This is a genomic window from Curvibacter lanceolatus ATCC 14669 (genome assembly GCF_000381265.1).
GTDB classification, from domain to species: Bacteria; Pseudomonadota; Gammaproteobacteria; order Burkholderiales; family Burkholderiaceae_C; genus Curvibacter; species Curvibacter lanceolatus.
In genome coordinates, this window is record NZ_KB906257.1 from 55254 (window position 1) to 282175 (window position 226922).

Annotated in this window: 205 protein-coding genes, 4 tRNA genes and 2 pseudogenes (1 of these 211 only partly in view); 122 read left to right on the forward strand and 89 right to left on the reverse strand. The window is 66.3% G+C overall.

Going from position 1 to position 226922, the window contains the following annotated elements; genetic code table 11:
• Window positions 1-13: 13 nt before the first annotated feature.
• From F624_RS0110765 to F624_RS0110790, 6 genes are all read right to left on the reverse strand, one after another.
• Complete coding sequence (locus F624_RS0110765; RefSeq protein ID WP_019574311.1) at window positions 14-223, reverse strand: hypothetical protein; 210 nt, start codon at window positions 221-223, stop codon at window positions 14-16.
• Entirely contained in the window at window positions 220-888 is a 669-nt protein-coding gene (locus tag F624_RS0110770; RefSeq protein ID WP_019574312.1) for a hypothetical protein, read from the reverse strand. Before F624_RS0110770 ends, F624_RS0110765 begins: the two co-directional genes overlap by 4 nt.
• A gap of 186 nt (window positions 889-1074) precedes the next feature.
• Window positions 1075-1533, reverse strand: a complete 459-nt coding sequence (locus F624_RS0110775) for a RidA family protein (protein ID WP_019574313.1) — start codon at window positions 1531-1533, stop codon at window positions 1075-1077.
• Between the two features lie 117 nt (window positions 1534-1650).
• Window positions 1651-2553 (reverse strand): transglutaminase family protein, encoded by a 903-nt coding sequence (locus F624_RS0110780; RefSeq protein WP_019574314.1) that lies wholly within the window; start codon window positions 2551-2553, stop codon window positions 1651-1653.
• A 4-nt stretch (window positions 2554-2557) separates the two neighbouring features.
• The gene (locus F624_RS0110785) at window positions 2558-5188 is read right to left on the reverse strand and encodes a circularly permuted type 2 ATP-grasp protein (protein WP_019574315.1); all 2631 of its coding nucleotides are present in this window, start codon (window positions 5186-5188) and stop codon (window positions 2558-2560) included.
• 97 nt (window positions 5189-5285) lie between these two features.
• Complete coding sequence (locus F624_RS0110790) at window positions 5286-8798, reverse strand: transglutaminase family protein (protein ID WP_019574316.1); 3513 nt, start codon at window positions 8796-8798, stop codon at window positions 5286-5288.
• A gap of 263 nt (window positions 8799-9061) precedes the next feature.
• Here F624_RS0110790 and F624_RS0110795 point away from each other — a divergent pair, with 263 nt between their 5' ends.
• The 4 genes from F624_RS0110795 (at window position 9062) to F624_RS0110810 (ending at window position 17528) form a co-directional block, all read left to right on the forward strand.
• Window positions 9062-11668 (forward strand): DNA internalization-related competence protein ComEC/Rec2, encoded by a 2607-nt coding sequence (locus tag F624_RS0110795; RefSeq protein WP_031254702.1) that lies wholly within the window; start codon window positions 9062-9064, stop codon window positions 11666-11668.
• A gap of 91 nt (window positions 11669-11759) precedes the next feature.
• Window positions 11760-13205, forward strand: a complete 1446-nt coding sequence (locus F624_RS0110800; RefSeq protein ID WP_019574318.1) for a circularly permuted type 2 ATP-grasp protein — start codon at window positions 11760-11762, stop codon at window positions 13203-13205.
• 13 nt (window positions 13206-13218) lie between these two features.
• Complete coding sequence (locus F624_RS0110805; RefSeq protein ID WP_027477126.1) at window positions 13219-14178, forward strand: alpha-E domain-containing protein; 960 nt, start codon at window positions 13219-13221, stop codon at window positions 14176-14178.
• 113 nt (window positions 14179-14291) lie between these two features.
• Window positions 14292-17528 carry an EAL domain-containing protein gene (locus F624_RS0110810; protein ID WP_051107371.1) on the forward strand — a complete coding sequence of 1079 codons (3237 nt, stop codon included), beginning with the start codon at window positions 14292-14294 and terminating at the stop codon, window positions 17526-17528.
• Here F624_RS0110810 and F624_RS0110815 read toward each other — a convergent pair.
• A complete protein-coding gene (locus F624_RS0110815; protein WP_019574321.1) occupies window positions 17525-18478 on the reverse strand; it encodes a LysR substrate-binding domain-containing protein in 954 nt (317 codons plus the stop codon). The two genes, F624_RS0110810 and F624_RS0110815, sit on opposite strands and share 4 nt — an antisense overlap.
• 162 nt (window positions 18479-18640) lie before the next feature.
• Between F624_RS0110815 and F624_RS0110820 the strand changes: the two genes are divergently transcribed.
• From F624_RS0110820 to F624_RS0110835, 4 genes are all read left to right on the forward strand, one after another.
• The gene (locus tag F624_RS0110820) at window positions 18641-19402 is read left to right on the forward strand and encodes an isochorismatase family protein (RefSeq protein ID WP_019574322.1); all 762 of its coding nucleotides are present in this window, start codon (window positions 18641-18643) and stop codon (window positions 19400-19402) included.
• Between the two features lie 78 nt (window positions 19403-19480).
• Entirely contained in the window at window positions 19481-20227 is a 747-nt protein-coding gene (locus F624_RS0110825) for an SDR family NAD(P)-dependent oxidoreductase (RefSeq protein ID WP_019574323.1), read from the forward strand.
• Window positions 20227-20550 (forward strand): putative quinol monooxygenase, encoded by a 324-nt coding sequence (locus tag F624_RS0110830; protein ID WP_019574324.1) that lies wholly within the window; start codon window positions 20227-20229, stop codon window positions 20548-20550. The genes F624_RS0110825 and F624_RS0110830 overlap by 1 nt, the downstream gene beginning before the upstream one ends.
• A 57-nt stretch (window positions 20551-20607) precedes the next feature.
• Window positions 20608-21489, forward strand: coding sequence for a pirin family protein (locus F624_RS0110835; RefSeq protein WP_031254708.1), 882 nt, complete (start codon window positions 20608-20610; stop codon window positions 21487-21489).
• Window positions 21490-21526: 37 nt separating this feature from the next.
• On the opposite strand, the gene mltB is transcribed toward F624_RS0110835, so the two are convergent.
• The 6 genes from mltB to F624_RS0110865 form a co-directional block, all read right to left on the reverse strand.
• The gene (mltB, locus tag F624_RS0110840; RefSeq protein ID WP_019574326.1) at window positions 21527-22660 is read right to left on the reverse strand and encodes a lytic murein transglycosylase B; all 1134 of its coding nucleotides are present in this window, start codon (window positions 22658-22660) and stop codon (window positions 21527-21529) included.
• A gap of 120 nt (window positions 22661-22780) precedes the next feature.
• On the reverse strand, window positions 22781-23011 hold the full coding sequence (locus F624_RS0110845) for a hypothetical protein (protein ID WP_019574327.1): 231 nt from the start codon (window positions 23009-23011) through the stop codon (window positions 22781-22783).
• A gap of 71 nt (window positions 23012-23082) precedes the next feature.
• Complete coding sequence (locus F624_RS0110850) at window positions 23083-23310, reverse strand: hypothetical protein (protein WP_019574328.1); 228 nt, start codon at window positions 23308-23310, stop codon at window positions 23083-23085.
• A gap of 126 nt (window positions 23311-23436) precedes the next feature.
• Window positions 23437-25491: a transglutaminase TgpA family protein gene (locus F624_RS0110855; RefSeq protein ID WP_425387285.1), complete on the reverse strand. Its 2055-nt coding sequence runs from the start codon at window positions 25489-25491 to the stop codon at window positions 23437-23439.
• Entirely contained in the window at window positions 25485-26513 is a 1029-nt protein-coding gene (locus tag F624_RS0110860) for a DUF58 domain-containing protein (RefSeq protein ID WP_019574330.1), read from the reverse strand. Before F624_RS0110860 ends, F624_RS0110855 begins: the two co-directional genes overlap by 7 nt.
• On the reverse strand, window positions 26510-27430 hold the full coding sequence (locus F624_RS0110865) for an AAA family ATPase (protein ID WP_019574331.1): 921 nt from the start codon (window positions 27428-27430) through the stop codon (window positions 26510-26512). Before F624_RS0110865 ends, F624_RS0110860 begins: the two co-directional genes overlap by 4 nt.
• Window positions 27431-27475: 45 nt before the next feature.
• Here F624_RS0110865 and F624_RS0110870 point away from each other — a divergent pair, with 45 nt between their 5' ends.
• The 9 genes from F624_RS0110870 to F624_RS32445 all read left to right on the forward strand — a co-directional run bounded on the left by F624_RS0110870 (window position 27476) and on the right by F624_RS32445 (window position 36182).
• Window positions 27476-28429 (forward strand): histone deacetylase family protein, encoded by a 954-nt coding sequence (locus F624_RS0110870; protein ID WP_019574332.1) that lies wholly within the window; start codon window positions 27476-27478, stop codon window positions 28427-28429.
• A 16-nt stretch (window positions 28430-28445) separates the two neighbouring features.
• A complete protein-coding gene (locus tag F624_RS0110875) occupies window positions 28446-29249 on the forward strand; it encodes an enoyl-CoA hydratase (protein WP_019574333.1) in 804 nt (267 codons plus the stop codon).
• 7 nt (window positions 29250-29256) lie between these two features.
• A complete protein-coding gene (locus F624_RS0110880) occupies window positions 29257-30558 on the forward strand; it encodes a mechanosensitive ion channel family protein (protein WP_031254712.1) in 1302 nt (433 codons plus the stop codon).
• Window positions 30559-30598: 40 nt separating this feature from the next.
• The gene (locus F624_RS0110885; protein WP_019574335.1) at window positions 30599-30925 is read left to right on the forward strand and encodes a transcriptional regulator; all 327 of its coding nucleotides are present in this window, start codon (window positions 30599-30601) and stop codon (window positions 30923-30925) included.
• A gap of 231 nt (window positions 30926-31156) precedes the next feature.
• The gene (locus F624_RS0110890) at window positions 31157-31912 is read left to right on the forward strand and encodes an electron transfer flavoprotein subunit beta/FixA family protein (protein WP_019574336.1); all 756 of its coding nucleotides are present in this window, start codon (window positions 31157-31159) and stop codon (window positions 31910-31912) included.
• 2 nt (window positions 31913-31914) lie between these two features.
• Entirely contained in the window at window positions 31915-32847 is a 933-nt protein-coding gene (locus F624_RS0110895) for an electron transfer flavoprotein subunit alpha/FixB family protein (RefSeq protein ID WP_019573124.1), read from the forward strand.
• Window positions 32848-32938: 91 nt separating this feature from the next.
• Window positions 32939-34729 (forward strand): acyl-CoA dehydrogenase, encoded by a 1791-nt coding sequence (locus F624_RS0110900; protein WP_019574337.1) that lies wholly within the window; start codon window positions 32939-32941, stop codon window positions 34727-34729.
• A 93-nt stretch (window positions 34730-34822) separates the two neighbouring features.
• Window positions 34823-35779, forward strand: a complete 957-nt coding sequence (locus F624_RS0110905; protein WP_019574338.1) for an NAD(P)H-dependent flavin oxidoreductase — start codon at window positions 34823-34825, stop codon at window positions 35777-35779.
• Window positions 35780-35903: 124 nt separating this feature from the next.
• Window positions 35904-36182 carry a helix-turn-helix transcriptional regulator gene (locus F624_RS32445; RefSeq protein WP_019574339.1) on the forward strand — a complete coding sequence of 93 codons (279 nt, stop codon included), beginning with the start codon at window positions 35904-35906 and terminating at the stop codon, window positions 36180-36182.
• Here F624_RS32445 and F624_RS0110915 read toward each other — a convergent pair.
• Window positions 36173-36775: a 2-hydroxychromene-2-carboxylate isomerase gene (locus tag F624_RS0110915; protein ID WP_031254715.1), complete on the reverse strand. Its 603-nt coding sequence runs from the start codon at window positions 36773-36775 to the stop codon at window positions 36173-36175. The two genes, F624_RS32445 and F624_RS0110915, sit on opposite strands and share 10 nt — an antisense overlap.
• Before the next feature lie 187 nt (window positions 36776-36962).
• Between F624_RS0110915 and F624_RS0110920 the strand changes: the two genes are divergently transcribed.
• The 13 genes from F624_RS0110920 (at window position 36963) to F624_RS0110980 (ending at window position 51690) form a co-directional block, all read left to right on the forward strand.
• Window positions 36963-37703 (forward strand): SDR family oxidoreductase, encoded by a 741-nt coding sequence (locus F624_RS0110920; protein ID WP_019574341.1) that lies wholly within the window; start codon window positions 36963-36965, stop codon window positions 37701-37703.
• Window positions 37704-38021: 318 nt separating this feature from the next.
• On the forward strand, window positions 38022-41573 hold the full coding sequence (locus F624_RS0110925) for an indolepyruvate ferredoxin oxidoreductase family protein (RefSeq protein WP_019574342.1): 3552 nt from the start codon (window positions 38022-38024) through the stop codon (window positions 41571-41573).
• Between the two features lie 44 nt (window positions 41574-41617).
• Window positions 41618-42055 (forward strand): MaoC family dehydratase, encoded by a 438-nt coding sequence (locus F624_RS0110930; protein WP_019574343.1) that lies wholly within the window; start codon window positions 41618-41620, stop codon window positions 42053-42055.
• A 134-nt stretch (window positions 42056-42189) separates the two neighbouring features.
• Window positions 42190-43143, forward strand: coding sequence for a LysR substrate-binding domain-containing protein (locus tag F624_RS0110935; RefSeq protein ID WP_019574344.1), 954 nt, complete (start codon window positions 42190-42192; stop codon window positions 43141-43143).
• A gap of 260 nt (window positions 43144-43403) precedes the next feature.
• Window positions 43404-44876 (forward strand): 2-hydroxymuconic semialdehyde dehydrogenase, encoded by a 1473-nt coding sequence (locus F624_RS0110940; RefSeq protein ID WP_019574345.1) that lies wholly within the window; start codon window positions 43404-43406, stop codon window positions 44874-44876.
• Between the two features lie 2 nt (window positions 44877-44878).
• Window positions 44879-45280 (forward strand): RidA family protein, encoded by a 402-nt coding sequence (locus F624_RS0110945; protein ID WP_019574346.1) that lies wholly within the window; start codon window positions 44879-44881, stop codon window positions 45278-45280.
• Window positions 45277-46074, forward strand: a complete 798-nt coding sequence (locus tag F624_RS0110950; RefSeq protein WP_043425877.1) for a 2-keto-4-pentenoate hydratase — start codon at window positions 45277-45279, stop codon at window positions 46072-46074. Before F624_RS0110945 ends, F624_RS0110950 begins: the two co-directional genes overlap by 4 nt.
• A gap of 49 nt (window positions 46075-46123) precedes the next feature.
• Window positions 46124-46897, forward strand: a complete 774-nt coding sequence (locus F624_RS0110955) for a 2-keto-4-pentenoate hydratase (protein ID WP_019574348.1) — start codon at window positions 46124-46126, stop codon at window positions 46895-46897.
• Between the two features lie 50 nt (window positions 46898-46947).
• A complete protein-coding gene (locus F624_RS0110960) occupies window positions 46948-47397 on the forward strand; it encodes a RidA family protein (protein WP_019574349.1) in 450 nt (149 codons plus the stop codon).
• Complete coding sequence (locus F624_RS0110965) at window positions 47390-47974, forward strand: 3-hydroxyanthranilate 3,4-dioxygenase (RefSeq protein WP_031254717.1); 585 nt, start codon at window positions 47390-47392, stop codon at window positions 47972-47974. Before F624_RS0110960 ends, F624_RS0110965 begins: the two co-directional genes overlap by 8 nt.
• On the forward strand, window positions 47971-48963 hold the full coding sequence (locus tag F624_RS0110970; protein WP_019574351.1) for an amidohydrolase family protein: 993 nt from the start codon (window positions 47971-47973) through the stop codon (window positions 48961-48963). The genes F624_RS0110965 and F624_RS0110970 overlap by 4 nt, the downstream gene beginning before the upstream one ends.
• Window positions 48964-49075: 112 nt before the next feature.
• Entirely contained in the window at window positions 49076-50422 is a 1347-nt protein-coding gene (locus F624_RS0110975; protein WP_031254719.1) for an MFS transporter, read from the forward strand.
• Between the two features lie 83 nt (window positions 50423-50505).
• Complete coding sequence (locus tag F624_RS0110980) at window positions 50506-51690, forward strand: PA0069 family radical SAM protein (protein WP_019574353.1); 1185 nt, start codon at window positions 50506-50508, stop codon at window positions 51688-51690.
• Window positions 51691-51709: 19 nt separating this feature from the next.
• On the opposite strand, the gene F624_RS0110985 is transcribed toward F624_RS0110980, so the two are convergent.
• The 3 genes from F624_RS0110985 to F624_RS0110995 form a co-directional block, all read right to left on the reverse strand.
• Window positions 51710-52708: a MipA/OmpV family protein gene (locus F624_RS0110985; protein ID WP_169426574.1), complete on the reverse strand. Its 999-nt coding sequence runs from the start codon at window positions 52706-52708 to the stop codon at window positions 51710-51712.
• Window positions 52709-52777: 69 nt separating this feature from the next.
• A complete protein-coding gene (gene fghA, locus F624_RS0110990; protein ID WP_019574355.1) occupies window positions 52778-53629 on the reverse strand; it encodes an S-formylglutathione hydrolase in 852 nt (283 codons plus the stop codon).
• Window positions 53630-53646: 17 nt separating this feature from the next.
• A complete protein-coding gene (locus F624_RS0110995; RefSeq protein WP_019574356.1) occupies window positions 53647-54753 on the reverse strand; it encodes an S-(hydroxymethyl)glutathione dehydrogenase/class III alcohol dehydrogenase in 1107 nt (368 codons plus the stop codon).
• A gap of 234 nt (window positions 54754-54987) precedes the next feature.
• Here F624_RS0110995 and F624_RS0111000 point away from each other — a divergent pair, with 234 nt between their 5' ends.
• The gene (locus F624_RS0111000; RefSeq protein ID WP_019574357.1) at window positions 54988-55986 is read left to right on the forward strand and encodes a GlxA family transcriptional regulator; all 999 of its coding nucleotides are present in this window, start codon (window positions 54988-54990) and stop codon (window positions 55984-55986) included.
• A gap of 81 nt (window positions 55987-56067) precedes the next feature.
• On the opposite strand, the gene F624_RS0111005 is transcribed toward F624_RS0111000, so the two are convergent.
• The 7 genes from F624_RS0111005 to F624_RS0111035 form a co-directional block, all read right to left on the reverse strand.
• On the reverse strand, window positions 56068-57378 hold the full coding sequence (locus F624_RS0111005) for a citrate synthase (protein ID WP_019574358.1): 1311 nt from the start codon (window positions 57376-57378) through the stop codon (window positions 56068-56070).
• 64 nt (window positions 57379-57442) lie between these two features.
• Window positions 57443-57760: an FAD assembly factor SdhE gene (locus F624_RS0111010; RefSeq protein WP_019574359.1), complete on the reverse strand. Its 318-nt coding sequence runs from the start codon at window positions 57758-57760 to the stop codon at window positions 57443-57445.
• A gap of 10 nt (window positions 57761-57770) precedes the next feature.
• Window positions 57771-58475 (reverse strand): succinate dehydrogenase iron-sulfur subunit, encoded by a 705-nt coding sequence (locus tag F624_RS0111015; protein ID WP_019574360.1) that lies wholly within the window; start codon window positions 58473-58475, stop codon window positions 57771-57773.
• A gap of 25 nt (window positions 58476-58500) precedes the next feature.
• The gene (gene sdhA / locus F624_RS0111020) at window positions 58501-60309 is read right to left on the reverse strand and encodes a succinate dehydrogenase flavoprotein subunit (RefSeq protein WP_019574361.1); all 1809 of its coding nucleotides are present in this window, start codon (window positions 60307-60309) and stop codon (window positions 58501-58503) included.
• A 3-nt stretch (window positions 60310-60312) separates the two neighbouring features.
• The gene (gene sdhD / locus F624_RS0111025; protein ID WP_019574362.1) at window positions 60313-60678 is read right to left on the reverse strand and encodes a succinate dehydrogenase, hydrophobic membrane anchor protein; all 366 of its coding nucleotides are present in this window, start codon (window positions 60676-60678) and stop codon (window positions 60313-60315) included.
• A gap of 20 nt (window positions 60679-60698) precedes the next feature.
• On the reverse strand, window positions 60699-61130 hold the full coding sequence (sdhC, locus tag F624_RS0111030) for a succinate dehydrogenase, cytochrome b556 subunit (protein WP_019574363.1): 432 nt from the start codon (window positions 61128-61130) through the stop codon (window positions 60699-60701).
• Between the two features lie 140 nt (window positions 61131-61270).
• Window positions 61271-62056, reverse strand: coding sequence for a GntR family transcriptional regulator (locus tag F624_RS0111035; protein ID WP_031254723.1), 786 nt, complete (start codon window positions 62054-62056; stop codon window positions 61271-61273).
• A 215-nt stretch (window positions 62057-62271) separates the two neighbouring features.
• Here F624_RS0111035 and F624_RS0111040 point away from each other — a divergent pair, with 215 nt between their 5' ends.
• The 4 genes from F624_RS0111040 to acnB are packed head-to-tail and all read left to right on the forward strand — an operon-like array spanning window position 62272 to window position 67500.
• Window positions 62272-63258 carry a malate dehydrogenase gene (locus F624_RS0111040; RefSeq protein ID WP_019574365.1) on the forward strand — a complete coding sequence of 329 codons (987 nt, stop codon included), beginning with the start codon at window positions 62272-62274 and terminating at the stop codon, window positions 63256-63258.
• Between the two features lie 14 nt (window positions 63259-63272).
• Window positions 63273-64265, forward strand: a complete 993-nt coding sequence (locus F624_RS0111045; protein ID WP_019574366.1) for an aldolase/citrate lyase family protein — start codon at window positions 63273-63275, stop codon at window positions 64263-64265.
• A 21-nt stretch (window positions 64266-64286) separates the two neighbouring features.
• A complete protein-coding gene (locus F624_RS0111050) occupies window positions 64287-64850 on the forward strand; it encodes a hypothetical protein (RefSeq protein ID WP_019574367.1) in 564 nt (187 codons plus the stop codon).
• A gap of 58 nt (window positions 64851-64908) precedes the next feature.
• A complete protein-coding gene (acnB, locus tag F624_RS0111055; RefSeq protein WP_019574368.1) occupies window positions 64909-67500 on the forward strand; it encodes a bifunctional aconitate hydratase 2/2-methylisocitrate dehydratase in 2592 nt (863 codons plus the stop codon).
• Window positions 67501-67648: 148 nt separating this feature from the next.
• On the opposite strand, the gene F624_RS0111060 is transcribed toward acnB, so the two are convergent.
• From F624_RS0111060 to ribD, 16 genes and pseudogenes are all read right to left on the reverse strand, one after another.
• Complete coding sequence (locus tag F624_RS0111060; RefSeq protein ID WP_019574369.1) at window positions 67649-68032, reverse strand: DUF3597 domain-containing protein; 384 nt, start codon at window positions 68030-68032, stop codon at window positions 67649-67651.
• 113 nt (window positions 68033-68145) lie between these two features.
• Window positions 68146-70362 carry a molybdopterin-dependent oxidoreductase gene (locus F624_RS0111065; RefSeq protein WP_019574370.1) on the reverse strand — a complete coding sequence of 739 codons (2217 nt, stop codon included), beginning with the start codon at window positions 70360-70362 and terminating at the stop codon, window positions 68146-68148.
• A gap of 363 nt (window positions 70363-70725) precedes the next feature.
• Window positions 70726-72111, reverse strand: a complete 1386-nt coding sequence (trhP, locus tag F624_RS0111070) for a prephenate-dependent tRNA uridine(34) hydroxylase TrhP (protein WP_019574371.1) — start codon at window positions 72109-72111, stop codon at window positions 70726-70728.
• A gap of 178 nt (window positions 72112-72289) precedes the next feature.
• Window positions 72290-73138, reverse strand: a pseudogene (locus F624_RS0111075) (Rpn family recombination-promoting nuclease/putative transposase); the annotation flags it as partial.
• 514 nt (window positions 73139-73652) lie between these two features.
• Window positions 73653-74684 carry a cell envelope integrity protein TolA gene (gene tolA / locus F624_RS0111080; protein WP_019574373.1) on the reverse strand — a complete coding sequence of 344 codons (1032 nt, stop codon included), beginning with the start codon at window positions 74682-74684 and terminating at the stop codon, window positions 73653-73655.
• A gap of 18 nt (window positions 74685-74702) precedes the next feature.
• Window positions 74703-75131, reverse strand: a complete 429-nt coding sequence (locus F624_RS0111085) for an ExbD/TolR family protein (protein ID WP_019574374.1) — start codon at window positions 75129-75131, stop codon at window positions 74703-74705.
• 22 nt (window positions 75132-75153) lie between these two features.
• Window positions 75154-75861, reverse strand: coding sequence for a protein TolQ (gene tolQ / locus F624_RS0111090; RefSeq protein WP_019574375.1), 708 nt, complete (start codon window positions 75859-75861; stop codon window positions 75154-75156).
• Window positions 75858-76295, reverse strand: a complete 438-nt coding sequence (ybgC, locus tag F624_RS0111095; RefSeq protein WP_019574376.1) for a tol-pal system-associated acyl-CoA thioesterase — start codon at window positions 76293-76295, stop codon at window positions 75858-75860. Before ybgC ends, tolQ begins: the two co-directional genes overlap by 4 nt.
• Window positions 76292-77476 (reverse strand): pyridoxal phosphate-dependent aminotransferase, encoded by a 1185-nt coding sequence (locus F624_RS0111100; RefSeq protein WP_019574377.1) that lies wholly within the window; start codon window positions 77474-77476, stop codon window positions 76292-76294. Before F624_RS0111100 ends, ybgC begins: the two co-directional genes overlap by 4 nt.
• Window positions 77477-77558: 82 nt before the next feature.
• Entirely contained in the window at window positions 77559-78137 is a 579-nt protein-coding gene (gene nusB / locus F624_RS0111105; protein ID WP_019574378.1) for a transcription antitermination factor NusB, read from the reverse strand.
• A complete protein-coding gene (gene ribH, locus F624_RS0111110) occupies window positions 78134-78598 on the reverse strand; it encodes a 6,7-dimethyl-8-ribityllumazine synthase (protein ID WP_019574379.1) in 465 nt (154 codons plus the stop codon). Before ribH ends, nusB begins: the two co-directional genes overlap by 4 nt.
• A 5-nt stretch (window positions 78599-78603) precedes the next feature.
• Entirely contained in the window at window positions 78604-79728 is a 1125-nt protein-coding gene (ribBA, locus tag F624_RS0111115; protein ID WP_031254725.1) for a bifunctional 3,4-dihydroxy-2-butanone-4-phosphate synthase/GTP cyclohydrolase II, read from the reverse strand.
• A 438-nt stretch (window positions 79729-80166) separates the two neighbouring features.
• Complete coding sequence (locus F624_RS0111120) at window positions 80167-80499, reverse strand: hypothetical protein (protein ID WP_019574381.1); 333 nt, start codon at window positions 80497-80499, stop codon at window positions 80167-80169.
• A gap of 430 nt (window positions 80500-80929) precedes the next feature.
• Entirely contained in the window at window positions 80930-81346 is a 417-nt protein-coding gene (locus tag F624_RS0111125; protein WP_019574382.1) for a hypothetical protein, read from the reverse strand.
• A 452-nt stretch (window positions 81347-81798) separates the two neighbouring features.
• Complete coding sequence (locus F624_RS0111130; RefSeq protein ID WP_019574383.1) at window positions 81799-82422, reverse strand: riboflavin synthase; 624 nt, start codon at window positions 82420-82422, stop codon at window positions 81799-81801.
• A gap of 15 nt (window positions 82423-82437) precedes the next feature.
• On the reverse strand, window positions 82438-83553 hold the full coding sequence (ribD, locus tag F624_RS0111135) for a bifunctional diaminohydroxyphosphoribosylaminopyrimidine deaminase/5-amino-6-(5-phosphoribosylamino)uracil reductase RibD (protein ID WP_019574384.1): 1116 nt from the start codon (window positions 83551-83553) through the stop codon (window positions 82438-82440).
• 120 nt (window positions 83554-83673) lie between these two features.
• Here ribD and F624_RS0111140 point away from each other — a divergent pair, with 120 nt between their 5' ends.
• From F624_RS0111140 to F624_RS0111160, 5 genes are read left to right on the forward strand one after another with little or no spacing between them, the layout of a single operon-like run.
• Window positions 83674-84267, forward strand: a complete 594-nt coding sequence (locus F624_RS0111140) for a GspH/FimT family protein (protein ID WP_019574385.1) — start codon at window positions 83674-83676, stop codon at window positions 84265-84267.
• The gene (pilV, locus tag F624_RS0111145; RefSeq protein ID WP_084679482.1) at window positions 84264-84806 is read left to right on the forward strand and encodes a type IV pilus modification protein PilV; all 543 of its coding nucleotides are present in this window, start codon (window positions 84264-84266) and stop codon (window positions 84804-84806) included. Before F624_RS0111140 ends, pilV begins: the two co-directional genes overlap by 4 nt.
• A 56-nt stretch (window positions 84807-84862) precedes the next feature.
• The gene (locus tag F624_RS0111150) at window positions 84863-85633 is read left to right on the forward strand and encodes a PilW family protein (protein ID WP_169426577.1); all 771 of its coding nucleotides are present in this window, start codon (window positions 84863-84865) and stop codon (window positions 85631-85633) included.
• On the forward strand, window positions 85630-89679 hold the full coding sequence (locus F624_RS0111155) for a PilC/PilY family type IV pilus protein (RefSeq protein WP_019574388.1): 4050 nt from the start codon (window positions 85630-85632) through the stop codon (window positions 89677-89679). The genes F624_RS0111150 and F624_RS0111155 overlap by 4 nt, the downstream gene beginning before the upstream one ends.
• Window positions 89680-89694: 15 nt before the next feature.
• Window positions 89695-90129, forward strand: a complete 435-nt coding sequence (locus F624_RS0111160) for a type IV pilin protein (protein WP_031254730.1) — start codon at window positions 89695-89697, stop codon at window positions 90127-90129.
• Between the two features lie 19 nt (window positions 90130-90148).
• Here the strand turns inward: F624_RS0111160 and F624_RS0111165 are convergent, their stop codons facing one another.
• Window positions 90149-91405, reverse strand: coding sequence for an ABC transporter substrate-binding protein (locus F624_RS0111165; protein ID WP_019574390.1), 1257 nt, complete (start codon window positions 91403-91405; stop codon window positions 90149-90151).
• Window positions 91406-91775: 370 nt separating this feature from the next.
• Between F624_RS0111165 and F624_RS0111170 the strand changes: the two genes are divergently transcribed.
• The 4 genes from F624_RS0111170 (at window position 91776) to F624_RS0111185 (ending at window position 94980) form a co-directional block, all read left to right on the forward strand.
• The gene (locus F624_RS0111170; protein ID WP_051107382.1) at window positions 91776-92660 is read left to right on the forward strand and encodes a helix-turn-helix transcriptional regulator; all 885 of its coding nucleotides are present in this window, start codon (window positions 91776-91778) and stop codon (window positions 92658-92660) included.
• Window positions 92661-92778: 118 nt separating this feature from the next.
• A complete protein-coding gene (locus F624_RS0111175; protein WP_019574392.1) occupies window positions 92779-93588 on the forward strand; it encodes a fumarylacetoacetate hydrolase family protein in 810 nt (269 codons plus the stop codon).
• Between the two features lie 124 nt (window positions 93589-93712).
• Window positions 93713-94297, forward strand: coding sequence for an NAD(P)H-dependent oxidoreductase (locus tag F624_RS0111180; RefSeq protein ID WP_019574393.1), 585 nt, complete (start codon window positions 93713-93715; stop codon window positions 94295-94297).
• 152 nt (window positions 94298-94449) lie between these two features.
• Window positions 94450-94980 (forward strand): GNAT family N-acetyltransferase, encoded by a 531-nt coding sequence (locus tag F624_RS0111185; RefSeq protein WP_019574394.1) that lies wholly within the window; start codon window positions 94450-94452, stop codon window positions 94978-94980.
• A 129-nt stretch (window positions 94981-95109) separates the two neighbouring features.
• Here F624_RS0111185 and F624_RS0111190 read toward each other — a convergent pair whose 3' ends face one another.
• Window positions 95110-96030, reverse strand: a complete 921-nt coding sequence (locus tag F624_RS0111190; protein WP_019574395.1) for an alpha/beta hydrolase — start codon at window positions 96028-96030, stop codon at window positions 95110-95112.
• 173 nt (window positions 96031-96203) lie between these two features.
• Between F624_RS0111190 and F624_RS0111195 the strand changes: the two genes are divergently transcribed.
• From F624_RS0111195 to F624_RS0111240, 9 genes are all read left to right on the forward strand, one after another.
• A complete protein-coding gene (locus tag F624_RS0111195) occupies window positions 96204-97367 on the forward strand; it encodes a methyltransferase (protein WP_019574396.1) in 1164 nt (387 codons plus the stop codon).
• 219 nt (window positions 97368-97586) lie between these two features.
• Window positions 97587-98678 carry a LacI family DNA-binding transcriptional regulator gene (locus F624_RS0111200; protein WP_019574397.1) on the forward strand — a complete coding sequence of 364 codons (1092 nt, stop codon included), beginning with the start codon at window positions 97587-97589 and terminating at the stop codon, window positions 98676-98678.
• Window positions 98679-98832: 154 nt separating this feature from the next.
• Window positions 98833-99504, forward strand: coding sequence for an amino acid ABC transporter permease (locus F624_RS0111205; protein WP_019574398.1), 672 nt, complete (start codon window positions 98833-98835; stop codon window positions 99502-99504).
• Window positions 99505-99579: 75 nt separating this feature from the next.
• Entirely contained in the window at window positions 99580-100233 is a 654-nt protein-coding gene (locus tag F624_RS0111215) for an amino acid ABC transporter permease (protein ID WP_019574400.1), read from the forward strand.
• Between the two features lie 58 nt (window positions 100234-100291).
• Window positions 100292-101122: a transporter substrate-binding domain-containing protein gene (locus F624_RS0111220; RefSeq protein WP_019574401.1), complete on the forward strand. Its 831-nt coding sequence runs from the start codon at window positions 100292-100294 to the stop codon at window positions 101120-101122.
• Window positions 101123-101163: 41 nt separating this feature from the next.
• Window positions 101164-101946, forward strand: coding sequence for an amino acid ABC transporter ATP-binding protein (locus F624_RS0111225; RefSeq protein WP_019574402.1), 783 nt, complete (start codon window positions 101164-101166; stop codon window positions 101944-101946).
• Window positions 101943-102779, forward strand: a complete 837-nt coding sequence (locus F624_RS0111230) for a TIM barrel protein (protein WP_019574403.1) — start codon at window positions 101943-101945, stop codon at window positions 102777-102779. Before F624_RS0111225 ends, F624_RS0111230 begins: the two co-directional genes overlap by 4 nt.
• 41 nt (window positions 102780-102820) lie before the next feature.
• Window positions 102821-103801, forward strand: a complete 981-nt coding sequence (locus F624_RS0111235; RefSeq protein WP_019574404.1) for a sugar kinase — start codon at window positions 102821-102823, stop codon at window positions 103799-103801.
• The gene (locus tag F624_RS0111240; RefSeq protein ID WP_420536233.1) at window positions 103798-104823 is read left to right on the forward strand and encodes a 2-hydroxyacid dehydrogenase; all 1026 of its coding nucleotides are present in this window, start codon (window positions 103798-103800) and stop codon (window positions 104821-104823) included. The genes F624_RS0111235 and F624_RS0111240 overlap by 4 nt, the downstream gene beginning before the upstream one ends.
• A 12-nt stretch (window positions 104824-104835) precedes the next feature.
• Here the strand turns inward: F624_RS0111240 and F624_RS0111245 are convergent, their stop codons facing one another.
• Both F624_RS0111245 and F624_RS32450 read right to left on the reverse strand, forming a co-directional pair.
• Window positions 104836-106008, reverse strand: coding sequence for a GGDEF domain-containing protein (locus F624_RS0111245; protein ID WP_019574406.1), 1173 nt, complete (start codon window positions 106006-106008; stop codon window positions 104836-104838).
• Window positions 106009-106228: 220 nt separating this feature from the next.
• Window positions 106229-106501 (reverse strand): hypothetical protein, encoded by a 273-nt coding sequence (locus F624_RS32450; RefSeq protein WP_019574407.1) that lies wholly within the window; start codon window positions 106499-106501, stop codon window positions 106229-106231.
• Between the two features lie 147 nt (window positions 106502-106648).
• Here F624_RS32450 and F624_RS0111255 point away from each other — a divergent pair, with 147 nt between their 5' ends.
• Complete coding sequence (locus F624_RS0111255; RefSeq protein WP_019574409.1) at window positions 106649-107560, forward strand: SDR family oxidoreductase; 912 nt, start codon at window positions 106649-106651, stop codon at window positions 107558-107560.
• 203 nt (window positions 107561-107763) lie between these two features.
• Here F624_RS0111255 and F624_RS0111260 read toward each other — a convergent pair whose 3' ends face one another.
• On the reverse strand, window positions 107764-108579 hold the full coding sequence (locus F624_RS0111260; RefSeq protein ID WP_019574410.1) for a TIGR00266 family protein: 816 nt from the start codon (window positions 108577-108579) through the stop codon (window positions 107764-107766).
• A gap of 249 nt (window positions 108580-108828) precedes the next feature.
• Between F624_RS0111260 and gshA the strand changes: the two genes are divergently transcribed.
• Both gshA and ylqF read left to right on the forward strand, forming a co-directional pair.
• The gene (gshA, locus tag F624_RS0111265) at window positions 108829-110379 is read left to right on the forward strand and encodes a glutamate--cysteine ligase (protein WP_019574411.1); all 1551 of its coding nucleotides are present in this window, start codon (window positions 108829-108831) and stop codon (window positions 110377-110379) included.
• Between the two features lie 46 nt (window positions 110380-110425).
• Window positions 110426-111388, forward strand: a complete 963-nt coding sequence (ylqF, locus tag F624_RS0111270) for a ribosome biogenesis GTPase YlqF (protein ID WP_019574412.1) — start codon at window positions 110426-110428, stop codon at window positions 111386-111388.
• A gap of 46 nt (window positions 111389-111434) precedes the next feature.
• Here the strand turns inward: ylqF and F624_RS0111275 are convergent.
• From F624_RS0111275 to F624_RS35350, 3 genes and pseudogenes are all read right to left on the reverse strand, one after another.
• A pseudogene (locus F624_RS0111275) lies at window positions 111435-112619 on the reverse strand (MFS transporter); the annotation flags it as partial.
• A gap of 55 nt (window positions 112620-112674) precedes the next feature.
• The gene (trhA, locus tag F624_RS0111280; protein WP_019574414.1) at window positions 112675-113292 is read right to left on the reverse strand and encodes a PAQR family membrane homeostasis protein TrhA; all 618 of its coding nucleotides are present in this window, start codon (window positions 113290-113292) and stop codon (window positions 112675-112677) included.
• Window positions 113293-113316: 24 nt separating this feature from the next.
• Complete coding sequence (locus tag F624_RS35350) at window positions 113317-113460, reverse strand: hypothetical protein (RefSeq protein ID WP_019574415.1); 144 nt, start codon at window positions 113458-113460, stop codon at window positions 113317-113319.
• Window positions 113461-113667: 207 nt separating this feature from the next.
• Here F624_RS35350 and F624_RS0111290 point away from each other — a divergent pair, with 207 nt between their 5' ends.
• Window positions 113668-114366, forward strand: a complete 699-nt coding sequence (locus F624_RS0111290; protein ID WP_019574416.1) for a DUF1345 domain-containing protein — start codon at window positions 113668-113670, stop codon at window positions 114364-114366.
• Between the two features lie 20 nt (window positions 114367-114386).
• Here the strand turns inward: F624_RS0111290 and F624_RS0111295 are convergent, their stop codons facing one another.
• Window positions 114387-114761, reverse strand: coding sequence for a hypothetical protein (locus tag F624_RS0111295; protein WP_019574417.1), 375 nt, complete (start codon window positions 114759-114761; stop codon window positions 114387-114389).
• A gap of 109 nt (window positions 114762-114870) precedes the next feature.
• Window positions 114871-116676, reverse strand: a complete 1806-nt coding sequence (locus tag F624_RS0111300; RefSeq protein ID WP_019574418.1) for a glutamine--tRNA ligase/YqeY domain fusion protein — start codon at window positions 116674-116676, stop codon at window positions 114871-114873.
• A gap of 158 nt (window positions 116677-116834) precedes the next feature.
• Between F624_RS0111300 and F624_RS0111305 the strand changes: the two genes are divergently transcribed.
• Entirely contained in the window at window positions 116835-117260 is a 426-nt protein-coding gene (locus F624_RS0111305; RefSeq protein ID WP_019574419.1) for a hypothetical protein, read from the forward strand.
• Between the two features lie 122 nt (window positions 117261-117382).
• Entirely contained in the window at window positions 117383-118276 is an 894-nt protein-coding gene (locus tag F624_RS0111310) for an alpha/beta fold hydrolase (RefSeq protein ID WP_019574420.1), read from the forward strand.
• A 25-nt stretch (window positions 118277-118301) separates the two neighbouring features.
• Here the strand turns inward: F624_RS0111310 and F624_RS0111315 are convergent, their stop codons facing one another.
• The gene (locus tag F624_RS0111315; RefSeq protein ID WP_019574421.1) at window positions 118302-119201 is read right to left on the reverse strand and encodes a LysR family transcriptional regulator; all 900 of its coding nucleotides are present in this window, start codon (window positions 119199-119201) and stop codon (window positions 118302-118304) included.
• 119 nt (window positions 119202-119320) lie between these two features.
• On the opposite strand from F624_RS0111315, the gene F624_RS0111320 reads away from it, so the two are divergent.
• Entirely contained in the window at window positions 119321-120172 is an 852-nt protein-coding gene (locus F624_RS0111320) for a DODA-type extradiol aromatic ring-opening family dioxygenase (RefSeq protein ID WP_019574422.1), read from the forward strand.
• On the forward strand, window positions 120165-120872 hold the full coding sequence (locus F624_RS0111325; RefSeq protein ID WP_019574423.1) for an alpha/beta hydrolase: 708 nt from the start codon (window positions 120165-120167) through the stop codon (window positions 120870-120872). The genes F624_RS0111320 and F624_RS0111325 overlap by 8 nt, the downstream gene beginning before the upstream one ends.
• Here the strand turns inward: F624_RS0111325 and F624_RS0111330 are convergent.
• The 6 genes from F624_RS0111330 to F624_RS0111355 all read right to left on the reverse strand — a co-directional run bounded on the left by F624_RS0111330 (window position 120856) and on the right by F624_RS0111355 (window position 126077).
• Window positions 120856-121719 carry a M90 family metallopeptidase gene (locus F624_RS0111330; RefSeq protein ID WP_019574424.1) on the reverse strand — a complete coding sequence of 288 codons (864 nt, stop codon included), beginning with the start codon at window positions 121717-121719 and terminating at the stop codon, window positions 120856-120858. The genes F624_RS0111325 and F624_RS0111330 overlap by 17 nt on opposite strands.
• Window positions 121716-122492: a UDP-2,3-diacylglucosamine diphosphatase gene (locus F624_RS0111335; RefSeq protein WP_019574425.1), complete on the reverse strand. Its 777-nt coding sequence runs from the start codon at window positions 122490-122492 to the stop codon at window positions 121716-121718. Before F624_RS0111335 ends, F624_RS0111330 begins: the two co-directional genes overlap by 4 nt.
• 21 nt (window positions 122493-122513) lie before the next feature.
• Complete coding sequence (locus F624_RS0111340) at window positions 122514-123020, reverse strand: peptidylprolyl isomerase (protein WP_019574426.1); 507 nt, start codon at window positions 123018-123020, stop codon at window positions 122514-122516.
• A gap of 33 nt (window positions 123021-123053) precedes the next feature.
• Window positions 123054-123581 (reverse strand): peptidylprolyl isomerase, encoded by a 528-nt coding sequence (locus F624_RS0111345; RefSeq protein ID WP_051107384.1) that lies wholly within the window; start codon window positions 123579-123581, stop codon window positions 123054-123056.
• Window positions 123582-123643: 62 nt separating this feature from the next.
• Entirely contained in the window at window positions 123644-124903 is a 1260-nt protein-coding gene (locus F624_RS0111350; RefSeq protein ID WP_019574428.1) for a L,D-transpeptidase family protein, read from the reverse strand.
• Window positions 124904-124988: 85 nt separating this feature from the next.
• Window positions 124989-126077: a nuclear transport factor 2 family protein gene (locus tag F624_RS0111355; protein ID WP_031254747.1), complete on the reverse strand. Its 1089-nt coding sequence runs from the start codon at window positions 126075-126077 to the stop codon at window positions 124989-124991.
• A gap of 187 nt (window positions 126078-126264) precedes the next feature.
• Here F624_RS0111355 and cysS point away from each other — a divergent pair, with 187 nt between their 5' ends.
• The 6 genes from cysS (at window position 126265) to F624_RS0111385 (ending at window position 132012) form a co-directional block, all read left to right on the forward strand.
• Window positions 126265-127647 (forward strand): cysteine--tRNA ligase, encoded by a 1383-nt coding sequence (gene cysS, locus F624_RS0111360; RefSeq protein ID WP_019574430.1) that lies wholly within the window; start codon window positions 126265-126267, stop codon window positions 127645-127647.
• Between the two features lie 58 nt (window positions 127648-127705).
• Window positions 127706-128416 carry a DNA-3-methyladenine glycosylase family protein gene (locus tag F624_RS0111365; RefSeq protein WP_019574431.1) on the forward strand — a complete coding sequence of 237 codons (711 nt, stop codon included), beginning with the start codon at window positions 127706-127708 and terminating at the stop codon, window positions 128414-128416.
• A gap of 96 nt (window positions 128417-128512) precedes the next feature.
• Entirely contained in the window at window positions 128513-129490 is a 978-nt protein-coding gene (locus tag F624_RS0111370) for an acetyl-CoA carboxylase carboxyltransferase subunit alpha (protein ID WP_019574432.1), read from the forward strand.
• 75 nt (window positions 129491-129565) lie between these two features.
• Window positions 129566-130513 (forward strand): tRNA lysidine(34) synthetase TilS, encoded by a 948-nt coding sequence (tilS, locus tag F624_RS0111375; protein ID WP_019574433.1) that lies wholly within the window; start codon window positions 129566-129568, stop codon window positions 130511-130513.
• A 100-nt stretch (window positions 130514-130613) separates the two neighbouring features.
• Window positions 130614-131882 (forward strand): aspartate kinase, encoded by a 1269-nt coding sequence (locus F624_RS0111380; RefSeq protein ID WP_031254750.1) that lies wholly within the window; start codon window positions 130614-130616, stop codon window positions 131880-131882.
• 37 nt (window positions 131883-131919) lie between these two features.
• A tRNA-Ser gene (locus tag F624_RS0111385) sits at window positions 131920-132012 on the forward strand.
• A 136-nt stretch (window positions 132013-132148) separates the two neighbouring features.
• On the opposite strand, the gene F624_RS0111390 is transcribed toward F624_RS0111385, so the two are convergent.
• The 4 genes from F624_RS0111390 to F624_RS33385 all read right to left on the reverse strand — a co-directional run bounded on the left by F624_RS0111390 (window position 132149) and on the right by F624_RS33385 (window position 134898).
• A complete protein-coding gene (locus tag F624_RS0111390) occupies window positions 132149-132433 on the reverse strand; it encodes a hypothetical protein (protein ID WP_019574435.1) in 285 nt (94 codons plus the stop codon).
• 59 nt (window positions 132434-132492) lie between these two features.
• Window positions 132493-132669, reverse strand: a complete 177-nt coding sequence (locus F624_RS34835) for a hypothetical protein (RefSeq protein ID WP_019574436.1) — start codon at window positions 132667-132669, stop codon at window positions 132493-132495.
• 82 nt (window positions 132670-132751) lie between these two features.
• Entirely contained in the window at window positions 132752-134023 is a 1272-nt protein-coding gene (locus tag F624_RS0111400) for an AAA family ATPase (RefSeq protein ID WP_245573611.1), read from the reverse strand.
• A gap of 359 nt (window positions 134024-134382) precedes the next feature.
• Window positions 134383-134898 (reverse strand): DUF2726 domain-containing protein, encoded by a 516-nt coding sequence (locus F624_RS33385; protein ID WP_019574439.1) that lies wholly within the window; start codon window positions 134896-134898, stop codon window positions 134383-134385.
• Window positions 134899-135161: 263 nt separating this feature from the next.
• On the opposite strand from F624_RS33385, the gene F624_RS32455 reads away from it, so the two are divergent.
• Window positions 135162-135596 (forward strand): recombinase family protein, encoded by a 435-nt coding sequence (locus F624_RS32455; protein WP_337955912.1) that lies wholly within the window; start codon window positions 135162-135164, stop codon window positions 135594-135596.
• 65 nt (window positions 135597-135661) lie between these two features.
• Here F624_RS32455 and F624_RS34070 read toward each other — a convergent pair whose 3' ends face one another.
• Together F624_RS34070 and F624_RS0111425 are read right to left on the reverse strand one after the other, a co-directional pair.
• The gene (locus F624_RS34070; protein ID WP_084679484.1) at window positions 135662-136477 is read right to left on the reverse strand and encodes a class I SAM-dependent methyltransferase; all 816 of its coding nucleotides are present in this window, start codon (window positions 136475-136477) and stop codon (window positions 135662-135664) included.
• 479 nt (window positions 136478-136956) lie between these two features.
• Window positions 136957-137202, reverse strand: coding sequence for a hypothetical protein (locus tag F624_RS0111425; RefSeq protein ID WP_019574442.1), 246 nt, complete (start codon window positions 137200-137202; stop codon window positions 136957-136959).
• Window positions 137203-137340: 138 nt separating this feature from the next.
• Here F624_RS0111425 and F624_RS0111430 point away from each other — a divergent pair, with 138 nt between their 5' ends.
• Entirely contained in the window at window positions 137341-138807 is a 1467-nt protein-coding gene (locus F624_RS0111430; protein ID WP_031254755.1) for an aminotransferase-like domain-containing protein, read from the forward strand.
• A gap of 417 nt (window positions 138808-139224) precedes the next feature.
• Complete coding sequence (locus tag F624_RS0111435) at window positions 139225-140376, forward strand: porin (RefSeq protein ID WP_157443420.1); 1152 nt, start codon at window positions 139225-139227, stop codon at window positions 140374-140376.
• 118 nt (window positions 140377-140494) lie between these two features.
• Here the strand turns inward: F624_RS0111435 and F624_RS0111440 are convergent, their stop codons facing one another.
• A complete protein-coding gene (locus tag F624_RS0111440) occupies window positions 140495-141439 on the reverse strand; it encodes a LysR family transcriptional regulator (protein WP_019574445.1) in 945 nt (314 codons plus the stop codon).
• 113 nt (window positions 141440-141552) lie between these two features.
• Here F624_RS0111440 and F624_RS0111445 point away from each other — a divergent pair, with 113 nt between their 5' ends.
• The 6 genes from F624_RS0111445 to F624_RS0111470 all read left to right on the forward strand — a co-directional run bounded on the left by F624_RS0111445 (window position 141553) and on the right by F624_RS0111470 (window position 145995).
• A complete protein-coding gene (locus F624_RS0111445) occupies window positions 141553-142389 on the forward strand; it encodes an intradiol ring-cleavage dioxygenase (RefSeq protein ID WP_019574446.1) in 837 nt (278 codons plus the stop codon).
• 4 nt (window positions 142390-142393) lie between these two features.
• Complete coding sequence (locus tag F624_RS0111450; protein WP_019574447.1) at window positions 142394-142693, forward strand: YciI family protein; 300 nt, start codon at window positions 142394-142396, stop codon at window positions 142691-142693.
• Window positions 142690-143046, forward strand: coding sequence for a Dabb family protein (locus F624_RS0111455; RefSeq protein ID WP_019574448.1), 357 nt, complete (start codon window positions 142690-142692; stop codon window positions 143044-143046). Before F624_RS0111450 ends, F624_RS0111455 begins: the two co-directional genes overlap by 4 nt.
• A complete protein-coding gene (locus tag F624_RS0111460; protein ID WP_019574449.1) occupies window positions 143043-144152 on the forward strand; it encodes a maleylacetate reductase in 1110 nt (369 codons plus the stop codon). The genes F624_RS0111455 and F624_RS0111460 overlap by 4 nt, the downstream gene beginning before the upstream one ends.
• A 24-nt stretch (window positions 144153-144176) precedes the next feature.
• On the forward strand, window positions 144177-145229 hold the full coding sequence (locus F624_RS0111465) for a Bug family tripartite tricarboxylate transporter substrate binding protein (RefSeq protein WP_019574450.1): 1053 nt from the start codon (window positions 144177-144179) through the stop codon (window positions 145227-145229).
• A 232-nt stretch (window positions 145230-145461) separates the two neighbouring features.
• The gene (locus F624_RS0111470) at window positions 145462-145995 is read left to right on the forward strand and encodes a hypothetical protein (protein WP_019574451.1); all 534 of its coding nucleotides are present in this window, start codon (window positions 145462-145464) and stop codon (window positions 145993-145995) included.
• A 164-nt stretch (window positions 145996-146159) separates the two neighbouring features.
• Here the strand turns inward: F624_RS0111470 and F624_RS0111475 are convergent, their stop codons facing one another.
• Window positions 146160-148076 (reverse strand): AI-2E family transporter, encoded by a 1917-nt coding sequence (locus tag F624_RS0111475; RefSeq protein WP_169426579.1) that lies wholly within the window; start codon window positions 148074-148076, stop codon window positions 146160-146162.
• Between the two features lie 269 nt (window positions 148077-148345).
• Between F624_RS0111475 and F624_RS0111480 the strand changes: the two genes are divergently transcribed.
• Window positions 148346-149041 (forward strand): substrate-binding domain-containing protein, encoded by a 696-nt coding sequence (locus F624_RS0111480; RefSeq protein ID WP_019574453.1) that lies wholly within the window; start codon window positions 148346-148348, stop codon window positions 149039-149041.
• 25 nt (window positions 149042-149066) lie between these two features.
• On the opposite strand, the gene F624_RS0111485 is transcribed toward F624_RS0111480, so the two are convergent.
• From F624_RS0111485 to pdxR, 3 genes are all read right to left on the reverse strand, one after another.
• Window positions 149067-149759, reverse strand: coding sequence for a carbonic anhydrase (locus F624_RS0111485; RefSeq protein ID WP_019574454.1), 693 nt, complete (start codon window positions 149757-149759; stop codon window positions 149067-149069).
• A gap of 171 nt (window positions 149760-149930) precedes the next feature.
• Window positions 149931-150905 (reverse strand): Bug family tripartite tricarboxylate transporter substrate binding protein, encoded by a 975-nt coding sequence (locus F624_RS0111490; RefSeq protein WP_019574455.1) that lies wholly within the window; start codon window positions 150903-150905, stop codon window positions 149931-149933.
• A gap of 126 nt (window positions 150906-151031) precedes the next feature.
• Window positions 151032-152540: a MocR-like pyridoxine biosynthesis transcription factor PdxR gene (gene pdxR, locus F624_RS0111495; protein ID WP_019574456.1), complete on the reverse strand. Its 1509-nt coding sequence runs from the start codon at window positions 152538-152540 to the stop codon at window positions 151032-151034.
• Window positions 152541-152684: 144 nt separating this feature from the next.
• Between pdxR and F624_RS0111500 the strand changes: the two genes are divergently transcribed.
• A complete protein-coding gene (locus F624_RS0111500; protein ID WP_019574457.1) occupies window positions 152685-153281 on the forward strand; it encodes a GNAT family N-acetyltransferase in 597 nt (198 codons plus the stop codon).
• A 55-nt stretch (window positions 153282-153336) separates the two neighbouring features.
• On the opposite strand, the gene F624_RS0111505 is transcribed toward F624_RS0111500, so the two are convergent.
• The gene (locus tag F624_RS0111505; RefSeq protein WP_019574458.1) at window positions 153337-154005 is read right to left on the reverse strand and encodes a YitT family protein; all 669 of its coding nucleotides are present in this window, start codon (window positions 154003-154005) and stop codon (window positions 153337-153339) included.
• 197 nt (window positions 154006-154202) lie between these two features.
• Here F624_RS0111505 and F624_RS0111510 point away from each other — a divergent pair, with 197 nt between their 5' ends.
• The 4 genes from F624_RS0111510 (at window position 154203) to F624_RS0111525 (ending at window position 159045) form a co-directional block, all read left to right on the forward strand.
• A complete protein-coding gene (locus F624_RS0111510; protein WP_019574459.1) occupies window positions 154203-154784 on the forward strand; it encodes a nucleotidyltransferase family protein in 582 nt (193 codons plus the stop codon).
• 121 nt (window positions 154785-154905) lie between these two features.
• Window positions 154906-156864: a DUF47 family protein gene (locus tag F624_RS0111515; protein ID WP_019574460.1), complete on the forward strand. Its 1959-nt coding sequence runs from the start codon at window positions 154906-154908 to the stop codon at window positions 156862-156864.
• Window positions 156861-158480 (forward strand): PEP/pyruvate-binding domain-containing protein, encoded by a 1620-nt coding sequence (locus F624_RS0111520; RefSeq protein ID WP_019574461.1) that lies wholly within the window; start codon window positions 156861-156863, stop codon window positions 158478-158480. The genes F624_RS0111515 and F624_RS0111520 overlap by 4 nt, the downstream gene beginning before the upstream one ends.
• Before the next feature lie 46 nt (window positions 158481-158526).
• Window positions 158527-159045: a C40 family peptidase gene (locus F624_RS0111525; protein WP_019574462.1), complete on the forward strand. Its 519-nt coding sequence runs from the start codon at window positions 158527-158529 to the stop codon at window positions 159043-159045.
• Between the two features lie 24 nt (window positions 159046-159069).
• Here F624_RS0111525 and F624_RS0111530 read toward each other — a convergent pair whose 3' ends face one another.
• From F624_RS0111530 to F624_RS0111540, 3 genes are read right to left on the reverse strand one after another with little or no spacing between them, the layout of a single operon-like run.
• A complete protein-coding gene (locus F624_RS0111530; RefSeq protein ID WP_019574463.1) occupies window positions 159070-159483 on the reverse strand; it encodes an RNA-binding S4 domain-containing protein in 414 nt (137 codons plus the stop codon).
• Window positions 159480-160949, reverse strand: a complete 1470-nt coding sequence (locus F624_RS0111535) for a sensor histidine kinase (RefSeq protein ID WP_019574464.1) — start codon at window positions 160947-160949, stop codon at window positions 159480-159482. Before F624_RS0111535 ends, F624_RS0111530 begins: the two co-directional genes overlap by 4 nt.
• Complete coding sequence (locus tag F624_RS0111540) at window positions 160946-161626, reverse strand: response regulator transcription factor (protein WP_031254761.1); 681 nt, start codon at window positions 161624-161626, stop codon at window positions 160946-160948. Before F624_RS0111540 ends, F624_RS0111535 begins: the two co-directional genes overlap by 4 nt.
• 154 nt (window positions 161627-161780) lie before the next feature.
• On the opposite strand from F624_RS0111540, the gene F624_RS0111545 reads away from it, so the two are divergent.
• The 3 genes from F624_RS0111545 (at window position 161781) to F624_RS0111555 (ending at window position 165605) form a co-directional block, all read left to right on the forward strand.
• Window positions 161781-162842: a porin gene (locus tag F624_RS0111545; RefSeq protein ID WP_019574466.1), complete on the forward strand. Its 1062-nt coding sequence runs from the start codon at window positions 161781-161783 to the stop codon at window positions 162840-162842.
• Between the two features lie 123 nt (window positions 162843-162965).
• Window positions 162966-163928 (forward strand): Bug family tripartite tricarboxylate transporter substrate binding protein, encoded by a 963-nt coding sequence (locus F624_RS0111550; protein ID WP_031254762.1) that lies wholly within the window; start codon window positions 162966-162968, stop codon window positions 163926-163928.
• A 60-nt stretch (window positions 163929-163988) separates the two neighbouring features.
• The gene (locus F624_RS0111555; RefSeq protein ID WP_019574468.1) at window positions 163989-165605 is read left to right on the forward strand and encodes a sigma-54 interaction domain-containing protein; all 1617 of its coding nucleotides are present in this window, start codon (window positions 163989-163991) and stop codon (window positions 165603-165605) included.
• Window positions 165606-165691: 86 nt separating this feature from the next.
• Here F624_RS0111555 and F624_RS0111560 read toward each other — a convergent pair whose 3' ends face one another.
• The 3 genes from F624_RS0111560 to F624_RS0111570 form a co-directional block, all read right to left on the reverse strand.
• Window positions 165692-166192 (reverse strand): DUF4411 family protein, encoded by a 501-nt coding sequence (locus F624_RS0111560; protein ID WP_019574469.1) that lies wholly within the window; start codon window positions 166190-166192, stop codon window positions 165692-165694.
• Window positions 166189-167331 carry a helix-turn-helix domain-containing protein gene (locus tag F624_RS0111565; protein ID WP_031254765.1) on the reverse strand — a complete coding sequence of 381 codons (1143 nt, stop codon included), beginning with the start codon at window positions 167329-167331 and terminating at the stop codon, window positions 166189-166191. The genes F624_RS0111560 and F624_RS0111565 overlap by 4 nt, the downstream gene beginning before the upstream one ends.
• Before the next feature lie 225 nt (window positions 167332-167556).
• Window positions 167557-167823, reverse strand: a complete 267-nt coding sequence (locus F624_RS0111570) for a PIN domain-containing protein (RefSeq protein WP_019574471.1) — start codon at window positions 167821-167823, stop codon at window positions 167557-167559.
• A gap of 128 nt (window positions 167824-167951) precedes the next feature.
• Here F624_RS0111570 and F624_RS34840 point away from each other — a divergent pair, with 128 nt between their 5' ends.
• Both F624_RS34840 and F624_RS0111580 read left to right on the forward strand, forming a co-directional pair.
• Complete coding sequence (locus F624_RS34840) at window positions 167952-168689, forward strand: HipA family kinase (RefSeq protein WP_031254767.1); 738 nt, start codon at window positions 167952-167954, stop codon at window positions 168687-168689.
• The gene (locus F624_RS0111580) at window positions 168686-169513 is read left to right on the forward strand and encodes a DUF3037 domain-containing protein (protein ID WP_031254768.1); all 828 of its coding nucleotides are present in this window, start codon (window positions 168686-168688) and stop codon (window positions 169511-169513) included. Before F624_RS34840 ends, F624_RS0111580 begins: the two co-directional genes overlap by 4 nt.
• Before the next feature lie 54 nt (window positions 169514-169567).
• On the opposite strand, the gene F624_RS0111585 is transcribed toward F624_RS0111580, so the two are convergent.
• Both F624_RS0111585 and argC read right to left on the reverse strand, forming a co-directional pair.
• Window positions 169568-169981 (reverse strand): VOC family protein, encoded by a 414-nt coding sequence (locus tag F624_RS0111585; protein ID WP_019574474.1) that lies wholly within the window; start codon window positions 169979-169981, stop codon window positions 169568-169570.
• 107 nt (window positions 169982-170088) lie between these two features.
• On the reverse strand, window positions 170089-171024 hold the full coding sequence (argC, locus tag F624_RS0111590; RefSeq protein WP_019574475.1) for an N-acetyl-gamma-glutamyl-phosphate reductase: 936 nt from the start codon (window positions 171022-171024) through the stop codon (window positions 170089-170091).
• A 97-nt stretch (window positions 171025-171121) separates the two neighbouring features.
• Here argC and F624_RS0111595 point away from each other — a divergent pair, with 97 nt between their 5' ends.
• Complete coding sequence (locus tag F624_RS0111595) at window positions 171122-172009, forward strand: LysR family transcriptional regulator (RefSeq protein ID WP_019574476.1); 888 nt, start codon at window positions 171122-171124, stop codon at window positions 172007-172009.
• A gap of 20 nt (window positions 172010-172029) precedes the next feature.
• On the opposite strand, the gene F624_RS0111600 is transcribed toward F624_RS0111595, so the two are convergent.
• Window positions 172030-173523 (reverse strand): sensor domain-containing diguanylate cyclase, encoded by a 1494-nt coding sequence (locus F624_RS0111600; RefSeq protein ID WP_157443422.1) that lies wholly within the window; start codon window positions 173521-173523, stop codon window positions 172030-172032.
• 344 nt (window positions 173524-173867) lie between these two features.
• Between F624_RS0111600 and F624_RS0111605 the strand changes: the two genes are divergently transcribed.
• From F624_RS0111605 to F624_RS0111635, 7 genes are all read left to right on the forward strand, one after another.
• Entirely contained in the window at window positions 173868-175067 is a 1200-nt protein-coding gene (locus F624_RS0111605) for a substrate-binding domain-containing protein (protein WP_019574478.1), read from the forward strand.
• A 94-nt stretch (window positions 175068-175161) separates the two neighbouring features.
• Entirely contained in the window at window positions 175162-175926 is a 765-nt protein-coding gene (locus F624_RS0111610) for an ABC transporter ATP-binding protein (RefSeq protein WP_019574479.1), read from the forward strand.
• Complete coding sequence (locus tag F624_RS0111615; protein WP_051107374.1) at window positions 175923-176684, forward strand: ABC transporter ATP-binding protein; 762 nt, start codon at window positions 175923-175925, stop codon at window positions 176682-176684. The genes F624_RS0111610 and F624_RS0111615 overlap by 4 nt, the downstream gene beginning before the upstream one ends.
• Window positions 176681-177676, forward strand: a complete 996-nt coding sequence (locus F624_RS0111620; RefSeq protein WP_019574481.1) for a branched-chain amino acid ABC transporter permease — start codon at window positions 176681-176683, stop codon at window positions 177674-177676. Before F624_RS0111615 ends, F624_RS0111620 begins: the two co-directional genes overlap by 4 nt.
• Window positions 177677-177695: 19 nt before the next feature.
• Complete coding sequence (locus F624_RS0111625; RefSeq protein WP_031254769.1) at window positions 177696-178775, forward strand: branched-chain amino acid ABC transporter permease; 1080 nt, start codon at window positions 177696-177698, stop codon at window positions 178773-178775.
• A 123-nt stretch (window positions 178776-178898) separates the two neighbouring features.
• A complete protein-coding gene (locus F624_RS0111630; RefSeq protein ID WP_019574483.1) occupies window positions 178899-181016 on the forward strand; it encodes a D-(-)-3-hydroxybutyrate oligomer hydrolase in 2118 nt (705 codons plus the stop codon).
• A 72-nt stretch (window positions 181017-181088) separates the two neighbouring features.
• Window positions 181089-181961: an alpha/beta fold hydrolase gene (locus F624_RS0111635; protein WP_031254771.1), complete on the forward strand. Its 873-nt coding sequence runs from the start codon at window positions 181089-181091 to the stop codon at window positions 181959-181961.
• A gap of 11 nt (window positions 181962-181972) precedes the next feature.
• On the opposite strand, the gene F624_RS0111640 is transcribed toward F624_RS0111635, so the two are convergent.
• From F624_RS0111640 to hemH, 3 genes are all read right to left on the reverse strand, one after another.
• Entirely contained in the window at window positions 181973-182935 is a 963-nt protein-coding gene (locus F624_RS0111640) for an alpha/beta hydrolase (RefSeq protein WP_019574485.1), read from the reverse strand.
• 185 nt (window positions 182936-183120) lie between these two features.
• The gene (locus F624_RS0111645; protein WP_245573612.1) at window positions 183121-185568 is read right to left on the reverse strand and encodes a Lon protease family protein; all 2448 of its coding nucleotides are present in this window, start codon (window positions 185566-185568) and stop codon (window positions 183121-183123) included.
• 71 nt (window positions 185569-185639) lie between these two features.
• On the reverse strand, window positions 185640-186734 hold the full coding sequence (gene hemH, locus F624_RS0111650; RefSeq protein ID WP_019574487.1) for a ferrochelatase: 1095 nt from the start codon (window positions 186732-186734) through the stop codon (window positions 185640-185642).
• A 49-nt stretch (window positions 186735-186783) separates the two neighbouring features.
• On the opposite strand from hemH, the gene F624_RS0111655 reads away from it, so the two are divergent.
• Complete coding sequence (locus F624_RS0111655) at window positions 186784-187479, forward strand: HAD family hydrolase (protein ID WP_019574488.1); 696 nt, start codon at window positions 186784-186786, stop codon at window positions 187477-187479.
• Window positions 187480-187486: 7 nt separating this feature from the next.
• On the opposite strand, the gene hpnE is transcribed toward F624_RS0111655, so the two are convergent.
• The 3 genes from hpnE to hpnC form a co-directional block, all read right to left on the reverse strand.
• Entirely contained in the window at window positions 187487-188851 is a 1365-nt protein-coding gene (gene hpnE, locus F624_RS0111660) for a hydroxysqualene dehydroxylase HpnE (RefSeq protein WP_281170933.1), read from the reverse strand.
• Window positions 188844-189683, reverse strand: a complete 840-nt coding sequence (hpnD, locus tag F624_RS0111665; protein WP_019574490.1) for a presqualene diphosphate synthase HpnD — start codon at window positions 189681-189683, stop codon at window positions 188844-188846. The genes hpnE and hpnD overlap by 8 nt, the downstream gene beginning before the upstream one ends.
• A 74-nt stretch (window positions 189684-189757) precedes the next feature.
• A complete protein-coding gene (hpnC, locus tag F624_RS0111670; protein WP_019574491.1) occupies window positions 189758-190663 on the reverse strand; it encodes a squalene synthase HpnC in 906 nt (301 codons plus the stop codon).
• A 136-nt stretch (window positions 190664-190799) separates the two neighbouring features.
• Between hpnC and F624_RS0111675 the strand changes: the two genes are divergently transcribed.
• From F624_RS0111675 to F624_RS0111720, 10 genes are all read left to right on the forward strand, one after another.
• Window positions 190800-192035: an efflux RND transporter periplasmic adaptor subunit gene (locus F624_RS0111675; protein ID WP_084679486.1), complete on the forward strand. Its 1236-nt coding sequence runs from the start codon at window positions 190800-190802 to the stop codon at window positions 192033-192035.
• Between the two features lie 8 nt (window positions 192036-192043).
• Window positions 192044-195211, forward strand: coding sequence for an efflux RND transporter permease subunit (locus F624_RS0111680; protein WP_019574493.1), 3168 nt, complete (start codon window positions 192044-192046; stop codon window positions 195209-195211).
• 177 nt (window positions 195212-195388) lie between these two features.
• Window positions 195389-195475, forward strand: a tRNA-Leu gene (locus F624_RS0111685).
• A 280-nt stretch (window positions 195476-195755) separates the two neighbouring features.
• On the forward strand, window positions 195756-196358 hold the full coding sequence (locus F624_RS0111690; RefSeq protein ID WP_157443423.1) for a hypothetical protein: 603 nt from the start codon (window positions 195756-195758) through the stop codon (window positions 196356-196358).
• A gap of 374 nt (window positions 196359-196732) precedes the next feature.
• A complete protein-coding gene (tig, locus tag F624_RS0111695) occupies window positions 196733-198043 on the forward strand; it encodes a trigger factor (RefSeq protein WP_019574495.1) in 1311 nt (436 codons plus the stop codon).
• Window positions 198044-198147: 104 nt separating this feature from the next.
• Window positions 198148-198756 carry an ATP-dependent Clp endopeptidase proteolytic subunit ClpP gene (clpP, locus tag F624_RS0111700; RefSeq protein ID WP_019574496.1) on the forward strand — a complete coding sequence of 203 codons (609 nt, stop codon included), beginning with the start codon at window positions 198148-198150 and terminating at the stop codon, window positions 198754-198756.
• Between the two features lie 99 nt (window positions 198757-198855).
• A complete protein-coding gene (clpX, locus tag F624_RS0111705) occupies window positions 198856-200121 on the forward strand; it encodes an ATP-dependent Clp protease ATP-binding subunit ClpX (RefSeq protein WP_019574497.1) in 1266 nt (421 codons plus the stop codon).
• 126 nt (window positions 200122-200247) lie between these two features.
• Window positions 200248-202683 carry an endopeptidase La gene (lon, locus tag F624_RS0111710; RefSeq protein ID WP_019574498.1) on the forward strand — a complete coding sequence of 812 codons (2436 nt, stop codon included), beginning with the start codon at window positions 200248-200250 and terminating at the stop codon, window positions 202681-202683.
• 102 nt (window positions 202684-202785) lie between these two features.
• A tRNA-Gly gene (locus F624_RS0111715) sits at window positions 202786-202861 on the forward strand.
• Between the two features lie 53 nt (window positions 202862-202914).
• A tRNA-Cys gene (locus F624_RS0111720) sits at window positions 202915-202988 on the forward strand.
• A 995-nt stretch (window positions 202989-203983) separates the two neighbouring features.
• On the opposite strand, the gene F624_RS32460 is transcribed toward F624_RS0111720, so the two are convergent.
• Window positions 203984-204229, reverse strand: coding sequence for a DUF4224 domain-containing protein (locus tag F624_RS32460; protein WP_019574499.1), 246 nt, complete (start codon window positions 204227-204229; stop codon window positions 203984-203986).
• Window positions 204230-204903: 674 nt separating this feature from the next.
• On the reverse strand, window positions 204904-206253 hold the full coding sequence (locus tag F624_RS33395; protein ID WP_342663577.1) for a replication endonuclease: 1350 nt from the start codon (window positions 206251-206253) through the stop codon (window positions 204904-204906).
• A gap of 107 nt (window positions 206254-206360) precedes the next feature.
• On the opposite strand from F624_RS33395, the gene F624_RS34850 reads away from it, so the two are divergent.
• The 9 genes from F624_RS34850 to F624_RS0111790 all read left to right on the forward strand — a co-directional run bounded on the left by F624_RS34850 (window position 206361) and on the right by F624_RS0111790 (window position 217000).
• A complete protein-coding gene (locus F624_RS34850) occupies window positions 206361-206531 on the forward strand; it encodes a hypothetical protein (protein ID WP_157443425.1) in 171 nt (56 codons plus the stop codon).
• A 155-nt stretch (window positions 206532-206686) separates the two neighbouring features.
• Complete coding sequence (locus F624_RS0111745; protein ID WP_019574503.1) at window positions 206687-207223, forward strand: helix-turn-helix domain-containing protein; 537 nt, start codon at window positions 206687-206689, stop codon at window positions 207221-207223.
• Between the two features lie 1031 nt (window positions 207224-208254).
• Window positions 208255-209409: a tetratricopeptide repeat protein gene (locus tag F624_RS0111750; protein WP_031254783.1), complete on the forward strand. Its 1155-nt coding sequence runs from the start codon at window positions 208255-208257 to the stop codon at window positions 209407-209409.
• Window positions 209410-209428: 19 nt separating this feature from the next.
• Window positions 209429-210205, forward strand: a complete 777-nt coding sequence (locus tag F624_RS0111755; RefSeq protein ID WP_031254785.1) for a WecB/TagA/CpsF family glycosyltransferase — start codon at window positions 209429-209431, stop codon at window positions 210203-210205.
• Window positions 210206-210390: 185 nt separating this feature from the next.
• Entirely contained in the window at window positions 210391-211311 is a 921-nt protein-coding gene (locus F624_RS0111760) for a GNAT family N-acetyltransferase (RefSeq protein WP_157443427.1), read from the forward strand.
• A 418-nt stretch (window positions 211312-211729) separates the two neighbouring features.
• Entirely contained in the window at window positions 211730-212467 is a 738-nt protein-coding gene (locus tag F624_RS0111770) for a polysaccharide biosynthesis/export family protein (protein WP_169426581.1), read from the forward strand.
• A gap of 17 nt (window positions 212468-212484) precedes the next feature.
• The gene (locus tag F624_RS0111775; protein ID WP_019574508.1) at window positions 212485-213819 is read left to right on the forward strand and encodes a Wzz/FepE/Etk N-terminal domain-containing protein; all 1335 of its coding nucleotides are present in this window, start codon (window positions 212485-212487) and stop codon (window positions 213817-213819) included.
• 12 nt (window positions 213820-213831) lie between these two features.
• Window positions 213832-216102 carry a polysaccharide biosynthesis tyrosine autokinase gene (locus F624_RS33400; RefSeq protein ID WP_084679489.1) on the forward strand — a complete coding sequence of 757 codons (2271 nt, stop codon included), beginning with the start codon at window positions 213832-213834 and terminating at the stop codon, window positions 216100-216102.
• Window positions 216095-217000 carry a glycosyltransferase family 2 protein gene (locus F624_RS0111790; RefSeq protein ID WP_031254788.1) on the forward strand — a complete coding sequence of 302 codons (906 nt, stop codon included), beginning with the start codon at window positions 216095-216097 and terminating at the stop codon, window positions 216998-217000. Before F624_RS33400 ends, F624_RS0111790 begins: the two co-directional genes overlap by 8 nt.
• Here the strand turns inward: F624_RS0111790 and F624_RS0111795 are convergent.
• Together F624_RS0111795 and F624_RS0111800 are read right to left on the reverse strand one after the other, a co-directional pair.
• Window positions 216979-218394, reverse strand: coding sequence for an O-antigen ligase family protein (locus tag F624_RS0111795; RefSeq protein ID WP_019574511.1), 1416 nt, complete (start codon window positions 218392-218394; stop codon window positions 216979-216981). The two genes, F624_RS0111790 and F624_RS0111795, sit on opposite strands and share 22 nt — an antisense overlap.
• Before the next feature lie 12 nt (window positions 218395-218406).
• A complete protein-coding gene (locus F624_RS0111800; protein WP_019574512.1) occupies window positions 218407-219630 on the reverse strand; it encodes a hypothetical protein in 1224 nt (407 codons plus the stop codon).
• 261 nt (window positions 219631-219891) lie between these two features.
• Here F624_RS0111800 and F624_RS0111805 point away from each other — a divergent pair, with 261 nt between their 5' ends.
• The 3 genes from F624_RS0111805 (at window position 219892) to F624_RS0111815 (ending at window position 223099) form a co-directional block, all read left to right on the forward strand.
• Window positions 219892-220929 (forward strand): acyltransferase family protein, encoded by a 1038-nt coding sequence (locus F624_RS0111805; RefSeq protein ID WP_019574513.1) that lies wholly within the window; start codon window positions 219892-219894, stop codon window positions 220927-220929.
• 125 nt (window positions 220930-221054) lie between these two features.
• Complete coding sequence (locus F624_RS0111810; protein ID WP_157443430.1) at window positions 221055-222344, forward strand: hypothetical protein; 1290 nt, start codon at window positions 221055-221057, stop codon at window positions 222342-222344.
• On the forward strand, window positions 222341-223099 hold the full coding sequence (locus F624_RS0111815; RefSeq protein ID WP_019574515.1) for a polysaccharide deacetylase family protein: 759 nt from the start codon (window positions 222341-222343) through the stop codon (window positions 223097-223099). The genes F624_RS0111810 and F624_RS0111815 overlap by 4 nt, the downstream gene beginning before the upstream one ends.
• 11 nt (window positions 223100-223110) lie before the next feature.
• Here the strand turns inward: F624_RS0111815 and F624_RS0111820 are convergent, their stop codons facing one another.
• The gene (locus F624_RS0111820; protein WP_019574516.1) at window positions 223111-223416 is read right to left on the reverse strand and encodes a c-type cytochrome; all 306 of its coding nucleotides are present in this window, start codon (window positions 223414-223416) and stop codon (window positions 223111-223113) included.
• A 108-nt stretch (window positions 223417-223524) separates the two neighbouring features.
• On the opposite strand from F624_RS0111820, the gene F624_RS0111825 reads away from it, so the two are divergent.
• The 4 genes from F624_RS0111825 to F624_RS0111840 all read left to right on the forward strand — a co-directional run.
• Complete coding sequence (locus tag F624_RS0111825) at window positions 223525-223767, forward strand: TIGR04438 family Trp-rich protein (RefSeq protein ID WP_019574517.1); 243 nt, start codon at window positions 223525-223527, stop codon at window positions 223765-223767.
• Between the two features lie 228 nt (window positions 223768-223995).
• Window positions 223996-225231: a cytochrome-c peroxidase gene (locus F624_RS0111830; RefSeq protein ID WP_245573613.1), complete on the forward strand. Its 1236-nt coding sequence runs from the start codon at window positions 223996-223998 to the stop codon at window positions 225229-225231.
• Window positions 225232-225269: 38 nt separating this feature from the next.
• The gene (locus F624_RS0111835; protein ID WP_019574519.1) at window positions 225270-226646 is read left to right on the forward strand and encodes a hypothetical protein; all 1377 of its coding nucleotides are present in this window, start codon (window positions 225270-225272) and stop codon (window positions 226644-226646) included.
• 64 nt (window positions 226647-226710) lie between these two features.
• A protein-coding gene (locus F624_RS0111840; protein WP_019574520.1) for an FMN-binding protein crosses the window boundary here: on the forward strand, window positions 226711-226922 show its beginning. 343 nt of this gene lie beyond the right edge of the window; 212 of the gene's 555 nt are visible here — the first part of the coding sequence; it begins with the start codon at window positions 226711-226713; its stop codon lies off the right edge, out of view.

Below are 226922 nucleotides of genomic sequence, written 5' to 3' on the forward strand. Positions count from 1 at the left end.
TGCCTGCGTGGGATCAGTCCTGCTGCGTGAGGCCGGTCCAACTCGGCGGGATTTCTTGAACCCCACATACATCGGCTGACACCTGCTGGGCCAGCCTTGCCATGCCCACTTCGTCAAGGCCTACAGCCAGAGGCGCTCGGGCCTGATTCGCCATGCGTTCAAGCGCATCCAACTGGTTGTTGGAAATCGGTTGGAAAAATGCGCGTACGGCTTCAAAGTTCATGGCGTCACCTCGATGCGATTATCTTGCAGGTACCGGTTCAGGACAATCCAGGACGAAGAGGCTTCGGCCAGGTCGAATTGCAACTGGCAGTAGTCCCCATGGCGTGCCCAGGCCAGGGCACCTCCGGGTTTTGCCAGCACCTGTGAGACCCGTTGGTGGGGATAAAGCACCTGCAGCTTGTGTAACGGGATGGGGCCATCAAAACCGAGCAGAGGCCACACCAGGTAACCGTTCAGGTAGTCCCTCGGATGATCGGGATTCAGCGTGCTGGCATTGCCGGCGGCAGATACCGCCACATGGGCAAATTGTCCGGTTCGTTGGGCCTCATAGAGCTCGATGGCCAGGCTTCGGACGCCGATTTTCTGGCGCTGGAGTTCCACCGGAAGTTCAAAGACCACGTTCTGGATGAACAGTGAAGGCTGGGTGGTGTGCCCATGTTGAAGAATGCGGCGCACCATCTCACCGCGGATGAAGGGGCCTGTCGCGACCAGTTCGAAGCCGATGCCCTTCCAGTACGAGACCGTGACCGTGGATTGTGTGGGTGCGCCTGAAAGCCTTGCAATGCGGTGCAGGTCTCCGTCAAACCAGTGGGTGACGGTTTTGTCTGTCAGGTCTTTGACGGTGACCGTTGTGGCGTCGAAATACTGCTTTGTCAGGGCGTCCAACGATGCTGCTCCCTCGTGAGAAGCGCAGTCTAGGGAGTTGCGATCCTGGTGACGGCACGCAACGGTTCTGATTAAACAAAGGTGCGCGATGGCACCTGGCGGATGCTGTTTTTCGATGCTGAATGGCGCGATAGGGCGAAAAAAAGCCGGCCGCTTTCACGGGCCGGCTTCTGATGGTTGGCTCGTTTACTCGATCTCGGCAATCAGCTCGATCTCGACGCAGGCACCCATCGGGATCTGGGCCACGCCGAAGGCGCTGCGGGCGTGAGCGCCGCGCTCGCTGCCGAACACTTCGCCCAGCAGTTCGCTGGCGCCATTGGTGACCAGGTGCTGTTCGGTGAAGTCGGGGCTGGAGTTGACCAGGCTCATCACCTTGACGATGCGCTTGACCTTGTTCAGGTCACCCACGGCGGCGTGCAGGGTGCCCATCAGGTCGATGGCCACGGCACGGGCAGCGGCCTTGCCTTCTTCAGTGCCGATGTTGCGGCCGAACTGACCGACCCAGGGCTTGCCGTCTTTCTTGGCGATGTGGCCCGAGAGGAAGACCAAGTTGCCGGTCTGCGCAAAGGGCACATAGGCCGCAGCCGGGGCGGACACGGGCGGCAGTTGGATGTTCAGCGCTTGCAGCTTGTCGTAAATGCTCATGAAAAGGCGTCCTGAAAAGTAGAGGGGCAGAGGGGCCGGCCGAGGCCGAAAGCCGCATTGTGCCGTTTCTCTACCGCGACCCCACCTTCTGTCTGGCTTCTTCGCCTTGAAAAGAAGTTATTGAATTTCCAACGGTTCCACCGTCACCGCCACGTTCAGGCGGTGATTGGCCCCACCATGGATCACCCCGCGCATGGGCGACACGTCGGCGTAGTCGCGGCCGATGGCCAGGGTCACATAGTCTTCGCCCGGTGAGCGGTTGTTGGTGGGGTCGAAGTCGAACCATTGGCCCAGAGCACCATCCTCACCGGGTGAGTACACCGCCACCCAGGCGTGCGAGGCATCGCTGCCCACCAGGCGGGGCTGGCCCGGTGGCGGCGTGGTCAGCAGGTAGCCGCTCACATAGCGGGCCGGCAGGCCCAGGCCGCGCAGGCAGGCGATCATGATGTGCGCGAAGTCCTGGCACACGCCCTTGCGCTGGGCCAGGGCCTCCACCGCAGGGGTGTTGATCTCGGTGCTGTTGGAGGCGTAGGTGAAGTCTTCGAAGATGCGCTGCATCAGTGACTGGGCCCCATCGAGCACGCTGACGCCAGCCCCGAAGCTCGGGCGGGCGTAGGCCAGAAAATCGTCGTGCCGCGGCACATAGGCCGACGGAAACACGAACTCGGCGGCCGGGTCGTAGCGGCCACCGGCGCGGTAGCGGAAGCGTTCGCGCACCTGTTCCCAGGGCAGGCTGCCTTCCGGGCCCAGGGGCGGCTGCGGTGGCTCGCGGGTCTCGACCACACTGTGGGCGAGCACGCACAGTTCGTCGTGGGCGGTCTGCAGCGAGAAGAAGGCGCGGGCGTTGCCGAACACGTCCCGGGTTTCGCTGGTTTGCGCGGCCTCGGGCTGGATCTCCAGCCGGTGGCTGACCAGGGTCTGGGTGGCCGTCTGCAGTGGCTTCAGGTGGGCCATGTGCTGAGCGGTCTCTACCTGGGGCGTGTAGTCGTAGCGGGTCTCGTGGGTGATGCCGAGTCGCATGGCTTCAGGCTCCCAGGCTTTGCCGTGCTTCGCCCGAGTGGGTGAAGTACTGGGCGCTGATTTCGTCAGAGATGTTGTAGGCCGCGCCGGTGCACAGGGCCAGCAGCTCGGCCAGCGGCGGCTGGGTGTCGCTGGGCTCCTGGCGGCCCTCATCGCCACACAGCTGCTCCAGGCTCCAGATGTCGGGGTTGGGGATCAGCAGTGACAGGGTGCTGAGCTGCCCCGGTGCACTGCCGGCCAGGCGGGCCAGCCGGCCGCGCAGGGTCTGGGCCACCCAGGCCAGCGAGCGGGGGTTGTCCCGGTCCATCACCAGCAGATCGAGCAGGGCGGGCAGTTCGCGGCTTTGCTGGAACTGGGCGTGGAAGGTGATGGTGCTGTCAAACAGGGCCAAGGTGGCCTCGAAGCCGGCATCGTCGTGCAGGGCCCCAGCCTTGAGGCCCAGCGACAGCGCCGAGGCCAGGAAGGCCAGGCGTTCGATGTGGCGTCCGATGGACAGCAGACGCCAGCCGTCGTCACGGGTCATGCGGTCGGTCTGTGCCCCGGTGATGGCGGCCAGGTGGCCGCTGGTGATTTCCAGGGTCTGCAGGGCATCGGCCGAGCCGACCGCGCCTGTCGAGGCCGCCGCCTTGCAGCGGCTGAAGAACTCTTCTTCGGCCTGCGTGATGACGTTCCAGTGCTCTTGCGACAGCCGTTCGCGCACCGCCGAGGCCGAATGCCGCAAGGCGCGCAGGTTGAAGCCCACGCTGCTGGCGTGGCTGGTTTTGTCCAGGCCGTCGATCAGCGAGCGCTCGAACACGCGGCGGGCCTGGGTGGCGGGCGGCACACTGGGCAGCACCAACCCGCCTAGCACGGCCATGTCGCTGAGCCAGGCCAGCAGGGGTTGGGCAGACTGGTCGTCACCGTTCAGGCAGGCGAGCGTGAGGCGGGCCAGACGCAGTGTGTTCTCGGTGCGCTCGGTGTAACGGCCCAGCCAGAACAGGTTCTCGGCCGCACGGCTGGTGACCAGGCGCTTGCGCTGCACCACGGCGGCCACGCCCGGGTGGGGGTTGAGCAGGCTGGTGCTGTCCACGCGCCCCTCGGTCTGCACCCACACGTCGGCACTGCTGCCGCCGCGCTGCATCGAGGCGATCTCGGCGTTGGCGCTGGCAATGCGGGCCATGCCGCCCGGCAGCACGCGCCAGGAGGCCGGGCCGTCGGCCACCGCGAACACGCGCAGCATCACCGAACGGCGAGCCAGCCGGCCCTCGCCCTTGACCTGACGCCACACCGGGATCTGCGACAGGGGCAGGCGCTGTTGCACCGTGTGCTCGTCACTCTGGCGCAGGATGCGGCCTGCCCATTCATCGAGCTGGCGCTGCGACAGGGTGGGGCCCGAGACCGATTCGAACCAGTGCCGGCCGGCACTGGCGGCGTAGGTGGGCTTGATCACCGATTCGCCCAGCAGGGGCAGGGCGTCTTCCAGGGCGGCGCGCTCGCCGCACCACCAGGTGGGCAGCGCCGGCAGCAGCAACTCTTCGTTGAGCAGGTGCCGCGCCAGGGCCGGCAGAAAGCCCAGCAAGGCCGGGGATTCGAGGAAGGCCGAGCCCGGGGTGTTGGCGACCAGCACGTTGCCGGCGCGGATCGCCTGCAGCAGGCCGGGTACGCCCAGGGTGGAGTCGGGGCGCAGCTCCAGCGGGTCGAGGAACTCGTCGTCCAGGCGCTTGAGCAGGCCGTGCACGGGCTTGAGTCCCTGCAGGGTCTTGAGGTACAGGCGCTGGTCGCGCACGGTCAGGTCGCTGCCTTCGACCAGCGTGAGGCCCAGGTAGCGCGCCAGGTAGGCGTGCTCAAAGTAGGTTTCGTTGTAGGGGCCCGGGGTCAGCAGGGCGATGTGGGAATCGGCGCCGGCCGGGCTCATGGCCTTCAGGCCTTCGATGAGCGCTCGGTAGGTGGCGGCCAGGCGCTGCACCTGCATGGCCTCGAAAGCCTGCGGGAACTGGCGCGACACGGCCAGCCGGTTTTCCAGCAGGTAGCCCAGGCCCGAGGGGGCCTGGGTGCGCTGGGACACCACCCACCAGTTGCCGTCGGGGCCACGCGCCAGGTCGAAGGCGGCAATGTGCAGGTGGCTGCCGCCCACGGGCTTCACGCCCTTCATGGCGCGCAGATAGCCTGGGTGGCCTTGCACCAGTGCGGCCGGCAGCAGGCCGCTGGACAGCAGGTGCTGGGGGCCGTACACATCAGCCATCACCCGGTCGAGCACGCGCACGCGCTGCAGCACGCCGGCTTCGATCTGTTGCCAGCTCTCGGGGTTGATGATCAGGGGGAACAGGTCCAGTGACCAGGGCCGCTGCGGGCCTGAGGCGTCGGCATAGACGTTGTAGGTGACGCCGTTGTCCCGGATCTGGCGCTTGAGGCTGGCCTCGCGGTGGTCCAGATCGGCCAGGCCCTCGCTGCCCAGGTGTTTGAAGAAGTCGCTCCAGGGGCCGGTGAAGCCGGGGGGCGGGGCGTCGTCGTCCACTTCGATCGACTGGGCCGCCTGGGCTTCCTCGCCGCGCAATTCGTCGTAATGGCCGCTGGTGGCGGGCAGCACCAGATCACCCGCCTGCAGGGGCGGGCGTGTGTCGGCGGTTTCGGACGAGAGGGGAGAGGTAGGTTCCACGGGCGTTATTGTCCCATGAGCGGCTTGTTGAACTGATGCAAGTCATGAAACCGTCATGCTGTTGAGGCAAGACGATTTCACGAAACATCAGGGCAACTCAGCGCCGCAGGTCCAGCGTGAATGGGAATTCACGGCTGCCCGGCACGCCCACGGTGGCTTCGGGCACATGCAGCGTGCCCGGGGTGTGGCCCATGCGGAAGAAGCGCGACAGGCGGCGGCTTTCGGCCTCGTAGGCGTTCACCGGGAAGGTCACGTAATTGCGACCGCCCGGGTGGGCCACGTGGTACTGGCAGCCTCCGACCGAGCGCTTCATCCAGCTGTCGACGATGTCGAACACCAGGGGCGCATGCACGCCGATGCTGGGGTGCAGGGCCGAGGGCGGGTTCCAGGCCTTGTAACGCACGCTGGCGACAAACTCGCCTTCGACGCCGGTGGGCTGCAGCGGCAGCGGCCGGCCGTTGACGGTGACCACATGGCGGGCATCGTTGAAGCCGCTCACGTGCACCTCGATGCGCTCCAGCGACGAATCGACGTAGCGCACCGTGCCGCCAGCCGAGCCCTCCTCGCCCATCACGTGCCAGGGTTCCAGCGCGTTGCGCAGGGTCAGCTCGATGCCCATGGATTGCACGTTGCCCACCAGCGGGAAGCGGAACTCGAAGTGCGGGGCAAACCAGGCGTCGTCAAACGCATAGCCGGCCTGGCGCATCTCGGCCATCACGTCGTTGAAGTCCTGCCGCACAAAGGTGGGCAGCAGCCAGCGGTCATGCAGCTGGGTGCCCCAGCGGGTGACGGGTGCCTTGTACGGCTGCTTCCAGAAGCGGGCGATCAGGGCACGCAGCAGCAGTTGCTGGGCGATGCTCATGCGGGCATGCGGCGGCATCTCGAAGGCGCGCAGTTCCAGCAGGCCCAGGCGGCCGGTGCTGCTGTCGGGCGAGTACATCTTGTCGATGCAGAACTCGCTGCGGTGGGTGTTGCCGGTGACGTCGACCAGGATGTTGCGCAGCGTGCGGTCCACCAGCCAGGGCGGCATGTCCTGGCCGTACAGCTCGCGGTTGCGCTCGATCTCGCGCAGCGCGATCTCGAGTTCGTAGAGCTGGTCGTTGCGGGCTTCGTCCACGCGCGGGGCCTGGCTGGTCGGGCCGATGAACATGCCCGAGAACAGATAGCTCAGCGAGGGGTGGTTGTGCCAGTACAGGATCAGGCTGGCCAGCAGTTCGGGCTTGCGCAGGAAGGGGCTGTCGGCCGGGGTGGCGCCGCCCAGCACAAAGTGGTTGCCGCCCCCGGTGCCGGTGTGCCGGCCGTCGGTCATGAACTTCTCGGCCGTCAGGCGCGATTCGAAGGCCGCCTGGTACAGGAACTCGGTGTGCTGCACCAATTGCTTCCAATTGTGCGCCGGGTGGATGTTGACCTCGATCACGCCCGGGTCCGGGGTGACCTGCAGCAGCTTCAGGCGCGGGTCGCGCGGCGGCGGGTAGCCTTCCAGCACGATCTGCACGCCCAGTTGCTCGGCCGTGGCCTCGACGGCGGCCAGCAGGTCCAGGTAGTCCTCCAGCCGCGACAGCGGGGGCATGAAGACGTACAGCAGGCTGGAGTTGACGCTGGCGGCCTCGACCTTGGGCCCGTTGGCGCGCGCCGGGTTGCGGGCTTCGACGCACAGCGCGGTGCGGGTGATCTCGTGGGCCGAGGTGCCGCGGGCTGGGGCCATCTCCCAGCGGCCGGGTTGGGGCTGGCCGGTGCGGGTGGCGGCTTCGCCGTCGCCCTGTCCGGCAGCGCCAGCCTGGCCGGTCCCCAGGCCCTGGGCGCGGCGTTGGGCTTCGCCCGGGCTGGCCGTGCCAGCCAGATAGGGCACGCCGCGCAGGTCGGTGCTGCCACTGGCGTAGCGGCTGTGCAGGGCCTGGGCGGCCGGCAGGGCCGAGCGTGGGGCCATCGGGTCGGTTTCGACCATGTAGGGGTACTCGGCGCTGCTGACCCAGGGCAGCGAGTCCAGCGGCAGGCGGTAGCCCATGGGCGAGTCGCCCGGGATCAGGTACATGCGCTCGTCGCGGAAGAACCAGGGCCCGGTCTGCCAGCGGGGGCCGACCATGGCCGGGTTGTCGGCGTCGGGGTTCACATCGAGTGGCAGCACATAGCCCACCACCGAGTCGAGCTTCTGGTCGAACACGCGGCGCAGGCGCACGCGCTCCATCTCGTCGTCGAGCTTGGAGTTGAAGGGGTCGACGTTGACCGGCAGGCGGCGCTCGCGCCACAGGTAGTACCAGGTGTCTTCGTAGCCCGCTTCGATGTACTGGTCGGTCATGCCCAGCTTGCCGGCCAGGGTGCTGGTGAAGCGCTGGGCGTCGGCGGCGGTGTAGTGGGCGGTGACGCGCTCATCGGCGAACAGGGCCGGGTTGTTCCAGACCGGCTGACCATCGGCGCGCCAGCAGATCGACAGGGCCCAGCGCGGCAACTGCTCGCCCGGGTACCACTTACCCTGGCCGAAGTGCAGAAAGCCGCCCTGGCCGTATTCATCACGCAGCTTGTGCACCAGCTCGGTGGCGTAGGCGCGCTTGGTGGGGCCCAGAGCGTCGGTGTTCCATTCGGCGCCTTCGCGGTCGTCGGTGGCAACATAGGTGGGTTCGCCACCCTGGGTCAGGCGCACGTCGCCCGCCACCAGTTCCGCATCCACTGCGTCGCCCAGGGCCAGCACGCGGGCCCATTGCTCGTCGGTGTAGGGCATGGTGACGCGCGGCGATTCGTAGATGCGCGTGACTTCCATGTGGTGGCTGAATTCGACCTCGCACTTGTCCACCGCGCCTTCAACGGGCGCCGCGCCCGAGGGCTGCGGCGTGCAGGCCAGCGGAATGTGGCCTTCACCGGCCAGCAGGCCCGAGGTGGGGTCCAGGCCGATCCAGCCGGCACCGGGCAGGTAGACCTCGCACCAGGCGTGCAGGTCGGTGAAGTCGACCTCAGTGCCGCTGGGGCCGTCCAGGGCCTTGACGTCGGGCTTGAGCTGGATCAGGTAGCCCGACACGAAGCGCGCTGCCAGGCCGCAGTGGCGCATCAATTGCACCAGCAGCCAGCCCGAGTCGCGGCAGGAGCCTGAGGCATTGCCCAGGGTCTCTTCGGGCGTCTGCACGCCAGGCTCCATGCGGATCAGGTAGCGGATGTCGTTTTGCAGTTTCTGGTTGAGGCGCACCAGGAAGTCGATGGTGCGGCACTCGCTGCGGTCGATCTCGGCCAGGTACTTCTTCAGCAGCGGGGTGGGGGCCTCGGTGACGAGGTAGGGCGCCAACTCTTGCTTGACCAGTTCTTCGTACTGGAACGGGAAGTTCTCGGCCGCGGGCTCCAGGAAGAAGTCAAACGGGTTGTACACCGCCATCTCGACCACCAGGTCGACCGTGACCTTGAATTCGGTGGTGGGGTTGGGGAAGACCAGGCGGGCCTGGTAATTGGCAAACGGGTCTTGCTGCCAGTTGATGAAGTGGTTTTCGGGTTCGATGCGCAGCGAATAGGAAATGACCTTGCTGCGGCAGTGCGGTGCCGGGCGCAGCCGGACCACCTGGGGGCCCAGGTTGACGGGCCGGTCGTAGCGGTAGTGGGTGACGTGGTTCAGTGCAGCGTGGATCGACATTCGTCTTGTCTCTCTGGCAAATGTGCCGGGAAACGGCCACCTCGGGTTGGCGGCCTCAAGGATCATCCTAGCAAGAGCCGCGCCACTGTGTGTGTCAATTCGGGGGAGTTGGCCCACTTCTTTTGATCTGATGCACTCTTGTAACCCCAGTTTCACGACGGGGCAGGACCAGCGGCCCGACTGGCAGCGCCGAGGGGGCATCAAATGCACGGGCGCCACTTGTGGGCAGGGCCGGCTGGCGGTGGGTGTGTCTAGCATGCTTCATGAGCTGGATGTCTCGGCATGAGTCTGCGTCGCTGCGCCTGCGGCGCGAGGCCGGTGCCCGCTGGCGCCTGCCCTGGCGTGGCTGGGGGGCGTTGGGGCTGGGGGTGTTGGGTGGCACTGTGCTGCAGGTTCAGCAGGCTTGGCTGTCGGCGTCCGCTCTTTACGGTGCGGTGCTGTGTTTGGGGCTGTGCGGGTTGGCGGGTGTGGCCCTGATGCCACGACGTGCCGGGTGGGTCTGGCTGGCACTGGTGGGGGCTCTGGCGGGTGCGGTGGCCTGGGGTGGGGCGGGGCTGCGGGCTGCTCAGTTGCTGCAGCAGGCGCTGGCGCCCGAATTGGAAGGGCGCGACCTGGTGCTGGTGGGGCGGGTGGCCAGCTTGCCGCAGTCGGGGGATTGGGGGTGGCGCTTTGTCCTTCAGGTGGAGGCGGCCACCCTGCTCGGCAGGCCGGTGGCGGTGCCGCCCGATGTGCTGCTGGGGTGGAATCCGTCACAACATCCGGCCAGCTTTGGGGGTGATGACGACCCGGATGACGGACGTGATCTGGTGGATGGGCTTGTGGGGGTTGAGGGGCTGCCAGGTTCGGGCGACGCTGTCAGTGCGTCCGGCCCCAGGCCCGATGGGCCCGTGCCAGGCCAACGATGGCGCTTCACGGCACGCCTCAAGCGCGTGCATGGTGCGCGCAACCCCGGGGGCTTTGACTACGAACTCTGGCTTTGGGAGCAAGGCATCCTGGCCACAGGCTGGGTGCGCGCCCGCTCGGCGTCGGAGGCGCCGCGCCTGCTGGCGCACACCGCGGCCTACCCGGTCGAGCGGCTGCGGCATCGGGTGCGTGAGGCCATCGTGGCCAAGCTGGGCCCTGCTGCCGGCCCCGGGGCCGGCGTTGGCGCCGGGGTGGTGGTGGCCCTGGTCACCGGGGACCAGCGATCCATCCGCCGCGAAGATTGGGTGCTGTTCCGGCAGACCGGCGTGGCGCACCTGATGAGCATCTCGGGGCTGCACATCACCTTGCTGGCCTGGCTGTCGGCGCGCGGGCTGGGCTGGCTCTGGCGTCAGACGGCGCGCTGGCCTGGTGCCTGGGCGCGGGCCTGCCTGTGGTGTCCGGCGCCGGTCCTGGGGCGTTGGGCGGGGGTGCTGGTGGCCCTGGGGTATTCGGTGTTTTGTGGCTGGGGCATTCCGGCCCAGCGCACCGTGGGCATGCTGGTTTTGGTCTGTGCCCTGCAGTGGGGCGGGCGGCGCTGGCCCTGGCCCAGCCTGTGGTCGATGATGGTGGCCTTGGTCTTGTTGTGGGACCCCTGGGCTTGCCTGCAACCGGGCTTCTGGCTCAGCTTTGTGGCGGTGGGCATTCTGTTTGCCACGGATGTGGGGCGAGCCGCGAACCCGGCGGCGCCGGCCACGGCGCTGCCTCGAAAGGCGCTTGGCCTGGTGCTGGGGCTGTTGCGTGAGCAGGGGGTGCTGGGCCTGGCCCTGGCCCCGCTGAGCCTGTTGCTCTTCGGCCAGGTGTCGGTGGTCGGCCTGGTGGCCAATCTGGTGGCCGTGCCTTGGGTGACGGCGGTGGTCACGCCGCTGGCTCTGCTGGGCTGCGTGTTTTCACCGCTGTGGGGGTTGGCTCAGCAGGCGCTGCAGTTGTTGTTGTGGGGGCTGCAGTGGATGGCGCAATGGCCGGGGGCCACCTGGTCGACGGCCGTCGCGCCGGTCTGGGCGGCCTTGGCGGGTGGGCTGGGTGGCTTGCTGTGCGTCGGCCCCTGGCCCGCGGCCTGGCGCTGCCTGGGTCTGCCTTTGATGGTGCCTGTATTGCTGTGGCAGGTGCCCGGGCCTGCGCCAGGGCGCTTTGAGTTGCTGGCCGTGGACGTGGGGCAGGGAACGGCCGTGTGGCTGCGCACGGCCACACAGGGGCTGTTGTACGACGCAGGGCCCCGCTATTCGCCTGGCAGCGATGCCGGCGAGCGGGTGTTGGTGCCCTTGCTGCGGGCGCAGGGGGCCAACCTGAACACCCTGGTGCTCAGCCACCGGGATACCGACCACACCGGCGGGGCGGCTGCGGTGTTGCAGGCCTATCCCCAGGCCACGTTGCGGGCCTCATGGAACGGGGTGGATGCAGGGATGGGACGCCCGGCCCGACCTTGTGTGGCGGGTGAGCGCTGGCTGTGGGATGGCGTTCGTTTTGAGGTCTTGCACCCCGTGGCGGCAGAGCTCAAGCCCGGGGCGCGCAGCAATGCGCTCAGCTGCGTGTTGCGGGTCGAGGATGCGCAGGGGCGCACCGCTTTGCTGACCGGCGACATCGAGCGGGATCAGGAGCGCGCCCTGCTGGCCCGCGGCGCGGCCTTGCGGGCCGACTTCCTGTTGGTGCCGCACCACGGCAGCAGCACCTCCTCCAGCGAAGAATTCCTGCAGGCTGTGCAACCATTCGTGGCGGTGGTGCAGGCCGGTTACCGCAACCGCTTCGGTCACCCGGCCGAGCGGGTGATGGCCCGGTATGCGGCACTGAACATCGCCCGGGCGTCTACCCCCGAGTGTGGGGCGGTGCATTGGTCCAGCGCCGAGCCCGCCCGCTGGGCCTGCCAACGCACGCTGGATCGCCGCTACTGGCATTGGCCGCAGTTACCTTGATACGAAAAATTTGCCATTTGGATCAGCGCTGTGCACAAAACAAGTGCAGATTGGGCCCGGAAATTGCTATGCTGAAAGCAGGAGATGGTCCATGCTGAAATTTGACGAGATGTACACCCGTTTGCCCATCGCGGGCAGCCCCGTGCGAACCCACTACGAGGCGTATGAGCGTTGGCTGGCACGACAGCCGGCCGAGATGATGAAAGCCCGGCGTGAAGAAGCAGAGATGATCTTCCGCCGCGTCGGCATCACCTTTGCGGTCTACGGCGCCAAGGATGAAGACGGTGCAGGCACCGAGCGCCTGATCCCCTTCGACCTGATTCCGCGCATCATCCCGGCGCACGAATGGCAGTCGATGGAAAAAGGCCTGGTCCAGCGGGTCACCGCCCTGAACCGCTTCATCCACGACGTCTACCACGATCAGGACATCATCCGTGCCGGCGTCATTCCGGCCGATCAGATCCTGAACAACGCACAGTTCCGCAGTGTGATGATGGGCGTCGATGTGCCCAACAACATCTACTCGCAAATTTCGGGCATCGACATCGTCCGGGCCCCCAATGCCAATGGCGACGGCGAGTACTACGTGCTCGAAGACAATCTGCGCGTGCCCAGCGGCGTGAGCTACATGCTCGAAGACCGCAAGATGATGATGCGGCTGTTCCCCGACCTGTTCAGCCAGCACCGCGTGGCCCCGGTGGCGCATTACCCCGATCTGTTGCTGGAAACCCTGCGTGCCTCGGCGCCACCGGCCACGGCCGAGCCCACGGTGGTGGTGCTCACGCCCGGCATGTACAACAGCGCCTATTTTGAGCATGCCTTCCTGGCCCAGCAGATGGGCGTGGAGCTGGTCGAAGGCCAGGACCTGCTGGTGAAGGATGACTTCGTGTGGATGCGCACCACCCGCGGCCTCAAGCGGGTGGATGTGATCTACCGCCGGGTGGACGACGATTTCCTCGACCCGCAGGTGTTCCGCCCCACGTCCACGCTGGGCTGCGCCGGGCTCATGAATGCCTACCGCGCCGGCAACGTGGCAATCTGCAATGCCGTGGGCACTGGCGTGGCCGACGACAAGTCGATCTACCCCTACGTGCCCAAGATGATCGAGTTCTACCTTGGCGAAAAACCGATCCTGAACAACGTGCCCACCTACATGTGCCGCAACAAGGACGAGCTGCAGTACACCCTGGACAACCTCAAGGACCTGGTGGTCAAGGAGGTGCATGGTGCGGGGGGCTACGGCATGCTGGTCGGCCCGGCCGCGACCAAGGCCGAGATCGAAGAGTTCCGCGCCGCGGTGCTGGCCAACCCCAGTGGCTACATCGCCCAGCCCACGCTCAGCCTGTCGAGCTGCCCGACCTTCGTCGAGTCCGGCATCGCGCCGCGCCACATCGACCTGCGGCCCTTCGTGCTGTCGGGCAAGACGGTGCAGATGGTGCCCGGCGGCCTGACCCGCGTGGCCCTGAAAGAAGGCTCTCTGGTCGTCAACTCGTCGCAGGGCGGGGGCACCAAGGACACCTGGATTCTGGAAGTTTGAGAGGGGATATTGAATGCTGTCGAGAACCGCTGACCATTTGTTCTGGATGTCCAGGTACACCGAGCGGGCTGAGAACACGGCCCGCATGCTGGATGTTAATTACCAGACCTCCCTGTTGCCCCAGTCGGCTGCCGTGGCCCAGGTGGGCTGGCAGGGCCTGCTGTCCATCAGCGAGTTGCTGCCGTCCTACCAGGCCTTGTATGGCGAGGTGACGCCTGCACGCGTGCTGGAGTTCATGGTCAAGGACGAGGACAACCCGTCGTCCATCATGTCCTGCCTGCGTGCGGCGCGCGAGAACGCCCGTGCGGTGCGCGGCTCGCTCACCACCGAGGCCTGGGAAATCCAGAACCAGACCTGGCTGGAGGTCAACCGCATGCTGCGCCAAGGCGATTTCGAGCGCGACCCGGGCCAGTTCTTCGAGTGGGTGAAGTTCCGTTCACACCTGTCTCGTGGCGTCACCGTGGGCACCATGCTGATGGACGAGGCCTTGCATTTCATGCGCCTGGGCACCTTCCTGGAGCGGGCCGACAACACGGCACGCCTGGTCGATGTGAAGTTCCATGCCGTGCAGAGCGACTTCTTCGGTGCCGCCAGCGAGAAGGACCAAGAGTATGACTTCTACCACTGGAGCGCCATTCTGCGCAGCGTGTCGGCGTTCGAGATCTATCGCAAGGTGTACCGCGACGTGATCAAGCCCGAGCGCGTGGCTGAGTTGCTGATCCTGCGTGCCGACATGCCACGCTCGCTGCATGCCAGCCTCAATGAGGTGGTGCAGAACCTGGAGATGGTGTCCAACGACCAGTCGGATGAGACGCGTCGGCGCGCTGGCAAGCTGCGCGCCGATCTGCAATACGCCCGCATCGACGAGATCCTGGCCACCGGGCTGCATGCCTTCCTGACCCAGTTCCTGGACCGGGTCAATGAGCTGGGTGCGCGCATCAGCCGCGACTTCCTGATCCCGGCGGCGGCCTGATGGCCTGCGAGCCCTGCGGGGCTCCGTCGTGAGCCCCCGGCTCCGGCAAGGCGCTGGGCCGGTCTCTCATGGCCACGCTGGCTGGGGTTTGAAGAGGTGATGCCGTTCTTGACATGGGAGGTTCGTGGGTGAGACTGTTGAAGCCCTTGATTGGCTGGCTGGGGCGTTTGAGCGTCGGGCGCAAGCTCACCCTGATCTACCTGCTGGACCTGACGGCGGTGATCTATGTCTCCGGCATCCTGATCCACGAAAAATACCTCGCCATCGATTTCGCCCGCAAGGAAATCGTGGGCGCCCGCTACAGCGCCGTGGTGCGCGATCTGCTGCTGCCGCCTTTCCGTGATGCGGCCCCTGGCAGCGCGGGCTCGGCCAGCGTGCCCGTCGAAGCACGGCAGGCCCGGCTGCTGGCGTTTGACGCATTGCGTTTGCAGCACGACGAATCGCTGGGGTCTGCAGACCTCAGTGCCGCCTGGCTGAAGGCCCTCGCAGCAGCTCAGGCGCAGCCCGAGTCGCGCAAGCTGCTGGGTACGGTGGCCCGGCAAGGGCGTGAGCTGCTCACCATGGTGGGCAACCAGTCCAACCTCATCCTCGACCCCGATCTGGACAGCTACTACGCCATGTCCTTGGGGGTGTTGCGCTTCCCGGAGTTGCTCGAGGTGCTGCACGACACGGCCCAGGCCCTGGATGGGGTCTCGGAGCAGGCCCTGCGTTCGGGCCGGCGGCGCACCGAGCTGCTGATCCTGGCCGGGCGGCTCGATGCGGTCTCGCTGGGCGTGGCCGCAGACTACCAGCAGGCGCTGGCGGCGGGCCAGCTTCCGCTGCAACAGGCCCTGGGTGATTCGCCCAGGCAGTTGCAGCAGCAGTTGCAGGCGCTGCTGTCGGTGGTGCGCGCGCTGTCCGACGACAGCGGCCCACCCCCGCCCGATCTGGCGGCCTTCCGCGACAGCTACGGTCAGACCTTGTTGCGCCTGGACCAGGCCTGGGCCCAGGTGCTGGGTGCCCTGGATGCCATGCTTCACAAGCGGGTCGATGCCTTGTTCTTGCGCATGTGGCTGCACCTGGGCACAGCCTTGCTGTTGCTGGGGTGCATCCTGAGCCTGGTCTATACCGTGGCGCGCCTGATCTCCCATCCCTTGCGTCAGCTCGCTGAAGTGGCCGATGAGGTGAGCCGCACCGGGGACCACAGCCGGCGTGCGCTCTGGCACAGCCGTGACGAAATCGGGCAGTTGGTGACCGCCTTCAATGACATGCTGGCCCAGCTGGACCGCGAGCGGCTGACGCAGCAGGAGCTGGCCGCCAGCGCCCGCGCGGCCCAGACCCAGCAGGACATGGTGGAGGCGATTCCGATCGCCATGGTGGTGACCTCGGTGCCGCGGCACCAGGTGCTGCATGCCAATGCGCCGGCCCAGCCCTGGCTGGCCGGGCGCATCGACGACCCCTGGGCCACCGGGCTGGAGCCGGGCGTGCGGGCTCGCTTCTTCCAGCGCCTGGCCGATCAGGGCGCGGTGGACGAGTTCGAGGTGCGTTGGCTGGGCGGTGAGACACCCTCGTGGGCCGTGCTGTCGGCGCGGCGCCTGCAGTTTCAGGGGCAGGATGCGGTGCTCACGGCCTTCACCCCGATCAACATGCTCAAGCTCATGGAGCAGCGCCTGGAACTCTGGGCCAAGGTGTTCGAAGCCTCGTCCGAGAGCATCATCATCATGGATGATCGTCAGCGCATCCTGAGCGTCAACAAGGCCTTCTGCCGCAGCACCTATTACGACTACTACGAGGTGATCGGGGAGCAGCTCAGCCAGTTGATCCTGCCCGGCGAGGTGGACCACTGGCCCGCCAGCCTGCCGGCCTTGCTGGGAGACCGCGATGCCTGGCAGGGCGAGGTGCATTTCCGCCGACGCTCGGGCGAAAGCTATCCCGCCTGGCTGATGATTTCCGCGGTGCGTGACGCCTCGCGCCAGGGCGATGTGTCGCACTACATCGGCATTTCGGTCGACATCACCGACCGCAAGCGCACCGAGGCCCGGGTGCAGTTCCTGGCCGAGCACGATGTGCTCACCGAGCTGCCCAACCGATCCTTGTGCATCACCCGCCTGCGCGAGGCCCTGAGTGCGGCCCAGCAGTCGGGCGGGCGGGTGGCGGTGCTGTTCATCGACCTGGACCGGTTCAAGAACATCAACGATTCGCTGGGGCACCACATCGGCGACGGCCTGCTGCGCTCGGTGGCCCACCGCCTGACCCAGGCTGTGCGTGGCGGTGACACGGTGAGCCGGCTGGGCGGGGACGAGTTCGTGGTCATCATGCGTGGCGTGACCGATGGGGACGAGGTGCGCTCCGTGGTCGAGCGTCGCTTGATTCCGCTGATCCGCCAGGCCCACCCGGTGGAGGGGCACAGCCTGCAGGTGTCGTGCAGTGTGGGCATGGCCATCTACCCCGACGACAGCACCGATCTGGACGAGTTGATGCGGCAGGCCGATGCGGCCATGTACGAGGCCAAGTCTTCAGGGCGCGACACGGCGCGCTTCTTCAGCCCCGAGATCGATCAGAGCACCCGGGAGCGCCAGGAGATCGAACAGTACCTGCGCCAGGCGCTGGCCCACGAGGAGCTCTCGGTGCACTACCAGCCGCGGGTGGATGCCAACACCCTGGCCGTGGTGGGCCTGGAGGCGCTGCTGCGCTGGCAGCACCCGGTGCTGGGTTCGGTGTCGCCAGCGCGCTTCATCCCGGTGGCCGAGGAGACCGGCCTGATCCATCCGATCGGCCAGTGGGTGATCCAGCAGGCCTGCGAGCAGATCGCCCGCTGGAGCGATGAAGGGTTGCCGCCGCTGGTGGTGTCGGTCAATCTGTCGGCCGCCCAGCTCACGGACGAGGGACTGGTCTCGCACCTGCAGAGCTGCCTGCGGGCCAACCGGGTGGACCCGGCCCGCCTGGAGCTGGAGCTGACCGAGTCGCAGCTGATGGAGCACGCGGCGATCTCGGGCCGCCTGCTGCAGAACCTCAAGGCCCTGGGGGTGTTGTTGTCGATCGATGATTTCGGCACCGGCTATTCCAGCCTGGCCTACCTGAAGCAGTTCCCGATCGACAAGCTCAAGATCGATCAGTCCTTTGTTCGCGATCTGCTGACCGATCCTGCCGATCTCTCCATCGTGCGCGCCATCATCGCCTTGGGCCACAGCCTGAGCCTGGTGGTGGTGGCGGAGGGGGTGGAAACCGGCGAGGCCAGTGAACTGCTCAAGGCCCTGGGGTGCGACGAACTGCAGGGCTATCACTTTGCCCGGCCCATGCCCCCAGCCCAGTTTCCGGTGTGGCTGGCCGGCCGCCCGGTGCCGCAGGAGCGGCGCCGTCTTCCGCCCTAGGGCTGAAGGGGCGCGGCGCGAGGGCGTGGCACTTCGCTGGTCATCAGCAAGGGCAATTCGGTTTTCAGGAAGTCGACCAGTGCCCGGGCCGCGGGGGCCAGGCCGCGCCGGCTCGGGAACAGCACCACCAGATGGCCAGCCATGGGGCGCCAACCCGGCAGCACGCTGACCAACTGGCCTCTGGCCAGGTCTTCGGCGCACAGGTAGCTGGGCAGTCCGCACAGGCCGAGATGGCTGCGCGCCGCCTGGCGCAGCACGCCCAGGTTGTCGCTCTGCAGCCGGATCGGCATGGGCAGGGTGTGGACCACGCCTTGCTCGTCGATCAGGCGCAGTTCGGTGTCGCCTTCGTCATTGGGGGTGTAGAGCAGCAGATCGGCCTGCTCCAGATCGCCCAGGCTGCTCAGGGGGCCGATCTTCGCCAGGTAGGCTGGGCTGCACACCAGGCTCCAGGGCACGGTGCAGACACAGGCCTGCACCAGACTGGAGGTGTCCAGCCGCAGCGCCGTGCCCACGCCACGCACCACCACGTCCACCTGCTCAGCGATCAGGTCCACGCTGCGGTTGGTGGCCTGAACCACCACCTGGACATCCGGAAAGCACTGCAGAAAACGCGGCAGCAGGGTGCCCGCGATCATTTCTGACAAGCCCACCGGCAGGCTCAGCCGCACCTTGCCCATGGGGCGGGTGCTGCGTTGCTGCACCGCGGCGATCCCGGCCTCGGCCTCTTTCAACATCACCTGGCAATGGGCATAGAGGGCCTGACCGGCATCGGTGAGGCTGAGCCTGCGTGAGCTGCGCTGCAGCAAACGCGTGCCCAGGCGCGCCTCCAGCAGGGTGACCCGGCGCGACAGGCGCGACTTGGGAATGCCCAGGGCTTCTCCGGCAGAGGTGAAACCTTTTCGCTCCACGACCTGTAAAAACAGCAACAAATCGTTCCACTCGACACTCATATTTATCATCTGTGACATATTTGTTCTATTGTTCCATTGAAATGTACGGTTTTTAAAGATCGTTCTATAAATGGAACTTTAGGTTATCAGGGTGGGCCTTTTTCTGTTGCCTGAAATCTCTCACAGTCCAGGACTGTTCATTCAACCTCACAGGAAAACAGCATGGATCGACGACATTTTCTTGGCACGGGCTCGGTCAGCGCCGTCGCCTTGGCTCCCCTGGCCGCAGGCATGGCCGCTGCCGCTCTGCCGGCAACGGCTGCCACCACCTCCTCCAGCAAAGAAAGCAACGCCATGTCCCATTCCCAGAATGCCTACCTGACCCTGCTCAGCCGCGAAAACACCGTGCTGCTGCTGACCGACCACCAGGTGGGCCTGTACACCGGCGTGCGCGACATCACCGTGGGTGACCTCAAGCACAACGTGGTGGCCCTGGCCAAGGCGGCCCGCATTCTGGGCGTACCCGTCGTCATCACCGCCACCATGACCGACGGCATGTGGGGCCCGGTGATTCCCGAGCTGTTGGCTGCTGTTCCCGACGTGCAGCCCATCGTGCGCTCGAAGATCAACGCCTGGGAAGATCCCCGCGTGGTCGCCGCGATTGCCAAGACGGGCCGCAAGCAACTGGTGGTGGCCGGTGTGTCGCTGGAAATCTGCGCCACCTACCCGGCGCTGTCGGCCAAGGCCGCCGGCTACGACTCGCGCGTGGTGCTGGACGCCTCGGGCACCTTCACCGACGCCAAGCGCACGGCCGGTCTGGCCCGCCTGGCGGGCGCTGGCATCCCGGTGATGGATTACGCCAGCGTGGCGGTCGAGATGCTGGGTGACAACAACGATCCCAAGGCCCATGACGTCTATGGCGCGCTCGACATGCCGTTTGCCACCCTGGTGTGGCAGGTGACCAGCTCGGCCGCCAAGAAGTAAGCCAACCAGCCCACGAAGAGGCCGAGGCTCGCACGCAGCGGGCTTCGGCTCGACAGGACCCCGGTCCAGGACTCCGATATGCAAGCCTCTCCCAGAATCGCCATCGTCACCGGTGGCTCGCGTGGCATCGGCGCGGCCGTTGCCGTCAAGCTGGCCTCCCAAGGCCTGGCCGTGGCCATCATCTACCAGCACAACGCCCAGGCCGCTGAACAGGTGCTGGAGCGCATCCGTGCCGCTGGCGGCGTGGCCGAGGCCTTCGCGGCCGATGTCAGTGACGAAGCCAGCGTGAAGGCCGCCATGACGCTCATCGTGGAGCGCTTCGGTCAGGTCGACGCGCTGGTCAACTGTGCCGGCATGCTGGAGATGCGCACCCTGGCCGAGATGGATGCCGCCAGTGTGGCGCGGGCCTTCAATGTCAACTTCAACAGCGTGATCTACATGGTCCAGAACGCCTTGCCGCATTTCCCTTTGCGCGGCGGCCGGATCGTGAACTTCTCCACCAACCTCATTTACCAGCCCCGGCTCGGCTCGGGCCTGTATGCGGCCAGCAAGGCCGCCGTGTCGGTGCTGACCAATGCCCTGGCCAAAGAGCTGGGGCCGCGCGGCATCACCGTCAATGCGGTGGCGCCTTCGATGACGCGCACCGACATGACGGCCGCCACGCCGCCGGCACGCCGCGAAGCGGTGATGGCCGCCACCCCGCTGGGCCGCATCGGCGAGCCCGAAGACGTGGCCGACGTGGTGGCCTTTTTGGCCTCCGACGAATCCCGCTGGGTGACCGGGCGCACCTTGCTGACGGACGGTGGCCTCACCGACGCCTTGTGATGCACCCCGGCGATGCGGCCCAACCTTGGGTCATCACCGTGACCCTGCGGGTCAAGCCCGGCTGCCGGGACGACCTGATGCGCGAGCTGCTGGCCTTGCGCCAACTGATCCTGCAAGAGGGCGTGTGCCTGGGCTTCGATGTGCTGGCCAATGCCGAGGAGCCCAACGAGTTGCTGCTGTACGAGGTTTGGCCCAGCCGTGAGTTCGTGCAGGAGGTGCAATTGAAGAAGGCCTACTACGACCCTTACTTTGAACGCATCGACCCCTGGCTGGAGGGGGTGCGCCCGATCCGCCATTGGCAGGCCCTGGTGCGCCAGGCCTGAGCCGAGCCTGTTGTCACCGATCCGATCTTCTGCTTCTGAATCTGACTGGAGTCCTTCATGAGTTCCCTGAAAATTTCCAAACCTGTGGCCGGACACGACATGCGTATCGGCTCGGGCTTCACGGCCAAGCACCTGCCCGAGGATGCGTTTCAGGGCCTGATCGACCCGGTGGTGATGGTGGATCACTTCCACATGACTTCGCCCACCTTCCAGCCCCACCCGCATGCAGGCATCTCCGCGGTCACCTACATGTTCGAGGACTCCACCTCGCCCCACGTCAACTACGACTCGATGGGCAACAACGGGCCCATCCACCCCGGCGCGCTGCACTGGTTTGCGGCCGGCCGCGGGGCGGTACACACCGAGCAGCCCGAGGGGGCCAACCCGCACGTGCACGCGCTGCAGATCTTCGTCAACCTGCCGGCGGCCAAGAAGGGCCACGCACCTTTTGCCGTGCACCTGGAGCCGGCCGACGTGCCCGAGATCCGCAGCCCCGGGGTGCGGGTGCGCGTGGTGCTCGGCGAAAGCCAGGGCGTGGCCTCGCCGGCCACCCAGCAGTTGCCTGAACCCTTCACCCTGCTGGACGGCTTTGTGCAGCCGGGCGCCCGCTTCGAGCATGTGCTGCCGCGGGGCTGGGGCGGCTTGCTGTATGTGGTGGCGGGCGAACTGGCCTTGTCGGCCGGCGGCGAGCAGCGCAGCCTGAAGGCCGAGCATGGCCTGGGCCTGCAATTGCCCGCCGAGTCGGCCACGGCCCAGGAGACCCTGCAGCTGCAGGCCCAGGGCTCGACCCCCTTGCACTTTGCCTTGCTCAGCGGCCCCGCCCTGCGTGAGCCCCTGGTGAAGCAGGGCCCCTTTGTGATGAACACGGTCGAGCAGATGCAGCAGGCCATTCGCGACTTCCAGGCGGGCAAGTTCGGCCAGCTGGTCATGCCCTCCTGACGCGGGCCGCAGGCACCGCGGCCGGGCGGCGTTGTCCTCAGCGTGGCAGCGCTGCCTGGATCGCCTCGCCCAGCTCGATCACCGCCATCGCGTAGTAGCTGGACCAGTTGTAGCGGGTGATCACATAGAAGTTGTCGGTGCCGGCCACATAGCTGGGCTGGGCGCCCCCGTTGTGCAGCTCGATCAAGGCCAGCTTGGTGCCCGGCGCCACCGGGCCCTCGTCGAGCACGGCCCCCTTGGCGGCAAACTGGGCCGGGCTGAAGGTGGGCAGGATGTCGGGCAGCAGCAGGGCTTCCTTGTCCAGCCGCTCAGCGTCGAAATGCATGGCATAGCGCACCGGCAAGCCGGTCTGCCAGCCGTAGCCCTTGAAGTAATTGGCCACCGAGCCGATGGCGTCGGCCGGGCTGTTGAACAGATCGATGCGGCCGTCGCCGTCAAAATCGACCGCGTAGCGGGCCCAACTGCTGGGCATGAACTGCGGCATGCCCATGGCGCCGGCGTAGCTGCCGCGCGGCTGCAGGGCGTCGGTGCCACTGCGCTGGTGGTAGGCCAAAAATTGTTCCAGCTCGCCGCGAAAGTACGCCTGGCGCTCGGCCGCGCGCGGGTGGCTGGTGGGGAAGTCGAAAGCCAGGGTGGCCAGCGCGTCGATCACGCGGTAGTTGCCCATGTGCTGCCCGTACAGGGTCTCTACCCCCAGGATGCCCGCGATCACCGCGGCCGGTACGCCGAATTCGTGCTCGGCCCGCTCCAGGGTGTCGCGGTGGCGCTGCCAGAAGGCCACACCGGCGTTGATGCGCACCGGCTCCACGAAGCGCGCCCGGTAGGCCTGCCAGTTCTTGGCACTGGGGCTGCTGGGGGGCAGCATCAGCCTGGGCACGCCGGGCAACAGTCGGGCCTGGCCCAGGGCGTCGCGCAGTGCCCCCCGATCGAGCTGTCGCCGATCGGCCACATCATCGGCAAAGGCCATGGCGTCGCTGCGCAGGGCATAGGGCGTGGTGCCCACCACCGCTTCGGATTTCTTGCGGCTTGCCGAGGTGGATTGGCTGGCTTTGGTGGCTTTGGTGGTTTTGGCGCCGGCATGGTGTTTTTTGCCGGTCTTGGACTCGTGGCTCGCGATGGCCAGGGTGGGGAGAAGACTGGCCATGATCAGCGTGGCCAGGGTTCGGGTCATTGCGTGCATGGGGCTGATTGTCAGGGCTGGCGGCCTATGTGCAGAGCGTCTTCAGCGGCTGAGCTGCAAAAGAAAGCCCGTTTGCAGCGAGCAGACGGGCGGGTGGTTTGAGCCAAGCGTTTACAAGCCGAACTTCTTGAGCAAGGCCGGCAGCAATTGCGCCAGGAAAACAGCGCCCACCACCCACATGATGATGCTGTTCTTCGCGTCGATCAGATCGGCCTTGGTGGCATAGTGTTTGGTGAATTCTTCTTGCCGGGCCTCAATGCGGGTCAGTTGTTTGTCGATGACCGACAAGCGATCACCGGTCTTTTCTGCCAGGGCTTCAAGTTGGGCGATACGGACTTCCATGCCGGGATTATCAGGTGGTTGCCCGCCGCGGCGCAAATGGCCAGCAATGCTGCTGAGGTCGTGAACCTGGCTCATGGTTTGTCCTCCAGTGCCTGCAGCACGAGATCGAACACCATCTCACTGGACGCCACGCCATCAGCGGTGCGAAACGGGGATCGGTCGCTTTTCATGTCATGGATGGAGGCCGCAAACCGCCTCGGGTCAATGACCCCTTGCGTGGCGAGCTCCCTGATCAGGGCGCCAAGGGTGCCAATGGCTGCGGTGAGCGCGCCCACGGTGACTTCCTCTTCCGATTTCATCTGTTGGACTCCCTGTCAGTCTTGGGTACTTTCCATCAGATGGCCTCGCTTGTGATTCCGTCCGCGCACTCGTGCGCACCGGTGGCCGATCGCAACAATGAAAACGCTGGCAGCAGCGGTGATGTTTCAGCGGGCGAGCGGGGGCCAACGCAGTGTGCGAAGTTGCCGAGCCAGGTTTTTCAGGGCACCTGACGTGTTCAGTGGATCGTTCTGTCCCGGTGGCGCATAACGCAGCCGCTCCAGTTGCAACAGCCAATCGTGCAAGGGTTGGCCGGCGGGGCCCCAGCGCTCCAGCGCCAGGCGGCCCAGGGTGCGTGGCGTGGCCACGCCTGGGGTCTCCAGGCCACGGGCCCGGGCCAGGGTCTGGGCCTGGTTCAGCAGACGCAGCCAGGGGTCGTGCTGGCGGCGGTCCCACAATTGCCAGGCACCGGCGCCCAAGGCCGAGGCGGCCAGCAAGCCGCCCAGGAGCAGCACCAGGTCTTCCCAGCTGGGGGCCTCGAAGCCCAGCTTGCGCAGCAGGTCGAGCTGTCGCCCCTGGGTGTAGTTGAGCACCCACTGGTTCCAGCGGTTGTTGGTGGCCTCCCAGATGCCTCGCAGGCTTTGCATCAGGCCTGGGCTCATGGTCACCAGGGCGCTGGCGACCAGGCCGCGCGGTGCCACCAGGCGTTGCATGGAGCCGACGCGCCCAGGGGCAATGGCCGCCGTGGGGTCGATGCGCACCCAGCCGCGCCCGTTCAGCCAGACCTCGGCCCAGGCGTGGGCATCGCTCTGGCGCAGGGTCCAGTAGCCGTCGAGCGGGTTGCGCTCGCCGCCCTGGTAGCCGGTGACCACCCGCGCCGGGATGTCCAGGGCCCGCATCAACACCACGAACGAAGACGCCACATGCTCGCAAAAGCCCGCTTTGCGATCGAACCAGAACTCGTCAGCGGTGTCGCGCCCATACAGGCCCGGTTCCAGGGTGTAGCTGTAGCCACCGGTGGCCAGGCGGTTCAGCACCTGTTGCACCAGGGCCGCATCGTCAGCACCCGCGAGTTTCGGGTCGCGGCGCATCTCACTGGCCAGTTGCAGGGTGCGCGGGTTGTAGCCGGCAGGCAGCTCGGTCTCCTGGCGCAGCAACGGGTCGCTGCCTGTTGGACCATAGCTGAAGTCGGGGTAGGCCACGGCCTGGTAGCGCAGCAATTCGGTGATGGGCCGGGCCATCACCCATTGCAGCTCGGGCGTGGCATAGGCGATCTGAGGGCCCAGGCGCGGCGCCTCGACGGTGGCATCCAGCGTCAGCAGCCAGGGCCGGTTGTTGGGCTCCAGGGTCATTTCATACGGCACCGGCGTGCCCTGGGTTTTCAGGCTGGCAGGCGGCCGCCGGTAAAGCACCTGATTCATCAGTTCCTCGGGCTGGCGCGGCTTCCATTCGCGGCCGTCGAAGCTCGAGAACACCGGCCCGCGGAAGTACAGCTGTCTTTGCTCGGGTGCCGCGCCGTTTGTATTCAGAAAACGCACACGAAAGGCAATGGCATCGTCCAGGGCCAGTTCGGTGACGTCACCCACGCTCATGCGCGAGGACAGGCCGCTGCGGGCCCCCTGCGCATCGGCCGGCAGGCCCCACAGGGGGGCCACCCGCGGGAACAGCACGAACAGCGCCACCATCACGGGGGCACCCCAGGCCGTCATGCGCAGCGCCAGGCCGGCCGAGGTGGCCAGCGGCGGCCGGCCCGCCGGCAGGTTGGCGTTGATGAGGGCCGTGAGCAGGCCCAGCAGGCCCAGCAGCATGGCCAGCGCCACCAGCAGGCTTTGCGAGAAGAAGAAGTGGGTCAGCATGGTGAAGAAGCCCAGAAAGAACACCACAAAGGCGTCTCGCCGGGCCCGCATCTCCAGCGTCTTGAGGGCCAGCAGGGCCACCACCAGGGTGACCCCGGCATCGCGCCCCAGCAAGGTCTTGTGGCTCCAGAAGGTGCCCGCCATGGCCAGCATCAACAGGCCCATCAGCCACCAGCGCGCCGGCAGCGGCCGGGCATGCCAGGCCAGCCAGCCCCGCCAGCCCAGTGCCAGGCAGGCCATCAGCAAGGTCCAGGCCGGCAGGTTGGCCGCATGCGGCAGCACCACCCAGGCCACCACGGCCAGCAAAAAGAGGGTGTCGCGGCTGTCACGCGGCAATTGGGACGTGGGGAGCGGGCGGTTCAGCACAGGGCCAGAGCCTCCAGGCATTGTTGGCGGTGGGCCGGGCCCGTGCCGAGCGGGATCTCCCGTTGGGGCAGACGCAGCCCGAAATGCAGGCCCAGGGTGTCGGCAGCCAGCACCCAGGCGCACAGCCTGGACCAGCGTGCCTCGGGCGGCAGGGCCGACAGGCTGGCGTGGTCCAGCCACAGTTCGTGCAAGGGGGCCGGCGCGCTGTCGCGGCTGACCAGTGCGGCCGAGCCGGTGGCCAGTGCGGTGGCGGCCTTCTTCCAGACCAACTGCCGCATCGGGTCGCCCCGCCGGTAGGCACGCACACCGTCGTACTCCTGGCCGCGGGTCAGGCCCGCCGCCAGGGCGGGGGCCTGGTCCCGCGCCTGGCCCGGGGGCAGCGGGGGCGCGGCCGCTTCAGGTCGCGGGTAGACCAGCACCTGCGCGGCCGGGCGCCAGATCGTCCAGACCCGGAAGGTGCCCAGGGGGAAGCGGGTCTCCGCGCTCAGCACCGGCACCCGGTGCAGGCCGCGCTGGCTTGGGCAGAAGGCCAGGTGCAGCACGCTCTGGCCCTGGGCCGGCACGTCGGTCCAGACCCAGTCGGCGCTGTCCAGCACGGCCAGGCCGATGCCGTGGCGGGGCGTTTTGCGGGGGTTGTCCAGCACCACCTCCAGGGGCTGTACCTGGCCACAGAAGGTCGGGGCGGGGGGCTGCAGGCGCATCGACAGGCCACTCAGGGTGGCGTGGCCCACATGCATGCCCGCCACGGCGCAGCCGGCCAGCAAAAAGGTCAGCAGATAGCCCAGGTTGAGCTGGTAGTTGATCGAGGCCAGCAGCAGCACCAGCAGGGTCGCCGCCAGCATCCAGCCTGGGCGCGTGGGCAGGATGTAGACGTTGCGCTGGCTCAGCGTCATCAGATCGCTCAGGGGCAGGCGCCCCTGCCACCAGCGCCGGAACCGGGCCCGGGCCTGGCTGGCGGGGTTGAAGCGGGCCCAGCCGCCGGGCAAGGCTGCCTGAGGGGTGCCCATGGCCGGGGTGCTCATGGCAGGGGCACGGCCTCCAGCAGGGCTCGCACCTGTTCGAGGGCGCCCCGGCCGGATTCGGTCACCGGCACCAGGCGGTGGGCCGTGGTCTGTGGCAGCACCGCCTGCACGTCGTCTGGTGCGACGTAATCGCGCCCGCACAGCAGGGCCTGGGCTTTGGCGGCACGCAGCAGGGCCAGGCCGGCGCGCGGTGACAGGCCCTGGATGAACCAGCGCCCGTTGCGGGTGGCGGCCAGCAGGTCTTGCACGTAGTCGAGCAGGGAGGGGGCGGCGTGCACCGCCAGCACCTGCTGCTGCAGCGATTGCAGCTCCGGCAGTGTCAGTAAAGGTTGCAGTTGTTCCAGCAGGTCACGACGATCCTGGCCTGCCAACAGCGCCCGTTCGGCCTCGCGTTCCGGGTAGCCGAGCGAAATGCGCATCAGAAAGCGGTCCAGCTGGGATTCGGGCAGGGCGTAGGTGCCCAATTGATCGTGCGGGTTTTGCGTGGCGATCACGAAGAACGGAGCGGGCAGGGGGCGGGTCTGGCCTTCGACCGTCACCTGGCGTTCTTCCATGGCCTCCAGCAGCGCGCTCTGGGTCTTGGGGCTGGCGCGGTTGATCTCGTCGGCCAGCAGCACCTGGGCGAACACCGGGCCCGGGTGGAAGACGAAATCCTCGCGCCCGCGCTCGTAGACCGACACGCCGGTCAGGTCGCTGGGCATCAGGTCCGAGGTGAACTGCACGCGCGCAAACTGCAGGCCCAGGGTGCGGGCCAGGGCGTGGGCCAGGGTGGTCTTGCCCACCCCCGGAACGTCCTCGATCAGCAGGTGGCCACCGGCCAAAAGGCAGGCCAGGCTGTCCTGGATCTGCGCGGGTTTGCCCGCAATCACCGTGTTAAGCTGATCTTGCAGCGCCTTGAGTTTTTGCTGAGTGTGCATGGCCCGAGACGTTATCCCAAAAATATGAGAGACACGAGATCGCCTGTGAACAAAACCGGTTACTACACCCATCGTGATTGCTGGAAACACGAGATGGGCCATGATCACCCCGAATGTCCGGCCCGCCTGGACGCCATCGAGGACCGCCTTCTGATGACGGGGGTCAGCGATGCGCTGGACCGCCGCGAGGCCCCCACGGCCGCCCTGGCCGACGTCGAGCTGGCGCACGACCGCATGCACATCGCCGCCTTGCGCGGGCTGACCGATCGCCTGGTCGACGAGATCCAGGCTGGTGGGCCGCCCCATGCCCAGCTCGATCAGGACACCAGCATCAACGCCTTCACCTGGCAGGCCGCCCTGCGTTCCGCCGGTGCCGCCCTGGCGGCCACTGACGCCATCATGGCCGGCGAGCTCGAGAACGCCTTCTGTGCCGTGCGCCCGCCGGGCCACCACGCCTGCCGCGACAAGGCCATGGGCTTTTGCTTCTTCAACAACGTGGCCATTGCGGCGCGTTACGCGCTGGAGCGCTACCGCCTGCAGCGGGTGGCCATCGTCGACTTTGATGTGCACCACGGCAACGGCACCGAAAACATCCTCGCGGGCGACCCGCGGGCCCTGATGGTGAGCTTCTTCCAGCACCCGTTCTACCCCTACTCGGGCGACCAGCACCCGGCCGACAACATGCTCAACATCCCCGTGCCGGCCTACACCCGGGGCATGGACCTGCGCGAGATCATCGAAATGATGTGGATCCCGCGGCTGGAGGCCTTCAAGCCCGAGATGATCTTCATCAGCGCCGGCTTCGATGCCCACCGCGAAGACGACATGGGCCAGCTGGGCCTGACCGAACAGGACTTCGCCTGGATCACCCTGCGCATCAAGGACATCGCGCGTCGCTTCTCCAAGGGCCGCATCGTGTCCTGCCTGGAGGGTGGCTACAACCCGGCCGCCCTGGCTCGCAGCGTGGAAGCCCACGTGCGGGTGCTGGCCGACCTCTGAGCCCGGGGTCTTCCACATGCCTGAAGCCTTGCCATCCGACCTGCTGCTCACCCGGCGCGATGCCCGCGGTGTGCTGACCCTGACCCTGAACCAGCCGGAGCGCTTCAATGTGCTCAGCGAGGCGATGCTGATCGCCCTGCAGGCCGCACTCGATGCGGCAGCCGCCGATGAGGGCTTGCGTGTGCTGGTGCTGGCCGCCACTGGCCGGGCCTTCTGTGCGGGGCATGACCTCAAGGCCATGGCTGAGCCGGGCCTGGCGCAGGCCGATCACCAGGCCCTGTTCGACCGCTGCAGCCGCTTCATGATGTCTTTGCAGCGCCTGCCGGTGCCTGTGCTGGCGCGGGTGCAGGGCATGGCCACGGCGGCGGGTTGCCAGTTGGTGGCCCAGTGTGACCTGGCCGTGGCGAGCTCCGAGGCCAGCTTTGCCACCAGCGGGATCCGCTATGGCCTGTTCTGTGCCACCCCCAGCGTGCCTCTGGCACGCAATGTGCCGGCCAAGAAGGCGCTGGAGATGCTGTTCACCGGCGATTTCATCGACGCCCAGGAGGCCCTGGCCCAGGGCTTGCTCAACCGGGTGGTGGCGCCTGCGGAACTGGATGCGGCCGTGGAGACTCTGGTGCAAAGCCTGCTGCACAAGCCGCGGGCGGCGCTGGCGATGGGCAAGGCCTTGTTCTACCGCCAGCGCGAAGCCGGTGTCGAGGCCGCCTACCAGCTGGCCGCCCAGACCATGGCCCTCAACATGATGGACCCTGCCGCCCAGGAAGGTGCGCAGGCTTTTGCAGAGAAACGGGCGCCCCGTTGGGTGCCCTCCGGAGAGTGAAGCATTGATGGATTTATTGGATAACCTGCAGGCCGAGTTCCAGACCTCGCGTGCCTGGATCGAATTGGCCTGCCTGGTGGGCAGCCTGGTGGTGGCCTTTGGCGTTTCTTTCTGGGCGGGGCGCCGGGCGCGGGCCGCCGGCGATTCCGTCTGGTTCGGTCGCCGCACCCTGGACGGCCTGCTGTTCCCCGCGCTGGCCCTGGCCCTGGTCTACGCGGCCCGCGCCGTGGTGGCGCACCATCAGAGCGTCTTTCTGCTCAAGATCGCGATCCCGGTGCTGGTGTCGCTCGCGGTGATCCGCTTTTTTGCCCGGGTGCTGTCGGCCGCGTTTCCGGAGTCGGGGGCCATGCGCCTGGTCGAGCGGCTGTTCTCGTGGGTGGCCTGGCTGGCGGCGGTGCTCTGGATTGTCGATTTGCTGCCGTCGGTGCTCGAAGAGCTGGACGCGATCCATCTGGCCTTCGGCAAGACCTCGATCAGCCTGCGCACCTTGATCGAGGGTTGCCTGAGTTCGGGCCTAGTGCTGGTGGTGGCCTTGTGGGTGTCGTCCACCCTGGAGCGCAAGGTGTTGAGCCATGCCATCAGCGACCTGTCGATGCGGCGTGTGGCCGTCAATGCCATGCGGGCCGTGCTGTTGCTCATGGGTTTGCTGTTCGCCTTGTCGGCCGTGGGGGTCGATCTGACGGCGCTGTCGGTGCTGGGCGGTGCGGTGGGCGTGGGCCTGGGTTTCGGCCTGCAAAAGCTGGCGGCCAATTACGTGAGTGGCTTTGTCATCTTGCTGGAGCGCTCGCTGCGCATCGGCGACAACGTGCGGGTCGACAGCTTCGAGGGCAAGATCACCGACATCAAGACCCGCTACACCCTGCTGCGGGCCACCAATGGGCGCGAATCCATCGTGCCCAATGAGACCATGGTGTCGCAGCGGGTCGAGAACCTGTCGGCGGCAGACCTGCGCTTCAACCTCACGACCAATGTGGTGGTGGGCTATGACAGCGATGTGAGCCAGGTGCAGCAGATCCTGTGCGATGCGGCCAAGGCGCAAGAGCGGGTGCTGGCTGACCCGGCACCCGTGGCCTACCTGGTCAACTTCGCGCCCGACGGGCTGGAGTTCAGTCTGCATTTCTGGATCAGTGATCCCGCCAGCGGGCAGGTCAACATCCGCTCCGCCGTCAACCTGGCCATGCTGGCGGGTCTGCGGGCGGCGAAGGTCGATATTCCCTATCCGCAGCGGGTGCTGCGGGTGCAAGGCCCCGAGGCTGCCGCGTTGTTGCCGGCCACTGCTGCGGCCCCTGCAGTGTCGCCTGGGGGCTGAGCCCATTGGGGGGGCCACCGGATCCATCAGGAGGTTTCTCATGAACTCAGGTCAACGCCTGCGCGAAGAACGCGAACGGCTGGGCTTCAGCCAGAACGATTTTGCCGCCCTGGTGCCTGTCACCCGCAAGACCATGTTCAATTGGGAGTCGGGCGCCGGGCATGTGGCCACGGAGGCCCTGGCGGTGTGGGCCCGCTCGGGTCTGGATGTGCTGTACGTGATCACGGGTGAACGCCTGCCTGTGAAGCACTCGGTGCCCGGCCCGCGTCAGCAGGCCTTGCTGAGGCTGTTCGACGCCGCCGACGAATCCGGCCGCCGCGCCATCGAAGCCGCTGCTGCCCAGGCCACGGGCAGCCCGCCCCACTGACAGGGGGCCGCCGGGCCCCTTTTTTGAAAGCCCCTCCAATCTGACTTGGTGATTGACGTAACGTCAATCTTCCCCTTGTATAATCCAAAAAAAGCACGGTCGTACTTTTTTGTGCTTTGTCGCGATGGAAACTCGATTTCGAGGACCATTTCAGTCAATCGACGTTGCGCCGCATAGAATCATCCGGTTTACGTGCACGTCAATTCAACTAATCAATTTGGAGCCGCAGCAATGAAGGTTTTGGTCCCCGTCAAACGCGTGGTGGACTACAACGTGAAGGTCCGGGTGAAGTCGGACAACACGGGTGTGGACATCGCCAACGTCAAGATGAGCATGAACCCCTTTGACGAGATTGCCGTCGAAGAAGCGGTGCGCCTGAAGGAAAAAGGCGTGGCCACGGAGGTGATCGCCGTCAGCTGCGGCGTGGCCCAGTGCCAGGAAACCCTGCGCACGGCCATGGCCATCGGTGCGGACCGCGCCATCCTGGTCGAAACCCCCGCCGACCTCGAACTGCAGCCCCTGGCCGTGGCCAAGCTGCTCAACGCGCTGGTGGCCAAGGAGCAACCGGGCCTGATCATCCTGGGCAAGCAAGCCATCGACGACGACGCCAACCAGACCGGCCAGATGCTGGCCGCCCTGGCCGACCTGCCCCAGGCCACCTTCGCCAGCAAGGTCGAAGTGGCCGGCGACAAGGTCAACGTCACGCGCGAAATCGACGGCGGCCTGGAAACCCTGAGCCTGTCGATCCCGGCCGTGATCACCACCGACCTGCGCCTGAACGAGCCGCGCTATGTGACGCTGCCCAACATCATGAAGGCCAAGAAGAAGCCGCTGGAGACCGTCAAGCCCGAAGACCTCGGTGTGGACGTGGCTCCGCGCCTGAAGACGCTGAAGGTCAGCGAGCCCCCGAAGCGTGGCGCGGGCGTGAAGGTGGCCGACGTGGCCACCCTGGTGAACAAACTCAAAACCGAAGCCAAGGTGATCTGAACATGACCGCACTTGTTATTGCCGAACACGACAACCAAAGCATCAAGGGCGCGACCCTGAACACCGTGACCGCCGCGCTGCAAGCCGGTGGCGACGTGCACGTGCTGGTGGCAGGCCACAACGCCGGCGCCGCTGCTGCCCAAGCCGCACAAATCGCAGGCGTGAGCAAAGTCATCCACGCCGACAGCGAAGCCCTGGCCCACGGCCTGGCCGAGAACGTGGCCGCGCAAGTCCTGGCCATGGCAGCCAACTACAGCCACATCGTGTTCCCCGCCACCGCCGGCGGCAAGAACGCCGCCCCGCGCGTGGCCGCCAAGCTCGACGTGGCGCAGATCAGCGAAATCAGCAAGGTCATCAGCGCCGACACCTTCGAGCGCCCGATCTACGCCGGCAACGCCATCGCCACCGTGCAAAGCGCCGACGCCACCAAAGTCATCACGGTGCGCACCACGGGCTTTGACGCCGCAGCGGCCACGGGTGGCAGCGCCGCGGTCGAAACCATTGCAGCGCAGGCCGACAGCGGCAAGAGCGCCTTTGTGGGCAGCGAGATCGCCAAGAGCGACCGCCCTGAGCTGACGGCCGCCAAGATCATCGTCTCGGGTGGCCGGGCGCTGGGCAGCAGCGAGAAGTTCAACGAAGTGCTGACCCCCCTGGCCGACAAGCTGGGTGCGGCGCTGGGTGCCAGCCGTGCGGCGGTGGACGCGGGCTACGCGCCCAACGACTGGCAGGTGGGGCAGACGGGCAAGATCGTGGCGCCCAGCCTGTACGTGGCCTGCGGTATCTCGGGGGCGATCCAGCACCTGGCGGGCATGAAGGACAGCAAGGTGATCGTGGCGATCAACAAGGACCCGGAGGCACCGATCTTCAGCGTGGCCGACTACGGCCTGGAGGCCGACCTGTTTGTGGCCGTGCCTGAGTTGATCAGCCAGCTCTGATCGCAGCTGAGTTGAGGGCCAGCCCCCTGACCAGATAACAAGCCAAATGGGCATCGTTCGCGATGCCCTTTTCATATCCGGAGATGAACCCATGAGTTACACCGCCCCCCTGAAGGACATGCTGTTCAACATCGAACACCTGGCCAACATCGAACAAGTCTCGCAAATCCCCGGCTTCGAAGATGCCGGTCTGGAAACCGCCCAGGCCGTGCTGGAAGAGTGCGCCAAGCTCAACGAGGGCGTCATCGCCCCCTTGAACTGGGACGGTGACAAAAACCCCTCCAGTTGGAAAGACGGCGTGGTCACCACCACCCCGGGCTTCAAGGAGGCCTTCAAGCAGTACGCAGAAGGTGGCTGGCAAGGCCTGCAGCACCCGGTCGATTTTGGCGGCCAGGGCCTGCCCAAGACGATTGGCGCGGCCTGCACCGAGATCCTCAATTCGGCCAACATGAGCTTTGCCCTGTGCCCCCTGCTGACCGATGGCGCGATCGAAGCCTTGCTGACCGCAGGCAGCGATGAGCTCAAGGCCATCTACCTGGAAAAGCTGGTGTCGGGTCAATGGACCGGCACCATGAACCTGACCGAGCCCCAGGCCGGCTCGGACCTGGCCCTGGTGCGCACCCGCGCCGAGCCGCTGCCCGATGGCAGCTACAAGATCTTCGGCACCAAGATCTTCATCACCTACGGTGAGCACGACATGGCCGAGAACATCGTGCACCTGGTGCTGGCCCGCGTGCAGGGTGCGCCCGAGGGGGTGAAGGGCATCAGCCTGTTCGTGGTGCCCAAGTTCATGGTGAACGCCGACGGCTCGCTGGGCGCACGCAACGACGTGCACTGCGTGAGCATCGAGCACAAGATGGGCATCAAGGCCAGCCCCACGGCCGTGCTGCAGTACGGCGACCATGGCGGTGCCATCGGCTACCTGGTGGGCCAGGAAAACCGCGGCCTGGAATACATGTTCATCATGATGAATGCGGCCCGCTATGCGGTGGGCATGCAGGGCATTGCAGTGGCCGAGCGCGCCTACCAGAAGGCCGTGCAATACGCCAAGGACCGCGTGCAAAGCCGCCCGGTGGACGGCAGCATCAACGCCAGCGCCGCCATCATCCACCACCCGGACGTGAAGCGCATGCTGATGACCATGCGCGCCTACACGGAAGGCTGCCGCGCCATGGCCAGCGTGGCCGCTGCCGCCTACGACGCGGCGCATCACCACCCCGACGCCGACACCCGCAAGGTGAACGCGGCTTTCTACGAGTTCATGGTGCCCCTGGTCAAGGGCTACAGCACCGAGATGAGCCTGGAGGTGACCTCGCTGGGCGTGCAGGTGCATGGCGGCATGGGCTTCATCGAAGAAACCGGCGCCGCCCAGTATTACCGCGACGCCAAGATCCTGACCATCTACGAAGGCACGACCGCCATCCAGGCCAATGACCTGGTGGGCCGCAAGACCGCCCGCGATGGCGGCCAGACGGCCAAGGGCATTGCCGCCCAGATCGAGCAGACCGAGGCCGCCTTGCTGGCCAGCGGCACCGACACCGCCGCCGTGGTGGCCAAGCGCCTGAAGGCGGCGCGTCATGCCTTCCTGGACGTGGTCGACTTCGTGGCCGGCAACACCAAGGCCTCGCCCAACGCCGTGTTCGCCGGCTCCGTGCCCTACCTGATGCTGGCCGGCAATGTGGTGGCCGGCTGGCAGTTGGCGCGCTCGCTGCTGGTGGCGCAGGACCTGCTGGCCCAGGGCCAGGACGAGGCTTTCATGCGCAGCAAGATCAGCACGGCCCGCTTCTATGCCGACCACCTGCTGAGCAAGGCCCCCGGCCTGCGCGACAGCATTGTCGAAGGTGCCGACAGCGTGACCGCGCTGGCCCCGGAAGCCTTCTGATCGGGCAGGCCGCGCTGTCCCGAAACGGACAGTGTGGCCGCCCTCTCGCCCGTCAAAATCCGCGCAGACCCATCCCTCCTGGAGACAAACAACATGTCGAAACTGCCTCCGGCGCTCGCCAACCGGCCCTTCCCGGTCATCGGCTCGCCGCTGTTCATCATCAGCAACCCCAAGCTTGTCATCGAGCAGTGCAAGGCCGGCGTGATCGGCTCGATGCCCGCGCTCAATGCCCGCCCTGCCGCCCAGCTCGACGAGTGGCTGGCCGAGATCACCGAGGCCCTGGCTGCCCACAACAAGGCCAACCCCGACAACCCGGCCGCCCCGTTTGCCATCAACCAGATCGTGCACAAGAGCAATGACCGACTCGATCACGACATCGAGATGGTCATCAAGTACAAGGTGCCGGTGATCATCACTTCGCTGGGCGCCCGCACCGACGTGAACGAGGCCATCCACAGCTACGGCGGTGTGGTGCTGCACGACATCATCAACAACGCCTTTGCCCACAAGGCCATCGAAAAGGGCGCTGACGGCCTGATCGCGGTGGCCGCAGGCGCCGGTGGCCATGCCGGCACCAAGAGCCCGTTCGCCCTGATCCAGGAGATCCGCCAGTGGTTTGACGGCCCCTTGGCGCTGTCGGGTTCGATCGCCTCGGGCGGGGCCATCCTGGCCGCCCAGGCCATGGGGGCCGATTTTGCCTACATGGGCTCGGCCTTCATCGCCACCGAAGAGGCGCGTGCGGCCGAGGGCTACAAGCAGGCCATCGTCGACGGCAACTCCGACGACATCGTCTACAGCAACCTGTTCACGGGCGTGCACGGCAACTACCTCAAGCCCAGCATCCGCGCGGCCGGCCTGGACCCCGACAACCTGCCCGAGAGCGACCCCAGCAAGATGAACTTCGGCGGCGACGCCAAGAAGGCCTGGAAGGACATCTGGGGCTGTGGCCAGGGCATTGGCGCCATCACCCAGGTGCAGAAGACCGCCGACCTGGTGGCCCAGCTCAAGCGCGAATACGCGGAAGCCAAGGCCCGCCTGCTGGCCGTCTGATCGCCCGCCGCAAGGCGCCGGTCCAGCAACCCGCTGCGGCGGGTTTTTTTGCGCCTGTGCTGCGCTGGCAGCGGCCCAGGCGGCACAATGCGCTCCCCCGTCCTGGAGTGCTGGAGCCTTCCCCATGAACCTGATTGCCGAACTGCAAGCCGCCCGCAAACGCCTGGGCCTCAAACAGCAGGAGCTGGCCGAGCGGGCCGGTCTGTCGCGCATGACGGTGCAACGCATCGAGTCCGGCGCCATCGACCCCCGCCTGAGCACGCTGGCCGAGATGGCCCGGGTGCTGGGATTGGAGCTGGTGGCCGTGGCGGCCGCACACCCTGCACAACCCGATCAAGCTGCGCCGCCCGATCCGGCAGAGCCCCCTGCTGCCAGCCCGGTGGCTGCAGGCGATCAGGCCTGAGGGTCTTGCAAGGCGGCCCGGATGAAATCCAGCCGGTCCTGCCCGAAGAACATCTCATCACCCACAAAGCAGGTGGGGGCTCCGAACACGCCACGGCGCACGGCCTCGTCGGTGGTGTTTTTCAGTTGCGCCTTGACATCGGCATCCGAACACCAGGCCAGCACCTGGTCTGCATCCAGGCCCACGCCCGTCAGCACCTTGCCCACCACCGAAGGATCCCCGAGGTTCAGGCCCTGCACCCAGATCGCGTCGAACACGGCGGCCAGGTAGGTCTGCAGGCGATCGGGCTGGTGCATCCCATAGCCGGTGGCGGCCCGCATCAGCATCAGGGTGTTGATCGGGAAAAAGGGGTTGCGCTGCAGCGGTACCCCATAGCGCCGGGCATGACGCGCCAGGTCCTGGAACACATAGGCGCCCTTGGCGGGCACGGCCGCCGGTGAGGCGTTGCCGGTGGCCTGGAACACGCCGCCCAGCAGCATGGGGCGCCATTGCAGGCGGGCACCCGTTTGGGCGGCCAGGGCGGGCAACTGCGTCCAGGCCAGGTAAGACGCGGGGCTGCCCACGTCGAAAAAGAATTCCAGGGTGCGACCCATGTTGTCTCCATCGTCTTGCGGGGTGGTTCGCTCACCGTAGGCAGGCGGTGGCAGGGTGTCAATGCGGCCATCCCTGAGGTTGCTGAACCTGAGTGACAGGGGGTGGCTTGCCTGCCAGGGGGCCTCGCAGGCAAGATCGTCGGCCAGGCGGGCACCAGCGCACGCCCTCACCGATGGGGACACAGGTATGACGCAGACACAACAGCCACGCGGCGTGGCCTTGGTGATCGGGGCGGGCGACGCCACCGGCGGCGCCATTGCGCGGCGCTTTGCGCGCGAGGGCTACATCAGCTGCGTCACGCGCCGCACGGCCGACAAGCTGCAGCCCCTGGTCGATGCCATCCGGGCCGAAGGCGGGCAGGCCCACGGCTACGCCAGCGATGCGCGCAAGGAGGACGAGGTGCAGGCCTTGTTCGAGCGCATCGAGGCCGAGCATGGGCCCATCGAGGTGCTGGTGTTCAACATCGGTGCCAACGTGCCCTGCAGCGTGCTTGACGAGACGGCGCGCAAGTACTTCAAGATCTGGGAGATGGCCTGCTTCAGCGGCTTTCTGAACGCGCAGGCCGCAGCGCGGCGCATGGTGCAGCGCGGGCGCGGCACCATCCTGTTCACCGGGGCCACGGCGGCCCTGCGCGGTGCGGCGGGCTTTGCAGCCTTTGCGGGCGCCAAGCATGCGCTGCGCGCCCTGGCCCAGAGCATGGCACGTGAGCTGGGCCCACAAGGCATCCATGTGGCCCATGTGGTGGTCGATGGCGCGATCGACACCGAGTTCATCCGCAGCAACTTCCCCGAGCGCTACGCCCTCAAGGCGCAAGACGGCATCCTCAACCCCGAGCACATCGCCGACAACTACTGGCTGCTGCACCAGCAACCGCGCGACGCCTGGACCTTCGAGCTGGACCTGCGGCCCTACATGGAGCGCTGGTAGGCCAGGGGCACCCCCACACCCTTCAGACGGGGCTGGCGCACCGGGCGCGATGGCGTGCGCCGCCCCTGAGGCGGGGCGCCGCCAGCTATTCACAACGGGCATACATCGCTCGGAGTTTTTCATTATTCAGGGCGCAAGGCCCTGGCTAAAGTGGCCGCGCACCGCTGCAGTCGGTCGTGCGGGCCTGCACGGACGTCCACAGCGGAGAGCTGTCGCCCGGGCCCCTCTCTTTGCATGAGCCCGGGGCAGCTTGGCTGTTCTGTCGGCCCCCGTGCCGATCCCATCCCTGTGTGCCTGTTCCATCTAGAGAGTCGATTCATGTCTGCGAAGCAAGACCCCAACAGCCCGTTCACCCGTGAAGAAGGCGTCGTTCACCTGGGGGGCATTGACGCCCTGGTGCGCCTGACGCTGGACCAGATCCGTACCGACCAGCGCCGTGGGCTGCGCACCGGCATGTTCGTGTCGGGCTACCGGGGCTCGCCGGTCGGCATGCTCGATGCCGCCCTGATCAAGCGGCAGAAGCTGCTGCTGGAGCACAACATCCGCTTCGTCGACGGGCTCAACGAAGACCTGGCGGCCACGGCGGTCTGGGGCACCCAGATGCTGGGGGCGGTGGGCCAGCAGAAGTTCGATGGTGTCACCGGCCTGTGGTACGGCAAGGCCCCCGGGGTGGACCGCAGCGGCGACGCGCTCAAGCACGCCAACTACACCGGCATGGGCAAGAACGGCGGGGTGCTGGCGGTGGTGGGGGACGACCCCAGCTGCAAGTCGTCTTCCCTGCCCAGCCAGAGCGAGCCCATGCTGTTCCACCTGGGCATGCCCTCGCTGTACCCGGGCACGGTGCAGGAGATCCTGGATCTGGGGCTGCACGGCTACCAGATGTCGCGCCTGTCCGGGCTGTGGGTGGGCCTCAAGATGGTCACCAATGTGGCCGATGGCAGCGGCACGGCCCAGGTCTCGCCCGAGCGCCTGAACTTCGTGCAACCCGACCTCGAGTTCGACGGTGTGCCCTTCACGCCGCGCATGAACCTGGGCATGAACGTGCGGGCCGAGGCCCTGGAGATGGAGCATTCGCTCTACACCCAGCGCCTGGAACTGGCCAAGCGTTACGCCCGGGTCAACAAGCTCAACAACGTGGTGCTGCCCAACCGCGATGCCTGGCTGGGCATCATGACGGCGGGCAAGACCTACAACGACCTGATGCAGGCCCTGCGCGAGATGGGGCTGGACGAGGCCGCCTTGAAGCGGCACGGTGTGCGCATTCTCAAGATGGGCATGTTGTTCCCCATGGAGCCCACCATCGTGCGCGAGTTCGCCGAGGGCCTGGAAGAACTGTTCGTGATCGAGGAAAAGCGCCCGTTCCTGGAGATGTTCGCCAAGAACGTGCTCTATGGCAGCGCGCGTGCGCCCCGCATCGTCGGCAAGCTCGATGAGCAGGAGCAGCCCTTGTTGCCGCCGGGCGGCGAGTTCGAATCCGATGTGATTGCCCGTGCCCTCTACAAGCGTCTGTCACAGAAGGCCCGCATCGAATCGGCCGAAGCCTGGCTGCAGCGCCTGGACGCCATCCACCTGCGCGAAGACCCTGCCACCGCAGGCCGCACCGCCTGGTTCTGCTCGGGCTGCCCGCACAACAGTTCCACCGTGGCCCCGGACGGCAGCGTGGTGTCGGCAGGCATCGGCTGCCACACCATGGCGATGTGGATGGACCGCAACGTGGTCATGGGCACCCACATGGGGGCCGAAGGGGCTCAGTGGATCGGCATGGCGCCCTTCACCGAGGTGCCGCACATCTTCCAGAACATGGGCGACGGCACCTACTTCCACTCCGGCAGCCTGGCCCTGCGTTACACCGTGTCGGCCGGTGTCAACATCACCTACAAGCTGCTCTACAACGCCCACACCTCCATGACCGGCGGGCAGGACATCCAGGGCAGTCACCCGGTGGCCAACGTGGTGTCCGAACTGCTGGCCAACGGGGCCAGCAAGGTGCTGATCACCACCGATGACCCCGCCAAGTACAGCGGCGTGGGCTTGGCCGGCGGCACCGAGGTCTGGCACCGCGATCGCCTGGATGAGGCCCAGCGCACGCTGGCCGCCGTGCCGGGCACCACCGTGCTGATCCACGACCAGGAGTGCGCCGCCGAACTGCGCCGCCTGCGTGGCCGTGGCCAGCGGCCTGAACCGGCCCAGAGCGTGGTCATCAACGAGCGGGTGTGCGAAGGCTGCGGCGATTGCGGCGAGCAGTCCAACTGCATGAGCGTGGAGCCCATCGAGACCGAGTTCGGCCGCAAGACGCGCATCCACCAGGGCTCGTGCAACAAGGATTTCTCCTGTGTCGACGGCTTCTGCCCCTCGTTCCTGACCGTCACACCCGCCCCCGAAGCGGCGGGCGCCGCACCCGTGAAGAAAAAGAAGAAGGGCCGCATCCCCGCCATGGAGCATGCCCTGCCCGAACCCGAGCTCAAGGTGCGGGGCGACTTCGGTGTGCACATCATGGGCATCGGCGGTACGGGTTCGGTCACCGTGGCCTCCACCATCGCCAACGCGGCCCGCATCGAGGGCAAGCATGTGATCGGGCTGGACCAGACCGGCCTGGCGCAAAAGGGCGGGGCCGTGATCTCGGACCTGAAGATCACCGCTGCACCGTTCCATGGCGCCAACAAGATCACCGATGGCTGTGCCGATCTGTACCTGGGCTTTGACATCCTGAACGCCACCGACCCCAAGAACCTGGACAAGTGCCATCCCGAGGTCACGGTGGCGGTGGTCTCCACCACCCGCACGCCCACCGGGCAGATGGTGTCCGACCGCCATGTCCAGTTCCCCGAGCTGGACCCGCTGATGCAGGGCATCCAGCGCGTCAGCCGTGCGGCCGACAACGTCTTCCTGGACGGCCAGGGCCTGGCCGAAGGCCTGTTTGCCGACAGCATGGCCACCAACATCTTCATGGTGGGGGTGGCCTACCAGGCCGGTGCCTTGCCCCTGGCGGCGGCCTCGATCGAGGCCGCCATCGTGCAGGCCGGCGTGGCCGTCAACATGGGGCTGGCCGCCTTCCGCTGGGGCCGTCTGGCCGTGAGCCGGCGCGATCTGGTCGAGGCCGAGATCGCGCGCCTCAACCCTGTGGCGGCTGCGGGCAGCGTGGTCACCTTGCACCGCCCGGTGCGCCTGAGCGCCTCGGCCCAGAAGATGGTCGATGCCTGCGGCGCCGATGGTGAGTTGCTGCGCCTGCTGCAGCGCCGGGTGCCGGACCTGATCGACTACCAGAACGAGGCCTATGCCCGCCGTTACACCCAGTTCCTGCGCCAGGTCGCAGGCCTGGAGCGCCAGGCCGTGCCCGGCAGCACCCTGCTGACGGAAGCGGTGGCCCGCAACCTCTACAAGCTCATGGCCTACAAGGATGAGTACGAGGTGGCCCGCCTGCACACCGCGCCCGAGTTCCTGGCCCGTCTGGAGTCCGAGTTCAAGCCCGGCCACCGCCTGCAGTTCCACCTGGCCCCGCCGCTGCTGTCCAAGCGTGATCCGGTCACCGGTCATCTGATCAAGCGGGCCTACGGACCCTGGGTGTTGACCGCCTTCAAGTGGCTGGCCCGCTGCAAGGGCCTGCGTGGCGGCGCGCTGGACATCTTCGGCAAGACCGAGGAGCGGCGTCAGGAGCGCCAGGCGATCGAAGACTACTGCCGGCTGATGGCGGATGTGCTGAGCCGTCTGCGCCCGGACAACTTCGACACGGCCTTGAAGCTGGCCCAGTTGCCCGATGGCATCCGGGGTTACGGGCATGTGAAGCACCGCAACCTCGAAGCCGCCCGCGCAGAACAGGCGCGCCTGCTCAGTGAGTTCAACCGACCCGCACCGCTGCGCCGTGCCGCCTGAAGGGCACGTTGCCCCTCTCATTTCATCTTCATCGAAAGCGATCCATGAACGACCTCCAAGGCCATGATTTCGAAGACCTGCAAGCCGGCATGAGCGCCAGCTTTGCCAAGACCATCACCGAGGCCGACATCGTCTTGTTTGCCGGCGCCTCGGGCGACAACAACGCCATGCACATCAACGAAGAGTTCGCCAGCGCCACGCCCTTCAAGGGGCGCATCGCGCACGGCATGCTCACGGCCAGCGTGATCTCGGCCGCCATTGCCGGCAAGCTGCCCGGGCCGGGCACGGTCTACCTCTCGCAAAGCCTGCGTTTCAAGGCCCCGGTGCACCCTGGCGACACAGTCAAGGCCACTGTGACTGTCAAGGAGTTGTTTCCTGAGAAACGACGGGTGAGCTTGACCACCGTCTGCACGGTCGCCGGCAAGGTGGTCATCGAGGGCGAGGCGCTGGTCATGCCCACGGCGCGCCACCAGCCTGCCTGACGGGGAGGGCGCGCAGGGGGCGCCGCCCCCTGCATTTGCTTACCTGGAGAAGGCCGTAACACCTCTAAGCTGCGGGGCCACTGCGTCGCAGTGTCTGTCTCTTCCGGACAGATCCATTCAAGAGGTCATGCACGATGCGGAACTTCAAACAGTCGCGCCTCTCGTTGGCGCGCTCACTCAAACTCTCCCAACTGGTGGTGTTCGAGGCGGTGGTGTCGGCCGGCTCGATCCTGGCCGCCTCGCGCGAGCTGGCCCTGACCCAGCCTGCCGTCAGCAAGTCGCTGCACGAGCTGGAGCGCTACCTGGACCAGGATCTGTTCGTGCGCAGCAAGAAGGGCGTGGCGCTGACGGAGTTCGGCCGCCTGTTCGAGCGCCACGCCCGCACCATGCTGCTGGAGCTGCGTTGCCTGTCCGACGGGCTCAACGCCTGGCAGATGGGGGTCTCGGGCCATGTGGTGGTGGGCACCTTGATCACCGCCTCGGCGGTGCTGGTGCCCGAGGCCATCCACCGCCTGCACGAGGCGGCACCCGACGTGGAGGTCGAGGTGCGGGTGGGCACCCACAGCACGCTTTTCCCGGCGCTGACCCGGGGCGATCTGGATGTGGTGGTGGGCTACCTGCCGCGCGACAACGAGCCCATGCCGGGCTTGGTGCAGCCCGACCGTCTGCACCATCAGATGCTTTACGACGAGGCGCTGTGCGTGGTGGTTGACCGTCGGCACCCGCTGGCGGCGCGGCAAGGCCTCAGCCTGCGCGAGTTGCACGACCAGGAGTGGATATTGCCCACCCCCGATTCGGTGGCCTACAGCGCAGCCTGCGCCATGTTCGACAGCGAGAAGCTGCCCCTGCCGGCGCGGGTGGTGTATTCGGTCTCGGTGCTCACCAACATGGGCTTGCTGCGCCGCCGGCCCATGGTGGCCCTGATGCCGCATCTGGCGGCCCAGCGCTTCGAAGAGTCGGGGCTGCTGTCGCGGCTCTCGCTGGGGCCGCTGGAGGCCTTTGCCGCGGTGGGCTACAGCGTCTCATCGCATCGGCAGCCCAGCGCGGCCTGCCAGCGTTTCATCGAGGCCTTGCGCGACTCGGTCTGAGGGCGCGCGGGCCAGCCCCGGGCCTTCCCGGGTCATGGAGGCCACTGGCTGCCGCAACCCCTCATGTCATCGATCGGATCGGCCTGCGTCCACCGGCCTGCGCAGGCCGCTGGCCGTGCGGCCCGGATCCGGTGTGGGGCGGGTTTTCCGCTATTCCCGGACGCTATAGATCGCGCCTTTGTTTTCATTATCCAAAGCGCGGCCCGCTCCCTACAGTGCCTCCCAGTTTCACGTCGGAGGTTTCTTTGTCCTACCCATTCATGCTGCCAGCCTCGCTGGCCTCCCTGCGCAATTACGTCGATGGCGAGTTCGTCACCACCGAGCGGCAGTTCGACAACATCAGCCCTTTGCATGGGCGCCTGCTGGGCCGAGTCCATGAAGCCGATGCGGCCCTGGTCGACCGCGCGGTGCAGGCGGCCCGCAAGGCCCTGGAAGGCCCCTGGGGCCGCAGCACGGTGGACGAGCGCGCCGCCTGGCTGCACAAGGTGGCCGATGTCATCGAACGCCGCTTCGATGAGTTCGTGGCCGCCGAGGTCGCCGACACCGGCCGCCCCGTGACCCAGGCCCGCAACCTGGATGTGTTCCGCGCCATCGCCAACCTGCGCACCTTCGCCGATCTGGGCAAGGTGGCCCATGGGGAATGTTTTGAAAGCCGCACGGCCCAGGGCGAGGCCCTGCTCAACTACACCGTGCGCAAGCCGCTGGGCGTGGTGGCCAGCATCTCGCCCTGGAACCTGCCCATCCTGTCGATGACCTGGAAGGCGGCCCCCGCCCTGATCTGCGGCAACACCCTGGTCGTCAAACCGTCCGAGGAGACCCCTTCTTCGGCCACCTTGCTGGCCGAGGCCTTCCATGAGGCCGGTGTGCCCCCTGGCGTGTTCAACCTGGTGCATGGCTTTGGTGCCAACTCGGCCGGGTCCGCCATGTCGGCCCACCCTGGCATTGACGGCATCACCTTCACCGGCGAATCGCGCACCGGCTCGACCATCATGAAGGCCGTGGCCGATGGCGTGAAAGAGGTCTCGTTCGAGCTGGGTGGCAAGAACGCCGCCATCGTGTTTGCCGACTGCGATTTCGACGCGGCGGTGGAGGGGGTGTTGCGCTCGTCCTTCGCCAACACTGGCCAGGTCTGCCTGTGCTCCGAGCGGGTGTATGTGGAGCGGCCGATCTTCGAGCGTTTTGTGCAGGCCCTGAAGGCCGGGGCCGAAAAGCTGCGCATCGGCTACCCCGACGAGCCCGGTGTGGACATGGGCTCGCTGATCTCGCACAAGCATCGGGCCAAGGTGCTCTCGTACTTCAAGCTCGCCGTGGAGGAGGGCGCCACCGTGGTCACCGGCGGCGGCATTCCCCACTTCGGCGACGAGCGCGACGACGGTGCCTTCATCCAGCCCACCATCTGGACCGGTCTGCCCGACACGGCGCGCTGCGTGCGCGAAGAGGTGTTCGGCCCGGTGTGCCACATCGCCCCGTTTGACACCGAGGAAGAGGTGATGCGCCGCGCCAACGACTCCAACTACGGCCTGGCGGGCACCCTCTGGACCACCAACCTGCAGCGCGCCCACCGCGTGGCGCGCCAGTTCGACACCGGCATCGTCTGGGTCAACACCTGGTATGTGCGGGATCTGCGCACGCCGTTCGGTGGCACCAAGCTGTCGGGCCTGGGCCGTGAGGGCGGGCGCTGGTCGCTCGACTTCTACTCCGAGGTCAGCAACATCTGCATCAAGGTGGGCTGAGCATGCAGCGGCACAACCTCAGCTCGCCGCGCCTGGCGGCGCCGCGCTTTCGCTACACACCCTGTGTGAAGGTCGGGCCGCTGGCCTGGCTGTCGGGCATGGTGGCCCTGGACCCCGCCACCGGCCAATTGGTGCCCGGTGGCGTGGGCCCGCAGACCCAGCGCATCTTCGACAACCTGGCGCTGGCCTTGCCCGATTACGGCTTGCACATGGCCGACCTGTGCATGGCCCGTCTCTACACCACGGTGTTCGAGGAGTTCGGCGCCATCAACGAAGTCTGGGAGCGTCAGTTCGCCAGCCTCACACCCCCGGCCCGCACGGCCGTGGGGGTCACCCACCTGCCCCTCGGGGCCCTGGTGGAAATCGAATTCTGTTTTTACCCCGCCTCAGGAGCGCTGTCGTGAATCCCACATTGAAAGCCGTTGCGGACCTGCTCTGGTCCGCGGAACAAACCGGTGAGGCCGTGGCCCCGGTGCGTGAACAAATCGAGCAGGGCGCCCAGGGCGGTGACGTGCTGCAAGCGGCCTACCAGGTGCAGCAGGACCTGACCCAGCGCCGCCTGGACGCCGGTGGGCGACTGGTGGGGCGCAAGATCGGCCTGACCTCGGTGGCGGTGCAACGCCAGCTGGGCGTGGACTCGCCCGATTTCGGCGCTCTGTTTGCCGACATGGCGGTGGGTGATGGCGAAGAGATCGCCTGGTCGCGCCTGCAGCAACCCAAGATCGAAGCCGAGATCGCCCTGGTGCTGGGCCGTGACCTGCCGCACAGCCGCCACACCGTGGCCGACCTGATCAACGCCACCGCCTATGCCTTGCCGGCCCTCGAAGTGGTGGGCAGCCGCATCCGCAACTGGGACATCCGGCTGGCCGACACGGTGGCCGACAACGCCTCGTCCAGCCTGTTCGTGCTGGGCACCCGACCCGTGAAGCTGAGCCGCCTGGAGCTGGCCGATTGCGGCATGGTGATGGAGCGCCGCGGCGATCAGGTGTCGGTGGGCGCCGGCTCGGCCTGCCTGGGCAACCCGCTCAATGCCGCCGTCTGGCTGGCCAACGTGATGGCCCGCATGGGCACGCCCTTGCGCGCTGGCGATGTGCTCATGACCGGTGCGCTCGGGCCCATGGTGCCGGTGCAGCGCGGCGATGTGTTCACGGCCCACATCGAAGGCCTGGGCTCGATCCGCGCCGTGTTCGAGCGATGAGCACGGCCCTCCAAGCCCACCGCAGCCCCCCCGAATTCAGAGAACCGACATGACAAAAATCGACAGCTTTGCCGCCGTGCTGGATGACGCGGCCCACCACGCACATGATGTGCAGCAATTCCCAGCCGGGCAGTTCGACCTCGACCAGGCCTATGCCATCCAGCGCGCCTCGATCGAGCGCCGGGTGGCGCGCGGCGAGCACCGCATCGGCATCAAGCTCGGCTTCACCAGCCGCGCCAAGATGGTCCAGATGGGGGTGGACAACCTGATCTGGGGTTGGCTCACCAACACCATGATGGACGAAGACGGCGGTGTGGTGGACCTGAAGCGCTTCATCCACCCCCGCGTGGAGCCCGAGGTCTGCTTCGTCACCCGCCGCACCATCGATGCGCCCCTGACCGCACTTGAGGCGGTGGACTACCTCGACGCCGTGGCCCCGGCCATGGAGATCATCGATTCGCGCTACCGCAACTTCAAGTTCACCCTGGAGGACGTGGTGGCCGACAACTGCTCGTCGGCCGGCCTGGTGGTGGGGCCCTGGAGCCGTGATTTCTCCGGCCTGCCCAATGCCGGGGTGCGCATGCAGTTCGACGGTCGCGATGTGCAGGTAGGCTCCACCGCCGCCATCCTGGGGCACCCGTTGCGCTCCATCGTGCAGGCCTCGCGCCTGTTGCACCAGGCGGGCCTGAGCCTGCCCCCGGGCTCTCTGATCATGGCCGGTGCCGCCACCGCAGCCGAGGCCCTGACGCCCGGCCTGCACGTGCAGTGCCGCATCGGCAGTGGCGCGAGCGCGCTGGGGCAGGTGGCTTTCAGCACACGCTGACAGCGGTCGGCAGACCCATCCAGAACAACAGACTCACAGGAGACAAGCACATGAGTTCAGGCGCACAGGTGGTGGCCGGCAAGGCCACACCGCGAGGACGCTTTCCCCACCTCAAGCGGGCAGGTGATTTCATCTACGTGTCGGGCACCAGCTCACGCCGTCCCGACAACAGCTTTGAGGGTGTCCAGGTCGACCCGATGGGGGTCACGGCCCTGGACATCCGGGCCCAGACCCGGGCCGTGATCGAGAACATCCGCGACATCCTGAAAAGTGTCGGGGCCGGCCTGGCAGACGTGGTCGAGACCCAGGTGTTCCTCGTGAACATGAACGATTTCGGTGGCTTCAATGAAGTCTGGGCCGAGTATTTCGACTACGACGGGCCCACCCGCACCACCGTCGCAGTGCACCAGTTGCCACACCCGCACTTGCTCATCGAGATCAAGGCCGTGGCCTATCGCCCCAGTGCCCCACAACAAACCAAGGAGACCCAAGATGTTTGAAATGAAGTACGGCATGCCCCTGAACTTTGGCCAATGGCTGGGTGAGCACAATCACCTGCTGCGCCCCCCGGTGGGCAATGCGCAGATCTGGCCGGATTCCGATTTCATGGTGACCGTGGTGGCCGGCCCCAACGAGCGCAGCGATTTTCACGACGACCCGGTGGAGGAGTTCTTCTACCAGTTCAAGGGCAATGCCTTCATCATCATCTGGGACCGCGACCGCTATGAGCGAGTCACCCTCAACGAGGGCGATGTGTTCCTGATGCCTCCGCACACGCTGCATTCGCCTCAGCGCCCCGATCCGGAGAGCCGTTGCCTGGTGGTGGAGCGCCGCCGGCCTGCCGGCGAACCCGATGCCCTGCAGTGGGGCTGCGCCGCCTGCGGCACCCTGATCAAGCGCTACGAGATGCAGCTGCAGAGCATCGTGGCCGACCTGCCGCCGGTGTATGAGCAGTTCTACGCCACCTCCGATGCCGAGCGCGTGTGCCCGAAATGCGGTCTGCAACACCCGGGCCGTGATTTCAAGGCCTGGCACAGCGACATCGCCAAGTCGTCTCACGCGAGGGTCTACGCATGATCGACATGCACTCTCACTTCTTCCCGCCGATCAGCGCCGACCAGGCCCGGGCCATGGCCCCCGAGCGGGCCCCCTGGCTGGCGGTCGACGCGGGCGGACGCACCGGGCAGATCATGCTGGGTGCGCAGCCCTTCCGCCCGGTCTACCAGGCCTTGTGGGACCCGGGCTACCGGGTGCAGGAACTGGACCAGCATGGCATTGCCACCCAGCTCGTCTGTGCCACCCCGGTCATGTTCGGCTACGCCTGGCAGGCGCAGCGGGCGGCCGACTGGGCGGCGCGCATGAACGACATGGCCCTGGCCTTCTGCGCCCCGCATCCCACCCGCCTGAAGGCCTTGGCCCAGGTGCCGCTGCAAGACCTGGAAGCCGCCTGCGCCGAGGCCTCGCGCGCCATGCAGGCCGGCTGCGTGGGCATTCAGATCGGCAACCACCTGGGCGACAAGGACCTGGATGACGAGCAACTGGTCGAGTTCCTGATCCATTGCGCCGAGCAGGACATCCCCGTGCTGGTCCACCCCTGGGACATAATGGGGGGCGACAAACGCATGCAGAAATGGATGCTGCCCTGGCTGGTGGCCATGCCGGCTGAAACCCAGCTGGGCATGCTCTCGCTGATCATGTCGGGCGCCATGGAGCGCATTCCCGAATCGCTGAAGATCTGCTTTGCCCATGGCGGCGGCAATTTCGCCTACGGCCTGGGCCGGGTCGACAACGCCTGGGAGCACCGCGACATCGTGCGCAAGGATTGCCCGCGCAAGCCTTCGGAGTACGCACGCCGCTTTCACGTCGACAGCGTGGTGTTCAACCCCGGCGCCTTGCGCCTGCTGGTCGATGTGATGGGGGCGGACCGCGTGATGCTGGGCTCGGATTACCCCTTCCCCCTGGGCGAGCAGGACATCGGCAGCCTGGTGCGCGGGGTGGACTTCCTCACCCCCGCGCAGCGTCAAGGCATCCTGCGCGACAACGCCCAGGCCTTCTTCAAGCTGTGATGGCGGCCGGGCCAGGTGCTGCCTGAAGCGGCGGCGCCTGGCCGAGGGTCCCAAGCTCCCATCTTCATCCCGCCAGGCCAACACGCGGGCCTGGCCTGTCCAAGGAACCATCTTGTCCAAGTTGCCTACCCTCGATCTTGTCGAGGTCATCGAGCAGTCGCCGCTCGGCTTTCGCCGGCTGGTGATCTTCTTTCTGATCTTTCTTTTCATCACCATCGAAGGTTTTGACACCGCCGCCATCGGCTTTCTGGTGCCTTCGATGGTCAAGGCCTTTCAACTGAGCAGCACCGAGGTGTCCGGCCTGTTTGCCGCCGGCATGGGGGGGCTGCTGCTCAGCTCTTTTGTGGGCGGCATGCTGTGCGATGTGTATGGCCGCAAACGGGTCAGCGTGATCAGCGTGCTGATCTTCGGCGTGGCCTGCATCGGCGTCGCCCTGTCCAAAGGCTACACCGAGCTGATGCTGTGGCGCTTTGCCACCGGTGCGGGCATTGGCGCGGCCCTGCCGGCCTTGTCCACCCTGTGCGCCGAGCTGACCCCGGCGCGCTCGCGCTCGACCATCCTGGCCATTGTCTTCAGCGGCTTTCTCACCGGCTCGGTGCTGGCCGGCCTGGTCACCGGGGCTTATCTGCACCAGGTGGGCTGGGAGGGCATCATGCTCATCGGTGGGGTGGTGCCGATTGCCATGATCGTGTTGCTGGCGGCCTGGATGCCCGAGTCGCCGCGTTACATGGCCTTGCGCCCGCAACGGGCGGCTGAGGTGCCAGCGGCCATGGACAGGCTGTTTCCGGGGCGTGAGTTCACGCGCACCGACTTCGTCAGCCACGAGAACCCGCAGGCCGGCCCCAAGGCCCGGGTGACCGAGCTGTTCCGGGGGCGTTTTGCGGCGGTCACGCTGGCGCTGTGGGGCATGAACTTCACCGTGCTGCTGAGCTTCTACACCATTGCCAGCTGGCTGCCTTCGCTGCTGAACCTGGGGGGTATCGAGCCGGCCCAGGCCTCGAAGCTGGCCTCGAGCTTCCAGATCGGTGCCTTGATCGGTTCGGTGAGCACGGCGCTGGCCCTGCGCCGGCTGCGGCCCGCGGTCTGGTTGGGCACGGTGTTCGTCCTGGGGGGACTGACCACCTGGGGACTGACGGCGGCTGTGGGCACGCCCTGGTTTGTGCCGGTGACGCTGCTGAGCGGCTTTTGCGTGGCCGGGCCGGTGGTGGGCCTGCAGGCCGTGGCGGCTTCGGTCTACCCGACCTACATGCGGGGCGCCGGCGTGGACTGGGCCGCCACGCTGTCTCGCGTGGGCTCGCTGACCGGGGCCAGCATGGTGGGCATCATGATCAGCGGCGGTCTGGCCATGCCCGACATCTTCCGGCTGATGCTGGTGCCGATGCTGCTGGCTGCGGCCTGTGCCTGGTTTCTGCAGCGGGGCATGAGCGGGCCGGTGAACATGGGGGCGGGCGGGCATTGAGCTGAACCCCTGCCTGCGCCAGGGCTGACCGCGGGTGGAGGCTTTCCGATAAACTGTATAAAAATACAGTTATTGGAGCCTTCATGGACGATTTCAGCCCGCCCCCCACCGTGCCCAGGCCTGTGCAGCTGCTGAAGGGGCGGGGCGTGTCCAGTGCGGTGGCCCATCGCTTCAGCAAGGACCAGCGCGAGTGGGCGGATGATGGCTGGGTGGGCATGGCGGGGGGTGAACCCGATCCCACCCGGCCCGCCACCGAGGTGATCCGCGAAGCCGCGCGCAGCGCGCTGAGCCGCAACGATTCGCCCGACATCGCTTTTGACCAGGCGATCAACCCCTACCGGGGCTGCGAGCACGGCTGCAGCTACTGCTATGCGCGGCCCACCCACAGCTACCTGGGGTACTCGCCGGGCCTGGATTTCGAGACCAAGATCGTGGCCAAGCACAACCTGCCCGAACTGCTGGAGCAGGCCCTGTCACGGCCCACCTACCAGGCCCGCATGACCAACCTGGGCTCGGCCACCGATTGCTACCAGCCGGTGGAGCGCGAGCTGCGCCTGACACGGCGCGTGATCGAGGTCTTGCAGCGGCACCAGCACCCGTTCTCTCTGATCACCAAGGCCAGCCTGGTCGAGCGCGACCTGGACCTGCTGGTGCCGATGGCGCGCCAAGGCCTGGTGGCGGTGTATGTGACCATCACCACCCTGGACGCCGAGTTGGCGCGCCGCCTGGAGCCCCGGGCCGCCTCGCCGCAGCGGCGCCTGCGCACGATCCGCACCCTGGCCGAGGCCGGCGTGCCCGTGGGGGTGAGCGTGGCGCCGCAGATCCCCTTCCTCAACGAAGACATGGAGCAGGTGCTGACGGCCGCCGCCGAGGCGGGCGCTCGCTCGGCCTTCTACACCGTGCTGCGCCTGCCCTGGGAGCTGCGCGAGGTGTTCACCGAATGGCTTCAGCTGCACTACCCGGACCGCGCCGCCCGCGTGCTGGCCCGCTTGCGCGACCACCGTGGCGGGCAGGATTCGGCCGGCGACTTCTCGACCCGCATGAAGGGCCAGGGCCTGTGGGGCGATCTGCTGAGCCAGCGCTTTGACCGCGCCTGCACCCGCCTGGGGCTGAACCGCGATCGGGTGGAGCTGGACCTGTCGCGCTTCCTGCGCGACCCCGAGCAGGCCTTGCGCCAACCCGGCTTGTTTGACGATGAGCCGCTGCCGACGCCGCGTCGGGTGGCGGGCACCGTGCTCGATGTGTGTGCCGATCGGCCCCGGTTTTGAGCCGCAGTGGCGCCAGCGCTCAGCGGTAGCGGTAGGCCACCCCGAGGTTGGCAGAGACACCGTTCGGGCGCTCCGTCAGCGGGCTGGCGCGCGCCGGGCCGCGCAATTGGGTGCCCCCCACGCCGCCATACACCAGCCATTGCGGTGTGAGGGCGCTGGTGAAGCTGATGCCGATCGAGCGGCTGTAGAAGCCGGCCCCGGCCTGGTAGGCGGGCAGTGACGAGGCACCGGCGGGCACGCCGTAGTGGCTGTTCATGTAGGTGCCATTCCCCCAACTGGTGCCTCCGCCGAGCACCAAACGGGTGCGCGGGGTGACTTGCCAGGTGTAGCTGAGCGAGGTGTCGACCTGGCTGCCAGCGTCGCGGCCCAGCAGATCCTGCGTCAGGCCGGTGCCCACGGCCCAGCCATAGCCCAGCGCCAGGCCCAGGCCGAGCCGCCCCGTGATGGTGCGCCGCACATCGGGCAGGCCGCTCAGGCGCGGGTCGTCGGAGGCGCTGCGCCCGTTGTCAAAGCCCAGCGAGGCATTGAGCTGCAGGTCGCGCAGGCTTAGCAGGGTGGCGGTGGCGCCGGAACCGCCCATTTCCGCGCCATAGCCCAGCAAGGCATTGGCCCCGCCGGTGCTGAGCTTGAAGCGCCCGTAAGACACCAGCCAGACCGGGCTGATGCGGTGCCGGTTGCCGGCCGCGCCGGAGTAGTTGGGGCTGCTGCGCAGGCCGGCGCCCAGCAGGTAGCTGAGGCGGGGTTCGGGCGGCTCGAAGCCCACGCCGGGTGTGCGGGCCTCACCGGCCAGGGTAGGGGTGCTGGCCGTCGATGAGGGCGCTGGCGCCGCATCGGTGGTGGCCAGGGTCAGGTCCAGGGGCTGGGCCGAGGGGGCCACCTTGGTGGCCTCCTGAGCCAGCGTTGGCACGGGCGCCACGCCGATCAGCACAGCCAGCAGCGCGTCAACGCGCCAAGTGGCTTTGGTGCAGGCGCGCTGGGACGGGAGGGGGCAAGGGCTGAGCGGTCGTTCTGGAGGCATGAAACGCATTATGGAGGCCGGCTCGGCCGGCCCCATGTCTTGCGTCAAACCCCGGTGTGCGTGAGCGTCTCAGGCGCAGAGCGTGGCAGCGTGGTGGCGCAGGTGGTCTTCGATCACGCTGCTCACAAAGTAGTAGCCGTGGTCATAGCCTTCATGGCGGCGCAGTTGCAGCCCCTGGCCGACCTGGGCGCAGGCCGCCTCGAACAGGTGGGGGTGCAGTTGCTCGGCCAGGAAGTTGTCGGCCAGGCCCTGGTCGATCAGGATGCTCTGCGGCAGCAGCGGGGCCTGACGGGCGCTCATCAGTTCGGTGGCGTCGTGGCCGGACCAGTGCTGCCGGTCGGGGCCCAGGTAGCCGGTGAAGGCCTTCTCGCCCCAGGGGCAGCGGGTGGGGGCGCAGATCGGCGCCAGGGCCGACAGCGAGCGGAAGCGCCCTGGGTGGCGCAGCGCCAGGGTGAGGGCGCCATGCCCGCCCATCGAATGGCCGGTGATGCCCACGCGCGTGACGTCCAGCCCCGGCAGCGTGCCCAGCAAGGGCAGCAGTTCGTCGAGCAGGTAGCTTTCCATGCGCCAGTGGGTGGCCCATGGCGCCTGGGTGGCGTCGAGGTAGAAGCCAGCCCCCACCCCGAAATCCCAGGCCTCGGCCTCGCCCGGCACACCGGCGCCGCGCGGGCTGGTGTCAGGCGTGACCAGGGCCAGGCCCAGTTCGGCGGCCACGCGCTGGGCACCGGCCTTGATCATGAAGGTCTCTTCGGTGCAGGTCAGCCCGGCCAGGTAGAGCAGCACTGGCACCGGGCCGGTCTCGGCCTGGGGCGGCAGGTAGACCGAAAAGCGCATCGGCAGGCCGATGGTGCTGGAGGCATGGCGGTGGTAGCGCTGCACGCCACCGAAGCAGCGGTGCTGGCTGAGGGTTTCCAAGGTCATGGTGGGGCTCGGCAGACTCAGTAGAGGACCACGCCGCGGATCGACTCGCCGCGCTTCATCAGGTCAAAGCCCTTGTTGATGTCTTCCAGCGGCATGGTGTGGGTGATCAGGTCGTCGATGTTGATCTTGCCCTCCATGTACCAGTCGACGATCTTGGGCACGTCGGTGCGGCCGCGGGCGCCGCCGAAGGCCGAGCCTTCCCACTTGCGGCCGGTGACCAACTGGAAGGGGCGGGTGCTGATCTCGGCACCGGCCTCGGCCACGCCGATGATGATGCTGCGGCCCCAGCCCTTGTGCGTGCATTCCAGGGCCTGGCGCATGACCTGGGTGTTGCCGATGCATTCAAAGCTGTAGTCGGCGCCGCCATCGGTCAGTTGAACAATGGCATCGACCACGTTCTCGACCTCCTTGGGGTTGATGAAGTGGGTCATGCCGAACTGGCGGGCCATCTCTTGGCGGGCCGGGTTGATGTCGACACCGATGATCTTGTCGGCGCCCACCATCTTGGCGCCCTGGATCACGTTCAGGCCGATGCCGCCCAGGCCGAACACCACCACATTGGCGCCGGCTTCGACCTTGGCCGTGAACAGCACGGCACCGATGCCGGTGGTGACGCCGCAGCCGATGTAGCAGACCTTGTCGAAGGGCGCGTCTTCGCGGATCTTGGCCAGCGAGATCTCGGGGGCCACGGTGTAGTTGCTGAAGGTGCTGGTGCCCATGTAGTGGAAGATGGGCTTGCCGTCCAGGCTGAAGCGGCTGGTGGCGTCAGGCATCAGGCCCTTGCCTTGGGTGCCGCGGATCAGCTGGCACAGATTGGTCTTGCGCGACAGGCAGAACTTGCACTGGCGGCATTCGGGGGTGTAGAGCGGGATCACGTGGTCACCCTTCTTGAGGGTGGTCACGCCCGGGCCCACATCGACCACGATGCCGGCGCCCTCATGGCCCAGGATGGCCGGGAAGATGCCTTCGGGGTCGGCGCCCGACAGGGTGTAGTAGTCGGTGTGGCAGATGCCGGTGGCCTTGATCTCGACCAGCACTTCGCCAAACTTGGGGCCTTGCAGGTCAACGGTTTCGATGGTGAGGGGCTGGCCAGCTTGCCAGGCGACGGCGGCACGCGTTTTCATGGGGGGCTCCGGGGGGGGAAGTTCAGAAATAAGAGGGGACTGGTGGCGCACTCTACCGAACTCGGCCCCTGTTGCGGGGGCCGGGGTGGAAGTGCCGCACAATTTGGCCGCTGCCATCGCTAGATTGGCCGTCGGCCATCTTCAGGGGCGGTGGTGGCGAGGCGTGCCTGCGTCCCGTGCCTTCCCTTTCAAGCTGTTCTGACCTGTTTCGACCTTTTCACGTGTTTGTTGCCCATGTCATCCCTGCCCGCTTCGCCCCCTTTCACCGTGGACATCGTCGTCTACCCCGGCTTCAAGGCGCTGGAGGCCGTGGGGCCGCTGTCGGTCTTTGACTACGCCAACCTGCACCTGGCCCGGCGTGGGCTGGGGCCGGGTTACCAGGTGTCGGTGGTGGCCGAGCAGACGGGGCTGGTGCGCTCGGACACCGTCATGGCCCTGGAGGCCACGCGACAGGCCGGTGCGGGCCCGGAGCCTGATGTGGCCCTGATCGTGGGCTCGCGCCACATCGAACAGGCGCTGGAGGCCTCACCCGGTCTGGTGGCCTGGGCGGCCCGCACGGCCCCCCAGGTGGGGCGCATGGTGGCCTTGTGCTCGGGCTGCTTCTTTCTGGCGGCGGCCGGCCTGCTGGATGGGCGGCCCGCAGCCACCCACTGGAGCGTGACCGAGTTGCTGCGCCAGCGCTATCCCAGGGTGCAGGTCGACCCGGATGCGATCTATGTGCGCAGCGGCAAATTCTGGACCTCGGCCGGGGTGACGGCCGGCATCGATCTGGCCCTGGCCCTGGTCGAAGAGGATTTTGGCCATGCCCTGGCCCTGGAGGTGGCGCGCGATCTGGTGATGTACCTCAAGCGCCCGGGCGGGCAGTCGCAGTTCAGTGTGCACCTGGCCAGCCAGGCCACGCGCCACCCGGGCATCCGCGAGGTGCAGGCCTGGGTGCTGTCGCACCTGGATCAGCCCATCACCCTGGCCGCGCTGGCCTCGCAGGCCGCGATGAGCGAGCGCAACTTCCGCCGAGTGTTTGCGCAGGAGTGCGGGCAAAGCCCGTCCGAGTTCATCGAGACCGCGCGCCTGGAAGGGGCCCGGCGTCTGCTGGAGGAGGGGGCAGGCCTGCCGGTCAAGGCGGTGGCGGCGCGCGTGGGCTTCCAGTCGGAGCAGGCGCTGCGGGCCTTGTTCATCCGCCGGCTGGGGGTCACGCCCCAGGCCTACCGCGAGCGCTTTGGCGAGGCCCCATGAAAAAAGCCCGCCAGGGTGGCGGGCTTGGGCAGGCTTGGGGCCTTCAGGCACGGGCCACGGGGGTGGCCGGTGCCGGGGTCATCAACGTTGGCCCAGGGGCTTGACGTCGCGGCGGGGCGAGCCGGTGAACAGCTGACGCGGACGGCCGATCTTGTACTCGGGGTCGCCGATCATTTCGTTCAGCTGGGCAATCCAGCCCACGGTGCGGGCCAGCGCGAAGATGGCGGTGAACAGGCTGACCGGGATGCCGATGGCGCGTTGCACGATGCCCGAGTAGAAGTCGACGTTCGGGTACAGCTTGCGCGACACGAAGTAGTCGTCCGACAGGGCGATGCGCTCGAGTTCCTTGGCCAGCTTGAACAGCGGGTCGTTTTCCAGGCCCAGGGCTTCCAGCACTTCGTTGCAGGTTTCCTGCATCAGCTTGGCGCGCGGGTCGTAGTTCTTGTACACGCGGTGACCGAAGCCCATCAGGCGCACGCCCGAGTTCTTGTCCTTCACCTTTTCCATGAACTCACCGACCTTGGCCACGCCGCCCATGGCCTGGATTTCTTCCAGCATGTTCAGGCAGGCTTCGTTGGCGCCACCGTGGGCAGGGCCCCACAGGCAGGCCACGCCGGCAGCGATGGCTGCGAACGGGTTGGTGCCCGACGAGCCGCACAGACGCACGGTCGAGGTGGAGGCGTTTTGCTCGTGGTCAGCGTGCAGGATGAAGATGCGGTCGAGGGCGCGCTCGATCACCGGGTTCACCTTGTACTCTTCGCACGGGGTGGCGAACATCATGCGCAGGAAGTTGCCGGCGTACGACAGATCGTTCTTCGGGTACATGAAGGGCTGGCCCACGCTGTACTTGTAAGCCATGGCGACCAGGGTCGGCAGCTTGGCGATCAGGCGGATGGCAGCGATCTCGCGGTGCTCAGGGTTGTTGATGTCGGTGCTGTCGTGGTAGAAGGCCGACAGACCGCCCACCAGACCGGTCAGCACAGCCATCGGGTGTGCATCGCGGCGGAAGCCACGCAGGAAGAACTGCATCTGTTCGTTCACCATCGTGTGCTGGGTGACACGGTTGGTGAAGTCGGACTTTTGCGTGGCGTTCGGCAGTTCACCGTACAGCAGCAGGTGGCAGGTTTCCAGGAAGTCGCAGTTCACGGCCAACTGCTCGATGGGGTAGCCGCGGTACAGCAGTTCGCCCTTGTCGCCATCGATGTAGGTGATGGCCGACTGGCACGAGGCTGTCGACAGAAAGCCCGGGTCGTAGGTGAACATGCCGGTCTGCGCGTACAGCTTGCGGATGTCGATGACGTCCGGACCGATGTTGCCGTGGTAGACCGGCAGGTCGACGCTGGGGCTGCCGTTGCTGAACGACAGGGTGGCTTTATTGTCAGCTAGCTTCATATGCACTTTCCTAGAGTAATTTGCCCGTCTTGGGTGGGGGCTCTGCCAGGCCTCTGATGAGGCCTCAGGGGGTCAGCAGGGCCAATACTGCACGCACTTCTTCAGTGTCCAATGCCTCGGCCAGCGGCTTGCGGCGCAGCAGCAGGTCGAGCAGATCGTTGTCTGCCAGGTCCATCAAGGCATACATGCCCCGGGCGTGGCCCACGGTGAGGTGGGCGCCGTGCCGGGTGAAGAACTTCTCGATGAACAGGTCGTTTTCCAGCAGGCCGCGGCGGCAGCGCCACTGCAGCTTGCTGTAGGCACGTTCACCCAAGGGTTCGTCGGCGGCCCGCTGGGCGAGCTCGCCGTCATCTCCGAGGTGACTGGGCAGATCAAGAGTCATGCCAGAACCATCAAACGGCCCGACGGACCATCAGTTCCTTGATCTTGCCAATCGCCTTGGTCGGGTTCAGGCCCTTGGGGCAGACATCGACGCAGTTCATGATGGTGTGGCAACGGAACAGACGGTACGGATCTTCGAGGTTGTCCAGGCGCTCGGTGGTGGCTTCGTCGCGGCTGTCCGCGATGAAACGGTAGGCCTGCAGCAGACCGGCGGGGCCCACGAACTTGTCGGGGTTCCACCAGAAGCTGGGGCAGCTGGTCGAGCAGCTGGCGCACAGAATGCATTCGTACAGGCCGTTGAGCTCTTCGCGCTCTTCAGGCGACTGCAGGCGCTCTTTCTCGGGCGGCACGTTGTCGTTGATCAGGTAGGGCTTGATCGAGTTGTACTGCTTGAAGAACTGGGTCATGTCCACGATCAGGTCGCGAATGACCGGCAGGCCGGGCAGCGGCTTGAGCGTGATCACGCCCTTGAGCGTGTTCATGTTCGTCAGGCAGGCCAGACCGTTCTTGCCGTTGATGTTCATGGCATCAGAGCCACAAACCCCTTCACGGCAGGAGCGGCGGAAGGCGATGCTGGGGTCTTGGGCCTTGAGCTTGATCAGGGCGTCCAGCAGCATGCGCTCGTGACCGTCGAGTTCGATCTCGATAGTCTGCATGTAGGGCTTGGCATCCTTGTCCGGATCGTAGCGGTAGATCTGAAAAGTACGTTTCGTCATATCGTGGGCTTTCGTGCGGGACGGATCAGAACGTGCGGACCTTGGGCGGCACGGATTCGACGGTGCGCGGCTTCAGGTTCACGGGCTTGTAGGTCAGGCTGTTGGAAGCGCTGTGCCACAGGGTGTGCTTCATCCAGTTGGCGTCGTCGCGGCCCAGCGGCGCGGTGGGGTGATCGGCAGGGTGTTCGTAGTCGTCCACGGTGTGGGCGCCACGGCATTCACGGCGGGCGGCTGCCGAGACCATGGTGGCCTGGGCGGCTTCGATCAGGTTGTCGACTTCCAGCGCTTCGATGCGCGCGGTGTTGAACACCTTGGAGTTGTCGGCCAGACCGACGCTCTTGGCGCGTTCACGCAGTTCGGCGATCTTGACCACACCGGCGTCCATGCTGGCCTGGGTGCGGAACACGCCGGCGTGCTGCTGCATGGCGGCGCGGATGTCGTTGGCCACGTTCTGGGCGTATTCGCCGCTCTTGGCGTTGTCCAGGCGGTTCAGGCGCTCCAGCGTGTAGTCGGCGGCATCGGCCGGCAGCGGCTTGTGCGACTTGGTGCGGCTGGCGAATTCGACGATGTGGTTGCCGGCAGCGCGGCCGAACACCAGCAGGTCGAGCAGCGAGTTGGTGCCCAGGCGGTTGGCGCCGTGCACCGACACGCAAGAGCATTCACCCACCGCGTACAGGCCATTGACGACCTGGTTGTGAACATCGGCGTTCTGCACCACGACCTGGCCATTGACGTTGGTCGAGATACCGCCCATCTGATAGTGGATGGTGGGCACGACCGGGATCGGCTCGCGGGTGATGTCGACGTTGGCGAAGTTCACGCCGATCTCAAACACCGAAGGCAGGCGCTTGTGGATGGTTTCGGCACCCAGGTGGTCCAGCTTCAGCAGGATGTAGTCCTTGTTGGGACCACAGCCACGGCCTTCCTTGATTTCCTGGTCCATCGAACGCGACACGAAGTCACGCGGGGCCAGATCCTTCAGGGTGGGCGCATAGCGCTCCATGAAGCGTTCGCCATTGCTGTTGAGCAGAATCGCGCCTTCGCCACGGCAGCCTTCGGTCAGCAGCACGCCAGCACCGGCCACGCCGGTGGGGTGGAATTGCCAGAACTCCATGTCCTGCAGTGCGATGCCGGCACGAGCGGCCATGCCCAGGCCGTCGCCGGTGTTGATGAAGGCGTTGGTGGACGCCGCGAAGATGCGGCCGGCACCGCCGGTGGCCAGCAGCACGGTCTTGGCGTGCAGCACGTGCAGGTCGCCGGTTTCCATTTCGAGGGCGGTGACACCGACCACGTCGCCTTCGGCGTCGCGGATCAGGTCCAGGGCCATCCACTCGACGAAGAAGCTGGTCTTGGCCTTGACGTTTTGCTGGTACAGGGTGTGCAGCATGGCGTGACCGGTGCGGTCAGCAGCCGCGCAAGCGCGTTGCACCGGCTTTTCGCCGTAGTTGGCGGTGTGGCCGCCAAAGGGGCGCTGGTAGATGGTGCCGTCCGGGTTGCGGTCGAAGGGCATGCCCATGTGTTCGAGGTCGTACACGACCTTGGGCGCTTCCTGGCACATGAATTCGATCGCATCCTGGTCGCCGAGCCAGTCGGATCCCTTGATGGTGTCGTAGAAGTGATAGTGCCAGTTGTCTTCGGACATGTTGCCCAGCGAGGCGCCGATGCCGCCTTGCGCCGCCACGGTGTGCGAGCGGGTGGGGAACACTTTGGACAGAACGGCCACATTCAGGCCAGCGCGGGCCAGTTGCAGCGATGCGCGCATGCCGGAGCCGCCGGCCCCCACGATGACGACGTCAAACTTGCGGGTGGTGATGCCAGATTTCGAGTAAGTCATTTTTTACAGTCTCCACAGGATTTGAATCGCCCAGCCAGCGCAGCTGACGAGCCAGACAATGGAGAAGATTTGCAGGGTGAGACGGAGACCGACGGGCTTGACGTAGTCCATGAAGATGTCGCGCACACCGATCCAGACGTGGTAGAGCAGGGCGATGATGACCGAGAAGGTCAGGGCCTTCATCCACTGGGCCGAGAAGATGCCGGCCCACTTGTCGTAGCCGATGGGGCCGGAGCCCAGAAGCACCTGCGCCAGCAAGATGATGGTGAACAGGGCCATCAGGCCGCCGGTGATGCGCTGGGCCAGCCAGTCGCGCAGACCATAGTGAGCACCGACGACGATGCGCTTGGAGCCGTAGTTGACGGACATGGGTTGTTGCTCCTGTGTAATCAGTAGAGGCCGAACAGCTTGGCGCCGAGCACCAAAGTGAGGGCGATGCTCAGGGTGAGGGTCACGAGCGCGGAGCTCTTGCCGAACTCTTTGCTCACGGCGTGGTTCACATCCATGTAGAGGTGACGCAGACCGGCGATGAAGTGGTGCAGGTAGGCCCAGATCAGGGCCAGAGCCACCAGCTTGATGAAGGCGCCCGGAACAAAACCAAGGCCGCTGTTGAAGGCGGCCTTGAACTTCGAAAACGAAATTTCGGAGGAGACGGAAACGTCAAACATCCAGATGATGAAAGGCATCAGCAAGAACATGATGACGCCGCTGGCGCGGTGAAGAATCGACACCCAACCGGCCGGGGGCAGGCGGTAGGTGGTCAGGTCCTTGAAGGCGTTGATGTTGCGGAACTCTGGCCGCTTTTTTGCGAGTTCGGACATTGGATGTGCTTTCGTGGATGTAACTGCTCTGTAATTTCGTAAATGCAAACGCCCCAAAATTCTATTGCAACGCAGCAATGGGGGGCTTGGGACGGCGCCTATTTTCGACGTTTCTCATCAAGTTGGTGCAGCTTCTTTCTTTAGTTGAGTTCGTTCCTGTAGTGATGGGTGTCGGTGCGGTAAAGACCGCGCCGCAGTTCCATGGGGGTGTTGTTGTAGGTGTAGGCCACGCGTTCCACGCTCAACAGGGGTGTTTGCGGGCTGATCTGCAGCAAACGGGCCTGTGTTTCGTCGGGCAACACGGCCTTGATTTTCTCTTCGGCGCGCACCATGCGAACGCCAAACTCAAGCTCGAACATGGCGTAGGTGGCGCCCTGAAACTGAGCCAATTGCTCGGCTGTCAGGCCCTTGAAAGCCTGCCCGGGCAACCACAGATCTTCGAGGATGGTGGGCACGCCACCAAAGGAGAGGATCCTGCGCACTTGCAACACAGCGTCCCCGTTGCGCAGCGCCAGGGGGCGCGCCACTTCGGCGCTGGCGCGGGCGCGCTTGCACTCGATGATGGTGCGCTGCGCCGGGCCTTCGGCCGCGATGTCACCGACATCGGGCTTGAGCTTCAGGAATCGGTACTGAACGTGGTGCTCGGCATGGGTGGCCACGAAGGTGCCCTTGCCCTGGCGACGCACCACCAGGTTGTCGGCCGCCAGCTCGTCGATGGCCTTGCGCACCGTGCCCTGGCTGACGCGGTAACGCGCAGCCAGATCCATCTCGCTGGGGATGGCCTCGCCGGGTTTCCAGTCGCCCGCTTGCAGGCTTTGCAGGATCAGGCCCTTGATCTGTTGGTACAGCGGGCTGAAGGCGGGGGTGACCATGCCGCCGGCGTCCGGGGGACTGGCGTCGGGTAGGCTCAGCGAGGGCGGTGGCATGGTGGTGTCGGGTGGCATCGGGCTTGGCGTGGTCCGCGTGATTTTTCAACGTGGCGCGGGTTCGCATCATATCTTATATAAGACATAAGACAAATTGACCGAGGTGCTGTAACGAGAGTACACTCTTGTGCTGTTTCGCAGGCTCGGACGCTAGTTCCTGGGACAGGTCCAGCACTGTGGCGACACCCGTTTTACACAACCTCCTGGAGTTCCTCATGAGCAAAAAGCCCGTCCGTGTTGCCGTTACTGGCGCCGCAGGCCAAATTGGTTACGCCCTGCTGTTCCGCATCGCCTCCGGCGAAATGCTGGGCAAGGACCAGCCGGTGATCCTGCAATTGCTGGAAATCCCCGACGAGAAGGCCCAGAACGCGCTCAAGGGCGTGATCATGGAGCTCGAAGACTGCGCCTTCCCGCTGCTGGCCGGCATTGAAGCCCACAGCGACCCGATGACCGCCTTCAAGGACACCGACTACGCCCTGCTGGTGGGTTCGCGTCCGCGCGGCCCGGGCATGGAACGTGCCGAGCTGCTGGCCGTCAACGGCGCCATCTTCATCGGCCAGGGCAAGGCCCTGAACGCCGTGGCTTCGCGCAACGTCAAGGTGCTGGTGGTCGGCAACCCCGCCAACACCAACGCCTACATTGCCATGAAGTCGGCCCCGGATCTGCCGGCCAAGAACTTCACCGCCATGCTGCGCCTGGACCACAACCGCGCTGCTTCGCAACTGGCTGCCAAGACTGGCAAGGCCGTGTCGGACATCGAAAAGTTGGCCGTGTGGGGCAACCACTCGCCCACCATGTACGCCGACTACCGTTTCGCCACCATCGGTGGTGAGTCGGTCAAGGCCCTGATCAACGACGAAACCTGGAACCGCGAAACCTTCCTGCCCACCGTGGGCAAGCGTGGCGCCGCCATCATCGCCGCCCGCGGCCTGTCGTCGGCTGCCTCGGCCGCCAACGCCGCCATCGACCACATGCGCGATTGGGCCCTGGGCACCAACGGCAAGTGGGTCACCATGGGCATCCCGTCGGATGGCTCTTATGGCATCCCCAAGGACGTCATGTTCGGCTTCCCGGTCACCACTGAAAACGGTGAGTACAAGATCGTTCAAGGTCTGGACATCGACGCTTTCTCGCAAGAGTGCATCGACAAGACCCTGAAGGAACTGACCGACGAGCAAGCTGGCGTGGCCCACCTGCTCTGATCGGACTGCATTCCGTGAAGAAGCATCCGCGCGACGTCTTGCTGGAAGCTCAGGCCCAACGGGGCCTGCTGCCGGTCTGTGACCATTACAGCGGCGTTGAGCTGCGGATGCGCAAAAGCCTGCAGCTGCAGGCAGAGATGACCGAGCGCCTGGGCACCTGTGTCTTCGACGTCACCCTTGACTGCGAAGATGGCGCCCCGGCCGGTGGCGAGGCAGACCATGCCGCGCTGGTCGCCGAGCTGGCCCTGGGCGCTGCGCCCGGCGCCCGCGTGGCGGCTCGAGTCCACCCGGTCGACCACCCCTCTTTTGACGCTGACGTGCAGACCATCGTGGGTCGCGCCGGAGCCCGCCTGTGCCATGTGATGGTGCCCAAGGTGGAATCTGTGCAAGACGTTGAGCGCGCAGCCCGTGCCCTGGCGGCCGCGGGTCATCCTGATCTTCCGCTGCAGGTGCTGATCGAGTCGCCTGCTGCGGTCCACCGAGCCTTCGACATCGCGGCCTGCCCTCAGGTGCAGTCGCTGAGCTTCGGCCTGATGGACTTCGTTTCGGCCCACGCGGGCGCCATCCCCTCGGCGGGCATGGGGGCGGCTGGGCAGTTCACCCACCCGCTGGTGGTGCGTGCCAAGCTCGAGATCGCCTCGGCGGCCCATGCCCACGGCAAAGTGCCCTCGCATTGTGTGGTCACTGAATTCAGCGACATGGCCGTGATGCGTGCCGCCGCCCAGAAGGCCTCGCGCGAGTTCGGCTACGCCCGCATGTGGAGCATCCACCCCTCGCAGATCCAGCCCATCCTCGAGGCCTTTTCGCCCGATGAGCGAGAGATCGAGACCGCAACGCGCATCATCGTGGCGGCTGAGGCCGCTGATTGGGCCCCGATCAGCCACGCCTCGCAGCTGCATGACCGCGCAAGTTACCGTTATTTCTGGCAAGTGCTGGAGCGCGCCCACCAAACCGGCTGCGCCCTGCCTGCCGAGGCGCAGGCGTATTTCGCGCCTGCCCACCCTTGACCGACCCCGGGAGTTACAAGCATGAAACATCTGATCGCAGCAGCCCTGATTCTGGGTGCCAGCACCCTGGCCCTGGCCCAGAACCCGACGGCTGACACGGCCCACAAGGCCCACAGCGAAAAGAGCGCCAAGGCCAAGGCCAAGCCCAGCGCCAGCCGCACCGAAATCAAGAGCACCGCCAAGAACATGGCTGCCGGTGTGGAGGCCGCCGAGGCCGCCCTGTCGCCCGAAGAGCTGGCCCTGGCCGACCGCGTGCACACCGGCCGCATCCCTTGCGAGCTGGGCGCCTACGTGACCGTCACGGCCGACGACAAGGCCCCCGGCTACTTCAACGTGGTGGGCAAGGGCTTCAAGTACCGCATGTCGCCGGTGGCGAGTCGCACCGGTGCTCTGCGCCTGGAAGACGAGAAGGCTGGCGCCGTGTGGATCCAGATCGCCAACAAATCGATGCTGATGAACCAGAAGCTGGGCCAACGCCTGGCCGACGAGTGCATGAGCCCGGAACAGGCCATCGTGGCCGACAGCCTGCGCAAGAACCCGGCCCCAAGCTTGCTTGATGCCCCGGCCACTGCGCTGGCCAAGTGAACTTCAGATTTTCAAAAACCGCCCCACTATCCCCTTAGTGAACTGACAGGAGAACAACATGTTGCAAGCCTACCGCCAACACGCTGCCGAACGCGCAGCCCTGGGCATTCCGCCCCTGCCGCTGGATGCGAAGCAAGTCGCCGACCTGATCGAGCTGATCAAGAACCCGCCGGCGGGTGAAGACGCCTTCCTGCTCGACCTGCTGACCCATCGCGTGCCACCGGGCGTGGACGATGCCGCCAAGGTCAAGGCCAGCTTCCTGGCTGCCGTGGCCCATGGCGACCTCGCTGTGGCCCTGATCTCCAAGGCCAAGGCCACCGAGCTGTTGGGCACCATGGTGGGCGGCTACAACGTGCACCCCCTGATCGAACTGCTGGACGATGCTGAAGTGGCTGCTGTGGCCGCCGAAGGCCTCAAGAAGACCCTGCTGATGTTCGACTTTTTCAACGACGTGGCCGAAAAGGCCAAGGCCGGCAACGCCAAGGCCAAGGAAGTCGTGCAGAGCTGGGCTGACGCCGAGTGGTTCACCACCCGCCCCGAAGTCGAGAAGAAGATCACCGTCACCGTGTTCAAGGTGCCTGGCGAAACCAACACCGATGACCTGTCGCCTGCACCCGACGCCTGGAGCCGCCCGGACATCCCGCTGCACTACCTGGCCATGCTGAAGAACACCCGTCCTGACGCGGCCTTTACGCCCGAGGAAGACGGCAAGCGCGGTCCGATGCAGTTCATCGAAGACCTCAAGAAGAAGGGCAACCTCGTGGCCTACGTGGGCGACGTGGTGGGCACCGGCTCCAGCCGCAAGTCGGCCACCAACAGCGTGATCTGGGCCACCGGCCAGGACATCCCCTTTGTGCCCAACAAGCGCTTTGGTGGCGTGACCCTGGGCGGCAAGATCGCCCCCATCTTCTTCAACACCCAAGAAGACTCGGGCTCGCTGCCGATCGAAGTCGATGTGTCCAAGCTCGAAATGGGCGACGTGGTCGACATCCTGCCTTACGAAGGCAAGATCGTGAAGAACGGCGAAACCGTCTCCGAGTTCAAGCTCAAGAGCGATGTGCTGTTTGACGAAGTGCGTGCCGGTGGCCGTATCAACCTGATCATCGGCCGCTCGCTGACCGCCAAGGCCCGTGAATTCCTGGGCCTGGGTGCTTCCACCCTGTTCCGTCTGCCGCAGGCACCTGCCGCCACCAATGCTGGCTTCACCCTGGCCCAGAAGATGGTTGGCCGCGCTGTCGGCCTGCCCGAAGGTCAAGGCGTGCGCCCGGGCACCTACTGCGAACCCAAGATGACCACCGTGGGCTCGCAGGACACCACCGGCCCCATGACCCGTGACGAGCTGAAGGACCTGGCTTGCCTGGGCTTCTCGGCCGACCTGGTGATGCAGTCCTTCTGCCACACCGCAGCCTACCCCAAGCCGGTGGACGTCAAGACCCACCGCGAACTGCCGGCCTTCATCAGCAGCCGCGGCGGCGTGGCCCTGCGCCCGGGCGACGGCGTGATCCACAGCTGGCTGAACCGCCTGCTGCTGCCTGACACCGTCGGTACCGGTGGCGACTCGCACACCCGCTTCCCGATCGGTATCTCGTTCCCGGCCGGCTCCGGCCTGGTGGCCTTCGGTGCCGCCACCGGCGTGATGCCCCTGGACATGCCGGAATCGGTGCTGGTCCGCTTCAAGGGCCAGATGCAACCCGGCGTCACCCTGCGTGACCTGGTGCATGCCATCCCGCTGTACGCCATCAAGTCCGGTCTGCTGACCGTGGCCAAGGCCGGCAAGAAGAACGTGTTCTCGGGCCGCATCCTCGAAATCGAAGGCCTGCCTGACCTCAAGGTCGAGCAAGCGTTCGAACTGTCCGACGCCTCGGCCGAACGCTCGGCTGCCGGCTGCACCATCAAGCTCAACCCTGAGCCGATCAACGAATACCTCACCAGCAACGTGGTGCTGATGAAGAACATGATCGCCGACGGCTACGCCGATGCCCGCACCCTGCAACGCCGCATCGAGAAGGTCGAAGCCTGGCTGGCCCAGCCCAACCTGCTCGAAGCCGACAAGGACGCTGAATACGCGGCCGTCATCGAGATCGACCTGGCCGACATCAAGGAGCCGATCGTCTGCTGCCCGAACGACCCGGATGACGCCAAGTTCCTGTCCGAAGTGGCCGGCACCAAGATCGATGAGTCCTTCATCGGTTCGTGCATGACCAACATCGGTCACTTCCGCGCTGCAGCCAAGCTGCTGGGCGGCCAGCGCGACATCCCCGTCAAGATGTGGGTGGCCCCGCCGACCAAGATGGACCAGACCGAGCTGATCAAGGAAGGCCATTACGCCGCCTTCGGCACCGCCGGTGCCCGCACCGAAATGCCGGGCTGCTCGCTGTGCATGGGCAACCAGGCCCAGGTGCGCGAAGGTGCCACCGTCATCTCGACCAGCACCCGCAACTTCCCGAACCGCCTGGGCAAGAACACCAACGTGTTCCTGGGCTCGGCCGAACTGGCCGCCATCGCCTCCAAGCTGGGCAAGCTGCCCACCGTGGCCGAATACCACGAAGCCATGGGCATCGTGAACAAGGACGGCGCCTCGATCTACAAGTACCTGAACTTCAACCAGATCGAAGAGTACGCAGAAGTGGCCAAGGGCGTGAGCGCCTGAGGACCCAGGGCCTGAAAAGGCCTTGTTTCAGCCTCGCGGCTGAAACGCTTTTTCCAAAAGAAAGCCCCGCCGGATGACTCCGGCGGGGCTTTTTGTTTTTGTCAGCCTGGCGACCCCAGGTTTCGCGAGGAGCGCGCTGTGGGGCTGATCAGTGCAGCAGTTCTGCCGGCACATTGCCCCCATTGGCCGCCAGCTTTTGCAGCACCGTCTTGTGCAGCCAGATGTTCATGGCGGCCGAGTCGCCCATCCGGTCGGCCGGGCAGCCCAGCTCGGTGGCGAGGGCCTTGCGGGCGGCCAGGCTGCTGTCCAGCCCCAGCAACTTCATCAGGTCGACGATGGAGACCTTCCAGTTGAGCTTTTCAGCGTGGCTGGCAGCCAGTGCCTCCAGTTGGCCCAGGACGTCGACCTCGCTGATGGCCGTGGGGCCTGCGGCGGGCGCCGGCGCCGTGGGGGCGCTGGGCGCTTGCTCGGCGGCGGCCACAGCTTGTTCGCCGAAACCCAGTTTGGAAAGAATGCTGCTGAAAAAGCCCATGGAGAACTCCCGGTGTTGAATGAAACCCGGTTGTAACCTCGCCATGTGACGGCATGTCGGGTCTGCGAGAGCCAAAGTGTGACAAATACCTCCGAAGCGGTGCCGACGAAGGCTCAGGCGGCCACGAGGTTGACGGCCACCCCACTCAAGACCGAATTGCCCGACAGCGGGTCGCGTCTTTGTTCGTCCAACAGAGCATTCAGGTTGACCCCAGGGCGCTCGGCGGCCAGGTTCAGGCGCGTGCCCGCTTGGTCATGCCCCCAGCCGTGCGGCAGGCTGACCACGCCGGGCATCATGGCGGCACTGAGCTGCACAGGCACCAGCAGGGCGGTGGCGGGCCGGTCGCTGCGGCTCAGGCGGGCCTGGCTGCCGTCTTGCAGGCCCAGGCGCTGCGCGTCGCTGGGGTGGACCAGCAGGGTGCAGCGCTCGGGCCCTTCGGCCAGGATGGGCAGGTTGTGCATCCAGCTGTTGTTCGAGCGCACGTCGCGCCGCCCGATCAGCGTCAGGGCCGGGGCGGGTTCATGCAGGGCGGCCGTGGCGCGCTGCAGGTCTTGCATCAGCGCCGGCGGCGTCAGGTCGATGCGGCCATCGGGTGTGCGCAGCAACTCGGGCAGGCGGGGCTGCAGCTCACCCAGGTCCAGCCCGGCCGGGGCGGCCCGCACCTGGTCCAGGCTCAGCTTGTAGGGGCCGCCGCGCAAGGCCAGGTCCAGCAGGCGGTCCGGGCCCAGGAGGTGGCCGCTGGCGGCGCGGGCGGCGTCAGCCAGCTCGGCGGGCAGGCGCTTCAGCTCATCGGCAAAGTATTGGTCATCCAGCGTCTGGCTGTCCTGGGAGCCTTGCGCGCCCTGGGCGATGGCGGCCAGCCGCAGCAGGCTTTGCCATTCGGCCGGCTGCCCCGCGGGACGCTGGAAGATCGGCGCGCTGTAACGCGCGTGGTTGCGCCACGAGAGCTGAGGGAAGGGCACGTCGTAGTGCAGGTCTTCGAGCGGCGAGGGCGCGGGCAGGATCACATCGGCATGGCGCGTGGTCTCGTTGAGGTAAATGTCCAGGCTGACCATGAAGTCGAGCTGCCCCAGGGCCTTGGACAGGCGCTCGCCGTTGGGCGCCGAGAGCACCGGGTTGGTGGCGATCGTGATCAAGGCCCGCACAGCCCCTTCACCCGGGGTGTCGATTTCTTCGGCCAGGCAGCTGATGGGCAACTCACCCATCACCTCGGGGGCCGCACTGACGCGGCTGCTGAAGCGGCCTAGCTTGACCCCGCGGCCCTGTCCGGCGGGGCCTGCCGTGTTGGCGGCAAAGGCGGCTGCCTTGGGGAACATCGAACCCCCCACCTGGTCGAGGTGGCCGGTGAGCAGGTTCAACAGGTCGATCAGCCAGGTGGACAGGCTGCCGAAATCCTGCGTGCAGGTGCCGATGCGGCCATACAGCACCGCGCGCGGTGTGCTGGCCAACTCGGTGGCGAGGCGGGCGATGGTCTCGGCCGGCAGCCCACAGCGTTCGGCCACCACCTCGGGGGCAAAGGGGGCCACCGCCTGGCGCAACTCATCCAGCGATCCGATCAGGCCTTCGGCCGCGCCGGCCCGTGCCAGGCCTGACTTGAACACGGTGTGCAGCATGCCCAGCAGCAGGAAGACGTCGGCGCCAGGGCGGATGAAATGGTGCTCATCGGCCAGGGCCGCGGTTTCGCTGCGGCGTGGGTCGATCACGATCAGTTTGCCGCCACGCGCCTGCAGGGCCTTGGCTTTGCCACGGAAGTCGGGCACGGTCCACATGCTGCCGTTGCTGGCCACCGGGTTGGCCCCCAGCACCAGCAGCCAGTCGGTGCGGGTGAGGTCGGGCACCGGCACGCTCATCCAGTGTCCGTACATCAGCCCGCTGACCACATGGCGTGGCATCTGATCGAGGGTGGCGGCGCTGAAGATGTTGCGCGTGCCCAGGGCCTTGAGCAGGCGGGGGTAGTACAGCATCAGCCCGATCTTGTGGGCGCTGGGGTTGCCGGCCACGGCCGCCACGCTGTGCCGCCCGTGGCGCGCCTGGACGGCCTGCAGGCGCTGCTCGATCTCGGCATAGGCCTCTTCCCAACTGGCGGGCTCGAATTGGCCGTTGCGTTTGATCAGGGGCTGGCGCAGGCGGTCGGGGTCTTCGTGCAGGTCTTTCAGGGCGGCGCCTTTGGGGCAGATGTAGCCTTGGCTGAACACATCGTCGGCATGGCCGCTGATGCGGGTCACGTGCCCCCCGCTGACCTTGATTTCCAGGCCGCAACAGGCCTCGCACAGCGGGCAGATGCGGTGATGGGTGGTGGTGGTCGTGTTGGCGGGGCTTGTCTCAGTCATGGTGGGCGCTCGGTAGGCTCTTGATCGGGGTCATGCTGCCCCAGCGCTGGCGGCGGCGCGATCACACCCGCGACAGGCCGTGTTCAATCGCTTTTGCTGGGTGGCTTGAGCCGGCGCCACGAGCTTGTCGCCAGCTTGTCACATTCGTCCACAGCTTCTGTGGACAACTTTGTGGGTGAGTGCATGAACAAGCTGCCAAAGCCTTTACTGGTGCGGCTTTCAACAGGCTGCTTACTGTTTAAGCAGGGTTAACCCTGTGTTGAAAACTGCGAATTTTGCTACCGAAATAAGAGCAAAAAAGGCCTGCGAAGCAGGCCTTTTCGGGTGGTTGGAGGGTGGATCTGTGCTATGCGCGTCAGCGCTTCAAGCCACCGCTTCGGGCTCAAATACCCGGGCCAGCAAGGCGCCGGCAAAGCGGGCCTCCAGCGGGATCCAGACCTTGATCGGGTTGCCCTGCGCCACGTCCACCGGCTGGCCCTCGCTGTTGCGCATTTCGGTGAGCTTGAGCATCTGGTTCCCGCTGGGGTGGATCACCTCCAGCGTGTCGCCCACGGCGAAGCGGTTCTTGGTTTCCACTTCCACCCAGCCGTCGGCCGCGCCACGCACCTCGCCCACAAACTGGCTGCGGTGGGCCACGGAGTGGCCGGTTTCGTAGTTCTGATAGTCGTTGGCCGGGCGACGGTCCAGCAGGCCGGTGGTGTAGCCGCGGTTGGCCAAGCCTTCCAGATCGGTGATCAAGGCCGGGTTGAAGGGGCGGCCGGCCACCGCGTCGTCGATGGCACGGCGGTAGGCCTGGGCCGTGCGGGCCACGTAGTACAGCGATTTGGTGCGGCCTTCGATCTTCAGCGAGTCGACGCCGATCTGGGCCAGGCGTTCGACGTACTCGATGGCGCGCAGGTCCTTGGAGTTGAGGATGTAGGTGCCATGCTCGTCCTCCATGATGGGCATCAGTTCGCCCGGGCGGCCCAGCTCTTCGATCAGGTAGACCTGCTCGGCGGCGGGGTGGCGCTGGTGGTTGCCGCAGGTGCTGGTGAACTCGGCGTCGGCCTCGTCACGGGCCTGCTCGAAGCTGAAGCCCTTGTCCAGCTTCTGGGCCAGGGCCTCGCCGGTGTTGGGGTCGATCGCGGCCGACTGGGTTTTGTACTCCCAGCGGCAGGCATTGGTGCAGGTGCCCTGGTTGGGGTCGCGCCGGTTGAAGTAGCCCGACAGCAGACAGCGGCCCGAGTAGGCGATGCACAGGGCGCCATGCACAAAGACTTCGATCTCCATGTCGGGGCATTCCTGGCGGATCTTCTCGATCTCGTCCAGGCTCAGTTCGCGTGACAGGATGATGCGGGTCACGCCCATCTTCTGCCAGAACTTCACGGTGGCCCAGTTGGTGGTGTTGGCCTGCACCGAGAGGTGGATTTCGGTTTCGGGCCACTTCTCTTTCACCATCATGATCAGGCCCGGGTCGGCCATGATCAGGGCGTCGGGGCGGCATTCGATCACCGGTTCGATGTCGCGCAGGTAGGTGCGCACCTTGTCGTTGTGTGCGATCAGGTTGCTGGTGACGAAGAACTTCTTGCCGCGCGCATGGGCTTCGCCAATGCCCTGGGCGATCTGCTCCAGGCGGAACTCGTTGTTGCGCGCCCGCAGCGAGTAGCGGGGCTGGCCGGCATACACGGCATCGGCGCCAAAGTCATAGGCGGCGCGCATCTTTTCGAGGGAACCGGCCGGCAGCAGCAGTTCGGGGGCTTTGAGGGTCATGGTGGGGTGTCCTGAGAGGGGCCGGCTGGCTTCGCCAACCCGTGCCATGCGATGCTCAGCAGCCATCGCACGGGGCGGCAGACAGGGCCTGTCTGGCGCTGGGCAAAAAGGGTGACGCTGTCGAAGCTCATGGCCAAGGCAGCGTCGGCTGGGGCCGATTTTAAGGGCTGACGCCGGTTCAGCCTTCTGTAGGGTTCAAGAGCGCTTCAAGAGTGGTGGCGCTCAGCATGTGCTGCGACCATTGATCGAGCTGCTGGCGGGTGGCCTCGCTCAGGCGTTGCTCGGCCCAGGGCGGCAGGGGGGCAAACCGCTGCTCCAGCACCCGCCGCAGCATCAGGGTGATGCCTTCCTCGCGGCCTTCCTCACGACCTTCTTGTCGACCTGCCTGGAGGCCATCCTTGTGGGCCTGTTTGAAAATACGCTCCAGGGTGTCTTCAAGCATGGGGGTTCTTTCAAAGAGGTTGGGGATGGCGGCCAGATCGGGCTCGGCGGTTTCGGGCATTTTGCGACGGATCAGACGGCGAAACCAGAGATCCAGGGTGCGTCGAAGTGCCTTCTGCTCGGGGGCTTGCAGCAAGCTTCCCGCTGCCTTGATCAGGCCGATGATGTCGGAGGGGCCCGTGCTGCGTTCAAGTCTGAACAAGGCTTCGACCACGTTGCGGACATCGGAGGAAGTTGACAGCTGCAGCCGGGCCTCATCGATCAGGTGGTACATGAGTCTGGGGCGGAACCGGGCCAGGCCGGGCAGGCTGGGGGCAAAGCAGTGGCCCGCATCGGTGGGTGCTTTCCAGGGGTGTGCGCCGTTGTAAAGCACCAAGGGGATCAGCGCGGGCAATCGCCCGTCTTCCAGCTGCCTTTCCTTGATCAGATGCTGGGCCAGCAGGCCCACGTAGACCATCATGCGCACCGCCATCCACGGGTCATCCTGGCTCTGGAACTCCAGCAGCAGGTAGATCCAGACCCAGCGTGGCCCCACTTGCAGCCGCCACACCATGTCGTCGTGGCGTTGCTTATCCGATTCGCTGACATAGCTGGCGTTGACGCGCTAAGAGCGTGTTCAATGTCTCGCACGGGCCGCGTTGGAGCGCAATCGGGATGAGTGGGTGGCCCGGGTGCGCCGCATGGGCTCGTGCCCATGCAAGCAGTCGGGGCGCTCAATCGCCCGATTTCGCTCCAACCCTTCGGGCAGTGGCCTTTTCGGGCGGTCTGCGGCGTTGCGGCGCTTGTCGATAGGCGGGCTATCGACGGCGCACCGCGCCTTGCATCCCATCCCGAAAAGACCGCTGCGCGACCCGTGGGAGACGTTGAACACGCTCTAACGTATCGAAGCGGGCGGCTTGAACCCAGGGCCCGGGGACGAAACCGGTGAGCAGGTCGCGCACCATGTCGGGGTGCGAGAACAGCTGCTTGTAGCCACTGTCATGGGGAGTGTCCGTGCTCATGGCGGGCCATCGTGAGGCCCTGGGGGCAGCCTGTGGCCGGCGCACCGCTGGGCTGGCACTCCGGGGGGACAGAGGGGCGGCCCCGCCGACCCCGACGCGTCAGTCCTTGGGCCGGAACACCAGCACCAGCGACGAAGGCACGGTGCCATCGGTGTCACGCGGAAGCACCTCGGTCTTGTCGATGGCCTTGAGCACGGCCTCGTCCCACGCCGCCACGCCGCTGGACTTGCTCAGCTTGCGGCCCACGATGGTGCCGTCGGGGGCCAGGCGCACTTCCACCTCGGCCACCGGGTTGTTCGGCAGGTCGTCGGTGAAGACGATGTTGGGCTTGACCCGTGCCTTGACGCGCCCACCGTAGCTGGCAGAAGGCCCCGACGAACGCAGGGCGGTGCCCGTGGCACTGGGGCCTCCGCTGGCGCCGGCCATGCCGGCCATGCGCTTGAGGTTGTCGGCACGTTGGGCCTCGACGCGCTTGGCGTCGGCGGCGTCGGCGTCCTTCTTGCGCTTGGCATCGGCCTCGGCGGCGCGGCGCTTGTCGGCGGCTTCCTCCTGCTTCTTGCGCTCCTGGTCTTTTTCGCGCTGCAGTTGTTCCTGGCGCTTCTTTTCTGCGGCCTTCTCTGCTGCCTTTTCGGCTGCTTTCTCGGCCTCGCGCTTTTGCTGCAGGGCTTTTTCTTTTTCCAGCTTTTCCTGCTTTTCGCGCTCTTTCTTCTCCTGCGCTTTCTTCTCGAGTTCGCGCTGGTGCTCGCGGTCCTTTTTCTCGATTTCCTTGCGCTTGCGCTCCTTCTCGAGGGCGATCTGGGCGTCCTTGAGCGATTCATCCGGCGCCGGTGGCGGCTTGACTGCCGGGGCCGGCGGCGGTGCGGGCCGGGGCTTGACGATCTCTTCGGGCGGCGCCGGCGGAGGAGGGGGGGGCGGCGGTGGTTCGACTGCGCGTGGCGCTGCCTCTTGCGGCACGGCAGACCACAGCTCGGCCTCGGCCACCGTGTCCTCGGCGTTGCGCTTCCATTGCACGCTGAAGGTCAGGCCGGCCACCAGCAGCGCGTGGGCCAGCAAGGCCAGGGCGACTGCGCGGCCCATGCCGCGCTGCGGCGGTGGCGCGAATTCGTTGCGTTCGGAGAGGGCGTGCGTCATGAAGCTCAGGGGCCCGGGTCAGGGGGCCAGTTGCACCGACAGGCCCACGCGCTTGACGCCGGCGCGCTGCAGGGCATCCATCACCCTCACCACCGACTCGTATTTCACGTTCCGGTCGGCACTGATCACGACCGGGTTGTTGTCGTCGCCGTCCTGGGCCAGGCGCACGGCCGCCACCAGGCCGGCCTGGTTGATGGACTGGGTTTCTTCGGGCTTGCCGGGGCGGCGCAGCTCCAGCTTCTCGTCCTTGCCAATCACCACCTGCACCACACGGTCAGGTTGCTTGCTGGCCTTGCCCACGCTGGGCAGGTCGATGTTGCTGGGCGTGATCAGGGGCGCGGTCACCATGAAGATGATCAACAGCACCAGCATCACGTCGATGAAGGGCACCATGTTGATCTCGTTGATGGTGCGGCGGCCGCGGCCGCGTGAAACCATGGCGGGCATAGCGGGGTCCTCCGGTCGGGGTTCAGCGGCCCGAGGCCGAGGCTTGAGCGGCCTGGGCGCCCAGGTTGCGCTGCAGGATGTTGGAGAACTCTTCGATGAAGGTTTCCTGGTGGATGGCCACGCGATCGATGTCGCGCGCAAAGCGGTTGTAGGCCACCACCGCCGGGATGGCCGAGAACAGGCCGATGGCGGTCGACACCAGGGCTTCGGCAATGCCGGGGGCCACCGTGGCCAGGGTGACCTGCTGCAGGGCGGCCAGGCCCGAGAACGCGCCCATGATGCCCCACACCGTGCCGAACAGGCCCACATAGGGGGACACCGAGCCGACCGAGGCCAGGAAGGACAGATTGGACTCGATCACGTCCATCTCGCGCTGGAAGCTGGCCCGCATGGCGCGCCGGGCACCATCCATCAGGGTGCCGGCGTCGCTGATGCGGCGCTCGCGCAGTTTCTGGAACTCGCGCATGCCACTGGCAAAGATGCGTTCCATGGGGCCGGACTGGCGCGCGTTCTGCGCTGCAGCGGCAAACAGATCGTTCAGGCTGGTGCCCGACCAGAACTCGCGCTCGAACTCTTCATTGAGGGCTTTCACGCGCTTGATCGAAAACAGCTTGCGGAAGATGGCCGTCCAGCTGGCGATCGAAATGCCGGCCAGCAAGGCCATGACCAGCTGGACCACCAGACTGGCATGCAGCACCAGATGCACGATGGACAGGTCTTGAGAATTCATGAGAGTACTTCCAGGATGTTCGTCGGGATGCGTGCGGGGCGCAGGCTGGCCGCATCGACCCAGCCTATGCGGATCGTGCCTTCGCACAGAAGTTCCACCGGCAGGCCTGCCGCATCCTGCAGCCAGGCCTGCTGGGCAATCACCAGCGAGGCCCGGCCCGGGGTGTGCAGGCTGGCGGTGACAATGAGCTGATCGTCGAGCCGCGCCGGGCGGTGGTAGCGCACGCGGGTCTCGCTGACCACGAACATGCCGCCCGTGGCCTCGCGCAGCGCCTGTTGGCCCACGCCCAGGCTGCGCAGCCATTCGGTGCGGGCACGCTCGAAGAACTTGAGGTAGTTGGCATAGAACACGATGCCACCGGCATCGGTGTCTTCCCAGTACACGCGCACGCTGTGGCGGTAGGCGGCGCTTTGCGGAGCGGCTTGCGGGTTCATCCGGCCAGGGCTTTCAGGCGGGCGATCGATTCCTGCAGGTGTTCCATCGAACTGGCGGTGGAAAAGCGCAGAAAATCCGCGGTCTCGGCGGTGCCGAAATCGCGCCCCGGGGTGACGGCCAGGTGGCTTTCTCGCATCAGGGTGAAGGCCAGGTCCCAGCTGTCTTTCACGCCCAGGCGCTCGCACCAGTCGCGGCAGTGGGCCCAGGCATAGAAGGCCCCGTCGGGCTTCACGGGCACCGTCAGCCCCACGCTTTCCAGCGCCGGGATGAAGTAATCGCGGCGGGCCTTGAACTCGGCACGGCGGCGTTCGTACTCGGCCAGGCTGTCGGGCTCGAAGCAGGCCAGGGCGGCATGCTGGGCCACGGTGCTGGCACAGATGAACAGGTTCTGCGCCAGGCGTTCGACCACCGGCACCAGCGCATCAGGCACCACCAGCCAGCCCAGGCGCCAGCCCGTCATGTTGAAGTACTTGCTGAAGCTGTTGATGCTGATGAGCTGGTCGTCGATGGTGAGGCCCGTGTGGCCATAGGTGTCGTCATAGCTCAGGCCCAGGTAGATCTCGTCGACCATCGTGATGCCGTCGTGCTGCTTCACCACCTCGTGAATGCGGCGCAGTTCGTCGGGGTGGATCGAGGTGCCCGTGGGGTTGGAGGGCGAGGCCAGCAGCACGCCGCGGGTGCGCGGCGTCCAGGCCTGGCGCACCTTGTCGGCGCTGAGCTGGTAGCGCTCGGCCGCCGTGGTCGGGATCAACACCGCATTGCCCTCGGCCGCGCTCACAAAGTGGCGGTTGCAGGGGTAGCTGGGGTCGGGCATCAGCACTTCGTCGCCCGCATCGATCAGCGCCAGGCAGGCCAGTTGCAGGGCGGCCGAGGCGCCGGCCGTGATCACGATGCGCCGCGCGGGCACCTGGGCGCCGAAGCGGTCCGCATACCACTGGCTGATGCGTTCACGCAGCGCCATCAGGCCGGTGGCCTGGGTGTACTGGGTGGCCCCGTCGCGGATGGCCTTGGCGGCGGCCTCCTGCACGGCAGGGGGGGCGGTGAAGTCGGGCTCGCCGATGTTCAGGAAGATCATCGGGCGGCTGCTGTGCGCCACCTCGCGGGCCAGTTCGGAAGCAGCCTTGGCCACCTCCATGACATAGAAGGGCTCGATGCGCCCAGCTCGGGTGGAGATTTTCATGCGCGGGGCTGTGCAGGCAAAACGGGCAAAACAGGTGAATCAGGCCATCAGGGCGGTGCAGGGTGGTGCAAGGGCTGGCAGCTCAGTCGACAGCGGGCGGGCTGACCGCATCGTCTGGCGTGGCTGCCGGGGCAGCCTGGGGCGCCTTGCCCTTGTCAGCCGCCACCTCGGCGGCGCGCAGGCGCGGGGCCAGGCCGTTGAGCACAGCGTTCACGTACTTGTGCCCATCGGTGCCGCCAAATTCCTTGGCCAGCTCGATGCACTCGTTGAGCACCACGCGCCAGGGCACGTCATGGCAGAACTGCAGTTCGTAGGCGCCGATCCACATCACGGCGTGCTCGATGGGCGAGATCTCGCCCAGCTTGCGGTCCAGCAGGGGCGCGATCTGGGCATCCAGATCGTCGGCCTGGGCGATGCAACCATGCAGCAAGGTGTTGTAGTGCGCGGCGTCGGCTTTGTGAAAGCCCGACAGATCGCGCGTGAAGTGGTCGATGTCGCTGGCGTCGTTCTTGCCCACCAGGAACTGGTACAGCGCTTGCAGGGTGAATTCGCGGGCCCGGCTGCGATCGGATTTCGAGGCGGCCTTGCGGGCGCCGGTGCTGGTCGTGCCCTTGCGCGGGGGGCGCGGCTGGCGAGGTGCGGGGGTGGGGGTGTCGCTCATGAAAGTTCGTCCAGCAGGTTGGCCATCTCGACCGCCACCCGGGCCGCGTCGCGCCCCTTGTCGGTCTGGCGGGCCACGGCCTGCTCCAGGTTTTCGGTGGTGATGATCGCGTTGGCGATCGGGATCTGGTAGTCCAGCGAGAGGCGGGTCACGCCGGCGCCCGACTCGTTGGCCACCAGTTCGAAGTGGTAGGTCTCGCCACGGATGATGCAGCCCAGGGCAATCAGGGCGTCGTACTCGTCTTTTTCGGCCAGGGCCTGCAGGGCCACCGGCACTTCCAGTGCGCCGGGCACCAGCACGTGGTCGATGTGCTTGTCGAGCACGCCCAGGGCGGCCAGCTCGGCCTTGCAGGCGTCGGCCAGGGCGTTGGTGATGCTCTCGTTGAAACGGGCCTGCACGATGCCGATGTGGAGTTTCTTGCCGTCCAGCTTGTCGGACGTGCCTTTTTCTGCGCCAAACATGTGTCTTATTCCTTGGTGAGGTAGCCGGTGATCTCGAGGCCGTAGCCGGTCATGCTGGGCATGCGGCGCGGGTTGCCCATCAGGCGCATGCGGTGCACGCCGCAGGCCCGCAGGATCTGTGCGCCCACGCCGTAGGTGCGCAGGTCCATGCGGCCGCGTTCGGGGGCCTGGGCCGCACGGGCACGGCCTTCAAACTGGGCCAGCAGTTCGCTGGCGCTTTCGCCGCAGTTGAGCAGCACGGCCACGCCCTTGCCGTTGGCGGCAAAGTGCGCCAGGCTGGCATCCAGCCCCCAGGAGTGCATGCTGCGGTTGATTTCCAGGGCATCCAGCACCGACAGCGGCTCGTGCACGCGCACGTCCACCACCTCATCGGCCTGCCATTGGCCCTTCACCAGGGCCAGGTGGATGGCCTGGCTGGGCTTGTCGCGGAAGGCGTGGGCCTGGAACTCGCCATAGGCCGTGCGGATGCTGCGCACACCCAGGCTCTCGATCAGGGACTCGGTGCGGCTGCGGTACTCGATCAGGTCGGCGATGGTGCCGATCTTCAGGCCGTGCTCGGCGGCAAACAGCTGCAGGTCCGGCAGGCGGGCCATGGTGCCGTCTTCGTTCATCACTTCGCAGATCACCGAGGCGGGGCTGCAGCCGGCCATGGTGGCCAGGTCGCAACCGGCTTCGGTGTGGCCGGCGCGCATCAGCACACCGCCATCGACCGCCTGCAGCGGAAAGATGTGGCCGGGCTGCACCAGGTCGCTGGCCTGGGCGTTGCGGGCCACAGCCGCCTGCACGGTGCGGGCCCGGTCGGCAGCCGAAATGCCGGTGGTGACGCCTTCAGCCGCTTCAATCGACACCGTGAACGCGGTCGAGTGCTTGGCCCCGTTGCGCGCCACCATGGGCGGCAGTTGCAGCTTCTCGCACATGTCGCGCGACAGCGTCAGGCAGATCAGGCCACGTGCATAACGCGCCATGAAGTTGATGTACTCGGCGCTGACATGGTCGGCGGCCAGTACCAGGTCGCCTTCGTTCTCGCGGTCTTCTTCATCCACCAGGATGACCATGCGGCCGGCCCGGATGTCGGCCACGATGTCCTCCACCGGGGAGATGGCCACGGGCGTGAGTGTTTTGCTTGTCATGGGTGTCGATGTGATCGGGCCAGCTCGCCGGCATCCTGCCGCTGCGGGTGCAGCGGTGCGGAAGGGGGCAGGGTGTGGTCCATGGGTTGATTCGCTTGTTTCCGTCGTCCCGCGGGTCAGTGCCCAGACGCCAGGGCGTGAGCCTGGCCGGCAGGCCACGGTGTGTCAGGGTGATGCGGGAAGCCTCTTGGGGAGATCCTGGATGAACCGACAAACCCCGATTATCGCCGCAAAGCCAACCGTCCAGCATGGCGGGCACCTCAGGCGCTCGTGTGTTGGCCAATTGCCGTGAACCCATCCATTGCGGCGGGTACCCGCGAGGGGTGGTCGGAAAGCAAAACAGCAGGCCGCGGATCACTCCGCGCCTGCTGTCTGTGTGCTGGCACCGGTCTGCTCAGAGACCGGGTTGGACCGCGCCAGGGCGCGGCCCGATGCCGATCACTGACCGTTCTTTTCGGTCTTGGCGGCTTCAGCGCCGGCGGCCTTGCGCTTGGCGCGGGCGGCCTTCTTTTCGGCGGCAGTGGCCTTGGCCGAAGGAACAGCCTTGTCGGCGCCGCCGGCGGCATCACCGTTCTCAGCAGCCTTGGCGGCCTTGGCAGCGTCAGCGCCAGCGGCCTTGCGCTCAGCGCGGGCAGCTTGCTTTTCAGCCTTGGTGACGGGGGTCGAAGCGGCAGCCTTGCTGTCAGCGGCGTCCACTTCACCAGCGGCGAAAGCGTTGACGGCCATCAGTTGAACCAGAGCCACACCCACGGAAAGAATCACTTTTTTCATACGTTTCTCCAAAAATCCGAGCTAGTCAGTGAACGTCCGGAACCGGACGCTTGCACGTTTTGCTGTGCCTGCCAGTCAACATCAGGAAACCCATGGCCGAGTTCGCAGGCGCAGTAACACCACTCTAACGGAGTGGGCGGATGTTTTTTTACGATGAGTGGTCTAAGTGTCCGAGTTGCGACACTTTTGGTGTGTGATTGGGTTTTTTGATCTGGGTGCTTGACACGAATCAAAAGTTGAGATTTCCCAATTTTTGGGTTCTGAGCCGCCTGCAATCCCGCAGGGTAGGAAGTCAGCAGAAGCAATTAGCAATTGTCATGCCAGATTTTTGGGCTCAGCGGCAGCGTGGCAGATTTGCTCGGGCTGCGGACCGGGCAGGCCCTTGGCCCATCCCAGGGCAAGGGCCCGCCCGGTCGTGAGGTTTTCTTTCTTATTTTTTGGCGCGGTCGTCGGCCGTAGCGGCCTCACCCGAACCCTGGGCCTTGTTGGCCTCAGCGGCAGCCGCACCAGCGGTCTTGCGCTTGGCGCGGGCTTCGGCTTTCTGCTCGGCCGTGGCAGGCTGGGAGGCCTTGGCGCGGTCATCTGCGGTGGCGGCTTCGCCCGAGCCGTTGGCCTTGTCGGCCTTGGCGGCGGCAGCGCCTTCGGTTTTGCGCTTGGCGCGGGCCTCGGCCTTTTGTTCGGCGCTGGCGGGCTTGGACGCCTTGGCGCGGTCATCTGCGGTGGCGGCTTCGCCAGAGCCGTTGTTCTTGGCGGCCTGAGCTGCCGCTTCGCCGGCCGGATTGGCGTGGGCGGGGATGAGGGCCAGTTGGGTCAGGGCCAGGCCCAGGGAAAGAGCGAGTTTCTTCATGACATTCTCCAGTTTTGAAATTGAACCGCGCTGCCGTGACACGGACATGGGCCGGGCGTCAGCGCTGTGCCGATACCTGCGACGACAGGCGTTTCCCTGTTTCTTTGCACGCACCGGCTCAGCTGAATTTAATGGAGAAGCGATGAGAATCCAGGCTGATTTTCAAATCGGACGGATTTTGTGTGAGTAAATAAATTATCTGTATTTTTTTGAAAATCTGTGCTTCAGGTGCGGGCCATCGCGTGAGGAATTTTCTTTGAGGATCTCTGTCGGGACTTCCGTAAACAGGGTGATTGCTGATTATCGTTGGGTTGTTAACTGATTTGGCGACTGGTTTGGATTGATGGATGGTATTGATTTTTTTGGGAATTCATGATTTTTTAATTTCAAGGTGTTCAACGAAAAAACCGGGGTTGGTCGCCCCGGTTTTGTTTTGATTAAATTGTTTCGATTTACTTGTGTGTCGTCGAAAGCATTCTCTCGACATACCGCGCCACCGTGTCGATTTCGAGGTTGACCCGATCGCCCGCCTTGAGCACACCCAGCGCGGTGTTGGCGACCGTGTGGGGAATCAGGTTGATGCTGATCTCGGCACCCTCTGCGGTGTCGTGCACCTGGTTGACGGTCAGGCTGACGCCGTTGACCGTGATCGAGCCCTTGTAGGCCAGAAAGCGTGCCAGGCTGGCGGGGGCGCCGATGCGCAGTTCCCAGCTCTCGCTGATCTGCTCAAAACGCAGCACGGTGCCCAGTCCGTCCACATGGCCTGACACGATGTGGCCGCCCAGGCGGTCGTTGGCGCGCAGCGCCTTTTCCAGGTTGATGGTGCCGGTGCGGTCCAGGCCGCTGGTCTTGTCCAGCGATTCGGCCGAGATGTCGACCGTGAACTGGCGCTCGGCCAGTTGCAGCGAGGTCACGGTCATGCAGGCGCCATTCAGCGCAATGCTGTCGCCCAGGCCGACGTCGTCCAGGTAGCCCGCCGGGGTTTCGATGCTCAGGCGTTTGCCGTGGCTGGCGCTGCTGCCCAGGTCTTGCAAGGCCACGATGCGGCCGACGCCAGTGATGATTCCAGTGAACATGTTCAGCTTGTCCTGTCAGAAGGTTGAGGTGGAAAAGGATTGGCGGGGGGCGTCGGCCCGGCGCGCCAGCAGGCGCAGGTCCGGGCCGATGCGATCGATGTCGGTGAAGGCCAGCGTGCAGGCCTCGTCGAGCCGGCTCAGGGCAGGCAGGGCCAGCAGGGGGCGCCCGGGGCCCAGCAGCTTGGGTGCGAGGTAGAACAGCCACTCATCGGTCAGGCCGGCCTGCAGCAAGGCCGCGTTCAGGAGGGGGCCGGCCTCGACATGCAGTTCGTTCACTTCGCGCCGGCCCAGTTCGGTCATCAGCGCCACCAGGTCGATGCGCCCATCCGGGCCGGGCTGCACCAGCACTTCGGCCTTGCGGGCCAGGTAGGGGGCGTGGCGGCTTGCATCGGCCACGGTGGTGACAAGCAGGCAGGGCCGGTCGAGCGTGAACAGGCGGGCGGTGAGCGGCGTGCGCAACTGGCTGTCCAGCACCACCAGCACCGGTTGGCGGGGTGTGGGCACCCCTTGCGCATCGCGCACATTGAGCAGAGGGTCGTCTGCCAGCACCGTGCCCACACCGGTGAGCACGGCACCGGCACGGGCCCGCCACAGTTGGCCGTCGGCTCGCGCCTCGGGGGAGGTGATCCACTGGCTGACGCCATTCTCCAGTGCGGTGCGGCCGTCCAGCGAGCCCGCGATCTTGCTGCGCACCCAGGGGCGCCCCCGGGTCATGCGCGAGAAGAAGCCGATGTTGAGCTCGCGTGCCGCCGCTTCGCCGGGACCGACCTCCACCTCGATGCCGGCTGCCCGCAAGCGGGCAAAGCCCTGACCGGCCACCAAGGGGTTGGGGTCTTGCAGCGAGGCCACCACGCGGCCCACGCCGGCGGCAATCAACGCATCGCAGCAGGGGCCGGTGCGGCCGTGGTGGGAGCAGGGCTCCAGCGTGACATAGGCGGTGGCGCCCTGGGTGGATTCACCGCGCGCCTGGGCGTCGCGCAAGGCCATGACCTCGGCATGGGGCCCCCCGCGCACCTGGGTGTGGCCGAGGCCGATGACCCGACCGTCCGCGCTCACCAGCACGGCGCCCACGGCGGGGTTGGGCGGGCAGATCAGCTGGGCCTGCGCGGCCAGGGCCAGCGCCTGATCCATCGGGTGCTCTGGGTGGCTTGAAGAGAGGGCGTTGGGGCGTGTCAATCCAGTGGTCCTGAGATAAATACCGTCGTTCGCGTCGGCGTGCCGTGATGTGGCTGAAGCACGTATTTTCGTCGGATGTCTTCAGGTGCGTCGCCAAGCTGCAAAAACAAGCCACCCTGGTGCGGTCAAGGCCTGACCCTGGTCGAGCTGCTGGTCACGCTGGCGCTGATGGGCTTGCTCGCCGCGCTGGCAGCCCCCGGCTTCAGCGTGCTGGCGCAGCGCTACAAGGCCGACCTGGCGGCCAGCCAGATGGTGGCGGCCCTGAACCTGGCGCGCACGGAGGCCCTCCGGCGCGGTGGTGGCGTGGCGGTCCAGCGCCTGGAGGACGCCGCTTGCGCCCGCCCGGATTCTGCCCAGGACTGGTCCTGCGGCTGGTTGGTGTTTGCCGATCGCGATGGCGACGGTTTGTTCAACCCTCCCACCCGGTCCGGCCGCGCGACATCGGATCAATTGATCCAGGTGTTCCGTGTCTCGGATGGCACCTTGGTGATGCGCTCGCTCAGCCAGCGCTCCTTTGCCGTCAACCGCTGGGGGCAGCTGGGGGGCGTCAACCTGGGCTTCACCTTCACGCCGCCGAACAACCGGCTCGATTCCACCTACCAGGTCTGCAGCGCCACCGGAGGCCGGATCCGCAAGCTGCCCGCCACCGTCTCCTGCAGCGGGTCATGAAGCCTCGTTCTTCGCTCACTGGCGTGGCCTTGCTTGAGGCCCTGGTGGCCCTGGGCGTGCTGGCCTCGGCAGTGCTGGGGCTGCTGGCACTGCAGCTGCGCAGCGGGGTCGATGGCCAAGTGGCCGCACAACGCGTGGTGGCCACCCGTCTGGCACAGGATCTGTTCGAGCGCATCAAGGCCAACCCCGGGGGCTCTGCGGTGTTGGCGGCCTACCTGAGCCCGCCTGACAGGGCCGGCAGCACCCTCGACAGTGCGCCAGACTGCAGCGCCCAGCCCTGCCGCCCGCAGGCCCTGGCCACCTGGGACCTCGATCAGTGGCATCGACAGGTCGGTCGTGATCTGCCCCTGGGGCGTGCCACCGTCTTTCGGCCTGGGGACGCAGACGGCCAGATCGGCGTTCTGCTGGGCTGGCGCGCCCGCGAGGCCACCCGCGCTGCGGACTACCTGGCCCCTTTGAGCGTGTCGGCCCTGTCGGGCGGCGTGCCGCTGACCTGTCCCGAGCGGCAGATCTGCCAACTGCTCTATTCAGCGCCATGAGGCTGTCCAACGTCTTGCCCCGAGCTCCGGTCCCGTGCCAGGGCGCTGTGCGTGGTGTGTCGCTGCCCGAACTGCTGGCGGGGCTGGCCATCGGCCTGCTGCTGGCTCTGGCGGCGGTGGGTCTGCTGGCCTCGACCCGGGTGCTGTCGCGGCAGACCCTGGACGGGGCCGAGTTGATGGCCCAGGCCAACAACGCGATGCGCCTGATCGGCAGCCAGTTGCGGCCGGCCGGCGCTGTCGAACTGCAGCTCCTCAACCCGGCGGCCCCACTGTCAGAGCACACCTTTGTGTACAGCCCGCACTTCGATGGCCTGGATCTCGATGGCGATGGGGTGGGTGACGGCGGCCATGTCTGGGGGCTGGATGGGCCGCAGGGCAGCGCCGACACCCTGGTGCTGAGCTTTGAGAACCGATCGGCCAGCATCAGCCCCGATTGCCTGGGCGCTGGCACGGCCAAAACGCTGCACCGGGTGGACAGCCGCTTTTTCGTGAGTGGGGGGCGCCTGATGTGCCGGGGCTCCAGCAATGCCGCCACCCCGCAGCCGGTGGCCGAGTCGCTGGAGGATTTCCAGGTGCGCTACGCGCTGCGCCTGGGCAGCGGTGACCTTGCCACCCTGCAATGGCTGGATGCCGACCAGATGGCTGGCCGATGGCCTCAGGTGCTCGCGGTGCAGGTTTGTCTGCAGATGGTGGGCGTGGTGGGCGGGCCCCGCCTGGAGGGCCCTTCGTTTCAGGGCTGCAATGGGCTGGATCAGGCCCAGGAGGGGCGCCGGCACATCGTGTTGCGCAACACCTTCGTGCTGCGTGGCCTGGGGCACGTGCGATGAGGCCTCTGCCGGCCCAACAAGGGGTGTCGCTGCTGGTCGTGGTGGTGATGGTCCTGCTGTGCGCCTGGCTGGTGCTGGCCGATACCCAGGTCGTGCGCCTGTCGGAGATGCTGGCCGGCAACGACAGCGAAGCCAGCCGGGCCTTCGAGGCGGCCGAGGCCTTGCTGCACGATGCCGAGCTGGATGTGCTCGGCCTCGGGCCCCAGGGGCAGGCCTGCCGGCCCGGCCCCGCTGGAGTGGGCTGCCGCCACCCGGCCACCACGGCCATGGTGCCCCGCACTGTGGCCGATTTTGGCCTGCTGGCCCAGCAGTTGGCCCTGCGCGACCCACCCTGCGCCGATGGCCTCTGCCTGAGCCTGGGGCCGGCCGCGACCGCCGAGGCGGGCAGCGGCTTTTGGCGCAATGAGCAGACGCTGAGCACGTTCGTGGCCGCGGGGGGCGGTGTTCCGTATGGCCGCTACAGCGGCGCCACGCTGGCGGCCGGCGCGGGCAACCCGCTGCTGCAGCCCGGTGCCAGCCGGGGGGCCTGGTACTGGATCGAGGTGCTGCCCTACAACGCGGGGGCCGCCGCCGCCGGGGGAGCTCTGGCGATCTGGTCGCCCACGCCGGCCGACCCCTTCATCTTCCGCATCACCGCGGTGGTGCAGGGGCGGCGGGCGGGGGGCCGCCACCGTGCTGCAGTCCCTGCTGGTTCGGAACATGTTGGGCAGCCCCTGAGGCTTCGGATGGGGGCCATGCCAGTGATGAAAGGGTTGAGCGTCATGATCGGAAAACACAGCTGGAGGGTGTTGGCTCTTGCTTGCGGGATGGTTGGGCGTGCAGGGGCCGAGCCCCTGCCCCTGGAGACGGCCCCGGCAGGGGCCACGGGCGCGCCGCCCAATCTGATCCTCTCCGTGGGCGACTCCGTGTCGCTGGGCCCCGGTGGTTTGCAGGCCTTGCGTGCGGTGCTGCGCTCGGGTTTCAGTGCCGATGCCGTGCCCGACGACAGCCTGCGCTTGGCTTACCAGTCCTACGGCAGTTGCCGCCCTCAGACCGACGCAGGCTGTGCCAGGCGGCTCCAGCTCCGCTCGCTCGACAGCACCGAGCGGGCGCGCTTCTTCCAATGGCTGGAGGCGCTGGTGCCCAGCCAGTCCCAACCGGCGCATCTGTTGTTCTCGGAGGCGGGGCGCTTCATGAGAAGCACCGGTGTGGAGGGGCCGTATGCCGCCATCCCTGGCCAGGCGGAGGCCCCGGTGCTGGGCTGTCGCCGGTCCTACCACCTGTTCATCGACGCGGGCGGGTGGACCGATGAGGCCTTGGCTGGCGCGCATGCAGCCGACGCCGGCAATGCCGACGGCACCCGCCGCGTGCTGCCCGATGGCGTGGTGTATGACCCCTATGGCCAGACCGAGGCGGTGACGCGGGTCTTTCGCGATGGCTACCAGCCGCGGCTCAGCACCCAGCTCACCCCCGGCCAGCCGCGCTGGCACCACAACACCCTGGCCGATTTCGCCTTTGACCATTGGGCCAGCGACCTGCAACCCGGCCTGGCCAATCAGGTGCCGCCCCAGGTGCGCCAGGCCGCCGAGGCCGATCTCGGCACGGCGGCGGCCCCTTACCGGGTACCCGAGTACTGGAACCCGAAAAACGACCCGGCCACCTGGCAGCACCTGAGCACCTACACCGTGGGCTTCATCCCACCCCCGCAGGATGCGCGGCAGGCCGATGCCTATCCATTGCCCGAGTCCGGCCCGCGGCGCCGGCCCTGGTGGGCGGGTGACACCTGGTCGGGCGATTTCCAGGTCCTGGTGCGCGGTGAGGTGGGTTGGTGCAACCCCCTGTTCACCGCCGGCACGAATGCCGATCTGCTGCGCGGCCATTTCCCCTCATTGAAGGGGGATGGGCCTTTGCCCCCGAACCTGTGCATCGAGCCAAGCCCCCTGGATGGCCGCGCCCTGGCCGACGAGGCCCTGGCGCGTGCGCGCCTGCAGGAGCTTTGGCACGTGGCGATCAATGGGCGCGGGCGCTTTGTGCAGGCCACCGATCACGAGAGCCTGAGCCAGGCCCTGGGCGACATCCTCGGGCCGATCCCGCGCGAGAACACCGAATCCGAGGTAGCGCTGGCGGGCAACACCCAGGCGCTGGATGCCGGTGGGATGCTCTACTTGGCGGGCTACCAGAGCCGGCACTGGAGCGGCTCCCTGCAGGCCATCGGTGTCGACGACAAAGGGGTGTTGCAGCCTCGGCCGGTCTGGGAGGCGGGTCAGGTGTTACAGGGCATGGAGCCCGCGCAACGCCTGATCTGGACCCATGACGGTGCCCGCGGCGTCCGCTTTGAATGGGATGGGTTGAGCGCTGCCCAGCGCGATGTGCTCAAGGGCGGGCCGCGCGCGCCCGATGCCGAGGGGGAACTGCGGCTGCGCTACCTGCGGGGCTCGCGCGCCGATGAAGCGCCGCAGGGTGGGCGCCTGCGGCAACGGGGCAGCCTGCTGGGGGACATTGTGCATTCGGCCCCCTGGTATGTGGGGCCGCCGCTGCCGGGGCGGGCCGAGCCGGGCCATGCGGCCTTTGTGCAGCAGCACCGGGGCCGTGCCGGCATGGTCTACGTGGGCGCCAACGATGGCATGCTGCACGGCTTCTCCAGCCAGGATGGCCGCGAGACGCTGGCTTACGTGCCGCTGGGCGCCTGGCCTCGGCTGCGTGAGCTGACCGAGCCGGCCTATTCGCATCGCTACAGCGTTGACGGGCGCCTCATGAGCGGCGATGTCTTCGACGGCAGTGGGTGGAAGACCCTGTTGCTCGCCACCCTGGGCCTGGGGGGTAAGGGCTATTTCGTGCTCGATGTCAGCTCACCCACCCAGTTCGCCCAGCAGGACCCCGCCCGCCAGGTGGTGCTGGACCGCAGCGACGGCGCGGATCCCGACATTGGCCACCAGATCCTCGAGCCCACCACAGACCCGGCGCATCCTGCCCGGGTGATGCAGTTCAGCCGCCTCAACAATGGCCGCTGGGCTGTGCTGATGGGCAATGGGGTGAGCAGCCGCAACGAGCGTGCGGTGCTGCTGATCCAGTACCTGGATGGCGCGAAGGAGTTGCTCAAGCTGCCGGTCGCGTCGGGCCTGGCAGGTGGTCCTGGTGTTCCCGGTGTTCCAGGAAATGGCCTGTCCACACCCCAGCTGATCGATTTCAACGGCGACGGCCAGGTCGATGTGGCCTATGCGGGCGACCTGCAGGGGCAGCTCTGGAAGTTCGACCTCAGCAGTGCCCAGGCCTCGGATTGGCGGGTCGCCGCACCGGGCGGGCCGCTCTTTGTCGCCGAAGACGCCCAGGGCCGGCGCCAGCCGATCGGGGTGGCCCCCGCCTGGTTGCCCCACCCCTACGGCGGTGTGATGCTGGCCTTTGGCACCGGCCGCCTGCTGACCGCGGGTGACCGCAGCAGCACCGGCGTGCAGACCCTGTATGGCCTCTGGGACACGGCCCGCGTGGGCGTGGGGGCTTCGACCGTGCAAATGGGGCCCAGCACGGCCTTGGGCGGGGGGTGGCGGCGGCTCACGCCCTCGCCCTTGGTGGCGCAGCAGCGCACCGAGGCCGTCCGGCAGGGCCCGCAGACCTTCTACCGCAGCAGCCGCCACCCCGTGAACTACCGCGGGCCAGCGGCCGTGCGCGGCTGGTACATGGACCTGCCCGAGCCACGCGAGCGGGTGCTCTCCAGCGGCCAGGTGCTGGGCCGCCTGTGGCTGCAGCGCAGCCAGGTGCCTGCCCGCAGCGAGCCGGCCGAAGCGGGCTCGCCAGGCTGTGAGGCCCCGCTGCGCGAGGCCCTCGGCCATGAGTACCTGCTCGACGTCTTCAGCGGCGCGCCGGCGCCGTGGCCGGCGTTTGATACCGATGGTGGCGGCTTCACCGGCACCGAGCTGGCCGACATCAGTGGCTGGCGCGCCGGGCCCCAGGCCCGCCTGTGGCAGCGTTCGGCGGGCCCCGATGTGGTCAGCCTGGGGCGGGGCGGGCCGATGCGCCTGCGCGTGCTGGGCGGGCCCACGGCGCGCATCGGCTGGCGCCAGCTTCAGTGAGCCAAGGAGGTGTTCATGTCGCGTGGTCCATTCCGAGGCCGTGGATCCAAGGGGTTCAGCCTGATCGAACTCCTGGTCGTGGTGGCCGTGATCGCCCTGCTGACGGGCCTGGCCTTGCCGGGGTACCAGGCCACGCTGCAGCGGGCCCGCCGCAGCGATGCCCGCGAGGCGCTGCTGCGCGGTGCACAGTGGCTGGAGCGGGTGGCCTCGATCCACGGCCAGTACCCCGAGGCGGCGGCCTATCCGGCCCATTTGTCCCTCAGCACGGCGGGGCACTACCGCATCCGGTATGTGCCCGGTGCCGATCTGGCCGCCTACACCCTCACGGCGCAGCGCCAGGGCGTGCAGGCCTCAGACCCCTGTGGCGATTTCGTGCTCGATCAGGCCGGGCAGCGTTCGGTGCTGAGCTCGGTAGCCGGCAGCGGCTCAGCAGAGTGCTGGCAACGCTGAGCACGCACGGGCCCAGGCCTCATTGCTTGCGTTGCACGAACAGGTTGCGTTTCGCGTCCTCGGGGTAGGCAAAGGTGACCAGCCCGTTGCGCACCTGGCCCATCACCAGCATGTTGGCCGAGATGGCTTCCTTGTCCTGGGCGCTGAAGGGGTGGTCGTAGGTGGCCACCACACCGTAGTAGGTCTTCATGCGGCCTTCGAGCGCGGCCTTGATGGCCGGGCCGTCGGCGGGCCCCTTGTTGATGGCCAGCAAGGCATACAGCAGCAGGTAGCTGGCGTCGTAGCCATTGGCTGCAGCCATGGGCACGGGGATGCGCCGGCTGTTGAACTTGCGCGCATAGCTGGCCAGAAAGGCGGCGCGGCGCTCGTTGCTGGGCTCGGCAATGAAGGTCTGGGCCATCAGCGCGCCTTCGGCCGCGTCTCTGGCCCCGTCGATGAAGAAGGGAAAAGACAGGGTCCAGGGCCCCACCTGGGGCACTTTCCAGCCCAGGGCCTTGCGGCCCTGCGCCACCACCGCGTTTTCCGGGCCCACGGTGTAGCTGAAGATCACATTGGCGCCCGCGGCCCGCGCGGCCTTGAGCTCGTCGGACAGGTCTTTCACGCCCAGCGCAAAGCGGGCGGTGTGCACCGGTTTGAGGTTCCTGGCCGCCAGCGCGGCGATCACATCACGTGTGCCGCCTTCGCCATAGCCCGTGGTGTCGGCGAAGATGGCCACCCGGTCCCAGCCCCGTTTGATCAGATCGTCCACCACGAAGGGCGCCTGCAAGGCATCGCGGCCCTGCACGCGGAAGATGTAACTCTCGGGCCCCGGGTACTGGGTGGTCAGTGCGGTGCCGGTGGCGCAGGGCACGATCAGCGGCACCTTGTTCTTCTGGAACACCTCGATCGAGTTGAGCGCCACCCCGCTGTTGCAATAGCCGATCGTGGCCACCACCTGATCGCGCACCAGCTCTTCGGCCAGTTGCCGGCCGCGGGCCGGGTCGGCGGTGTCGTCCTTGATCATCAGCTCCAGCGGGCGCCCCAGGTAGCCGCCGACGGCGTTGATCTCGTCAATGGCCAGCTTCACGCCATTGGCCATGGGCACACCGAAATCAGCCGAGGGCCCGGTCAAGGGGCCGATCAGTCCGATGCGCAGCGGTGTCGGCCCGGGGGCTGCGGTGCCGGCCTCGACTGCGCCGGCCGCCGTGGCCGCCTCGGTCGGCAGGCCTGTGAGCCAGCCCCCGAGGAGCAGGGCGCTGCACACCAGGGCCCGGCCCAGGCCAGGGGTTGGCAACACGGACGCAGCGGTCCAACGCGGTAAGAACTTGAAAGACACGTGACAGCCCGCCCCGATGAATGAACAAATGACCGAATCTAGGGGGCGCACCCGCAGGCGCGGTACGGGGCTTACCCCAGTAACTGAGCGTTGCAAGCCGGCCACGTGGCCTGTTGGGCAAGGCGCTGACCTGGGGGCTGCGGGGGGGTGTCAGGCGCCAACGGGGCAGCTTTTGTCGCGTGACGTGCCCGCACGCCGCTAACATGGCGCTTTTCGGGGCCATCGCGCGCACTGAACGCCGAGGGCCGTCACCGGTCCCCCGGGCCCTGTGGTCTCCATCCTGCCTCTGTCTGATCCTGTGAGCGCCTCCCGCGACATCAAAACCTATGGCATGGCCGAGCGGGCCAACCACCTCGATTTCGACATCCGCGAACAGCTGGTGCGGCCGCCCTTGCTGCGCCCGCACCGGCACGACTATTTCCAGATCCAGGTCAGCCTGCAAGGCGATGGCGAGCAGACCGTGGGGGCCAGCGTGCGCCCCTTTGCCCGCGGCACCCTGAGCTTTGTGCTGCCCTATCGGGTGCATGTGGTCTCGCACCCCGAGGGCTCGCGCTATGTGATCCTGAACTTTTCGCAAGCCTTTCTGCGCCCCGACCTGCAGGCCGACCCGCTGGACCTGGAGGATGTGCCCCTGAGCCTGGCGCCCGAGCTGGGGCCCTTTCTGTTCCAGGAGTACACCGACTTTGCCTTCGGGCCGGAGGCCTTCGCCGAGGTCGAAGCCCTGGTGCAGCGCATGCTGCGCGAGAACGCGCAGCGGCGCCATGGCAGCCTCACGCTGTTGCGGGGCCTGCTGCTGCAGCTGCTGGGCCTGACCTGCCAGGTGTTCGAGGCCGATCTGGCCCGGCTGGCGGCCCAGCATGCGCAAAAGACCAGCCAGCGCGAGGCCTTGCAGCGCGTGGCCCGTTTCATCCGCGAGCACCTGGCCGAGGACCTGACGCTGGCCGACGCCGCGGCAGCCGCGTTTCTGTCGCCCAACTATCTGGCCAACCTGCTCAAGAAGGAAACCGGCAAGACCTTCACCGAACTGCTCACCGAGCGCCGCATGGAGCGCGCCCAGGAGCTGCTGGCCCACACCTCGCAGCGCGTGATGCAGGTGGCGCATGCGGTGGGCTTTGCCGATGAGTCGTATTTCACGCGGCGCTTTCGCCAGAGCATGGGCCTGAGCCCACGCGCCTGGCGCGACCAGTTGCGCCAGCGCCTGCAGCAGCCGGGCTGAGCAGGGGCCGGGCCGGCTTTGTGCTGGAAAACCTTAAGCCCGCGCGCAGGCCCACGGGCCGTCGTTTTCTACAGTGAGAGTCTGTCGCTTTCGACGATATTCACAGCTGGAGACAACGATGACCGATCTGAACAAACGAGGCTGGCTGCAGGGCGGCCTGCTGATGGGCGCAGGGGCCTTGAGCGCCTGCGCCGCCCCGGGCACGGCCCAGCCCGGGCGGCCGGCGGCCACCCCCTTCGAGCTGCCCCACACCACCGTGCCCGTGGCCACGGCCGACGGCCAGCCGCTGGCCTTTCCGGTGCGCCGCATCTATTGCATCGGGCGCAATTACGCGGCCCATGCGCGCGAGATGGGCTCGGACCCCAGCCGTGAGCCGCCGTTTTTCTTCCAGAAGCCCAGCGATGCGATCCAGTACGTGGCCCCGGGCACGGTGGCCGATCACCCTTACCCCAGCCTCACGCGCAACTACCACTACGAGGTGGAGCTGGTGGCGGCCCTGCACCGGGGTGGGCGCGACATCCCGATTGACCGGGCCCTGGAGGGCGTCTATGGCTATGCGCTGGGCCTGGACATGACCCGGCGCGACCTGCAGCGCGGCATGGGCGACCAGAAAAAGCCCTGGGAGATCGGCAAGAGCTTCGACCATTCCGCCCCCATCGGCCCCATCCACCCCGTGGCCCGCACAGGCCATTACACGCAAGGCACCATCTGGCTCAAGGTGAATGGGCAGATCAAGCAGCAGGCCACGCTCAACCACATGATCTGGTCGGTGGCCGAGCAGATCAGCCGCCTGTCCGAGGCCTTCGAGCTGTTCCCGGGCGACATCATCTACTCGGGCACCCCTGAAAACGTGGGGCCGGTGGTGCGGGGTGACCTGATCGAATGCCACATCGATGGCCTGCCCGAATTGAGCCTGCGCATCGTCTGAGCGCGCCGGCCACGCCGCCGGGTTGAGGGACGTCAAAGCCCGTGTCGCTGGCCGGTGGCAGGATGAAGTCCGGTGGCATCGGGGTCGGCAGACCAGCCGGGCTCCGATCTCGGGAGCTTGTCCTATGAAGCGGCGCATTCTCATCATCCAGGGGCATCCGGATCACCGGGCCCCTCACCTGGCCCACGCGCTGGCGGACGCCTACGCCAGTGGCGCGCAACTGCAGGGGCACGAGGTGCGGCAGGTCTGCGTGGCTCAGCTGGACCTGAGCCTGCTGCGCAGCCAGGAGGAGTGGGAGCGCAAGCCCGTGCCGGCGGCGCTGGTGGCGGTGCAGGAAGAGCTGCGCTGGGCTCAGCATCTGGTGTTCTTTTTCCCACTGTGGCTGGGTGAGATGCCCGCCATGCTCAAAGGCTTTCTGGAGCAGGTGGCGCGGCCCGATCTGGTCCGGGTGCAGGGAGCGGACGGGCACAGCAGCCCGGGCCTGAAGGGGCGCAGCGCGCGTCTGGTGGTCACCATGGGCATGCCAGCCCTGTTCTACCGCGGCTTCTACGGCGGCCATGGTCTGCGCTCGATGCGTCGCAGCGTGCTGGGCTTCATGGGCATTTCACCGGTGCGTCAGACGCTGATCGGCCGGGTCGGCACCCTCTCGCCGCACCGTTTCGAGAGCCTGGTGCATCAGATGCAGATGCTGGGGCGCAGCGCCCGCTGAGCAAGGGTTGGGCGCCTAGCACAGACCTCGTCTTTACGGGGGCGCGGCACCGCGGGCAACTCCGGTATCAGGGTAAAGCCGGGGGTGTCTTCGGGCAATCTGCGACAATCCTGCCTCTCGAAAATTTTGACCGTCCGAAGAATAAATCCTAAATGAGCACTCTGACCACTGTTGAGATCCGTCCTGCCACCCTGCGAGATGCCAAGACCGTAGCCGAAATCCACACGGTGGCTGCCCAAGCCGCCTACAAAGGCATTGTTCCCGACGAGTTTCTGAAAAGCTCCTCCACTGACAAGCGCGTGGCCCAATGGCGCGAAGCCATCGAATACTGCGAACCCCAGGTCCAAGTGGCCATGGATGAAGGCAAGGTTGTCGGCTTTGTCGGCTTCGATCGCTCGCGCGATCCGAAGTCCCGCCCGACCACCGGTGAAATCTGGGCCCTGTACGTTCTGCCCAGCCACTGGGACAAGGGCGTTGGCCTGGCCCTGTGGGACGCCGCCCGCGAAGGCTTGTCCGAAGAAGGTTGCACCAACGTCACCGCCTGGGTGCCCCTGCGCAATGAGCGCGCCATGCGTTTCCTGGAACTGGCCGGCTTCAAGCGCGAGCTGAACACCGCCAAGACCACGCCCATGGGTGCCATCAAGCTCGAGGAAATCCGCCTCAAGCGCGGCGACCTGAACTGAGCTCGGCACCGGGCCGCCCCCGCGGCCCGTCGGCTGCTCTTTGAAAGCCCTCGGTCGTGAGACCAAAAGGCCACCGCCCTCGTGCAGTGGCCTTTTTTTCGTGGGCGATCGGCTGGCCGCAGGATCGGATCAGCTGCCCTTGCGGCAGGCCTGGTCGACGTACTGCAGCGCGTCGGGCAGGGCATCGCGGAACACCAGCCATTCGTGGTCGCCATCGATCACGCGCAGCTCAACCTGCCGTGGCTGGATCTGGTGCAGGCGCCAGAACAGGTTGGCCGACATCGGGGCAATGCCCAGGTAGTCGTGGTCGCCTGACACGATCCACATCGGCACCCGCGCGGCGCCGGCCCGGTAGGCGTCGAGCGCGGCCGGGTAGTTCAGCGCCTTCCAGGTGTCGGGATCGAACTGGCCGTTGCGCACGAACTGCGGCGTGCGGCGCGCGGCCGAGGTCTCCGGCGGCAGCGGGTCGTAGATGGCCGGGCTGATCACCGCGGCACCACAGAACTTCTGCGGGTGGCGCAGCGACAGGTTCAGCGCGCCATAGCCCCCCATGGACAGGCCGCCGATGGCCCGTCCACTGCGCTCTTTCTGCACGCGGTAGCGCGCCTCCACATAGGGCAGCAGCTCGTTCATGATGGCCGTGCCGGCCTTCTCGGCAGCGCCATCCGCCCACCACGAGGCTGGGCCCGCCGTGGGCATCACCACCACCGAGGGGCGGATCAGCCCGCGCTTGATCAGGCCGTCCAGCGTCTCCACCGCACCCCCCTTGGTGCGCCATTCGTTCTCATCGCCGCCGGCCCCGTGCAGGAGGTACACGACCGGGTAAGGCTGTTGGGCCTTTTCATACCCGTCGGGCAGGTAGACCGTGAAGGGCAGGGGGCGCCCCAAGGCGGCCGAGGGCGCCTGATCGGCGAGAACCGTGCTGGCCGCGTGGCCGGGCAGGGCGGCACCCAGGGCTGCGCCCAGGGTCAGCAGGCCCAGCAGATGCGCCTGGGCCCAACGGCGGGCCTGTGCGCCCAGGGCGCGCCGGGTGGGGGATGTGAAAGCCATGTTGTCTCCTGATTTTTGGAAGTGCGGGCAGCCTGCCGAAGCCGGGCAACCCGCTCTGATTCTGGGTGCAAAGCCAAAAGAATGTGCGTTGATTCCATGAATTCGACCCTTGAGCAGGTGATTCAGCGCGATGCAGCCCCCGCAGGCTTCGCTCAAGCCGCGACAATGGCGGCATGACCGATACCCCACCCAGCCTGAGCTGGACCGACGCCCAGGACCTGCCGCAGCAGGCCCGCTGGCGCTCCGAAGCCGGCGTGCCTGCGCCGCGCCGCCTGCAACCCGCCGACGACACCCTGAACGCCGACACCGCCTACCGCCTGGCCTGCGAGGGCACCGGCCTGCTCTGGCAGGGCGATTTCCACAACGCCCGTCAGCTGCTGCAGGCGCTGGCGCGGCGCGTGGACCGCAAGCCGCGCAAGCTCAAGGCGCCCGCCACCACGCTCTCCGAAGCCTTTCACCAGCACCGCCAGGGCCAGGCCCAGCGGGCCAGGCTCCTGGGCCTGGTGCTGGTGCCGGTGAATGCCGATTACAGCGTGCCTTTGCGCCGCGCACCCGACATACGGCAGGCCTTGCAGGAGGTGTGGGGCGAGCCCGACGGCCAGCCCTCGGTGCTGAGCCTGCGTGAGCTGCTGGGCCTGGTGGGCGCACACGAATGGCGCAAGAAGGGCGTGCCCGTGCCGGCCCTCGGGCCGGACGCACGCATCCACCCCTATTACGGCGTGTTTTCGCCGGTGCGTGGTGAGTACGTCGATCTGGTGGCCAAGGCCCCCTGGCCGGCCGGCTTCAGCCCGGATCAGCCCGTGTTCGACATCGGCGTGGGCACCGGCGTGCTGTCGGCCGTGCTGGCCAAGCGTGGAGCCCGTCAGGTGGTGGCCACCGACCAGGACCCGCGCGCCCTGGCCTGTGCCGGGGCCAACCTGAACCGCCTGAAACTGTCGGCCCAGGTGCAGTTGCAACAGACCGATCTGTTCCCGCCCGGGCAGGCCGCGCTGGTGGTATGCAACCCGCCCTGGTTGCCGGCCCGCCCCAGCTCGCCCATCGAGTACGCGGTGTATGACCCCGACAGCCGCATGCTGCGCGGCTTTCTGCAAGGCCTGGCCGCCCACCTGAGCCCCGACGGCGAGGCCTGGCTGATCCTGTCCGACCTGGCCGAACTGCTGGGCCTGCGCAGCCGCGAGCAGTGGCAGACCTGGGCGCAAGAGGCAGGCATCGAGGTGGTGGGCCGGCGCGACGCCAAGCCCCAGCACCCCAAGGCCAGCGACCCCACCGACCCGCTGCACAAGGCCCGCTCGGCCGAGGTCACCAGCCTGTGGCGTTTGCGCCGGGCGGCGGCCTGAGCTGGCAAAACGCGGTGAGCTGACGCGAGGCGAGGGCGGGTTTCCACCGGGTGCCAGGGGCAGGGGTCTGGCACTAAGATCAGACTCTGAAACTGGTTTCAGAGCTTCCCGGTCTTGCGTCCTTGTGCAGGCGCCTGGAGGCCCTGGCCCGTGCTTGCCCAGCTTGACCCGACCCTGCCCGTGCCCCGTTCTGCCCCACCCACCTCCTCCAAGCCTGCCATGGCCGCCGCAGCGGCCCCCTCCGGCGCTGCCGGCACCCGCGCCACCATTGCCGATGTGGCGCGCGAGGCCGGGGTGTCCAAGGCCACCGTCTCGCGCTTTCTGAACCACCGCGAGACCCTGCTCAGCCCCGACATTGCGATGCGGGTGGAGCGCGCGGTGGCGGCGCTGGGCTACTCGCCCAGCCCGATGGCGCAGGCCCTCAAGCGCGGCCGCACCCGGCTCATCGGCCTGGTGGTGGCCGATGTGACCAACCCCTATTCGGTGGCGGTGCTGCGCGGTGCCGAGCAGGCCTGCCAGGAGGCGGGCTACCTGGTCATGCTGTTCAACCTGGGCAACGACAGCGGGCGCGAGCGCGAAGCCATGGCGGCCCTGGCCTCCTACCAGGTCGAGGGCTTCATCCTCAACACCCTGGGGCGTGACCCGGGCGTGGCGGCCGAGGCCTTGCGCCTGGGCCGCCCGGTGGTGCTGGTGGACCGGCGCCACAGCAGCATGCAGGCCGATTTCGTGTCGCTGGACAACGCCCAGGCCATGCGCACGGTACTAGCGCATCTGCAGGCCCAGGGCTACCGGCAACTGCTGTACGTGACTGAGCCAGTGCGGGGCGTGAGCTCGCGCACCGAGCGCGAGGCGGCTTTTCGCGAGGGCTGCCACCAGTCGGGCCACGAGGGCCCGGCCCTGCAGGGGCAGACCTTCGAGAGCCAGGACGATGCGCCCGAAGCCCAGTTGCAGGCCCTGGCCGAGGCCTTGCAGGCCTGCCGCCAGCAGGCTGGCGGGCAGCCCGCGGCGGTGCTGGCCAGCAATTCGGTGGTCACCCTGCGCGTGTGCGCGGCCCTGGCCCGCCTGGGTTGGCAGGCCGGGCGCGAACTGGGCCTGGTGGGTTTTGACGACCCCGATTGGGCGCCCTTCGTGGGCCCGGGCATCAGCACCCTGGCCCAGCCCACGCACGATCTGGGGCGCCTGGCCGCCACCTGCCTGCTGGAGCGCCTGGGCGGCCTGAGTCTGGCGCCGCGCCAGATCCTGTTGCCGGGGCAGCTGCGGGTGCGGGGTTCGACGGCAGGCCCCTCGGCCAGCACTTCGGTCGGCACCTGAGCATTTCCGAGCTGCTTGGCAGCCAGGGTTTTCACCCATGGAAACCTGAAACCGGTTTCTTAAACTTGCTGAAAACGGTTTCAGGTTGTGTCTGAGTCGCCCGGCCAGGGCGTCAGACCGTCAGACACCCGCTCCTTCATCAATCGGATCGATCGTGAACTACAGCTTTCAATTTGCCGATGTGCTGGCCGCCTGGCCGCTGCTGCTCAAGGGCACCTGGATCACGGTGCAGCTGTCCCTGCTGGCCATGGCGCTGGGCCTGGGGCTGGCTATTCTGTGCGCCTGGGGCAAGACCGCCGGCCCGCGCCCGCTGCGCTGGGTGATCCAGGCCTACATCGAGTTGATCCGCAACACGCCGTTCCTGGTGCAGCTGTTCTTCTTTTTCTTTGCCCTGCCGGCCATCGGTCTGCGCTGGAGCGCCTACACCGCAGCCCTCACGGCCATGGTGATCAACCTGGGGGCCTACGCCACCGAGATCATCCGCGCCGGCATCGAGTCCATCCCGCGCGGCCAGATCGAGGCCGGGCTGGCGCTGAACCTCAAGCGCTGGGAGATCTTCCGCTTCGTGATCCTCAAGCCCGCGCTCAAGGCCATCTACCCCGCGCTGACCAGCCAGTTCATCCTGCTGATGCTGAGCTCGGCCGTGGTGTCGGTCATCTCGGCCGACGACCTGACCTCGGTGGCCGCCAACCTGCAGTCGCAGACCTTTCGCAGCTTCGAGATCTACATCGTGGTGGCCCTGATCTACCTGGCGCTGTCGATGGCCTTCTCGGCCCTGTTCAAGCTGATCTACCGCGCCGCGCTCAACTACCCCGACCGCCGCTGAGCCGGGTCGTCCACCCCCATGCTGACCTGTAACGCAACCCTGATCTGCCCGCTGCGGGCAACGGAGACCTGACCCATGCGCAGTTTCGGTTTGGCCGAGTTCATGTTCATCCTCGAGGCGGCCCGCTGGACGCTGGCCTTGTCGCTGCTGGCCTTTGTCGGCGGCTCGGTGGTGGGGCTGGCCGTGGCGCTGGCCCGCACCAGTGAGTCGCGCTGGGCCCAGGCGGGGGCCGGCCTGTTCATCCAGGTGTTCCAGGGCACGCCGCTGCTGCTGCAGTTGTTCCTGATCTTTTTTGGCGCCCCGGTGCTGGGCTTTGACATCAACCCCTGGGTGGCGGCCGGGGCTGCGCTGATCTTGAACAGCGGCGCCTTTCTGGGCGAGATCTGGCGCGGCTGCATCCAGGCCGTGCCCCGGGGCCAGTGGGAGGCGGCCGAGGCGCTCAGCCTGTCGTATGTGAACCGCATGCGCGACGTGGTGCTGCCGCAGGCCTGGCGCATCGCCGTGCCGCCCACCGTGGGCTATGGCGTGCAGATCATCAAGGGCACCTCGCTGGCAGCCATCATCGGCTTCACCGAGATCACCCGGGCCGGCCAGATCATCAACAACGCCACCTTCCAGCCCCTGCTGGTGTTCAGCGCGGTGGCCGCCATCTACTTCGCACTGTGCTGGCCGCTGTCCTTGCTCGCGGCCCGCATGGAGCGCCGCCAGGCCGCCGCCACGGCGCGCTGAGGCGACGCCACCGCAGACCTCTTTTTTCCGTCCCATCCCATCCCACCAGGAGACCTTCATGCACGACCCGATCAACCCCTTGTTGTCCGCAGGCGCCAGCCGCCGCAGTTTCACCACCGCGCTGGTGGCCTCTGCCCTGGGCCTGATGGCTTCGGGCATGGCCTCGGGCGTCTCGGCCCAGACCCTGGAAGAATTGAAAAAGAAGGGTGAACTCACCGTCGGCATGCTGGTCGACTTTCCGCCCTATGGCACCACCAATGCGCAAAACCAGCCCGACGGCTATGACGCCGACGTGGCGCGCCTGCTGGGCAAGGACCTGGGCCTGAAGGTCAACCTGGTGCCCGTCACCGGCCCCAACCGCATTCCGTTTTTGCTGACCAACAAGGTGGATCTGCTGGTGGCCTCGCTGGCCATCACGCCCGAGCGGGCCAAGCAGGTGCAGTTCTCGCAACCCTATGCGGCCGCGACCATCGTGTTGTTTGGCGCCACCAAGTCGGCCATCAAGAGCGCGGCCGACCTCAAGGGCCTGCGCGTGGGCGTGGCCCGGGCCAGCACGCAAGACGTGGCAGTGACCAAGTCGGCCCCTGAGGGCACCGAGATCCGCCGCTTCGACGACGACGCCTCGGCCATGCAGGCCCTGTTGTCGGGCCAGGTGGATGCCATCGGCTGCTCGGTCACGGTGGCGGCCCAGATCAACAAGCGCGCCCCGGCCGGCAGCTTCGAGGTCAAGTTCAACCTGCTGCAGCAAGCCATGGGCATTGCGCTGCGCCCCAACCAGGCCGAACTGCTGAAGGCCGTGAACGACTTCGTGGCCCGCAACACCGCCAATGGCGAGCTCAACAAGCTCTACCGCAAGTGGCTGGAAAGCGATCTGCCCAAGCTGTCTTGAACGCCTGACCTCTCCCTGCCTTTTCGCCCCACCTCGCTGCCATGACCGAACACGCCACCCACGCCCATGCCGACGCCCCGCCCATCATCCGACTGGAGCAAGTCCAGAAGTGGTATGGCGAGTTCAAGGTGCTCAGCGACATCAACCTGTCGGTGCAGCCCGGCGAGCGCATCGTGATCTGCGGGCCTTCGGGCTCGGGCAAGAGCACGCTGATCCGCTGCATCAACCGTCTGGAGACGGTGCAGCAGGGCCGCATCGTGGTCGATGGCCATGAGCTGACCGCGGGCGGGCGCGAGGTGGACGCGGTGCGGCAAGAGGTGGGCATGGTGTTCCAGCAGTTCAACCTGTTCCCGCACCTGACGATTCTGCAGAACTGCACGCTGGCGCCCATGCGCTCGCGCGGCATGAGCCAGCAGCAGGCCGAAGAGGTGGCCATGAAATACCTGAGCCGGGTGCGCATCCCCGACCAGGCGCACAAATACCCCAGCCAGCTCTCGGGGGGGCAGCAGCAGCGCGTGGCCATTGCGCGCGCCCTGTGCATGACGCCCAAGGTGATGCTGTTCGACGAGCCCACCTCGGCCCTGGACCCCGAGATGGTCAAGGAGGTGCTCGACACCATGATCGGCCTGGCCGAAGACGGCATGACCATGCTGTGCGTGACCCATGAAATGGGCTTTGCCCGCAGCGTGGCCGACCGGGTGATCTTCATGGCCGAGGGCCGCATTCTGGAGCAGGCCCCGCCCGAGCGCTTTTTTGGCAACCCGCAGCACGAGAAGACGCGCCAGTTCCTGGGCCAGATCCTGCCCTCGCACCAGGGCGCATGATGCGCACCGACCTGACCCGCCCCGCCCGTGGCTTTGCGGTGCTGATTTCGCTGGGCGCCTTTGGCGCCAGCGAGGTGCTGCGCCTGGGCCAGCTGCACTTCACCCGCGTGGCGGCCGCGGCCGGCGCCGACGGCGTGGAGGTGCGCGAGGAACTGCTGCGTGATGCCACAACCGAGCTGCCCCAGTTGGCCACCGAGCTGGCTGCCCGGGGGCTGCAGGCGGTCTACTCCTGCCCCACCGGTTTGTGGCGCGAGGGCGGCACCCTGGACGAGGCGGCGCTGCGCTCGGCCCTGGCGGCGGCCCGCTTGCTCGGGGCCGCTTGCCTCAAGATGTCCATCGGTGGCTTTGGCCCTGCATCGGCCGACAGCTGGGCGCTGCTCAAGTCGCTGCTCCAGACCCCCTCTGGCCCCGAGTTGCTGATCGAAAACGACCAGACCCCCGAGGCCGGCACGCTGCCCGCCTTGCAACGTTTCTTTGCTGCCGCCCAGGCCCAGGGCCTGCCGCTGGCCCTGACCTTTGACATGGGCAACTGGCACTGGGTGGGCGAATGCCCTCAGGCTGCTGCCCAGTTGCTGGGTGGGCAGGTGGGTTATGTGCATTGCAAGGGCGTGCTGCGCGAACCGGCCCGCTGGGTGGCCGTGCCGCTGGCCCAGTCGCAAGCCCCGTGGCGCACGGTGCTGGGCCAGCTGCCGGCCGATGTGCCCTGGGCCATCGAATACCCCTTGCAGGGCGCTGACCTGATCGCCTCCGTGCGGGCCGAACTGGCCCTGCTGCGCCGCGAAGCCCTGCGCCTGCGCGAAGCCCGTGCTGAACGGGCGCACGCGCTGGCCTGACATGCCCCTTTTGACCTGACTCCGCCATTTTCCGCAATGCCATGACTGATTCCCTGAACCCCATAGCCGTGCAAGCGCTGGACGTGATCACTTTTGGCGAGGCCATGATGATGCTGGTGGCCGACAGCCCCGGCCCGCTGGAGGCCGTGAGCGGCTTTCACAAGCGCACCGCAGGGGCAGAGACCAATGCCGCCATCGGGCTGGCCCGGCTGGGCCTGCGGGTGGGCTGGGCCAGCCGCCTGGGCACCGACTCGATGGGCCGCTACCTGCTGGCCGAGATGCAGCGCGAGGGCATCGACTGCTCGCACGTGGTGTGTGACGCCAGCCAGCGCACCGGCTTTCTGATCAAGGGCCGGGTGGACGATGGCAGCGACCCACCGATCGAATACCACCGCAAGGGCTCGGCCGCCAGCCAGATGGGGCCGGCCGACCTCGACGGGCCCTGGCTCACGGCGGCGCGCCACCTGCATGCCACAGGCGTGTTTGCCGCCGTCTCGCCCAGCACCCTGGCGCTGACCCGCGAGACCTTGCTGCAGATGCGGGCGGCCGGCCGCAGCATCTCCTTCGACACCAACCTGCGCCCCACGCTGTGGCCCTCGGCCGAGGTGATGCGGCGCGAGGTCAATCAGCTCGCCAGCCTGGCCGACTGGGTGCTGCCCGGCATCGAGGAGGGCCGGCTGCTGACCGGCCACGACACGCCCGAGGCCGTGGCCCGCTTCTACCTGGACCAGGGCGCGCAGCTGGTGGTGGTCAAGCTGGGGGCCGATGGCGCCTACTACGAAGGCCGCCACGCGGGCCAATCCGTGCAGGGGCGGGTGGCGGGCTTTCCGGTGGCCGAGGTGGTGGACACCGTGGGCGCAGGTGACGGCTTTGCCGTGGGCGTGGTCAGTGCCTTGCTGGAGGGGCGCCCCGTGGCCGAGGCGGTGCGCCGTGGCGCCTGGATCGGCGCCCGCGCGGTGCAGGTGCTGGGCGATACCGAAGGGCTGCCGACCCGGGCCCAGTTGAACGAGGCTGGCCTGTGAGCGCAGCCGCCGGGTTGGGAGCCGGGCGCCAGCGGGTGCTGGTGTTCCGTGCCTTGCCACCTGATCAGTTGGCCCGGCTGCAGGCGGCCCACGAGGTCACGGTGGCCGACCCGCGCCAAGCGGGGCAGGCCGAGGCCTTCGAGGCCGCCCTGGCCCTGGCCGATGGCCTGATCGGCTCCAGCTACCCCATCACCCCCGACTTGCTGGCGCGGGCGCCACGACTGAAGGTGATCTCCAGCATCTCGGTGGGCGTGGACAACTACCCTTTGGCGGCGCTTGCGCAGCGTGGCATCTTGTTGTGCCACACCCCCGGGGTGTTGACTGAAACCACGGCCGACACGATTTTTGCGTTGATCCTGGCCACCAGCCGGCGCCTGGTCGAGCTGGCCAACCATGTGCGTGAAGGGCGCTGGCAGCGCAACATCGGCGAAGACCTGTTTGGCCGCGACGTGCATGGCAAGACCTTGGGGCTGGTGGGCTTTGGCCGCATCGGCCAGGCCCTGGCCCGGCGTGCCGCGCTGGGCTTTGGCATGCCGGTGCTCTACCACGCTCGGCGCGCCGTGGACCTGTCGGTGCAGGCGCCCGCGTTGCAGGGCCGGGTGCGCCATGCGCCGCTCGAGGAGGTGCTGGCCGGCTCGGATGTGGTGGCGGTGGTGCTGCCCTTGAGCGATGAGACCCGGGGCCTGATGGGGCCGCGTGAATTCGGCCTGATGAAGCCAGGCGCCATCTTCGTCAACGGCGCCCGGGGTGCCATCGTGCAGGAGGCGGCGCTGTTGCAGGCCCTGGAGTCCGGCCCCTTGTGGGCCGCCGGCCTGGATGTGTTTGCCACCGAGCCGCTGCCGCTGGATTCGCCCCTGCGCGGGCATCCGCGCATCACCGCCTTGCCCCACATCGGCTCGGCCACCCTGGAGACGCGGCACGCCATGGCGGTGCTGGCCACCAGCAACCTGTTGCAGGCCTTGGCGGGCGAGCGACCGCAAGCGGTCTTCGCCGGATCGGGATGGGGCGAAAGCGCTGGGTAACGACGCGCCGGCTCAGCCGGTGCGCAGGCCGTCGCTTTGCACGTAGGGCTTGAACATCGAGAACTTCTCGGCCTGCATGCGTTGGGTGGCGATGTTCTCCAAAGCTTCCATCGTCTGACCATCGGTAGGCCACATGGCCATGCCCAGGCTGATGTCGAGTTGGATGGGTGTGTTGCGAACCTCGATGGGCTGTGCCAGCAGGCCGCGCAGTCGGGCCACAGCGCCCCTCAGGTGCTCCTGGGTGGGGGTGTGGTGCAAGACCACCCCGAACAGGTCTTCACCTATCGCGCTGGCAAAGTCGGCCTCGCGGGCGTACTCGTTCAGGCGATTGCCCAAGGCTGCCAGAACCTCGTCGCGCAGCCTGCTGTCGCGCTGGCCGCCAGGGCGGTGAAATTCATTCAGATCGACGAGCAGGTAGCTGAAGCGGACGCCCGAGCGCTCGCAGCGGGCGATCTCGCGCTGCATGACCTCGACCATGCGCTGGCGGCCGCTCAAGCCGCTGACAGGGTCTTTCTGCAGCAGCTGTCGCAGCGAGGCTTGGGAGCGCACATAGCAGGCCATGTGGATGCTGTAGGTCCAACCCATGATGCTCAGAACCACCACGGCCAGCGTGAGGGAGTGGATTGGGTGGTTCTGCAAGGCCTCGGGGCTGGCAACCTGCCCGGCCACCAGGCTGCGGGCCGCCATGGCGCCGGCAATCCCCATCAGGAAGAACGCGACCAAGCTGTTGATCATCCGGTCATCGCCCTTCACCGGCCGCAACATCGTGAAGGCCGCGACCAGCACGACCACCGAGTAGGCCGCATCGTGGAAGATACGCTGCGCCAGCATCTCATCTTCGTACCACCAGTTGAGCAGCACGAACACGGGCACCAAGACCAGCCCGGCTTGCCAACGCAGCTTGGAAGGCCGTTGCATGAAGCGCAGCGACCCCTCCAGCACCATCAGCAGGGCCGCAAATACAAAGCCACCGTTGATCAACATGGGCCAGTCGGGGCCGTCTGTGCGGGGCGGTGGCAGGGTGGCCAGAAAGAAACCAACGGCGCCCGTGGCACCTGCGCCAGCAAACCACCGCACCCCGGCCATGTGCCGATTGGCCCGCCAGGTCGTGAACAGGAGCACGGCGGCGATGGACGCAGCCGTGACCATCAGAAAGGCGATGATCGATTGGTTCAGGAATCGCATGAGGTGAACGAGGCCATGACGGCAATGCCAGCGAAAACCGCGCCAGGCGAGGCGCAGGTTTTCATATCCATCAAGTTTACCGTCTTTCTTTGTATAAATGGTTAAATTGATAGGATTGCTCATGAACAGCATTTGAGGTGCGGCTGTCGGCGCGTGGCTGATGTATTTGCGGGTGTGAATGCATCAAGATGGTGCATTCTAGAGGCCTCCCGGGGAGGCTTCAGCGTCCTCGGCTGCGGCGCTGCCAGAGGTACTGTCCCACAAAGGCCAGGCCCAGCACCAGGCTGAACCAGCCCACCAGGGAGGAGCCGCCGACGGCCTGTTGCAGGGCGGGCGACTGGATGAAATGCGGCGAGATCAGCACGGCCAGGCCGATCAGGGCACACAGCACGCCCTTGTGCAGCAGCAGCTTGTTGGCGCCTGGCTGGCGACGCAGCGGCGAGGTGGCGGGCGCCGGTGTGGCGCGGGCAGGGGTCTTGGATTTCTTGGACATGGCGGGCGACATTGTGCGCGCCAATTCTGACGCCGACGAACACGCCGCCGGCTTTGTCACCCACGTGCACGACGCTGCCCCGGGGGGCTCTTAAACTGCCCGATTGCAGATTTTTGCCCATCCACCCCAAGACAAGGAAGACATCTCATGAGCAAGCTCGATTTCACCGGCCGCGTGGCCATCGTGACCGGCGCCGGTGGCGGCCTGGGCAAACAGCACGCCCTGGCGCTGGCCCGGCGCGGCGCCAAGGTGGTGGTCAACGACCTGGGGGGCGCGGTGGATGGCGCCGGTGGCTCGGTGACCGCTGCCCAGGCCGTGGTCGACGAGATCCGTGCTGCCGGTGGCGAAGCGATCGCCAACGGCGCGTCGGTGACCGATTTCGCCGCTGTCGAGGCCATGGTGCAACAGGCCATCGACGCCTGGGGCCGGGTCGACATCCTGGTCAACAACGCCGGCATCCTGCGCGACAAGAGCTTTTCCAAGATGGAGCTGGCCGATTTCCGCCTGGTGGTCGATGTGCACCTGATGGGCGCCGTGAACTGCACCAAGGCCGTCTGGCCGCACATGAACGCACAAAAGTACGGCCGCATCGTGATGACCACCTCGTCCAGCGGCCTGTATGGCAACTTCGGCCAGAGCAACTACGGTGCTGCCAAGCTGGCCCTGGTGGGGCTGATGCAGACCCTGAGCCTGGAAGGCGCCAAGAACAACATCCACGTCAACTGCCTGGCCCCCACCGCGGCCACGCGCATGACCGAAGGCCTGATGCCCGCCGACGTGCTGGCCGCCCTCCAACCCGAGGCCGTGGTGCCCGCCATGCTGGTGCTGGCCGCCGAGAGCGCCCCCACCCGCACCATCCTGTGCGCCGGCGCCGGCACCTATGAAGCCGCCCACATCACCCTGACCGAAGGCGTGCACCTGGGCCTGACCGAAGACACCCCGGAACGCCTGGCCGCCCGCCTGGCTGAAGTAACCGACCGCCAAGGCGAGCAAGTCCCCCAAAGCGGCGCCGCCCAAGGCACCAACGAGGTCGGCAAAGCCTTCGCCGCCAAACGCTGAGCCCTGCGGCTCCAGGCCTGCCTGCGCAGGGCTGGAAAGGGCGAAGAGCGCCTAAGTTCAGCGTCAATGGGGACCGTCAGGTCCCCTTCTATGTTTAGGCAAGGCCTAAAACGAAGCGGTCAGCCCGCCGCCGGGCCGCCCCAAGGCGGGCTGGGCCCCCCTGGGGGGCAGCGACCACACGAAGTGAGGGAGCGTGGGGGCCATCAATCCTCGTCGTTGCCGCCCAGCAACCCACCCAGCAGGCTGCCACCCGCCAGGCCGCCGAGCACCGAGCCTTCCTCCTTGGCCCCCCCACGCTGGGGCGCTGCCGCGAAGATGCGTGAGGCCAGGCGTGAGAACGGCAGGCTTTGCAGCCACACCGTGCCCGGCCCGGTCAGCTTGGCCAGGAACAAGCCCTCGCCGCCGAACAGCGCCGTCTTGATCTTGCCCACGTACTGGATCTCGAAGGCCACGCTGGGCGTGTAAGCCACCACGCAGCCGGTATCGACCAGCAGGGTCTGGCCGGCCTGCAGCTCGCGCCGCACCACCGTGCCGCCCGCGTGCACAAAGGCCAGGCCGTCGCCGTCCAGCCTTTGCATGATGAAGCCTTCGCCGCCAAAAAAGCCCGTGCTCAGCTTCTGCTGCACGGCGATGCCCAGCGACACGCCGCGTGCTGCGCACAGAAACGCGTCCTTCTGGCAGATCAGCGTGCCGCCCAGTTGGCGCAGGTCCATCGGCAGGATCTTGCCCGGGTAGGGCGCCGCAAAGGCCACGCGCAGCTTCTGTGTGGCCTGGTTGGTGTAAATCGTGGTGAACAGCGATTCGCCCGTAACCAGGCGCTTGCCGGCGCCCAGCAGCTTGCCGAAAAAGCCGCCTTGCTGCGCGCTGCCGTCGCCGAACACCGTGTCCATGGAGATGCCGGCGTCCATGAACATCATGCTGCCGGCTTCGCCGATGGCGGCCTCGCCGGGGTCGAGCTCGACCTCGACAAACTGCATTTCAGCGCCGCGAATTTCGTAATCGATGACGTCCATGGCCATGGCCAGATCTCCGGTTGGGTGGGCATATCGGCCCGGTCGGGCCCTGGCGTGGGGCACCGAGCCCCGCGCGCGCCGCGATGGTAACCAAGTTGCATGACCCTAGGCGCGATCCCGCACCAGCTCAGAATCGGCTTTTCTGCCGGCGGGCCCATTTTTGCCCCGCAGCGCGGGCTGGCTTGCGCCATGTGGCTGCAACTGTCAGCAGACCGTGATAAGTTCCGCCGCAACACAAAGACAAGGTCCCCCGACATGAGCTCATTGCAGGCCCGCCTCAACGCCCTGACCCCCGCACGACTGGGTGGCATCCGCCGTGGCATTGAAAAAGAAAGCCTGCGGGCTTTGTCCGAAGGCGGGCTGGCACTCACGCCGCACCCCCGTGCCCTGGGCTCGGCGCTCACCCACCCGTCCATCACCACCGATTACAGCGAGTCGCAGGTCGAGTTGATCACCAGTGCGCACGCCCGGGTGGAAGACTGCCTTGATGAACTCACCCAGGTGCACCAGTTCGTGTACCGCGTGCTGCGCGAGCAGGGCGACGAGATGCTGTGGGTCTCCAGCATGCCCTGCGGCCTGCCTACCGATGAGACCATCCCACTGGCGCGCTACGGCTCGTCGAACGTCGGCCGCGCCAAGAGCGTGTACCGCATGGGCCTGGGGCACCGCTATGGGCGGCGCATGCAGACCATCTCGGGCATCCACTACAACTGGTCGCTGCCCGGCGTGAGCAGCGAGCAGTATTTCGGCCTGATCCGCAATTTCCGCCGCCAGGCCTTTTTGCTGCTCTACCTGTTCGGGGCCTCGCCGGCGCTGTGCCCCACCTTTGTGAGCGGGCGCGAGCACGAGCTGCAGACGCTCAGCGACTGTGCGCTGTACATGCCGCATGGCACCTCGCTGCGCATGGGCCGCCTGGGCTACCAGAGCGATGCACAGGCCACCCTGGCCGTCAGCTACAACAGCCTGGAGGGCTATGCCGCCTCGCTGCACGACGCGCTGACCCGCCCTTACCCGGCCTACGAGACGGTGGGCATCCGCAACCCGGGTGGCGACTACAACCAGCTCTCCACCACCTTGCTGCAGATCGAGAACGAGTTCTACGGCACCATCCGACCCAAGCGCACCATCTTCCCCGGTGAGCGTCCGCTGCATGCCTTGCGTGAGCGTGGGGTGGAGTACGTGGAAGTGCGCCTGATGGACCTCGACCCCTTTGTGCCGGTGGGCATCACGGCCCAGACCATGCGCTTCCTGGATGTGTTCCTGCTGCAATGCCTGCTGGCCGACAGCCCGCCCGATACCCCGGCCGAGATCGCCGAACTCAAGCACAACCAGCACCACACGGCCGCCCGGGGCCGCGAGCCCGGGCTGACCCTGCGCCGCGCCGGTGGCGAGCAATCGCTGACCGACTGGGGGCGTGAGATCCTGGCGCAGTGCGAGCCGATGGCCGCTGCCCTGGACGCGGCGCACCGCAGCACCGACTACAGCCAGGCCGTGGCCGCCGCCTATGCCCTGCTGGCCGACCCGACGCAAACCCCGTCGGCCCGGGTGCTGCAGAGCATGGCCGGCTGCGACAACAGCTTTGTGCGCTTTGTGCGCGAGCGCTCGCAGGCCACCCGCGATACGCTGCTGGCCCAGCCCTGGTCGTTTGAGCAGCAAGCCCGCTTCCTGGCGCTGAGCCAGAAATCGGTGGCCGATCAGCGCGCCATCGAGGCGGCCGATGTGCTGAGCTTCGAGGCCTACCGTGAGCAGTACGTGTCGCCCGATCGCCTGGGCTTGCAACTGCCGGCTGCGGCGGTGCTTGGGTAGAATCTCGCCCCCGTCCGTCACGTTCGCACAACAAGAAAGCCCTCTCATGGCCATCCAGTGGTTTCCCGGTCACATGCACCTCACGCGCAAGGCGATTGGGGAGCGCATCAAGGAAATCGATGTGGTGATCGAGATGCTGGACGCGCGCCTGCCGGGCTCCAGTGCCAACCCCATGCTGGTCGGGCTGACGGCGGTGAAGCCCGCGCTCAAGGTGCTCAACAAGGCCGATCTGGCCGACCCGGTGCACACGGAGGCCTGGCTGGCCCATTACAACGCCCAGCCCGGCACCCGCGCCATCGCGCTGGACAAGCAGAACTCGGCCCCGGCGCGTGCGCTGGTCGAGGCCTGCCGCGTGCTGGCGCCCACCCGGGGCATCAGCCTGGCCAAGCCGATGCGGGTGCTGATCTGCGGCATCCCCAACGTGGGCAAGTCGACCCTGATCAACACCCTGGTGGGCAAGAAGTCGGCCAAGGCGGCCGACGAGGCCGGCGTCACCAAGACCGAGCAGCGCTATGTGCTCGAAGACGGCTTCTACCTGTACGACACCCCGGGCGTGCTGTGGCCGCGCATCATCGTGGCCCAGAGCGGCTACAACCTGGCAGCCAGCGGCGCCGTGGGGCGCAATGCCTTTGACGATGCCGAAGTGGCCTTGGAGTTGCTGAGCTACCTCAAGCAGCACTATGTGCCCGCACTCGAGGCGCGCTACCAACTGGGCCTGCCGCCCGGCAGCGTGGCCGAGATGTCCGACGAAGACCTGCTGGCGGCCATCGGGCGCAAGCGTGGCGCCTTGTTGGCGGGCGGGCGCATCAACGAGCAAAAGGCCGCCGAGATCGTGATCACCGACTTCCGCACCGGCACCCTGGGTCGCATCAGCCTCGAAAGCCCTGAAGAATTTGCCCGCTGGCTGGCCGAGGGCAAGCAGCTCGATGCCGAACGCACGGCCCGAAAAGAGGCCTTCGACGTGGCCCGCAAGGCGCCCGGGCGCAAGACCCGTCAGCAGCGCTGGTGAGCGCCCACCCGGGCGTGGGCCCGTTGGCCAAGGTGCCTTGGCGGGCCCGTGCCAGCCGCTGGTCCAGGGCCAGCGCAGCCCAGGTGCCCAGGGCCAGCAGCGCGCCCAGGGCGCAGGTGCTGCACCAGCCGCCGTGCTGCCAGGCCAGCGAACCCAGGGCCGAACCCGAGGCCGCCCCGATGAAGTAACTGGTCATGTAGACCGCGTTCAGGCGTGAGCGCGACGGCGGCTCCAGGCCGTACACCACGTTCTGGTTGCTGATGTGCATGCTCTGCAGCGCCAGGTCGACCAGCAGCAGGCCGGCCAGAAACCAGGGCAGGCTGGCCGCTCCCAGCCACAGGCAGCCCCAGCCCAGCAACAGCAAGCCCGCGCCCACCGCCGTGGTGGCCTGGGCCCAGCCGCGGTCTGACAGCTTGCCCACCACGCTGGCCATCAGGGCGCCCGCCACGGCCACCAGGCCGCACAGGCCGATGGCGCTGTCGCTCAGGCCATGGGCCGGGCCCGACAGCAGCAGCGCCATGGTCGAAAACAGCACGCTGACCGAGGCAAAGGCCAGGCCACCGATCAACGAGCGGCTGCGCAGGCGCGGGTGGCGCGCCAGCAAGGTGCCCAGCGAACGCAGCACCTGGGCATAGCTGACCTGCCCCTCGTTGCGTGACGGTGGCAGCTGGCGCCACAGGGCCAGCGCCACGCCCACCATCAGCACCCCGGCCACCTTGTAGACCGTGCTCCAGCCCCCCAGGGCCGACAGCAGGCCGGCCGCGCTGCGCGCGCCCAGGATGCCCGTGAGCAGGCCGCTCATGACCACGCCCACGGCCCAGCCGCTGCGCCCGGGGGCGGCCAGGGTGGCTGCCATGGGCACCAGCACCTGGGCCGCCACTGAAAACAGGCCTGTCATGAGTGTGCCCGCGGCCAGCCAGGCCAGGCTGGGGGCCCAGCCGCTGATGAACTGGCCCGCTGCCGCCAGCAGCATCAGCGTCACGGCCAGGCGCCGGCGCTCCAGCATGTCGCCCAGGGGCACCAGCAGCAACAGGCCGAGCGCATAAGACACCTGGGCCAGGGTCACGGTGAGGGCGGCCTGGGCTTCGCTCACCTGCAGCCCGAGCGCGATCGAATGCAGCAGGGGCTGGTTGAAGTAGTTGCCGCCGGCGCACAGCCCAGCGGCCACCGACATCAGCAGCAGCACGGGCAGGCTCAGGGCAGAGGGGGTTTTCGGGGTCACGGCAGGCATCCAGGGTTCAGCCCGCCGCGAGGCGGGCGGCAGGCACCTGGCGGTGTTTCAAGAATCAGGCCACGTAGGCCGCCACACTGATGAACTGGCAGACACTGCCGGCCAGCACGAACAGGTGCCAGATGCCGTGTCCGTGCCGGATCTTCTCGTCGTGGATGAACCAGTAGATGCCCACGCTGTAGCAGACGCCGCCCAGGCCCAGCCAGATCAGCCCGCCCAAGGGCAAGGCCGCCACCAGAGGCTGGGCCGCCACCAGCACCAGCCAGCCCATGGCCACGTAAAGCAGCATGGACAGCACGCGGGTGCGCCGGCCCAGGGTGAGCTCCTGCACGATGCCGAACAGCGCCAGGCCCCAGCTGACGCCAAACAGGCTCCAGCCCCAGGGCCCACGCAGGGTGACCAGTGAGAATGGTGTGTAGCTGCCCGCAATCAGCAGGTAGATGGCCGAGTGGTCGCATTTCTGCAGCCAGGCCTTGGCCCGCCCGCGCACGCTGTGGTACAGGGTGGACACGCCGTACAGCAGCACCAGGGTGGCGCCGTACAGGCTGAAGCTGACGATCTTCCAGGGGTCAGCCTGCAGGCTGGCCATGACCACCAACACCACCAGGCCGGCCACGGCCAGCAAGGTGCCGATCAGGTGGGTGCTGCTGTTGAGGCGTTCTCCGGGGTACATCGTCTGTGGGGCGTGTTGAGCGCCTTATTTGTCCTTGACCTTGCCGCGCGGGATCACGGTGGTGACCGGGGGCATGGGCCGGTCGGAGACCGAGGGTTTGCTGGTGGTCGAAGAGTCCTTCTTGGGCTTCTTCGGCATCTTGTTGCTGCGTTGCTCGCCTTTGGCCATGGTGCCTCCGTGGCAGGCATCGGGGTGACACCTGAGGCTGCATGGTAAGGCATGGCGAAAGGGCGTTCGCACCGTGGGGCTGCCGATGGGCCCTTGTTTGAGCAAGATCAGCCCAGGGCTGGCCGCGGCGATTGGGGCATGATCAGGCATGCGGGGCCCCGAGTCTGGCCCGCCTTGCCCGTCTTTTTCAGCGTTTTCGATCCCGCCATGAACCTGTCACCGCCTGTCCCGTCGCGCCGTCGCCTGCTGACTCGGCTGTTTCTCATGGTGCGGGTGCGCCCCAGGTTGTTCGGTTCGATCGGGCTGGGCCTGCTGGTGGCTTCGACACTGGCCTTGTCCATGCCCATGCGCACCCTGACGGCCTGCGTGATCGGCTGGAATGCGGGGGCCATCCTGTACCTGCTGCTGGCCTTGCACATGATGCGCGGGGCCGAGCCAGAGCAGATTCGCCATCGGGCCCTGCGCCAGGACGAAGGCGAGATGACCATTCTGGCGCTGGTGGTGCTGTCGGCGGTGGTGTGTCTGTTGTCGATCGTGGCCGAGCTTTCGGTGGCCAAGGGGCTGGAGGGGGCAAACCGCGCCTGGCACATCGGCCTGTCGGTGCTGACGATTCTGAGCACCTGGCTGTTCACCCAGACCATGTTTGCGCTGCATTACGCGCACCAGTTCCATGCGGCCCAGGGGCGGGGCGATCCGCCGGGGCTGCTGTTTCCGGGCGATGAAACCCCGGCCTACAGCGATTTTTTCTATTTCGCAGCGGTCATCGGTACGTCTGGGCAGACGGCGGATGTGAGCTTCAGCTCTCGCGCCATGCGCCGCATCGGCACGGTGCACTGTATTTTGTCGTTCCTGTTCAACACCACCGTGCTGGCGATGATGATCAACATCGCAGCGGGGCTGTTTTAGCCCCGCCTGCGAAATCCGGCTTATTCGGTTTCGGCCGAGACCACGCGGGTCTTGCGGTTGTAGCGCGGGGTGATCTTGTGCACTTCGCACAGGTCGATGTCTTCCCACACCACTTCAGAGCTGTCGTCCTCGAACACGACCTTGATGTCCTGCACGCAGTTGGCGGCGTCCGAGAAGCGGAACAGCTTGGCCTTGCCGTTGTCCAGCGTGCCGTCGCCCATGCGGTCCTTGCCCCAGGCGTCCTTGTTGGCGGCCGAGATGTAGACCTCGGAGATCGAGTAGCCGGTGCGGTTGACCAGCGAGAAGTCGGCGGCGCCCGCGTAGGCCGTCACCGAGGCGGTGGCGCCAGCAAACAACAGAGCAGACAGGGCGAGGGATTTGAAAGTGGAGATCATGATCAGGTTGGTAACAAAAATTTACAAACCGGATCATCCGGGGCAAAGGCGGGCCTGTCCATTGACCTGACTCAAGAGTGTCGGGAAAAACGCACAGGCCGCCGCCTTCTTACTTGCCCCAGCTGTCTTTCAGGCCCACGGCGCGGTTGAACACCGGCTTGCCGGCCCGGTGGTCCACGCGGTCGGCCACAAAGTAGCCATGGCGCTCGAACTGGAACTGCGTGCCGGCGGCGCTGGTGGCCAGCGCGGGCTCGACAAAGCCTTGCACCACGCTCAGGCTGTTGGGGTTGAGGCTGGCCAGGAAGTCCTTGCCACCGGCATCGGGTTGAGCCTCGCTGAACAGGCGGTCGTACAGGCGGATTTCAGCGGCCACGCCATCGGCAGCCCCCACCCAGGTGATCACGCCCTTGACCTTGATCGCGTCGGCGCCGGGTGTGCCGCTCTTGGTGTCGGGCACCAGCTCGGCCTGCACCTCGGTGATGCGGCCTTCGGCGTCGCGCAGCGCGCCCTTGCACTCGATCACATGGCCGTACTTCAGGCGCACCTTGTTGCCCGGGTACAGGCGGTGGTAGCCCTTGGGCGGGGTGTCTTCGTAGTCGCCACGCTCGATCCAGAGTTCGCGGCCGAACTTGAATTCGCGCCGGCCCAGCTCGGGGTGGTGCGGATGGATCGGGGCACTGCAGGCGTCCAGCGTGCCGGCGCCCATCAGGGCGTCCCAGTTGGTGATGACCAACTTCACCGGGTCGAGTACGGCCATGGCGCGGGCGGCCTTGTGGTCCAGATCGTCGCGCAGCGCGCCTTCGAGCGTGCTGTAGTCGATCCAGCTGTAGTCCTTGGTCACGCCGATGCGTTCGCAGAACAGCTGGATGGCCTCAGGCGTGTAGCCGCGGCGGCGCAGGCCCACGATGGTGGGCATGCGCGGGTCGTCCCAGCCGCTGACGTGGTGCTCGTTCACCAACTGGGCCAGCTTGCGCTTGCTGGTGATCACATAGGTCAGGTTCAGGCGCGAGAACTCGTACTGGCGCGGCGGCGGCGAGCTGAGCAGGCCGCTTTCGATCAGGCGCTCCATCAACCAGTCGTAGAAGGGGCGCTGGTCTTCGAACTCGAGTGTGCAGATGCTGTGGGTGATGTTTTCCAGTGCGTCCTCGATCGGGTGCGCAAAGGTGTACATCGGGTAGATGCACCAGGTGTTGCCGGTGTTGTGGTGTTCGGCGTGCTTGATGCGGTAGATGGCCGGGTCGCGCAGGTTGATGTTGGGCGAGGCCATGCTGATCTTGGCGCGCAGAACGGCGGCGCCGTCGGGCAGCTTGCCGTCCCGCATGTCACGAAAGCGCGCCAGGTTCTCGGCCGGGGTCCGGCTGCGGAAGGGGCTGTCCACACCGGGCTTGCTGAAGTCGCCGCGGTTGGCGCGCATGTCTTCGGCGCTTTGCTCGTCCACATAGGCGTGGCCCGCTTCGATCAGCGCTTCGGCGGCGCGGTACATGAAGCCGAAGTAATCACTGGCCTGGTACAGGTGCGAGGTGGTCTGGCCGTCGGCGCTGCTGTTCCAGTTGAAGCCCAGCCATTGCACGGCGTCCAGGATGGAGTCGACGTACTCCTGGTCTTCCTTCTCGGGGTTGGTGTCGTCAAAGCGCATGTGACACACGCCGCCGTAGTCGCGTGCCAGGCCGAAATTCAGGCAGATGCTCTTGGCGTGGCCCACGTGCAGGTAGCCGTTGGGCTCGGGCGGGAAGCGCAGCCGCACCGGTGCCGGATCCAGCGGGCCGGCGGCATGGTGCGCCCCGTCACCCGGCGTGCCGCCCCAATGACGCTGGGCATAGGTTTTTTGGGCCAGATCCTGTTCGATGATCTGGCGCAGGAAATTGCTGGGCTTGGCGGACTCTTGGGAATCGGTGGTGGGGGTGTTCGAACTCATTCGTCCATTTTAGGCGGGCGCGCCCACAGGCCTTGGTTAACGCCTGGAAACAAATAAAGGCAGGCAGGCAGACAACCAGGCGGCAACATGCCGCGTTGTGGTTCCAGGGCTGCCTTTGGTCGCCCCGAATCGCTGTTTGATCTGAAGGAGAGACTGCCATGACAAACCTCAATGTCCGCCCGGATGCCCGCTCGCTGACGCGCCACTTCAGCCGCTGCGCGCGCGTTCTGGCTGGGGGCTGCAGCCTGGCTGCCCTGGCTTTCCTGGCGATGGCCACACCGGCCCAGGCCCACGGTGTCAACTGGGCGGTGGGCGTGGGGGTTCCCGGCGTGAGTGTCGGGGTCTCCAATGGTGGGGCGATGTATGTGGGGGCCCAGCCGGTCTATGCCGCACCGGTGGCTTATGCCGCGCCGCCGGTGGTGTACGCCCCCCCGCCCGTGGCCTATGCCCCGCCCCCTGTGACCTACGCCCCGGCCCCGGTCTACTACAGCAGCAATTACTACCGTCCGGCACCGGTCTACATGCCGCCCGTGGTGTATGGCGGCGGCTGGGGGCACTTCCACCATCACCACGGCTGGCGTTGAGCCAGGGCCGTTCGGGGGCTTGCCAGGGTTGAGACCGACCGAGGGGCAAAGCCCGGCAAAATAGGTGATCCGACGGGGGCGCCGTGTGTGGCGGTCCCTGCACCTGTTTTTGCGAGCCCCCGATGATGGATCAACTGTTCTCCACTGCCTCCCAACCCGCCCCGCCTTTGCCCGCGTTGGTGCAGCGCCTGGGGGCCCAGGCGCGCCGCTGCGTCACACCCTGCGGACAGGGCGATCTGGTCTGGCATGTCTGGGGGCAGGCCCGCGAGGGCGTGGCGCCCCTGGTGCTGTTTCACGGCGGCAGCGGCAGCTGGACCCACTTTGTGCGCAACATCGAGCCCTTGTTGCTGGCCGGGCGCGAGTTGTGGGTGCCTGACCTGCCGGGTTTCGGCGACTCGGCCGTGTCGCCCTTGGGGGGTGACGCCGACGGCATGGTCGAGCCCCTGTACCAGGGCCTGCGCAGCCTGCTGGGCGACCGGGTCTGCGAGCTGATCGGGTTTTCGTTTGGCGGTATGACGGCCGGCCTGCTGCTGGCGGCCCACCCCGATGCGGCCTCGCGCCTGGTGCTGGTGGGGGCGCCCGCCATGGGCGTGGTGCCGCAGCGTCAGTTTGAACTCAAGGCCTGGCGCCACCTGCCCGATGCGGCCGCCCAGGCCGACATTCACCGCTACAACCTGGCCGCGCTGATGCTGCACGACACGGCCCTGATCGACGGGCTGGAGGGGCTGGCCCTGCAACTGCATGTGGCCAATGTGATGCGCGACCGCCTGCCGCGCCGGCGCCTGGCGCACACCGACATCCTGGCGCGCTCACTGCCGGCCTTGAGCTGCCCGGTGCACGCCATCTATGGCGCCCACGATGCCCTTTACAAGAGCTGGATCCACCAGCTGGAAGCCGCCTTTGCCGCCAGCGCCCGGGACTTCCGGGGCATGACCCTGATCCCCGAGGCCGGCCACTGGGTGCAGTTCGAGCGCCCCGAGGCCTTCCATGCGGCCTTGATGAGCGCCCTGGGCTGACCGTTTTCGGGTTCCTCTGCGTTTGTCAGGCCCAGCCGGGCTGCATGAAGGCCTGAGCCAGAAAGTCGACCATGGCGCGCACCTTGCCTGACAGGTGCTTGCGGCTGGGGTAAAGGGCGTGGATGTCCAGCAGCGGGCGGTGGTACTGGGGCAACAACTCGACCAGATGACCCTGGCGCACGTCTTCACCCACCAGGAAGGCGGGTTGCATGATCACGCCCTGGTCGGCCAGCGCCGCGGCGCGGCAGGTGTCGCCACTGTTGGCCCACAGGCGGGGCCGCACGGTGACCGATTCGGGCTTGCCGTCGGCGTCGTCAAAGGTCCAGGTGGCGCCCAGCGAGGAATACGAATAGGCGATCACGCTGTGCTCGCTGAGGTCTTGCAGCGTCTGGATCGGGCTGTGGCGGGCCAGGTAGGCGGGCGAGGCGCACAGCACCATGCGGTCGCTGGCCAGGCGCCTGGCCACCAGCGAGGTGGCCTGCAGCCGGCCGATGCGCACCCCCAGGTCAAAGCCTTCTTCCACCAGGTCGACCACGCGGTCGCTCAGGGTGATGTCCAATTCGACCTCGGGGTACAGCTTGAGAAACTCGCCCCACAGTGGCGCCAGGTGCAGGTTGCCGAAGCTCAAGGGGGCGTTGATGCGCAGCTTGCCCGTGGGGCGGGCTGCGGTGGCGCTGGCCTCGGCATTGGCCTCGGCCAGGTCGTCCAGGATCTGCTTGCAGCGCTCGTGGTAGGCCGCCCCCGAATCGGTGAGCGACAGCCTGCGGGTGGTGCGGTTGAGCAGCCGCGTGCCCAGGCGGGCCTCCAGCTCCAGCACCAGGCGCGAGACCACGGCCTTGGACAGTTCCAGCCGGTCGGCGGCTTTGACGAAACTGCCATGTTGCACGACGGCGGTGAAGGCTTCGATCTGACGGAGTTGGTCCATGGTGGGCTTGTGGGTGCGAAGGGTAAGGATTGTCAATGCCGGCGCAACAATCAATTGCCGGGCTGCTGATTTGTCTGTGATGGGTCGACGCCTACAGTAGTTCCCGGAGCGTTAACACCATGATCACCCAACTTGCCAATACCGACCACCAATCCAGCACTACCGCTCATGCACGTTTGCCGGCCCTGTTTGTCTCCCACGGCGCCCCCTTGTTTGCCCTGGAGCCGGGTGACACCGGCCCGGCTTTGAGCCGGCTGGGCGCTGAATTGCGCAGCCACCAGCCCCTGCGTGGGGTGGTCGTGCTGTCGCCCCACTGGATGTCGCAAGGGCTGCGCGTGATGACGGGCGGCCAGCCCGCCACCTGGCATGACTTCGGGGGCTTCCCGCGCCCGCTGTATGCCCTGCAGTACCCCGCGCCTGGTGACCCGGCCCTGGCAGATGAGGTGCTGCAGCTGCTGCAGGCCGCCTGCCTGCCGGCCCAGGCCGATGCACAGCGCCCCTACGACCACGGCGCCTGGGTGCCCTTGATGCACCTGTTTCCGCAGGCCGATGTGCCGGTGGTGCAGTTGTCGCTGCCGGCCACGGCCGGGCCCGCCGAGGTGTTGGCCCTGGGGCAGGCGCTGGCGCCGCTGCGCGACCAGGGCGTGCTGCTGCTGGGCTCGGGCAGCATGACGCACAATCTGAGCGAGTTTTTTGGTGGCGAGCGCGAGCCCGCGCCTTATGTGGGCGCCTTCTCGCGCTGGGTGGAGGCTGCTCTTGAGCGCGGCGATCTGCCGGCCTTGCTGGACTACCGGCGTCAGGCCCCGCATGCGCAGCGGGCGCACCCCACCGAAGACCACTTTCTGCCGCTGTTCTTTGCCCTGGGCGCGGGGGGCGCCGCAGCCAGCCGGCCCCACTATGTGAGCCGCGAGGTCATGCACAGCATGCTCGCCATGGACGCCCTGACCCTGGAAGAACCCCAACATGCCTGAGAACACCGCCTTGAACGCCACGACCTTCAACCCGTCAGTCACCCCGCCCCATGACCTGGGCCTGCAGGCTCAATTTCGCCCCGCCGAGCCAGGCACGACCGAGCCCTGGCTACTGGTGTTGATGCACGGTGTGGGCAGCAACGAGCAAGACCTGATGGGCATCGCCCCCTGGGTGCCGGCACGCTACCACCTGCTGAGCCTGCGGGCGCCGCACCCCATGGGCCCGAACGCCTGGGCCTGGTTTCAGTTCGGGGTGGCGGCCGATGGCTCGCGCGTGATCAACGCTGCCCAGGAGCGGCACAGCCGGGCCCTGGTCGAGCAGGCCGTCAGCCGGGCCGCGACCCAGTTGGGCGTGCCTGCCTCGCGGGTGGTGGTGGGGGGCTTCAGCCAGGGCGGCATCATGGGCCTGAGCCTGCTGCTGACCCGGCCCCAGAGCCTGCGTGCGGCCCTGTCGCTGCACAGCCGCCTGTTGCCCGAGGTGCTGCCCGAACAGGCCCCGGCCGAGGCCCTGCAGGGCCGCAGCCTGTGGGTCAGCCATGGCACCGAAGATGCCGTGCTGCCGGCCTCGCACAGCGAGCGCATCGTGGCCCACGCTGCCACCTTGCCGCTGCAGGTGCACAGCGCGGGCTTCCCGGGCGGCCACACCTTGGGCCGGCAGGAGCTGGACGAGCTGTCGGCTTGGCTCAGCGCGCTGGTCTGAAGAAGGCGTCGAACAGGGTGAGCAGGGTGGGAAAGTGCTGCCCGAACGTTGCCCGGTTCACAAAATAGGCCTCGCAGGCCACGGCCAGAAACTCATCCAGTGACTGGGCCCCGTAGGCGTCCAGCCAGGGCTCGGCCTGGCCGAAGCGCTCGGCGCGGATCACCTGTTCGCAAAAATCCTCCCAGGCAGGGGTCAGCACGCCCAGCCAGGCCTGGCGTGCCGCACGCGCGCCCTGCTGGCCCAGAAAGTCCGGTGGCAGGGGCGGGCAGGCATCGGCCGCGCCGTCGCGCAAGTCCATCTTGTGGATGAATTCATGGATCACCACGTTGTAGCCCTGGGCCGCTGACTCGCCCGCCGCGGCCACGTCGGGCCAGGACAGCATCACCGGCCCGCCCGGCATGGCCTCGCCGGCCAGTTCTTCCTGCCATTGGTGGACGATGCCGTCGTCGTCGGTGAAGTCGCGCCGGGCCAGGGCCAGGCCCGGGTGCAGCACGATGCCCACAAAGTCGTCGTACCAGGCCAGCGCGCGCGGGTCGCCAGGCGCATCCGCGCCGGGGCCCAGGTGCAGCAGGGGCAGGCAGGCCTGGGCGGCCACGGCCAGGGCCATGGCGTCGGTCACCTGCAGGCCATGGGCGCCATGGAATTCCTTGCGCGCCAGAAAATGCCCGCACAGCCGGCGCAGCCCGGCCTGTTCGTCGGGGGGCAGGACGGCCAGAAAGGGCAGGGTGGCGAGGGTGGCCTGCCACAGCGCCTCTGCAATGGGCCGCGGTTGAGCGCTGCTGGCCCTGCCCAGCCAGGTGCGCAGGCGCTCCCACAGGCTGGCCGGGCGGGGCTGGGGGGTGTTCACGGGTGGGCGGGCGGCACGCGATGCAGGCCGCTGGCCTCCAGGCGCAGCACCTCGGCGCGGGGCTGAGGGGCGTGCAGATCCCAGTCGCTGAGCACTTCGCGGCTCAGGCCGGGGCCCAGCAGGTGCCGGGCCGGGCGGTGGGTGTGGCCATGGATCAGGCAGGGGGCGTTGCCAGCCTGCAGCCAGGCCAGGGTGGCGGCCGGGTCGAGGTCGGCATAGGGTTCGCCACTGCGCTTGCGGGCTTCGCTCTGGGCACGCAACTGGCGCGCCAATGCCAGGCGTTCGGCCAGGGGCCGGGCCAGAAAGGCCTGCTGCCAGGCGGGGCTGCGCACCTCGGCCCGAAACCGCATGTAGTCGTGGTCGTCCAGGCACAGGGCGTCGCCATGGCTGAGCAGCCAGCGTTGGCCCGCGAACACCAGCACGCAAGGGTCGGCCAGCAGGGTCATGCCGCAGGCCTGCGCAAAGCGGGGGCCCAGCAGAAAGTCGCGGTTGCCGGCCATGAAGAACAGGGCGCGGCGCTGGCTGGCCTGCTGCAGCACCTGCTGGCAGGCGGCCTCGAAGCTGCCGGGCTGCACCGCGTCGTCACCCACCCAGACCTCGAAGATGTCGCCCAGCAGAAACACCGCATCGGCCGGGGTGTGCAGCAGGTGCTGGCGCCAGGCCTCGAAGGTGGCGGGCTCGGCCTCGTGCAGATGCAGGTCAGAAATGAAATCGACCGTGCGCCAGGCCGCCGCAGCGTCAAGCTCGGCGATCCGGGGCACGGTCGGGGGCATGGTCGTGAGTGCCAGCGACGCTTACAGCGCCACAGCCTTCTCGATCACCACGTCTTCCTTCGGCACGTCGTCATGGAAGCCCTTGCGGCCGGTCTTGACGGCCTTGATCTTGTCGACCACGTCGTTGCCCGACACGACCTTGCCGAACACGGCGTAGCCCCAGCCCGAGGCGGTGGGGGCGGTGTGGTTCAGGAAGCTGTTGTCAGCCACGTTGATGAAGAACTGGGCCGTGGCCGAGTGGGGGGCGTTGGTGCGCGCCATGGCCACGGTGTAGTTGTTGTTCTTCAGGCCGTTGTTGGCTTCGTTGTCGATCGGAGCGTCGGTGGGCTTTTGCTCCATGCCGGGGGCAAAGCCGCCGCCCTGGACCATGAAGCCCGGGATCACGCGGTGGAAGATGGTCTTGTCGTAGTGGCCCTTCTTCACGTAGCTCAGGAAGTTCTCCACCGACTTGGGGGCTTTTTCGGCATCCAGTTCGAGCGTGATGACGCCGTAGTCCAGGATGTGCAGTTCGACTTGGGGGTTGCTCATGGGTATTTCCTCAGTGCTTGCCTGTGGGCGGGTTTACTTGATCTGGGTGACCGAGTTGATGGTCACCGGGGTGGCCGGCACGTTCTGGTGCGGGCCCTTGTTGGTGGTGGGCACGAGCTTGATCTTGTCGACCACGTCCATGCCGCTGACCACCTTGCCAAACACCGCGTAGCCGTAGCCATCGGGGTTGGGCGCATTCAGCATGCGGTTGTCGACCACGTTGATGAAGAACTGGGCGGTGGCCGAGTTCGGGTTGGCCGTGCGCGCCATGGCGATGGTGCCACGGTCGTTGGTCAGGCCACCCGAGGTTTCGAGGGCGACCGGGGCCCGGGTGGGCTTCTGGGTCATGTCGGCGGTGAAGCCGCCGCCCTGGATCATGAAGCCGTCCATGACGCGGTGGAACACCGTGCCGTCATAGTGCTTGTCTTTCACGTATTGCAGAAAGTTCTCGACCGTCTTGGGGGCCTTGGCGGGGTACAGCTCCAGCACGATGTCGCCCTGGCTGGTGCTCAGCTTGACCTGGGGGGCGGTCTGGGCCGTGGCCATGCTGCCCAGGCCCATCAGGCCGGCGGCCGTGACGGCCAGCAGCGCGCGACGGCTGCTCAGGATTGAGCTCACATTCATCATCCGATGACTCCTTCAAAAAAGATTTTCCATTGCTGCCCCTGGCGCATCCAGTACTGGCGCTTGGTACTGCCGCGGTTGGTGCCGGCAACAAGTTCGCCGAAGGTTACCACCATGGTTTCGGTGCTGTCTGTCCAGCGCAGCATGGACAGGTCCTTGACTTCGAAGCCCCGGCCACCCGCTTTGCTGATCTCTTGCTGCAGCGACGGGGTCCAGTCGTTCAGGCTTTTGCCGTAGCTGTTGAAGTCGGGGGTGTAGTAGCCCAGCAGACGCGGTACATCGCCGGCGTTCTTGGCGGCCCGCCAGGCGTTGAAGGCGTCTTCAAAGCTGCGCCCGGCCTGGCGCGCCTGGGCCTGGGGCACCCAGTTCAGCGAGGTGGCGATCACCACCGGGGTGCTGCGCACCTCGACCGTGGACAGCAGGCGCTCCAGATCGGGGTTGGCCATCACCACGCAGCCGTCAGTCGATTGCGGCGGGCGGGCAAACTGGGTGGAGGGCGTGCCATGCAGCCAGATGCCGCTGCCGGTCTTGCCGCGGCGCGCGTCGTAGGGGTTGGGGTAGTTGATGGGCAGGGCGCCGGCACCGTAGAAGTCTTTCAGGGTGCGCGGGTCGAGGTTGCTGGTGATGAAGTAGACGCCCAGGGGGGTGCGCTGATCGCCTTCGCTGCCTTTGTCGACCCCCAGCTTGCCCACCGAGATGTAGTAGTCGGCCACCAGGCGCGGGCCGCTGCCGTTGTTCTCGAACAGGTACAGCCGGGCGCGCGAGGTGTCCACTGCGATCGCATGGCGGTGCCGGCTGGTCAGGGCCACGAACTGGTCGGGCACGGTCTGCGCCGGCGGGCGCTCGCTGAGGGCCTTCAGCCGCAGCGCGGCTTCGTCGCGCAGATCCTTGAGCTGGGCCGCCGCGGCGCGGGCCACGGTATCGGGCACATCGCCGGCGGTGCGCAGCGGCCGGGTCTGGGCCGCCAGCAGGTCGCCATAGACCAGCTGCGCCAGCTGAAAGCCAGGGTGGTCACGCACCAGGCCCTCGGCCAGGCGCAGTGCGTCGCGGGTGCGGGCCGCACCGATCAGGCGGTAGATCTCGATCAGCCGGGCCTCGGCCTGACCGTCGCGCAACACCGGAGCTGCTGGGGCCGGCGCAGGGTGGGCCTGGCGCTTGGCGGCATGCGCGGCGGTACCGGCCAACATGCCGACGGCCAGCAACAAACCCGCAGCGCCGAAGCGCTGCAGAAAAAGGGAGACAGGGGCGAATCGAATCATGGTCGCAAACGTGGCAAGGCCGCCAAACCCGGTACACGCCGCCCGCGCTGGGCAGCGTTCAGGTTGGCGGGCCTGCCCGGGACGATCAGCCGCCGGTGGACTCGCGAACGATCAGCCAGCGGTCGCCGGCCTTGACCAGGTCCAGCGTCTTGCGGCTGGAGACATTGAGCGTGTCGGCGCTGTAGTCCTGGCGGAAACGGGCCGTGGCCTTGCTGCCGTTGACGTTGATGGCCAGGTCATGCAGTTTGACCGCAATGCGCGCCTTGCCCAGGATGCGCGAGCGGCGCTCTTCTTCCCAGGCCTTGCGGTTCATCTTGCCAGGGGGGTCGAATTCCTTGCCGTAGGCGGCCAGGTAGCCCGACACATCGCGGGCCGACCACACGGTGGCCCAGTGGCGCACGGCGGCTTCCACGTCTTTTTCAGGGCCGGCTGCGGCGGCGGGCGCAGGGGCGGGTGCCGGGGCTGCGGCCGGTGCCGCAGCGGTGGCCGGTGCTGCCACCGGGGCGGGCGCTGGCGCGGGGGCCGGGCTGGGCGCCGGTGCGGGCGAGGGTGCCGGAGCTGCCTTTGGCGCGGCAGCAACGGGGGCTGGTGCAGGGGCCGGCGCGGGCGTTGGTGCAGCGGTAGGCTTGCTTGCAGCGCCTGCCTTGCCGTTGGTGGTGAAGAGGTCGCGGATCAGGGCCAGCTTGGGCTGGATGGCCGGGTTGGTGTTGTCCAACTGCAAGGCCTTGCTGTAGGCCTGGCTGGCCAGCTTGGCATAGACGTCACCCAGGTTCTCGTGGGCGGTGGCGTAGCTGGGGTTGGTCCGGATGGCCATCTCGAGCGCCGTGCGGGCCTTGTCGTACTGGTTCTGGCTGGCGTAAAGCACGGCCAGGTTGTTGTACGGCTCAGGCAGCTCGGGGTACTCCTGGGTGAGGGCCACAAAGGTGGCGATCGCGTCGTTCGGCTTGCCGGCCTCGGACTGGATCACGCCCTTGATGAAGCGCATCTGGGGGTCTTTGGGCTTGCCGGCCAGGTACTGGTCGGCCTTGCTCAGGGCCTCGCTGGTCTTGCCCTGTCGAAGCAGCTGGGTCACATCGCCGTAGTCGTCGGCGTGGACTCCGAACGAGGCCCCCATCAGGGCGGCCAGTGCCAACATGCGAAGGCGGGCGGGAACAGTGCAGCGAGCTTGGGTCATGGAGCCTCGTGGGGTTTGCGCGATGGCAAGCGCCAACGGGGGCGCTTATACTGGGGCGGATTGTAGCCGAGGGGTTGAGGTGCTTTGCACCGTACGCCGTGGCGCTGCAACACTCCCATCCTCCCGATTTTTTCGATGATTTCCGGCCGCCACCAGGCTGCGGAGTCGCTGTCTGCCCAATTTATCCATGAGCCTGCGCATCTACAACACGCTGACGCGTGATCTGCAAGCGTTTTCCCCTCTTGAGCCCGGCCATGTGCGCATGTACGTGTGCGGCATGACCGTGTACGACCTGTGTCATCTGGGCCATGCGCGTTCGATGGTGGCTTTTGACGTGGTGCAGCGTTGGTTGCGGGCCTCGGGTTTTTCGGTCACTTATGTGCGAAATATCACGGACATCGACGACAAGATCATCCGGCGCGCCGTTGAAAACGGCGAGTCGATCCGTTCGCTGACCGACCGCATGGTCGACGCCCTGCACCAGGACGCCGACGCCCTGGGCGTGCAACGCCCCACCCACGAGCCCCGCGCCACCGACTACGTGCCCCAGATGCTGAGCATGATCAGCACCCTGGAGCAAAAGGGCCTGGCCTACCGCGCCGCCAGCGGCGATGTGAACTACGCCGTGCGCAAGTTCCCGCACTACGGGCGGTTGAGCGGCAAGTCGCTGGATGAACTCCGCTCGGGCGAGCGCGTGGCCGTCAATGACGGCAAGGATGATCCGCTCGACCCGGTGCTGTGGAAAAGCGCCAAGCCCACCGAGCCGGCCGACGCCAAGTGGGACAGCGAATTCGGCCCGGGCCGCCCCGGCTGGCACATCGAGTGCTCGGCCATGGCCTGCTCCTTGCTGGGCGAGACCCTGGACATCCACGGCGGCGGGGCGGATCTGCAGTTTCCGCACCACGAGACCGAGATCGCCCAGAGCGAAGGCGCCACCGGCCAGACCTTCGCCCGCACCTGGATGCACAACGGCTTCATCAACGTGGACAACGAAAAAATGTCCAAGAGCCTGGGCAACTTCTTCACCATCCGTGACGTGCTCAAGGTGTTCGATGCCGAGACCATCCGCTTCTTTGTGGTGCGCGCCCACTACCGCAGCCCCCTGAACTACAGCGACGCCCACCTGCAGGATGCCCGCAACGCGCTGCGCCGCCTGTACACCGCCCTCGATGCGGTCGCGCCGGGTGAAGGCCTGGCCGACATCGACTGGTCGACCCCCCATGCAGCTCGTTTCAAGGCCGTGATGGACGAAGACTTCGGCACCCCCGAGGCGGTGGCCCTGCTGTTCGATCTGGCCACCGAGGTGAACAAGACCCGCTCGCCCGAGCTGGCCGCGCAGCTCAAGGCCCTGGGCGCCTGCCTGGGCCTGCTGCAAGGCGACCCCAAGGCCTTTTTGCAGGCCGGCTCCAGCCTCGACGAAGCCGCCATCCAGGTGCTGATCGCGCAACGCGCCGAGGCCAAGAAGGCGAAGAATTTTGCCGAGGCCGATCGCATCCGCCAGGAGCTGCTGGCGCAGGGCATCGTGCTCAAGGATTCCGCCGCCGGGACCACCTGGGAGGCGGCCCAGTGAGCGCTTGTCAGCTCTGCGCCCAAGGGGCGCCGTGTCGCAGTGTGGTGGGGGCTGACGCATGATGGCGGTCAGCAAGCAGCCCGCGGCTTTTGAGGCGGTGACACTCGATTCACCGGCCTCAGGCCCCGATGAGAGCCGTGCGGACAAGGTGCTCACGCCGGCCTACTGGCAGGACGCCTGCAAGCACCTGGTCAAGAAAGACCGGGTCATGAAGCGCCTGATCCCGCAGTTCGGCAATGCCTGCCTGCAGATCCGGGGCGATGCCTTCACCACCCTGGCCCGCTCGGTGGTGGGGCAGCAGATCTCGGTCAAATCGGCCCAGTCGGTGTGGCGCAAGTTTTCGGCCCTGTCGCAAAGCATGACCCCGGCCAGCGTGCTCAAGCTCAAGGTGGACGACATGCGCGCGGCCGGCCTGAGCGCGCGCAAGGTGGAGTACCTGGTCGATCTGGCGCTCAATTTCGACACCGGCTCGGTGCACGTGAAGTCCTGGGAGTCGATGGACGACGAATCCATCATTGCCGAGCTGGTGGCCATTCGCGGCATCGGCCGCTGGACCGCCGAGATGTTCTTGATCTTTCACCTCATGCGGCCCAATGTGCTGCCGCTGGATGACGTGGGTTTGATCAAGGGCATCAGCGACAACTATTTTTCGGGCGATCCTGTGAGCCGCAGCGATGCCCGTGAGGTGGCTGCCGCCTGGGAGCCTTACCGCAGCGTGGCGACTTGGTATATTTGGCGCTCGCTGGATCCCCTGCCGGTCGCCGTTTGACGGCATCGTGCACGGGTCTTGCGTGCTGCCCGCGGGCGGTGCGCCATGCCGGCCAGACCGAAGGGGTCGGCCGGTGGAAACAACAGGAGAATGACGTTGGCGAAAAAAACCTTTCTTGATTTCGAGCAGCCGATTGCCGAACTCGAAACCAAAATCGAAGAACTGCGCTACGTGCAAAACGAGTCTGCAGTCGACATCTCCGAAGAGATCGACCAGCTCAGCAAAAAGAGCCAGCAGCTCACCAAAGACATCTACAGCGACCTGTCGCCCTGGCAGATCACCAAGATCGCCCGCCACCCCGAGCGCCCCTACACGCTCGATTACGTGCGCGAGCTGTTCACCGACTTCATCGAGCTGCATGGCGACCGCCACTTTTCGGACGACCTGAGCATCGTCGGCGGCCTGGCCCGCTTCAATGGCCATGCCTGCATGGTGCTGGGCCAGCAAAAGGGCCGCGACACCAAGGAGCGCGCCCTGCGCAACTTCGGCATGAGCAAGCCCGAGGGCTACCGCAAGGCCCTGCGCCTGATGAAGACGGCCGAGAAGTTCAAGCTGCCGGTGTTCACCTTTGTCGACACCCCGGGCGCCTACCCCGGCATCGACGCTGAAGAGCGCGGCCAGTCCGAAGCCATCGGCCGCAACATCTTCGAGATGGCCCAGCTCGAAGTGCCCATCATCACCACCATCATTGGTGAAGGTGGCTCGGGCGGCGCCCTGGCCATCTCGGTGGCCGACCAGGTGCTGATGCTGCAGTACTCGGTGTACTCGGTGATCAGCCCCGAGGGCTGCGCCTCCATCCTCTGGAAGACCAGCGACCGCGCCCAGGATGCGGCCGATGCCCTGGGCATCACCGCGCACCGCTTGAAGGCCCTCGGCCTGGTCGACAAGATCGTCAACGAACCCGTGGGCGGCGCCCACCGCGACCCCAAGCAGATGGCCGCCTTCCTGAAGCGCGCCCTCAACGATGCCTGGCGCCAGGTGGCCGACCTCAAGACCAAAGAGTTGGTCGACCGCCGCTACGACCGCCTGCAAAGCTACGGCCGCTACACCGACACCAAGGCCGACAGCCGCTGAGGCAGGCCGGGCCCGCTGGCCCGGCACCGCAGGTGCCCCTGAGGACCGCCGCGTGACCACCCCCACGCCCCTTTCATGAGCACCTCGTTCGACGCCGCCCTGGCGTCTTTCCAACCCCTCCTGCCCTTGGGCGTGGCCTACAGCGGCGGCGCCGACTCCAGCGCCTTGCTGCTGGCCTGCGCGCGCCGCTGGCCGGGCCAGGTGCATGCCCTGCACATCCACCACGGCCTGCAGGCCGCGGGCGACGCCTTCGAGGCCCACTGCCGCGCCACCTGCGCGCGCTGGCAGCTGCCCTTGGTGGTGCGCCACATCGACGCCCGCCATGCCCCCGGCCAAAGCCCTGAAGACGCGGCCCGCCGTGGCCGCTACCAGGTGTTTGACGAGGTGCTGCTGAACGAGTGGCGCGAGGCCGGCGTGCGCACCGTGGCCCTGGCCCAGCACGCCGATGACCAGGTCGAGACCCTGTTGCTGGCGCTGTCGCGCGGCGCCGGCCTGCCCGGCCTGGCCGCCATGCCGGCCCACTGGCAGCGCGGTGGCATCGACTTTGCTCGGCCCCTGCTGGGCGTGCCCGGCCAGGCCTTGCGCGACTGGCTGCAGGCCCAGGGCGAAGGCTGGGTCGACGACCCCAGCAACACCGATCTGCGTTACACCCGCAACCGCATCCGGCACGAACTGCTGCCGGCCCTGGAGGCCGTGTTTCCGGCCTTTCGCGACACCCTGGCCCGCAGCGCGGCCCATGCCGCGCAGGCCCAGACCCTGTTGCACGGCCTGGCCTGCGACGACCTGCAGCAGGTGGGCATCCCCCCGGTGATCGCCGAGCTGCGCGCCCTGGCCCCCGAACGCCAGGCCAATGTGCTGCGCCACTGGTTGCTGTCGGTGCACGGCACCACGCCCAGCGCCGCGCAGCTGAAAGAGCTGCAGCGTCAGCTGCAAAGCTGCACCACCCGCGGGCACCAGATCCGCCTCAAAGTAGGACTTGGTTACGTGCAGCGCAGGGGGGCGGTGCTCGGTTGGTACAATTAGCGGGTTTTGGTCCCCACTTTTTGCACGAAAACGGGCGGCGCACCAAAACGACTTTGCAACCTGCGCCGCTGATTTCCGAGTTTCGTACCCCGACACACCAATGGCATTGATCGTTCACAAATACGGCGGCACGTCGATGGGCTCGCCCGAGCGCATCCGCAACGTGGCCAAGCGCGTCGCCAAATGGGCTCGCGCAGGTCACCAGATGGTGGTGGTTCCGAGCGCCATGAGCGGCGAAACCAACCGCCTGCTGGGTCTGGCCAAGGAGCTGGCACCGTCCAAGTCTTCGGCCGCCTACAACCGCGAGCTCGACATGCTGGCCGCCACTGGCGAGCAGGCTTCGTCGGCCTTGCTGGCCATCGCACTGCAGGCAGAGGGCATGGAGTCGGTCAGCTACGCTGGCTGGCAGGTGCCCATCAAGACCAACAGCGCCTTCACCAAGGCCCGCATCGAATCCATCGATGACGACCGTGTGCGTGCCGACCTGGCCGCTGGCAAGGTGGTGGTCATCACCGGCTTCCAGGGTGTGGACGAAGAGGCCAACATCACCACCCTGGGCCGTGGCGGCAGCGACACCTCGGCCGTGGCCGTGGCCGCCGCCATGAAGGCTGCCGAGTGCCTGATCTACACCGACGTGGACGGCGTCTACACCACCGACCCGCGCGTGGTGGCCGAAGCCCGCCGCCTGCAGACCGTGAGTTTTGAAGAAATGCTCGAAATGGCCTCGCTGGGCTCCAAGGTGCTGCAGATCCGCTCGGTCGAATTTGCCGGCAAGTACAAGGTGCCGCTGCGCGTGCTGTCCAGCTTCACCCCGTGGGACATTGACATCAACGAAGAAGCCAAGTCCGGCACGTTGATCACTTTTGAGGAAGACGAAAAAATGGAACAAGCCGTCGTATCCGGCATCGCGTTCAACCGTGACGAAGCCAAGGTTTCCGTCCTGGGCGTGCCCGACAAGCCCGGTATCGCATACCACATCCTGGGCGCCGTCGCCGATGCCAACATCGAAGTCGACGTGATCATCCAGAACCTCAGCAAAGACGGCAAGACCGACTTCAGCTTCACCGTGCACCGTGGCGAATACGCCCGCACCGTCGAACTGCTGAACACCAAGGTGCTGCCCAGCCTGGGCGCCGCCGAAGTGGTGGGCGACACCAAGATCTGCAAGGTCAGTATCGTCGGCATCGGCATGCGCAGCCATGTGGGCGTGGCCAGCAAGATGTTCCGCAGCCTGTCGGAAGAAGGCATCAACATCCAGATGATCTCCACCTCCGAAATCAAGACCTCGGTCGTGATCGACGAAAAGTACATGGAACTCGCCGTGCGCGCCCTGCACAAGGCATTCGATCTGGACCAGCCGGTTTCCTGAAACAGGCCAAAAACTAGGCTAGAATAGCGGAATTGCTGGAAACGTGACCGAGTGGCCGAAGGTGCTCCCCTGCTAAGGGAGTATGGGGTGTAGAGCCTCATCGAGGGTTCGAATCCCTCCGTTTCCGCCAGCAACTTTCAAAGACGGACCTTCGGGTCCGTTTTTCGTTTGTGCTGCGAATTCCCTGTCAGGCATCGGGATGCATCGCTTTTGACCCAGCCTGTATCGGGCGGATCCACACGCAGTCATGATGAAGCCATGGCGGTTCAGAGTGCTTTGCCGGTTTTCAGGAGCTGGACCAGCTTGGCAAGTGTTGGGAAATCCGGAGCCTTTTGTTCAATCAAGGCCTGGTTGAAGTGCTGGGGCATGGATAGCGCCGATGCATCGCATCCAAAATGGTGTTTGAAGCGGTTTTTCAGTTGATCGGTGTTCAAGCCCTCCACCGGGGCGCCTGCGATTCCCAGCAGCAAGGCCTCCAGGCAGGGGGGGCACAGCAAGGGCAAGATGCCATGTTTTTGGGCTGTTTTACGCGTGCTGTCATTCCAGCCCACGTCGGTATCGAACAGGGCGGCTACCGCGTCAAAGCCCTTGTTCTGACACTGCCGACGCGCTACGTCGATGACGTTTTCGCCCCTTTTCCATGGGCGTTCTTGATGGTGACGGCAACGCCTGAACCCCGATGCACATACAACGCCTTCAAAAGGCCCAGAAAGGCCACCTCGGCATCGCCTTCCCCGACCAGCAAGAGGGTGAGCGCTGCAGCGTGTTTGGACGCAGCCTTTTTCATCGTCGGGCTGTACCCAGTTGAATAGCGAGCCCCTGGGAGGCAGTGACCACGCGCAGCAAGAGAGCGCAGGGGCACCTGTTTGTCATAGCTGGGGCACCGCGCCGTAGGCTCCGGCCATGTACTTGGCGTAAAGGTTGTCGTCGTTTCGCACGCCACTGACACTGTCCAGGCGCCAGGCTGTACTTTGGTTGGTCTCGTCTTTCTCAACCAGCATGACCTGGGATTTATGGACCAGGTTGAGCACTTCGACGGCGTGGCATGTGAACAGCAACTGGGCGGCGTGTGGATTGGTGCGGGGGCTCGCAAAAAGCTCCATCAGGGGTTCAAGCATCAAAGGGTGCAGGTCGTTCTCGAATTCATCAATGACGGCCAAGCCACCGCCGGCCAGCGCTGGCAGCAACTTCGACAGCAAGACCAAGGCACTCTGGGTGCCGTTGGATTCAAGCATGAATGGCAATTCGAAATCCATCGCCGGACTGGACGCGTGGACACCAAAAGGCAGCCACACCTTGCCCTTGCTGCCATCAGGCTGCAGGGTCTCGATTTCCCGAAGCTGGATGTCTTTCAAGCCCAGGTCCCAGCTCTTGAGCAAGGAGACGGCTTGCTTCATCTGTGTGCCCTGCTGCGAGAAATGCGTGGCGGCCTGAACGAGCTGGCCCGGGTCATTGACCTGACGACCGAACTGATGGAGGTTGCTGAACACCATGCCCGCGCCGAGCCGTTGCGCCAACTCGACACCATACTGGGCCGCCGTCGCGATCAATGAGGCGTTGGGCCGCACTTTCCGTGCTTCGGATGCGGCAAGACCAAAGCCTTGCTGCTTGACGTCGTAGCTTTGCGTGCCGTCATTCCAGTCTCTGACAAAGACATAGCGCATGCGCTCATGTTTCACATAAAGCGCCTCATGCAAGACCCGTTGGGGTGTTGCCCGCAGGACATGGCGCCACAGCTTGCCTTCGAAATCGACTTCCAGCTCGAATTCGGAAGGCGCGTCGGCCGCTGCCAAATGGGGTTGGAACGGCATCAGTCCTTGGTGCGGGTCTGCAAATGAGTGGGAGATGAACCACTTCAGGAACAAAATGGGTTTGAGCAAAGCGGTTTTGCCGCTGGCATTGGCACCCACAACAGCCATGACCCGGCTGATGCGCTCGCCATGGGGCGCTTGGTGAGACCAGACACCCGATGGCACCTTGCCGTCGAGCACCCAGGACACTTCAGTCCGCTCACGGAACGACTGGAAATTGGAAAAGGCATAGCGGTGCAGCATGCCTTGCATTGGATCACAATCCACAAAAAAATGTGGATTACCGCATTTAATGTGGACGATGTCTTGAGCTTGGGTATCGGTGGTCAAGCGGTGATCATCGCTGCAGGCGCCCCAACAGAAGAACCCTCACCCGTTTCAACTGCTGGTCGGTCACCCCCGACAGCTCCTGTGCCCGATCGCGGTACGTCGGTACGCCCTGGCTGACCTGATCAGCCCCAAATGATGCAAACCTGCCATGCGCTGGGCCTTGCTCGTACAGCCCACTGAGGGTGCCCCGGCGGCGGGCTGGTCAGGCCTGGGCGTGACAAGCACACGCACGGGCAGGTCGGTCGACCTCGAACAACAGATCGCCGGTGTGGGCGTCAACGTACTTGACCTCGTAGTGGATGACCGTTGCCAGTAGATGGGGCTGCGTTTTCGCCCCTGGGCAGTGCGGCGTGGCAGTCTCAATCCGCAACGGCGGTTGCAGCCAAAGGCACGGGTGCCGCGACCGGGAAGAGGGTTGTGATCAGCTCGCCCCGGTCGGGCACGTTCTTGAAGCGGATCACGCGGTAGCCGGCATTGGTCAGCAGGCTTTCACGCGCGCCGTCTTCTTTTTCGCGCCCGCGATGCGAGGCATCGTCCAGTTCGATGACGGCCACCACCTCAAAGGCTTTGGTGAACACCACAAAGTCGGCCGTCTTGCGGTTGAAGGTGTTGCGTGTGGCTTGTTGTCGGGATGCCAGCAGGGCCGAGAACGACACCTGCGCCAGCACGACATGGGTGCGCTCAGACAGCACCTCGCGCAGGCGCCAATACATGGCTTGCTCGCGTTCGGTGAGGGCGGCCTTCTTCTTGGGCCTTTCCGCTTTGGCTGAGGCTTTGGCATGGCCTGCTGATTTTTGCCTTTGGGTGGCCATCAGCACCCCCAGCCCGATCACCACCATCAGGGCGATCGGCAAGCCCAAAGAACCCAACTGCATGTGCTACTCCCTATTTTATGGGTCGGATTTTGCCATTTTTGAGTGTTTGCTCGGCCAATGCGCTGCGTCATCGCCGCGCCTGATGAGGTCCGATGCCGGGTGAGGGTGGGTGGTATTGGGTCTGCCGTCGGTCATCCGGGTTTTATCGACCCGAGAACAAGAAACACACCTGCAGATTGACGCGCTGAATGCCGCAGGGGTCGAGGCCATCTATCAAAAGAAGACGTCCAGCGTTGGCGCTGGGCCTGAGCTGCAAAAGTGCCTTGGATGCCCTGGGCAAGGGTGACGTCTTGGTGGTCTACAAGATCGATCGCATTGCGCGTTCGCTAAAGGATCTGCTGGCCATCCTGGACCGCATCAGGGAATCCGGCGCACTGGTGGGCTCACTAACTGAGCCGCTGGATACGACATTGGCCATGGGGGCGTTTGTGATTCAGATCCTGGGGGCGGTGGCCCAACTGGAGCGGGCCATCATCCGGGAGCGCGCAATAGCGGGCCAGCAGCCCGCGATTGCGCGAGGTGCGAAGGTGGGCCGTCGCCGGGCCTCGTCTGCGGAACATGAGGCGGAGGTTGTCAGGCGCTACGAAACTGGATTGCATACACTCAATGGCCTGGGCACCAGGTTTGGTGTTTCTCTGTCGGTGATCAAGCGAGCGGTGTACCGGGTGCGCGATCCAGGGCACTCAAGTCTCAAATGAAATCTGCCGTCGTTGTAGACTTATTCTCCGGATTGCGCTATGAACTCTGAAATTCGCGGGCATTCTCAAACAACAATCGGCCTTTTGACTACCCAGACATCCTGCTCTAGCGAGTAAGAGGTCGGCGATTCGATATGTTGGACAACAACGCAATCTTTCAATAGATGATTAATCACGAAATCTGGGGGGTGGAAAGCTGAAAAATGTTTTTTTCCTTCTTGAATTTGATCCTTGACTACTAATTGACCAATCTCATACTTCTCCCTATCAGCCAGTAGCAGTCGGTTCTTGAATATATCGCCTTGCGTCGTGAAAATTAGAATGCCATCAGGCTTAAGTGCCTTCAGTAATTCATCCATCCACTCGTAATGCATTCTTTCAGAAAGGTGGGTAAATACTGATAGTGCGTAAATGCAATCAAAATCCTTAATCGGATTTGGCAAAGGCGGCTTAAGTTGTGACGTCATGAAGCTAATAGAATCTATGTTTTTTTGGCACCACCTTATCGATTCCTTGTTGTAGTCAGCACCGAAAATATCTATTTTTCGAAATCCTTCAATCTTAGTGAGATGCCTTATTACGCGTGCTGGACCGCAGCCCCACTCGAAAATTTTTATATTTTGTTCTTTGACGTGTTTCTTTATTAGGTCCGCAATCAATTCAGCATGGCGGCGGCCCATGTCATGATACGTTTGCCAACGTACATGATTGTATGCATCGTAGGCGAGATGAGCCGGAGGGGTTTTGAAATATGGATTCTGTAAGCTAAATCTACGGTTTGGAAAATAATTCCGAAGCCGCTCGATGATTAGTAGGGCGCTGTCTGCTAGTTGTAGGAGATGAATTTTCCTCAATATTTCAGCAATTTTTCGTTTTAACATTATGTTCTCGACGTTTGGTGAATGGTTTTCAATAGTCTAATGATTTTATTTGTCTTCTCAGTACTTCTCCTCTTGGGGAGAGCCTCGGCCATCAGGGATTATCTTCTTCTGCCGCCCGGACTCCAAGCCAGTCGAGTTCTTCGACGAAGACATCTACAACCTTGACTGGATTGTCTTGCCCGATGTAGTCGTCCAGGCACTCCGGCAGTATAGAGACCTGCCTTCGATGAATCTCTTCATGCGCCGCCTCGCTCAGTACGGGTGATCAGATTTTACGAAGATCACGGGCGTTTCCACACAGTCTCGGCCCATTTCAGACATGGGCCTTTTGCCCTGAGTCGGTTTGCAGGCTCGATGAATCCGCTGTTTTTTTGCGATGTACGCATGGCAGGATCTGGGGCCAGATTTCTCCGATTCCGCCACCACATAAAAAAACGGACCCAAAGGTCCGTTTTTCACATCTGCACGTCAAACCCCCCTCACGGAAAGCTCAACTCCAACCCCAGCGTGCTCGCCAGCTCGAAGGTGACCACGCCCAGAACCAGCAGCGACAGCATGAAGCCGGCGGCCACCTTGCCGCTGGCGCGCAGCAAGGCTCGGGTCTCTTGTTCGCGCTGTTTCTTGTCCTTCTTGCCTTGGTCGTAATGCCATTTGATGGCGTAGAACATGCCGGTGCCCAGCACGAGCAGCTTGAAGGTGGCGAAGACGATGGGGATCCAGTCCATGATTTGGGGGCTTTCCTGGTGGTTGATCGATGCCGTTGGCAGTGCAGGGGGTGAACAGCCACGATGGCCTGCAAGAGCGGTGGGGTGGCCTGTCCTTGGGCATACTAACCAAAAGCAATTTCCATACATTGAGACAAAATGCCCACCCCAAAAAGCATACAAGATGAGGCTTTGCCAAGCTGGTTGCCGCTGCTGGCGGTGCGCGGTGGGCCCCGTTTTTTGCAGATTGCGGACGCCGTGCAGGCGGCGGTGGCTGATGGATCGCTGAAGCCCGGTGACCGTCTGCCGCCGCAGCGCCAGATGGCCGCGTGGCTGGCGGTGGACCTGACGACGGTCACGCGCGCCTACGACGAGGCGCGGCGCCGCAGGCTGCTGGAGGGGCGTGGTGCCCGGGGCACCTATGTGGCGGCGCCCAAGGTCGAGCTGAGCGCCGTGCTCGACCTGAGCATGAACACCCCGCCACAGCCGCAGGGGGTGGATTTTGACGACCTGTTGAAACAAGGCCTGTCTCAAGTGCTGATGAGGGCCGATGGCGGCATGTTGATGACCTACCACCTGGCCGGCGGCAGCGACTCCGACCGCCAGGCTGGGGCCCGGTGGCTTGAGCCCATGTTGGGGCCGCTGGAGGCCAGTCAGTTGGTGGTCTGCCCGGGGGCGCAGGCGGCCATCGCCGCCTTGATGCTGGCGTTGACGGGGCCGGGCGATGTCATCCTCACAGAGCCGATGGGCTACCCGGGCTTGCGCGCCGCGGCCACCCAATTTGGCCGGCGCATCCAGGTGGTGGAGGCGGACGAGCAGGGCATGCTGCCCGATCGGCTGGAGCAAGCCTGCCGCCAGCACCAGCACCAGCACCAGCACCAGCACCAGCACCAGCACCAGCACCAGCACCAGCACCAGCACCAGCACCCGCCCGGGCTGCTCTACCTCAATCCGACCTTGCAGAACCCGACCGCCATCACCATGCCGCAGCACCGGCGCCAGGCGCTTGCCAGCGTGGCCCAGCGCTGCCAGCTGCGCATCATCGAAGACGACCCCTACTGGCGCCTGGCCGATGCCGCGCCCCCTCCGGTGGCCACCTATGCGCCAGAGCAGGTGTACTACATCTCCACCCTGTCGAAATGCCTCACGCCCGGCTTGCGGGTGGCCTACGTGTTGATGCGCGACCCGCAAGAGCGGGAGCGCTTTCTGCTCGCGCTGAGGTCTTTTGCGCTGATGGCGGCCCCGCTGAGCGCCGCCCTGGCCACGCAGTGGATCTTCGACGGTTCGGCCGACGGCTTGATGCAAGGCGTGCGCCAGGAGGCGCGCCAGCGCCACTGGATGGCCCGGGATGTGCTGGCCGGGCGCTACAGCGGCGCTGGCGACGGCCTGCATGTGTGGCTGCAGTTGCCGGCGTACTGGAGCCCCTCGCAACTGGCCCGTGCCGCCGACAGCGAGGGCATTGCCGTCACGCCGGCAGAGGCCTTTGCCATGGGCAGCAGGTCGGCCAATGCCATCCGGATCTCCTTGGGCGGCATCCAGGACCGTGGGCGCTTGCAGGCCGGCCTGCAGCGGCTGTCGCAGTTGCTGGCGCGGCAGCCCGAGGCGTTCAGCGCTGCCGTGGTTTGACTGGCCCGGCAGCCGGGCGCGCCGTGCAGGGGGGCTCTGCAGGCGCTCGCACCTGGGGCGGCCAGGGCGCGGGGGCCCGGCCCGTCATGTGCCGTTGTTGTTCGTTCAATGAACTCACACTATTTCTGTTCAAGAAATATTACAAATTCAAATACCAGTTTTTATTGTGCGTCATGACTTGATTGTCACGAAGCCGAGACGGGTGACGGGCAAAGTTGGCACAGCCTTGCCATCGTGGTTCGGCAAACGAACGGGGTCAGCGGGTGATGGGCTTGTGTGGCCCGGGCTTGCCAAGCCCCGTTCAAGCAACTTGTTGCCGCCATGCCCCGCAGGCGAACTGCCCGTGCGGGTGAGGTCGGCATCGCCTTTCAACGCAATCTAGTCGTCAGCCAGGCGCTGACGAATCGAGGACACATGATGAAAAAGACCCTGATCGCTCTGGCCGCCCTGGGCGCGCTGACTTCGGTGGCGCAAGCCCAATCGAGCGTGGCTTTGTATGGCCTGCTGGACAGTGGCGTGCGCCACGACAGCGCCGGCCCCAAGGGCAGTGCGGGCAACACCGGTACGCAGAACCTGTTCACCTCGGGCATTCTGAACACCTCGCGCTTCGGCTTCCGTGGCACGGAAGACCTGGGCGGCGGCATGAAGGCCAACTTCAACCTGGAGTCGGGCATCAACGCGGGCACGGGTGCCGGCTCCAGCACCAGCAACATCTTCGACCGCCGCGCCGTGCTGGGCATGGAAGACAGCTGGGGCCGTGTCGACATCGGCCGCAACACCACCTTTGCCTATGACCTGCAGGCGGGCTATGTGAACGATCCGCTGGGCCAGGAGCTGACCACCAACCGCCAGAACGCCGCCGTGTCGGCCACCTCGGTGAACCCCCTGGGCACCCTGGTGGGTTCGGCCTTGGACACCTCGCGCCGCGACAACATGGTCAAGTACCTGAGCCCCAAGCTGGCAGGCACCAACCTGGGCCTAGCTTACTCGTTCGGCAACGTGTCGGGCTCCACCGCCGCCAACTCGTCGGTGCAGTTCATGGCCAAGTACGACGTTCGCCCCCTGCAACTGGGCCTGTCGTACGACCGCCTGCGCGACACCGCCGGCCGCAAGCAAACCCTGTTGACCACGGGCGGCAACTACATCTTCGAAGGCTACAAGGTCACCGGTGGCTACACCCAGATGCAGGCCGACGCCGGCTTTGTGAACAGCAACACCTCGATCCTGACCAACTCGGGCTCCAGCACCTCGCTGTACAAGTTCCTGGCCGGCGCCTCGGCCAGCACCACCGGCCTGAAGGCCGCGGTGTTCGACCTGGGCGTGGGCTTCAATGCCACGCCGCTGACCCAGGTGGTGGTGGCCTACTACAACACCAAGTACAGCGCCGATGGCCTGTCGTCCAACCGCTATGACACCTTTGCCGCCCGCGCCCGCTACACCCTGAGCAAGCGCACCGACCTGTACGCCGCCATCGACTACACCAAGGCCAAGGGCATGACGGCCGCCCAGACCGCCAGCGGCACCACCAGCAACACCGGCCTGTCGGTCGGTATCCAGCACCGCTTCTGACGGGCTGAACCGGGCGGGCGCTGCCGCGCCGGCCCGGTTTCCCAGGTGATTTTTCATTGCGTTTTACCCGCCCCGCCTGCCAGCGTGGCGGGTTTTTTCATGGGGGCGGCTCATCGGCTCATCGGCCCACCGTGCGCTGCAGCCCCATGAAGCTGGTCCATTTGCGCTCGGCCTCATCGCGCTCGAACTCGGCCACCATGAAGTCGATGAAGGAGCGCACCTTGGCCGACAGGTGCCGCCGGTTGGGGTAGGCGATGTTGATCTGGATGCGGGGCAGGTCCCAGTCGTTGAGTAGCGGCACCAGCCGGCCCGCCACGATGTCGTCGTACACGATGTAGCTGGGCTGCACCAGAATGCCCAGGCCGCTGAGCGCGGCGGCGCGCAGCACCTGGCCGTCGTTGGATTCGAGCAGGCCCTGGATGGGCACGGTCTGGGTGTGGTCGCCCCGGCTCAGACGCAGCTCGTGGGCGTTGTTGGCGTGCACATAGATCAGAAAGTCGTGGCCCGCCAGCGCTTCGGGCGTCTGGGGCTGGCCCCGCTCGGCCAGGTAGCTGGCCGAGGCGCACAGCACCCGGCGGGTCGAGCCCAGGCGCCGGATGGTGATGCTGCTGTCGGGTTCGAACTCGCGGTTGCGGATGGCCACATCGATGCCGTTGTCGATCATGTCCAGGTAGCGGTTGGCGGTTTCGATGTGGATGCGCACCTGGGGGTAGAGCTGGTGGTAGCGCACCAGGCGCGGCGCGATCTGCTGCATTGAAAACGACAGCGAGGCGCTGATGCGCAGCACGCCAGACGGGTTCAAGGTGCTGGAGTGGACGGCCGCCTCGGCCTCTTTCAGCTCGGCCAGCAGGGCGCGGGCGCGTTCGTAAAAATCCTGCCCCTCGCTGGTCAGGTACAGGCGCCGCGTGTTGCGCTCGACCAGGCGGGCACTGAGCCGGGCCTCGAGTGAGGCCAGGTAGCGGCTGGCGGCCGGGTTGGACAGGCCCAAGGCCTCGGCCGCGCCGCCCAGGCTGCCCAGTTCGGCCACTTTGACAAACAGTTCCAGCTCGGTGAGGCGATCCATATTTCCATTTTATGGAAATATGATTTCCTTTGAATGCTGTTTTATTCTTCTGCGTGAAATTCTAAAGTGTCACCCAGGGCCCAGGCAGAGGCCTCAACCCCAGGAGACACGGCATGCGCAACCTCAATCAAGACAACATCACCCAGGCGGTCATCGCCAGCTTTGGCGACACCCGCGACCCCAGGCTCAAAGAGATCATGATCAGCCTGGTGCAGCACCTGCATGCCTTTGCCCGCGAGGTGAAGCTGACCGAGGCGGAGTGGTTTGCAGGCATCGAGTTCCTGACCCGCTGCGGCCACATCACCGACGAGCGCCGGCAAGAGTTCATCCTGCTGTCCGATGTGCTGGGCCTGTCGATGCTCACGGTGGCCATGAACCAGGACAAGCCCCATGGCTGCACCGAGGCCACGGTGTTCGGGCCCTTCCATGTCAAGAACGCCCCCCATTACGAGCTGGGGGCCGACATCTCCAACGGCGCCAAGGGCACACCCTGCCTGGTGCGCGGTCGGGTGCTCGACACCCGGGGCCAGCCGGTGGCCGGGGCGCATCTGGATGTCTGGCAGTCGGACGAGGACGGCCTGTACGACGTGCAGCACGAGGGCCTGACCCAGGCCCAGGCGCGCGGCACCTTGAACGCCGATGCCCAGGGCCGCTACCACTTCCGCTCCATCGTGGCCGTGCCCTACGCCATTCCGCACGATGGGCCGGTGGGGGCGCTGCTGGAGGCCACCGGCCGCCATCCCTGGCGGCCCGCCCACCTGCACTTCAAGATCGACGCGCCGGGCTACCAGAGCCTGATCACCCATGTGTTCCGCGATCAGAGCGACTACCTCGACTCGGACGCCGTGTTCGGCGTGCGCCAGTCGCTGGTGTGCGACTGGGTGCCCCAGCCCGACGGCTCTTACCTGCTGGAGTACGACTTCGTGCTCAACCCGGCCTCGGCGCAATAACACCATGCTGTACGTCTTTCACCTCATCGACCGGCCCGGGTCGGCCGCGCTGCGCCTGCAAACGCGCCCCGAGCACAAAGCCTGTCTGGCCCAGCTTCAAGAGCGCATCGCTTTTGCCGGCCCCCTGCTGCAAGACGATGGCCAGACCATGATCGGCAGCCTGCTGGTCATCGACTTCCCGGGCCGCGCCGCGGCCGAGGCCTGGCTGGCGCAGGAGCCGTTTCACCGCTCAGGCCTGTACGCCAGCGTGCAGATCCATGCCTTCAGCAACCTCTGGCCCCAGCGGATCGGATTCGCCCCATGAACCCCGGCCCACACGTGCGCCACATCGTGATGTGGAACATCGCCGGGGCCAGCCCGGCAGAAAAGCGCGCCAACATCGAGCGCCTGCGCCAGGGCTTTGAGCGGCTCAGGGGCCGCATCCCCGGCCTGCTGCAGCTGGACATCGGTGTGGACAGCAGCGGGGTCGACTACGCCTGCGATGTGGTGCTCTACAGCGAGTTCGCCTCCCAGGCCGCCCTGGATGCCTACGCCACCCACCCCGAACACCTGCAACTGAAGGCCGCACTGGGCAGCATGCGCACGGCGCGCCATCAGGTGGACTACGCCTGGGCGCCCCTGGCGGCCGCGATCGACACCCCGGAGCCACCCCAATGAACGACTTCATCTACCAGGCCCAATCGCCTCGCGTCGTGTTTGGCGCCGGTTCGCTCCAGCACCTGGAGCGCGAAATCGATCTTCTGGGCGCGCGGCGGGCGCTGGTCTTGTGCACCCCGCAGCAGGCCGGGGCGGCCCAGGCCGTGGTCGATCGCCTGGGCCCGCGTGCGGCGGGCCTGTACGCCCAGGCCGTGATGCACGTGCCCATCGAAACCGCCCGTGCGGCCCGTGCCGAGGCCGCCCGCCTGCAGGCCGATTGCGCCATCGCGCTGGGTGGCGGCTCGACCATCGGGCTGGGCAAGGCCATCGCCCTGGAGTCGGGGCTGCCGATCGTGGCCATTCCCACCACCTATGCCGGCAGCGAGATGACCCCGATCTACGGCATCACCGAGGCCGGCCTCAAGAAGACGGGGCGCGATCCCCGCGTCCTGCCGCGCACCGTGATTTACGACCCCGAGCTGAGTCGCAGCCTGCCCCTGGCCCTCAGCGCCACCAGCGGCATGAACGCCATGGCCCACGCGGTCGAGGGCCTGTACGCCAGCGACAGCAACCCCATCCTGGACCTGATGGCCGAGGAGGGCATCCGGGCCCTGGCCACGGCCTTGCCGCAGATACGCCAGCAGCCCCCTCACCCTGGCTCGGGCCCGGGCCCGTCGGCCCAGGCTGGCGAAGCCCGCGCCCAGGCCCTGTATGGCGCCTGGTTGTGCGGCAGCGTGCTGGGGCAGGTGAGCATGGCCTTGCACCACAAGCTCTGCCACACCCTGGGCGGCAGCTTCAACCTGCCCCATGCCGAAACCCACACCGTGGTGCTGCCGCATGCGCTGGCCTTCAATCTGCCGCAGGTGCCCCTGGCCGCCCAGCGCATCGCCCGGGCGCTGGGCCTGCCCCACGCGGGGCAAGCCGCCACCGGCCTGTACGACCTGGCCCGCTCGCTGGGCACGCCGCTGAGCCTGCGTGAGCTGGGCCTGCAAGAGCGCGACCTCGACCGCGTCTGCGAACTGGCCCTGACCCAGCAATACCCCAACCCGCGGCCCCTGGAGCAGGCCGCGCTGCGCCAGCTTTTGCAAATGGCCTACGAAGGCACCCGGCCGGGCACGCCGGACTGAACCCCACAACAACCAGGAGACAACATGACACGCCAAACCACCGCCCCCCAAACCACCGCCCTCCGATCCAGCCCCGGGTTGGCCCAGAGCCTTTCCCGCAGCCTTTCTCGCGGCCTTTCTCGCAGGGGGTGCCACCTGGCCCTGCTCGGCCTGGCCGCAGCGGCCTGCGGCCCGGCCCTGGCGCAGGACAAATACCCCAGCAAGGTGATCAAGGTCATCGTGCCGTTCCCGGCCGGAACCGCCCCCGATGTGATGGCCCGGTTCTGGGGCGAGCGGCTGGGCAAGGCCCTGGGGCAGGGGGTGGTGGTCGACAACAAGCCCGGGGCCAGCACCATCGTGGGCACCCAGCAGTTCGTGGCCTCGCCGGCGGACGGCTACACCTTTCTGTACACCGCCAGCGGCACGGTGGCCATCAACCCCTATGTGTACAAAAAGCTGCCCTACCAGACCAGCGATCTGGTGCCCGTGATCCAGACCCTGTCGATCCCGCTGGTGATCAGCGTGGCGGCCAGTTCGCCCTACAAGACCCTGGGCGACCTGATCAAGGACGCCAAGGAGCACCCCAACCAGCTCAGCTACGCCTCCTACGGCGTGGCCACGGCGCCCCATGTGTCGATGGCCTACTTTGCCAACAGCGCCAACATCACGCTGAACCATGTGCCCTACAAGGACGGCGGCCTCAACGACATCGTGGGCGGTCAGGTGGGCACGGCCTTCAGCCCGATCGCCGATGTGTTGCAGTTCATCCGCACCGGCCGCGTCCGCGCGCTGGCCGTGTCCAGCCGGCAACGCCTGGAGTCCCTGCCCCAGGTGCCCACCGTGGCCGAGACCTTCCCGGGCTTCGAGGGCGACTCCTGGCATGGCGTGTTCGCTTTGAAGGGCACGCCGCAGGCCGTCATCGATCAGGTGTCGTCGATCTCCCAGAAGATCGTGGCCTCCGACGAGTACCGCAAATACCTGGCCAGCATGGGCCTGGTGCCCATCGGCGGCAGCCCCGAAACCTTTGCCACCGTGCTGCAGGCCGACAGCAAGCGCTGGATGGCGGTGGTCAAGAACAACAACATCAGTCTGGATTGAGGAGCTCGCCCCGGCCTGACTCGCACGGGGCAGAACGGGGCTGCTTCATGGCGTTGCGCAGGCGTTCGGACGGGTTTCATTTCAACGCTTTGAGGGGGGCTTGGATTGGTCGTCCGTCAGCATCAAACGCCCGTCGGCTGCGGCACCGCGAGCGCGGGCTTTTCCCGACGCGCTTGGCCGGGCTGGGGCATGGTTGACGTTTTGACCGCCTTGCGGTCCATCGGAAGACCAGATGCTCAAGTTCCCTGCCTGTTTTGAGGAGTCCGTTCATGGCGGCTTCGTCGTCACGTTTCGCGACATTCCCGAGGCGATCACCCAAGGCGACACCTTCGCGCAGGCGCATGCCATGGCGATCGATGCCCTGACCACCGCGATGGACTTCTATGTGGAAGACCGGCGCCCGGTGCCCCTGCCCAGTCCGGCCCGCTCGGGTGAGCACCTGCTTGCATTGCCTCCCACCATCGTGGCCAAGTTGTTGCTGCACAACACCTGCCTTGAATCCCTTACTCGGCCGGCCGATCTGGCACGCGCCATGGGCATCAAGCCCCAGGAGGTCCACCGCATTCTGGATCTGCACCACGCCACCCAGATCGACACCCTGGCCGCCGCGTTCCGCGCCTTGGGGTGTGAGTTGGTGATTCAGGCTCGGCCTTTGCCTTTGCTTTCGCCGCCCTCGTGCCTGGCATCTGGCTCATCAAGCGCTTCGTCAAGCGCTTCGGCCACTTCGTGTCGGGCTGACCAGTCGCTGGACAAGGTCCGCAGGTAGATCGGGATCAGCAGAACACAGATGCCCCACAGGGCCAGGACCACCATAAGGACGAGCAAAAACAGGGTGATGAGCATGGCGGCCATTGTTTGCGTCGCGGCGTCGCGGCCGGGCTGTTCAGCGCGGTAGGCAGCTCTGGTGCCGCGTCAAATGTATGGGCGGCTTCAGCCCTTGGCCGCCGAACCCCGCTTGGCCTGGTCCGCCTCCAGCGCGCAGTTCACGGCATCGCGGAACGACTCCACCACCATCACCCCCGGGGGAGCCTGGGTGTGTGTGGCCTGGCCGGTCACCCAGGCGGGCAGCTGCACCTGGATCAGGCTGGCCTGGGGCAGGTCTTGCTGCAACTGCAGCACCAGGGTCTGGGTGGCGGCCTCGGATTCGCCGCTCTGGATGAAGACCCGGGCCACGCTGTCGGTGCGGGCCTCGGGCGGGGCCGCATCGGTGTCGGTCACCGACATGTGGCGCGCGTCCAGGCCGGCGTCGCGCAGGGCGCGGGTCAGCAGCTCGGTCATCATTTCGTCGCCGATGCTGCCCTGGCCGATGCACAGGTTCAGCGAGCCGGTGGGCACGCTCAGCGGGCCTTGCCAGCGGCCCATCTCGGCCTCGCGCTGGCGGCGCAGCGCCACGCCAGGGCTGCTCTGGTCGAGCACCGTGTGGGCCTCGCCGCGTTGGCGCCGACGCCGGGGGGTGCCATCCAGTGCGCTGATCACATCCACCACCACCTGTCGCATGCGCTGGGCCTGTTCGGGGGTGATCAGGTCCAGTTCGTGGTCGCGGGCTGCCAGTTGCAGGGCCGGCAGCACGATGTTGTCGCAGTAGCTGGCAAAGCTTTTTTTCTTCAGGTAGGCGCGGGCCTGGGCGATCAGGTCGTGCGCGTCGCCCGACAGGGTGCGCTGATAGAAGCGCTGCGGCCGCGTCAGCGAGGGCCCGTCGCCCAGCAGGATGTCGAGAAACTTCAGCGAGGGCACATAGCGCCCGGCCACCAGCAGGCACAGGGTCAGCGGGGTGGCCAGCAGCAGGCCCACCGGGCCCCACAACGCACTCCAGAAGATGGCCGCAATCACCACCGACAGCGGCGACAGGCCCGTGCTGTGCCCATACAGCAGGGGCTCGACCACCTGGGCGGCCAGCACCTCGACCACCAGGAAGGCGGTCAGCGTCAGCAGCATCAGCGTCCAGCCGGGCTCCACCGCGGCGCCCAGCAGCACGGCGGGCACGGCCGCAATCAGCACGCCGATGTAGGGCACAAAGCGCATCAAGGCCGTCAGCACGCCCCACAGCATGGCGTGCGGCAGATCGATGGCCCACAGGGCCAGCCACACCACCGCCCCCACGCCGAAGTTGACCGCAAACTGCGACACGAAGTAGCGCGACAGGCGCGCGCCCACGTCGTTGAGCACCTCGGTGCTGGCGCGCAGGTCGTGCCCGCCGATCAGGCGCAGCAGGCGGTCGCGCAGCGACTCATGCTCCAGCAGGGTGAACAGCATCACGATCAGCACGATGCCGGCGGTGGCCAGCGGCTCCCACAGCGAGCCGGCCAGGTGGGACAACACGCTCAGCGAGGTGGGGGGCGGCGGGTAGACCTCGACTTGCACGCGCTCGCCGTTGGCATTGGCCTTGAGCCGGCTGGCGGCATTGCGGCTGGGCGTTGGGCGCTCGGGCTCGCTCAGGTGCTTGAACAGGCGCCCGGCCGTGCCCTGCAGCGAATCCATGCGGTCCACGGTCAGCTCTTTCACGGTGGCCACCTTGGCGCGTATCGACGATTCGTACTGCGGCAGGCTGGCGGTCATGTCCACCAGCTGCAGGCCCAGCATCACGGCCAGGGCGGCCATGCCGGCGCACAGGCCGCCCACGGCGGTCAGCACCGCGGGGGTGGCGGGCAGGCCGATGCGGCGCAGCCGCCTGACCAGGGGCGCGATCAGCAGGCTCAGCATGGCCGCCAGGGCCACCGGCACCAGCACCTCGCGCGCCAGGTACAGCAGGCCCAGCACAATGGCGCAGGACACCAGCGGGCTGGTGCTCAGGCCGCTGCGCCAGTGCTCGGCCTGTGGACGGGGAGTGGGGTCGACGGGAGAGGTCACTCTGGTGCGATCGGCTGGTTTGGGTTGATGGACGGCATCGAATTGATGCTGGATCATAACGAGCACCTGCTCTGTGCAGCCCGGCGGCAAAGCCCTCCCGCAGCCATGCCCATCGTGAATACCAGCTAGTGCAAGGGTGTACTGGGCCGCGCCCGTGCCGGCGGCGGACAATCGCGGGCGATCCAGGGGCTGGCGGGCGCACAGTCTGTCCGGCCGGTCTGCATTCCGAACCCCCTCACCAACCTCACGAACCTCAAGAGCGCTGACGCATGAGCACACCCATCACCGGCATTTCTTCCATGGCCACCCGCCTGCTTCTGGCCGACCTGGCCTCGGCCTACCAGCAACAGTTCCAGGTGCCGGTGCAGTTCGAATCCCTGGGCGGTGTCGAGGCCGCCAAAAAGGTGCAGCAGGGCGAGGCGGTCGATCTGGTGGTGCTGGCCAGCGACGCCATCGACAAGCTCATGGCCGGGGGCTTTCTGCTGCCTGCCAGCCGGCGTGACCTGGTGCAGTCGTCGGTGGCCATCGCCGTGCGCGCCGGCGCGGCCCTGCCCGACGTGAGCAGCGAAGCGGCCCTGCGCGCCAGCGTGCTGGCCGCGCGCAGCATCGGCTACTCCACCGGCCCCAGTGGCACGGCCTTGATCCAGCTGTTCGAGCGCTGGGGCCTGGGCGAGACCCTGAAAGACCGCCTGGTGCAGGCCCGCCCCGGCGTGCCGGTGGGCAGCCTGGTGGTGCAGGGCGAGGTGGAACTGGGCTTTCAGCAGCTCAGCGAGCTCAAGGACCTGCCCGGCATCACCTTGCTGGGCGGCATGCCCCCGGGGCTGGAGATCGTCACCACCTTCACCGGGGCGGTGCGGGTGGGCGCCGCCCAGGCCGATGCGGCCCAGGCCGTGCTCGATTTCATGAGCGCGCCGGCGCAGACCGCGCTCAAAGAGCGCCACGGCATGGAAGCCGCGGAGGCCTGATCACGGCAAAGCGGGTTGGCCCGGCTCAGTCCAGCACCTGTCCGTCGTGCTCCACGTACGGGTGGTAAGGTCCGGTGCCGCTGTGTGAGGCCTCGGCGGCGGGGATGAAGGCGCCGCGCTTCACGTCGAACACGTTCACCTGGCCTTGTTCGATCACATAGTGCCAGCCGTTCAGGGTCAGGCGCCCGGCCTCGACCTCGCGGCGCACCATGGGGTAGTCCATCAGGCGCTCCAGCTGCAGCACCACCGAGCGCTCTTCGGTGCGGCGCAGCGCCTCGGCGCAGGCCTGCACCGGTAGCTGCGCCTCTTGCAGCAGCTCGAGCCAACTGCTCAGGGCGCGTGCTTCTTCAGGCACGCCCTCGTAGGCCGCCCGCACTGCCCCGCAGTGGCTGTGGCCGCACACGATGATGCGCTCCACCTGCAGCGTCAGTACCGCGTATTCCACCGCCGCCATGGTGCCGTGCAGGCCCCTGGAGCCGTCGTAGGGCGGCACCAGGGCCCCCACATTGCGCACCAGAAACAGCTCACCCGGGCCGGCCCCGGTCAGCAGGTGGGGCACCAGGCGAGAGTCGGAGCAGCCGATGAACAGGGTCTTGGGGTGCTGCCCCTGGGCCACCAGGTCCTGAAAGCGTTGCTGGTGCAGGGGAAAGTAGTCCGACTGAAAGCGCCTGAGGCGCTGCAGCAACTCGTCGGGCGGCGAGGCGTCGGTCGGGGGCATGGCGGTGTCCTGGGGGCCTTGGGTGGGTGATGAAAGGCATTGACATGCAACGCCTGGTTTTCAAATTCCACCGATTTTGGCGCCCATCCGCCAGCTTCCCCGGGGGCCCGGGTGGCCGTTTCTTGCCCTGGATCAAGGGCCTGCCGCGTCAGCGGCGGGCCGGGCCCGGCCTCATTCGGGCTTGATGCCGGCCTCGCGGACCACCTTGGCCCATTTGGCGATCTCGGAGCGCTGGTGGGCTGCCAGCTGGGCCGGCCCGGCCACGATGGGCTCCATGCCCAGGGCGCGCATGCGGGCCTGCACCTCAGGCAGGTTGAACACGCGCATCGCCTCGGTGGCCAGCAGGGCCTGGATGTCGGCCGGCAGACCGCCCGGCGCAAAAATGGCCAGCCAGGAGTCGGCCTCGAAGCCCTTCAGCCCCTGTTCGGCCAGGGTCGGGATGTCGGGTGCCGAGGCGCTGCGGCGCAGGCTGGTGATGCCCAGGGCGCGCAGCTTGCCTTCGCGGATCGAGGGCAGGGCCGAGGGCAGGTTGTCGAACATCAGCCCGATGTGGCCCGCCAGCAGGTCGGGCACGGCCATGGCGCGGCCCCGGTAGGGCACGTGGTTGAGCTTCACGCCCGCCATGGCGTTGAACATCTCGCCCGCCACATGGGGCGAGGTGCCGATGCCCGGCGTGCCGTAGCTCAGCTGGCCCGGCTGGGCCTTGGCCAGCGCCACCAGTTCGCCCACGTTGCGGGCCGGTACCGAGGGGTGCACCACCAGCACATTGGGAGTGGAGGCGACCAGCACGATGGGCGTGAAGTCCTTCACCATGTCAAACGGCAGGTGAGGGAAGACCGAGCCGTTGATCGAGTGCGTCGCAATGCCGCCCATCATCACGGTGTAGCCGTCGGGTTTGGCCCGGGCCACGGTTTCGCCGCCCAGATTGCCCCCGGCGCCGGGCTTGTTGTCCACCACCAGGGGCTGCCCCAGCGAAAAATGCTCGGCCAGCAGGCGCGCCAGGGTGTCGGGCACGCCGCCGGGCGGAAAGCCCACCACGATGTGCACCGGTCGCTCGGGGTAGCGCGCGGTCTGGGCCTGGGCCGGGTTGAAGGAACTCCCTAGAGCTGCTGCCATGAGGGCCAGCCCGATTTTCTTGAACTTCATGTGTCGATATCCGGAATGAAAAAGCTCGCGGCCCAGAGCGTGTTGTCACGCCCTGGCCGGGGCCGGTCGATTATCCAGGGTGGCGTAGCGTGATCACGTGCGGGGTGGCTTTTCTGCAGCGTGATCTCACAGGGCCTGCATCAGCCTGGACAAGCGCTGGATCAGCGGCGCAAACAGCTCGGACGAAGTGTTGCCATAGCCCAGCACCAGACCGTTGTCGGCCGGCCCCGGCGGCAGAGCAAAACCCGACAACGCCGACGGGGCCATGCCTTGCTGGCGTGCTTGCTCGGCCACGGCCTGGTCGGGCCACCGGGGCCCGAAGCGCACGCACAGGTGCAGCCCGCATTGGCCGCCCTCGATCTGGTGCGGCACGGCCAGGTGCTGCTGCAAGGCGCTGCGCAATGCACTCTGGCGGCTGCGGTACAGGCGGCGCATGCGTCCCAGGTGGCGCGCGAATTCGCCGCTTTCCATGAACTGCGCCAGCGCCAGCTGGCTGTGGCGCTGGCCGCCGCGCAGCAGCTCGCCCAGCGGCCCCTGCAGCCCCGGCAGCAAGGCCTCGGGCAGCACCAGAAAGCCCAGGCGCAACGAGGGGAACAGGGTCTTGCTGAAGGTGCCCACATACAGCACCGGGGCCTGGGGCACCAGGCCCTGCAGGGCGCCGATCGATTCGCCGGCATGGCGGAACTCGCTGTCGTAGTCGTCTTCGATCAGCCAGCAGCCGTGGCGGCGCGCCTGTTCCATCAGCTGCAGGCGGCGTGCTGCGCTCAGCACCGCGCCGGTGGGGTATTGGTGCGAGGGCGTGACGTAGATCAGCCGGGGTGGGTGCAGGGCCCAGTCCTGCTCGGTGGCGCACAGGCCCTCGCGGTCCACCGGCAGCGGGTGCAGCGTCAGGTCGGCGGCGCGCAGGGCGGCCTTGGCGCCGCGGTAGCCCGGGTTTTCCACCCAGGCCCGGTCGCCGGGGTTGCTGAGCAGGCGCGCGCACAGCGACAGGGCCTCCTGGGCGCCTTCGGTGATCACCACCTGCTCGGGGCTGCAGCGCACGCCCCGGGCCACGCTCAGGTGGCGTGCCACCGCCGCGCGCAGGGCCGGCTCGCCCAGCGGCTCGCCATAGGCCAGCGCGGCCGGCCCGGCCTGGGTGATGGCCCGATCCAGCGCGCGGCGCCAGGCCGCCAGCGGAAAGTGCGACAAGGCCGGCACCCCGGGCCGCAGCGGCAGCCCGAACAGGGTGCCGGCGCCGGTGGGCTGGATGTGGGCCAGGCGCTGTGCGAGACCTTGCGCGAGGGCCGGCTGATCCGGGGCGAGGCCCTCTTCGCCACCCCGCCTGCCGCGTGCCGTGGCGGCCGCCGGCCGGGCCAGGGCCGCCACCCGTGTGCCCTGCCGGTCGGGCTGCAGATAGCCTTCGGCGCTGAGCTGCTCGTAGGCCGCGATCACGGTGTTGCGCGACACCCCCAGGCCCTCGGCCAGGGCGCGCGAGCCGGGCAGGCGGCTGCCCGGTGCCAGGCGCCCCGCCAGGATGGCCTGCTGCAGGCGGCGGTGCAGCTGGCGCTGCAGCGGCTCGGCCCCGGCCTGGCGCTGCAGCGTGGCCTCCAGCAGCACTTGAGGGATCAGCAGGACAGGAGGTGGGGCGGTTGGCATAGGTGGCGTGGCTCTGTCAAAACTCAAGATCGTGGCACTTTTTGAGGTGCCACCTTCGGGCTACTGTAGCGTACCCGGCAGCGCTCTTCTGGCCCTGCTCGGGTTGTTCAACCCGGCAACCCGCCTATCAAAAGGAACCCCTTCATGGCCCTCTGGCCCACTCCGATCACGCTTCAAGGCGCCGCCTGCTCGCTGGAGCCCCTGCACCCCGACCACCACGACGAACTGGTGGCCGCCACCCTGGACGGCGAGCTCTGGAAGCTCTGGTACACCGCTGTGCCCAGCCCCGAGGGCATGGCCGCCGAGATCCAGCGCCGGCTCGACCTGCAGGCCAAGGGCACCATGCTGCCCTTCACCACCCGCGACGCCAGCGGCCGGGTGGCGGGCATGACCAGCTACATGAACATCGATGCCGGCAACCGCCGCGTCGAGATCGGCTCGACCTGGACCCGGGCCGCTGCGCAGCGCGGCCCGTTCAACACCGAGTGCAAGCTGCTCTTGCTGGGCCACGCCTTCGAGGCGCTGGACTGCATCGCGGTCGAGTTCCGCACCCATTTCTTCAACCAGCAAAGCCGGCGCGCCATCGAGCGCCTGGGCGCCAAGCTCGATGGGGTGTTGCGCAGCCACCAGCGCGCCGCCAACGGCACCCTGCGCGACACCTGCGTCTACAGCATCACCCAGGCCGAATGGCCCACCGTCAAGACCCATCTGCGCTGGCAGCTCGACAAACCCCGGGCGTGAAACAGCTGCCCTCCGGCGGGCCCACCCGGCCCACCTGGCTCGCTCGGGGGGGCGGTCAGCCCCCGGCGTAGCGCCCGGGGCGGTGGCTGATCCACAAAAACACGCCCATCACCACCGCGGCCAGCACCGAGTAGGCCACGCGCTCCAGCGGCACCACCCACAGCGCCGCCAGCAGCACGCTGCAGTCGATCGCCAGCTGCACCTTGCCGGCACTCAGGCCGTAGCGTTGCTGGGCATGCAAGGCCACGATGGTGGCCCCACCCAGGCTGGATTTGTGGCGCGCCAGAAACAGGCAGCCGGTGCCCAGCAGCAGCCCGCCCAGCACCGCGGCGAACAGCGGGTGCAGGTAGTCGACCCGCATCACATGGGGGAACAGCTCGGTCAGCAGCGACAGCAGGGCCACCGAGCCAAAGGTCTTGAGCGTGAACTCCCGGCCCATGCGGGTCCAGGCAAACCAGTAAAAGGGCAGGTTCACCACGAAGAACAGCTTGCCGAAGGACAGGCCGGTGGCGTAGTGCAGCAAGAAGCTGATGCCCGCCGTGCCGCCGATCAGCAGGCCCGCCTGGTTGAACAGCATCAGCGCCATGGCCACGAACAGCGTGCCGGCAAACAGGGCCTGCGCGTCTTCGAAGGCACCGTGGCGCAGCGGCGCGGACGAGAGGGTGGGCGAGCCGGTGGGCAGGGCGCCAGGCGCCAGGTGAGAGGTCGACGATGAGGGTGTCATGGCAGGGTCGGATCAGCAGCTATCGGGTGGACAGTGCACGCAGGGGAGGCGCCAGGCCCCTTGTGGGGGTCACGGCATCAAGCCGCCTATTGTCGCCGGAATGCGTGTAAAACTCAGTAGAAACCCTAGCATTTGCCGTGCCTGAACCCGGGCCCTGCTCTGGTGCATGATGGCTCGCCCGACCTGAAGCCCCTGCCATGCCTGCTGCACCCGATTCCCTGCTCGACCCTGCCCGCCTGGTGGCGCTGGCCCTCGCCAACCCGGTCAATGCCGAGCTGATGCGCCGCCTGCCGGCCCTTGACCTGCCCCAGGGCCACCTCACGGCGGGCTGCCTGTTCCAGGCCGTGTGGAATGCGCAAAGCGGCCTCGCACCGGGATGGGGCGTGAAGGATTACGACGTGTTCTATTTCGACAGCGACCTGTCCTGGCAGGCCGAAGACGCCGTGATCCAGCGTGTGCAGGCCGTGGTGGCCGACCTGGGCGTGACGGTGGAGGTGCGCAACCAGGCCCGGGTGCACCTGTGGTACCCGCAACGCTTCGGGCTGAGCTACCCGCGCCTGCGCGATTGCCGCGAGGGCATCGACCGCTACCTGATCGCCTGCACCTGCGTGGGGCTGAGCCTTGCTGACGGCGAACTGTATGCCCCCGACGGCCTGCACGACCTGGCGGCCGGGCGCCTGCGCCTCAACCCGCGCTGGGCTCAGCCGGCCCTGTTTGCCGCCAAGGCGGCCAGCTACCAGGCGCGCTGGCCGTGGCTGACCGTGCTGCCACCGGCCTGATCCTGCGGCCGTCTTGATCTGACGCAAGTCTGGCGCGGGCCGGTTTCATGGATCCGTCATGTGCGCTGCCCAGACTGGGCCGATCGGCAGGGATCGGCCTGAGCCGGGATCAAGGAAACGCATGGACAAGACATTGGCAGTGGCATCGTTGGGGCAGCAGCGTCTGTTGCTGCCGGTGTGGGTCAAGGCAGCACTGGCGGCCAACGACCGGCTCAAGTTCTACCTCTCGACCCTGCAGGCGGCCAGCCAGCACGCCGAGCACCCGCGTGAGCCGGCGCTGGACCTGAGCCGCGAGCTGGCGGCGGCCGGCCTGGGCAGCGAGACCTGGCTGCTCGACCTGCCCGGCGGGGCCAGCCGGGTGGACGGGCAGTTGATGCTGCCCGAGCTGGAGCGCCTGCGCGACGCCCTGCGCGAAGACCTGGGCCTGATGGCGCGACCGGTGCTGGCCCTGGCCGACCCGGCGCAGCCCGTGCAGCCCGCGCGCATACAGCACTGGCTCGACACCCTGGCCGCCTTGCAGGGCGTGCGCCTGGACGCGATGCAGCTGCGCAGCCTCACCCACGGCCAGCGCCAGGGCGGGCCCGGCGACGACAGCCTGCACCTGCTGGTGATGGACCTGCACAAGGCCATCAACCAGCTGGTGCCCCAGGTGGCCAGCGAGCTGATTGCCGGCGCCCATGTGTGGCAACTGGACGAGGCCGACCGCCCCCTGGTGCAGGCCTTCATGCGCGGCCTGCGCCGCACGGCCCCGCTCAAGTTCGATCACCCGGGCCTGGAGACGGCGGCCACCCGCGACGGCGCCCACCTGCTGCTGCAGAACGACATCGGCACCAACGATGCCCATGTGCTGGTGATCCAGGTGCAGGAGCTGACGATCACGCTCACCTACTCCGACCTGCACCTGCGCCGCTTCAGCTTCTTCCAGGCCCTGCTGGCGCCGCTGGGGGCCAACTGGTCGGTGGTGGAAAGCCGCACCGAGGCCCAGCTCAACCAGGGCCAGGCCTACACCGTGGGCACCGCCACCTTTGCCTGCGCCGACCTGGCCCACCTGCAAGCCACGCTGGAGGGCCTGGGCGCCCGCATCGTGTTCCTGATCGACTGGAACCGGGCGCGCAAGCGGCTGTTGAATTTCGTCAGCAAGCCGGCGGCAGAGCTGCTGCTGCGCGCCGCTGCCGAGCAGGAGCTGGGTCACATGGCCTGGCTGCGGGCCGGTGGCGAGCGCCTGATTTTTGGTGCCATGCAGACGGTGGGCGAGGGCGCCTTCCGCCTGGGCGACCGGCTTGACGAGGTGCTGGGCCCGGATCAGGCCAGCGCCTTTTTGCTCGACGTGATGCGCCTGGCCACCGAGGCCTTGCTGCACGGCCAAAGCCCCTCGCTGGTGGCCGACGAGGCCCGCTTGCTGCTGGCGCGCCAGATGCAGCGCCGCAGCGCCGGCTTCGACCTGCTCGACGAGCACGCCGCCTATTGCCAGACCCTGGCCCAGGCGGTCAGCGATGCCCTGGGCCACGGCCGCGACGGGCTGCAAGCGCAGGCGGCCGAACTGGCGGCCCGGGCCAAGACCTGGGAGCGCCAGGCCGACCAACTGGTGATGCAGGCGCGCGAGCAGGCCGAACGCCAGCCGCGCTGGCAGGCGGTGTCGCGCCTGCTGGTGCTGAGCGACGACGTGGCCGATGCCCTCGAAGAAGCGGCCTTTCTCATCAGCCTGATGGCCGACCACCACCAGAAGGGCTGGAACCGCGAGGTGCGCCAGGCCTTGTCGGCCCTGGCCCAGGTGGTGCAGCAGGCCACGCAGGACCACGTGAAGGCCCTGGCCATCGCCCGCAACCTGGGCAGCGACAGCGAGCGCCAGGACCAGGACGAGTTCCTGACCGCCTCCTGGGCCGTGCTGCACGCCGAGCGCCGCTGCGACGATCTGCTGCGCCAGGCGCGCCGAGTGCTGCTGGCCGAGCTGCAGGACGCCGCCTCGCTGATGCTGGCCAACGACCTGGCCCAGACCCTGGAGCTGGCCTCCGACCGCCTGTTGGCCGCCGGCTATGGCTTGCGCGAGCTGGCCTTCAACCAGTCCGGGGTGCAGGCATGAGCGCGGATGACGAGCTGTTCCTGATCGGCTGCGGCGGGCCTGCCCCGAGCCCAGCGCCCAGTGCCGAGCGCATGGGCTTCAAGGCCTGGAACCTGGCCCGCATGGCCGCGCTCGGCCTGCCCGTGCCACCGGCCTTTGTGCTGGGCACGGCCTGGTGCGCCGACCCCGAGCGGCGCCGCCGCGCCAGCCTGCCCGCCACCTGGGAGCCCGGCCTGAGGGCCCTGCAGGCCGGCCTGGCCAGCCCGCTGCAATTTGGCGATGCGCGGGGCCCGCTGCTGCTGTCGGTGCGCTCCGGGGCGCCGGTGTCCATGCCCGGCATGATGGAGACCCTGCTCAACATCGGCCTGTGCGATGCCACCGTGCCCGGCCTGCTGCGCCTGACCGGCCAACCCCGCCTGGTGTGGGATGCCTACCGCCGCCTGGTGGCCAGCTATGGCGAGGTGGTGGCGGGGCTGGATGCCGCGCTGTTCGAGGCCCCGGCTGCAGGCCTGGGGGCCCAACGCGATGAGCGCGACCTGGACTTTGCCGAGCTGCGCGAGCTGACCCGGCAGCACCTGAAGGCCTTTGCCCAGGCCGCGGGCCGCCCTTTCCCGCAAGACCCGCGCCAGCAACTGGCCGAGGCGATCGGCGCCGTGCTGGCCTCGTGGCAGGCGCCCAAGGCGGTCGAATACCGGCGCCTGCACCGCTTGCCCGACACCTTGGGCACGGCGGTCACGGTGCAGACCATGGTGTTCGGCAATGCCGGGGGGCGCTCGGGGGCGGGGGTGGGCTTCACCCGCGACCCGTCCAGTGGCGAGCCTGAGCCCTGGGTGGATTTTCTGTTCAACGCCCAGGGCGAAGACGTGGTCTCGGGCCGGCGCAGCGCACAGGGCCATGAGGCCCTGGCCAACGTGCTGCCCGATTGTTGGGCGCAGCTGGTGCAGGCCACCCACACGCTGGAGCAGCAGCTCGGCGACATGCAGGATTTCGAGTTCACCGTGCAGGAGGGCACCCTCTACCTGTTGCAGACCCGCAGCGGCAAGCGCTCGGCCTACGCCACCGCCCGCATCGCGCTGGACATGCTCGACCAGGGGCTGATCAGTGCCGAGGAGGCGCTGCGGCGCACCGCCGGCCTGGGCCCCGAGCAGCTGAGCCAGCGCCGGGTGCTGGCCGCCGATGGCCAGGCCCTGGCGCCCGCGGCGCTGGCCGCCAGCGCCAGCCCGGGCGTGGTCAGCGGCGCGCTGGCGCTGGACGAAGCCGCCGCGCGCAGCCTGGTGGCGCAAGGCCGGCCGGTGGTGCTGGTGCGGCGTGACGCCGAGACCAGCGACATCGCCACCCTGGAGCTGGCCGGGGGCCTGCTGACCCAGCGCGGCGCCCGCACCTCGCACGCCGCCGTGGTGGCGCGCCAGATGGGCAAGGTGTGCCTGGTGGGGTGTGAGACGCTGCAGATCGACCTGGCGGCGCGCCGCATCCAGCTGGGGCCCTTGACCCTGCACGAGGGCGACACCTTGTCGCTGGATGGCCACCAGGGCCAGGTCTACGCGGGTGCGGTGCAGACCCGCGACGAGTTGCCGCAAGCCCTGCTGCAGCGGCTGGACACCCTGCGGGGGGCTGGCAAACCGGGCGCGGGCGGCTAGTATTCGGGCTGGGCTGCCGCACTCGGCCTGTGACCCGATTCCCACCATGACCCTTCGCCACCCTCGACTTCCGCGTGCCTGCGGGGTTTTTGTTCTTGCGCTGCCCTGGCTTTGGCTGGCCGGCTGCTCCAGCGCCCCGCCACGCCAGGCCGCCGAGCCGCTGTCTGCGGTGGCGGTGCCGGCCGCCTTGTCCGAAGAGCAGAGCCAGGCGGTCACCGTGTACGCGCTGGGCCTGGTGGGCACCCCGTACCGCTATGGCGGCAACACACCGGATTCGGGTTTTGACTGCAGCGGCCTGATCCGCCATGTCTATGGCCGGCAGGCCGGCCTGCCGGCGCCGCGCACGGTGGCGCAGCTTCAGGGCTGGGGCCATGCGGTGCCGATCGAGGCCTTGCGCACCGGCGATCTGGTGTTGTTCTCGAAGGGTGGGGCACCCTCGCATGCGGGCATCTATGTGGGCGAGGGGCGTTTTGTGCATGCCCCCTCCACCGGCGGGCAGGTGCGGCTGGACCGCCTCAAATCGGGCTATTGGGCGCAGCAGCAGGTGGCGATCCGCCGGCCCTGAGCCCGAGTCGGAAGCACCCAGGCCTCAGATCGACGCCGACCAGCGGTCGTTCCAGTCGCGGTTGGCCTCGATCTGGCGCCGGTCGCGCTTGGTGGGGCGGCCTTCCTGCAGGCTGGCGGCGGGCTCGGGGGCCAGGCGGCGCTGCTCTTGCGCCTGTTCGCGCGTGGCGATGCTTTCGGGGGTTTCCTGGTACAGCTGTTGGGCCACCGGGGCCGGGCCGCGCTGCGCACTGAGGCCCAGCACCACCACCGTGCGGTGGATGGGGCCCTGGCGCAATTCCACGGTGTCGCCGCAGCGCAGCTCGCGCGAGGGTTTGGCGCTGGCGCCGTTCACCGAGACCCGGCCTTTGCCGATCTCTTCCACCGCCAGGCTGCGGGTCTTGTAGAAGCGGGCGGACCAAAGCCATTTGTCCAGCCGCAGGGAGGCAAGTTCGCTCATGGCGTGATTTTGCCCTGATCTGATTCACCCCTGGGGCCGGCGGCTGGGGCCAGCGGCAGGCGCACGCAGGCGTCCAGGCCGCCCGCATGGTCACCCATCTCGGGATCTTGGCGGTTGATCAGGGCGATGCGCCCGCCCAGGGCGCGCACGATCTCCTGGCAGATGGTCAGGCCCAGGCCCGAGCTGCCCGGCACATCCCCGGTCCAGAAGGGCTGGAACAGGCGCTCGCGCTGGGTGCTGGCGATGCCGGGGCCCTGGTCGCTCACGGTCAGCACGGCCTGGTCGTCCTCCACCTGCAGGGTGATCTGCAGGCGGCCGCCGGCCGGGCTGTGCCGGATGGCGTTGTGCAGCAGGTTGCGCACCAGCTCGCGCAGCATCCAGGCGTGGGCGAGCACGGTCATCGGCTGGTCTTGCAATTCGAAATCCAGGTTGCGCTCGGCCACCAGGGGCGACAGGTCCAGCGCCACCTCGCGCACCACCTCGGCCAGGTCCAGCGGCAGGGTGTCGGTCTGCTGGCGCAGTTGTTCCACCTTGGCCAGGGCCAGCATCTGGTTGGCCAGCTGGGTGGCGCGCTCCACGGTGGCGTTGATCTCCAGCAGAGCGGTCTGCGGGTCGACGTCACCGCGCAGGGCCGATTGCACCTGCACCTTGAGCACCGCCAGCGGGGTGCGCAGCTGGTGCGAGGTGTCGCGCACAAAGCGCTTCTGGTGGTCCAGCAGGTTCTGCAGCCGCCCCATGAGCTGGTTGGTGGCGTCGATCAGGGGCAGCAGTTCGCGCGGCGCGTCGGGCGCGCTGATGCGGGTCAGCTCGCCCTCGGGGCGTTGCTGCAGCTCGGCGCTGATGCGGCGCACCGGGCGGGTGGCGCGCTGCACCACGGCGATGACGATCACGATGACCATGGCCACCAGCACGCCCTGGCGCAGCAGCGAGGCGATCATGATGTCGCCCACCAGGGTCTGGCGCAGGCCCAGGGTCTCGGCCACCTGCACCATGGCCATGCCCCGGCCGTGCTCGCTCACCACGGGCTGCAGCAGCACGGCCACCCGCACCGGGTCGCCCCGGTAGAAGTCGTCGTAGAAATGCACCAGCGCCGAGTAGGGGCTGGGCGGCAGGCCTTTGCCAGGCCAGGGTGGCAGGGCCTCGAAGCCGCTGACCCATTCGCCGTTCATGTCTGACACCCGGTAATACATGCGACTGCGCAGATCGGTCTCGAAGGCCTCCAGCGCCGCGTGCGGCACGCTCGCCTGCAGCCGGGCCTGGGCGTCGTAGCCCTCCACGGTGAGCAGCTCACCGATGGACTTGGCCGAGGCCAGCAGGGTGCGGTCGTAGGCGGTCTGCACAGCGTCCCGGGTGTCGAAGTAGAGGCTGAGGCTGTTGAGTAGCACGTACACCCCGATGGGCAGCAGCAGGCCCAACAGCAGGTACCGACGCAGCGACAGGCGCAGGGCAGGGCGTGACGGGCTCATGGGGCGGCCTTCAGCAGGTAGCCCAGGCCGCGCAAGGTCATCAGGCTGACCTGGGCCTGGCTGAGCTTTTTGCGCAGCCGGTACACCACCACCTCGATGGCCTCGAGTTGCACCGAGTCGTCGCCCGGAAACACCAGCGCGAACAGCCGCTCCTTGCTGACCGCGTGGCCGGGCCGGCTCATCAGGGCCTGCAGCAGCGTGAGTTCACGCGGGGTCAGGTCCAGCACCTCGTCGCCCAGGTAGAAGGCGCCGTTCTCCTTGTCGAACTCCAGGTCGCCCAGGCGCTGGCGGCTGGGGGGCGCGCTGGTGTCGGCCGGTTGCAGGCGGCGGTACAGGGCGCGCAGCCGGGCCTCGAGCTCGTCCAGGTCGAAAGGCTTGGCCAGGTAGTCGTCGGCCCCGCTGTTGAGGCCGATCACGCGGTCGCCCACCGTGCCGCGGGCGGTCAGGATCAGCACCGGGGTGCGCAGCCCGGAGCGGCGCGCGCGCTCCAGCACATGCAGGCCGTCCAGGCCGGGCAGGCTCAGGTCCAGCACCACCACATCGGGCTGGCGTTGCAGCCACATCTCCAGCGCGGCCGCGCCGTCGGCGCAGATGCTGACCTCGATGCCATGCCGGGACAGCGCGCGCTGCAAGGCGGTCTGCATGGAGCGGTCGTCTTCGATCAGCAGGAGTTGCATGTGGGCACCGGTGGAGGGCAAGCCAGGTTGCCCTGGTTCGGGCGCAGATCATAAACAGAGGAGGAGCAGGGCTTGGACAGCCGATTGACAGGTCCGATTTCTACGATCGCGCGGCAGTCCTCCAAGACGCATTGCCCCATAGGAGACATTTGAAATGAAAAAGACATCCCTGGCCCTGGCGGCCGCCGGCCTGTTGGCCACCACCGGCGTCAGCGCCCAATCGGTCGAGATTTTCGGCCTGCTGGACTCTGGCTACCTGCGCGTGAACAGCGATGGCAATGGCTCCATCAGCAAGGCCAACACCGACGGCAACCTGTCCAGCCGCCTCGGCTTTCGCGGCACCGAAGACCTCGGTGGCGGTCTGAAGGCCGGCTTCTGGCTCGAAGCCGGTCTCAACCCCACCGACGGCTCGGCCGGCACCACCAGCACCACCAACCAGCCGGGTGGTTCGGCTGGCAGCGGCGGCCTGGTGTTCGGTCGCCGCTCCACCGTCAGCCTGAGCAACCAATTGGGTGAGCTGCGCCTGGGCCGCGACTACACGCCCGGCTTCTGGAACCTGTCCGCTTTCAGCCCCTTCGGCACCAACGGCATCGGCTCCACCGGCTTCCTGTTCTACCCCGTGCCCAGCGCGGCCCGCATCACGCATGTGCGCGCCTCCAACTCGGTGGGTTACTTCCTGCCCAAGCTGGGCGGCTTCTACGGCCAGGCCATGGTGGCTTTTGGCAACAACCCCTCCACCGCCGGCGCCAAGAGCGACGACGGCAATGTGACCGGCCTGCGCCTGGGCTATGAGCAGGGGCCGTTCAACATCGCCGTGGCCACCACACGCACCCAGAACGTGGCCATCGGCAACTACAAACAGAACAACCTGGGCGCCAGCTACGATTTCGGCCCGGTCAAGGCCATGGCGCTGTGGGGTGAGAACGTGACCGCCACCACCAAGACCAGCACCAAGCTGATCGGTGCCCATGTGCCGGTGGGCGCCGGCCAGATCCGCGTCGCCTACTCGACCCTGAGCGCCAAGGGCGTGGCCAACGACGCCAACCACCTGGCCCTGGGCTATGTGCACAACCTGTCCAAGCGCACGGCGGTGTACGGCCACTACGCCCGCATCAGCAACAAGAACAACGGCACGGCCTTTGATCTGGGCCAGGGTGTGATGCGCGCCGGCGGCAGCAGCACGGGCTACGAGTTCGGTATCCGACACACCTTCTGATCGACCTGGCTCCCTCCCGGCGCGGCCTGGGGGGAGTCGTTTCCCGTTCGAGGCGGGGCACAATGGTCACCGGCGAGCTGCCGGGACCATCGGCCCTGCCATGACTGAACGGGAAACCTCATGATGCGTCGAAGCCACTTCATCCGATCACTGCCGGGCCTGGCCCTGGGCGGCAGCTTGGCTGCGGGTGCGGCCCAGGCGGTGGGCAGCTTGCGCATTCTGGTGCCCGCCAACCCCGGCGGGGGCTGGGACACCACCGCCCGGGCCTTCGGCAAGGCCTTGCTGGACAGCGGCGGTGCCTCGTCCGTGCACTACGACAACAAGGGTGGGGCGGCGGGCGCCATCGGTCTGGCCCAGTTCATCAACAGCCGCAAGGGCGACCCGCAGGCGCTTTTGATGATGGGTTCGGTCATGCTGGGCGGCATCATCACGACCAAGCCGCCCGTGTCACTGTCGCAGGCCACACCGCTGGCACGCCTGGCCAACGAATACAACGTGTTCGTGCTGCCGGCCAACTCGCCTTTCAAATCCATGAATGAGCTGCTGGCCCAGCTTCAGAAAGACCCGGCCAGTGTCAAGTGGGGTGGCGGCTCGCGCGGCTCGACCGAGCACATTGCGGCAGCCTTGATCGCCCGCGCCGTGGGCGTGGATCCGAACCGTTTGCAGTTTTTGCCCTTTCGCGGTGGGGGCGAGGCCACGGCCGCCGTGCTGGGGGGCAATATCACAGTGGGGGGCAGTGGCTACAGCGAGTTTGCCGAGTCCATCCAGAGCGGGCGCATGCGCGCCATTGCCGTCACCTCGCCGCAGCGCCTCAAGGGGCTGGAGGTGCCCACCCTCAAGGAGCTGGGCCTGCCCGTGGAGATCGGCAACTGGCGGGGCCTGTATGGCGCCCCCGGCATCACGCCCGAGCAGCGCCAGGGCCTGATCGAGCAGATCGTGACCGCCACCCGGCACCGCAGCTGGCAGGAGCTGCTCGACAAGCACCGCTGGACCCCAGCCCTGCTCACCGGCGACGCCTTCAGCCAGTTTGTGGATGAAGAGTTCAGCAGCCTGCGCCTCACGCTGATCAAGTCCGGCCTGTTGTGACCTGCGTTGGCTCGCGCTGACCAACGGTAGGCGCGCGCCTTGCCGCGCTACCATCTCGCCATGCCTGCGCCCTCCCATTCCGACCCTGCCGAGGCCATCACCGACCCGGCGCCTGCGTCTGTATCCGCATCCGCATCCGCCGATGCCTTGCCAGATGCCTTGCCGCTGGACGGCGACAGCATCCTGGCCCTGGCGGCGCAGTCGATGTTCCATTTGTTTTCGAGCATCAGCCAGGGCATGTTCCTGGTGGACCGCCGTGGCTGCGTCGTGTGGGTCAACGAGGGGTACCGGCGCTTTCTGCCGGCCCTGGGCTTCTCCTCGATCGACCAGTTTCTGGGCCACCGGGTCGAGGACGTGATCCACAACACCCAGATGCGGCGTGTGCTGGAAACCGGCGAGCCGATCCTGATCGACCTGCTGACCAACAAGGCCGGCACCTTTGTGGTCAGCCGCCTGCCGCTGCGCGACGACGCGGGTGGGGTGATCGGGGCCATCGGCATCGTGCTGTTCGACCACCCCGAAACCACGCTCAAGCCCCTGATCAGCAAGTTTGCCCGCCTGCAGCAAGACCTGGACGATGCCCGCCGCGAGCTGGCGGTGCAGCGCAAGCGCCAGCTCAGCGCCCCCGATGGCGAGCGCCGTGCCAAGTACACCTTTGCCAGCTTTGTGGGCACCAGCCCGGCCGCGGTCGAGGTCAAGCGCCAGGCGCGCCGCGCCGCCCAGTCGGCCAGCCCGGTGCTGCTGTTGGGTGAGACCGGCACCGGCAAGGAGCTGCTGGCGCACGCCGTGCATGCCGCCTCGTCGCGCGCCAGCGGGCCCTTTGTGAGCGTGAACATCGCCGCCGTGCCCGACACCCTGCTGGAGGCCGAGTTCTTCGGCGTGGCCCCCGGCGCCTACACCGGCGCCGACCGCAAGGGGCGCGATGGAAAGTTCCGCCTGGCCGATGGCGGCACCCTGTTCCTCGACGAGATCGGCGACATGCCCCTGAACCTGCAGGCCAAGCTTTTGCGCGCCCTGCAAGAGGGCGAGATCGAGCCCCTGGGCTCCAACCGCCTGCTGCCCTTCGATGCCCGGGTGATCGCCGCCACCTCGCGCGATCTGCTGGCCCTGGTGCGCGAGGGCCGGTTTCGCGAAGACCTGTACTACCGCATCGGCGTGCTGCCCATCCGGGTGCCGCCGCTGCGCGAGCGCGCCAGCGACATCGTGGCCCTGGTCGAGGTGCTGGGCGAAGACATGGCCCTGCGCAACGGCAGCCCGCCGCCCGAGCTCACGCCCCAGGCCCTGGCCCTGCTGCAGGCCCAGCCCTGGCGCGGCAACATCCGCGAACTGCGCAACGTGCTGGAGCAGGCGGCCCTGCGCAGCGAGGGCGGCCCGCTGGACCTGGCGCTGCTCAGCCGCGTGCTGCAGGACTCGGGCCTGACCCCGGTGCACCCGGCCGCGGCCAGCCTGTCGCCGGTTTCAAGCGCACCCCTCAACCTGCCCGCCCTGGGGGCCGCAGCCTCCCTGGCCGAGGGGCAGGCGGCCCCAGCCGCCAGCCTGCGCCCGCTGGCCGAGCAGGTGGCCCAGCTCGAACGCCAGGCCATCGCCCAGGCCCTGCAGGCCACCGGCGGCAACAAGGTGGCTGCGGCCCGGCTGCTGGGGATCTCGCGGGCTACCTTGTATGAACGGCTGGGTTGAGGCCTGGTTGACTGATTCAGCCCATGGGCCACCCACTTGGCGTGGGTACCCCGGGTTCCCGATGGTGACGCTGCAGGGGGCGTTGTTCAGTGCTCCAACACAAAGCGTGCCTCTGTCCGGCTGAGCAGTTCGAAGGTGTCGATGCAGGTCACGCCGAAGGCCTTGGCCACGTTGGGAATGCTGTATTTGCGGCGCAGTTCCGGGTTGAACTGTTCATGCGTGACGATGACAGCGCCAGCAAGGGTCATTGCCTTGGCGATCAGCCATGGATCGGCTCCGTCGAGAAACGCATTGAGGGCGCCCGGCTTCATCTTGGCCGCCTGTGACACCACATGCTCCGCGACCTGGGCAAAGGCCTGTTGAGTGGCGGCGTCCGCAACCGGCAGAAAAAGCCCATCTTGCTTTTTTGCCAATTGCGCAAGCTCGTCGTGGCCCCGCTGAAGTTCAGCACCGACCGGTTCGATGCTGACCAGCACACCCCTGTGCTGGCAGCGTTGGATCCAACGCCAGTAAGCTGGGCAGACCGCCATGCGGTAGTAGCGATTCTTGGCTTCAATGAGCGTGTTGGTGTCGAGCAAGTAGGTCATGTGCCAAGCTGTTGGGCCAAGTCACGGATCTGGGCGGGCTGAACGCCCAGCAGCCTGCCCGCCTCGCGAAGAAGCAATCGCCCGCTGAATGTCTCGGCGATGACGGCGCGGGCAAATCGGGGGCTGTTTTTGGCACCGGCATTCCGGTAAAAACTGCCGCCCCCGCCCTCTGCAACCCGAAAAGCGTCCAGCTCTGCACGGTAGAAGGCCGAATAGGTGCCGTGATCGACGAGGCCCAGATCCAAGGCTCGACGAATGACGACGAAGCGGCTGACATGGAAGCGGTGTGCCAGTTCGGCCACGCGCGTGCCCAAGTCTGGAGAGGCCAGGGGCCAGAGCTTGGCAAAAAGTTCGGAGGGGGCCAGGAATTCACCTGCCACGGCGTTGCAAAAAATCTCTTCATGTCGGGTGTTGCCCGGGGCCGCGTTGGAGACCCCGCTGCTGCCAAGCCAGACATGGGCCAATTCATGCAACAGCGTGAACAAGCGCGCCGAGGGGGCATCGCTGGCGTTGATGAAGACGACAGGCGCCAGCGGATGGCTGATGGCAAAGCCCCGGAACTCAGCCACGTCGAGTTTGTGACGGGTGTTGTTGCCGACGATGCCACTGCGCATCACCAAGACGCCCGCTCGCTCGGCGGCTTCTATCAGGTGACGGTAGTGGGGTTCCCAGTGGCTGGCCCCCTGTTCGATGTCGACGCCGAGCACCGCGCGGATGTCCTGGGCCACCTGCGCCACGTGGGATGTGGTGTTGAAACGGCCCACAAAAGGCAATGGCTGAGCGCCTTGCTCTTGCAGATACTCCACGAACCAGGCCTGCCGCTGCAAAGCATGTCGGACCGTCTCCGTGAGGTTCAGGCTGGGCTTGCCAACAGGCATGCCACCGACGGTGCGCAAGTCGGGCAGCAAGGGCTCATCGATGGGGGCCTGGCTCAAGAAAAAATAACCGAAGGGGGCGTGCAAGCCGTTGGCAATCTGCTGTGCCTGCCTGAAGGTCGGTTGCCATTCGCCGTCTTCCCAGCGCTGGAACTGTTCGGCTTGGACGCCTGCCACCCTGGCCGCCGCGCTCACGTCCAGGCCCGCACGATCGCGCGCCCAGCGCAGCATCGCAGGGTTGATCAGAGCGTGTGGGTGGGCCATCCAAAGATTCTAAGCAGGCAGGCCATCGGGCTATCGCCCTCGCCAAGCCCTGCGGCCTGCCGTGTGTCGGAGCCAAAGGCATTCATGCCCTCATGGCGGAAGGTGGCAAACGGCTTCGTTTTGGGTCGACCTGCCGGACCCGTGTTGGTCAGTACCACAGCCAGCCCTGTTGGATTGCTGCTTGCGCTGACGTCGCCAGCGTCAGGTCCCCATGCAGCCTGAATATCAAGTCGCAGCGGCCCAGTTGTCCAGCTGCAGGCCGGGCACCTTGGCGAACTCACGCGTGTTGTTGGTGACCAGCCGGGCCGGCTGACCCAGGGCGTGGGCGGCAATCAGGGTGTCGAGCGCGCCAATCGGGGTGCCGCGGCGCTCCAGATCGGCGCGGAGATCGCCGTAGGCCCATGCGGCGGCATCATCAAACTGCAGGATGCTCAGTGGAGTCAGAAACATCTCGAGTGCCTGACGGTTGCGCGCTGATCCGCTTTTGGCCACGCCAGATGCGTGAAGCGCAAGCAGACGCGGTTCGCAGTTCCATCGTTTAAGCTTCGAAGTCGTTGAAGTCAGCTTTCCAAGAAAGACGCTCCTGACCCTTGGCAACAGGTCGTCGGCCAACTCCTCCCATGCAAGATCAAGCCCCTGTGTTGCAGATCGTTGAAGTGCTGGGCCCCAGCGTACAAGGACAGGCTCGCCCCTTCCTCTGTCGGGGAGCGGATGGATTGCTGTATTACGTCAAGGGGCAGCAAACGAATCGATCCAGCCTGTGGCGGGAGTGGATTTGTGCACATCTTGGGCAAGCGATGGGCTTGCCCATTCCTCCGTTTTGCCTAGTGCAACTCGATGAGGATCTGGTGCGCGAACTGCCACCCGATTGGCGGCATCTGGGCTCACTGCCCTCGTTTGGTTCCCGTCGATGTGCAAATGCCAGTTGGATGGAACTGGGGATGGCAGGCCAGGTTGCGAAGGCGCTGCAATGTGACATTCTGGTTTTCGACTGGTGGGTGCACAACACGGATCGCACCAGGGGCAACCCGAATCTTCTGTGGGATGGCGGGCAGCAGGCTGTGGCGGTGATCGATCACAACAATGCTCTGGATCCTGGGTTTGTTGCGGCGGATTTTCTGGCCGATCATTTGTTCTCTGAGCAATGGGTTGGAGTCACGGAGGACCTGGTCACCAGGGCACACTACGAACGACGCTTGTGCGAGGCTCTGCCCGCTGCCGAGCTGGCCTGTCGCACCGCCCCAGAAGCATGGTTATGGGAGAATTCAGAGTTCGATATCCCCGCCAGGTTCGATCGAGATGCCGCCTTGGCGTTGTTGGCCCGATGTGCAAGTTCTGAACTATGGAGAACGGTATGAAACCAGTCGCGTGTCGTTATGCCGTGGTTCAGTTCATGCCTTACAGCGAAACAGGCGAGTTCGCCAATGTGGGGGTCGTACTCATCTGCCCCAGCACGAAATTCTTCGGATTCCAACTGCAGGCGCGACGCCACAAGCGCATCACCGACTTTTTTGACGAGCTGCCCAAGGAGGTGTACCAGCGCGCCGTGCAGGCCATCGAAACAGAGTTGCAGCGCATTGCCGAGATGGTGGCCGAGGCGCCGCCAGGCGCCGGGCAGATTGATTACCTTCGGCAGGTCTTTGATAGCCTGGTGCATCCGCGGGAGGCATTGGTCCGATTTGGACCGGCACGCATGGTGATGACGCTTGATCCGTCTGCCGAGTTGCTCAAGCAGTTCGAGCACTATGTCGATCGGTCATTTGCTTCGGCCGAGTACATCGAGCAGGTGATGGAAACGCGAATCCGAGCTTTGTTGAGCGCCCTCGACCTTCCGCAGCCTTTCAGACCCGCGAGGGTCGGCAATGACGAGGTCCATGTCCGCTTTCCTTTGGTGCAGCAACGTGGCGAGCAGATTTCGAAAATCATCAAGCCCTTCAACCTGAACCAGAAGGAACCGATGGGGATCTATGACCACGGTGGCAACTGGTTGCAGCGGATTCAGCGGTTACGCCGGCACAGACTGTTGCCCCAGGAGGTTCTGTTTGCCGTAGCGGCGCCCCCGCCAGACGACCTCAAGCGCTACGCCGCATTTGCCGAGATACGGCGTGAATTTCAGGCGGAAGAGGTCATCCTGGTGGATGAGCTGGCGGAGAAGCAGATCGCAGAATTCGCTTTGGCCTGAGGCCTTCCTCACCCCTTTCAAAGGCTCGGATAACCGAGCCGTTATCTTTTTTTGTTACTCGGGCAGATGGCAAACCGCTTCGATGTTGTTGCCCTCGGGGTCGATCACGAAGGCGCCGTAGTAGTGGGGGTGGTATTCGGGGCGCAGGCCTGGCGCGCCGTTGTCGCGCCCACCGGCGGCCAGCGCGGCCTGGTGGAAGGCATCGACCTGGGCGCGGTTGGCGGCGCGCCAAGCCAGGTGGCAGCCCGTGGTGGCGGGGGCGCCGCCGTAAGGGGAGGGGCCGTCGATGAACCACACATCGGCCTTCTTGCCTTCGGGCTCGGCGGCATCGGGGTAGGCAAAGCCCAGGATGTTCATGCCGAAGTTGCCCTCGAAGCTCAGGCTGTAGCCCAGCGGGGCGAGGGCGGCGCTGTAGAAGGTCTTGGCGCGTTGGATGTCGGTGACGCGAAAGGTCATGTGGTCGATCATGGTTTCTCCTTGGGGGTGTTTGATGGTGACTGTATGAATATACAGTTGCGAGCAATGCCCGGCAAGCCCCCGGAGTCAACTCTTTGGGGGCCATGCCCTTGGCGTGTTCAGACCGCGTCCAGGCCCAGCATCAGGTCCAGGTTCTGCACGGCGGCGCCGGAGGCGCCTTTACCCAGGTTGTCGAAGACGGCGGCCAGCAGCACCTGGTCGGGTGAGGCCTGGCCCAGCACCGCCAGGCGCAGTTGGTTTGTGCCGTTGAGGGCTTCGGGGTCCAGGGTCAGCAGGGCCTGGGCCTGGTCGGGGCTCAGCACTTCGACATGACGCCGACCCGCGTAGTGGCTGGACAGGGCCTGGTGCAGGGCGGCGGCGGTGGTGCCCGGTGCCAGCAGGCGCAGGTGCAGTGCCACCGTCAGCACAATGCCCTGGCGGAAGGCCCCGTAGGCCGGCACAAAGGCGGGCCGTGCCGTCAGCCCGGCCTGTTGCTGGATCTCGGGGGTGTGCTTGTGCACCAGACCCAGGCCGTAGACCTGCAGGGCAGGGGGGCGCGATGCCGGTGCCGCTGCCTCGAAGGCCTGCACCTGGGCCCGCCCGCCGCCCGAGTAGCCCGAGACCGCATGGATGCTGAGCGGGTGGTCGGGCGGCAGCAGCCCGGCCTGCACCAGGGGGCGCAGCAGGCCCACTGCCCCGGTGGGGTAGCAGCCCGGGTTGCTCACCCGCTTGGCCTGGGCGATGCGCTCGGCCTGGCCCGGGGCCATCTCGGCAAAGCCATACACCCACTGTGGGTCGGTGCGGTGGGCCGAGCTGGCGTCGATCAGGCGCACGGCGGGGTTGCTGACCAGGGCGGCGGCTTCACGTGCCGCGGCATCGGGCAGGCACAGGATGGCGATGTCGCAGGCATTGATGGCCTCGGCCCGGCGGGCCGGGTCTTTGCGCTCGGCCTCGGGCAGGGTCAGCAGGCGCAGGTCGGTGCGGCCGCGCAGGCGTTCGTGGATCTGCAGGCCGGTGGTGCCTTGGTCGCCGTCGATGAAGACAAGGGGTTGCATGAAGTCTCTCCAGGGTTGTTGGCCCGAATCTTCCAGCCCTGCCTAAAATAAGAAAAGTTGAATTTCATGAAGGCTTTGTTTGTGAAAACTGAACGTCATGCGTGAACTGAGCCTGGACCGACTGCGCACCCTGGTGGCGATTGCCGACCTCGGGTCGTTCGCTGCAGCCGCACGGGCCCTCAACCTGGCGCCGCCCACGGTCAGCCTGCATGTGGCAGAGCTGGAGGAGCGCATCGGTGCGCCGCTGCTGCTGCGCCAGCGCGGCCAGGTGCGGCCCTCGGGCATTGGCGAGACGCTGATCGTGCGGGCCAGGCGGCTGCTGGTCGATGTGGATCAGGCGCTGGACGAGGTGCGTGGGCAGGTGCTGGGCCGCACTGGGCGGGTGCGGCTGGGGGCCTCCACCGGGGCCATTGCCCACCTGCTGCCGCGGGCCCTGGAGCAACTGGGCCGCGAGCAGCCGGGCATCGATGTGCAGGTGGCCGTGCTGACCTCGCAAGAGACCCTGGCCCGCCTGGCCTCGGGCCGTCTGGACATCGGCCTGGTGGCCCTGCCGCAGCCAGCCGCCGACGGCCTGCAGGTGGAACCCTGGCGCCGCGATCCGGTGATGGCCTTCGTACCGGCCGCCTGGAAGAAAACGCCCGCCCGCGTCACGCCGGCCTGGTTGGTGGAGCGCCCGCTGATCCTCAACGATGCCAGCACCCGCCTGTCACGCCTGACGGCAGAGTGGTTTGCCACCGCCGCGTTGCGCCCCACGGCCCGCATCGAGCTCAACTACAACGACGCCATCAAAAGCCTGGTGGCGGCCGGCTATGGCGCCACGCTGCTGCCGCATGAATCGACGGCCGCGCCGCCCGACCCCCGCATCCGCATGCTGCCGCTGCGCCCGGCCCTGTGGCGCCCGCTGGGGCTGGCCTGGCGCAGCGGTGCGCTGGAGCCGGCCACCGAGGTGGTGCTGGAGGTGCTGCGTGGTTTCAGGCAGGGGTGAAGGGGGCGGTTGGTGTCAGATCAGGCGGCGATGTTGGCCGCCAGCACCGAGCGGTTGCGCCCGCCTTGTTTGGCCTGGTAAAGCTCCTTGTCGGCCCGTTGCAGCAGGGCGTCGAACGAGGCGTCTTCGGGGCTCAGCGAGGCGATGCCGATGCTGACCGTGAACCTCACCACCGTGCCATCTTCGGCGCGGACGGTGCCAGAGGCCTCGGCCCGCGTGCGCAGGCGCTCGGCGATGAGCTGGGCGCCTGCCGAGTCGGTTTCCGGCAGGAGGAGCGCGAACTCATCACCGCCCAGGCGCCCGCACAGGTCCTGGCCGCGGATCACGGAGGTCGTCAGTTGGGCCAGCGCCTGGATGACGCGGTCGCCTGTGGGATGCCCCCAGCGATCGTTGATGGTCTTGAATTTGTCGATGTCCAGCATCAGCACCGACAGCGGATGGCTGTAGCGCCGGGCGCGGTCGAATTCGCGGTCGGCGATGTCCACGAGGTGGCGGCGGTTGGAAATGCCGGTCAGGGTGTCGGTATTGGCCAGCTGGCGCATCTCCTCGCGCTGACGCCGGGTGGCCCGCTGCACGCGCAAGGCCATCAGGGCCAGGGCCGACAGCACGATGTAGCCGGCGGCAAACTGCCAGGCGCGGTGTTGCCAGCCGGACAGCACACGTGCCGCGTCGAAGCCGACGATGACGATGAAGGGAAGGCGCTCCAGCTTGCTCATGCCAACGATGCGCTCCCGGCCGTCGATGGGTGAGACGGCGGTGAATGTGGCGCTGTCCTCGACCTGGCTGAAGGATGGCTCATTCGGCGGAGGCGAGGTGCGCAGCCCGATCGCTTCGGGCAGGGGCGGGTTGCGGGCCAGCAGCGTGCCATTCGAGTCGACCAGGGCCAGCACGTCGTCTTGTTCGACTTCAATGTCGGTGATCCACTGCTGGGCGTACTCCAGGTCGACCACCACCATGGCGCCGCCCAGCAGCACGCCCTCCGGCGAGCCCACCGTCCGCGACATCAGAACCACCGGGCGGGCCGAGGCCGAGTTGACCGGTGGCATGTACTGGATGTGCAGGCTTTGCCCGGGCTCGACGCGGCCATCGCTGCAGAACCGTTGCCGGCTCTTGGTGCCCCGTGTCGGGTAGTTGGCCGTGGCGGCAAAGACGCAATCGCCGTTGAACAGCACCAGATCGGTCAGGCCTGCCACGGTGATCACCTTCTCTTTGAGCAGGGCCTCCAGGCGTGCAGAGACCTCGGCGTCAGGCTGAGGGTAGGCCAGGTCTTTGCCCATGTGGACCCGGCCGAGGACATCGCGCAGCACATAGTCGGCGGCCAGAAAGGTGTCGCCGAACGACCGGTTCATCAGCTGGCTTTTGTTGATTGCCAATCTCGACCGCTCGGCCATGACGCGATCGCGCTCGTGCATGAAGTCGATCACCAGCCAGGCGCCGATGGCCAGCAGCAAGAGCAGCAGCACGCCGTAGCTGTCGCTGCGGGCCAACGATAGTCGGGATCGGATGGTCGTCATGGGGTCAGCCCGTCATGCTCACGGAAAAAAGCTTCACGTGGCGTGTCTGCACAGGCGTGTCGGGAGGGCCCGAGCAGAGGGGCGGCAAATTGTTTTTGTTACAAATTGACATGCTACTTGAAGGTGTGTGCCTCGTGCCCTGGCGGTTGCCAGTGAGAGGAAGGGTATGGAGATTTGTGGTGTCTGAAATATGAGCATTTGACTGGAAAACAGACGAACAGATTGTCTGAAATTCAGTCATGTGTTGGGTATTTCGTGAGAAATTCAATAAAAATCAATTACTTACAAGCAGGCACAGCTTGTGCAATGATGGTGCCTGACAGCCAACACAACAGGAGACATCCATGCACCGTCGTGCTCTCATCGGCCTGCCCGCGCTTGCCGCACTGGTTTGCAGCGCCTTCAGCGCCGCCCCGGCGTTCAGCCAGTCGGGCGATATCCGCATCGCCCACATCTACAGCAAGACCGGCCCCCTGGAGGCCTATGGCAAGCAGACCCAGACCGGCTTCATGATGGGCCTGGAGTACGCCACCGGCGGCACCATGGCGGTCAATGGCCGCAAGCTGGTGGTGCTCGAGAAGGACGACCAGGGCAAGCCCGATCTGGGCAAGTCGCTGCTGGCCTCGGCCTACTCCGATGACAAGGCCGACCTGGCCGTTGGCCCCACCTCGTCGGGTGTGGCGCTGGCCCTGCTGCCGGTGGCCGAGGAGTACAAAAAGGTGCTGATCGTCGAGCCCGCCGTGGCCGACAGCATCACGGGCGACAAGTGGAATAAGTACATCTTCCGCACCGGCCGCAACAGCTCGCAGGATGCGATCTCGAACGCCGTGGCGCTCGACAAGCCCGGCGTCACCATCGCCACCCTGGCGCAAGACTACGCCTTTGGCCGCGATGGCGTGAAGGCCTTCAAGGACGCCCTCAAGACCGCCAAGCTGGTGCATGAGGAGTACCTGCCCACCAGCACCACCGATTTCACCGCCGGTGCCCAGCGCCTGATCGACAAGCTCAAGGACCAGCCGGGTCGCAAGGTGATCTTCATCATCTGGGCCGGTGCCGGCAACCCGTTCAAGATCGCCGATCTGGACCTCAAGCGCTACAACATCGAGATCGCCACCGGCGGCAACATCCTGCCGGCCATGGCCTCGTACAAGAACTTCCCCGGCATGGAAGGCGCCACTTACTACTACTTCGGCATTCCGAAGAACCCGGTCAACGAGGCCCTGGTGTCGCAGCACTACAAGCAGTTCAAGGCCCCGCCCGATTTCTTCACGGCCGGCGGCTTCAGTGCGGCCATGGCGGTGGTGACGGCGCTCAAGACCACCAATGGCGACACCGGCACCAACAAGCTGATCAAGGCCATGGAAGGCATGAGCTTTGACACCCCCAAAGGCAAGATGACCTTCCGCAAGGAAGACCACCAGGCGATGCAGAGCATGTACCACTTCAAGATCAAGGTGGACCCGGCCTTTGCCTGGGGCGTGCCCGAGCTGGTGCGCGAGATCAAGCCTGAAGAGATGAACGTTCCGATCCGCAACAAGCGCTGATCGTCCACGGTGCCGCCGCCGCGCGGCACCTGCCTTCCCGTAACGCTTCCGCAACACCGCCCCGGCCCCGGGGCGGGTTCAGGAACCACCCACCATGCTGCAAACCCAAGATCTCACGGTCCGCTTTGGCGGGCACGTGGCGGTGAATGCTGTCTCGTGCAGTTTTGCACCCGGCACACTGACCGCCATCGTTGGCCCCAACGGCGCCGGCAAGACCACTTTCTTCAACCTCGTGTCGGGGCAGATTGCCGCCAGCAGCGGCTCGGTGCACCTCAACGGGGTGGATCTGAGCCACGCGCCGGTGTCGGTGCGCACGCGGGCCGGCCTGGGGCGCGCCTTCCAGCTGACCAATCTGTTCCCCAACCTCACGGTGCTGGAGAACGTGCGCCTGGCCGTGCAGGCCACGCGCAGCGGCGCCCACCGGCATGGCCTGAACCTGTGGAGCATCTGGAGCGACCACCGCGCCCTCACCGAGCGCGCCCACCAGATCCTGCAGGACGTGACCATGGCCCACCAGCAAGAGGTGTTGGTGTCCAGCCTGCCGCATGGCGACCAGCGCAAGCTCGAGGTGGCCTTGCTGATGGCCCTGGAGCCCCAGGTGTTCATGTTCGACGAGCCCACCGCCGGCATGAGCCACGACGAGGCCCCGGTGATCCTGAACCTGATCCGCGCGCTCAAAAAAGACAAGAGCAAGACCATCCTGCTGGTCGAGCACAAGATGGATGTGGTGCGCGAGCTGGCCGACCGCATCATCGTGCTGCACAACGGCACCCTGGTGGCCGACGGCGACCCGGCCACGGTGATCGCCTTGCCGGTGGTGCAAGAGGCCTACCTGGGCGTGGCCAAGGAGGCGGCATGAGCACGAAACCAAGCGCACACCCAAGCGCAAACCAAGGCGTGAACCTGCTCGAACTCAAGGGCGTGCACACCCACATCGGGGCCTACCACATCCTGCACGGGGTGGACTTGGCCGTGCCCCGTGGGCAGCTCACCATGCTGCTGGGCCGCAACGGTGCGGGCAAGACCACCACGCTGCGCACCATCATGGGCCTGTGGCAGGCCTCGCAGGGCAGCCTGCACTTCGACGGGCGCGACATCAGCAAGATGCACACGCCGCACATTGCCGGCCTCGACATTGCCTACGTGCCCGAGAACATGGGCATCTTCTCCGACCTCAGCGTGAAAGAGAACATGCTGTTGGCGGCGCGCAAGGCCAGCCGCGTGGCGCAGATTGACGAGCAGCGCCTGCAATGGATCTTCGGCCTGTTCCCGGCGGTGCAGAAGTTCTGGAACCACCCGGCCGGCAAGCTGTCGGGCGGGCAAAAGCAGATGCTGGCGGTGTCGCGCGCGATCGTGGAACCACGCAAGCTGCTGATCATCGACGAGCCGAGCAAGGGCCTGGCGCCGGTGATGATCAACAACATGATCGACGCCTTTGCCCAGCTCAAGGCCAGCGGCGTCACGATTTTGCTGGTCGAGCAGAACATCAATTTCGCCAAACGCCTGGGTGACACCGTGGCCGTGATGGACGACGGCCGCGTGGTGCACGCCGGCAGCATGGCCGAGCTGGCCGAAGACGAAGCATTGCAGCGCTCGCTGCTGGGGTTGGCGCTATGAACTTCGATTTCAATTTCAAAGACCTGGACTGGAAGCCGCTGGCCCTGGTGCCGCTGCTGGCCTTGCTGGCCCTGCCCCTGGTGGGCTCGGGCTCGACCTGGCTGACCCTGACCGTGGCCGGCCTGGCCATGGGCATGATCGTGTTCATCATCGCCTCGGGCCTGACCCTGGTGTTCGGCCTGATGGATGTGCTGAACTTCGGCCACGGCGTGTTCATCGCCCTGGGGGCCTTTGTGGCCACCAGCGTGCTCGGCAGCATGACCGACTGGACCCAGTCGGCCGAGCTGTGGCGCAACCTGGTGGCAGTGTTCCCGGCCATGCTGGTCGCCATGGCCGTGGCGGGGGCCCTGGGCCTGGCCTTTGAGCGCTTCATCGTGCGCCCGGTGTACGGCCAGCACCTGAAGCAGATCCTGATCACCATGGGCGGCATGATCATCGGCGAAGAGATCATCAAGGTGATCTGGGGCCCGCAGCAGATCCCGCTGCCCCTGCCCGAGGGCATGCGCGGCGCCTGGCTGTGGGGCGATGCGGCCATCGAGCGCTACCGCGTGGTGGCCGTGGTGGTGGGTCTGCTGGTGTTCGGTGTGCTGGCCTACACCCTGAACCGCACCAAGATCGGCCTGCTGATCCGCGCCGGCGTGCAAGACCGTGAGATGGTCGAATCGCTGGGCTACCGCATCCGGCGCCTGTTCGTGGGCGTGTTCGTGGTGGGCAGTGCCCTGGCCGGCCTGGGGGGCGTGATGTGGGGCCTGTACCAGCAGAACGTGGTGCCCCAGATGGGCGCCCAGGTGAACGTGCTGATCTTCATCGTGATCATCATCGGCGGCCTGGGCTCCACCGGCGGCGCGCTGATCGGGGCCTTGCTGGTGGGCCTGATGGCCAACTACACCGGCTTTCTGCTGCCCAAGCTGGCCCTGTTCTCCAACATCGCCCTGATGGTGGCGGTGCTGCTGTGGCGCCCCCAGGGCGTCTACCCGGTGACCAACCGCTGACGAGGCCCCACCCATGTCCATGCTGAAACGACTGATTTCCAACGACCTGCCGCGCAGCCGCGTGCTGGCTGTGCTGCTGATCGGGCTGCTGCTGGCCCTGGCCTTCACGCCCTTCCTGTTCCCGGGCGTCAAGGCGCTCAACGTGGCCGCCAAGGTGCTGGTGTTCGTGGTGTTGGTGGCCAGCTTCGACCTGCTGCTGGGCTACACCGGCATCGTGAGCTTTGCCCACACCATGTTCTTCGGCATCGGCGCCTACGGCATCGCCATCGCCACCACCCGGCTGGGGCCCACCTGGGAGGCCCTGGCGGTGGGGCTGGGTGCCTCGCTGCTGCTGTCGCTGCTGTTGGCGCTGGCGGTGGGCCTGTTCTCGCTGCGCGTGCGGGCCATCTTCTTTGCCATGATCACCCTGGCCGTGGCCTCGGCCTTCCAGACCCTGGCCTCGCAGCTGTCCGAGTTGACCGGGGGCGAGGACGGTCTGACCTTCAAGGTGCCCGAGCTGCTCTCGCCCAGCTTCGAGTGGGCCGACGAGCCCTTCATGGGCGTGTCGCTCGACGGGCGCCTGATCTGCTACTACCTGCTGTTCGTGCTGGCCGTGGTGCTGCTGCTGGCCCTGCTGCGCATCGTCAACTCGCCGTTTGGCCGGGTGCTGCAGGCCATCCGCGAGAACGAGTTCCGGGCCGAGTCCATCGGCTACCGGGTGGTGGTGTACCGCACCGTGTCGAGCATTCTGTCGGCGCTGTTTGCCTGTGTGGCCGGCGCCATGCTGGCGCTCTGGCTGCGCTACAACGGGCCCGATACCTCGCTGTCTTTTGAGTTGATGCTGGATGTGCTGCTGATCGTGGTGATCGGCGGCATGGGCACGATTTATGGCGCGGCCATCGGCTCGGCCCTGTTCCTGGTGGCGCAAAGCTATCTGCAGGATCTGCTGCGCCTGGGCAGCGAGGCCACGGCCAGCCTGCCCTGGCTGTCGTCGCTGTTGTCACCCGACCGCTGGCTGCTGTGGCTGGGGGTGCTGTTTGTGCTGTCGGTTTATTACTTCCCGACCGGGGTGGTGGGGCGCCTGCGTGCGCCGGCCCGCGGCCAGCAGGCGCCGCACTGAGGTCGGACTGAGGTCTGACTGAGGCGGTATCGAGGGAGGTCGATGGGTTCGGGGTGGCGCCTGATCGGGGCGTGCCCGGGGCAAGTGTGTTCGTCAAACATTGAAAACAAAAGGAGACAAGACATGCGATTCATCTGGACACCCGTGGGGGCGGCCGTGGCCGCCAGCATCGGGCTGAGCGGCTGCATGGGCGATGGCAGCGATTTCAACGTGCGCCCCAGCACGGTGGGCACCGTCAGCAGCGCCGAATACGACGGCGTCAGCAACGACCTGCTGACGGCCGGCCTGGGCAAGAGCGGCCTGCAAAGCGCCGTGCCCCCGGCCTACGCCAACCCGCTGCAGCCCACGGCGGCCGAGCTGCGCCGCGCGGCCATCTACAACAGCTACCGGGCCCTGCTCGACACCACCACGGCCGGCGGCTACGGCAGCCTGTACGGCCCCAATGTGGACGCCAACGGCAATGTCACCGCCGACGAAGGCCTGATCGCCGGGGGCGAGTACACCGCCTTCAGCGACGACGGCACGGGCCAGCAGAACGTCACCCTGGTGGTGCAGGTGCCCAACAGCTTCAACCGCAGCAAGCCCTGCATCATCACCGCCACCTCTTCGGGTTCGCGTGGCGTGTTCGGCGCCATCAGCACCGGCGAATGGGGCCTGAAAAAAGGCTGCGCCGTGGCCTACACCGACAAGGGCACCGGTGGTGCCGGCCATGACCTGGCCACCGACACCGTGCCCCTGATCGACGGCACGCGAAGCCCCTCGGCCGCGGCCGGCCTGGGCGCGCAGTTCAGGGCGCCTCTGTCGGCCACCGAGCTGGCGGCCTTCAACACGGCCACCCCCAACCGCCTGGCTTTCAAGCACGCCCACTCGGGCCGCAATGTTGAAAAGGACTGGGGCAAGTTCACGCTGCAGGCGGTCGAGTTCGCCTTCTACGTGCTCAATGAGCGCCTGGGCGACGACGCCGGCAGCGGCCACAAGGCCCGCACCTTCCGGCCCAACAACACCTTGGTGATCGCCTCCAGCGCCTCCAATGGCGGCGGCTCTGCGATTGCCGCGGCCGAGCAGGACACCCAGGGGCTGATCGACGGCGTGGCGGTCAGCGAGCCGGCCATCGAGATGCCCAAGAACGCCAATGTGGTGGTCACCCGCGGCGGCAAGGTGCAGGCCACCACCGCCCGCACCCTGCTCGATTTCACCAGCTACGCCCACCTGTACTCGGCCTGTGCGGCCCTGGCCCCTGAGCTGGCCGGCACGCCGTTCCAGAGCACCTACGCGCTGCCGGCGGTGTATGGCACTTTGGCGGCCAACCGCTGCACCGGGCTGAAGAACAAGGGCTTGCTGTCGGCGACCACCACCGCCACCCAGGCCAGCGAGGCGCTGGCCAAGCTGCAGGCCTATGGCTGGGAGCCTGAGGCCGGCAGCCAGATCGCCACTCTGGCCGGCTTCGAGGTGGCGCCGGCCGTGGCCGTCACCTTCGCCAACGCGCTGGCCCGTGCCAGCGTCAAGGACAACCTGTGTGGTTACAGCTTTGCGGCCACCACGGCCGCAGGCAAGGTCACCACCATGGACGCCACCGCACTGGCCCAGATGTACGCCACCGGCAACGGGGTGCCGCCTTCGTCGGGGGTGCAACTGGTCAATAACAACGCCCAAGGCGGGGCGGTGCGCGATCTGCTGTCGGTGTCGCCCAGCACCGGCCTGGCCGACATGGGGCTGGACGGCGCGCTGTGCCTGCGCAACCTGGTCACCGGCACGGCCGGCGTGGCGGCGCAGTTGAACACCGGCATCGACGAGACCCGGCGCAATGGCAACCTGCGCGGCCGCCCGGCGGTGATCGTGCATGGGCGCTCCGACCCCTTGCTGCCCGTCAACCACACCTCGCGGCCCTACCTCGCGTTGAACAACACGGTCGAGGGCAGCAACAGCCAGCTGAGTTACCTGGAAGTCACCAACGCCCAGCACTTTGACTCGTTCATCGGGCTGCCGACGGTGCTGCCCGGGTACGACACCCGCTTTGTGCCCTTGTCGCTGTACTTGAACCGGGCGCTCGACGCGGTCTATGCCCGCTTGGCGAACGGCACGGCCTTGCCGCCGTCCCAGGTGGTGCGCACCGTGCCGCGTGGCGGCACGCCCGGCGCGGCGCCGGCCCTGACGGCCAGCAATGTGCCGGCGCCCGTGGCGACTCCGGCCGCGGCCGACCGCATCGTGCTCAGCGGCAACACGGTGAGCATCCCCGACTGAGGCGGCCCACTGATCGATGAAACCCGGCAGGGCCGCGTACCGGCCCTGCCTGCAACCGGAACGGAAATGCCCATGGCCATGTCATCCCACTACCTGCGCTGCGCAGGCCGCGAACTTCATTACACCGAGTGGGGCGACCCGCAGGCCCCGGCCGTGATCGCCTGGCATGGCCTGGCGCGCACCGGCCGCGACATGGATGAGCTGGCCGAGCACCTTAGCGCGCGCTACCGCGTGATCTGCCCCGACACCCTGGGCCGGGGCCTGAGCCAGTGGAGCCCCGATCCGGGCCGCGAGTACACGCTGGCCTTCTATGCCCAGTTGGCCCAAGGGCTGCTCGATGGCCTGGGGTTGGATCGGGTGCACTGGGTGGGCACCTCGATGGGCGGCGCCATCGGCACGGTGTGCGCGGGCGGGCGCGTGGTGCCGGCGCTCAAGGGCCGGCTCAAGAGCCTGGTGCTGAACGACAACGCGCCGCGCCTGGCGGACGCCGCGATTGCGCGCATCCGCGCCTATGCCGGTGAACCGCCGGCTTTTGATTCGGTGTTGGAACTCGAGGCTTTCTTCCGCCAGGTCTACAAGCCCTATGGCTGGCTCAGCGACGCGCAATGGCGGCGCCTGACCGAAACCTCGACCCGGCGCCTGCCCGACGGGCGGGTCACGCCGCACTACGACCCGGCCATGGTGCAGCAGTTCACCCTGCACCCGAACGACTACCTGATCTGGGACGACTACGACGCCATCGACATCCCGGTGCTGTGCCTGCGCGGCGCCGAGTCGGACCTGGTGCTGCCCGAGACCACCGCCGAGATGCTGCGCCGCGGCCCGGGCCTGCGCGGCCTGACCACGGTGGTCGAGGTGCCCGGCTGCGGCCATGCGCCTGCGCTCAATGTGCCCGATCAGCTGAAGCTGGTGAGCGACTTCATCGCCCGCGCCCAGGCGGCCTGAGCCTCACGCCCTCAAAGCGACTTGGCAAAGAATTGGGCGATGCCCTGGCGCAGGGCGTCCCCGCCGTGTTCTCGGTAGTCCAGGTGGTCGGCCCCGGGGATGCGCCACAGGGCCTTGGGGTGGCCGGCGCGCTCGAACAAGGCCTGCTCCACCGCCACCGGGGTGTCGTGGTCGCCCTCGGCCGCCACCAGGCGCAGCGGGCGTGGGGCGATCTGGTGGATGACCTGGGCGGGTTGAATCCGGTCGGGGTCGATGCCGGCCCACCAGAAATCCAGCAACAGCAGCCAGGTGCTCCAGGCCGTGCCGCTCTTGTGGCGCAGCTCCTCGCGCAGCGAGGACCACATGTTGTGCAGCACCACCGCCTTGATGCGCGGATCGCTGGCCGCCACCATGCACACCGTGCTCGCACCGATGGAGAAGCCCTCGGCGCCCAGGCGCCGGGGGTCGGCATCGGGGCGGGCGCTGACCCAGTTCAGGGCGGCGATCAGGTCTTCCTGCTCCAGGTCGCCCCAGGTCTGGGTGTCGCCCTCGCTGTTGCCGCTGGCGCGCGAGTCGTACAGCAACACCCCGATGCCGCGTTCGGCCAGGGCCTGGGCCTGGGCCAGAAACCACAGCCGGTTGCCTTGGCCGCCATGCACAAAGACCACCACCGCCCCGGTGCGCGAGGGCTTGTACCAGCCCTGCAGCAGCAGGCCGTCGGCGGTGGCAAAGCTCACGGGCTGCACCCCCCCGTGCAGGGCCTGCTGGGCCAGGGCCAGGTCGGCGGCCAGCACCGGCGTGCGGGCCGGGTGCAGCATGGCGCTCGCCACCTGGTTGTGGTGCACGAGTTTGGCGCCCAAGGCCAAGGCCAGCAGCAGGGCCAGCACCCAGGGCGCGAGGGCGCGTGCCTGCCTGCGCCAGCCGCTTGTGATGGGGGCTGGTGGGGCGTGGGTGCGGGGCAGGGGGGCCGCGTCGGGCCCGCGGGGCTTGGACATGCGCGTTCTCGGTCAGGCAGGGAACACCCCGGGCGCTCATGGCCCGGCTTGGATGGCTCGGCGTGCGGCAGGTGCCGCAGCGTGTTCCCTGTGGCCCGGATTGTGGGCCGACTGTGTAACGCGTCTGTGTGGTGCAGGTGTCTGTCGTGTTGGGGGCTCGGGGTGGCGGCCTGTGTCGGGGCCGATCAGCGCCCGCCCCGCCCAGGGCGCAGGGCACGCCGGCAGGCCCGGCGGTAGGCGGCCAGCGTGTCGGCGGCCAGCGCGTGCACCTCGCTGGCGGGCTGGCCGGCCAGCAGGCTCAGGCCTTCGCTGGCCTGGCGCATGGTGTACACATGGAACTGCCCGGCCGCCACGGCGGCCACCAGCTCAGGCGACAGCATCAGCTGGCGCTGGTTCAGCGCGGGCAGCAGCACGCCTTGCTGGCCGGTCAGGCCGGCGCGCCGGCAGACCTGGAACCAGCCCTCGATCTTCTCGTTGAGGCCGCCCACGGGCAGCACCTCGCCGTGCTGGTTCAGGGCGCCGGTGACGGCGATGTCCTGCCGCAGGCCCACGCCCGACAGCGAGGACAGCAGCGCGAACAGCTCGGCGCACGAGGCCGAATCACCTTCCACCCCGTCGTACTCCTGCTCGAAGCCCAGCGAGGCCTGCAGGGCCAGCGGCGCCTGATCGCTGAACAGCGCGTGCAGATAGCCTTGCAGGATCAGCACGCCCTTGTCGTGGATCGGGCCGGACAGGCGCACCTCACGCTCGATGTTGAGCACGCCCTGGTGCCCGGCCTGGGTGCGGGCGCTGATGCGCATGGGCACGCCGAAGCGGTGGTCGCCGGTGTCGATCTGGCTCATGGCGTTGAGCTGGCCCACGGCCAGCCCGGTGGTGGAGATCAGCCGCTCGCCTTCGCTGATGCTGTCGAGCACGCACTGCTCCAGGTAGTCGTGGCGCTGGCGCCGGGCCTGCAGGGCGGCCGCCACGTCGGCGGCGCTCACCAGAGCGCCCTGGCGGTCGCGGCATTGCTGGGCGCTTTCGATCAGCGCCATCTCGATCTGGCCCAACTGGGCGCTCAGGTAGTGCTGATCGTCGGCCTCACGGTGGCTTTGCTCCAGCAGGGCAGCCACGCCCGCTGCCTCGAAATGGGGCAGGCCCAATTGGCGGCAGCGGCAGGCCACCCAGGCGGCCATGGCGTGGCGGTTCTCATCGCTGGCGGCAAAGCGGTCGGCGAAGTCGACCTTGACGCGGAAGCGACGCACCATCTCGGGGTCGGCGTCCTGCAGCTTGTAGTACTCGTCGGGCGAGCCGATCAGCACCAGGCGCACGTCCACGGGCACGGCATCGGGTTGCAGGCTGGCCCCGGCCGGGGTGCCGGTGCCACCGGGCTCCTCGATCTGCAACTGGCGCGAGCGCAAGAAGCGGCGCAGCCGCTCCCACAGGGGCTCGTCGTCGATCAGGTCGGCCAGGTGCAGCATCAGGTAGCCGCCATGGGCCTGCAGCAGGCCACCGGCGTGGATGGCCGTGTGGTCGGCGGGGCCGGCGTCATCGCCGCCGGGGTGCTCGATGCTGCCGAACAGGCTGCGCATCTGGGGGTTGTTGTCCAGCACCACCGGGGCGCCTTGCTGCTCGGCGTGGTCCACCACCAGGTTGAAGGCCAGGCAGTGCTGCCAGTGCGCCAGATCGGCCTTTCGGTCGGCCTCGTCCTCATCCTCGGCCAGGGGCAGGAACAGGTCGATCTGGTTCAGCACCTCGGCGATGGCCGCCTGCACCCAGGCCTGCAGGCCGCTGCGCTCGGCCTCGGCCAGGCCGGCCAGGGCGGTGTCAAAGGCCTTTTGCAGCTGCGGCGTGAGGGTGCGGCGCTTCAGGGCCTCCAGGGCCTCGTCGCGGGCGATCTCGCGCAGGCGCAGCTGGGCCAGCACGCGGGCCATCTCGGCGCGCACCTCGTTTTCGGTGGCGGTGGCCAGGGCCTCGGCGGCGGCCTTGTCGGCCTCGCTCGGGTGGGGCTTGTCCTTGTCTTTGCCGTGTGGCTTGTCGGGCAGCACCAGCTTGAGCCGGTCGGATTCGCGCTGCAGCTGGTAGCCGTGGCGGGCGGCCAGGGCTTCCAGGTTCTTCAGCGCCAGGTGTTCTTCGCGCTCAAAGGCTTTTTCGATGCCATCGGCCTCCAGCGTGACCTCGGCGGCCTCCAACTGGGCCGGGATGTCGGCAGCCAGTTGCTGGGTGAGCTGCTGCAGGCCCTGGCGCAGCAGGCGGCCAGCCCCTGCCGGCAGGCGCAGGGCCAGGGGGCGCTGCGGGGCTTCAAAGCGGTGCAGGTAGCCCAGGTCGGGTGGCACCGGGCGCGCCTGGGCCGCCTGGTGCAAGGCCTGGCGCAGCAGCGAGCTGCGGCCGCTGCCGACCTCGCCCAGCACGAACAGGTTGTAGTCGGGGGCTTGGATGTGCAGACCGAACTCGGTGGCCTGCCGGGCGCGGTGCTGCCCGATCCAGCCCGGGGCCGGGTCGCCCAGTTCGGCGGTGCTGGCAAAGCCCAGGCTGGCGGGATCGATGTGGCGGCGCAGTTGCTGGGCCGTCAGGGCAGGCAGGGTGGGCAGGTCGGTGGAGGGGGCGGGCATTGACGAAAGAGAGGTGTCGGGGGCCAGGAGGTCGGAAAGCATAACGCTTGCCGGCCCTGGCCCCGGTTGCGTGGCTGAGTTCGGGGTTCAGCGCAGGGGGGCAGGTGCCGTGCTCAGTGCTTGGCGCCGGCGGCCAGGGCGCGCTCGCGGCTGTCCGCCAACGCCTGCGGTGTCGGGGCCTGGGTGGGCCAGCCCTGCAGGTGCTGCTGGGCCAGGGCGCTGAGGGCGGTGATCCAGGCCGGGCTGTCGTTCAGGCAGGGGATGTAGTGAAAGGCTTGGCCCCCCGCATGCATAAAGGCCTCGCGCGCTTCCTGGCTGATTTCTTCCAGGGTTTCGAGGCAGTCGCTGGTGAAGCCGGGGCAGACCACGTCCACCCGGGCGGTGCCGGCCTGGGCCAGGGCCACCAGGGTGGGTTCGGTGTAGGGCTCCAGCCACTTGGCCTTGCCGAAGCGCGACTGGAAGGTGATCTTGTAGCGATCGGCGCGCAGGCCCAGGCGTTCGGCCAGCAGGCGGCCGGTCTTCAGGCATTCGCAGTGGTAGGGGTCGCCCAGGTGCAGGGTGCGCTCGGGCACACCGTGGAAGCTCATCACCAGCTGGTCGGGCTGGCCGTGTTCGCGCCAGTGGGTTTCGACGCGGCGGGCCAGGGCGTCGATGTAGCCGGGGTCGTCGTGGTAGCGGTTGATGAAACGCAGCTCGGGCAGGTGGCGCTGGCGAAGGCCCCAGTGGGCCACGTCGTCAAACACGCTGGCGGTGGTGGTGCCCGAGTACTGCGGGTAGGCCGGCAGGATCAGCACGCGGGTCACGCCATCGGCCTTCAAGGCATCCAGCTGGCTGGCGATCGATGGCTGGCCGTAACGCATGGCATAGCGCACCTGAACGGGGTGGCCGGCCTCGCCCAGCCAGCCTTGCAGCAGCTTGGCCTGTTTCTCGGTCCAGGCCTTGAGGGGCGAGCCCTCGGGCGTCCAGACACTGGCGTACTTGGCGGCCGACTTGGCCGGGCGCACGCGCAAGATGATGCCGTGCAGGATGGGCTTCCAGATCAGGGCCGGGATCTCGACCACGCGGTGGTCGCTCAGAAACTGGGCCAGGTAGCGCCGCAGGGCCGAGGCCGTGGGGGCCTCGGGCGTGCCCAGGTTGCACAGCAGGATGGCGGTGCGGGCGGCTTGGCCGTGGCGGTAGGCGGGCTCGGGGGCAAACTTGGACGGCATGGGCTGGGTGGGGCTGAGGTTTTGAGGGATGCAGTATTCTCAGCCACCTATGCTCGATCACGCCCGAATCAAGGCCATTACCCTGGACCTGGACGACACTTTATGGCCCATCTGGCCCACCATCGCCCGCGCGGAGACGGTGCTGGCCGACTGGCTGCAGCGCCATGCGCCGGCCACCGCCACCCTGTTTTCGCGCCCCGGTGCGCTGCGCGAGATCCGCAACCAGATGACCACCCTGCGCCCCGACCTGGCCAGCGACCTGAGCGCTCTGCGGCGCGAATCCATCCGCCTGGCCCTGGGGCAGGCCGGCGATGACCCGTCCCTGGCCGAGCCGGCCTTCGAGGTCTTCTTTGCCGAGCGCCAGCGCGTGGACCTGTTTGACGACGTGCACGAGTGCCTGGGCCGCCTGGCCGAGCGCTACCCCCTGGTGGCCTTGTCCAACGGCAATGCCGATGTGCAGCGCGTGGGGCTGGGGGCGTATTTCAGCGCCAGCCTGAGCGCGCAGCAGTTTGGCGTGGCCAAGCCTGACCCGCGCATCTTCGAAGCCGCCGCCGCCGCGGCCACCGTGGCCCCGGCCGAGGTGCTGCACGTGGGCGACGATGTGGACACCGACGTCATGGGGGCCTTGAACTCGGGCCTGCAGGCGGTGTGGGTGAACCGCGAGGCCAAGGCCTGGCCCCATGCCAGCCCGGCCCCCTGGACCATCAGCAGCCTGCACGAGCTGTGCCGGCATCTGGTGGGGTGAGCCGGGTTCAGCCCAGGGCCGCCACCACCGCCTGGGCGCTGAGCACTGCGCCTTCCAGCGTGGCAGGGTAGGGGCCTTCGACGTAGTCGCCACAGGCCCACAGGCCCGGGATCAGGCGCTGGGCGGGCCGTTGCAGGCCCGGGGTGCAGGCAAAGGTGGCGCGTTTTTCGATCACCGTGCCCAGGGGGTGCAGGGCGCTCAGGCCCAGCGGGGCCAGGGCTTGCCGGCCCTGGGCCAGCACCTGTTGGGTGAGGGCCTCGCGGCTCAGATCGGGGCTGGCGCTGAGCACAAAGGCCAGCAGGCCGGCCGGGCCGCCCAGTTGCCCGCGGTCGAACACGAACTGGGCCGGGGCCTCGGGCCCACAGCGCAGGGTCAGCAAGGGGTGCGGCAGGCGCAGGGGATCGGGCACGGCCCCTGCCTTTGCATCGGCCTGAGCGTACACCGTGGTGATGGCCTCGAAGCGCAGCGCCTGGGCCTGGGTGGCCCAGGCCGCCAGGCGGGCGGGTTCATCGCCGGCCAGGCCCGAGGCCTGCGTCAGCAGGCGGGCCGCCTCGCCGGGCGGGCAGGCCAGGATGACCTGGTCGAAGGCGGTGGGGGCCTCAAGCTCCGTCACGAACTCAAGCTGCCATCGCCCCTTGGTGTCGCGGCGCAGGCCATGCACGCGTTGGCCGGTTTGCACGCTGTGGCCCTGGCGGCGCAAGTACTGCGCCGCCGGCTCAGGCCACAGGGCCCTCAGGTCGGTGCGTGGCAGCAGCAGGTGCGAGGCGCCCGGGCCGCCGGCCAGTGAGTCGCGCAGCACGCGCAAAAACACCTCGCCGCTGGATTGGTCCACCGGGGTGTTGAGGGCGGACACGCACAGGGGCTCGATCAACTCGGCCATCACCCGGGGGCGGATGCCCTGGCACAGGGCCAGGACGCTCGCATCGGGGGCGCAACGGAAGCCGGCGATCTGCCAGCGCAGGGTGGCGGCCAGCAGCGAAAACCGGTCGCGCCACGACCAGCCCCGCGCGCCCAGGATGCCGGCGGCTGCATCGAACGGGGCCGGCCAGCGCGGCAGTTGCAGCCCGCCCCCATCGGGAAAGCGCAGCGTGAGCGGCAGGCGCAGCAGGGCCTGTTCGGGGTCCACCCCGACCTGGCGCATCAGGCGCAGGCTTTGGGCGTAGGCACCGATCAGGATGTGCTGGCCGTTGTCCAGCCCGGCCAGGGCGGCGGGGCCCGGCAGGGTGCGGGCGCGGCCGCCCAGCTGGGGGGCGGCCTCGAACAGGTGCACGGCCCAGCCCCGGTCGTGGGCGGCCATGGCCGCGGCCAGACCGGCCCAGCCGCCGCCGACCACGGCGAGGTGGCGTGCTGCCTGTGTTGGGGCCTCAGACACGGCCCAGGGCCTGCACCTTCCAGGCCAGCCACAGCTTGCGCAAGGGGGTCAGGCTGATGCGCTGGTGCAGCACCTGGAAGTTCTCGTCTTCGATCTCGCGCAGCAGGGTGCGGTAGATGCTGGCCATCATCAGGCCGGGCTTCTGGGCCCGCAGATCGGCCGCGGGCAACAGGGCCATGGCCTGGTCGTACAACTGGTGGGCCCGCTCGGCCTGGAACTTCATCAGGGCGGTGAAACGATCCGAGTAGACGCGTTGCAACACCTCGTGGGCCTTGACGTCAAAGCGCTGCAGCTCGTTCACGGGCAGGTAGATGCGGCCTCGCATGGCGTCTTCGCCCACGTCACGGATGATGTTGGTCAGCTGGAAGGCCAGGCCCAGGGTGTGGGCGTATTCGGTGGTGCGTTCATCGGTCTGGCCGAAGATGCGGGCCGAGACCTCGCCCACCACGCCGGCCACCAGGTGGCAGTAGCGTTGCAGGCCAGGGTAGTCGAGGTAGCGGGTCTGCTCCAGGTCCATCTGGCAGCCCTGGATGACGGCCTGCAACTGTTCCTGGCGCAGGCCATACACCGGCACGTGCGGCATCAGGGCCTGCATCACGGGGTGGCTGGCCTGGCCGGCAAAGGCTTGGCGCACCTCGTTCTGCCACCAGGCCAGCTTGGTCATGGCCACGCCGGGGTCGCTGACCTCGTCGACCACATCGTCCACCTCGCGGCAAAAGGCATAAAAGGCCGTGATCGCGGCGCGGCGCGGCTTGGGCAGGAACAGGAAGGCGTAATAAAAGCTGCTGCCCGAGGCGGCGGCTTTTTGCTGGACGTAGTCTTCTGGGGTCATGGATTGGGCTGGGCGTACGCGCCGCATTGTCCCATCTTGTGACCGCCCGGTGAGCCAGCCCGTGCCAAGGCCATTCACATCCAGAGGGTGCGCCACAGCAGGGGCAGGGCGTCGGCCCGGCCCAGCTTGATGCGCCGGGCCAGCGGGTTGCCGCCGGTGGCCCGTATGCGCTGCAGCACGCGCAGGCCCCCCTGCACCACCAGGCGCAGCTCCAAGCCGGCGCGCCCCGGCAGGCGGTGCACCAGCGGGGCGCCGCGCTGCATCAGCTGTTCGGCCCAGGCCAGGTTGTCGGCGATCAGGGCCAGGGTGGCGGGGCTGGCCTGCAGGGCCTGCAGTTGCTGGCGTGGCACGCCGAAGCGCAGGCAGTCGGCTTCGGTGAGGTAGTGGCGCCCACGTGGGATGTCCTGGCTCAGGTCCTGCCAGAAATTGATCAGCTGCAAGGCGCTGCAGATGTCGTCGCTCTGGGCCAGGGCGGGCGCGTCGGTCACGCCATGCAGGTGCAGCAGCAGGCGCCCGATGGGGTTGGCCGAGCGGCGGCAGTAGTCGAGCAGGCTGTCGCGGTCGGGGTAGCGCTGTTGGTCGCGGGTGTAGGCAATGTCTTGCATGAAGGCGCTGATCAGGTCGTCCAGCAGCGCCACTGGCAGGCCCCAGGCGGCCTGCTGCCGGGCCAGCGGGGCCAGCACGGGTTGCCAGCGCCCGCCGGCCACCGAGCCGGCGGCCAGGGTGGCGTGCAGTTCGGCCTGGTAGGCGGCCAGGGTGGCCAGGCGCTGCGCCGGGCTGTCGTCGCCTTCGTCGGCGATGTCGTCAGCGGTGCGGGCAAAGTGGTAGAGCGCGGCGATCGGGGGGCGCAGCCGGGGCGGGCACAACCATGAGGCCACCGGAAAATTCTCGTAGTGGGTCAGTGGCAACACTTCAGCCTGGGCAGGGTTGCGATGAGGGGCGGGCTCGGGGGTTCCGGTGGCGCTTGGCTTGACATGCATCAGAACAATCCCTTAGGCTACTAACCAATCAGTCATTAATGTTGAACCCCAGGCTTGGCCTTGGTGACTTGACACTTTTCTGGCGCCAAGGGCTCCCTTGGTGCCGCTTACCCGCACTTCGTTCAGCAGGTTGCCCATGCCCGTCACAGTGAATGTCCACCGTGCCCGTCCCCTTTTTGGTGGGATCGTCGGCGTTTCTCTCATTCTCTCTCTGGTCACCCTGTTGGCCGCTTGCTCACGCCCCGAACCGGCGGCCGAACCGGTTCGCTCGGTGAAGGTGCTGACGGTGGCCGAAAGCCGAATGGGCACGAAAAATGAGTACTCGGGCGAGGTTCGGGCGCGCATCGAGTCGCGCCTGGGCTTCCGGGTGGGCGGCAAGATTATCCGCCGTCAGGCCGAGCTCGGGCAGCGCGTGCAGGTGGGGCAGGTGCTGGCCCAGCTGGACCCGCAGGACTTCAAGCTGGCTGCCGATGCGGGCCGGGCCCAGGTGGCCTCGGCGCAGACCAACCGCGATCTGGCCGCAGCCGACTACCGCCGCTACAAGGATCTGTACGACAAGAACTTCATCGGCGGCTCGGAGTTGCAACGCCGTGAAACCACCCTGAAGGCCGCGCAGGCCACGCTGGAGCAGGCCCAGGCCCAACTGGCCAGCCAGGGCAACCAGATTGCGTACACCTCGCTGGCGGCCGATGTCTCAGGCGTGGTGACGGCCATCGAGGCCGAACCGGGCCAGGTGGTGCAGTCGGGCACACCGGTGGTGCGCATTGCGCAGGACGGCCCGCGCGACGTGGTGTTTGCGGTGCCTGAAGACAAGGTGGGTTCGGTGCGCGTGGGGGCCAAGGTGGTGGTCAAGGTGTGGTCCGAAGGGCGTGAAATCGACGGTGAGGTGCGTGAAGTGGCCGCCAGCGCCGATGCCGTGACCCGCACCTACACGGTGAAGGTGGCGTTGCCGGTGCAGGGCGCTCCGGCCCTGGGTTCGACCGTGAACGTGCTGCCGCAGGGCCTGGACAAGGCCGCCCCGGCGGTGTTGAAGCTGCCCACCAGCGCCTTGCGTCAGGAAGGCCGGTCGACCGCCGTCTGGGTGCTGGATCCGAAAGCCTTGACCGTGCGCCTGCAACCGGTGGAGATCGTCACGGCGGATGGCAACGAAGCCGTGGTGGCCAGTGGCATCAAGCCGGGCGACCTGGTGGTGGCGGCCGGCGTGCACGTGCTGTCGCCGGGCCAGAAGGTCACCATCTACCAACCCAAGAAGGCCTTGCCCGGTGCAGAGGGTGCCCAGGCGGCGCCGGCTGCGGCCCCGGCCGCACCCTCTGCCGCTGCCCCCGCGGCCGTGGCCCCGGCTGATGCCGCTCCTGCCGCTGCGGCCAAGTGAGGTCTGGCATGAGCAACGCGCAGCCCAAGGAAAGCTTCAACCTGTCGAAATGGGCGCTGGATCATCCGGCGCTGACCCGCTACCTGCTGGTGGTGCTGATGTTGCTGGGCTTTGCGGCCTACTTTCAGCTCGGCCAGGATGAAGACCCGCCGTTCACCTTCCGGGCCATGGTGGTGCGCACCTACTGGCCCGGGGCCACGGCCCAGCAGGTGGCCGAGCAGGTCACCGACAAGCTCGAAAAGACCCTGCAGGAGGTGCCCTATGCCGACCGCATCCGCAGCTACTCCAAGCCGGGCGAGTCGCAGATCATCTTCCAGATCAAGGACTCGTCCAAGCCGGGTGATGTGGCCAACGTCTGGTACCAGGTGCGCAAGAAGATCGGCGACATCCGATACACCTTGCCCTCCGGCACTCAAGGGCCGTTCTTCAATGACGAGTTCGGCGATGTGTATGGCGTGATCTACGCGCTGGAGTCGGACGGCTTCAGCTATGCCGAGCTCAAGACCTTTGCCGACGATGTGCGCCAGTCGCTGCTGCGCGTACCCGACGTGGCCAAGGTGGAGCTGTTCGGCGTGCAGGACGAGAAGATCTTCATCGAGATCTCGCAAAAGCGCCTGGCCCAGCTGGGTCTTGACCTGAACGCCGTGCTGGCCCAGCTCAACGCCCAGAACGCGGTGGAGAGTGCCGGTGCCGTGCAGACGCCGCAGGACGTGGTGCAGGTGCGCGTGCAAGGCCAGTTCGAGGCGGTGGAGCAGTTGCGCGCCATGCCGATCCGCGGCAGCTCGGGCAACCAGCTCCGACTGGGCGACATCGGCGAGGTGCGCCGTGGCTATGTGGACCCACCGTCGGTGAAGGTGCGCCACAACGGCCGTGAAGTGATCGCCATGGGCGTGTCGATGGCCAAGGGCGGCGACATCATCCAGCTGGGCAAACAGCTGCAACTGGCCACCGAGAAGATCGAGAAAAGCCTGCCGGCCGGCCTGACCCTGGTGCAGGTGCAGGACCAGCCCAAGGCGGTGACCACCTCGGTGGGCGAGTTTGTGCACGTGCTGATCGAGGCCGTGGTGATCGTGCTGGCCGTGAGCTTCGTGAGCCTGGGCCTGCACAAGCGAGCGGGCAGCCAGCCGCTGTGGCGCCGCTATTACATCGACGTGCGTCCGGGCCTGGTGGTGGGCATCACGATTCCGCTGGTGCTGGCCGTGACCTTTCTGGCCATGTGGTACTGGGGCATCGGGCTGCACAAAATCTCGCTGGGCTCGCTGATCATTGCGCTGGGCCTGTTGGTGGACGACGCCATCATTGCGGTGGAGATGATGGTGCGCAAGATGGAGGAGGGCTACGACAAGGTGCGTGCCGCCACCTTCGCCTACGAGATCACTGCCATGCCCATGCTGACGGGCACCTTGATCACGGCGGCCGGCTTCTTGCCGATCGGCCTGGCCAAGTCGCAGACGGGTGAATACACCTTTGCCATCTTCGCGGTGACCGTGATCGCCCTGGTGCTGAGCTGGGTGGTGTCGGTCTACTTTGTGCCGTATCTGGGGGCCTGGCTGCTCAAGCGCCCGCCCCATGTGCAGGAGATGGGCGCCGGGCATGAGGGCGGCGAGCCGCACGAGATGTTCGACACCCCGTTCTACAACACCTTCCGCCGCGCCGTGACCTGGTGCGTGGCGCACCGCTGGGCCACCATCGCGGCCACGCTGGCGATTTTTGCGCTGGGCATCGTGGGCATGGGCAAGGTGCAGCAGCAGTTCTTCCCGGATTCCAGCCGGCCCGAGATCCTGGTGGACATCTGGTTCCCCGAAGGCACCTCGTTTGCAGCCAATGACGCCGTCACCCAAAGGGTCGAGGCGCGGCTGCGTGAAGAGGTGGGCGTGAAGAGCGTGAGCACCTGGGTGGGCTCGGGTGTGCCCCGCTTCTACCTGCCGCTGGACCAGGTGTTCCCGCAGACCAACGTCTCGCAATTCATCATCCTGCCGGTGGACCTGAAGGTGCGCGAGAGCCTGCGCATCAAGCTGCCGGCCTTGCTGGCCGAAGAGTTCCCCGAGGTGCGTGGCCGCGTCAAGCTGTTGCCCAACGGGCCGCCCGTGCCGTACCCGGTGCAGTTCCGGGTGTTGGGTTCGAACCCGGCGGTGCTGCGCGAGCGGGCCGACGAGGTCAAGGAGCTGCTGCGCAAGAACAGCCACATGCGGGGTGTGAACGACAACTGGAACGAGTCCGTGAAGGTGATCCGCATGGAGGTCGATCAGGCCAAGGCACGCGCCCTGGGTGTGACCAGCCAGGCGATCGCGCAGGCCTCGGCGGCCATTCTGTCGGGCACGGCGGTGGGGCAGTTCCGTGAGAACGACAAGCTGATCGACATCGTGGTGCGTCAGCCCCTGGAAGAGCGCAACGCGATCACCGACCTGGGCAATGCCTACCTGCCCACCGCCAACGGGCGTTCCATCCCGCTGACCCAGATCGCCAAGCCGGTGTTCACCTGGGAGCCAGGCGTGATGTGGCGTGAGAACCGCGACTATGCGGTGACCGTGCAGGGCGACATCGTGGAAGGCCTGCAAGGCGCCACGGTGACGGCTGAGCTGTTGCCCGAGCTGCGTGCCCTGGAGGCGAAGTGGCAGGCCTCGGGTCAGGCCTTCCGCATCGAAGTGGCGGGCGCGGTGGAGGAGAGCAGCAAGGGTTCGGCCTCGATCGTCGCCGGCCTGCCGGTGATGCTGTTCCTGACCTTCACCCTGCTGATGCTGCAGTTGCAGAGTTTCAGCCGCTCGGTGCTGGTGTTCCTGACCGGCCCGCTGGGCATTGCCGGTGTGGCCGGCGCCTTGCTGGTGCTGAACCGGCCGTTCGGCTTCGTGGCCTTGCTGGGGGTGATTGCCCTGATGGGCATGATCCAGCGCAACTCGGTGATCCTGATCGACCAGATCGAGCAAGACCGCGCCCGCGGCGTGCCGGCCTGGGACGCGATCGTGGAGTCGGCGGTGCGCCGCTTGCGCCCCATCGTTCTGACCGCCGCGGCGGCCGTGCTGGCCATGATCCCGCTGTCGCGCAGCGTGTTCTGGGGGCCGATGGCCGTGGCCATCATGGGCGGCCTGATCGTGGCCACCTTGCTCACCTTGCTGGCCCTGCCGGCCATGTATGCCGCCTGGTTCCGCGTGAAGCGCCCCGAAATCGAGGTGAATTGAGCGTTGGCGCGGCTTGCAGCGCGAAATTTGCGGGGTTTTGGGGCCTTTTCGGGCCTCAGAACCCTGCATCTGACCCGGTTTCGGGCCGGAACCCGGATTTCATCCCGCTAAAATAGAAGGTTGACCGATTTCGTTGGGGTGGTCAGTGTGAGCTGATCGCCCGTTTTGTTTTCAGGCGCGCGGGTGGCGAAATTGGTAGACGCACCAGGTTTAGGTCCTGACGCCAGCAATGGTGTGGGGGTTCGAGTCCCCCCCCGCGCACCATAGTAAAAGCGGGGAAAGCCATGGAAAATCAGTCACTTGCGTGATTTTTAGGCTCTCCCTTCTTTTCACTTGTTTTCATTTATCTTCATCAGTTTTCACCTAAATTCATCCCTCCGGTTTGGGAAAATTTTGGGAAATTTGGGAGGGTGTTCAAGTTGCTGAAACGCGACACCTTCCAGACCGGGGCTATGCTGCTGAACATCTAGCACCGATTCCATCGCGCCCTCGTATGCCATCAAAACACCTCGTATTGCTACAAGCGATGTTTCCCGGCGTGCTGATGCTCGACATCGACCAAATTGCTTCCTTGACGCGATATGGGCGTGGCCACCTGTACAACCTCAACTACGAAGGCAAATTGCCGTTCAAGGTCAGTCGCGGGCCCCGCAACAAGATTCTTGTTTCTATCATCGAGTTTGCCGCTTACCTCGACAAGACGTCGCTGTCGGAGTACGCGCCGCCAGTTGATCAACCCCCTGAACTGATCGTCAAGAAACCTGGACGGCCCCGAGGCGCCACTACCAGAGCGAGTGCGACGGTATCCAGCTTTCAGAGCGAACTTCATGCTGCAATCTATCGGGTGCAGGCCAGGGAGTTGCTGTCAGGTATCGGGCATCGCATTGCTGGTGAGCGTCTCGATGGGGATGAAAGCATGGGTTGCGAGGAGCAAATGCGGAAAACTCTTTCGAGACTCTCCGCTGCTGTCGAGGCTGCCTCGTATGAATTCGAGCAGTCATCCTTGTCGGCCAGTTTGATCTGGACCTCAAAAGCCGTTTCCAGTTGCTTTAAGGCGTTCTTGGGCAACTTGGCTGGATCGGGGTGTCCCTGGCTTGCCAGGTACTCCAAGGCCTTGGATTTGAGGCGAAACCTCTGCTCCTTCTGACCGGCCAGCTTGACTTGCCAAGGGGAGCGATTGGAGATGTTTGCCATGGGTTCTGCCTTACCTGAAAAGTCTGGTCAGTTAGAATGCCGAGTTCCCCGGAGGGAGGCATTGCCTCTCGAAGCGGGTAGGGGCCTGTTTGGGATTCTGCTCGAGTTTGGGAAATAGTTTGGGAAAGTCGGAAAAATCAGTCCGTTTTTTTCGGTTTTCCCTATGAAAATTTAATCCGTGCGCGTTTGGTTCATTCGGATTTAGGTCCTGACGCCAGCAATGGTGTGGGGGTTCGAGTCCCCCCCCGCGCACCACATGTGAGATTTTTTACGCCAGGCCAGGACGTGCACATCACGCGGCCTGACACGCCATATCAGGAGAAAACAATGGCTGTTACCGTTGAGACCCTCGAGAAGCTCGAACGCAAGATCACGCTGACCCTGCCCGTCACGGCAATCCAGGCTGAAGTGGACACGCGCCTGAAGCGCCTGGCCCGCACCGTCAAGATGGACGGCTTCCGTCCGGGCAAGGTGCCGATGGCCGTGGTGGCCCAGCGCTATGGCTACTCCGTTCAATACGAAGTGATGAACGACAAGGTGGGCGAGGCTTTTGCTGTGGCTGCCAACGAAGCCAAGCTGCGTGTGGCCGGCCAGCCCCGCATCACCGAAAAAGAAGGCGCGCCTGAAGGCGAGCTGACCTTTGACGCCGTGTTCGAAGTGTTCCCCGAAGTCAAGATCGGCGACCTGTCGACCGCTGAAGTCGAAAAGCTGGCGGCCGATGTGGACGAAGCCGCCATCGACAAGACCCTGGAAATCCTGCGCAAGCAACGCCGCACCTTCGCTCAGCGCGCCCAGGATCAGGCTGCCCAGGACGGCGACCGCGTGACGGTCGACTTCGAAGGCAAGATCGACGGCGAACCCTTTGCCGGCGGCAAGGCCGAAGACTTCCAGTTCCTGATCGCTGACGGTCAGATGCTGAAGGAATTCGAAGACGCCGTGCGCGGCATGAAGGCTGGCGAAAGCAAGACCTTCCCCCTGGCCTTCCCGGCCGACTACCACGGCAAGGATGTGGCCGGCAAGCAAGCCGACTTCTTGGTCACCGTGAAGAAGATCGAAGCCGCCAACCTGCCCGAAGTGAACGACGCCCTGGCCAAGACCCTGGGCATCGCTGACGGCACCGTGGACGCGCTGCGCGCCGACATCAAGGCCAACCTCGAGCGTGAAGTGAAGTTCCGTCTGCTGGCCCGCAACAAGCAAGCCGTGATGGACGCCCTGGTGAGCAAGGCCGAACTCGACCTGCCCAACGCCAGCATCCAGGCTGAAATCGGCCGTCTGGTCGAAGGCGCCCGTGCTGACCTGAAGCAGCGCGGCATCAAGGACGCCGACAAGGCCCCGATCCCTGATGACGTGTTCCGCCCGCAAGCCGAGCGTCGCGTGCGCCTGGGTCTGGTGGTGGCCGAACTGGTCCGTGCCAACGAACTGCAAGCCAAGCCCGAGCAACTCAAGGCCCACATCGAAGAGCTGGCTGCCAGTTACGAGAAGCCGGCTGAAGTGGTGCGCTGGTACTTCGGCGACCAGAACCGCCTGGCCGAAGTCGAAGGTGTTGTGATCGAAAACAACGTCACCGAATTCGTGCTGTCCAAGGCCAAGGTCACTGAAAAGTCGGTTTCGTTCGACGAACTGATGGGCCAGGCCTGAGACCTGATCTGATCTCTCTTTTTTGAGATGTTGAGGGGCTTGTGCTTTGTTGCGCAGGCCCCACTTCATTTTTGGGTACAGTTAGGTTTCCCCTTGGAGAAAACATGAGCGCACTGGACATTCAAGGCCTGGGCATGGTCCCGATGGTCATCGAGCAATCGGGTCGTGGCGAACGGTCCTACGACATTTATTCACGCCTCCTGAAGGAACGCGTGGTGTTTCTGGTGGGCCCGGTGAACGACCAGACCGCCAACCTGGTGGTGGCGCAGCTGCTGTTCCTGGAGAGCGAAAACCCCGACAAGGACATTTCGTTCTACATCAACTCGCCGGGTGGTTCGGTGAGTGCCGGCATGGCCATCTACGACACCATGAACTTCATCAAGCCGCAGGTGTCGACGCTGTGCATCGGCATGGCCGCCAGCATGGGCGCCTTCCTGCTGGCTGCGGGCGAAAAGGGCAAGCGTTACTCGCTGCCCAATTCGAAGGTGATGATTCACCAGCCCCTGGGCGGCGCGCAAGGCCAGGCCACCGAGATCGAGATCCACGCCCGCGAGATCCTCAAGACCCGCGAGCAGTTGAACAAGATCCTGGCTGAACGCACAGGGCAGCCGCTGGAGAAGATCGAGCGCGACACCGAGCGCGATTACTATCTGTCTGCCGACGAAGCCAAAGATTACGGCTTGGTGGATCAGGTGATTGCCAAGCGGCCTTGAGCAGTATCCCGGCTGAATGAGCGGCGTTTCCCGGGAGAGGGAAGCGCCGTTTTTTATTTCGCTATCATCTAGAACAACGCGTTACAAGGCATTTCCGACATGGCCGACAAAAAAGGCTCCACCAGCGAGAAAACACTCTATTGCTCCTTTTGCGGCAAAAGCCAGCACGAGGTGAAGAAGCTGATCGCCGGTCCATCGGTTTTCATCTGCGATGAGTGCATTGATCTTTGCAATGAGATCATCCGTGATGAGCTGCCTTCGACCGAGGCGGGGCGCGAAGCCCGTGGCGATCTGCCGACGCCTTCCGAGATCAAGCTCAACCTCGACAACTATGTGATCGGCCAGGAAGTGGCCAAGCGCACGCTGGCCGTGGCGGTGTACAACCACTACAAACGCCTGCGCCACAAGGACAAGGGTGCCAAGGACGAGGTCGAACTCTCCAAGAGCAACATCTTGCTGATCGGGCCCACCGGCTCGGGCAAAACCTTGCTGGCCCAGACGCTGGCGCGCATGTTGGATGTGCCCTTTGTGATGGCCGACGCCACCACCCTGACCGAAGCCGGTTACGTGGGTGAGGACGTCGAGAACATCGTGCAGAAGCTGCTGCAGAGCTGCAATTACGACGTCGAGCGCGCCCAGCGCGGCATCGTCTACATCGACGAGATCGACAAGATTTCGCGCAAGTCCGACAACCCTTCGATCACCCGCGACGTGTCGGGCGAAGGGGTGCAGCAGGCCTTGCTGAAGTTGATCGAAGGCACCATGGCCAGTGTGCCGCCCCAAGGTGGGCGCAAGCATCCGAACCAGGATTTCCTGCAGATCGACACCACCAACATCCTGTTCATCTGCGGCGGCGCTTTTGCCGGCATCGAAAAAGTGATCGAGAACCGCACCGAAGCCTCGGGCATTGGTTTTGGCGCCTCGGTGAAGAGCAAGAAGCAACGCAGCCTGACCGAGATGTTTGGCGAGGTGGAGCCTGAGGATCTGATCAAGTTCGGCCTGATCCCCGAATTGGTCGGCCGCATGCCGGTGGTGACCACGCTGGCCGAACTCAGCGAAGATGCGCTGGTGCAGATCCTGACCGAGCCCAAGAACGCCCTGGTCAAGCAGTACCACAAGCTGTTGGCCATGGAAGGTGTCGACCTCGAGATCCGCCCTGCGGCTTTGCAGGCCATCGCCAAGAAAGCCTTGGCCCGCAAGACCGGTGCACGGGGCCTGCGTTCGATCCTGGAGCATGCCTTGATCGACACGATGTTCGATCTGCCGAATGCCTCGAATGTCGAGAAAGTGGTGGTGGACGAGTCCACCATCGATGAGAACAAGCCGCCGCTGCTCGTGTACCGCGAGGCGGCCAAGAAGGCTTGACCCCCCGGGCTGGCAACATGACCCAACCTGGTGCTGGCACGGCGGCTGCTTGGCCGTCATGTCGGCGCCGGCGGGTTGAAATCTCCCGTTTGCGGACCATATTCAACAGGTAACCAAAGGATATCCATGTCCGGACAACCCCCCCTGCCTGCCACGTCCATCGACCTGCCGCTGCTTCCGCTGCGCGATGTGGTCGTGTTCCCCCACATGGTGATTCCGCTTTTCGTCGGCCGCCCCAAGAGCATCAAGGCTCTGGAGTTGGCGATGGAGGCCGAGCGCCGCATCATGCTCGTGGCCCAGCGCACCGCCGCCAAGGACGAGCCCTCGGTGGCCGACATGTTCTCGGTCGGTTGCGTCTCGACCATCCTGCAGATGCTCAAGCTGCCCGACGGCACCGTCAAGGTGCTGGTGGAAGGCCAGCAGCGCGCCACGGTCGAGAAGATCGACGATGCTGAGAGTCACTTCTCGGCCACCGTGCTGCCTCTGCCCGTGCCCGAGGTCGAGCCTGAAGGCGCCAAGGCCAGCGAGATCGAAGCCCTGCGCCGCGCCGTGATGCAGCAGTTTGACCAGTACGTCAAACTCAACAAGAAGATTCCACCCGAGATCCTGACCTCGATCGCCAGCATCGACGATCCGGGTCGCCTGGCCGACACGATTGCCGCGCATTTGCCGCTGAAGCTCGACAACAAGCAGGCTGTGCTTGACCTGGCTGGCATCAAGGAACGACTCGAAAATCTCTACGAGCAGCTGGAGCGCGAGGTCGACATCCTCAATGTCGACAAGAAGATCCGTGGTCGCGTGAAGCGCCAGATGGAGAAGAACCAGCGCGACTTCTACCTCAATGAGCAGGTCAAGGCCATCCAGAAGGAACTGGGCGAAGGCGAAGAGGGTGCGGACATCGAGGAGATCGAGAAGCGCATCAAGGCCGCCAAGATGCCCAAGGACGCCTTGAAGAAGGCCGAGAGCGAGCTCAAGAAGCTCAAGCTCATGTCGCCCATGTCGGCCGAGGCCACCGTGGTGCGTAACTACATCGACGTGCTGGTGGGCCTGCCCTGGGCCAAGAAGACCAAGATCAAGCACGATCTGGGCAATGCCGAGAACGTGCTCAACGAAGACCACCATGGCCTTGAAAAGGTCAAGGACCGCATTCTTGAGTACCTCGCGGTGCAACAGCGTGTCGACAAGGTGAAGGCGCCCATCCTGTGCCTGGTCGGCCCCCCGGGCGTGGGCAAGACCTCGCTGGGCCAGTCGATCGCCAAGGCCACCGGGCGCAAGTATGTGCGCATGGCCTTGGGCGGCATGCGCGACGAGGCCGAGATCCGCGGGCATCGCCGCACCTACATCGGCGCCTTGCCGGGCAAGGTGCTGCAGAGCCTGACCAAGGTCGGCACGCGCAACCCGCTGTTCCTGCTGGATGAGATCGACAAGCTGGGCACGGATTTCCGGGGCGACCCCTCGAGCGCTCTGCTGGAAGTGCTGGACCCCGAGCAGAACCACACCTTCGGTGACCATTATGTGGAGGTCGACTTCGACCTGTCCGACGTGATGTTCGTGGCGACCTCCAACTCCATGAACATCCCGCCCGCGTTGCTGGACCGCATGGAAGTGATCCGCCTCTCGGGCTACACCGAAGACGAGAAGACCAGCATCGCCGAGAAATACCTGCTGCCCAAGCAGATGAAGAACAACGGCGTGAAAGACAGTGAGTTGCTGGTCACGGAAGAAGCCATCCGCGACATGGTGCGCTACTACACCCGTGAAGCGGGCGTGCGTTCGCTCGAGCGTGAGCTCTCCAAGATCTGCCGCAAGGTGGTCAAGGGCCTGTTGCTCAAGAAGATGACGCCCAAGGTGGTGGTGACCGGCGAGAACCTGGACCAGTTCCTGGGCGTGCGCAAGTACACCTATGGCCGTGCCGAGCAACAGAACCAGGTGGGTCAGGTCGTTGGCCTGGCCTGGACCGAGGTGGGTGGCGATCTGCTGACCATCGAAGTTGCCTTGATGCCCGGCAAGGGCAACATCACCCGCACCGGCTCGCTGGGCGACGTGATGAAGGAGTCCGTCGAGGCCGCCCGCACGGTGGTGCGCAGCCGCTCCAGGGCGCTGGGCATCAAGAACGAGGTGTTCGAGAAGAACGACATCCACATCCACGTGCCCGATGGCGCGACGCCCAAGGACGGCCCGAGTGCCGGCGCGGCCATGACCACCGCTTTTGTCTCGGCGCTCACCGGCATTCCGGTGCGCAGTGATGTGGCCATGACGGGCGAGATCACCTTGCGTGGCGAAGTGACGGCCATCGGTGGCTTGAAGGAAAAGCTGCTGGCGGCCTTGCGGGGTGGCATCAAGACGGTGCTGATCCCGGAGGAAAACGTCAAGGACCTGCAGGAGATCCCCGAGAACGTGAAGAACGGCCTCGAGATCGTGCCCGTCAAGTGGATCGACAAGGTGTTGGAGGTCGCTCTGGAGCGTGTTCCGGCCCCGCTGACGGACGAGGAAGTGGCGGCCAGCACGGCGGCTGCTGCCGCGCCGGCGCCGGCAGTGGCTCCGGACGGCCTGAAGCACTGAAAGAGCCTTGCTCAAATTTCGCCCCGTGAGTCCTGATGGGTGCGAAATTTGGGCTATAATTTTTGGATCGCAGCAAGCTTGGTAGCCAGGGTTGCTGAGAATGCGGGAATAGCTCAGTTGGTAGAGCGCAACCTTGCCAAGGTTGAGGTCGAGAGTTCGAGACTCTTTTCCCGCTCCAGATTTCCGAAAAGGGAAGCCAGTGCTTCCCTTTTTCGTCAGAGCAGTCAGCACGGCGCGATAGCAAAGCGGTTATGCCCCGGATTGCAAATCCGGTTAGTCCAGTTCGACTCTGGATCGCGCCTCCAATATTCATGCGGGTTTGCACGGTTTTCGCTGCAAAACCCGCTCTACAAAATCAGCCCTCCCTCTACAAAACAGGATTCAAACCCCTGTTTTCCATGACGCGATTTGGCTCAGCTATCGCCTGAGCGCTCTGCCCGCGACCTGTCTGCGTGCGCTCTCAAACGCAGCCAAATTCGGATGCAGCTTCCGCCCCTTCGGGGCTTCCCTGGGGCAATGCCCCAGACCCTTCTACCCCAACGCCTGACGGTCCGTATGACTGCCCTTCGAGCTGGTGTCGTGCGGTGCCTGCAACAGGCCGAGCCGGCGGCGTGGCGACCTGGTGTTGGGCCTTTGCCAGGTGCTGGCCAGAGCGGTGCGCGCGCCGGCGGCGGGCTGGCCATCGAGCTGGTGCCGGGCAGGGCCTGCAACCAGGCCGAGCCGGCGACACGTCGACCTGGTGCCAGGCATTGGGCAGGGCCCGCCGGCGGCGGGCTGGCCATCGAGCTGGTGCCGGGCAGGGCCTGCAACCAGGCCGAGCCGGCGACACGTCGACCTGGTGCCAGGCATTGGCCAGGTGCTGGCCAGAGCGGCGTGCACGCCGGCAGCAGGCTGGCCATCGAGCTGGGGTCGGGCGGGGCCTGCAACCAGGCTGAGCCGGTGGCGTGGTGGCCTGGTGCTGGCCAGAGCGGCGCGCACGCCGGCGGCGGGCTGGCCATCGAGCTGGTGCCGGGCAGGGCCTGCAGGCGCTCAAGTTCCCCCACGTTGTCTCTCTGGGTTCTCGGGGCTTTGGTCGGAATCACCTCACGGGAATACCTGGCCGCAAGCACCTCGAAGGTTCGCGCATCCGGGGCGGGTTCAGTCCCCTCCAGCCGCGCCCAGGCAAGCAAGGCCTCTGCACGATGCGGCCCGAGTGCCGTCCACTTCCGAGGCGTCCCGCTTGTCACGTGGTAATACCGCCCTTCCTTCAGGTGCAGGCCCTTTGGCAACCCCTTGTTCACAGTCCTTTTTCTGCCCATGCTCAACGCCTCCGAATCGCCGAAAAGTCGGGCTGCTCTGCATTGGCATCCAGCCCCGCCCCTGATACCTGCGCATGCGCCCTGAGGCCCATGCGCTCCCCGAAATAGGCCCGTGCAACCCGGGGCTGAGCATTCCTGGCCAACGCGTAGTGCCACCTGTTCTTGTCAAGCCAACGGGCCTGAAACCGTGGCGCTTTGAACCCGGTCAGCTCGGCCAGCTCATCCGCACTCAGGAACAGGCCGCTCATGCACTACCCCCTTGCCTGAACTTCGCTTTTCGCACCCTCATACGCTTTATGGCCGGATCGCTTTTCATCCTCCTATTGAGCCGTGCCACGTATTTTTCAAACCGGGCTGTGTTGTGCGCGACGCTCAACCCCCGAATCAATCGGAACTCGCCGGGCCGTCTTTTTGTGGGCAAAAACATGCTCTCTCCTCTTCGCGTCAGAGCGCCTTAGACCGTGACGCATTGCGCCGATGGCCGGTTGAACTGGATGGGGTGGACACGGTTGAACCGGCGCCGGGGGCTGGTTCAACTCGCAATTTGGCTCGATGAGCAGGGGCACGCGGTGCCCCTAGATCGACCGGCACGCCTGGTGCTGGATCGTTGGCAGAGCCGAATTGAGCGATTCGCCCCAAACGATGCATGGCACCCTGGAGGCGCTCAATCTCTGAGAGGCGAGCACGGGCCAGGCCTGCACTCATGATTGCTGCGTTGTGGGCTTCGGCATCAACGGCCGACATGCCCCACTTGGTGAGCCAAAACACGGCCAGCAAAATGGCACGCGGCGCTGAATCGTGCTTGATCCACTTTTTGACCATGGCCTCAGACACCCCCAAGGACTTCGCTACATCCTTCGGGCTTGGGCTTCCAATGTCTTCCAGCATCAACCACAGCGGAGGGGTTTGAGAGGGCAGGCGATTAAGCATTGACGCCTCCCGCTTGCCCCGTCAATGCGGTGTTCTTGCGCGCTACGGCGAATTGCATATGCTCACCCCTCTCTGATCTCCAATCAGTCCGCCCCGCACTCGGCAGCGGTGCCCGGTGCGGGGCACTTCTATTCCCTCCCCCGACGTCTCCCAACTCCATGCCTTGCAGGGTGGTTTGCCCTTTGGTTTGAAAATTCCCTTTGAAATCAATGGGTGCGCAGTTATTGAATCGAGTCCAAGGTGGGGAAAGATCGCCGCTTTGAGCTTCGCTCTTGCGCGGCTCAATGCGCCATTCATCGACTCTCGTCGTGATTTCCACGCCGGCTTCGAGGTCCACGGCGACCCCCAGAAGCCCCCGCAAACCCTTTGTCACCTCATCGGGATACCTGGCGCTATCGCGCTCGACATAGACCGGCTTGAACGCGATTTCGAAGGCGTCAACCACATGCAGCCATTGGCCATAGTTGTTTGATCGCGTGGCATCGTGCGCAGCCTTCAGCGCCTGGCTTGGTGCATCGAATTCCTTCAGGCGATACAGCTCGCGAGTCGGTGTGATCGGAGGCACTCCAAAGAACTGAAATTGCCTGATGCCCCATGCCCTGGCCCATGCCACAACGCGCTGAGCCGCGTCCGCGCCGGTGTCGCCCGTTTCGTCGTCAACATCGACACCCTCACCATCGATGCTTTTTGAAACATACTTCGCGACATACCCAACAGCACTGCCCCGCTTCGGGTCAATGTGTTCGACCTTGAATCGGTGCTCATCCGCACCTGGCTCATCGGGTGAGTCGGCCAGGGCATAGGCCTGAATAGCCGCCGTGACCTTGCTTGCGTCCTCAGGTCTGACGAACACCAGCACATGCCAATGTGGGCAAGCGTCGTGATGAGGCTCCACCACCCGGACGCCTGAAATCCCCACCCCGGCATTGCTCAGCTTGCGCGTCGCAAGTCGCCACACACGATTCAGATGGGCCTGTGCGTCTCGCGGGCTGGTGCCGTCATAGGCGGGATTTGCAGCCCCCGTGAAATGCCTGGCATGCATCCGACTAGGGCAGGTGATAGTCAGGAACAGCGCCACCTCTTCACGCGCCTTTGTGAACTCCTCCACCCCCCGAATTCGAGCCATCATGGCTTTGCGACGATTGGCCGGGTTTGACAGGCTGGCTGCTGCAACCTCTTCCAGAGGGATCACCTCCCCCGTGCATTGATTGACCACCTGCATGGAAGCCAAAACGGCGGCGACCCTGGTCCTGTTCTGCATCGCCCGCGCCATGGTCTTTTCAGACACGTAACGCCCGGCCTTCCCCTCGGGAAATTCGATTGCTTTGCGAAGCTCTAACAGTCACCCCAAACTACCTGATCTATGGGGACAACGCCCCGTTCCATGAGAGCAACGACTATCAGCGATATGGCCTCTTTTACAGGGGGGCTGCTGAGAACTATGCGTGGATGCTTTACGTCTTGATGAAATCCCATCCCAATCACTCAGAGGCTGCCATGCGGCTGCTGCTGGACCTGGCTCGGAGCGCGAACAAAAAGTTCGATGTTGGAGCCCAAAGCGAAGCAAACGAGATGTTCCTGAGCATGGCCGAAGAGCTCAAGGCAAAGTCAAAGGCCTAACACTAGGCCAAAGCCGCCCGGCCGGGTCGGCCATTTCATGAAATTTTAAATTTCACTCTTGCAATTAAAAATTGCAAGCGCTATCCTTCGCTCGCGTTCGAAACGATTCATTGCATTTTCGAAATGAATCAATGCAAACAACGAAAGGATAGGAAATGAATGCAGCGACCAAGCGTGTAGTGACAGCAGAGCAGCTCAGGCAGGCAGTGAGCGATCTGGGGTTGACTGGGGCAGCAATTGCGGAGGGCTCGGGCTTATCGAAAGCCTACATAAGCGAGTTCAGGGCAGGGACACGGAACCTCTCGGCAGCCCAGCAAGCCCAATTGAGGGACTACCTCGAAGCAGAGTACGAAGCCCAGGGAAAAGCGTTTCCCGATGAGAAGAAGCCAACAAGCGAAGACCTGATTCTCCAGGGCCTTCAAAACATGGGCGGCGCAGTGCAGCGTGTCTCACGTCCGGCATTGATGATGGCCGATCACATCGACCCAGCCACAGCCGACAAAGTCTCCCACCTGATTGAAGCAAACAGGCTCAAGGTTGCGGACATTCTCAACGGCGAGTTCAAGGCTGGCGGCTTGCTGGATGGCGCATTTTCCCGCGAAACAGAAAGCGCGATACGTGAGCTTACGTCGCGCACCTGTCTGATGAGCGATTCACCACCGTGGGCGATCCGCAATGCGCGTACCACCTGAAAGAGGATGAAGCTGAGTCGCTGGTGCAGGCAATTCGCAAGCGCCTTGGTTTGCGTGCTGCGAAGGGCGGTTTGTCCCCGACTCATACAACGAGAGCACAGCCCTTGATATGCCTTTTTCCTCTGCATCAAGGCTCTTGGTGAGGTCTGCAAGGTCTCCTTGCGTCAGGCCTTTCGCTTTTCTGCTTTCCTGAATTCTTGCGCCGAGCTCGTCTTCTGGCGGTGTGCTCCACCGGCCAGGCTGCCGCCTCCCCGCCGGTTGTTTGGCAGCTTCAGCATTCGCCCCGGCCTCAAGGTCTGCGATCTCTACAGCGAGACGCTCCAGCTCCAGGTTCTTCATGCTGTCGATGGTTGACCCCTTGGGAGTCTCAGGCTTCTTGCGGGTAGACATTGCCGCAGTTTAACGTTGCATCTTGGGGGCGTCTCATGTTCTACAAAGCGACAGAACGGGCGTCCACGCCACTCTCAGCGGATGTGCTAGAAGTAGACTTGTTGTAGATGCAACTTCTTCTATCTTGTTGCTACGCTTGGGCTTCCTCGTGCATTGCAAATCCGGTTAGTCCAGTTCGACTCTGGATCGCGCCTCCATCTTTTCATCCCTTGCGGATGTCAAAAAGCCCAGCAATGCTGGGCTTTTTTGTTTCCATTTTCTCTTTGTGTCAGCCGATTACATCGACTGGTAGACGTTTGTTCTGTCTTGGGCGTCAGTGTGTCCGTGGCTTGCGCGTTACGCAGGGTATGCGACAGATTCCGATTGGCGCATCGGTGTGACAAACAGCCATTTTTGGTGATTTCGTTATCGAAAGCTTTATATTTTTCGGGCATCATCCTTCAGGTGCATTTGAAAAAATGTGCAAAAATTGTTGCTATCTTGCCATGAGTGTGTTTGGCGAGACTGAGTTGATCTGATTTATCAGATTTTGGCTGATTTTGGGTGGAATTTGTAGACGATTGCACCAGGTGAGTCAACTCAGCTGTGTCGTCACACCGTTCATATTTTTCTGAGGGCCTGTGTTGATGAGAATGCCAGTGATGCTTGCCGTTGCGACTGCAGCATGTGCCCTTTGCATTCCGGTCACAGGACTTCCTGACACGCTGGCGTTGGTGAACGCCAATCTCAAGTCCGATCTCGATGCCTTGATCGCCGAGGGCAGCTACAACGATGCACTCGCTCTGATTGACAAGGCGGAGCGCCGAGGCAATTTGCCCCCTGAGATGCTGCTGAAGCGCGGCATCGTGCTCATGCAGCTTGGTGACACCGATGAGGCGCGCAAGGTTTTCGAGCGTCTGCGCGATGCTTATCCGACCCAGGCCGCGCCTTTTGTGAACCTGGCGGCCATTGATGCCCGAGCCGATGATCTTGAGCGGGCCAGTCAGAACCTGACCAAGGCGCGGGATCTGGCGCCCAAGCAGGCGTCAACCCACGAAAGTCTGGGTCGTATTCATTTGGGGCTGGCTTGGAAGAGCTTCAAATTGGCCGCGGAGCTGGACCCGGGGCGTCAAGCTTTGCTGCGCAAGAATGAAATGATTGAAAGTCTGATCCGGGACAAGGCTGTGCCGCCTGCTGCACCTGCCACCGTCACGGCTCAGGCTGCGTTACCTGCATCGCCAGCGGCGGCATCGGTGGCTGCAAGCGCACCGCCGGTCCCGGAGTCGCCGACGCTATCGCGTGGCTCAGAGGTGACCTTGCTGGGAACGCGGCCCGCGGGCATTCCCGCTCCCGTCGCGGTGCCTGCTTCTCTGCTCCCACGCACGCTCGACAGCCTGCCTGAAGCACGGCGGCCCGCATCGGCAGCGCCGACCGATTCGGGCGCCGCCTTGTGTCCGTCGGCAGACGACAGTGCCTGTTCTTCCGCATTGCAGGCTTTGGAAGCTTGGCGTCAGGATTGGTCACAGCGCTCACTTGAGAAATACCGGGGGCACTACCTGCCGGGGTATTTCCCGGCGCCATTCAAATCAGTAGCCCAATGGATCGCGTTTAAAAAACGAGTGTTTGACAGCGCCGGCAACATTCAGGTTTCCTTGAATGTCACCGCCGTGAAGTGGCTGGATGGCAAACGCTTGAGCGTTGCGGCCGTGCAGCGGTATCAGTCGGCCACTTACCGCGATCAAACCCGAAAACGTTTCGTCATGATCAGGGATGGGGACCGCTGGCGGCTTGCTTCTGAACAAAAAGACGAAACCTGAGTCACTTCCCCCGAATCCCATGCCCTCTGATCACTTGCCTGGTGCTGTGCGCCTGTTTGGCCTCGATATATTGCCTTTGAGTTTCGAGCAGTCCACGGACCTGTTGGTGCACGCTGCTGCCACCAAAGGGCCCAAGGTGGTGGTGACAACCAATGTGGATCACGTGGTGCGACTGGAGCGTGACCCTGAGTTGAAGGCCTTGTATGCCAGCGCCGACTACACCTTTGCGGATGGCATGCCGGTGGTCTGGGCCAGTCGCCTGCTCGGGACCCCGCTGCCTGAACGCGTGACAGGGGCAGACCTGTTTGTGGCGTTGTGCCGTCACAGCATGACCAGTGGGCAACGGGTATTTGTGTTGGGTGGGCGTCCCGGCCAGGAGCGGCTGCTGCGGGATCGCTATGCCAAGCGCTTCCCCGGCATGGATGTGGTGGTGTATTGCCCACCGATGAATTTCGACCCGGAGGGCAGTGATGCGGAAGCCATCGTCAAGACCATCCATGCCTGCCAGCCGGATTTCATTTTTGTCTGCCTGGGATTCGAAAAGCAGGAGCGTTGGGCTTTGCGCCATGTGCGCCGGCTGGACTCGGGTGTGATCGTGTGCGTGGGGGCCGCGCAGGAGTTTGCGCTGGGCCTGAAACGCCGAGCCCCGCGCTGGATGCAGGACAGTGGTCTGGAGTGGCTGTGGCGCCTGACCTCCGACCCGGTGCATCTGTGGCGCCGATATCTGCTTCAGGCCCCTGTGTTCCTCTGGCTTTTGCTGCATGAGTGGCGTGAGCACCGACGCTCTTATGCGTGAATATCTGTCTACCGGCCGGGTTGGATCATTTGACTGACAAAATTTCCATCATCGACGCCCGTGAACTCGATGACGACCTGGCTCGGGCGTGGCAGGCGCTCGCCCTGACGCGCTCCGACCTGGGCAGCCCTTTTTACCAGCCTGGTTTTACCCGCATCATCGCGCGCCAGGATCTGGGCCTGCGCTTGGCCTTGATCGAGCAGCAAGGCCAGTTGTGCGGCGTGTTTCCGTTCCACCGCGATCGATGGGGGCGGCTGCGTTCGGTGGGCTACCAGCTCAACGACTACCACGGCCTGGTGATGCGGCAGGGCGCAGAGATCGACGCGATGCAGTTGCTGCGGGCCTGCGACGCCCGTTACTTTGCGTTTGATCACATGCCGCTGACGCAGACGGCCTTTGCGCCCCACATCGGCCTGGAGGCCCACTCTCCGGTGATGGAGCTGGAAGGGGGCATCGAGGCCTACCGTCGCCGCCTGAGTGCGCGCAGTGCCAAGGGATCAGCCGGTATCTTCCAATCGGTGGGCAATGCTCGCCGCCGACTGGAGCGTCAGGTTGGACCGCTTCGCCTGGAGATGGCGTGCAAGGATCCGCATGCCTATCAGCGTCTGCTGGATTTGAAATCGCGGCAATTCATCAGCACCACTGGGGGCAATCCCCTGGAGATGCCCTGGATGCGCGGCGCGCTGGATGATGTGTTCGCCTGCGACGAAGGGGGTTTTGGCGGCATGCTGTCGGTGCTCTACGCAGGAGATCACATGGTGGCTTTGCATTTGGGCATGCGCCATGCCGGTCAGTGCCATGTGTGGTTCATCACCTATGACCCGGATTTTTCGGCCTATTCTCCCGGCCTGTTGTTGCTGATGGGCATGGCCGAGGCCGCGCAGGCACATGGATTTTCTCTATTGGACCTGGGGCGAGGCTCTCAGCCTTACAAGGCGCGGTTTCAGACCTCGTCGATCCCGTTGGGCGAGGGTGCTGTTTCCAGGCCGGCGTGGGTGGCACATGCTGCCATGGCAAAGGCCGCGCGCAAGAGGTGGTTGAAGACTACAATTTTGGGCCAGGTCTGGCGTGCAGGCAAACGCTGGTTTCATCGGGCTGGCCATTGATTTTCGGAGGCCCTGAATGTCAAAACTGGGTGGGGTGATGCGTTGCAGGTGTCATCCATTCGGCTCGCGCTGCGAGAGTCCAGTCGAGAGTTTCTTGGCCATCTTGAATGGATTGATCTGAATGAAGTTTCTGTTTCTTCGCCTGCTGCGGAAAATAGGCGGGCCGTTGTTGATCACCTGCCTGTTTGCTCCGGCGTGGGTTTTTGCCACGCCTCTGATTTCCAACCTGCCTTTTGACTTGGGTTGGAATGCAGGGGGGGGTGTCGTTCAGGGCCCGACGCCGTCGGTGTCCGCCGCAGTCCCGACCCCGACGCCGACCTCCAAGGCTCCAGCCCAATCTTCCACGGGGGCCTCCTCCCAGGCTGCCAAGCCCGTTTCAGTTGCGCCGGCGGTGGCCACGGCCGCTGCAGCCAAGCCGGTGCCTGCACTCAGCATTGGAGCGGGTGATGTGCTGCAGGTCACGGTCTTTGGTCAGCCGGACATGTCGGCGGAGGTCTCCGTCACCGATGAAGGGGAGGTCACTCTGCCCTTGATCGGGCTCCTGCGCATTGCGGGCATGTCACAGGCCGAGCTTGAAAAGCTCATTGCCCAGCGCTTGCGGGAACGCGAATACCTGCTGCACCCCGAGGTGTCTGTCACAGTCCGGCAGAACCGCAGCCAGGCCGTTTCAGTGCTGGGTGAAGTGGTGCGTCCTGGCCGCTACCCGATCCAGGGCCGCTTCACGGTGCTTGACCTGCTGGCTGTGGCCGGTGGCCTCACCCCCAAGGCCGACACGGTTGCCGTGCTGCTGCGCAAGGGGGAGGGGGGCGCTGCAGGCGCGCCGGTGCGCATCCCCATCCGACTCGACCGGGTGGCCAACCCTGACCGCAGTCCACTGGATCTGGTGCTCAACCAGGGCGACATGGTCTATGTGGGTCAGCAGAAGTTCTTCTACATCCATGGTGAGGTGCGTCGCCCGGGAAGCTATCCCATGGAGCCTGATCTGGATGTCATGCGTGCCCTGTCGATTGGTGGGGGGGTGACCGAGCGGGGCTCGATGAATCGCATCCAGATCCACCGCAAAACAGAGGGCACAGAGGCCCGAGATTTTTCGCCGCACCTGACGGACGCTGTGCTGGACGGCGATGTGATTTATGTGAAGGAGAGGATTTTTTGAATCCCTATCCGGTTGGATTGACCCTGAATCAGCTTGGGGCCATGCTCAGATACCGTGTGTGGACGGTGCTGATCGTGACTCTTGTGACCGTGATCGTCACGGGTATTGCCGTGATGCTGATTCCCAAGAGTTACACCTCGTCGGCTGAATTGTTCATCGAGTTCCGGGTCAACGATCCGATTTCGGGTCGACAGTTTCCGGCCATCCTCGATGAAACCTATTTGCAGACCCAGGTCGACATCATTCACAGCAATGAGGTCCTGGATCGGGTGATTGATACCCTGCGGCTCATGGAAGCGCCCGGAGCCGAGAAAAATCGTCAATTGCTGCGTGAGCGGCTTTTGAAAAGCCTGGACATTCAACTGCGCCGCACCAGCCGCATTGTCGAAATTCAATATTCCGATCGCTCTGCCGAGGCGGCTCGTGCCTTTCTCGATGCATTGATCAAGGCTTATGCCGACATCAACAGCGAAATCAGCGTGGCACCCGCCCGCGCGCGCACCGAGCAATACAACGCGCAGTTGCAGTTGCTGCGCAATGAAATCGACGGCATTCAGCAAAAGCTCACTGAATACCAGCAGAAAGCCCAGATCGTGGACACCGATGAGCGACTGGACAACCGATCACGTCAGTTGGGTGAAATCTCGACTCGACAGTTGACGCTGCGTTCCCAGCGCCAGGAGTTCGAGGCGCGCATGCGGGCCCTGGACACCATGATCCGCGCGGGCAATGATGTGCCGGATGTGCCCGATATTGCCCAGTTGCCGCGTGTGGCTGAACTGAAGCTGCGCCTTTCCGATCTGGAGCGGCGCATCAGCGAGTTGTCGGCCACCTACGGCAAGATGCATCCCCGCTTGCAAGCCCTGCAGGATGAGCGCGCCGTGCTGTTGGAGCGTCTCAGGCGTGAGGCGAAGGCCGCCTTGGAGGGCCTGCGCCTTGAGGGTAACCGTCTGGCCGACCAGGAGCGCGCGTTGGGTCGCAACTTTGATGAGCAGCAGCGATCTCTGCTGGAGACCAAGCGTCATCGCGACGTCATCAGCTCCTACCAGCGCCAGCTCGAAAGCACCCAACGGGTCTACAACACGGCAGTGGCCAAATACGACGAAATCCTCATGTCGGGCACCGTCAACGCCACCAATCTGTCGGTGTTGCGCAAGCCCGAGGCCCCGTTGCGGCACTCCAAGCCCCAGATCACCAAGAGCCTGATCATGTCGGTGCTGGTGGGGCTGGCCTTGGGTCTGGGCCTGTCGTTTGTGCTGGAGGTCACGGTGCGCCGCCTGCGTTGCCGCGAAGACATGGAGCGCGGCTTGGGCCTGCGCATTTTTGGTCAGATTGGTCAGTCCACGGTCTGACGACAGCTCTTCATGAAACTAGAACCGATCCTCGACGCCCATGCCGCCCCCGTACCTCCGGCCTTGAGCAGTGACCGCATGGGTGAGCTGTTCATCCAGGCGGGCAAACTGACCCGAGCCCAGGTGGAGCAGATCATCCAGTTGCAGGAGACTTCGCAACTGCGTTTTGGCGAGGCCGCCCGGCAACTCAACCTGCTGTCTGAGCGGGACATCCAGGCCGTGCTGGCCCATCAGTTCAACTACGTCACGGCCACCAACTTGCGGGTGGGGCTGGATGCCGCCTGTCCCTTGCCGATCGCCAACTCCCCCTACAGCCCCGAGGCTGAAGCCATTCGGCGCATCCGCTCCGAGTTGTTGCTTGAAGCGCGGGGTCTGACGCCCATGCAACTGGCGGTGGTCAGCCCCAGCGGCGGCGAAGGGCGCACCTACATGGCTGCCAACCTGGCGTTCTCGTTTGCCCAGGTGGGTAAGCGCACCTTGCTGATCGATGCAGACTTTCGATCCCCCAAGATCCATGCCTACTTCAGCATGAACAACAAGAAGGGCCTGTCTGGCGTTCTGTCCGGGCGCAGCGATGTCACGCTGGATGTGATGACCATGGTCCTGCCCAATCTTTACGTGTTGCCCGCCGGACCACTGCCACCCAACCCGCTGGAAATCCTCCAGGATCCGAACCTTTCTGCGCTGATCGACAAACTGGCCCGTGACCTGGACGTGATCGTGGTTGACACGCCGGCCGCCATGGCGTCCTCGGACAGCAAGGTCATCGCCCGTCAGGTCGGTGCCGCCCTGGTCGTCGGGCGTGAGCATCGCACCCGCATTGCCGACCTGCGCGTCACCGTGCAGGCCATGCAGGATGTGGGGGTGCGTGTTTTCGGCACGGTCTACAACCGCTACGACGGGCGCTCTGGCGCGGCCAGCTCGGTGGCCGTCAGCCCCCCCCCGCCCCTGGTGGTCCGCGCTCTGGCGCCTGCCCCGCTTCGGGCGCACGCGTTGACAGGGGGGCCGGTGGCTGTCGGTAAGCCTTTTTGGACCCATTCCCTGCTGTCCGTTGTTGATCAGGTGCTGCTCAGTGGACTGAACTTTGCTGTGGGCATGTGCCTGATCCGCTTTGGCAGCAAAAGTGACTATGGTCTCTACTCGCAGTTGTTTGCGGCCAGCCTCTTCGCCGTGGGTTTGTTGGAGGCGCTCATTGGCAGCCCCCTGACCACGCTGGCACCTCATATGCCTGCCCCCCAGCAGGCCTTGGCGATCCGCCGACTGCAGCGCTGGCAGTGCATGGCCGGTGCCGTCCTGGGGCTGCTGTTCGGCCTGATAGCCGCCTGGGTGGTTTGGGACGGGGTGCCCGAGGTCGCCCCAGGGCCGGTCGGGCTGGGATTTGCCGTTTTTGTGGGCATGACCACGGCGCGTGAGTACCGGCGCACGGTCTGGTTCATCCAGACCGATCTGCGCAGCCTGTTGCTCAGTGATGGCCTTTACGTGCTGCTGGCCCTGCTTGGTGGTGCCGCGCTGGCGCTGAGCAAGCAGGTTGGGGCAGCGTCCATTCTGGGGGTGCTCAGTGTGGCCCAGGGCCTGGCGCTGGTGGTGGGGCAGGGGCCTGCCCTGGCCCCGACAGACACACCATCGCCGCTCTGGAGCGAGACCCTGGCTGCGGTCTGGGACAAGGGCCGCTGGGCCATGCCTGGCATGGTCGTCGGTTGGTTGGGCAACTACAGTTTTCTTTACTTGGCCTCGGCCATGTCGGGGGTGGAGGCCGCCGCCGAGGTGAGCGCCTCTCGTCTGCTGCTGGTGCCTGTTGGCCTCATGGTGGTGGCCTGGTCCAGGGTGGCCCGGCCTTTGGCGGGGCGCTTGATCCATGCCCGTGACTGGCGTTCATTGAACCGCTTGTCGCTGGCGTCGCTGGGGGGCATCGAGGCCCTTTCCCTGGTGTACATGCTGATGCTGGTCCTGGCCCTTCCCTGGTTGCAGGCCCATGTGCTCGGGGCCAAATACCAGGGCATCAACACCCTGGTGATGGCCTGGGGCGCGTACTTCTTGGTCAGTGTGGCCCGAACCATCGCCACCACCTGGCTGGTCAGCATCGGGGCGTTCCGGCAGTTGTTCGTCGAGGGCTCCGTGGTCGTTCTGTTCATGCTGGTGGTGGCCAGCGTGACCATTCCCCAATGGGGTGCCCTGGGGGCGGTGTTGGCCCTGATCGCAATGGAGTCTTTTGATTTTCTGCTACTGCTCGGTCTGATTGCCTATCAGCGGCGCCGCTTGAGCCGGGAGCTCCCCCATGCCTGAAGTCAGTGTCTGCGTTTGCACTTTTCGGCGGCCCGAGTTGCTGGACGGGCTGCTTTCCCTGCTGGCCGAGCAGCGTCTGCCGGCCTTTGAAATCGTGGTCGTTGACAACGACCCTGCCCACAGTGCCTTGCCGGTCTTGCAGGCCTGGGGCGAACGCCTGCCGCTGCGCTTTGTGCACCTGCCCGAGCCCAACATTGCCAAGGCCCGCAACTTGGCCGTGGCTCAGGCGCGCGGGGCTTGGCTGGCGTTCATCGACGATGACGAACGCCCAGGCCCGGACTGGTTGTACTTGCTGGTGCAGGCCCAGGCCGCTTCGGGCGCGGACGGCGTGATGGCCCCGGTGCTGCCCACCTACACCCAGGCCACGCCGGAATGGATGCGCGATGCCGGCCTGTTCGATCGGCGTCGCTTCAGCACGGGCACGCGCGTTTTCACTGAAGACTCGCGCACCGGCAACGTCCTGTTGAGGACCGCCATGGCGCGCAGCTTACCTGGTCCTTTCGATCCCGAATTCGGCCGTTCCGGGGGGGAAGACACGCTGTTTTTTTCGTTGCTGCACCGGGCGGGCTTTGTCTTCGTTTGGTGCGATGAGGCCGTGGTCACTGAAGAGGTGCCGGCTGATCGTGCCCGTGTGGCCTGGGTGTTGCGCCGGGCCTACCGCGGCGCCCAGACCTTTGTCCGGGTGGAGCTGTATCCCCTCAACGGCCGGCGGCGGACCGGGCGGGCCCTTTCGCTCGCGCTGCGTGCGTTGTTGCAGCTCGGGGTGGCCAGTCTGTTGGCCCTGGGCTTCAGTCCGGTGGCACCCCTGCGCGCCTTTCACTGGCTGCGCGTGGCCTGTGCCCAGCTTGGCAAGCTCTCGGCCCTGATGGGTGCGCGCTACCTCGAATACCGGGCCTGAGGACCCACATCGGCCCAGCCCTGGCCGCCGGCAGACGTGGCGGGCCGGCTCGCCAAGCGGTGTCGGCGCAGCGAACTGCTCACGGCAATGGAGGAGTAAATCACCAGCATGGCCAGGAAGTTCACGCCCCGCAGCAAGGAGCTTTCCGTGAGGTTGTGTACCAGGATCACCACGATCATCGACCCGTGAAAGGCCGCCTCGCTGGGGTCGTGGCGCGACAGCCGGTACAGCGTCACGAGGTGGACCACCAGAAAGCAGGCAAACAGACCCAGCCCGATCAGGCCCAGCTCATTGAAGATGTCCAGATAGCCGTTGTGCGCCTGGAACGGCACCCAGTACATCTTGTCGATGATGGCCTGCGAAGCGCTGTCCTTGCCCAGCCAGAAGGCGCCATAACCAATCCCCAGCCAGGGGTGGCGCTCGATCTCGTCGAGCACCATGTCCCAGATGTCGAAACGCCCGCTGATGTCGGTGCGTTTGCCCAGCAGGTCCGCCACGGGCTTGAAGAACTCGTCCCAGGTTGGCAACCGCCCCTGGACCACGTAGAGCACGTGAACATAAATCAGCAACAGGCCCGCCAAGGCGATCAGCACGCGGCTGACGACAAAGTCATCTGCCACGTATTTCCAGCGGAACAGCGCAAAGCACGCCACGCCCATCACGGTCACCAGCAGGCTGGTGGTGCTTTTGGACATCACCAGGTTGAGCCCGCAAAAAGCCAGCACCACCAGCAGCAAAAGTGGGGGAATGCTGCGCACCGGCGGTGTGGCGTACAGCCCCACCAGCGTCATCACCGTGAAGGCCGTCATGATGCCGTAGCTGTTCTTCTGATCGGTGATGCCCCGCCAGGCCCCCCCCACCCAGGCGTCGTTGCCCGCCGTGGCGTACTCGATGGCGGTATCGGGGATCAGTGCCACGGCGACCACAGACAGCACCATGAACAGCAGCATGGTGCCGCCCATCAACCGCAGCCACCGCATGTGACCCAGTCCCTGGACCTGCAGCACCACGCCGATCAGCACCATGCCGCCCAACAGAACCCCTTTCTTGATCGTGACCCCGGGCTGGATCGACCACAGCGCATTCAGCAGGCAATAGGCCAGCAGGGCCAGCAAAAAGGGATTCACCGCCGTCATCACCTCCTGGAACCGTTCGAAATGGCGAAGGGCCAGCCAGGCGGCCAGCAGAAACAGGCTGCCCCATTGCAACTGGATGACGAAGTTGCCTCCGCTCAGGTTGTCGGCCTGGTTGGTGAATTCCCAACTGAGCCCCGCGGGCAGCAGGGACCAGGCCAGGCTCAGCACCAGCAGCAGGCTGGCCCAGGCACTGCCTGCCGAGTCCGGGGAGGGATCGGCTTTCGCTGGCGCGGCCTGCGGATGAGGAGGTGTGTCCATGGCGGTACGGGTTCAGGGCAGGGCGGCAGGGCGCGCCAGATAGGCCTTGGACAGGGTCTTGAATTGCCCGCCATCATTGCGCAACGTGGTCTGGTTGCGTTCGCCCTGGCTGAACACCACACCCACGCCACCGGCGGCCACCAACTGCTCCGGATGGGTCAGAAAATACCGCACGCGATTGTCTCGCCAGGGTGGGGTGTTGCTTGGGGCTGCGGCCGGCACGCCCAACGGTGTCTGCCACCACAGCAGCGGACGTTGCAGTCCTTCGAAATAGCGCCGGGCCTGGGCCAGGTGCTGGGCAAAGTTCGGGCTGCGGGTGTTGCTCTCGTCCCAATACCAGGGGCCACCGTTGCGCACACAGGAGGCGGCACGGGATTGGGCCTCCATGCACCCGGCATCGCGGTCCTGGGTCTGCATGACCACGAAGTCGGCTTTGTCGGCCCCGAGTTTCTTCATGTAAGCCACATCGCCGGCCTGCAGGTCGTAGAACATGGACGGCGGGAACCCGACATAGGTTCTGGGAGCCAGCAGGCGCGCGCTGCGCAGAAGGCAGGCCGCCATCCCGGCCACTGTGTCGGGCAGCTCGGTGCAGTCGGGGTTGATCTTGACCAGGGCCGGCTGGCGCTGGGGGTCGGGTTGGGCGCGTTGGGCATAGCCCCAGAAGTCAGGCTCCAGGTTCACCAGCGCGGGCTTGCCATAGCGGCCCAATTTTTCGAACAACAGGTGCACCTGCTGCCAGTAAGGCCCCATGAAGGTCGGGTCGGTCAGACCGCTGATGTTGCTGTCGCCCCGTGCTGCCATCTGATAGAGCGTGTACATCGGCACCGCACCGACCAGGTCGGCGTGTTCCGCCACGATGTCGACGTAGGCACCGGCCGGGCTGTTCCAGCTGAGCCACGAGTCCTTGCCGACCCCATTGATATATTGGTGGTAGATGTCCAGTGTCAGGCCCTGGCCCAGCACCGTTGCGGTGTCGCTTGAACCCACCCCGATCAGCAAGCGGCGCGGGCGGCCAATGGCCTGGGCCAGCGCACCGGCGCGCTGGTTCAGGGGCAGGCTGTCCAGGTCGAGGTGGGCCGGGGCTTCGTTGGCTCGGGTCGCAGCCCCTTGGGTCTTCGGGCCGGCGGCGGCCGCAAGGCCCATCAGGCACCAGCTCAGGGCCCAGGCCACCAGGGTGGGCCAGCGTATCCGGGCCAGGCGGTGTCGTGTGGTCGAGGTCGCTGAACTGCGATCCATGAGCGCCTCCTGCTGTGGCCTTGGGGGTTGGGATGGTTGAAGCGATCACATCCGGCGTGGCCGGGCACCCGGAGATACAGACCGCAGGTCTGCCCAAATTATGCCAGCCGGTCGTCTTGGTGCGGCGGGCATGGGTGGCTTTGGGCGATTTGTATCTGTGTGTAAGGCTTGTATGCGCCAAAATGGACGATTCGAGGCCGCCAAGACCCCTTCGGACGCCATGGCCCCCCCAGTCATCTGAACGCACTCCACGATTTCTCCATGAGCGACTCTTATTCCCGGTTTCAGGCCCAGACGCGTTTCTCATCCCTCGATGGCCTGCGAGCGCTGAGCATCCTGGGGGTGATCTGGCACCACACCGCTGCCTCGGTCCATGGGCCTTTTTGGGGGCATGTGGGGGCCGAAGGGGTGTCGCTGTTTTTTGCCATCAGTGGTTTCCTGATCACCACGCTGCTGCTGCGCGAGCAGCGACGCCAGGGGCGCATCGATCTGAAGGCCTTCTATGTGCGTCGCACCTTGCGCATCTTCCCGCTGTATTACGCGACTCTGCTCCTCTATGTGGTCATGGTTCTGGCGCTGGAGCGCCATTCGGCCGTGGGGCGTGCTTTTTTTGACCACCTGCCTTATTTCGCCACCTACACCAGCAACCTGTTTGTTGAGATCCAGGGGCGGGTCATTTTTTATTTCGCCTGGTCACTGGCGGCCGAGGAGCAGTTCTATCTGATCTGGCCGGGCCTGATGCTGTTGGCTGGCAGCCGGCCCAGGAGCGCGTTGTTGCTGGCACTGTGGCTGGGCATTTCCCAGTGGGCCCAGTCGAGCGGCCATGGGGTGTGGGCTTTCATGCCCAGTCCGCTGCTGGCTGGCGCCTTGCTGGCGCTTTTGCTCGACCAGCCACGCAGCCACGCCGCGCTCAGCCGGGTGCTGGGTTTGTCCGGTGCGTCTTTGGTTGCCGCGCTGGCCTTGTGCGCCGCTCTGGCGTGGGGGCAGGCCCCTTCGTTGCTGTTGGGCGTGTTGTTTGCCACCTGGGTCGGGACCTGCGTGATCCGCGAGCAGCATGTTCTGCAGCCGCTGCTGAACTGCCGTCCGCTGGCCTACCTTGGCACGGTGAGCTATGGCATGTACATGCTGCACATGCTGTGCAAGAACGCTGTGACCAAGATGCTGGGCTTGTTCGGACCGGTGTCTGACGGGTGGCTGGTGTTCGGTTTGACGTTGATGCTTGCCTTGCTGGCGGCCAGCGTCAGTTTTCGTTACTTCGAGTCCTGGTTTTTGCAGCGCAAACGGGCCTACGAACGTTGATGCGCGAGGTGACTTGGCTGAGGGCCGAGGTTTTCTGCGTACAGCAGATAATCAAGGTCTGCGGGCTTGTGAAACCTGGGGTCCGACCGTCTTTATTGTCCAGTGCCCATCTTTTGACCATGTTCGTGTCCTCTGTCCTTCAGATCCCCGGCTGCCGGGCCTTGGCCCGCTGGCCTCGCTGGCTGGGCCTGGGCGTGGTGTGTGGCGGCCTGGCCCTGCCGGCCCAGGCCGTGGTCGAACTGGCTGTGCAACTCGATACCAGTTGGAGCAGCGACAGCAACCCGTTGCGCTTGCCGGCGGGCAGCGATGTTCAGACCCTGCTGGGTCGCCCCGACAAGCGCGACAGCACGATGTCGGCTGATCTGCGGGCCGCCATGATGGCCCCTCTGGGGTCTGACGGCACCCGCCTGGAGCTGGTGGCCACCCAGGGCAAGCGTCAGTATCAGCACGAGACTCAACTCGATCACGAGGTCCGGCAGCTCGATGCGCGCTTGTACTGGCAACTCACGCCCTTGTGGCGTGGTCGGGTGACTTACGGAACGGACGAACGCCTGTACCAACCCCAGAACAACGTTCAGGTCGGACGAGATCTGATGCGTCAACAGGTGGGCAGTTCGGAGCTGGCCTTGCGAGTCACCGAAGACCTTTCCGTGCCTTTGACGCTGGAGCGTCTCTCGGTGCGGCATGAGAACCCGCAGAACCAGTTTCTGGATCGCAACGACCACGTCGTGCAACTGGCCCTGCGTTACACGTCTCCCCTGGGTTCCGCCGTGCAACTGGGCTCGCGGCGTACCGGGGTCGACTACCCGAACAGGGGCTCTGCGGATGCGGCCGTGCTGGACACCCACTACACCGATCAACTCCACTTCGTCGATGTGGATTGGGTTTACAGCCCCATGACCCAATTCGGGGGGCGCCTGGGCCTGTTGCAGCGCCACTACGACAGCCTGAGTGACAACAATTTCGATCATCGACTGGCCACGCTCAGGGCGATCTACCAGCCCTCACCGTTGACCCGGATCGATGCCGAATGGGGGCGTCGCATCTACGACTCCAGCACCCCCTCGGCGCTCTACTTTCTGTCCAGCGGCTTGCGCGTCGGACTGGATTGGCGCTGGAGCGAACTCACCCGTGTGCGCCTGCAGGCCTCGCATGATCGCCAGCAGAACCAGATTGCCAACCTGCCCGGGGCATCGCCAGCTCAGGCCGACAACATGGTCAATCGCCTGGGCGCCTCGGTCAATTACACCATCAGCCGGGGTTGGCGTCTGTATGCGGAGGGGCTGCGAGATCGGTTCACCACCGTGGGTGGGGGCACGGCGATCCAGCAGAACGTGTTTCGGCTGGGGCTTGAATACACCTACGAGAGTGTGGCCGGTACGGCTGCTCGTGCTGGGCTGGGGCGACGACCATGAGCCTGTCTTTGCTGCGCCGGGCCGATCGCTGGCTGGCCCGCCGGGTCACCCGCCGCCTGGTGCCCCTCGGGAAGGGGCCGGGCGTGCTGAGCATCAGTTTCGATGACGCTCCGGTCAGTGCCTGCCGCCTCGGCCGCCAATTGCTGGAAGACGAAGGGGCACTCGGTACGTGGTACATCGCCGGGGGGCTGACCGATCGACTGGAGCAGGGGCAGCTGTGCCATGCGGTGGCTGATTTACAGTCTTTGGCCGCGGGTGGGCATGAGCTGGGTTGCCACACCTTCTCACACCGCCCTTGCGCGCGACTCAGTCCGGACGAGTTGCTGGCCGAAATTCGCCGCAATGCAGATTTTTTCATCCGCGACGTCGGTGTGCCAGCCCCCCGCCATTTCTCGTTTCCGTTGGGGGATTACGGCGTGCTCTCCAAACGGCTGGCCGCAACCCATTTTGATTCCCTGCGTCTGACGCGCCCTGGCATCCACCAGGGGCAGGCCGACCTGAACGGCTTGTACGCCCAGGCCTTGTATGCGGACGGCCTGACGGCCACAGGCTTGCAGGTTTTGATTGAACAGACCGCTGCCAGCGGAGGCTGGTTGATCCTGTACACCCATGCGGTCGCCACGCCCGCGGTGCGCTGGGGCTGTACACCCACCCAGTTGACACAGGCATTGCGCTGGGCCCGGCAGGCAGGCTGCGACATCCTGCCCGTGGGGCAGGCGGTGGACTGTTTCAAGGCCCGGGCGACGCGGGCCTGAACAAAGGCTTGTTACTTCAGGCTCAGCACCCAGGTGGCCAGCTTCTTGGCTTCGGCCTCATTCACTTGGGTGTTGGCAGGCATGGGCACCGGCCCCCAGACGCCAGAGCCCCCTTTGAGGATCTTGGTGCTCAGCTTGTCCACGGCATCTTTCTGGCCGGCGTACTTGGCAGCCACATCCTTGTAGGCCGGGCCCACCACTTTTTTGTCCACCGCATGGCAGGCCATGCAGTTCTTGGAGGTGGCCAGGGTCAGATCGGCCATGGCCGGTGCTGCGAAGGCCAGGGTGGCGGCAAGGGTGAACAGGGTGCGCTTCATGATCGTCTCGTGTCCGTGGGTTGCGTTACATTGTGATTCGGGAATTGTAGGGGTCTTGCCTCCGGTCGTGGAGGCAGGTGTTGGTCAATCCTCACATCGGAGTGCGTGATGTATTTTCTGGGCCTGGGCCTGATCCTGTTGCTGCTCAAATACCTGGAGGTCGGTTTTGTCGCCACCTGGAGCTGGTACGTGATCGGTGCGCCGTTTGCCCTGGCCGCGCTTTGGTGGGCCTGGGCCGATGCCACGGGCTACACCAAGCGCCGCGCCATGGACAAGATGGAAAAGCGCCGCCGCGACCGCATCGAGCGTCAGAAGGACGCCCTGGGGGTGGGCATTCGCAAACGGCGCTGAGGGCCTGCCCAGGCCAGGGCGCGTCAGCCCGTGCCTGCGGGTTGATGCCTCCTGTGGCGACGTGATCACAAAGCCCGTGTTGTTTGGTAAACCTTAATGCGAGTTGTTATCATTAACATGTAAACTCGCTTCACCAAATAACAACAAACCTGATTCATTGGGGCGCAACGGCGTGTGGGCGACGGTCTTCGTCCTGACGCCGGTCGTGGTGAGCAGGGCAGACTGATCATGGCGTTTCACCTTTTCCGCCCGCCCGTGGGCGCGGCTGCAGGTTTGCGGCCGGCGCACCGGCTGGCTGGCCTGGCTCTGCTGGGCATGGGCCTTGTACTGACCGCCTGTGGCGGCGGTGGCGGGTCCTCCGCCTCCACCGGAAGTGAGAGTCTGTCGGCGGCAGCCGCGCTGGGTCAGAAGATCTTCAACGACCCCTCGCTGTCGGCCTCGGGCAAGATGTCCTGCGCCAGCTGCCACGATGCCACGCTGGGCCATGCCTCGCCTTTCAGCAACGCGGTGGTGGCCGGGGGCCCGGCGCTGGACCAGCCCGGCACCCGCACCCCGCCGGCACTCAATTACCTGCGCTACAACACCGCCTTCTTCTTTGCCAGCGATGGCACGCCCACCGGGGGCTTCACCTGGGACGGCCGCGCCAGCTCGCTGGCGGATCAGGCGGTGCGGCCTTTCCTGAGTGCCAATGAAATGGCCAACAGCAATGCGGCTGACGTCATCGCCAAGCTGGCCAAGGCCAGCTACGCGGCCGATTTCAAGGCCGCCTTTGGGCAGGGCATCTTCGACCAGCCCCAGGCTGCTTTTGACCGCGTGACCTATGCGCTGGAGCGCTACCAGCGCGAAGACCCCGATTTCGCCCCCTTCAGCAGCAAGTTCGACCTGTTCACCGCGGGCTCGGTGGCCCTGAGCGATGCCGAACTGCGCGGCCTGGCCTGGTTCAACCGCAGCGACAAGGGCAACTGCGCCGCCTGCCACCCCAGCACCAAGCCGGCCAATGCGCCCGGCGCCTTGTTCACCGACTTCACCTACGACAGCCTGGGCGTGCCGCGCAACACCGAGATCGCCGCCAATGCCGATCCGGCCTTCTACGACCTGGGCCTGTGCGGCCCTTCGCGCACCGACCTCAGCGCCCGCACCGATCTGTGCGGCCTGTTCAAGGTGCCCAGCCTGCGCAACGTGGCCCAGCGCAAGCGCTTTTTCCACAACGGCAAGTTCAGCTCGCTGGAGGACGTGGTGCGCTTTTATGTGCAGCGCGACACCAACCCCGAGAAGTGGTATCCGCTCGATGCCAACGGCCGGGCCATCAAGTTCAACGATCTGCCGCCCACCCTGCGGGGCAATGTGAACACCACCGAGGTGCCCTACAACCGCCAGTTGGGCGGCGAACCGGCCCTCAATGAGTCTGAGATCCAGGACCTGGTGGCGTTTTTGCGCACCCTGAGCGATGGCTACAAGCCCTGAGATCTGAACGCCCCCCATTTCAATTGACGAGACGCCCCATGAACCACCACCGCTTCGCCGTTTTCCGTTTCAGCGCTCTGGCGCTGGCCACCCTGGTGCTGACCGGCACCGCGCAGGCGCAAAGCGCCGCCCCGGCGGCCTTGCCCGATGTGCTGGCCGAGCTGCGCCAGCTGCGCGAAGAGCTCAAGCAGGTGCGTGCCGAGCTCGACAGCGTCAAACAGCAACAGGCCCAGCCAGGGCAGGGCGCGGCACCTGCGGGTGCTGGCGCCTGGGCCGGCTACGGTGGCACGCCGGCCACCCAGGGTACGGCCAATGCCGCCGCCAGCGCCGCCCCGGCCGCTGAGCCCGCGCGTGGCGTGGACAACCCGCTGAGCTTCTTCGGCTACGCCGAGATGAACTACAGCCGCCCGCGCAACAACGCCTCGGGCGCCACCGCCACGCTGCGCCGCGGGGTGCTGGGCTTTGCCTACCGCTTCAATGAGCGCACCCGCATGGCGGCCGAGCTCGAGGTGGAGAACGCCGTGGTCTCGGCCTCTGACCAGGGCGAGGTCGAGTTCGAGCAGATGTACATCGAGCACGACCTGAGCGACAGCCTGTCGGCCAAGGCCGGCCTGTTCCTGATGCCGGTGGGCTACCTCAACGAAAGCCACGAACCCACGCGCTACTTCGGCGTGAACCGCAATCTGGTCGAGACGGCCATCATCCCCAGCACCTGGCGCGAGATGGGTCTGGGCCTGCGCGGCACCACGGCCGGTGGTCTGCGCTGGGATGCGGGCATGGTCACCAGCTTCGACCTCACCAAGTGGGATGCCACCAGCAGCGAGGGGCGTGATTCTCCATTGGGCGCCATCCACCAGGAAGGGCAACTGGCCAAGGCCCGCAACGCCGCCTTCTATGGCGCGCTCAACTACAACGGCATTCCGGGCTTCAATGTCGGCGGCAGCGTGTTCAATGGCGGTGTGGGTCAGAAGCAGACCAGCTTCGCCGCCCCGAACGCCTCGCTCACACTGGCTGAGTTGCACACCCGCTGGCAACCGGGCCGCTGGGACCTGTCGGCCCTGGCCGTCCAGGGCCGCTTCAGCGACATCTCGTCGCTCAACGCCACCTTTGCCGGCCAGGCCACCCCGGTGCCCAGCCGCTTCGGGGGCTGGTATGCCCAGGCCGCCTACCGGGTCTGGAGCCAGGGCGAATACGCCGCCGTGCCCTTCGCACGCTACGAGCGCCTGAACACGGCCAGCGCCTACACCGGTCTGCCGGTGGGCCTGTCGCCCTCCATCCTGCCCGATGTGCGGGTGATGACCGTGGGCACCAGCTTCTACCTGAACCCGCAGGTGGTGCTCAAGGCCGATTTCCAGCGCTACCTCAGCGACAAATCGCTGGACATGTTCAACCTGGGCGTGGGCTTCCACTTCTGATCGGGCACTGCGATTCGCTAACATCAGGCCCCTTGTCTCAAGCTCTGGCTGAAAGCCCCGCACCATGATCACCCGGCGTCAAACCCTGCAGAAACTCGCGCTCGGCGCACCGCCCCTGGTGTGGACCGCGCAGGCCTTTGCCGCCAGCTTCCTGAGCCTGGAGCAGGCTCAGCGTGCCCTGCTGCCGCAGGCCAGCGAGTTCGTGGAGCAGGCCCTGGAGCCCGACGTGGCCGCGCTCAAGGCCGCCGGGCTGGGGGTGCCGGCCGGCTACGCACC

Coding starts and splice junctions, on each gene's coding strand:
- F624_RS0111140 (WP_019574385.1), top strand. CDS start 83,674: ATGTCTTCAGGTGCGTCGCCAAGCTGCAAAAACAAGCCACCCTGGTGC.
- F624_RS0111655 (WP_019574488.1), top strand. CDS start 186,784: ATGCTCGATCACGCCCGAATCAAGGCCATTACCCTGGACCTGGACGAC.
- F624_RS0111510 (WP_019574459.1), top strand. CDS start 154,203: ATGCCTGCTGCACCCGATTCCCTGCTCGACCCTGCCCGCCTGGTGGCG.
- F624_RS0111750 (WP_031254783.1), top strand. CDS start 208,255: ATGCTTGCCGTTGCGACTGCAGCATGTGCCCTTTGCATTCCGGTCACA.
- pdxR (WP_019574456.1), bottom strand. CDS start 152,540: ATGCCAACCGCCCCACCTCCTGTCCTGCTGATCCCTCAAGTGCTGCTG.
- F624_RS0111600 (WP_157443422.1), bottom strand. CDS start 173,523: ATGACGACCATCCGATCCCGACTATCGTTGGCCCGCAGCGACAGCTAC.
- F624_RS0111170 (WP_051107382.1), top strand. CDS start 91,776: ATGGCCGAGCGGGCCAACCACCTCGATTTCGACATCCGCGAACAGCTG.
- F624_RS32445 (WP_019574339.1), top strand. CDS start 35,904: ATGAACCTGATTGCCGAACTGCAAGCCGCCCGCAAACGCCTGGGCCTC.
- F624_RS0111085 (WP_019574374.1), bottom strand. CDS start 75,131: ATGCCCGCCATGGTTTCACGCGGCCGCGGCCGCCGCACCATCAACGAG.
- F624_RS0111645 (WP_245573612.1), bottom strand. CDS start 185,568: ATGCTTTCCGACCTCCTGGCCCCCGACACCTCTCTTTCGTCAATGCCC.
- F624_RS0111185 (WP_019574394.1), top strand. CDS start 94,450: ATGAGCACTCTGACCACTGTTGAGATCCGTCCTGCCACCCTGCGAGAT.
- F624_RS0110940 (WP_019574345.1), top strand. CDS start 43,404: ATGCTGCCAGCCTCGCTGGCCTCCCTGCGCAATTACGTCGATGGCGAG.
- F624_RS0111215 (WP_019574400.1), top strand. CDS start 99,580: ATGCGCAGTTTCGGTTTGGCCGAGTTCATGTTCATCCTCGAGGCGGCC.
- tilS (WP_019574433.1), top strand. CDS start 129,566: ATGAGCACCTCGTTCGACGCCGCCCTGGCGTCTTTCCAACCCCTCCTG.
- acnB (WP_019574368.1), top strand. CDS start 64,909: ATGTTGCAAGCCTACCGCCAACACGCTGCCGAACGCGCAGCCCTGGGC.
- trhA (WP_019574414.1), bottom strand. CDS start 113,292: ATGTACCCCGGAGAACGCCTCAACAGCAGCACCCACCTGATCGGCACC.
- F624_RS0111440 (WP_019574445.1), bottom strand. CDS start 141,439: ATGGATCGCCTCACCGAGCTGGAACTGTTTGTCAAAGTGGCCGAACTG.
- F624_RS0111130 (WP_019574383.1), bottom strand. CDS start 82,422: ATGTTCACTGGAATCATCACTGGCGTCGGCCGCATCGTGGCCTTGCAA.
- F624_RS33400 (WP_084679489.1), top strand. CDS start 213,832: ATGAAACTAGAACCGATCCTCGACGCCCATGCCGCCCCCGTACCTCCG.
- F624_RS0111680 (WP_019574493.1), top strand. CDS start 192,044: ATGAGCAACGCGCAGCCCAAGGAAAGCTTCAACCTGTCGAAATGGGCG.
- F624_RS0110880 (WP_031254712.1), top strand. CDS start 29,257: ATGGATTTATTGGATAACCTGCAGGCCGAGTTCCAGACCTCGCGTGCC.
- F624_RS0110860 (WP_019574330.1), bottom strand. CDS start 26,513: ATGAGCACCCCGGCCATGGGCACCCCTCAGGCAGCCTTGCCCGGCGGC.
- F624_RS0111290 (WP_019574416.1), top strand. CDS start 113,668: ATGAACCTGTCACCGCCTGTCCCGTCGCGCCGTCGCCTGCTGACTCGG.
- F624_RS0110815 (WP_019574321.1), bottom strand. CDS start 18,478: ATGAGTGTCGAGTGGAACGATTTGTTGCTGTTTTTACAGGTCGTGGAG.
- F624_RS0110970 (WP_019574351.1), top strand. CDS start 47,971: ATGATCGACATGCACTCTCACTTCTTCCCGCCGATCAGCGCCGACCAG.
- F624_RS0111430 (WP_031254755.1), top strand. CDS start 137,341: ATGCCCACCCCAAAAAGCATACAAGATGAGGCTTTGCCAAGCTGGTTG.
- F624_RS0111580 (WP_031254768.1), top strand. CDS start 168,686: ATGAAACCAGTCGCGTGTCGTTATGCCGTGGTTCAGTTCATGCCTTAC.
- F624_RS0111625 (WP_031254769.1), top strand. CDS start 177,696: ATGCTGAAACGACTGATTTCCAACGACCTGCCGCGCAGCCGCGTGCTG.
- F624_RS0111380 (WP_031254750.1), top strand. CDS start 130,614: ATGGCATTGATCGTTCACAAATACGGCGGCACGTCGATGGGCTCGCCC.
- F624_RS0111800 (WP_019574512.1), bottom strand. CDS start 219,630: ATGGATCGCAGTTCAGCGACCTCGACCACACGACACCGCCTGGCCCGG.
- F624_RS0110850 (WP_019574328.1), bottom strand. CDS start 23,310: ATGAAATCGGAAGAGGAAGTCACCGTGGGCGCGCTCACCGCAGCCATT.
- clpP (WP_019574496.1), top strand. CDS start 198,148: ATGAGCGCACTGGACATTCAAGGCCTGGGCATGGTCCCGATGGTCATC.
- F624_RS0111635 (WP_031254771.1), top strand. CDS start 181,089: ATGGCCATGTCATCCCACTACCTGCGCTGCGCAGGCCGCGAACTTCAT.
- F624_RS0111175 (WP_019574392.1), top strand. CDS start 92,779: ATGACCGATCTGAACAAACGAGGCTGGCTGCAGGGCGGCCTGCTGATG.
- F624_RS0110800 (WP_019574318.1), top strand. CDS start 11,760: ATGCTGAAATTTGACGAGATGTACACCCGTTTGCCCATCGCGGGCAGC.
- F624_RS0111235 (WP_019574404.1), top strand. CDS start 102,821: ATGACTGATTCCCTGAACCCCATAGCCGTGCAAGCGCTGGACGTGATC.
- F624_RS33385 (WP_019574439.1), bottom strand. CDS start 134,898: ATGCAGTTGGGTTCTTTGGGCTTGCCGATCGCCCTGATGGTGGTGATC.
- tig (WP_019574495.1), top strand. CDS start 196,733: ATGGCTGTTACCGTTGAGACCCTCGAGAAGCTCGAACGCAAGATCACG.
- F624_RS0110985 (WP_169426574.1), bottom strand. CDS start 52,708: ATGCCTCCAGAACGACCGCTCAGCCCTTGCCCCCTCCCGTCCCAGCGC.
- F624_RS0111180 (WP_019574393.1), top strand. CDS start 93,713: ATGAAGCGGCGCATTCTCATCATCCAGGGGCATCCGGATCACCGGGCC.
- F624_RS0111555 (WP_019574468.1), top strand. CDS start 163,989: ATGCCTGCGCCCTCCCATTCCGACCCTGCCGAGGCCATCACCGACCCG.
- F624_RS0111535 (WP_019574464.1), bottom strand. CDS start 160,949: ATGAGCCCGTCACGCCCTGCCCTGCGCCTGTCGCTGCGTCGGTACCTG.
- F624_RS0110900 (WP_019574337.1), top strand. CDS start 32,939: ATGAGTTACACCGCCCCCCTGAAGGACATGCTGTTCAACATCGAACAC.
- F624_RS0111790 (WP_031254788.1), top strand. CDS start 216,095: ATGCCTGAAGTCAGTGTCTGCGTTTGCACTTTTCGGCGGCCCGAGTTG.
- F624_RS0111515 (WP_019574460.1), top strand. CDS start 154,906: ATGGACAAGACATTGGCAGTGGCATCGTTGGGGCAGCAGCGTCTGTTG.
- F624_RS32450 (WP_019574407.1), bottom strand. CDS start 106,501: ATGTCCAAGAAATCCAAGACCCCTGCCCGCGCCACACCGGCGCCCGCC.
- F624_RS0111450 (WP_019574447.1), top strand. CDS start 142,394: ATGCTGTACGTCTTTCACCTCATCGACCGGCCCGGGTCGGCCGCGCTG.
- gshA (WP_019574411.1), top strand. CDS start 108,829: ATGAGCTCATTGCAGGCCCGCCTCAACGCCCTGACCCCCGCACGACTG.
- F624_RS0110895 (WP_019573124.1), top strand. CDS start 31,915: ATGACCGCACTTGTTATTGCCGAACACGACAACCAAAGCATCAAGGGC.
- F624_RS0111545 (WP_019574466.1), top strand. CDS start 161,781: ATGAAAAAGACATCCCTGGCCCTGGCGGCCGCCGGCCTGTTGGCCACC.
- F624_RS0111470 (WP_019574451.1), top strand. CDS start 145,462: ATGCTCAAGTTCCCTGCCTGTTTTGAGGAGTCCGTTCATGGCGGCTTC.
- F624_RS0111565 (WP_031254765.1), bottom strand. CDS start 167,331: ATGGCCCACCCACACGCTCTGATCAACCCTGCGATGCTGCGCTGGGCG.
- hemH (WP_019574487.1), bottom strand. CDS start 186,734: ATGCCGTCCAAGTTTGCCCCCGAGCCCGCCTACCGCCACGGCCAAGCC.
- F624_RS0110780 (WP_019574314.1), bottom strand. CDS start 2,553: ATGCGACTCGGCATCACCCACGAGACCCGCTACGACTACACGCCCCAG.
- F624_RS0111040 (WP_019574365.1), top strand. CDS start 62,272: ATGAGCAAAAAGCCCGTCCGTGTTGCCGTTACTGGCGCCGCAGGCCAA.
- F624_RS0111300 (WP_019574418.1), bottom strand. CDS start 116,676: ATGAGTTCGAACACCCCCACCACCGATTCCCAAGAGTCCGCCAAGCCC.
- F624_RS0111525 (WP_019574462.1), top strand. CDS start 158,527: ATGACCCTTCGCCACCCTCGACTTCCGCGTGCCTGCGGGGTTTTTGTT.
- argC (WP_019574475.1), bottom strand. CDS start 171,024: ATGCAACCCCTTGTCTTCATCGACGGCGACCAAGGCACCACCGGCCTG.
- F624_RS0111065 (WP_019574370.1), bottom strand. CDS start 70,362: ATGACTGAGACAAGCCCCGCCAACACGACCACCACCACCCATCACCGC.
- F624_RS0110775 (WP_019574313.1), bottom strand. CDS start 1,533: ATGAGCATTTACGACAAGCTGCAAGCGCTGAACATCCAACTGCCGCCC.
- F624_RS0110995 (WP_019574356.1), bottom strand. CDS start 54,753: ATGAAAACGCGTGCCGCCGTCGCCTGGCAAGCTGGCCAGCCCCTCACC.
- F624_RS0111365 (WP_019574431.1), top strand. CDS start 127,706: ATGATGGCGGTCAGCAAGCAGCCCGCGGCTTTTGAGGCGGTGACACTC.
- sdhD (WP_019574362.1), bottom strand. CDS start 60,678: ATGTCCGTCAACTACGGCTCCAAGCGCATCGTCGTCGGTGCTCACTAT.
- ylqF (WP_019574412.1), top strand. CDS start 110,426: ATGGCCATCCAGTGGTTTCCCGGTCACATGCACCTCACGCGCAAGGCG.
- trhP (WP_019574371.1), bottom strand. CDS start 72,111: ATGACCCTCAAAGCCCCCGAACTGCTGCTGCCGGCCGGTTCCCTCGAA.
- F624_RS0111160 (WP_031254730.1), top strand. CDS start 89,695: ATGTCGCGTGGTCCATTCCGAGGCCGTGGATCCAAGGGGTTCAGCCTG.
- F624_RS0110920 (WP_019574341.1), top strand. CDS start 36,963: ATGACGCAGACACAACAGCCACGCGGCGTGGCCTTGGTGATCGGGGCG.
- F624_RS0110875 (WP_019574333.1), top strand. CDS start 28,446: ATGCCTGAAGCCTTGCCATCCGACCTGCTGCTCACCCGGCGCGATGCC.
- F624_RS0111490 (WP_019574455.1), bottom strand. CDS start 150,905: ATGAAGTTCAAGAAAATCGGGCTGGCCCTCATGGCAGCAGCTCTAGGG.
- F624_RS0111195 (WP_019574396.1), top strand. CDS start 96,204: ATGACCGATACCCCACCCAGCCTGAGCTGGACCGACGCCCAGGACCTG.
- F624_RS0110805 (WP_027477126.1), top strand. CDS start 13,219: ATGCTGTCGAGAACCGCTGACCATTTGTTCTGGATGTCCAGGTACACC.
- F624_RS0111355 (WP_031254747.1), bottom strand. CDS start 126,077: ATGACCCAAGCTCGCTGCACTGTTCCCGCCCGCCTTCGCATGTTGGCA.
- F624_RS0111050 (WP_019574367.1), top strand. CDS start 64,287: ATGAAACATCTGATCGCAGCAGCCCTGATTCTGGGTGCCAGCACCCTG.
- F624_RS0110835 (WP_031254708.1), top strand. CDS start 20,608: ATGAGTTCCCTGAAAATTTCCAAACCTGTGGCCGGACACGACATGCGT.
- pilV (WP_084679482.1), top strand. CDS start 84,264: ATGAAGCCTCGTTCTTCGCTCACTGGCGTGGCCTTGCTTGAGGCCCTG.
- F624_RS0111550 (WP_031254762.1), top strand. CDS start 162,966: ATGCGTCGAAGCCACTTCATCCGATCACTGCCGGGCCTGGCCCTGGGC.
- F624_RS0111805 (WP_019574513.1), top strand. CDS start 219,892: ATGAGCGACTCTTATTCCCGGTTTCAGGCCCAGACGCGTTTCTCATCC.
- F624_RS0111540 (WP_031254761.1), bottom strand. CDS start 161,626: ATGCAACTCCTGCTGATCGAAGACGACCGCTCCATGCAGACCGCCTTG.
- F624_RS0110965 (WP_031254717.1), top strand. CDS start 47,390: ATGTTTGAAATGAAGTACGGCATGCCCCTGAACTTTGGCCAATGGCTG.
- F624_RS34070 (WP_084679484.1), bottom strand. CDS start 136,477: ATGTTAAAACGAAAAATTGCTGAAATATTGAGGAAAATTCATCTCCTA.
- F624_RS0111630 (WP_019574483.1), top strand. CDS start 178,899: ATGCGATTCATCTGGACACCCGTGGGGGCGGCCGTGGCCGCCAGCATC.
- F624_RS0110980 (WP_019574353.1), top strand. CDS start 50,506: ATGGACGATTTCAGCCCGCCCCCCACCGTGCCCAGGCCTGTGCAGCTG.
- tolA (WP_019574373.1), bottom strand. CDS start 74,684: ATGACGCACGCCCTCTCCGAACGCAACGAATTCGCGCCACCGCCGCAG.
- nusB (WP_019574378.1), bottom strand. CDS start 78,137: ATGAGCGACACCCCCACCCCCGCACCTCGCCAGCCGCGCCCCCCGCGC.
- F624_RS0111295 (WP_019574417.1), bottom strand. CDS start 114,761: ATGATCTCCACTTTCAAATCCCTCGCCCTGTCTGCTCTGTTGTTTGCT.
- F624_RS0111190 (WP_019574395.1), bottom strand. CDS start 96,030: ATGGCTTTCACATCCCCCACCCGGCGCGCCCTGGGCGCACAGGCCCGC.
- F624_RS0111010 (WP_019574359.1), bottom strand. CDS start 57,760: ATGACTCTTGATCTGCCCAGTCACCTCGGAGATGACGGCGAGCTCGCC.
- F624_RS0111585 (WP_019574474.1), bottom strand. CDS start 169,981: ATGATCGACCACATGACCTTTCGCGTCACCGACATCCAACGCGCCAAG.
- F624_RS0110865 (WP_019574331.1), bottom strand. CDS start 27,430: ATGCACACTCAGCAAAAACTCAAGGCGCTGCAAGATCAGCTTAACACG.
- F624_RS0111835 (WP_019574519.1), top strand. CDS start 225,270: ATGAACCACCACCGCTTCGCCGTTTTCCGTTTCAGCGCTCTGGCGCTG.
- F624_RS0110830 (WP_019574324.1), top strand. CDS start 20,227: ATGCACCCCGGCGATGCGGCCCAACCTTGGGTCATCACCGTGACCCTG.
- F624_RS0111455 (WP_019574448.1), top strand. CDS start 142,690: ATGAACCCCGGCCCACACGTGCGCCACATCGTGATGTGGAACATCGCC.
- F624_RS0111260 (WP_019574410.1), bottom strand. CDS start 108,579: ATGGCCATGGACGTCATCGATTACGAAATTCGCGGCGCTGAAATGCAG.
- F624_RS0111340 (WP_019574426.1), bottom strand. CDS start 123,020: ATGAGCAACCCCCAAGTCGAACTGCACATCCTGGACTACGGCGTCATC.
- F624_RS0111305 (WP_019574419.1), top strand. CDS start 116,835: ATGACAAACCTCAATGTCCGCCCGGATGCCCGCTCGCTGACGCGCCAC.
- F624_RS34850 (WP_157443425.1), top strand. CDS start 206,361: ATGCTTTACGTCTTGATGAAATCCCATCCCAATCACTCAGAGGCTGCC.
- F624_RS0111350 (WP_019574428.1), bottom strand. CDS start 124,903: ATGATTCGATTCGCCCCTGTCTCCCTTTTTCTGCAGCGCTTCGGCGCT.
- F624_RS0111675 (WP_084679486.1), top strand. CDS start 190,800: ATGCCCGTCACAGTGAATGTCCACCGTGCCCGTCCCCTTTTTGGTGGG.
- F624_RS0111485 (WP_019574454.1), bottom strand. CDS start 149,759: ATGCCCCCGACCGACGCCTCGCCGCCCGACGAGTTGCTGCAGCGCCTC.
- F624_RS0111605 (WP_019574478.1), top strand. CDS start 173,868: ATGCACCGTCGTGCTCTCATCGGCCTGCCCGCGCTTGCCGCACTGGTT.
- F624_RS0110930 (WP_019574343.1), top strand. CDS start 41,618: ATGAACGACCTCCAAGGCCATGATTTCGAAGACCTGCAAGCCGGCATG.
- lon (WP_019574498.1), top strand. CDS start 200,248: ATGTCCGGACAACCCCCCCTGCCTGCCACGTCCATCGACCTGCCGCTG.
- F624_RS0111230 (WP_019574403.1), top strand. CDS start 101,943: ATGATGCGCACCGACCTGACCCGCCCCGCCCGTGGCTTTGCGGTGCTG.
- F624_RS0111690 (WP_157443423.1), top strand. CDS start 195,756: ATGCTCGACATCGACCAAATTGCTTCCTTGACGCGATATGGGCGTGGC.
- F624_RS34840 (WP_031254767.1), top strand. CDS start 167,952: ATGCAAGATCAAGCCCCTGTGTTGCAGATCGTTGAAGTGCTGGGCCCC.
- F624_RS0110935 (WP_019574344.1), top strand. CDS start 42,190: ATGCGGAACTTCAAACAGTCGCGCCTCTCGTTGGCGCGCTCACTCAAA.
- F624_RS0111335 (WP_019574425.1), bottom strand. CDS start 122,492: ATGCCCCCGACCGTGCCCCGGATCGCCGAGCTTGACGCTGCGGCGGCC.
- F624_RS0111640 (WP_019574485.1), bottom strand. CDS start 182,935: ATGTCCAAGCCCCGCGGGCCCGACGCGGCCCCCCTGCCCCGCACCCAC.
- F624_RS0111445 (WP_019574446.1), top strand. CDS start 141,553: ATGCGCAACCTCAATCAAGACAACATCACCCAGGCGGTCATCGCCAGC.
- ybgC (WP_019574376.1), bottom strand. CDS start 76,295: ATGAACCCGCAAGCCGCTCCGCAAAGCGCCGCCTACCGCCACAGCGTG.
- F624_RS0111480 (WP_019574453.1), top strand. CDS start 148,346: ATGAGCACACCCATCACCGGCATTTCTTCCATGGCCACCCGCCTGCTT.
- F624_RS34835 (WP_019574436.1), bottom strand. CDS start 132,669: ATGAAAAAGGCTGCGTCCAAACACGCTGCAGCGCTCACCCTCTTGCTG.
- F624_RS0111155 (WP_019574388.1), top strand. CDS start 85,630: ATGAGGCCTCTGCCGGCCCAACAAGGGGTGTCGCTGCTGGTCGTGGTG.
- F624_RS0111320 (WP_019574422.1), top strand. CDS start 119,321: ATGATCACCCAACTTGCCAATACCGACCACCAATCCAGCACTACCGCT.
- F624_RS0111425 (WP_019574442.1), bottom strand. CDS start 137,202: ATGGACTGGATCCCCATCGTCTTCGCCACCTTCAAGCTGCTCGTGCTG.
- cysS (WP_019574430.1), top strand. CDS start 126,265: ATGAGCCTGCGCATCTACAACACGCTGACGCGTGATCTGCAAGCGTTT.
- F624_RS0111830 (WP_245573613.1), top strand. CDS start 223,996: ATGGCGTTTCACCTTTTCCGCCCGCCCGTGGGCGCGGCTGCAGGTTTG.
- F624_RS0111100 (WP_019574377.1), bottom strand. CDS start 77,476: ATGAAAATCTCCACCCGAGCTGGGCGCATCGAGCCCTTCTATGTCATG.
- F624_RS0111060 (WP_019574369.1), bottom strand. CDS start 68,032: ATGGGCTTTTTCAGCAGCATTCTTTCCAAACTGGGTTTCGGCGAACAA.
- F624_RS0111505 (WP_019574458.1), bottom strand. CDS start 154,005: ATGACACCCTCATCGTCGACCTCTCACCTGGCGCCTGGCGCCCTGCCC.
- hpnD (WP_019574490.1), bottom strand. CDS start 189,683: ATGACCCCAGAAGACTACGTCCAGCAAAAAGCCGCCGCCTCGGGCAGC.
- F624_RS0111465 (WP_019574450.1), top strand. CDS start 144,177: ATGACACGCCAAACCACCGCCCCCCAAACCACCGCCCTCCGATCCAGC.
- F624_RS0110890 (WP_019574336.1), top strand. CDS start 31,157: ATGAAGGTTTTGGTCCCCGTCAAACGCGTGGTGGACTACAACGTGAAG.
- F624_RS0110905 (WP_019574338.1), top strand. CDS start 34,823: ATGTCGAAACTGCCTCCGGCGCTCGCCAACCGGCCCTTCCCGGTCATC.
- F624_RS0111200 (WP_019574397.1), top strand. CDS start 97,587: ATGGCCGCCGCAGCGGCCCCCTCCGGCGCTGCCGGCACCCGCGCCACC.
- F624_RS0110810 (WP_051107371.1), top strand. CDS start 14,292: ATGGGAGGTTCGTGGGTGAGACTGTTGAAGCCCTTGATTGGCTGGCTG.
- F624_RS0110765 (WP_019574311.1), bottom strand. CDS start 223: ATGAACTTTGAAGCCGTACGCGCATTTTTCCAACCGATTTCCAACAAC.
- F624_RS0111795 (WP_019574511.1), bottom strand. CDS start 218,394: ATGGACACACCTCCTCATCCGCAGGCCGCGCCAGCGAAAGCCGATCCC.
- F624_RS0111500 (WP_019574457.1), top strand. CDS start 152,685: ATGGCCCTCTGGCCCACTCCGATCACGCTTCAAGGCGCCGCCTGCTCG.
- F624_RS0111610 (WP_019574479.1), top strand. CDS start 175,162: ATGCTGCAAACCCAAGATCTCACGGTCCGCTTTGGCGGGCACGTGGCG.
- F624_RS0111315 (WP_019574421.1), bottom strand. CDS start 119,201: ATGGACCAACTCCGTCAGATCGAAGCCTTCACCGCCGTCGTGCAACAT.
- F624_RS0111005 (WP_019574358.1), bottom strand. CDS start 57,378: ATGAAGCTAGCTGACAATAAAGCCACCCTGTCGTTCAGCAACGGCAGC.
- F624_RS0111035 (WP_031254723.1), bottom strand. CDS start 62,056: ATGCCACCGCCCTCGCTGAGCCTACCCGACGCCAGTCCCCCGGACGCC.
- mltB (WP_019574326.1), bottom strand. CDS start 22,660: ATGACCCGAACCCTGGCCACGCTGATCATGGCCAGTCTTCTCCCCACC.
- clpX (WP_019574497.1), top strand. CDS start 198,856: ATGGCCGACAAAAAAGGCTCCACCAGCGAGAAAACACTCTATTGCTCC.
- F624_RS0111015 (WP_019574360.1), bottom strand. CDS start 58,475: ATGACGAAACGTACTTTTCAGATCTACCGCTACGATCCGGACAAGGAT.
- sdhA (WP_019574361.1), bottom strand. CDS start 60,309: ATGACTTACTCGAAATCTGGCATCACCACCCGCAAGTTTGACGTCGTC.
- F624_RS0111820 (WP_019574516.1), bottom strand. CDS start 223,416: ATGAAGCGCACCCTGTTCACCCTTGCCGCCACCCTGGCCTTCGCAGCA.
- F624_RS0111620 (WP_019574481.1), top strand. CDS start 176,681: ATGAACTTCGATTTCAATTTCAAAGACCTGGACTGGAAGCCGCTGGCC.
- ribH (WP_019574379.1), bottom strand. CDS start 78,598: ATGTTTGGCGCAGAAAAAGGCACGTCCGACAAGCTGGACGGCAAGAAA.
- ribBA (WP_031254725.1), bottom strand. CDS start 79,728: ATGACAAGCAAAACACTCACGCCCGTGGCCATCTCCCCGGTGGAGGAC.
- F624_RS0111815 (WP_019574515.1), top strand. CDS start 222,341: ATGAGCCTGTCTTTGCTGCGCCGGGCCGATCGCTGGCTGGCCCGCCGG.
- F624_RS0111000 (WP_019574357.1), top strand. CDS start 54,988: ATGTCATCCCTGCCCGCTTCGCCCCCTTTCACCGTGGACATCGTCGTC.
- F624_RS0111595 (WP_019574476.1), top strand. CDS start 171,122: ATGCGTGAACTGAGCCTGGACCGACTGCGCACCCTGGTGGCGATTGCC.
- F624_RS0111310 (WP_019574420.1), top strand. CDS start 117,383: ATGATGGATCAACTGTTCTCCACTGCCTCCCAACCCGCCCCGCCTTTG.
- tolQ (WP_019574375.1), bottom strand. CDS start 75,861: ATGAATTCTCAAGACCTGTCCATCGTGCATCTGGTGCTGCATGCCAGT.
- F624_RS0110945 (WP_019574346.1), top strand. CDS start 44,879: ATGCAGCGGCACAACCTCAGCTCGCCGCGCCTGGCGGCGCCGCGCTTT.
- F624_RS32460 (WP_019574499.1), bottom strand. CDS start 204,229: ATGAGCGGCCTGTTCCTGAGTGCGGATGAGCTGGCCGAGCTGACCGGG.
- F624_RS0111560 (WP_019574469.1), bottom strand. CDS start 166,192: ATGACCTACTTGCTCGACACCAACACGCTCATTGAAGCCAAGAATCGC.
- F624_RS0111225 (WP_019574402.1), top strand. CDS start 101,164: ATGACCGAACACGCCACCCACGCCCATGCCGACGCCCCGCCCATCATC.
- F624_RS0111435 (WP_157443420.1), top strand. CDS start 139,225: ATGAAAAAGACCCTGATCGCTCTGGCCGCCCTGGGCGCGCTGACTTCG.
- F624_RS0111345 (WP_051107384.1), bottom strand. CDS start 123,581: ATGGGCCTGGGCAGCATGGCCACGGCCCAGACCGCCCCCCAGGTCAAG.
- F624_RS0110915 (WP_031254715.1), bottom strand. CDS start 36,775: ATGGGTCGCACCCTGGAATTCTTTTTCGACGTGGGCAGCCCCGCGTCT.
- F624_RS0111520 (WP_019574461.1), top strand. CDS start 156,861: ATGAGCGCGGATGACGAGCTGTTCCTGATCGGCTGCGGCGGGCCTGCC.
- F624_RS0111245 (WP_019574406.1), bottom strand. CDS start 106,008: ATGCGATTCCTGAACCAATCGATCATCGCCTTTCTGATGGTCACGGCT.
- F624_RS0110960 (WP_019574349.1), top strand. CDS start 46,948: ATGAGTTCAGGCGCACAGGTGGTGGCCGGCAAGGCCACACCGCGAGGA.
- F624_RS0111755 (WP_031254785.1), top strand. CDS start 209,429: ATGCCCTCTGATCACTTGCCTGGTGCTGTGCGCCTGTTTGGCCTCGAT.
- F624_RS0110955 (WP_019574348.1), top strand. CDS start 46,124: ATGACAAAAATCGACAGCTTTGCCGCCGTGCTGGATGACGCGGCCCAC.
- F624_RS0111125 (WP_019574382.1), bottom strand. CDS start 81,346: ATGAAGAAACTCGCTCTTTCCCTGGGCCTGGCCCTGACCCAACTGGCC.
- F624_RS0111745 (WP_019574503.1), top strand. CDS start 206,687: ATGAATGCAGCGACCAAGCGTGTAGTGACAGCAGAGCAGCTCAGGCAG.
- F624_RS0110845 (WP_019574327.1), bottom strand. CDS start 23,011: ATGGAAGTCCGTATCGCCCAACTTGAAGCCCTGGCAGAAAAGACCGGT.
- F624_RS0111120 (WP_019574381.1), bottom strand. CDS start 80,499: ATGAAAAAAGTGATTCTTTCCGTGGGTGTGGCTCTGGTTCAACTGATG.
- sdhC (WP_019574363.1), bottom strand. CDS start 61,130: ATGTCCGAACTCGCAAAAAAGCGGCCAGAGTTCCGCAACATCAACGCC.
- F624_RS0110885 (WP_019574335.1), top strand. CDS start 30,599: ATGAACTCAGGTCAACGCCTGCGCGAAGAACGCGAACGGCTGGGCTTC.
- hpnC (WP_019574491.1), bottom strand. CDS start 190,663: ATGCATGTCAAGCCAAGCGCCACCGGAACCCCCGAGCCCGCCCCTCAT.
- F624_RS0110790 (WP_019574316.1), bottom strand. CDS start 8,798: ATGTCGATCCACGCTGCACTGAACCACGTCACCCACTACCGCTACGAC.
- F624_RS0110795 (WP_031254702.1), top strand. CDS start 9,062: ATGAGCTGGATGTCTCGGCATGAGTCTGCGTCGCTGCGCCTGCGGCGC.
- F624_RS0111530 (WP_019574463.1), bottom strand. CDS start 159,483: ATGAGCGAACTTGCCTCCCTGCGGCTGGACAAATGGCTTTGGTCCGCC.
- F624_RS0110925 (WP_019574342.1), top strand. CDS start 38,022: ATGTCTGCGAAGCAAGACCCCAACAGCCCGTTCACCCGTGAAGAAGGC.
- F624_RS0111255 (WP_019574409.1), top strand. CDS start 106,649: ATGAGCAAGCTCGATTTCACCGGCCGCGTGGCCATCGTGACCGGCGCC.
- fghA (WP_019574355.1), bottom strand. CDS start 53,629: ATGACCTTGGAAACCCTCAGCCAGCACCGCTGCTTCGGTGGCGTGCAG.
- F624_RS0111460 (WP_019574449.1), top strand. CDS start 143,043: ATGAACGACTTCATCTACCAGGCCCAATCGCCTCGCGTCGTGTTTGGC.
- F624_RS35350 (WP_019574415.1), bottom strand. CDS start 113,460: ATGGCCAAAGGCGAGCAACGCAGCAACAAGATGCCGAAGAAGCCCAAG.
- F624_RS0111825 (WP_019574517.1), top strand. CDS start 223,525: ATGTATTTTCTGGGCCTGGGCCTGATCCTGTTGCTGCTCAAATACCTG.
- F624_RS0111220 (WP_019574401.1), top strand. CDS start 100,292: ATGCACGACCCGATCAACCCCTTGTTGTCCGCAGGCGCCAGCCGCCGC.
- F624_RS0110820 (WP_019574322.1), top strand. CDS start 18,641: ATGGATCGACGACATTTTCTTGGCACGGGCTCGGTCAGCGCCGTCGCC.
- F624_RS0111325 (WP_019574423.1), top strand. CDS start 120,165: ATGCCTGAGAACACCGCCTTGAACGCCACGACCTTCAACCCGTCAGTC.
- F624_RS0111615 (WP_051107374.1), top strand. CDS start 175,923: ATGAGCACGAAACCAAGCGCACACCCAAGCGCAAACCAAGGCGTGAAC.
- ribD (WP_019574384.1), bottom strand. CDS start 83,553: ATGGATCAGGCGCTGGCCCTGGCCGCGCAGGCCCAGCTGATCTGCCCG.
- F624_RS0110825 (WP_019574323.1), top strand. CDS start 19,481: ATGCAAGCCTCTCCCAGAATCGCCATCGTCACCGGTGGCTCGCGTGGC.